Here is a 226,574-nt window from a genome sequence, read left to right as displayed (position 1 = left end):
AGGATCGGCATCCGGCTAACAGTTTCATCGGGCAGCAGGTCCGGTTCCAACAACCGGCCAGAGAACGCCACGACCCCAGCCACCGGATCTTCGCGGCGCGGCGCGACGTGCAGGCTCATCATCGTACCTTGCGAGAATCCAAACAGAACCACCTGTTCGGGCAAAACATCTTCATCCACCATCAGGGCATCCAGGAAGGCGTTGAAATCCTCAACGGACATTTCCATGCCACGGCGTGCTTCTTCTTCGGACGAACCGTCAATCCACGGGATCGGAAACCACTGATATCCATTGGGCATTCCGGGAATCTGTTCCGGTGCATCGGGTGACACGAACAACGTATCGGGCAGATGTTCCCCCAGCGGATCAGCCAACCCCAGCAAATCGGCCCCGTTGGCGCCATAGCCGTGCACGAACACCACGACCGAGCGTGTATCGCCCGAAACCGGCTCTTTTCGGAGCGCATTCAAAACCCGTGTCATCTGATCCCTTCTCGTTCTTTTGCCACCCGGTAATAGGCCCACAAAACCCGCGCCGCAACCGACCGCCAGGGCGACCAGGCCTCGGCCATCTGGCGCAGTTGTTTGTCGGTCGGCCGATCGGGCAAATCATAGAGGATGCGCGCAGCCTCTTGCAGCGCCAGATCGCCCGGCGCGATCACGTCAGCGCGGCCGAGCGAAAACATGGCGTAGATCTCGGCGGTCCAGACGCCAATACCCGACACCTCGGTCAGGATCGCCACGACGTCATCGTTTGAAACGTCCCGCAAGGCTTTGTAGTCAATGCGCGCCTCAGCCAAAGCGCGGGCGTAGCGGATTTTTTGCCGGCTCAACCCAACTGCACGCAGATCATCGTCGGTGGCCCATATGATTTTGCGCGGGCCGGTCAGTTTCGCATCCTTCAACCGGTTCCAGATCGCATTGGCCGAGGCCACACTCACCTGCTGGCTGACTATGGCGCTAAGCAGTTGCGCAAACCCGTCCGGGCGACGGCGCAAGGGCAACGGACCGGTCTGTTCCATCGCATAGGCCATGCGCGGGCAGCTTTCGGCCAGCCACGTCGCGCCTTCTTCCACACAGTCGGGTGTTTCTATGATCCGTCCAACGGACATGTGCTCTCCGGCCTCGATGATCGACTGCACGTTAGGCTGCTTTGCCGCAGATGCAACCAGCTTGTGCACAATCGTTTTCGACATTACGCATGTGCTCATGACGATGACCGCCACCCCCTCCGACAACAGTCAGGCCAAACGGAATGTCGCCGTTCTGGTGGCCGCGCAGGCCTTGCTTGGCGCACAGATGCCGATGATCTTTATCGTCGGTGGGCTGGCCGGCCAATCATTGGCAACCAATCCCTGCCTGGCGACTCTGCCCATATCTTTGATCGTGCTTGGCTCAATGCTGGCGGCGACGCCGATCTCGGCCATTATGCAACGCTGGGGTCGCCGTGCTGGATTTCTGGTGGGGGCAACGGCAGGGGCTTGCGGCGGGCTTGTCGGCGCATATGGCTTGTTTCTGGGGTCATTCCCAGTGTTTCTTGCTGGCAGCCTGCTGACCGGCATCTACATGAGTGCGCACGGTTTCTACCGCTTTGCCGCCGCTGACACCGCATCGGACGATTTCCGTCCCAAGGCGATTTCCTACGTGATGGCGGGCGGTCTGGCAGCGGCAATCATCGGGCCTCAGATCGTCAAACTGACCTCGACCGCGTATGTCATTCCATTCCTCGGCACGTATATTGCTGTCATCGCGGTGAACGTCATTGGCTCGGCCCTGTTCTTTTTCCTCGACATTCCAACCCCGCCAAAGCCTGCGGCTGATGCCCCCAAAGGCCGGTCCCGGATCGAGCTGCTGAAGACGCCGCGCATCGCGGTTGCGATCATCTGCGCCATGGTGTCCTACGCGCTGATGAACCTTGTGATGACGTCGACACCGCTGGCCGTCGTGGGCTGCGGGTTCAGCGCCAATGATGCGGCGGATGTCGTCACCAGCCACGTGTTGGCGATGTACATTCCCAGCTTTTTCACCGGACAATTGATTGCCCGCTTTGGGGTCGAACGGATTGTGGCACTGGGTCTTCTCATACTAGCTGCGGCCGGAGTGGTAGCTTTGCAGGGCGTTGAACTGGGTAATTTCTTTGTCGCGTTGATCCTGTTGGGCATTGGCTGGAACTTTGGTTTTATCGGCGCAACCACCATGTTGGCTGAATCGCACGACGTCAGCGAGCGCGGACGCATGCAGGGGTTGAACGACTTGCTGGTGTTTGGTGGCGTCACGTTTGCCTCGCTGGCTTCCGGCGGGCTAATGAACTGTTCCGGCGGCTCTGCAATCGAAGGTTGGACCGCGGTGAACGTCGCAATGATCCCCCTTCTGACTTTGGCGGGCGGGGCGCTTTTGTGGCTGACGATGCGGCCCCGAATGGCCTAATCGTTAAGGTTCAGTATCGGTGCAAAGGCACCTAATTTCTGTGCCTCGGCGATCCCCTCATCAATGTGCTTGCGGTAGATATCCCACATCTGCCGCCTCAGGGTGCGGCCTTCGTCTGTAATGCGAAGAACCTTCCCCCGCCCGTCTCCAGCTGCAGCATGGCGTGTCAGCAACCCGTCTTCCGCCATCCGTGCGACCTGACGAGAAAAGCTGGACTGATCAAACAGCAACTGTTGCTCCAGCTGTTTTGGTCTCAGGCCGTCCGGGGCTCGTTCCAACTCCCACAGCACATCATACCAATGCAGCCTGGGAAATCCGGCGGCGACCAAGGCGCGCTCGGCCCGGGAAAAGAGCCGGGTGCGTGTCTGGTTCAGAGCGATCCAAGCCGCCTCTCGTTCTTCAAATCCGCTCATCACGCCTCCGCGAGGATTGTGGTTTTCCTTTGCCCATCATTTTAGATGCATTTACATGTTAATTATCAACCCTGCAAATCAGAGAAAAGTCATGAAGCTGTTTACCGCATCTGCCCTCGTCTTGGCACTGGCCACACCGGTCCTTGCCGAAACCTATCACTTTGATCAAAGTCACACCGAAATCCGTTTCTACTACAACCACGCGGGACTGACCGAACAATCCGGCGAATGGACCGCCGTATCCGGCACCGTCGAGTTTGACCCTGAAAACATCACTGCAACCAGCGCGGATATCACAATCGACGCCTCAAGTGTTGAAACCGGTTGGGGGCCGCTAAACGATCACCTCAAAAGCGGTGATTTCTTCGACGTCGAGGCGTACCCAAATATCAAATTCGTCTCGACCTCGGCAGTGCAAACCGGTGCAAGCACCCTGCAAATGATCGGAGATTTGACAATCAAGGATCAGACCAAGCCCGCAACGCTTGAGATTGACCTGACCTTCATGGGTGAACATCCCCTGGCTGGATTCTTCGATTACTACAAAGGTGACTGGGTTGCCGTCGAAGCCGATGGCCAACTTTTGCGCAGCGAGTATGGCGTCGGGATGTTTGCCCCGGGAACGTCGGACTTGGTGCAACTGAAAATCTCGGCCGAAATGCGCGCCGGCGGCTGGGAGTAACTACCAGCGCCCCGTTGCCGCCTGCGCCATCAATGACAGGCGGCGGCGGATTTCACCCGGCGCAAGGGTTCCTGAGGCGACCTTGTCCGGGCGCGCAATGACCTGCTTTAGAACCAATTCGGTTTGCCAACCGGCATGCAGCGCAGCGGCGGCTTTTACCGAAACCGAGCGCCGCTGTGTCCGCGCCCGTTTCAACCGCCCGTACGCTTTTTCGGCCAGACGCTGAACACCCGCAGGCGTGCCATCAAGCAGCGGAATTCGCCCGCGCGCTTCAAGGTCCGGGATGGCGCGCAACCAATTCGCGACTCCAACGGCATAGCCAAAGTCCCGCACGACATCCTCATCCGCCGAACCCAGCGCTTGTGCCGCTACCACCGTGAGCGTGCCCGCGCTGTGGTTTATGTACGCGTCGAAATGATCTTCGTCCTCGAACGGGTCGCGATAGATATCCCAACGCCTTACGGCCACATATTCATCCATCATCGATGCAAGATGAGGGGACAAGATACGCGACAGCGGCGTGACGATCTCATGCCGGCGAACAGTCGGACCTTCGGCAATTTCTTGCAACGCATCACGCCACCATTGCAGGCGCATCTCGGCAATCATCGGTTCTTGCGTGACCCAGGGCGCCCGGGCGACTTCGATGTTCAGCGCATAGATCGGAAACAACACCGCACGTGCGGAAACCGGGGCCGCCATGGCCGCCATGAACCGGTCGGGATCCACCCGATGCAACAGCGCGGCACAGGCCTTGACGTCATCGTCAAATGGAGCACTCACTCGGCGACTGCCGACTGTGGGCCGCAATCACGCACCAGTTTCCATTGGATCGCATCCAGCAACGCCTCGAACGAGGCATCGACTATGTTCGCGCTGACGCCAACGGTGGACCACCGGCGACCCTGCCCATCTTCACTGTCGATGATAACGCGGGTTACAGCCTCGGTGCCGCCCTGCGTGATACGTACCTTGAAGTCGACCAGGTGCATATCGTCCAATATCCGCGAGTATTGACCAAGATCCTTGGCCAGCGCCTTGGCCAACGCGTTCACCGGACCCCGGTCACCGCCGGACCCATCCAGAGACTCGCTGACCGACAGCTTCTTTTCGCCGTCGACCTTCACCACAACAACGGCCTCGGACAAGCTGACCATCTTGTTGTACTTATTCTTGCGCCGTTCAACGGTGACTTTATAACGCTTGACCTCGAAGAACTCGGGCAGTTGACCCAGTTCGTCCCGCGCCAGCAACTCAAAGCTGGCCTGCGCGGTGTCGTAGGAATAACCTTCTGCCTCGCGCAGCTTGATCCGCTCGAGGATACGGCCCAAGGCCGGGTCACCGGATTCGACCGACAAACCGGCCTCGATCAAACGCTGGCGCAGGTTCGACTGCCCCGCCTGGTTCGACATCGGAATGATCCGTGTGTTCCCAACCGACGCCGGATCCACATGTTCATAGGTCGTCGGGTCCTTAAGGATCGCGCTGGCATGCAGCCCAGCCTTGTGCGCAAATGCGGACGCCCCGACATAGGCCGATTGTTTGCTGGGCACCCGGTTCAGGATCTCGTCCAGCATGCGGCTGACGCGGGTCAAACCCGCCAGCGCTTCGACACTGACGCCGATGTCAAAGTTCGATGCATAAGGTTCCTTCAGCAGCAGCGTCGGGATCAATGAGGTCAGGTTCGCATTTCCGCAACGCTCTCCCAATCCGTTCAAGGTTCCCTGAACCTGCCGCGCGCCCGCATCGACAGCCGCCAAAGAACAGGCCACCGCGTTTTCCGTATCGTTGTGGGTATGGATACCCAGCCGGTCCCCCGGCATGCCCGCCGCGACCATCTCGGACACAATCCGAGACACTTCCGCAGGCAAAGCGCCCCCATTGGTGTCACACAAAACAACCCAGCGCGCACCGGCATCCATCGCGGCCCGACAAACCTCAAGCGCATAGGTTGGATTGTCCTTGTAGCCATCAAAGAAATGCTCGGCATCAAACAGCGCCTCGCGCCCCTGCGCTACGATATGTGCAACAGAGGCACGGACGTTCTCGACATTCTCCTCAAGCGAGATGCCAAGCGCATGGGTCACGTGGTAATCGTGCGACTTACCCACCAGACAGACCGCCCGCGTACCCGCGTTCATCACCGCCGCCAGAACATCGTCATTCTCTGCCGACCGGCCCGATCGCTTAGTCATCCCAAAGGCCGTCAAGCAAGCTGACGTCTTGGGAGCCGCATCGAAAAACGCACTATCCGTCGGGTTCGCCCCCGGCCAGCCGCCCTCGATATAGTCTACGCCCAACTCGTCCAGAGCCTGCGCGATCTGCACCTTCTCAGCGGTCGAGAACTGCACACCCTGTGTCTGCTGCCCGTCGCGCAGGGTGGTGTCGTAGAGGTAGAGGCGTTCTTTGGTCATCATACGCCCTCCAGCTTGGCCGCATCGAACCCTGTGCCCGGAACCAGTTCGACCCCATCCTTGCTCATTCGTACTTCCAGACCAGCGGCCAGGTAAGCTGCCTTTAGGCGATCGACTTCCGAGAAGTCTTTGCTCTGCATTGCACTCGCCCGCGCATTAGACAATCTGTCTGCATGAGATGAAAGATCCACCGAAGCCGTATCAGCCCAAGCACCCATTTCTTGCGACAACAGACCAAGTAGCTGAGCACCCGCCAGCAACGAGGCCGCATCACCATCCGCCGCCAAACGGTGCAACTCCGCCAAAGCACCCGCCGTGTTCAAGTCATCGCTTAGCGCAGCAACGACTGCGGGTGCAGCGTTGGCGGCGGGCTCGATGCCCGCTGTCAGCGCCCGCCACTTGCGCAGCGTCGCCTCAGCCTCACGGGCCTTTTTCTCGGTCCAGTCCATCGGCTTGCGATAATGCGTCTGCAGGAAGACAAACCGGATCACCTCGCCCGGCACGCCCTGCTCAAGAAGATCATGCACCGTGAAAAAGTTGCCCAGTGATTTGGACATCTTCTTGCCTTCAACCTGCAACATCTCATTGTGCAACCAGTACCGCGCGAACTCACCGTGCGGATGGGCGCATTTGCTCTGGGCGATCTCGTTTTCATGGTGCGGGAACATCAGGTCGTTTCCGCCACCGTGAATATCAAAGCTCTCGCCCAGCAGCTCATAGCTCATGGCCGAGCATTCGATGTGCCACCCCGGACGACCGCGACCCCAAGGCGAGTCCCACCCCGGCAACTCATCGGTCGAGGGCTTCCACAGCACGAAATCCATCGGGTTCCGCTTGTATGGCGCAACCTCAACCCGGGCACCGGCGATCATGTCATCCACCGACCGACCAGACAAAGCGCCGTAGTGTTCCTTCCAGCTGTCAACCGCGAACAGAACGTGCCCTTCGGCTGCGTAGGCGTGCCCCTTCGCGATCAAACCCTCAATCATCGCAACCATTTGCGCGATGTACTGAGTCGCACGCGGCATCTCGTCAGGCTCAAGCGCTCCCAAAGCGCCCATGTCATGCAGATACCAGCCGATGGTTTCATCCGACCGTTCCTGCACCAACTGCTCCAGCGTTCCAGCGGCACCCGCTTTCTGGCGTGCCAGCGCGGTCGCGTTGATCTTGTCATCCACGTCGGTGAAATTGCGTACATAGGTCACGTGATCCGCGCCGTAGACATGGCGCAGCAACCGATAGAGCACGTCAAACACCACCACGGGCCGCGCGTTGCCCAAATGGGCGCGATCATAAACCGTGGGTCCGCAGACATACATCCGCACGTTATCGGCACTAATCGGAACGAAATCCTCTTTCGTCCGTGTCCGTGTGTTGTGCAGTTTGATCGTCGTCATCGGTCGGCTCCTAAAGACAGCAAATGCTTGCGCTTGGCACGGGCTTAGCAACTTGTCTCAGGGATGAAAACGAAAGAAACCGGCCCGCTTGATAAATCAGCAGGTAATGCAGCAGATAATGATGCAGGTCATACGGTTCATGTCCTTCCCCTAGCCTGGACAACGCGTTCAGCCAAGACTTGAGTTCAATCTCAAGGTGACGCACCCTTTCGACCATGAGCCGAGAATTTGTCAATTCCATCTGCCGCACGTTTCCAGGCGCTGACCTTTCCGACCCTTGGGGAGGAGGCCATGACGCATGGAAGGTTGGCGGCAAGATGTTTGCCTGCATCGGCACCGCCAACGATGGCGTGTCCGTCAAAACGCCTGATATTGAGACGGCTCAGATGCTGATCGAAGCAGGCGTCGGTACCAAAGCCCCCTATTTTCATCGCAGCTGGATCCGCCTGTCGTTTGACTGTGACGAGGATGAGATGCGTCATCGGCTGGCCACATCTTACGATCTGGTGCGGTCTTCCCTGACGAAAAAAGTGCAGTCCACTTTGCCCCCACGAAGCTGATTGACATTTTCCAATGCCTCTGGCCCATTCTGCGCTAAAGACAAGATCGGAGCGTGCCATGAAACTGTCGCAGCGTATCACTCATCTGACCGGAGGTGGCAGTGATGGGTGGGATGTATTTTACCGCGCGCGCCGGATGATCAGCGAAGGGCACGTCATTACTGAACTCACCATTGGTGAGCATGACATTCGCACGCACCCGACCATTCTGGATGCCATGGATCTATCTGCGCGTCAGGGAAACACCGGCTACGCTGTGGTGCCCGGCTCGGATTTGCTGCGCGATACCGTTGCCGCACGCATTCAGGCCCGCACTGGTCAGAAGACCTCGCGCAACAACGTGCTGATCACCCCGGGCGGCCAATCTGCGCTATTCGCTGCCCACGTGGCGGTGTGCGATCCCGGTGATGTCGGTCTGTATCTCGATCCCTACTACGCGACTTACCCCGGCACGATCCGGGGCGCCGGTGCGACAGCCCGCGCCATCCAGACCACCGCCGAGGATGCATTCCAGCCGCGCGCGCAGCAGATCGATGCGGCGGCAAATGGTGCGGTCTCGCTGTTGATCAACAGCCCGAACAACCCCACTGGCGTCGTATATTCCCGCGAGACGTTGAACGGTATCGCAGGTGTTTGCCGTGACCGCGACCTGTGGCTGATCTCGGATGAGGTTTATGACACGCAGGTCTGGGAAGGTGAGCATATCTCACCACGTACCCTGCCCGGAATGGCCGAGCGTACTTTGGTCGTTGGTTCGATGTCCAAGTCACACGCGATGACCGGGTCCCGATGCGGTTGGGTGGTCGGCCCTGAGGAGGTGATCGCCCATCTCATCAATCTGGCAACGCACACAACTTACGGCGTGCCCGGGTTCATTCAGGACGCCGCCAGTTTTGCCTTGAGCGCGGGTCATGATCTTGAAGAGGAAATCGCGGCGCCGTTCCGGCGCCGTCGCGCATTGGCGGTCGAGATTCTTGCCACCCAGAACACCATCGGCCTGGTGCCGGCACAGGGTGCGATGTACCTGATGCTGGACATCCGCGCAGCGGGGCTAAGCGGTGAGGCATTCGCCAACGCATTGCTGGATAAACACGCAATTGCCGTCATGCCCGGTGAGAGTTTTGGCACAGCGGCGGCAGGACACGTGCGCGTTGCGATGACAATTGACGACGACCGCTTGGCTGCAGCACTCAGAACGATTTGCGAATTCTCCGCCGTTCTGGCGGAAAGTCACGCGGCGGAATAGACGGAATTAAAACCGGAAGGTTGTACGCAGGTTGAACACGTTGGCGTCAATATCGCCCTGGCTTCGGGTGACGTCGTTAAAATTCTGACGCAAGGCCTCACCACTGATGACGAAACTGTCGCCGATAGGATAGGCAATTCCGATCCCGTACACTGCGGCGGTGTCATTTTCGGGCGACGCATCCAATCGGGCCGCTCCCACAACAACGTAGCCCAAGGCCGGTCCAAAATCATAACCACCGCGCAACTTTAGGCGGGTCAGACTGTCTACACTGCCTTCACCCTGCCCCAGATCCAGAGAAAGCCGGTTGTATTCCAGCTCACCCCCAAGAACGAAATTACCGAAATCATGGTCATAACCGACAAGCGGGCCAAAAGTCGCATCGTTTCCGCCAGAGCTATTTGGGCCATCAACATCCGCATAACCAAAGCTGAAGCCCGCATACGCCCCCGTCCAATCCTCTGCATATACCGGTGCAATGCCGATTGTCAGGCAAGTGGTCATGAGGGCCATCAGGGCTTTCATCAACCTCTCCAAAATTCCTTGCAGCGCGCCCACCAAACGATGGGCTTCATCACATAAAACTTGGTCTGCAATCGTAAAAAATCCATTGAGATCACGGACCACTCTTAAATAAGTGACAGAAGCTTAACAGAATTTCCCACATTCGGGAAAAAACTTTACCCCACGGCAAGAACGTGATGCGGACAAGGCACAACACTTCGTTTTTGGCCCCTCAGGTCGCAAACAGGACAGATTGTGCGCCTCGTATTGAGAAAGTCTACATCACCAATTGAGGACCCGCATGCAAAGTGACGTTTGGAAGATTCGCCTGATCAGCCGTACCATTGGTGCGGATCGCGGGCGTGCCGCACGGGGGCGACCGGTTGTGGTCTGAGTACACTCACCCTGAACGTACTTTTTCGACCGGACCTTAAAATATGAACGAACAAACCCGAAATTCATCGCGCAGCGGCGGTCGTGCCGCGCGCCGTGCGGCCCGTGCCACAGCGCTGCCCGAACATCTGCGCCCGATCCGCCCCGGCATGGAGGGCGGCATGCTGAAAGTGCTGACCCCGGCGCAGATCGAGCGTATTCACCAAGCCGCGCTGACCGCGCTGGAAACCATTGGTCTGGCGGACGCCCCACAAAGCGGGATCGACTATCTTGTGGGCGCTGGCTGTATCTTGGGTGACGACGGGCGTATCCGCTTCCCGCGCGCTTTGGTGGAAGACACGATCGCTAAGGCCAATCGCTCGGTCACTTTGCATTCCCGGGACGGCAATTCCGATCTGGAACTGTCGGGCAACCGCGTCCACTTTGGCACCGCCGGGGCGGCCGTCAGCATGGTTGACGTGCACGGCCAGGAATACCGGGATTCGACCCTTCAAGACCTGCACGACGCGTCCCGAATCTGTGAACAACTTGAAAACATTCACTTTGTTCAGCGCCCAATGGTGTGCCGCGACATCGCCGACAACCTCGAGATGGATTTGAACACCGTCTACGCCACCACGTCAGGAACGTTCAAACATATCGGCACGTCCTTCACCGAACCCAGCCATGTTGCCCCCGCGATTGAGATGCTGCACATGATCGCTGGTGGCGAGGATAAGTGGCGAGAACGGCCCTTTATGTCGAACTCGAACTGCTTTGTTGTTCCGCCGATGAAATTTGCAACCGAAAGCTGCGAAGTCATGGAGGAATGCATCAAAGCGGGCATGCCCGTTTTGCTGCTATCGGCAGGAATGGCTGGAGCCACCGCGCCCTCGACAATCGCCGGTGCTATCGCGCAGGCAACCGCCGAATGCCTGGCCGGTTTGGTTTATGTAAACGCCGTAAGTCCTAGTGCACCCGTGATTTTTGGCACCTGGCCCTTTGGCCTTGATCTGCGCACAGGCGCGATGTCCATCGGGTCTGGCGAACAAGCACTTCTGACTGCGGGCTGCGCCCAAATGCACCACTTCTACGACCTGCCGGGCGGCGCGGCCGCCGGTGCATCGGATGCGAAACTGCCCGACATGCAAGCCGGGTGGGAGCAAATGTGCTCGAACGTCATGGCCGGGCTTTCGGGTTTGAACATGGTGTATGAGTCCGCAGGCATGCATGCCTCGCTGCTGGGATTCTGCCATGAAAGTCTGATCCTCAGCGATGACCTTATCGGGCAAGCGCAACGCTGTGTACGCGGCATCGAAGTGACGGACGAAACGCTAGCACTGGATCAGATGGCCGAAGTCTGTATCGGCGGACCGGGTCACTATCTGGGAACCGATGCAACGCTGAGCCGCATGCAGGCGGACTATGTCTACCCGACTTTTGGCGACCGGTCGTCTCCGAAGGAATGGGTTGAAATTGGCAAGCCCGATTTGATCGAAAAGGCGGTGAAGCGGAAGGAAGAGATTCTCTCGACGCCGTCTCCGGCCAGATTCGATCCGCTTTTGGATGCCGAGTTGCGCGGCAGATTTAACATTTACTTGCCGACGTAACCCATTGAAATATGGCGGCCCGTGGGGGTACGGGCCGCCGATGCCTTCGCGGGATTAACCGTTGCTGGGCGGTAGCAACCCTGCTTCCTGCGCGATGGCAATTTCATCTGCGTCCAGCGACCCGTCGCCGTTGGCGTCCATCGCCGAGAAACCATCGGCGTCAACCTCGGGCAGAACGGCCTGAACTTCTTCTATGGTCAGAACTCCATCGCCATTGGTGTCCGCCGAGGACTGCGCAGCAGCCATCGCCGGTAGGCCCAATACGAATGCGGAAATGATTGCCAGGTTTTGCGGTTTCATTGTGATGCCTCCTAAGTGGTATTTGTGTGTGTTTTCGTCCGGACAGGCACCACAGACACCAAACCGATGAACGTCGTCACCCCAACCCGGCAACACGCGCTGTTTCGCGCCATTCTCCGCGTGTTTGTCCGAGTCGCGTCTGCAATCAACCGCTGGGCGAAACGTACAATCCACGTTTCGGCGGTTCTTGCCCGATGCGCCTGTGCCGTTCCGGCAAGGCCCTGCCTAAATCACCGACTCGGAGGGGCAAAAAGAAAGGGGGCCGAAGCCCCCTGTCAGTTTCGCCATCCAGGCTCCATTCGTTGACCGCCCGGTGTTTTGTTTGCCTGCGGCCTGGACGTCGCATGGAACGAGCGCACCCGTCCCGTGAGAGAGTGGGAAAGAGCAAATATTCCGCCCCACCCTGTTCCCGGTCGACACGCGCATGTCGACCGAGTGGACCAAGGCGTATTTGGTAAGTCTCAACGCCTTGCTCCGTGTTCGTCGGGATCGGACATCCGAGGGGAAATCCCGATCCCTACACCCCGCCTGACGGGGCGTTTTCCTTAGCTACACCCGCTGGTTGCCCCGCAGGTGTTGCACTTCATGCAGGTGCCATTGCGCACCAGCGTGTAGTTTCCGCATTCGCCGCAAGGATCGCCCTCGTACCCCTGCATCTTGGCCTTGGTCCGTGCGTCCATGCCCGTGGCAACGGCAGTTTCCGCAACCGGAGCTTCGAATTGCGCGGCCGGTTCTGCCATGCCGTTCACTTCAGGTTGGCCGCCGTTGAACACCACCAGATCCTGCGGCAGACGTTTGCGCAGATAACCGGTCGAGCTGATTTGTTTTAACACTTCCAAGGACTTGGACGCGGCGCTGTCGCTGATCTCTGATACGTTGGACAGACCATCTTCCTCGCCCCGGCCCAGATCATCAAATGTGGCACCTTCGGGTTTCACATGGGCCAGATCGGTGCGGTCCAGATAGGACACGGCCAATTCGCGGAAGATATAATCCAGGATCGACGTCGCGTTCTTGATCGAGTCGTTGCCCTGCACCATTCCCGCCGGTTCAAACTTGGTGAAGGTAAAGGCGTCGACGAATTCTTCCAGCGGCACGCCGTATTGCAGGCCAACCGACACTGCGATGGCAAAGTTGTTCATCATCGCCCGGAAGCCAGCGCCCTCCTTATGCATGTCGATGAAGATCTCGCCTAGCTTGCCGTCTTCGAACTCACCCGTCCGCAGATAGACCTTGTGGCCACCGACGATCGCTTTCTGGGTATACCCCTTGCGGCGATGCGGCAGTTTCTCACGATGGCTGCGGATGATTTCCTTGACGACAACCTTCTCGATGACCTTTTCGGCGAGAACGACGGCTTTTTCATGGGCCGAGCCGCTTTCCAGCACCTCTGCCGCCTCGTCGTCATCCTCGACCAGTGCGGCTGCCAGAGGCTGAGAAAGTTTCGAACCGTCACGGTATAGCGCATTGGCCTTCACACCCAGCGACCAGCTGAGTTCATAAGCTTTCTGGCAATCCTCGATGGTCGCGTCATTCGGCATGTTGATCGTTTTGCTGATCGCACCCGAGATAAAGCTTTGCGCCGCGGCCATCATGGTGATGTGGCTATCAACCCCAAGGAAGCGCTTGCCTTTCTTGCCGCACGGGTTGGCGCAGTCGAAGATCGAATAGTGCTCTTCCTTCAAGTGCGGCGCGCCTTCCAGCGTCATGGTTCCGCAGACATGGTCGTTGGCCGCGTCGATATCCGCCTTGGTAAAGCCCAGATGGCGCAGCAAATCGAAGGTCGGGTCATTCAGCTTGGTCGCCGGGATGCCCAGAACGCCGGTGCAGAAATCCTCGCCCAGCGTCCACTGGTTGAAGACGAACCGGATATCAAAGGCGCTTTCCAGTGCGGCATCCACCTTGGCCAGCTCATTTGGGCCAAACCCGTGACCGGTCAGAGAGGTGTGGTTGATCCCCGGCGCGTTGCCGATGGTGCCGTGACCAACCGCGTAACCCACGATCTCTTCAATCTGAGACGAGGAATAGCCCTGCTTTTCCAGCGCCGACGGCACCGAGCGGTTGATGATCTTGAAGTAACCACCACCCGCGAGCTTCTTGAACTTCACCAGAGCAAAGTCCGGCTCGATCCCGGTCGTGTCACAATCCATCACCAGACCAATGGTGCCGGTGGGCGCGATCACCGTGGCTTGCGCATTGCGATAGCCGTTCTTTTCGCCAAGGCTCAGCGCCTCGTCCCAAGCCGACATCGCCAGATCGACCAGACGCTTGTCCGGGCAGTTGCCATGGTCCAGAGGCACCGGCTTCACGGCCAGTTTCTCATACCCATCAGTAACACCCTGCGAGGCACGGCGGTGGTTGCGGATGACGCGCAGCATATTGTCTGCGTTGCGCTCATAGCCTTTGAAGGGGCCAAGCTCTCCGGCAATCTCGGCCGAGGTCGCATAGGCCACACCGGTCATGATCGCGGTCAGTGCGCCACAGATCGCCCGACCCTCATCCGAGTCGTAGCTGTAGCCCATGTTCATCAGCAGACCACCGATGTTCGCGTAGCCCAGACCCAAGGTGCGGAAATCATAGGACAGTTGCGCGATTTCCTTGGATGGGAACTGCGCCATTGTCACCGAGATTTCCAGCGTCAGGGTCCACAGGCGCGAGGCATGCATATAGTCTGCCGCCTGGAACTCACCATCCTTGAGGAAGGTCAGCAGGTTCATCGAGGCCAGGTTACAAGCTGTGTCATCAAGGAACATGTATTCCGAGCACGGGTTCGAACCACGGATTTCACCGTCTTTGGGGCATGTGTGCCATTCATTGACGGTGTCGTGGAACTGAATGCCGGGATCGGCACAGGCCCATGCGGCGTGGCCGACTTTTTCCCAAAGGTCGCGCGCCTTGACGGTCTTGGCAACTTTGCCATCGGTGCGGTTGATCAGTTCCCAATCGGCATCTTTCTCAACTGCGGTCAGAAATGCATTGGTCACGCGGATCGAGTTGTTCGAGTTCTGACCCGAGACCGAGCTATAGGCTTCCGAATCCCAGTCCGTATCGTAAGTCGGGAACTCAATGCTGTCGTGACCCTGCTTGGCATAGTCCAGAACGCGCTTGATGTAAGTTTCTGGGATCGCGACCTTTTTGGCTTCGCGAACCGCGTTCTTCAGGGCGTCATTCTTCTTGGGATCATACGCGTCGTCTTGCGCGCCGTCCCATGTGCTGATGGCCTCGAAAATGCCGTTCAGCATCTTCTCGTGCATCTTCGATCCGGCTACGATCGAGGCCACCTTCTGCTCTTCGATCACCTTCCATTCGATGAATTTCTCGATGTCAGGGTGATCAGCATCGACGATTACCATCTTTGCTGCTCGACGGGTTGTTCCGCCTGATTTGATCGCGCCAGCGGCGCGGTCGCCGATCTTGAGAAAGCCCATAAGACCCGAGGACTTGCCGCCACCCGACAACGCCTCGCCTTCTGCGCGCAAGTGGCTGAAGTTGGTCCCGGTACCCGAGCCGTATTTGAACAGGCGCGCCTCGCGCACCCACAGATCCATGATGCCGCCTTCGTTCACCAGATCATCATCGACAGACTGGATGAAGCACGCGTGCGGCTGCGGATGTTCGTATGCAGATTTCGATTTGGTCAGCTTGCCGGTTTTGTAGTCGACATAGTGGTGACCCTGCGCGGGGCCGTCGATTCCGTAGGCCCAGTGCAAACCGGTGTTGAACCATTGCGGACTGTTCGGTGCGGCGCGTTGCGTCGCCAGCATATAGCGCATCTCATCAAAGTAGGCGCGCGCATCCTCTTCGGTCGAGAAGTAGCCACCTTTCCAGCCCCAATAGGCCCAGGCACCTGCCAGACGGTCAAAAACTTGCTTAGAAGACGTCTCGCCATCAAACTCCGCGCCATCGGCCGGGACCGAGCGCCACAGGAATTCGGGGACGTCTTTCTCTTTTACTTTCTTCAGCTTAGTCGGCACACCCGCTTTACGGAAATACTTTTGCGCAATGACGTCGCTGGCAACCTGGCTCCAACGCGAGGGCACTTCGATGTTGTCCAGGCGAAAAACGATGGTGCCATCGGGGTTTCGGATCTCAGACGTCGCTGAGACAAAGTCCAGTTCCGCATAAGCGTCCTGCCCCGGTTTCGTAAATTTCCTGTCAATCTTCATGTCCGCACGCCCTAGATTCAATCAACTTGTCTTTCAGCGTCAGGTCCTCAGACGCGGACCGATCGCCATGCCGTATAAAATTGGGCGCAATAGACCAGCCTCTGCATTCCGCAGCGCAAAACCGATCAAACGGTTGCACGTTACTATGGTGTGCTTTCCGACCCTCGCCCTGTGCCCCATTCTGGTTTTGATACCAGATTTTGTGGCAACCCTTCCGGCCCATACAACTTGGCGTATCGACCCATAGATCGTCAACGCCATTTTTAGGTCATTTTTGATATCTTTTGTGTTGACCCATTTCTGACACCTTGCTTCCGGACATCCTGTTCTGATTCCTCCACAGGTTCATCCACCAAGTACACCTAGCGATTCCAAAAACCCGCAGGTAAATTAACTGTGTTTCCCGGCACAGTTATCGAAATTTGATAATCTAACGCTAAGGTGTCTAGGTTGGATGAGAATCACGAAGCGGTCATTTTGAACCGCGGCGTCAGGTAATCCGCCGGGCGCGATCACTCAAAGGGGACGGGACAGTTGTCGATTTTACGTTTAATTCCGATTCTGGCCCTGATCGTGGCCTGCACACCACAAGATGTGCCCCCTCCGGCACGCAGCGCCCAGTTCGATGATTTCCCCAAAAGGCTGTTCGACACGTTCGAGATAAGCTGCGACGGCCCGGGTGAACGCTTTGAAAATACCGGGAATCGGGTTTTCGAATGCACCGAGCTTCTACCGCCGGACATGACCGCGTTTCTGATTCTAAACTATGACGGTTACCCTCAGGATCTGCCCAAAAGCGTGATGCGGCTGACAACGACCAAGAACAACTCGGGTTACCTTGTCGAAGCCGAGCTGTATTTCAACGTTCCACGCAAAAGTGGTCCGTCGGTCAAAGTACCAGTGGAAAGCGAAACGCTGGATAAGGCGCTTGGCGCGCTTTACCAAGCGTTGGGTGGATCGCCAACATAAGTGAAAGAAGTGGTCGGGGCGGCAGGATTCGAACCTACGACCCCCTGTACCCAAAACAGGTGCGCTACCAGACTGCGCCACGCCCCGAACCGTGCGCCTTCCTAACCATGCCAATCTGATTTGAAAAGCCCTAACAGGACCAAATTGCAGGACCTTGCGAAAAAATTTCGTGCCGCATGACGGTTCCGGGCTTAATCGAGTAGCGCGCGGCCAGTCCCGCGTTGATTTCGAGAACCGCAAAGACGGAATCGCCGCCTTCGATTGGCGTCAGATCACCGGGAATCGCACCTTGATGGACATGCGTCACCGTACCGGCCCGATCGAGGAAAATGATGTCCAGGGGAATCAGCGTGTTCTTCATCCAGAACACCACGGGCTGCGGCGGGTCAAAAACGAACAGCATGCCCGAACGGTTTGGCAGCGACTCGCGGAACATCAATCCACGCGACCGATCCTGCGGGCTAATCGCCAATTCGATATTGAAACGGATTTGAGCCGAGTCGTTCTTGATGTCGATCTGATCAGGCTTACACGCAGCCCAAGTCATCCCGGACCAAAGCAACAAAACCGCTAAAAGACCCGGGAAAAACTTAGGCATGAAACACTCAGTCGTCCAAAGCAGCTTCCCAGGCCAGTACCTGAGCCGCCATACGTCCACGCTTGCCACTGATGACACGCATCGCGAGGGCCTCGCCCGGCTGCAGATCCGACAGACCAGAGCGGCGCAGAACTTCGATATGCAGGAACACATCTTCACCACGGCCAAAAACATTGGCGAACCCAAAGCCTTTGCCTTTGTCGAACCATTTGACTCGCGCGGCCTCTAGCGGGGCAGCGGCGATCTCAACCGGATCAAGCTCGGCAAAATCAGCCAGCATCATCGTGTCCGTCCGCGCGGGCGGATCAACACTGATGACCTCAACCGCCTGAACACCACGGTCCGTGCGATGGGTCATGATTTCTATGCCCGCACCATCCGCGACCGAGCTTTGGCCGAAGTTACGCAACACATTGACGTGCAACAAAATATCCGGACCGCCCTCATCAGACACAACAAACCCGAAACCCTTTGCAGGGTCGAACCATTTCACGTGTCCACGGACGCGGTACATGTTGTTCAGATCTTCTGGCACGGCGTTCCCATCGCGAAAATTGTCATTTCGTTAAGGGTCCGATGTGTATGGGAATGGCTCGCAAATTCAAGCTGAAAAAACCCTTTGTTTTCGGCTTCTTGCATTTCACGATACGCGAACGTCATGGATTTAACCTCTGTATCTGCCAGTCGGAACCCACTTGATCCCGCTGCCATCGGAACCTGTCGTGCAACCGAAAGGCCCCATCGGCCCAGAATTCGATTTCGGTTGGCACCAGCCGATAGCCGCCCCAGAACGGCGGGCGTGGCGGGTTCGGGCCCAACTTGGCCGTTACCTTGGCCACCTCGGCCATTAAAACCGAGCGACTGCTGAGAGGCTGAGACTGCTTGGACGCCCAGGCCCCCAATCGGCTTTTTAGCGAGCGGGACGCATAATACTCATCCGCCTGCGGCCCGCTTTCTCTGGTTATTGTACCACGAACGCGGATTTGCCGCCGCAAAGATTTCCAATGCATCACAAAAGCAGCTTTTCCGGCGCTGTCCAACTCGGCCGCCTTGGCACTTTCGTAGTTGGTGTAGAACACAAAAGCTGCCGGTTCGATCTCTTTCAGCAGAACCATGCGCACATTTGGCATGCCGTCCGAATCGACGGTCGCCAAAGCGATCGCGTCCGGATCGTTCGGTTCATTATCTTTGGCCTCGGCCAGCCACCGCCCCGCTATTTCAAACGGATCGGTGCCGGCAAATATGCCGCTACGTTCGCTCATTCCCATCCCCTGGAAACTAATAAAGCCCACCCTAGGGCGAGAACCCGCCACGGGCAAGAGCGCCCGGCCTTGATGCAGCGCACCCAATGGCATAAACCATCCCAATATAACGCGAAGACAGGCGGAGAACCAAACATGTCAAATCAGTTGATGGCCGGCAAACGCGGCCTCATCATGGGACTGGCCAATGATAAATCAATCGCATGGGGAATAGCCCGTGCTTTGTCCGAATCCGGAGCAGAGCTGGCTTTTTCATATCAAGGCGACGCACTTAAAAAACGCGTTGATCCACTGGCGGCACAGCTTGGCAGCGAAATTGTTCTGCCCTGCGACGTCAGTGACGAAGAATCGATTGATGCGCTGTTCACATCTCTGGAAGAGAAATGGGGCAAGCTGGACTTTGTTGTTCACGCCATCGGTTTTTCGGACAAGAACGAACTTCGGGGCCGCTACGTCGACACGTCGCGTGCGAACTTCAAACTGACCATGGACGTATCGGTCTATTCCTTCACCGCTGTGATGCAACGGGCCGAGAAGATGATGTCCGAAGGCGGCAGCGCAGTCACCCTGACCTATTATGGCGCGGAACAGGTGATGCCCCATTATAACGTGATGGGTGTTGCCAAAGCTGCGCTGGAAGCATCGGTCAAGTATCTGGCCGAGGATCTGGGCAAGGACGGGATCCGCGTGAATTCGATCTCGGCCGGTCCGATCAAGACGCTGGCCGCCAGCGGCATCGGCGACTTCCGCTATATTATGAAATGGAACGAGTATAACTCGCCCCTGCGTCGCAACGTGACCATCGACGATGTCGGCAAATCTGCTCTGTATCTGCTGTCTGACCTCAGCAGCGGTGTAACAGGAGAAAACCTGCACGTGGATTCGGGTTATCACATTGTCGGCATGAAAGCCGTCGACGCACCTGACGTCGAAAAGGGTTAATGACATGAGCGCCAAGGATCGCCTGCCCCACGAAAAAGGGTTTCACATCAGCTGGGATCAGATTCACCGTGATTCCCGCGCCTTGGCCTGGCGTTTGGACGGGCAAGGTCCGGATGACGGCGCATGGCGCGCAGTTGTGGCCATCACCCGTGGTGGTATGGCACCTGCGATGATCGTCAGCCGCGAGCTGGACATTCGCACCGTCGACACAGTCAGCGTGCGCTCGTACCACCATCAGGACCAAGGCGAAGCCGAGGTGCTGAAAGCCCCCGATGCCCAGCTGATGCGCGACGGCGAAGGTATTCTGATCATCGACGATCTGGTCGACAGCGGCAAAACGCTGGAGCTGGTGCGCGCAATGTACCCCAAGGCGCATTTCGCAACGGTATATGCCAAGCCCAAGGGCCGGCCGATGGTCGACACGTTCATCACTGAGGTCAGCCAGGACACATGGATCTTTTTCCCGTGGGATATGGCTCTGCAATATGTCGAGCCCTACCGCGGGACCGACTAAAAGAACCCTCTCAACCCACAAAGAGTGAGGCAAAGCCTTACCAAGGACAGGCCCTTCATGACCCAGTCCCGCACCACCGCGACATTTGCCCCTCCGGTCATGGAGGCGCGGCGCTGGTTGGAGGGGGTGGAGTTTCCTGATGACCGTCCCCTGATCAACGTCAGCCAGGCGGCCCCGGTCGATCCACCGACCCTAGCGTTGCGCGAAGCGATTGCCAGCTTTGCCGTGACCGAAGACAGCGCCCATCTTTACGGGCCGGTTCTGGGCAATCCAGCCCTGCGAGCTGAACTCGCCCTTCAGATCGGGTCGCATTATGACGCGCAGGTGTCCAGCGATCAGGTGGCAATCACCTCGGGCTGCAATCAGGCATTTGCCGCTACGATCACAGCAATCACAGATCAGGATGACGAGGTCATCGTTCCGACGCCCTGGTACTTTAATCACAAGATGTGGCTGGACATGGCAGGCGTCCGAACCGTGGATCTGCCCACCGATGACGCTCTGCTGCCCGATCCGGACGCAGCCCGTGCTCTGATCACCGACAAAACACGCGCCATCGTTCTTGTGACCCCGAACAATCCCGGCGGAGTGGAATACCCTGCCCCTTTGGTGCGCGCATTCTTTGATCTTGCGCTGGAGGTCGGCATCCGGCTGATCGTGGACGAAACATATCGGGATTTCGACAGCCGCAGCGGCCCACCGCATGACCTGTTCGCCCAGCCTGACTGGGATAAAACCCTGATCCACCTCTATTCCTTTTCCAAAGCATACAGGCTGACCGGCCACCGTGTCGGCGCGATTGCGACCGGCACTGACCTGCTATCCGAGATTGAAAAGTTTTTGGACACAGTCGCCATCTGCCCAAGCCAGATCGGCCAGCACGCAGCCCTTTGGGGAATGCAGAACCTGTCGCAATGGCTGGCAGGTGAACGCGATGAGATCCTCAACCGCCGCACCGCAATTGCCGAGCTGTTGCCAAGCCTGACGGACAAGGGTTGGCGGCTGCTGGGTCTGGGCGCTTATTTTGCCTATTTCGAACACCCGTTCGATATCCCATCGGACGAACTGGCCCAACGACTGGTCCCCGAGGCGGGCATCCTGCTGCTGCCAGGCACAATGTTCATGCCTAAAGATGATGCGGCCGGAAAACGTCAGGTTCGTATCGCATTTGCCAATCTGGACCGCGCCGGATTGGGGCAATTGTTCGAACGGCTGGCTGCTCTGTCCTTCTGAGCTTGCTCCCCGACGGTGCGCGTCGTATTCAGGGCCGCAACCGACAGGGCAGTTACCTGCCGACAAAAGCACGAAGAGGGCACAATGGCCGCAGGCGTAAAAAAGTTATCAAAGACCTTTGTCTGGATTCTCATGGGCCTTTTGATGCTCGGACTTGCAGGATTTGGCGCAACCAGCCTCTCTGGCACCGTGCGTTCGGTGGCCCAGGTCGGGAACGAGGATATCTCGGTTGATGACTATGTCCGCGAGCTGCAGCGCGAAATTCGCGCGGTTGAACAACAGACAGGCCAGCCTTTGCAAATGTCGCAGGCCATGGAGTTTGGTCTGGATCGTCTTGCCTTGTCGCGCCTGACGGCTTTGGCAGCGCTGGACAATGAGGTCGGTTTGCTGGGCATCTCGATCGGGGATGAGAACCTGCAAGAGGAAATCGTTGCGATCCCGGCTTTTCAGGGCGTCAACGGCACATTTGACCGCGACGCGTATCAGTTCCAACTGGAACAGGTCGGCATGTCCGATACCGAGTTCGAATCGGACCTGCGCAAGGAAACATCCCGCACAATCGTGCAGAGTGCCGTGGTTAGCGGTGTGAAGATGCCCGAAACCCTCACGCAGGTGTTGACCGACTACGTTGGTGCCCGCCGCAGCTTTACCATCGCAACTTTGGCACCGGACGCCCTGCCCGCACCTGTTGCCGCCCCGACCGACGAGCAGGTCCAAACGTTTTATGACGAGAACACCGAGCTGTTTACCCTGCCGCGCACCAAAAAGCTGACGTATGCGATCCTGTCGCCCGAAATGCTGCTCGACGACGTGGAAGTCGACGAGGATTCGGTAAAGCGTTTGTATGAACAGCGCGCGGCTGAATTCCAGCAGCCCGAACGCCGCCTGGTCGAACGCCTGACCTTCCCGGATCAGGACGCAGCCCAAAACGCCATGGCCCAGCTAGAGGTTGGCGGTAAGACCTTCGAGCAACTGGTTCGGGATCGCCAACTTGAGCTCAGCGATATCGACCTTGGCGACGTCACCCGCGAGGATCTGGGCGAAGCCGCCGATGGTGTCTTTGCTGCCGATTTGGACGCTGTTGTCGGCCCGCTGCCTTCCACTTTCGGACCGGCGCTGTTCCGCATCAATGGCTCGCTTGCCGAAAACAACACGTCGTTTGAAGACGCCGCCCCTGCCCTGCGCGAGGAATTGGCAGCCGATCGCGCCCGCCGCCAGATTGAGGCGCAGGCCGAAGATATCAATGACATGCTGGCCGGCGGCGCGACTTTGGAAGAACTGACGTCCGAGACCGAAATGGAGCTGGGCCAGATCGACTGGTCCGCGCAAACCGGTGAAGGCGTCGCCGCCTATGACGGGTTCCGCAGTGCAGCCGAAGCCGTGCAGGATGGCGACTTTCCCGAAGTCGCGTTTCTTGAAGATGGCTCGATCTTTGCCCTGCGTCTAAACGAAGTTCTCGAACCCCGGCCGGAACCGATTGAGTCCGCACGTGACCGCGTTGTTGCCGCCTGGACCCAGGCCGAAACCAACAAGGCGTTGGAAGAACAGGCAAATGCTGTTCTGGAGCAGGTGCAGACCGACGGTGACTTTGCCGCCACCGAATTGCCGTTCAGGGTAGAAAACGCCCTGACACGCACGGCCTTTTTGGAAGATGTGCCCGCAGATTTCATGACGCAGGTCTTCGAAATGGAACAAGGAGATCTGCGCGTCATTCCCGGTGCCGGAACCGCGTTTATCGTGCGTCTGGATGAACTGTTGCCGCCTGCAGAAACAGATGAGCTGCGTCAGGTCCAAGCGGCCCTTACCGCGCAGCTGGATCAGGCTTTGGCCCAGAACATCTTTGATGCCTTTGTCCGCGATGCACAGGTCCGTGCCCGTCCCGTCGTAGATCAGCAGGCCCTGAATGCTGTTCAGGCGAGCTATTAAAAGAGACTGAATATGGCGCTGACCCCCGACTTCGACAGCTTCGCCCGCGCCTATGAGGCAGGCGAGAATCAGGTTGTCTACACCCGCTTAGCCGCTGATCTGGACACGCCGGTTTCCTTGATGCTCAAGCTAACAGGCGCGCAGAAAGACGCGTTCATGCTGGAATCGGTCACCGGTGGTGAGGTTCGTGGCCGCTATTCGATTATCGGGATGAAGCCGGACCTGATCTGGCGTTGCCACGGCAAGACTTCCGAGCTGAACCGCTCGGCCCGGTTCGACCCCGATGCGTTCTCGCCCCAAACCGGCAACCCGATGGATAACCTGCGGGCGCTGCTGGCGGAAAGTAAGATCGACCTGCCGGACGACCTGCCCCAAGCCGCAGCCGGGCTGTTTGGCTATCTCGGCTATGACATGGTGCGGCTGGTGGAATACCTGCCCGATGTGAACCCCGATCCGCTTGGCCTGCCTGACGCCATCATGCTCAGACCCTCGGTCATCGCGGTACTGGACGGCGTCAAGGGCGAGGTCACGGTTGTGTCGCCCGCATGGGTCAGCGAAGGGCAATCGGCCAAGGCTGCTTATGCACAGGCCGCAGAACGTGTCATGGACGCGGTACGCGATCTGGAACGTGCAATGCCTGCCGAAACGCGCGATCTTGGGGATGCCTCCGAAGTGGCCGCGCCGGTGTCGAATTTCACCAAATCCGGCTATTTGGAAGCGGTCGAAAAGGCCAAGGAATACATCCGCGCGGGCGACATCTTTCAGGTCGTCCCAGCACAGCGCTGGACGCAGGATTTTCCGCAACCTCCCTTCGCGCTCTATCGTTCGCTTCGGCGCACGAACCCGTCGCCCTTCATGTTCTATTTCAACTTTGGCGGCTTTCAGGTCGTGGGCGCCAGCCCCGAAATTCTGGTCCGTGTCTTCGGCGATGAGGTGACAATCCGCCCCATCGCAGGCACTCGCCCACGTGGCGCGACCCCTGAAGAGGATAAGGCCAACGAGGTCGATCTTCTGGCCGACAAGAAAGAGTTGGCCGAGCATCTGATGCTGCTGGATTTGGGTCGCAACGACACCGGTCGGGTCTCAAAGATCGGCACTGTGCGACCGACCGAAGAGTTCATCATCGAACGCTATAGTCACGTAATGCACATCGTCTCCAACGTTGTTGGTGAGTTGGCCGAAGACAAAGACGCACTGGATGCCTTCTTTGCCGGGATGCCTGCGGGCACCGTTTCAGGCGCGCCAAAAGTCCGTGCAATGGAGATCATCGACGAGCTAGAGCCCGAAAAGCGCGGCGTTTACGGCGGTGGTGTGGGGTATTTCAGCGCGGGCGGCGACATGGATATGTGTATCGCGCTGCGTACGGCCATTGTGAAAGACCAGAAGCTTTATATTCAGGCAGGCGGAGGCGTGGTCTATGACAGCGACCCCGAGGCCGAATTCATGGAAACCGTCCACAAATCGAACGCCATTCGGCGCGCTGCTGCGGACGCGGCCCGGTTTACCGGCTCTGGCAACTCTTAAAGAATAGCGGCTGACCTCATGGTCAGCCGTTTTTCATCTTCAGCCTTACTGAGCTTCTTGCGTCATGACCGCTGAAATCGGGGCCATGGCCACGCGGCCACCGCGATCTTCCAGCCCCCATAACAACAGGGCCGAAATCGTGTCCGGGCGCAGCCGTCCCAACATGACGACAGTTCCCTGCTGACCAGCCCGGAACGCCGCCTGATCCAAGAAACGTCGCATGATCGTGGGGTCCTGACGGGCACCGTCGATGTCGCGAAAGATGACCCCGGAAGGGATGCCGTTGCGAGCGGCCAGTTTTTGGACAGTGTTCAGGCCATTGTCCTGGGTGATAAGCCCGCGCCCGGTATCACCGGCAATTGCGGCCACCTGATCGGCCAATTTGCGACTACCCTGAATGCCGGTTCCCACGCCTTCCAGAATACCAACGGTTTCCGGCAGAGTGTCCAGCCACACAGCCATCGAAACCTCAGCATCTTGTGCGCTGGCCGCCCTGGGCAAGTCGGCAAGGGCCAGAACCTCGAAACCGGCTGCGCGATGGCGGGCCATCTTTTCGGCCGCATCGGGGTCAGACGGGCTGACGGCAAAGCTCAGTGGGTATGGGAAGTCCTTTAACGCCTCGGCCCCAAACGCCCCTTCATCATCAATCAGAATGATCGACATAAGCGGTTTGGCTTCGGGGTTTTCGAACTTGGCGGCATAGGCATCAATTGGCTTACCGGGTAGAAGTATCGCGGGTTGCTCGTCCGCTGAAACCGGCGCGTCATCGCGTTCAGTCAGCGGGACGACTCGTTTACCAATGGTCAGACCGTCAGTATCCGTTTCTTCACCGCCGATCTGAGGGACCGCTGCGATCCGGGGCAGCTTTTTAAGCTGTGGGTCTTCGTCCCCTTCTACAGCGATCGGGTTGTTCTCAAGCGGATCGACCTCGGGCTCCAGGGGTTCGATTGCCGTGGGTTCAGGCTGCGGCTGTGGTTCCGGTTGAACCGCTGCGACCTCGGGCTCGGGCAGAGGTTCTGGTTCAATTTCCGCTTCGGTGACTTCGGGCAACGGCTCTGCGACTTCAGGCTGGGCATCTGTCACCTCGGGCTGCACCTGTTCTACTTTCGGCTCGGGCAGTATTTCCAGAACCTCCGGCGCGGGCTGCGGCTCAACCTCGGCAATGGTCTCTTCTTGCTTGGGTGCAACCGGCGGTTCCGGCGCGGTTTCCGAAATGATCGGCTCACCTTCGGTGCTGGGCAATGGCTGCAATTGCGCAGGAGACTGCGGCACAACCGGAGCCTCGTTTGATGTGGTTACCTCAACCGTTTCAGGTATTTCGACCCCTTCGACCTGCGTGACGGCCTCACTGATCGTCGGCTCAGAGTCTGGCACAGTCTCCACGTCCGCCAGCCCTGCAAGATTGTCCGTTTGATCCCCGGACGCATCGGATGTCACCGGCGGCGCGGTCACCAGATCGGCATCTGCCACCGTCTCAGCCGCTTCGGTGCTGACCTCGGGGGCCGCAGCCGGTGCAGGCTCGGGGGCCTCGGCGTTTACAACCGGTTTCCGGGTCAAAGGGGTATTCAGGGATAGTACCGCACCAAGCAGACCAACAACGACCGCCCCTGCGATCATCCCGCCTAAAAATCCGCCCATCTTAACTGCCTCTCGCCTTCATCCTGCTTCGATCGCCTCAACGCCGTTTACCGCGCCTTTGGCCTGCGATTGCGCCCTGAACAGGATGTCCTCTTGACGCTGCCCCGCAAGCCTGAGCATGTATGTCCCGACATTATACCGTGGCTAGGGGCTGTATCGCCAGTCCGAAATGCCCAAGCCGAGACAAGTGCCCAAATGCTGCTGCTGATCGACAACTACGACTCGTTTACCTACAATCTGGTACACTATTTAGGCGAACTTGGCGCCGAAATGGTCATTCGGCGAAATGACGCTCTGGACGTGCAAGAAGCCATGGCGATGAACCCCGCGGGGATCCTTCTTAGCCCAGGTCCGTGCGATCCCGATCAGGCCGGTATTTGTCTGGCGCTGACAGAAGCGGCAGCCGAAACAAAGACACCACTTCTGGGGGTCTGTCTTGGTCATCAGACGATTGGACAGGTGTTTGGCGGCAACGTTGTCCGCTGCCATGAGATTGTACACGGCAAGATGGGAATGATGCACCACACCGGTAAAGGCGTGTTCGCTGGCCTGCCCACCCCGTTCGAGGCGACCCGCTATCATTCGCTGATCGTGGATCGGGACAAGTTGCCAGACAGCCTTGAGATCACGGCAGAACTGGAAGACGGCACCATCATGGGCCTGCAACACAAAGAATTGCCCATTCACGGCGTCCAGTTCCACCCGGAATCAATCGCCTCTGAGCATGGCCACGCTCTGCTCAAGAATTTCCTGTCCGAGATGAAAGTACCTGCATGAGCGACGCTCTGAAGCCATTGATCGGAGCCGCAGCCGATCGACCTTTAACGCGTGCCGAGGCTGAACAGGCGTTCGGCATCCTGTTCGACGGCGAAGCCACACCCAGCCAGATCGGCGGCCTGCTAATGGCGATGCGCACACGCGGTGAAACGGTAGACGAATACGCCGCTGCCGCCGCTGTGATGCGTGCGAAGTGCAATGCGGTCAAAGCACCGGCAGGTGCGATGGATATCGTTGGCACTGGCGGCGACGGCAAAGGCACACTGAACATTTCCACCGCCACAGCATTTGTTGTCGCCGGGGCTGGCGTCACTGTCGCCAAACACGGCAACCGAAACCTGAGTTCTAAATCAGGTGCCGCAGATGCGTTGGGTCAGCTAGGCATCAACGTTATGGTTGGCCCGCAAACCGTTGAAAAGGCTCTGCAAGAGGTCGGCATTGGATTCATGATGGCGCCCATGCACCATCCTGCTATTGCGCATGTAATGCCCAGCCGGCAAGAGCTTGGGACGCGTACGATTTTCAATATCCTTGGCCCATTGACCAACCCCGCTGGTGTTCGGCGTCAACTGACCGGTGCGTTCAGTCGCGACCTGATCCGGCCAATGGCGGAAACGCTGGGACTGCTGGGCGCTGAACACGCCTGGTTGGTACACGGATCGGATGGTACGGATGAGTTGACGATCACCGGCGTAAGCTGGGTCGCCGCGCTGGAAGATGGCGTTGTGAAAGTGGTCGAGCTGCATCCCGAAGACGCAGGGCTGCCGGTCCACCCGTTCGAGGATATCATCGGCGGAACGCCCGAGGAAAACGCCGTGGCCTTCCGCGCCTTGTTGGACGGCGCGCCATCGGCCTACCGCGACGCTGTTCTGTTGAATTCCGCTGCGGCCCTTGTGGTTGCTGGCTCTGCTGATGACTTGAAAGACGGTGCTGCCAAGGCGCGGGAAAGCATCGACAGCGGAAAAGCTAAAGACAAAATCGCGGCCCTGGCCCGAATTACGCAGGAGGCCGCATGACCGAGACGGTTCTGGACAAGATCAAAGCCTATAAACTTGAAGAAGTTGCGGCAGACAAAGCGCAGAAGTCGCTGGAAACGCTTGAAAACGAGGCTCGTAACGCGCCCGAGGTTCGCGGTTTTGCCTATGCGCTTCGAACAGCGGCGCGTCGGGGTTACGGCCTGATTGCCGAGATCAAGAAAGCCAGCCCGTCCAAGGGTCTGATCCGCCCGGATTTCGATCCACCCGCTCTGGCCAAAGCCTATGAGGAAGGCGGCGCTGCGTGTTTATCGGTGCTGACCGACACGCCGAGTTTTCAGGGTGCAAAAGAGTACCTGACCGAAGCCCGCGCTGCCACCGAGCTTCCGGCGCTGCGCAAGGATTTCATGTACGACCCCTATCAAGTGGTCGAAGCGCGTGCTTTGGGCGCAGATTGCATTCTGATCATCATGGCATCGGTCGACGACGCGCAAGCCGCCGAACTGGAGCAGACGGCATTCGACTGGGGTATGGATGTCCTGATCGAAGTTCACGACCAGGAAGAGTTGGAACGTGCAGCCGAGCTAAAAAGCTCACTGATTGGGATAAATAATCGTAATCTCAAGACCTTCGAGACATCTCTTGATACTACCCGGCACCTGTCGAAGCTGGTGCCAGCGGGCCGGATGATCGTCTGCGAAAGCGGTCTGAGCACGCCTGAAGATCTGGCCGATATCGCTCGCTACGGCGCGCGCAGCTTCCTGATCGGTGAAAGCCTGATGCGTCAGGACGACGTGGCAGCAGCCACCCGCCACCTTCTCGCAAGCCCTCTGATCCCCGGAGTCATGTGATGCCCTTGACCCATTTTGATGCTCAGGGACAGGCCCATATGGTCGATGTCTCGGATAAGGAAGTCACCGACCGTGTCGCCGTGGCGGCTGGCCACATCAAAATGGCGCAGGACACCTTTGATCTGATTTCCGAAGGCCGCGCTAAGAAAGGTGATGTTCTGGGCGTGGCACGTCTTGCGGGCATCATGGGCGCAAAGAAAACGCCTGATCTGATCCCTTTGTGTCACCCGCTGCCAGTCACCAAGGTCGCTGTCGAGCTGACGCTGGATCCGGACTTGCCCGGTGTGCAGGTACAGGCCACGGTCAAAACCTCAGGCCAGACTGGGGTCGAGATGGAGGCGCTGACCGCCGTTTCTACGGCTGCCTTGACGGTCTATGACATGACCAAGGCTGTGGACAAAGCCATGGAAATCGGCGACATCCGTGTATTGCTGAAAGACGGCGGGAAATCAGGGCGTTACGAGGCGAAATGATCACTGTCGAAGAGGCTCGCGCACTGCTGTTTGATCTGGTCTCGCCACTGACAAGCGAGACCGTTGCTTTGTCGGACGCGGCGGGCCGTATTCTCGCACAAGATGTCGAGGCCACCCGCGACCAGCCGCCATTTGAAGCGTCCTCGATGGACGGCTACGCGCTGAAATCGACCGAGGTCGAGCTGCACGCCATGTTCAAGGTCATCGGCGAGTCGGCAGCCGGCAACCGCTACACCGGTTGCGTCGGGCCCGGACAGGCGGTGCGCATATTCACTGGTGCCCCGGTTCCCGAAGGTGCTGATTTCGTTGTCATACAAGAAGATACCGAACGTCGCGGCGACCTGATCACAATCTCGGACCTGCCCGGCCCAAAAACGAATATCAGACCTGCGGGCGTCGATTTCAAAGCAGGAACAAAGATCTCGGCCCCCCGTCGTTTGCGCGCAGAAGACATCGCGCTGATGGCGGCGATGAATGTTGCGACCGCTCCAGTGACTCGAAAGCCTGTTGTCGCTCTGATCTCCACCGGTGATGAGCTGGTAATGCCGGGTGAAACCCCCGGCCCCGATCAGATCATCGCATCCAATACGTTTGGCTTGAAAGCACTGTTAGAGGACGTTGGCGCGCACGTCCGCATCCTTCCGGTCGCGCGCGATACGCTCTCATCGCTTGAAACAGCCTTCGGACTGGCCGAAGGAGCAGATCTGGTTGTGACCATCGGCGGCGCATCGGTTGGAGACTACGATCTGGTGTCAGATGTCTCAACCGGGCTGGGAATGGAGCAATCTTTCTACAAGATCCGAATGCGCCCCGGCAAACCCCTGATGGCGGGTCGATTGGGACAAACGGCAATGGTCGGCTTGCCCGGAAATCCTGTCAGTGCAATGGTTTGTGGCTATCTCTTCCTGTTGCCAATGGTGCGTCGGATGTTGGGTGTCGAACAGGTTCTGCCCCCATTGCGAACCGCAAGGCTTGCTGAACCGCTCGGCGAAAACGGTCCGCGTGAGCATTACATGCGGGCTATGCTGGATGAAACCGGCATTCGCGCATGTTCCGATCAGGACAGTTCACTGCTCAGCGTTTTGGCGCAGGCAAATGCTCTGTTGGTGCGGACTCCGCATGACCCCGCCCGACCTGCCGGGGATGAGGTTCATTACCTGCCGATCTAAATCCCGCTCAAATCCGTTGACACAAAACGTGAACATGCGTAGAACAAAAGAAAACGCATGACCGATGAGGTGTGAGCAATGTTGACCAAGAAGCAGTTGGATTTGTTGGAATTCATTCACAAACGCGTTCAGGCGGACGGTGTTCCGCCCAGTTTCGATGAAATGAAGGCCGCGTTGGACCTCAGGTCCAAATCCGGCATCCACAGATTGATTACGGCACTAGAGGAACGCGGGTTCATTCGGCGTCTGGCGCATCGTGCGCGGGCGATTGAAATCGTCAAACTGCCGGAAAGCCTGGGTGGAGAACCCACAGTGGCCTTCAAGCCGCGTGTGATCGAAGGCGACAAGCCTTCCGGTCCCCGCCCCGCGAACTTTGAGCCGGTGACCGTCGATGCGATGGAATTGCCAGTGATGGGCCGCATCGCCGCCGGTGTTCCAATCGAAGCGATCAGCCACGTCTCGCACCGCGTCGCGGTACCCGGAACAATGGTTTCCGGAAAAGGAGAGCACTACGCGCTGGAAGTGCGTGGCGACTCGATGATCGACGCGGGTATCAACGATGGCGACGTGGTGGTAATCCGGGAAACCTCGGTTGCCGACAACGGCGATATCGTTGTTGCTCTTGTCGAAGATCAGGAAGCCACCTTGAAGCGGTTCTTCCGCCGCGGGCAGGCGATTGCGCTTGAGGCCGCGAACCCCGCCTATGAAACCCGCGTTCTGCCGGAAGATAAGGTCAAGGTGCAGGGTCGTCTGGTTGGACTGATCCGCAGCTACTAAAACTGCTTGGTATCCCGGTTCCCGGATGTGTTCGGGGACCAGAGCCTGTCGCCCATCACCTCTTTAGACGTTGTGATCTTGCCGCCCGACAGGGACAGGCTTCCCGTTTCCAGCAGCCGTTTCGGATCAAAGACTTCACAGCCACCGGACAGTTGCAGCGCCACGGCAGAAATCACGATCTGATCGGCATTGCAGGCACTGATCCCGCGCGCCGCGCGTTTGCCTGTAACGTGCAACACCTCTTTGCCCTGCCAGTCATACCGTTGAATGGTGCCGGAATCATGCGGCCAACGGCTGGCCGCATGCAGCTGATCTGCCCCGTCCCCATCATTTTCCAGCCAGACGGTTGCGACAAACCCGCTTCCCTTTTTCTTACTCAAGGCGCGTCCTTGTTCGGTCATCACGCCAACAAGACCACCACTATCCGCAACCAGTATTTCAGGGCGATTTCCCTGCCCCCATAATATCAACGCCACGGCCATTGGTGCCACCCCAACCCATTTGGCCCGTCCTTGCCACAGCGCAAGCCACAGGCCGCCAAGCGCAATTAGCGGCAGGACAGGGTGCGGCGGGCTGACAACATATCCTTGCGCGCCGTCAAATCCCGATACCCATTGCGAAACCGCAAGAATCCACTCTAAACCCAGCCCCATCACTGCCAGCGGCACCATCTCAAGACCGAATGGCGACAGCAGTGCTGCCACCACGGCCGAGGGGACGACAACCATGCCCATGACCGGCACCGAAAGCATGTTGGCCAGAAGGCCATAGTGAGACAATGTGTTGAAATGCGCCGCACCAATTGGCGCGGTTGCAAACCCCGCGATAGCCGAGGACATCAGCAGGCCCGCAACAGGTTTCAGCCACTTTGGCCCCGGCATCGGTCCAATGTCACGCAACGCTCCGAACACTGCCACAAGCGCTGTCGTTGCGGCAAACGACATTTGAAACCCCGGTCTAAGCAAGGATTCGGGACGCAGAATGAGTACAATAAGTGCGGCGACCGCAACGGCCCGTAGGGAAATCGCGCGTCTGTCGATCAGTATGGCCATCAACATGACACACGCCATGACAAAGGCGCGTTCCGTGGCGACGTTTCCACCAGACAGCAACAAGTAAATCGTGGCCGCGACCATCGCACATACAGCCGCCATTTTGCGCACAGGCAATCTGAGGGCCAGCGCAGGAATGGACGAGAACAAAAGCCTGCACATCAAGTAGACGAACCCGGTCAGCAAGCCCATGTGGAGACCCGAAATCGCCAACAGATGCGCCAGGTTGGATGCGCGCAGTGACTTTAGCGTTTCTTGCCCCATACCGCTGCGATCACCCGTTGTGACGGCGGCCGCAAACCCGCCGATCTCACCCGGCAGGATCGTGCGGACATGGTGGGAAATCGCCATTCGCCATGCTATAATGCGGATGCCTTCGGGCTGCGGGGGCGCAGCGATCAGCACCGGGACGCGGGTGTATCCCACGGCCCCCAGCCGTTGAAACCACGCGTGTCGCCGAAAATCGAACCCTCCCGGTTCCACCGGGCCTTGCGGGGGCGACAAATGGGCAGTGGTCATGATCCTTTGGCCGGGCACAAGCGACCGTACGCCTCCGTGCAAGGAAAGCCGGACGCGCTGCGGCCGCCGGTCACCGGGCACATCCCCTATACGCACCCGATCCAGCGTAATCCGCAGCGCATCCGACGCAGAGCGATCCATGGCTACGACCCGCCCCTCGACCGGGCCGTAATAACGCCATGACAGGACCGGCTCTGCCACCGTATGAGCGCGCGCACCTGCCAGGATGAACCCGGCAGCGATCAGCGCCCCCCCTGTTGTCAACGTAGCCCAGCCAGACGGCAGCCTGCGCGCCACGCCCAGGCAAATGGCAATCACGGCCACGAGGCTTGCGTAGACCATCCACCCCGGTTCAAACCGCAAGCTGAAATACAGACCAATACCGACTGCCAGACTCACCGGAGACCATTGAAACAAATACCCTGTCTGGTTCAGTATTGCGGTCTCGACCCGTGCCAGAACACGCATGGTTGCCCCCGTCCTTCCGGCTCGTTAGACAGGCCCCAATCTATGCCCGACACGGTTACCAAAAGGTTAATCCACACAATGTCCGATCAGGTCGTCACTCGTTTCGCTCCGTCCCCAACCGGCTTTTTGCATATCGGAGGGGCACGTACCGCACTGTTCAACTGGCTTTATGCACGTGGACGTGGTGGCAAGTTCCTGTTGCGGATCGAAGACACCGACCGCGAGCGTTCTACCCCGGAAGCAACGGCTGCGATCCTGCAAGGCATGGAGTGGCTGGGGCTGGATCACGACGGCGATGTGATCAGCCAGTTCGACGGTGCCGCACGTCACGCAGAGGTGGCACATCAGTTGCTGGCCGAGGGCAAGGCGTACAAGTGCTTTTCAACTCAGGACGAGATTACTGCTTTCCGCGAACAAGCGCGGGCCGAAGGGAAGTCGACCCAGTTCCGGAGCCCATGGCGGGATGCAGACGAGTCCTCTTATCCAGACTCCCCATTCGCGATCCGCATCAAAGCGCCTCAGGATGGTACAACCGTGATCCGCGATCAGGTTCAGGGCGACGTCACCATTCGCCGTGATCAACTGGACGACATGATCCTGCTGCGGTCGGACGGCACTCCGGTCTACATGCTTGCAGTTGTGGTCGACGATCACGACATGGGCGTGACCCATGTAATCCGTGGCGACGACCACCTGAACAACGCCGCGCGGCAGATGATGATTTATGAGGCTATGGGCTGGGACGTTCCTGTCTGGGCGCATATCCCCCTGATCCACGGGCCGGATGGTAAAAAGCTGTCCAAACGCCACGGTGCTTTGGGCGCGCAGGAATATCAGGCCATGGGCTATCCAGCCGCAGGTATGCGCAACTATTTGGCGCGTCTGGGTTGGAGCCACGGTGATGATGAGTTCTTTACGGACGCGCAGGCCAAAGAGTGGTTCGATCTTGACGGAATCGGCAAAAGCCCTGCCCGTTTCGACCTGAAAAAACTGGAAAATCTGTGCGGGCAGCATATCGCCATCGCGGATGATGCTGCATTGCGGCAAGAGATCGAAGCCTATCTGGCAGCGGCAAATTTACCTAACCTCACGGAAACACAATCCGGTGATCTGGAACGTGCGATGTATTGCCTCAAGGATCGCGCGCGGATGTTCCCAGAACTTCTTGAAAAAGCTCACTTTGTGTTGACATCTCGGCCAATTGACCCCGATGAAAAGGCTGCAAAAGCGCTGGCCTCAGTATCCGATGGTATACTGAGTGAATTGACGCCGCACGTGCAAAATGCTAGCTGGACGCGAAACGAACTGGAGCAAACCCTAAATTCGTTTGCAGAAGCGAAAGAGGTTAAGTTCGGCAAACTGGCGGGCCCGTTGCGGGCCGTGTTGGCAGGTCGGGCAGTGACGCCTTCAGTTTTTGACATGATGCTTGTGCTGGGGAAGGAAGAAACCCTGGCCCGGCTTTCTGACGCAGCGACGTAAACCCAATCTTCATATTTGGGTAACGCTGCTCCGCTAACACCCGGACTGCGCGCCCGCGCGCAGCCGTTGCCCGCAAGGTCGGACAGCGATTCGACATGCGTAAGAATGAGGAAGGGACACTATGACCGACAGCAATAAAACAGCCACTCTGACAGTCCATGGTGAAACGTACGAGTTGCCGGTTCATTCTCCGACCGCTGGACCTGACGTCATCGACATCCGTAAACTGTACAGCGATGCCGGAGTGTTCACCTACGACCCCGGTTTTACGTCGACCGCAAGCTGTGACAGCACCATTACCTATATTGACGGCGAAAAAGGCGAGCTGCTGCACCGTGGCTATCCGATCGACCAGCTGGCCGGAAAATCGCATTTCCTAGAAGTTTGCTATCTGCTGCTGTACGGAGAGCTGCCGCAAGCCAAAGATCTAGAGCAGTTCGAAACCACCATCACGCGCCACACCATGCTGCACGAACAGATGCAGTACTTCTATCGCGGCTTCCGTCGGGATGCGCATCCGATGGCGATTATGGTGGGTGTCGTAGGCGCAATGTCGGCGTTCTATCACGACTCAACCGACGTATCTGATCCGCATCAGCGCGAGGTCGCTTCGCACCGTCTGATCGCCAAGATGCCGACGATCGCCGCATGGGCCTATAAGTATCACATCGGCCAGCCCTTCGTTTATCCGCGCAACGATCTGGACTACGCGTCCAACTTCCTACGCATGTGCTTTGCCGTTCCCGCTGAAGAATATGAGGTGAACCCGATCCTCAGCCGCGCGATGGACCGGATTCTGACGCTGCACGCAGATCACGAGCAGAATGCGTCGACCTCGACCGTGCGTCTGGCGTCATCCTCGGGCGCAAACCCGTTTGCGTGTATCGCGGCGGGTGTGGCTTGCCTTTGGGGCCCTGCCCATGGTGGCGCAAACCAGGCCTGTTTGGAGATGTTGGAGGAGATCGGTTCCGTCGATCGTATTCCGGAATACATCGACCGTGCCAAGGACAAGAACGACCCGTTCCGCCTGATGGGCTTTGGCCACCGCGTCTACAAGAACTTCGACCCGCGCGCGACTGTAATGAAGCAATCAGCCGACGAAGTGCTGGAACTGCTTGGCGTCGACAACAATCCGAAGCTGCAGGTTGCCAAGGCACTAGAAAAGCAAGCACTGGAAGATCCGTATTTCGCCGAGAAGAAACTGTTCCCGAATGTGGACTTTTACTCGGGCATCATCCTCGAGGCGATGGGTTTCCCCACCTCAATGTTCACGCCGATCTTCGCGCTGTCGCGCACCGTTGGCTGGGTCAGCCAATGGAAAGAGATGATCGCAGATCCACAGAACAAAATCGGTCGTCCGCGTCAGCTGTATCTGGGCGAAACGACCCGCGATTATGTGGACATCGAAAACCGCTGATAGCCGGTTACAATTTCGAAACGCCTCGGACCCGTGTCCGGGGCGTTTTTTTTGTTTTAGAATAGTGTCAGTTGATCCCCGGCCTGCGCGGGCCTGGAAAACAGATCACATCGTAGCGGCGGTGTTTTTGTGGCCAGCCCCAAACGTTTGACCGCGAGCTTGAAGCGCTTGGCCACCAGCCCGGCATACTCACCCTCCCCCCGCATGCGGTGCCCCCAACGCGGGTCATAGTCACGACCACCGTGCATTTCGCGCAGTTTGGACATGACCTTTTCAGCTCGCGCCAGCTCATGCTGATGCAGCCAGGATTGCCACAGCTCAGAGACTTCGCGCGGAAGGCGCAGCATGATCCAGGTTGCGGAATCAGCGCCCGCGTCTTGCCCGGCTTCCAGCATGGATTCCAATTCGTGATCCGTCAGACCCGGTATCAAAGGCGATGTCATGACGCGTACCGGCACTCCTGCATCGGTCAACCGTCGGATCGTCGCCAGCCGTCTTACAGGGGATGGCGCGCGTGGTTCCATCCGTCGAGACAAGCCTGGGTCCAAAGTTGTCAACGAAATGCCGACCCGAACCAATCCAAGTTGCGCCATGGGGGTAAGGATATCCAAGTCCCGCTCGATCATCGCACCTTTGGTCACGATTGCGACCGGGTGCTGGAACTCTTGCAAGACCTGCAGGCAAGCCCGTGTGATTTGGTGGTATTTTTCGATCGGCTGATACGGGTCGGTGTTTGTTCCCATCGCAATGGTCGCCACTTTGTACCGAGCTGAGGACAGTTCTTTCCTAAGGACCTCTGCCGCGTTTGGCCGTGCAATCAGCCGGGTTTCAAAATCCAATCCCGGCGACAATCCCAGATAGGCATGTGTCGGGCGGGCAAAACAGTACACGCACCCATGCTCGCACCCGCGATACGGGTTAATCGAGCGGTCGAACGGCAGATCGGGCGATCGGTTGTAGTTGACCACACTGCGCGCTACCTCTTCTCGGACCTCGGTTCTGAGCTGGGGAAGTTCTTCTTCCATCTCCCAGCCATCGTCACAGGCCTCGGTCACAAAGCGTTCGAATCTGCCTGATTCATTGCTGGCCACGCCGCGGGCCTTTATGTTGAGTGCAGGCATATTTGTTCCTGTTATGTTCTCACCCAGAAATCAATAGACCCTGAATCGCCATGCAACAAGGAAAACTGCGCGAACCGCCCTCTTCGCGCCCGATCCTGGACGCCCGGTTTTTCCCCGGTTGTGAACAGATTGCAGGATGTTGTTGCAGATAATTCCATCGTGATCGCAAACAATTTGACGTATAGGTCGGTCCCGGAACTGCCAAGGTCGCAATCGTAACAGTCTAACTGCGACGAAATGGCCAAAACGGAAAAAATGCCACCACGGGCCGATGGCCCGCCCAGCACAGGGAAATGCCCCATGTCCGATGAAGAAGACATCGTCCTGTCCGAACTCAACGACGACGAACTTGTTGAGCAGATGTTCGACGATCTTTATGACGGCCTGAAAGAAGAGATCGAAGAAGGTGTGAACATCCTGCTTGAACGCGGATGGACACCATATGACATCCTGACCAAAGCATTGGTCGGTGGCATGACCATCGTGGGCCACGATTTCCGCGACGGCATCCTGTTCGTGCCCGAGGTTTTGCTGGCGGCCAACGCGATGAAAGGTGGGATGACGATCCTCAAGCCGCTGCTGGCCGAAACCGGCGCGCCGCGTGTCGGCAAGATGGTGATCGGGACCGTTAAAGGCGACATCCATGATATCGGCAAAAACCTGGTGTCGATGATGATGGAAGGGGCCGGTTTTGAGGTCGTGGATATTGGCATCAACAACCCGGTCGAAAACTATCTGGAAGCTTTGGATTCCGAACAGCCAGACATTCTAGGCATGTCGGCCCTGCTGACCACAACGATGCCCTACATGAAAGTGGTCATCGACACGCTGATCGAACAGGGACGGCGTGAAGATTACATCGTACTGGTTGGCGGTGCCCCTCTGAACGAGGAATTCGGCAAGGCCATCGGCGCAGACGCCTATTGCCGTGACGCGGCAGTAGCGGTTGAAACTGCCAAAGAGTTTGTATCCCGCAAACACAACCAACTGGCCAGCTAATCCAAGTAACACGGAAATGATCAAGGCCGCCCTTTCCGGGGCGGCCCTTTTGGCTTCAACTGCTTGATAAGCAGTACAGGTTTTATTACCTGTCAATTGTGATAGTGCGAATCTGTTGTGACGCACGTGTTGTTAACGAGTACATATAGGGTGCGTTATGCCTACGACGTTTAATGCTATTTTTCTTGGCCAACTTAGTATTATTGACCCCACTGAGGGCAACAATACAGCAGAAAACGCAGACGCCCTTGTCGAACAAACTTTTGGCGGAGCTGGCGATCCCCTTCTAAACAACGCGGTTGAATGGAGCCCTGTCGGAAATCCGGGCCAAACCTACCAAAATGATGGGACTGTCGACCTCGATGATTTCACAAACGACGGTCAACAAACTGAATTTGACGCGGCCGTCGAATATAATGCCACGATCACATATGTCGACGGAAAACAGCCAACATAACCGCTGTCATTGCCCAAGATGCATTCGGCAACACCTTTCTGGTGCCTGAATTTTCAAACAATTCGGATCAGGCCGCGTTGGAAGACCAAGGTATTAGATCTCTTACTTTGAACAGCGTCAGAACCGATGACGCGTCGGGACTAAACTCGAACCGGCAGGAATGGGACATCGCCAGATGTTTCACGACAGGCACTCTGATCAAGACCTATCGTGGGCTGGTCAAGGTCGAGAATCTGCGCGTGGGCGACAGGATTCCGACGCTGGATCATGGGTTGCAAACGCTGCGCTGGGTCGGGTCGCAAACCGCGCGCGCCTCGGGGGTGTTTACGCCTGTGTTGATCAAGGCAGGTGCGCTTGGCAATGATCGCGATCTCTTAGTCTCGCAACAGCACAGGATGCTGGTCAGCGACTGGCGGGTCGAGTTGCATACAGGCCACGCCGAGGCGTTGGCGCCTGCCAAGCACTTGATAAACGGCCGCGATATCGTGATGAAGCCCGGCGGTCTTGTGACCTATTATCACCTGATGTTCGATCAGCACGAACTGATCTGGGGCGAACACTGCCTGAGCGAGAGCTTTCACCCCGGAATCCAGGCGTGGAACAGTTTTGAGGATGAAACACAGCAAGAGATCCTGTCGCTGTTTCCGGAACTGGCCAATCACTGGATCTCTGCTTATGGTCCCCCTGCCCGCCCATCGCTTCAATCTTTTGAAACGCGTGCGTCGGTGGCCTGACACGGGATGTCGGATGCGGGCTTGCCTTGATCCGGCATTCATTCTTTGATGCTGCAATCCTTCAGGAAATTTACCATGCAGCAGAACAACACACCGGATGACGCAAGCCTGACGACAAAAGGCTATACCGAAGACACTCGGCAAGGCGGCATACTGCTGTTGGCATGCGGTGCGCTGGCGCGCGAAATCCTGCATCTGAAAAAGCGCAACGGTTGGGATCATATGACCCTGACTTGCCTGCCCGCCATACTGCATGTCCACCCTGAACGGATTACGCAGGCCGTCGAAGAAGCGGCTGCCAAGCATCGCGGTAACTTTGACCAGATCTTCGTCGTCTATGCCGATTGTGGCACCGGAGGCTTATTGCAGAAAGCCTGCAAAGAGATGGGCATCGAGATGATCAAAGGTCCGCACTGCTATTCCTTTTTCGAAGGAAATCAAGCCTTTGAAGACCATAATGATGATGAAACGACGGCCTTCTACCTGACGGATTTTCTGGCCCGTCAGTTTGACGCCTTTGTGTGGAAACCGCTGGGTCTGGACCGTCACCCCCAGTTGCGGGACATGTATTTCGGGAACTATACCAAGCTTGTGTATCAAGCCCAGACAGACGACCCGGACCTAACGGCCCGCGCACGGGAATGCGCCGAACGGATGGGTTTGACGTTTGAACGGCGCTTCACCGGCTATGGCGATCTTGAAACAACTCTGACCGAGTGGGCCACCCGCATGCCGACCGCCTGATCGTCAGGCGTTCTCTTGCGCGACTTCGCGGATACGCTCGATCATCGACCGCAAACCATTTGACCGCTGTGCGGACAGGTGATCGTTCAGCCCAAGACGCGCCAACTCACCCCCGGCATCGACCTTTGGGACTTCGCCAACAGGCAGGCCATTATACAAAGACCGCAACACCGCGATCAGCCCGCGCACGATCAGCGCGTCGCTATCACCGTCGAACCGGAAAACACCGCCGTCGACCACGGGGTGCAGCCACACCTGACTGGCGCAGCCATGCACCTTGGTGGCCGGCACTTTGAGCGCGTCATCCAGCGGCTCCATCGCCTTGCCCTGATCAATAACGTGGCGATACCGGTCTTCCCAGTCATCCAGAAACTCAAAATCCTCGACGATTTCCTCAAAGGCGGGCGTTGCCATTTCGCAGCGGTCCTTTTTGTTGCGATCACATTTGTGACCTATGCCTCTGTTGGGCACCTGTCCAGCCCCGGCGTGGGTTTTCAATCTTTGGAATTTACGATAACCCATTGTTAAAATACTTCTCTGGGCTTTGGGACCATGAAAAAATCAACACCTCTTCTATTGGTCAGCACTCTGGCACTGGCGGCCTGCAGCGGCTGGAGCGAGTCGCGCGTGAACCCGACCAATTGGTTCGGGTCCAGTACACCCGCCCCTACTGAAGTATCCGTAAACGAAGCTGATGCTCTGGTGCCCGAAGGGCGCGACGGCCCAGGTCTGTTTTCGCGACCTGAAAAGGAAGTGATCGGCTTTGCCATAACCAAGGTAGATGAGCTACGCATCGACCCCACGTCTACCGGGGCAATCATCTATGTCAAAGGTACGGCCTCAAGACAGGGAGCCTACAATGCGCGCCTTGTCCGCGTGGAAAGCGAAGAGAACGAAAAAAACGGCATTCTGGAATACACGTTTGAAGTCAGCTACCCAAGCTACGCGACCAATCTGGGCTCCGAAAGATCGCGTGAGGTCAATGATGCCACAACGGTTGGCCGAGACGAACTGAGAAACATCCGTCTGGTTCGCGTTCGCGGCGAACAGAACACATTGGAATCCCGGCGGCGCTAACCGCCGCTAAAGCGACACGACTTGTACGGATTGCCCCTTGGCGGCCAGAGCTATCTTGCCGTCACACAGTTTCAGGGCATCCTCGCCAAACACCTCAAATCGCCAGCCTGACATTGAAGGCAACTTGCGCTCACCCGCAGCCAACTGGTCCAGTTCGGAACTTGTTGCGATCAGCTTGGCCGCCACGCCCGAGCTTTCGGTTTTGGACTTGAGCAACACGCGCAGCAAATCGGCGAGCGCCGGATTGATCTTTAGCTTGTCACGGCTGTTATCTACGCGCGGCATTTGATCGGCAGGGCAATTTACCCCGCGTTTCACCGCCGCCAGAATACCATCGGCAATCGCGCCTTTGCGCGCCTCGCGCAGCAGCAGGCGAGAACCACCAAGGTCCGACGGAGATTTGGGCTTGGTCGAGGCAAGCTCGATCAAGGCGTCATCCTTGAACACCCGGCTGCGCGGAACATTGTTTTCCTGCGCATAAGCTTCGCGAAACTGCGCCAGCTCGCGCACGACGGCCAGGAACTTGGCCGAATTCGTGCGGGTTTTCACCCGCTTCCATGCATCTTCGGGACGGATATTGTAGGTTCCGGGCTGGGTCAGGGTGCGCAACTCTTCGGATACCCAATGGCTGCGCTGCGACTTGTTCAACTGGGCCGCAAGATATTCGTAGATCTGCCGCAAATGCGTGACATCTGCCAAGGCATAAGTCTTTTGCGCATCTGTCAGTGGCCGACGTGACCAATCGGTAAAGCGCGAGGTTTTGTCGACGCCTTCCTTGCAGATTTTGCGCACCAAGGTCTCGTAGCCCACCTGCTCGCCAAAGCCGCAGACCATCGCGGCGACCTGGGTGTCGAACAGAGGTTGCGGGAACACGGACGCCTCGACCCAGAAAATCTCAAGATCCTGCCGCGCGGCGTGAAACACTTTGACCACGCTTTCATCGCGAAACAGGTCATAAAGCGGGTCCAGAGACAGGCCATCAGCCAATGGATCCACCAGAACGGCACTGCCTTCATCATCAGATGGAACCGCAAGCTGCACCAAACAGAGTTTTGAATAGTAAGTCCGTTCGCGCAGAAACTCGGTATCTACGGTGACATAGTCATATTCCGCCGCGGCCTTGCAGAAATCGGCCAGCTCTTGCGTCGTCGTCAGGGTTTTCATGCGCGGTGCTGTTCTTGCTCTTGTTCTGTGCGGCCGATTATCAGTTTTATTCCGTACCCAGCCGTATTGCGGACCATAGGATGAATTTGACGCGGGTGTAAATCATCCTGAGACGTTCAGGGCAGCAACACCGGAGTCCGATCCCCACTGGCGTAACGGCGCAACACTGTAGGGTAGAGTTTGTGTTCCCATACCAGCACCCGGGCGGCCAATGCCTCGGACGTATCACCCGGTTCAATATCCACTCGCGCTTGCCCAAGGATCGGACCGTCATCCAAGGCTGCGGTGACTTCGTGGACCGAACATCCATGTTCAGCATCCCCGGCTTCAATAGCGCGCGCGTGGGTATTGAGACCCTTGTATTTCGGCAGAAGCGAAGGGTGGATATTCAGCATCCGCCCCTGAAAACGCGAAACGAAATCGCCCGTCAGAACACGCATGAACCCTGCAAGGCAAACGATATCGGGTTGCGCCTCTTCCAGCGGCTTCAGCAACTCGGCCTCAAACGCGGCGCGGTCGCCCTTGAACGGGCGGTGATCCACCGACGCGGTTGGAATGCCGCGCTCTGCCGCCTTTGTCAGCCCACCCGCGTTCGCATCATTGGACAGAACAAGACAAGGCCGCGCAGGGTGATCGCCGGTCATGCTGTCGACCAGCGACACCATGTTCGAGCCCCCGCCCGAGATCAGAATAGCGACGCGCTTGTGGTTCACAACAGGGTGCCCGAATAGACCATGCCCGCTGTCCCGGTCACAGTGCCAATCCGCGCAACCGTTTCGCCCGCGTCGGCCAGCAACGCCGCCAGATCATCTGCGCGATCCGCGTCACACGCGACGATCATGCCAATGCCGCAGTTGAATGTTTTCAGCATCTCGGCCTCAACGATTCCACCGGTTTCCGCCATCCAGCGAAATACAGGCGGCAAGTCCCATGCATTCAGGTCAATCTCGGCACCCAGCCCCTCGGGCAACACGCGCGGCAGGTTTTCGGTCAGGCCACCGCCAGTGATATGGGCCAGTGCATGAATGCCCCCTGCCCGGATCGCCTGCAGCGCAGGTTTCACGTACAGACGCGTTGGGGTCAGCAGCGCCTCGCCCAGAGAGCCGTCGCTGAACGGTGACGCGGCTTCCCAGTCCAGGCCCGAAATTTCGACCAGTTTGCGCACCAGCGAGTAGCCGTTGGAATGGACACCGTTCGACGCCAGCCCCAAAAGCACGTCGCCTTCCTGAACGCCGGCCGGCAGATGCGCACCACGCTCCATCGCACCGACCGAGAACCCGGCCAGATCGAAATCGCCATCGGGGTACATGCCGGGCATTTCCGCGGTTTCACCGCCGATCAAAGCGCATCCGGATTGGACACAGCCTTCAGCAATGCCTTCGATAATCCGCGCAGCTGTTTCGGTATCCAGTTTTCCGGTCGCAAAGTAATCCAGGAAAAACAGCGGCTCAGCACCCTGACAGATCAGGTCATTGACGCACATGGCCACAAGGTCGATGCCCACACCGTCGACAACACCGGTATCAATGGCGATGCGCAGCTTGGTGCCCACTCCGTCAGTGGCCCCAACCAGAATCGGGTCCTGGTACCCGGCGGCCTTCAAATCAAACAGAGCGCCAAATCCGCCCAGCCCGCTCATCACGCCCGAGCGGTTAGTGCGTTTTGCGGCCGGCTTGATCCGGTCGACAAGGGCATTCCCCGCATCAATATCAACGCCTGCATCGGCATAGGTGATTCCGTTCTTGCCCGTGGTCATGGCCAGCCCCTTATGAATGGTTCCCGCGCGGGTTATTCGATTGTGCGACTTGTTGCAACGGTCAGGCTTGACGCGGCTGTTCACCATGGTACTCAAAGCGCTCAGGCGGGCCTGTAGCTCAATTGGTTAGAGCAGAGCGCTCATAACGCTTTGGTTGCGGGTTCAAGTCCTGCCGGGCCTACCACCGTCTACTTTTTCATTGTTATCAGTTAAAGATTCTTGCCAGGCCAGCGGTGCATGGTGTTTCTACTGTCCTGCTCAAACATAAGATGCATTCTTCTAAATCTGCAGGATTGCCCAGTAACTCTGAACCTTATTCAAACCCCTAGAGTTCGGAGTCCCCGCTCAAGCGGAAGTGCCATTTGGTACATTCAAGAGAAATGACACATCCGCATACTATACTTTTGGATATATCACCTATTCGAATGGGTTTTTGGCTATCCCATTTTCATTTAGTGAAACTTTTAAATTCATGTTTTTATGATCTTGCACGTCCCATACATGTGCATCCCAGCCTCCGATCAGCACCCAGTAGGAGGAAATTAACCAGCTTCGCGACCCTTCCGCTCACTCGGACCGCGAAGCTGGTTTTTTTGTGCCGTTTTTAGTTTAAAAAAAAAGAGCTTTCAAAGACAAAGCGCACCGGCAGAACCTCCAATTGAAGATTACCTTGGAGGTTCTCCGAAGTATCCACCAAAGTATCCGACCATCGCACCCAAAACACCAACTACGATGACAATCGAGATCAATGCGCCACTGCTTTTTGAGTAATATCCAAGCGTCACGAGCCCGACGACAAATATACCAACCAAGAAATACAATACAGTGTTGTCCATACCTAAACCTATGCCGCAAAAGACGTTCTGTAACGTTACGATAGAAATGCGCCTCAAGTCTAATGGGGGAGTTATACCCCATTAGACACCAAGGTAGCCACTCGTTCCCGCTCTAAAAAACCCGCGTTGTTCGGAGAGAAACCGTTACAAACAACGCGGGAGCAGTTGGGGTAGTGAAGGCGATACGGAGCGGGTCAAGAATTGGACCAAAAAACCCCGGGTAAAGCCGTTCGGTCTAATATGAGGCGGTAACTTTACGCTTCAGGATCAATCCCTTCAGCCTTTTGGAAAACTGCCAAGGTGACAAACAACCCGCCGATCAGCAGCAAATGGCCCAATGCGGTTACACCGAAAACAAAATAGCTACCAACCATCAGCGAGAAAATTGCGCTCCACATCCATGCCAACATCTGCATCAGCATGTGTGCTGTGGATAGAGAGTATTTTTTTAGTGGGTTTTTCGTTTCATCCATTACCGATACCCACGATGATTTCACGTCGAAACTATTGGTCATGACTTCCTCCCATTCTAAAGGTTGTACGGGGTGATCGGTGCTTTAGACCAAATAAAAAATGCGCGCCGCTTGTGGTTGCGACACAAAACGTGAATTCCGATCTCACCAAAATCATCGCCCAACAATGATATCCGCGCAAAGACCGCCCAGCCTTTCACTTTTACCAAGCCGCAGAACACCGCCATGTGCGCGGGCAATATCCGCAACAATCGCTAATCCTAGACCAACGCCACTGCCCTGATTCTGATTTCGCGCGGGATCAAGGCGCGAGAACGGTTTTACAGCCTCAGTGCGCTGCTCTACCGGAATACCCGGTCCATCATCTTCGACCCGGATGCGCACGATTTTGGGCGTCAGGGACAAGCTGACCTCGGCCCGGTTGCCATATCGCACCGCATTGCCAATCAAATTTTCGACCGCGCGGCGAATGGCCATGGGGCGCAGCATCGCCGTGCCGTCACCTTCGACTGAGACTAATTCGGCCTGATGACCTGCCCGGCGCGCGTCTTCGACGATCTGACGCAACAACACTGCAGGTTCGATCGCCTCGGCTGGCCCCTCGGCGACACCACGTGAGAAATCAAGGAACGCATCCAGCAGCAATTGCATTTCGTCCACGTCCTGTTTCAGCGGTGCTGCCTGATCTTCGGGCAACATGGAAAGACCCAGTTTCAGCCGCGTCAGCGGTGTTCTCAGGTCGTGGCTTACACCCGAAAGCATCATCGTGCGCTGTTCCATCTGTCGCTCGATTCTAGCCCTCATTTCCAGAAACGCACTGCCAGCAGCGCGCACTTCTATTGCGCCCCCCGGCGTATATGGTACTACCCTGCCCCGACCAAAGGCCTGCGCAGCGTCAGAAAGGCGGGTAATAGGCCGCAGCTGATTGCGCATATAGAGGAATGAGATCGTCGTCATCACAACGGCAAAGAACATCATGGTCACAATCAACTGATGCGGCGCCGTGGGCGACAGGCGGCGGCGATCTATCGTCAGCTGGAGCAGCCCTAGATCGGTTTCAAGGTACAACCGAGCTTCATCACCCGAAGGCAAAGCGACGGCGACCAGATCTGGCAGCCCCGCTCGCAAATGGTATTCGACCTGTGGTGCGATAAAATCGTACCACCGACGCCTGTCCGTTATCGGGTTTTCGTCGCCGTCAACAAAACGGGCTTTCATATCAAGCACCGACAAATCCAGGCGTATCGCTGCCAGCGCCTGCTGCTGGGTCTCGGCCCTTTTCATGGTTTCCAGCACCAACGTCACTTCGCGCGTGGCGGTCTTGGTCATCTGCGCGGTGACGTCCTCGAGATGCTTTTGCAAGAAGGCAATCCCCACCACCAACAGCAGCACGACAACTGGAAGAACCAGAATTAGTGCCGCGCGGGCATACAGGCTGCGCGGCATATATTGTTTGAGCCATCGACTGAACATGCGCTAAACCTAACGGGCTGATCCGCCAAGAGAAAGAGCTCAGAATGCAGGCGCCCGACGATTTCAACCCGCCCTCCGGTCTGGCGATCGACTTACAACCCGGGCTGCGCCGGATACAAGCCCCGAATCCGTCCCCGATGACCTATCGCGGTACGAACACGTACCTTTTGGGAGAACGTGATTTGGCGGTCATTGATCCCGGTCCTTTGAGCGATGCGCATCTTGCGGCGATTCTGAACGCGGTGCAGCCGGGGCAACGGATCAGCCATATTATCGTCACGCACAGCCATCTGGATCATTCACCGCTCGCGGCGCCATTGGCGGCACGCACCGGCGCGTCGATTCTGGCCTTTGGCGGCCCACAGGCCGGACGCAGCGCAGTGATGGCACAACTGGCGCGGCAGGGTCTGGCCGGCGGCGGCGAAGGGATAGACACTGCGTTTCGCCCGGATGTCGAAGTGGCGGATGGTGAGGTGATCGAGGGCGACGATTGGCAACTTGAGGTCATCCATACGCCCGGTCACCTGGGCAATCATATCGCTTTGGGTTGGGGCGATGTCTGCTTTACTGCCGATCACGTCATGGGCTGGGCCAGCTCACTGGTTTCTCCACCGGATGGGGACCTGACAGACTTTATGCAGGCGTGCCACAGGTTGCGTGCGCGGGATTGGGCCGTGTTTCATGCGGGTCACGGTGCGGAGATCACCAACCCTTCTGAACGGTTGGATTGGCTGATCACTCACCGGCTGTCCCGCGAGGCGCAGATACTGGCGGCGCTGGAGGAGCAGCCCGGAATCGCCCGACAACTTGCCGAGCGCGTCTATACCGACACGCCAGCCGCGCTTTTGCCCGCGGCTGAACGCAACGTGTTCGCACATCTAGTTGATCTTTATGGTAAATCTCAAGTTTACACTTCCGACGCACTTTCAGTCGATGCCATGTTTTCAAGGTCAACATGAACACGCAGAACTTTTTTTCCGTTTGATGCAGTTCCCCTCTGGACGGGCAAAAAACGGGTTGTTATACGCCCCTCAGTTCCGGCGTAGCTCAGCGGTAGAGCAGTTGACTGTTAATCAATTGGTCGTAGGTTCGATCCCTACCGCCGGAGCCAAAATCTCCTGATATCAAGACCCTCATTCGGCACCAAATTCGGTGCTATTCGGATTGATGTCATTTTGGCGAAAAAAATTCTGCCCCCCACTGGACGCCGTAGAAACAGGTTGCTATACGGCGCGAACCGTTCCGGCGTAGCTCAGCGGTAGAGCAGTTGACTGTTAATCAATTGGTCGTAGGTTCGATCCCTACCGCCGGAGCCATTTTCAACAATATCAGGCGCTTAGCCTATCAAGGCACCCTCGAAGTCTGCGCGCAGATTGCGTTTCAGGACCTTCCCGGTCGCGTTCAGTGGTAGCGCATCCACAAAGACAACCTTATCGGGCACCTGCCATTTGGCGATTTTACCGTCGAAGAAAGCCAGCAATTCTTCTTCACTCGGGTCCGCGCCTTCGGCTTTGACGGCAACCAACAAGGGGCGTTCGTCCCATTTGGGATGTGGCACACCAACAACGGCTGCAGTGGCAAGTTGCGGGTGGGCTACGGCGATGTTTTCCAACTCGACCGAACTGATCCACTCACCCCCGGATTTGATGATGTCCTTGGACCGGTCGCGGATTGTCATGTATCCGTCAGGGTCCAACGTTGCGACATCTCCGGTCGCGAACCATCCGTCCTGCAGCAGGTCTTCATCCTGCATTTGGAAATAGCTGTCCAACACCCAATGACCGCGCACCAGCAGATCGCCCTGCGTAACGCCGTCATGCGGCAGATCATTGCCGTCATCATCGACGATTTTCAACTCGACCCCGTAGGGCGGACGACCCTGGCTTTCGCGCAGCTTGTGTTGTTCTTCAGGCGGAAGGTCTAGATGCTTGGCCAGTGGGTTGTTCGTGCTTCCCAGGGGACTCATCTCGCTCATGCCCCAGGCGTGAACCGTATCGACACCATAGGTCTCGCGAAAAGTTTCGATCATCGAGGGCGGGCACGCTGCACCGCCAATGACAGTGCGGTTCAAGCTGGCGAGTTTGCTACCTGACTTCTCGGCATGTGCCAGCAAGCCTTGCCAGATCGTCGGAACCCCCATTGCCAGCGTCACGCCATATGTATCGACCAGATTCACCAGGGCTTCGCCATGCAGGCCCGGCCCCGGCAGCACCATGCGTGAACCCGACATGGCGCAGGCATAGGGCGACCCCCAGGCGTTGACATGGAACATTGGAACCACCGGCATCACGACATCCATAGCAGAAAAGCCTATGACATCTCGCGTGTTCGATCCAAAACTGTGCAGGACTGTGGAACGATGGGAATACAGAACGCCTTTGGGATTGCCCGTCGTGCCCGAGGTGTAACACAGGCTGGACGCTGTGTTTTCATCGAAACTGGGCCACTGAAAATCGCCATCGCCAGTTTCGATCAGGTCATCATAGAACGCGACGCCAGGGATTTGGGCAACGGCGTCTTCCTTCCGTGGGCCCATCAAAACGAAATGGCGCACTTCAGTCAGGTGTTCGTGCAGGGCCGCGACCAGAGGGATGAATGTCGCATCAAAGAACAGAACCCGGTCTTTGGCGTGGTTGATAATGTAAGTCAGCTGTTCCGGGAAAAGCCGGGGGTTCACCGTGTGGCACACATATCCCGCGCCGGAAGTCGCATAATAAATCTCCAGATGTCGTCGGTTATTCCAGGACAACGTGCCGATGCGGTCCTGGGGTTCCAGTCCCAGCTTGGTCAGCGCCGAACCCAGCTTTCGCGCGTTTTGTGCCACTTGCGCCCAAGTGGTTTCAGTGACCGACCCATCGGTTTCGACCGAGTAGATCTCGGTCTGGCCATGATAGCGTTCGGCGTGATCAATCAGCGACGAAATCAACAAAGGCTGCGTCATCATCTGTCCCAGCATGGACATCCTCCCAATGTCAGCACCACTCAGTTGGGCAGCGCTGTCTGCTTGCCCGAAGCCTCATGTCCGCTTGCGCAAAGCAGAGAGTTCAGGGCGTTCCCTAAGAACTGACCCTGCCAATCATTTAATTGTCTGACAATAAAAGAATGCAGCCTGCCTCTACGGCAGGCTGCCAAAAATCACGTTATTGATCGCGGTGGCGCATTGCATAGGCAACCAAGGCAGCGGTCGAGCCGTCCTTGCCAGTCGCGCTTTCTTCTCCGTCGACGATCGGGCCGAGAGATGTGGCAAGTTCCTTGCCCAACTCAACGCCCCACTGGTCGAACGAGTTGATGCCCAATAGGACGCCCTCGACAAACACACGATGTTCGTAAAGCGCGATGATCTGGCCCAGAACAAACGGCGTGAGCATTGGATACATCAACGTTGTCGAAGGACGGTTGCCCGGAAAAACGCGGTGACGGGCTTGCCGTTCCAGCTCGTCCCCTTCCAGCCTCTTCTCCGCCATCCGTTGCCGTGCTTCGCCCAAGGATCGACCGCGCATCAGCGCCTCGGACTGCGCCAGGCAATTGGCCAGCAACAGTCGGTGATGGTGGGTCAATTCCGGTTCGTGCCCCTCGGCCGCGACCATGAACTCACAGGGGATCACGTCGGTGCCTTGGTGGATCAACTGATAAAATGCATGCTGCCCATTGGTGCCCGGCTCACCCCAGACGACGGGGCCCGAGGGAATGGTCAGAGTGTTGCCGTCCATGGCAACAGATTTGCCGTTCGATTCCATCTCAAGCTGTTGAAAATACGCAGGCAATCGCAGCAGGCGCTGATCATAAGGCAGCACGGCCCGGCTGGCATGACCCTGAACCTGACGATGCCAAATGCCGACCAAAGCCAGCATAACGGGCATATTTTCGACCCAGTCGGCGGCGCGGAAATGTATATCCATCGCCTGCCCGCCGCGCAAGAACGCATCGAAGGCGTTCGATCCGACGGCGATCATCACCGGCAAGCCGACCGGACCCCAGACCGAGTAGCGCCCGCCTACCCAATCAGCGAAACCGAATACGCGCTCTTGGGGGATGCCAAAGGCTTGGGTTTTGTCCTGCGCGCTGGACACGGCGGCAAACTGCTTGCCCGGATCGCCGCCGCCGTCTTCCATCCAAGCCCGCGCGGTTCGAGCATTGGTCATCGTCTCGATGGTCGTGAAGGTTTTTGAGGCAACAATCACCAGTGTCCGCGTTGGATCCAGCTGGCGCAACGTATCTGCGATGTGGGCACCGTCTACGTTCGATACATAATGCAGCCTTGGCCCATCGTGATACGGCGACAGCGCATGTGTTGCCATCACCGGGCCCAAGTCCGAACCACCGATGCCGATATTGACCACATCGGTAAAGGCGCCCCCTGCCCCGGTGACCGCGCCGCCACGCACCTCTTCTGCAAAGACGCGCATCCGTTGCAACGTGCCCAGAACGTCGGGCATGACGTCCAACCCATCAACTTCGACAGGACCACCGTCCAGATTGCGAAGCGCAGTGTGCAAAACCGCGCGACCTTCGGTTTCGTTGATCTTTTCCCCGTCAAACATCGCGGCGCGGCGCGAGGCCAGACCCGCCTCATCACACAACGCGATTAAGGCTTTTCGGACCTCATCTGTGATCTGAGTTTTAGAGTAATCAAACAACAGGTCGCCGGTCGATGCAGAAAAACTCTGCGCGCGGTTCGGATCGGTTTCAAACAGGCCCAGGATGGCTTCGTCCTGAGCGTCGGATGCAAGGGTTTTGAGCGAGTTCAATTGCATCTGCGTTACTCCGCCCAATGAACCGTCATGCCGGTCAGCGTGGCGGCGATCGGTGCCTCTTCTGGTGGCAGCGACATGGCCTTGTCCAACGCGTCGCGTTTGGCGGCGCCATAAATGATCAGGTGTTTTGACAGCGCGCCGTCCAGCACCGGGCCGGTCAGCGTGATCCGCGCCTCGGGCTGAGTTTCGGTGCGCGCAACAGCAAGAATGGGCGCATGGCTGTCCAGCGCAGCCTCAAGCCCCTGCATCCCCGGAAACAGTGACGCGGTGTGCATATCCTCACCCATCCCCAATACCAGAACCGACAATGGCAAAACCGGCGCGATCAGGTTTTCGATTTCCGGCAGGACATCGTCGGGTTCCTTACCCTCAAGATACAGCGGCACATACTGGGCAACCGAAGCCCGGTTCGTCAGCAGGCGCTGCCGGATCAGCCGTTCGTTCGATCGATCACTGTCACCCGGAACACAGCGCTCATCGGTCGGCAAAACCCGCACCCGGTCCCATGCCAGATCGGCCGCGCAAAGACCATCAAAGACCGGCCCCGGCGTCGTACCACCCGGCACGGCCAATGAGACCGTGTCGTGATGCAGCAAGGCAGCCTCCAACTCTCCGGCCAAGGCGTTTGCGACATCAATGGCCAGCATGTCGCGATCCGCATATTCTTGAATCTTCATGGGTTTATTCCTTGCCAGCGGCGACCATCTCGTTTCATCAACAGCTCGGCGTCGCCCGGACCTGTGCTGCCGCTTTCATAGGGTTTTGGTACGTCACCGCGCGCGTGCCAACCGGCAATGATCGGGTCGGTCCAGGCCCATGCGGCCTCGACCTCATCCCCGCGCATGAACAGGGTCTGGTTGCCCCGGATCACGTCCATCACCAGCCGTTCATATGCATCGGGCGGGTCTTGGTTTCCCGACCCCAGCGCCTCGGCAAAACTCATGTCCAAGGGCACATCGACCAGGCGCATCCCACCCGGCCCGGGTTCCTTGATCGTCACCTTCAGCGTTATTCCCTCGTTCGGCTGCAGGCGGATCGATAGGACATTTGCGTGGCGTCCGGCCTCTTCGCCAAAAATCGAATGCGGCGCGTCTTTGAACATCACATTGATTACCGAAGACCGCGCCACCAGACGCTTACCCGTGCGCAGATAGAATGGAGTACCCGCCCACCGCCAATTGCTGATATGCGCCCGCAGCGCCACATAGCTTTCGGTGGTCGAGCGCGGATTGCCCACATTCTCGCGGTATCCTTTCCCGTTGCCACCGCCATCGAACTGACCACGCACGATATGGTGTGGCTGGACCTGATCCAACGCGCGAATAACCTTGAGCTTTTCATCCCGCACAGCGTCAGGATCAAACTTTGCCGGCGGCTCCATCGCGATCAGACACAAAAGCTGCATCAGGTGATTTTGCATCATGTCGCGCATGGCACCTGCGCGCTCATAGTACTCTTCCCGCCCGTCGATACCTACGGATTCGGCCACCGTGATCTGGATGTGATCAACATACTGGCTATTCCACAGCGGTTCGAACAGCATATTGCCAAAGCGAACGGCCATCAGGTTCTGGACGGTTTCCTTTCCCAGATAGTGATCAATCCGGTAGATTTGGCTTTCCCGAAAATGCTCAGCCAAGGTCGCGTTTAACGCCCGTGCGCTTTCCAAATCGTGACCAAAGGGTTTTTCAACGACAATCCGCGTGCTTGGCGTTGCAAGATCATGCGCTTTGATCCTTTCGGCCAAAGGCCCGAACAGGCGTGGACCAACCGAAAAATAGAACGCGCGCACCCGATCTTGGTTCAGCTTGTCAGAAAGCTGATCCCAGCCCTCATTCGAATATCCGTCGAGGGTCACATAGTCGACGCGGTCCAGAAACGCGCGCAATGCGCCCTCGTCCCGGCATTGCGCAGTCGCATGGGTTCGCAGCGATTCGGCGACCATTGCCTGAAACCCCGCGCGGTCGTGGACCGTGCGCGCCGCGCCTATGATTTGCACACCTTCGGCCCACTGCCCTGAGCAAAAGCGCCGAAACAGGGCCGGTAAAATCTTGCGTTGCGCCAAGTCACCGGTCCCGCCAAAAATGACGAGATCGAACGGATCAACAGGTATGACGCGAGAAACCATGGTTTTTCCTTATCTTGCCCCGCCGGGCATGTCCAATGTTAGCGCAATCGGTCAGCGTAAATCCCCCATCATCAAAACTCTGTCAGGTCGCACTTGCCTGACTTAACTAATCCGAGTCGAGCAGCTACATCAGAAGTAACTTCAAAGAACCGGATACCGGAATGAAAGACAACGCGCCTCAGACCGCCAATATCGGCAAGTTTCAGAACAAATTGGTGACAGCAGATGGGCAAACCCGCGCTTCCGTAGCGCTGAAAAACCCCGAGACGTTGTGGTTCAATACCGGCACCCTTTGCAATATCGAATGCGTCAACTGCTACATCGCCAGCAGCCCCTCCAATGATGCGCTGGTCTATATCACCACCGAAGAGGTGCGCGACTACTTGGACCAGATCGAAGAACGCGACTGGCCGGTGCGTGAGATTGGGTTCACCGGGGGCGAGCCCTTTATGAATCCTGAAATGATCGACATGACCCGTGCCGCCTTAGAACGCGGATATGAGGTTTTGATCCTGACAAATGCAATGCTGCCGATGATGCGCCGCAAGATGCGTGAAGGGCTGCTGGATCTGAAGCGCAACTATGGAAACAAGCTGACACTTCGCGTTTCCGTGGACCACTATCGCCCCGAACTGCATGACGAGGAACGCGGCAAAGGCAGCTTTGACAAGACGATCACCGGAATGGAGTGGCTGCGCGACAACGGGTTCAATATCGCCATCGCCGGCCGCACGGTCTGGGGTGACAGCGACGCCGACAGCCGCGCCGGGTATGAGGCGTTCTTCAAGCGGCACAGCTTTGACATCGACGCACAGAATCCTGGCCAGACCGTTTTGTTTCCCGAGATGGACGAAACTGTCGAAGTCCCCGAAATCACAACCGCTTGCTGGAGCATTCTGGATAAAGCACCCGAGGCTGTAATGTGTTCGAATGCCCGCATGGTGGTCAAACGCAAAGGCGCAGAACAACCTGCCGTTCTGGCCTGTACCTTACTGCCGTACGAGCCTGAGTTTGAAATGGGCAACACACTTGCCGAGGCCGAGGCCGACGTGCACCTCAACCACCCACATTGTGCCAAGTTCTGTGTTCTGGGTGGCGCCAGTTGCTCGGGCTGATCAATTCAGCTCGGGCGATTTCCAGTATTTTGTGCCTGACGCCCCAGCCGAAACGCGCCAGCCCTTTTTGCTGAGCACAAAAAACGACCGCCCGTCTGTGAACCTGAGCGTCTCATCGGTGCGCTCGTCACCATACATTGCGCCGGATTCCGCAGTCGCGTCGTAACCTTGCGTGATAAAACTGTCCAAATCTGCCTGGGTTTCAAACAGGATCACGAATTTGGTCTCGAACCCGCCTATACCGATCGCCGCGCCCACGCCGCCAGTTCCCATATTCATATAGGTGTGCTGACCGGTGTCTTTGTTCACGGCAACACCGCGCCCGTACCCTGCGGACACCGGGAAAACTGTCACCTTGCGAGAATCGAACGCAGCATATCCCGCACTGACATCATATAGCGCCTGTGCTTCGGGATTTTCGGTTAGCAACTGCGCCAACACATCGACGGCCATGACATCCAGCTTGGCGCGAGTCTCTTCGGGCGTCGCCTCGTTGGACAGCAAATCAGAGGTGGACGTGATGGTTTCATCAACCGCGCTCGCCCCTTTTTCGAGTGTCTGTCCGACGGTTTCTGCCCCGCGTCCAACGGCGTCTGTCGTGTTTTCAACGCCCTTTTTGATTTTATCTAGGACACCTTCGGCCGACACAGGCCCGGCTAGGCAGATGGCGGCTGCAATCAATAAAACTCTGGGCATTCCGTGTTTCCGCTTGTGACCAATGACTTGGCCGCCAAGATACCGGATGCACCGGAAATGTATATGGGTTTGGGCCTGATGCGCCCTGGCGTCAATTCACTCGGAATTCGCCTACCACGTTGCGCCATTCTCCGGGCGCGATCATTTTGCGATGAGTAAACCGCACCGAATGCAACGGTCCTTCAATCTCTCGCTGCCAGAATTCAATAAAATCAAATAGTTTGGGATGATCCGGCGCAAGGTCGTATTCCTGCCAGATAAATGTATTGAGCACGTGAATATAGTCAGGCATGTGATAAAAAAATTCGGCCGTCGTCAGCCCATACCCCTTGAGCATCAGTTCTGTTTCGCTTTGCTCCATGCAGACCTCCAAAATTGTTGCAAGGTCTCTTCAGCATAACACAGAAACCACCTAACCCTTGGTTAACAATATGTTACCCCAGTGTTACGGGTGTTTTTTGCCCAGATTGCGCTGCTTGCTTGCACCTTATGTGCCGGGTCTGATAAGGTACATCCACAAGATATAGACCCAGCACAATAAACGGGCAGGTTACGTGAGCGATACGCCAGAAACCCCAGAAAACATGGATGAAACACCGCCCCAGCGTCCCGTATATGACGGCCCGACGGTATCCATCGAATCCGAGATGCGCACGTCCTATCTGGACTATGCCATGTCGGTCATCGTGTCCCGCGCGATCCCCGATCTGCGCGATGGCCTGAAACCGGTGCACCGGCGCATCCTCTATGCCATGCACGAGACGGGCAATACGCACGACAAGTCATACCGCAAATCGGCCCGGCCGGTTGGCGATGTCATGGGTAAATACCACCCGCATGGTGACAGCGCGATCTACGACGCGCTGGTGCGGATGGCCCAGGATTTCTCGATGTCGCTGCCGCTGCTGGATGGTCAGGGCAACTTTGGCTCCATGGACGGTGATAACCCGGCGGCCATGCGCTATACCGAAGTGCGGATGGACAAGCCCGCCGCATCTCTCTTGGCCGATATCGAAAAAGAGACAGTCGATTTTCAGGACAACTATGACGGCAAGGACCGTGAACCGACGGTTCTGCCCGCCCGTTTCCCGAACATGCTGGTCAACGGTGCCGGTGGTATCGCCGTCGGCATGGCGACCAACATCCCGCCGCATAACCTTGGCGAAGTCATCGACGCAACGCTGGCGTTGATCGATGAACCGGATCTGACATCCGAACAGCTGATCGAATACATCCCCGGCCCTGATTTCCCAACCGGTGGTGTGATGTTGGGCCGTTCCGGCGCGCGCAAAGCTTATCTGGAAGGGCGCGGCAGCGTCATAATCCGCTCCAAGACCCGCGTCGAGGAAATCCGCAAGGACCGCTATGCCATCGTCGTGGACGAGATCCCCTATCAGGTGAACAAGGCCTCGATGATCGAAAAGATCGCCGAAGCCGTTCGCGAAAAACGCATCGAAGGCGTCAGCCACGTTCAGGACGAATCCGACCGCAATGGGGTGCGTGTCGTGGTCGAACTCAAACGTGATGCGACGCCCGAAGTTGTTTTGAACCAGCTTTTCCGTTTCTCGCCGATGCAGACCTCGTTTGGCTGCAACATGCTGGCGCTGAATGGTGGCCGGCCCGAGCAGTTGACCCTGCGCCGGTTCCTGACCTCCTTCATTGACTTCCGTGAAGATGTCGTAGCCCGTCGCACTGCGTACGACCTGCGCAAAGCCCGCGAACGCAGCCACATCCTGTGTGGCCTGGCCGTGGCTGTATCGAACGTGGATGAGGTGGTCGCCACAATCCGGTCATCCGCTGACGCGGCGCAAGCGCGTGAAAAGCTGATGACCCGCCGCTGGCCTGCGGCTGAGATCGAAAGTTATCTGCGCCTGATCGACGATCCTCTGTCCAAGATGAACGACGACGGCACCTATAACCTGACCGAAGTTCAGGCCCGCGCCATCCTCGACCTGCGTCTGCAGCGACTGACTCAGATCGGTGTCAAAGAGGTTACGGACGAGCTGGAAGAACTGGCAGATAAGATCCAGGAATACCTCGATATTCTGTCCTCGCGAGAGCGCATCATGTCGATCATCGGAGATGAGCTGCGCAGCGTTCGTGAACAGTTTGCCGTGCCCCGTCGCACCGAGATCGTCGATTGGTCCGGCGACATGGAAGACGAAGACCTGATCGAACGTGAGGATATGGTCGTGACCGTCACGTCGGGCGGCTACATCAAGCGTACGCCGCTGGCCGATTTCCGAGCACAAAAGCGCGGCGGCAAGGGGCTGTCGGGGATGCAGACCAAGGAAGAGGATGTTGTCACCAACCTCTTCGTGGCCAACACACACACGCAACTGCTGTTCTTCACGACGGATGGCATGGTCTACAAGCTCAAGACCTGGCGTCTGCCGCAGTCGGGGCGCACAGGTAAGGGCAAGGCAATCGTCAACATCCTGCCGATCCCGACCGGTGTTTCCATCGCCGCGATCATGCCCGTAGATGTACCCGATGAAGAATGGGAAAACCTTCAAATCATCTTCGCCACCAGCGCGGGCGACGTGCGTCGTAACCGCTTGTCGGACTTCACCAATGTCCGACGCAACGGCAAGATCGCAATGAAACTGCCCGAAGATGTTGAACTGGTGAACGCCCGCATCTGCTCGGAAGATGAAGATGTGATGTTGGTCACCAATTCGGGCCGTGCGATCCGTTTCCGCACCACCGATGTACGGGTGTTCAATTCGCGCGAATCCACCGGTGTGCGCGGTATCAGGCTGTCCAATGGCGACCGCGTGGTTTCGATGTCGGTGATCCGCCATTTCGAAGCGACCCCCGAAAATCGTGTGGCTTACCTTAAAATGCGCCGTGCGGTTGCAGGGCTTACCGAAGATGACGCTGGTGACGACGAGGAAGCCGCAGCAAGCAGCGATTTCAACCAGGAAAAGTATGCCGAGATGTCGGCCGCCGAAAACCTGATCCTGACAATCACGGCGGGCGGCGCAGGCAAGCTGAGCTCCAGCCACGACTATCCTGTACGCGGACGCGGCGGGATGGGTGTGGCCGCCATGGACAAGGCGATGCGTGGTGGCGAACTCGTCGCCTCGTTCCCGGTCGATATGGAAGATCAGATCATGCTGGCGACGTCCAAAGGCCAATCGATAAGAGTGCCGGTTGATGGGATTTCGTTCCGCTCCCGCTCGGCCGGTGGCGTGAAGGTCTTCAACACCGGCAAAGGCGAAGTGGTCGTCAGTGTTGCCTGGATCGCCGATCAGGGCGACGAGGACGAAGCGGAAGAGTAACCGACAGATCCATAACATTATTCAGGCGTTACACTTTCGGGTGTGGCGCCTTTTTATTTATCAAAAGGTCTTCGACCGCCCAAAGGCGATCCTGTCCCCAGACACTTTCCCCGGCGACACGGAAACTAGGGACACCCCATAGCCCGATCTCTTGCAGACGGTCCTGATTGACCGCTACCCGATCTCTCCAACGATCTGAGCTAACGTGCGGTTTCGCACTTTGCCAATCCAACCCCGCGTTTTCGATGATAGTCCGAAGCCCCCGATCAGTTGCTGCATTCAGTCCCTCGGACCAAACGCCGCGCAGGAAGGCGGAACAGAACTCAGGCAATTTTTCCTGCGCTTCGGCATAATCCAGTAAGGCATAGCCACGCTCGACCCCTTTGCCCAAAGGATCACAGATACGCCCAACCGGGATCCCCAACCGCCGCGCTTCGCGCACGCAATCATAAAGGATGTAGGAAGACTTGGGTGGAGGGACGGGTAAACCTCGCATCAACATTGGCAAAACCGGCCTCAGAACCAGCCGTGCGTTGTAGTGGCGTGCCAAGTCGACGGCCCGGTCAAATGCCAGATAAGAATAAGGGCTGCGGAAAGAATAGAAGAACTCAATCTCCTGATCCTGAGACTTCTCTTGGTCCAATTGCACTGAAGGCAAAGACACTATCGGTGACGACCCGCTTCCCAGGCCCGCGTGCAGCAACCGGTCTTCGAGATAATGAAGACGATCAACGCCCCAATACCATTCGTCATCGTAGTGAAATGTTCCGCCGAGATAGTGACCCAAATCGGAAAGTTGTTGGTCACCATCCTCGATCAGCGCAGCCGGTAAGGGGTGATCTGAGGACGAAAAACCCTTTCCCGACCAAAGATCTTCGCTGATATCTCGGACATTTTTAACAAAGCTCTCATTCGTCAGTTCGGCTGCCATCTGGTTTTCCGCAACTGCAATGAAAGCCTCGTCAGGAACTGAGCCTTTAGGAGGGCTGAAACCAAGCTTTAGGGCCAGTCTTGCCGCATCTTTGATAGCATTTTGCCGATGTGCTGCCGGGTCCGGCAAAGCCTCGGCCGGAGGGCCCGAAATCAGATGTGGGCGCAGCTCGACATCATAGGTGTCTCGAAACTGCTGTAAGACCTGTGCGGTGAGGTGACAGTATGGGTCGGAAACATCATGGAAATAATGGACAACGCGCGGGCGGTTCATCACCTGATGCTTTGCCTCCAGCACGCTCCTACGCGCCACCAGGCGCGTGTTGCTGGTCAGAATTGACGCTAAGTGTGGTTTGACATGTGTTGCAAAGAACAAGGTGGTTCCTTTGGTAAAACCGTTCGAACCACCCTACCCTCATTCAGGTCAAAACCAATGCACCTACACGGCAACTTGACGAAACGTTTTCTGACCTCAGAGCCCGTATAACCCGCCAAATTTCTGTTCCAGATACCCGAGTAACGGGTCAGGCCCGGGTTCCATACCGCTTGCACGCTGAATGGTCTCGCGTGGAGCGTAAAGCCCGCCATGTTGCTGCACATTCTCGTGCAGCCAACCGGTTGCGCCTGACGTGTCACCTGCTGCCAATTGCGCATCCAGTTCCGGCACAGCGTTCCGCAACGCTTGGTAAAGGCATCCTGCATAGACATTGCCCAGCGAATAGGTTGGGAAATAACCAAACAGACCCACTGACCAGTGCACATCCTGCAGACATCCGTTCGACGGTTTGTCGACCGCATATCCGAAATCCGCCTTGAAACGGTCGTTCCACGCGGCCTCAAGATCATCCACTTGGAGGTCACCGGCCATCAGCGCGCGTTCCAGATCAAAGCGCAGCATGATGTGGAGGTTGTATTGCACCTCATCCGCCTCGGTCCGGATGTAACCGTTGTGAACACCGTTGACCGTTGCATAGAACGTATCCGCGTCGGTGATGCCAAAATCACCAAACGCGTCTTTCATTTGGCCAAACAACCAACCGGTAAAGGCACGGGATCGGCCCAGTTGGTTCTCGTAAATCCGGCTTTGGCTTTCGTGCACACCCATCGACACGCCACGCCCCAAAGGCGTCAGGGCGTAGGCCAGATCAATCCCTTGTTCATAGGCGGCATGACCTACCTCGTGAATCGTCGAATAGAAACAGTTGAACGGATCGGTTTCACTGGTCCGGGTGGTGATCCGAACATCCGATCCACTGCCCGAGCTGAACGGGTGAACGGCCTTGTCGATGCGGCCTGTATTCAGGTCATAGCCAAAAGTGGTTGCCAGTTTTTCCGACAATTGCATCTGTTTCAGCTCATCGAAACTCCCCGTCAATGCCTGAGGTGCAGATTTATCCAGAACAGCGGCGCGCAGTGCTACCAGATGCGGGCGCATCTGGTCAAAGATTTCGGCGATTTGCGTCCCGGTCGTGTAGGGCTCATAGTCCTCGACCATAGCGTCGTAGATATTGCCACCCTGCGCCAGTGCAGCACCTTCTTCACGCTTTAGCGCCACGACCTCGCCCAAAACGGGCAGGAAAGCGGCAACATCTTCGTCTGCGCGGGCCTGCGCCCATGTTCCCTGAGCCGCAGATGTCACGCGCGCGATGGCCGTTGCCAGATCAGCAGGCACTTTGACCGTCCGTTCATAGGACCGGCGGATTTCGCGCAACTGCGCCTGATCGACTTGATCCTGAGGGTCGGCTTGTTCCAGCCATTCAATCACACGGGGATCGGATCGGCGCGCGTGCAAAACCGCTTCAATCGCTGCCATTTCCTCGGCCCGCTGCGACGCGGCCCCCCGGGGCATCACCGTTTCCTGATCCCAGCCCAAACGCCCGGCAATTTCGCCAAGAGCCGAGGTTTCGCGCTGAAAGGCCATCAGATCGTCATATGCACTCATGGAATTCAGGCTCCGCGCAGAGAGGTTGCGATTGGGTATGCTGTCAGGAAACGCGCCCGCAGGATCAGGGTCCAGACGACGACGGCCATGAACTGGTGGAAGATGGCGATCTGCCACGGGGCTGCGTAGATCACGGTTGCGATCCCAATCACCACCTGCAGCGACAGCGCCGCAAAAGCCGCGTTGAAGGCAAAACGCGTTTGCGGGTGGGCGCTGCTGCTGCCGCGCCGCCAAACGATGATACCGAAGATAAACAGCAGATAGCCCGCACAACGGTGGATGAACTGAACCAGACCCGGGCTTTCAAAGAAGTTGCGCCACATCGGTTCCAGAATCGTCATATCGGGCGGCAGAAACTGCCCACCGATCAACGGCCAATCGGTATAAGACCGGCCAGCGTCGATCCCGGCGACAAGCGCACCAATGAGTATTTGCAAAAAGGCAAAATGCATCAGCCCGGTGGATAGCGAGAACAATTTCGCCTCTTTCGCGCGGCGGGCCTGCATCAGGTCGCGCTCCTCACGGCCCAACTCAAAGATGTACCACGCAAGGAAACCGAGAATTACAAATGCCAACCCCAGATGAATCGCCAAGCGATAGCTGGCCACGGCGATCATCCCCTCGCCCTGTGTCACGCCCGAGGCGACCATCCACCAGCCGACTGCACCCTGAACACCGCCCAAAAGGCCCGGAATCAACAACTTACCGGTCCAGCGGGTTGGTATTTTCCGCGCTACAAGGAAGCCAAAGAAGCCAAGAGCCCAGACCAGCCCAATCACGCGCCCCAGCTGACGATGGCCCCATTCCCACCAGTAGATGGATTTGAAGTCACCCAGCTCCATCCATTGGTTCTGAATGCGCCACTGGTCGATTTGCTTGTATTTGTCGAACTCGGCTTGCCAGTCCGCCTCATTCATCGGCGGGATGGCCCCGGTAATCGGCCGCCACTCGGTGATCGACAACCCGCTGTCGGTCAGCCGAGTCAGCCCGCCCACAGCGATCATGACGACCACCAGCGCAAACAGGATCATCAGCCAGGCGCGAATGGCCTTGCGCGCACCCCCGCGGCCACGATCGATCATACCCGGTTGAACGGCTTGTTGTTTTTCAGTGTCTGAGACGTCTTCGAAGATGCTGCGCTTACCGCTCATGCTGTCCTCTTGTGCCTTGGATTTTGTCGCAAGCTAGGGTGAAGCGGAACATAGGTCCAGCCTCAGCCTTTGTCTTTCCAGCGGACCATCTGCCGCATGACCCCATGCAGCATCTGCACATCCGCCCGCGTCATCCGCATCCGCGACCACAGGTTGCGCAGGTTGGTCTTCATACCCTCGGCCTTTTCGGGCGGATAAAAGAACCCCGCATCTTCCAGCCGGTCTTCATAATGTTCGACCAGTTTCTCGACCTCGATGCCTGTGGCCCAGTCGCCCTTGCCCAGATCGGTGGCCTCATGAACGACATCGCCGGTCTGGCGCATCCATTCATAGGCGGTCAGAAGTACGCATTGGCCAAGATTCAGCGAGGCGTATTCCGGGTTTACCGGAACCGAGATGATCGCGTTTGCCTTAGCGATGTCTTCGTTTTCGAGCCCTGCGCGTTCCGGGCCAAACAGAACACAGACCTTTTCACCAGCAGCAACCTTTTCGGCAGCCAATTGCATTGCGCGTTCCGGGCTGTAGACCGGCTTTGTCAATCCACGCTGCCGCGCCGTCGTCGCAAAAACAAAAGTGCTGTCGGATAGCGCACCGGCCAGATCGTCGTATAGCTGCGCCTCATCCAAAAGACGCCCGGCGCCGCTGGACATAGCCACAGCCTTGGGGTTCGGCCACCCGTCCCGAGGTGCCACGATCCGCATCCGATCCAGCCCGAAATTCCACATCGCCCGCGCGGCGGCACCGATGTTTTCACCCATCTGCGGGCGCACAAGCACGAATGAGGGCTGAGATTTATCGCTGGGCATGGCTGTCTCCGAAGGTTCCGCCTGCTCTAATCCGCGCGCACAGGCAGGGCAAGCCTTCCGCGCCTTCATTTGGGCCGGAAACCAGCATAAAAGTTTGCTTCCCCGCCGCAATCCGCTAAACCGCGCAAAAGACTGAAAGCGAAGGACGCGCCAATGGACTCCCCCGAGCAGCCGCAGATTTACATGATTACGCCACCGACCATCGAACTGAGCAGCTTTCCCGACCGTTTGGCCAGCGTGTTGGACGGGGCAGAGGTCGCCTGTATCCGATTGGCGCTGGCTGGTGGCGATGAAGACACGATCGCCCGCGCGGCGGATGCCTGCCGTGAGGTTGCCCATGCGCGCGATGTGGCGCTGGTGATCTCGAACCATGTTCTGCTGGCGCAGCGGTTGGGGCTGGACGGGGTGCATCTGGATGACGCCGCGCGCTCGGTCCGGTTTGCACGAAAGGAATTGGGCGCGGAAGCCATCGTTGGCAGCTTTTGCGGTGCGTCCAGCCATGATGGCATGTCGGCTGGCGAGGCCGGCGCGGACTATGTGGCCTTTGGACCGGCGGGCGCGTCAACGCTGGGCGATGGCACAATGGCCGAAATGGATCTGTTCCAGTGGTGGTCAGAGACGATCGAAGTTCCGGTCGTTGCCGAGGGTGGCCTGAACCCCGACCTGGTTCGCGATCTGACCCCATGCACCGATTTTTTCGGTATCGGGGACGAGATCTGGTCACAGGATGACCCTCTGGCCGCGCTGAAGGGTCTGACCGACGCGATGCGCTGATCGGTGCGAGCGTTAACGCTTGCACCTACGCCGGGGCTGCGGCATGACGACGACATGACACAAAACAGCGACATCCTTTGTATCGGATCGGTTCTTTGGGACGTGATTGGCCGGTCCGCCAGCGCCATGCGGCAAGGGTCGGACGTGCCGGGGCGGATCACCCGCCTACCGGGTGGCGTGGCCATGAACATCGCCATGACACTGGTGCGTTTTGGCATGACCCCCACCCTGCTGACCGCCATCGGGCGCGATCCTGAGGGCGATGAGTTGGCAAATGCGTGTTCCCGGCTGGGCATGGTGACAGATCACATTTACCGTTCGCAGGATTTGCCGACCGACCGTTACATGGCGGTCGAAGGGGCCAACGGCTTGATAGCAGCCATCGCTGATGCGCATTCGCTTGAGGCCGCGGGTGCCAAAATCCTGCGTCCATTGATGCACGGGCCTTTAGGGTACGAAAACGAGCCGTTCGAAGGCCCAATCGCGCTGGACGGCAATCTGACACTGAACTTGCTTGAGGAAATCGCCCAAAGCCCCGCCTTTGCCCGCGCCGATCTGCGTGTGGCACCGGCCTCGCCCGGTAAAGCCGAACGCTTGCTGCCGTTCCTGAAGCATGCGCGGGCCACTCTGTATGTGAACCTCGAAGAAGCCGGCATCCTGTGCCAGCGCGAATTCAAGGATTCCGAAAGCGCCGCCAAAGGCCTGCTGGATCGCGGCGCGCTGCGGGTGTTGGTCACCGACGGCGGAAGCTCTGCCACGGTTGGTAATGCGGATGAAATCCTGACCCAAACACCCCCGTCCGTTCTGGTTACCCGCGTAACCGGCGCAGGCGACACATTCATGGCGGCCCACATCGCCTCAGAATCTGGTGGAGCATCCAGTGCCGAGGCCCTGACCCGCGCCCTGAACGCCGCCGCAACTTACGTATCCGGAGAAACCCCACTGTGATCGACATTCAATATTCCGCTGAGGTCCGCGCCGCCAAGGACGCAGGCCAACCCATCGTTGCGCTGGAAAGCACCATCATTACCCATGGGATGCCCTTCCCTCAGAACATCGAGGTTGCGGCACAGGTTGAACAGGATATCCGCGACGCGGGTGCAATTCCGGCAACCATGGCCGTGATCAAAGGCAAACTGCATGTGGGCCTTGAGGCTGATGAGCTGAATGCGTTGGGTCAGGCGCAGGGCGTCGCCAAGCTGTCCCGCGCGGACATGGCCGCCTGCATGGCAACCGGCGGCACCGGAGCGACCACGGTCGCAGCCACGATGATCGCCGCGCATTATGCTGGGATCGAGGTGTTTGCCACCGGTGGCATCGGCGGCGTGCATCAGGGCGCTGAGACAACCTTTGACATCTCAGCCGATCTGCATGAGCTGGCGCAATCCCCGGTTACGGTTGTGGCCGCGGGCGCAAAAGCCATCCTCGATCTGGCAAAAACGCTCGAGGTTCTGGAAACGCTGGGCGTTCCTGTCATGGCCTACGGGCAGGACGAATTCCCGGCCTTCTGGTCGGCCAAATCCCCTTATGCCGCGCCCCTGCGCATGGACAGCGCCAAGGACATCGCCACAGCCCACGCCACACGCCGCGCGCTTGGCTTGCCTGGTGGTCAGTTGGTCGCCAACCCGATCCCGACTGCCGATCAGATCCCGGCCGAAGAACTAGCACCCATCATTGCATCAGCACAGGCCGACGCAGACGCGCACCGGATCAGCGGCAAGGGCGTCACGCCGTACCTGCTGCAACGGATTTACGAACAGACCGAAGGGCGTTCGCTGACGGCCAATATTGCCCTGGTTCGTAATAACGCACGACTGGCGGCCGGAATTGCTCGAGCGCTGTCCGACCGAACCGATTGACATAAGCCTATTGTACCAAGGCACCCAACTGCTTAACTAATTTGGCAGAAAACCGCTCAGGACCGCAATGAACACGCCATTTGACGAAGAACCACAACGCCGCCCGGGCCTGTTTTCGCGACTGCGCGCGTCATTCCTGACGGGCATCGTCGTGATTGCTCCTGTGTGGCTGACCATTTGGCTGATCTGGTCCGTGGTCGGCTGGATCGACAGTGCGGTTCTGCCCATAATTCCACAACGGTTCCAGCCGCAGGAATACGTGGGCATCAACCTGCGGGGCGTCGGCGTTGTCATCTTCCTGATCTTCACTGTTCTGGTAGGATGGATCGCCAAAGGTATTCTGGGCCGGTCCCTGATCCAAATTGCCGAAAGTCTTGTCAGCCGGATGCCCGTTGTCCGGTCTGTCTATTCGGGGATCAAGCAGATCTCGGAAACGGTGTTTGCCCAGACTGAACGGTCGTTCGAAAAAGCCTGCCTGATCCAATACCCGCGCCGCGGTATCTGGGCGATTGGTTTCGTCTCTACCGCGGCAAAAGGCGAAGTCAGCGAGCGGTCTGAAACCGGGGGTGAACTGCTAGGTGTCTTCGTCCCGACCACGCCCAACCCGACCTCTGGCTTCCTATTGTTCTTCCCGGCCGAGGATGTGATCCTGTTGGATATGACAATCGAGGACGCCGCAAAGCTGGTGATTTCCGCAGGCCTTGTTTATCCCAACGAAAAAGACCCGACGCAGCCGCCCGAGTGATCAGCCAAACATCTCGGGCAGGTCGACGGTGCTGCGTGCGCCAAGATCAGCTTTGTGATCGCCAATGAACCGATGTGCCGCCGCGCGCCCGGCGTCCTTCAGTTTATGCAGTATCACAGGGTTGGGAACCGTCTTGGTTGCCACGGACAAATCGTTCATCAATTCGTCATCCGCGATCATGTGAACAAATACGCGGCTCATCTCTCCGGCCGTCAGCTTGCCGTCCGCCAACAGACGCTGAACAAAATTGATCGCCCGCAGCTCGCGAAACAGGGATGAGTTAAAGCTGATCTCGTTGATCCGGTTCTGGATCTGCTGCGGAGTTTTTGGGACCTCATCACGCTCAAGCGGGTTGATGTTCACGACCACGACGTCTTCAGGCAAATCATTGTTAAACAGGGGATAAAGCGCCGGGTTTCCAGTGTAGCCACCATCCCAATATGCCTCAGTCCGGCCCGAGCTGGGGTCAAATATCTCGACGGCCTGAAACAGGCTCGGCAGGCAGGCCGAGGCCAAAATGGCATCCGTTGAAATCTCTTCCCCGGTGAACACCCGGATCTTGCCGCTGCGCACACAGGTCGCGCAGACAAACAACTGGGGTCCCTGATCCGTGCAAATCTCATCAAAGTTGAACCGATCCACAACCGGTTCCAGGGGATTGCGGTAAAACGGACCATAAGCATAAGGCGACACCATTCGCGACCAGGCATCACCAATCGAGAATGGCAGTGAATACTCCATCGACTGGGCAATCTGTGCGGGCTCCAGCGCCTGCATCCAGTTGGCAAGGCGCATATCCCCCACCGCACCCATCCGTGCCCATAGCCCGTCCAGACAAGCCCGTGCGCCGTCGCGCCCGTTGTGGACCATTCCTGACTTGAAGGCAGCGCCATTCAGCGCCCCGGCCGAGGTCCCTGTGATCGCCGCAACCTCGATATCTTCTTCGTCCAGAATTCGGTCCAGAACGCCCCAGGTGAAGGCACCGTGCGCGCCGCCACCCTGCAAAGCCAGATTGATCCGTTTCACCGTCCTGCCCCTTCATCTTTTCCAAAATACTCCGGGGGTACGGGGGCAGCGCCCCCGTGAAACCTCACAACGCTGTCCAACCGCCATCGACCGAGATCGTGGTCCCGGTGATCTGCGCTGCCGCATCCGAGCACAGAAAGATCGCGGTGCCACCCAATTGCTCGACCGTGGCGAATTCTTTCGAAGGTTGCCTTTCCAGCATCACGTTCTTGATCACGTCCTCACGGCTCATGCCGTATTCCTTCATGGTGCCTGGGATCTGTGCCTCGACCAATGGTGTCAGGACGTATCCCGGGCAGATCGCGTTGCATGTGATTGGCTCCTGCGCGGTTTCCAGCGCTACGGTTTTGGTCATACCAACCACGCCGTGCTTTGCCGCGACATAGGCCGCCTTGAACGGAGACGCCGTTAACCCATGAGCCGAGGCGATATTCACAATACGTCCCCACCCGGCCTTGCGCATCATTGGCAAAGCGGCGGCCATCGTATGAAAAGTCGAGTTCATGTTGATCGCGATGATCGCATCCCACTTTTCGACCGGAAACTGATCAACCGGCGCGACATGCTGAATGCCCGCGTTGTTCACCAGAATATCACAAGCCCCCGCCTTCTCGATCAGCGCGCGGCATTCTTCACCTTTGGACATGTCCGCCTTGATATAGCGTGCGCTGGTACCGGTCTCTTTCGAAATCTCAGCGGCCAGCGCATTATCTTCGTCGCGGTCGGTAAATGAATTCAGCACCACGTTAGCCCCGGCCTTCGCCAGTTCACGCGCGACGCCTAATCCGATCCCTGAATTCGATCCGGTGATAATGGCTGTTTTTCCCGAAAGGCTCATGGCCGAACTCCCACAAAGTCAACTTTGGCGACACAGTGCCATGCTGCAGCTGCAAAGAAAACGGGGAAACATTCGGGCGACGCATCCTACGTCAGATCCGAACAAAAAAAACGCCCGCACGAAGCGGGCGTTAAGTTATTGAGGCAGGTTTCATACAGGCAAGAAACCTATCGAGCAGTGCATCCTTTATAAGCAATTTCTTGTGTTCGTCCAAGCTAAAAGTTTGAAAACAAGAAAAATCATAGCTACGATGAATCCCAACAAAATAAGGCCAGAGCAGGATTGTTTCCAAAATGAGCCCCGATTTTCTACGCCCCGTTCGTCCATTGATCGCGGGAATCACTGCACTTTTGAGCACGTCAATTGCTTATGCAGAATCGACCCATGGCATAGCTATGTATGGTGACCCCGCCTTACCACCGGATTTTGTGTCCCTGCCCTACGCAAATCCGGACGCGCCAAAAGGCGGGAAAGTCGTGTTTGGAAATACGGGCGGCTATAACAGTTTGAACCCGTTCGTGCAAAAAGGCAGCTCGCCCTGGCAATTGCGATTTTGGACCCATGAGGGCCTGATGGGTCGATCCTGGGACGAACCTTTCACTCTTTACGGGCTGTTAGCCGAATCAGTTGAGACCGCGCCGGACCGGTCCTGGGTCGAATTCACCCTGCGTGAGAACGCCGAATTCTCGGATGGTACACCAGTCACAGTGGATGATGTCATCTGGTCGTATGAGACTTTAGGCACCGAAGGCCACCTGCGATATCGCGGGTTGTGGGGCAAGATAGACAGTATCGAACAGACCGGTCCCCGCACGGTGCGCATCACCTTCAACGAGCCCGACCGCGAACTTGCCCTGATCGCAGGCCTGCGCCCGATCCTGCAGAAAGCCCAGTGGGAAGGTAAGGATTTTGCCAATGCCGGGTTGCATGACATTCCGGTCGGAACCGGGCCCTATATTGTCGACAGCTATGAGGCCGGTAGATACGTGAACCTCAAGCGGAACCCGGATTATTGGGGCACTGATATCCCCTTCCGTAAAGGCACCATGAATTTGGACGAAATGCGGATCGAGTTTTACGGCGACGGCACAGTTCTGTTTGAGGCCTTCAAAGCCGGTGAACTGACTGCAGTACGTGAATTCAATGCCGACAAATGGGCGAACCAATACAATTTCCCGGCCGTCCAGCGTGGAGATGTGGTCAAGACCGAGATCCCACACGGCAAGCCTTCGGGCATGACCGGGTTTGTCATGAACACCCGCAAAGCGCCGTTTGCCGACTGGCGTGTCCGCGAGGCGCTGACACTGGCATTCAATTTCGAGTTCATCAACGACACGATTACCGGTAACGCGCAGCCGCGTATCTCATCCTATTTCTCGGGCTCGGACCTTGCGATGCAGCCCGGCCCGGCAAGTGATCGCGTCGAAGAGCTGCTATTGGAGTTCAAGGACGACCTGCCCCCCGGAACGCTTGAAGGCTATACCCTGCCGGAAAGTGACGGATCGGCCCGCAATCGTTCGAACATCCGCGCTGCAACCAAACTGTTGGCTGAGGCTGGTTGGACCATCCAGGACGGCGTGCTGCGTAACGAAAACGGCAATGCTTTTACGCTGACCGTGTTGCTGCAACAGGGCGACACCGAAAGCGAAACAGCAATCGAGATCTACACGCGCGCGCTGGAACGTCTTGGCATCGCTGTGAACACCGAACAGGTCGACAGCGCCCAGTTTACAAGCCGAACGTCGGCGCTGGATTTCGACATGACCTATTTCCGTCGTGCATTGTCCCTGTCACCCGGTAACGAGCAGCGTCTGTATTGGGGCAGCGAAAACGCGGACACTCCGGGCACGCGCAATTTGATGGGGGTGGCTTCACCCGCTGTGGACGGAATGATTGACGCAATGCTGGCCTCGGAAAGTCATGAGGATTTCGTCGCTGCGACGCGTGCGCTTGATCGTGTGTTGACCGCCGGGCGCTATGTCATTCCGATCTGGAACTTTGATGTGGGCCGGATCGCCCACGCCAAGGAACTCAAGCAGCCGGAAAACTTGCCGATCTATGGCGATGGGCCGGAGTACATGCCGCAGGTTTGGTGGTACGAACAGTAACGGGGCACGCGCGGCACCTAAGGGACGTGGGCGGAAATCGGCGCACAGCCTATTGGCACCGCATATTGCGGGTCGATTTTTTGCCATGCCAACATGTTGTAATTGCCCCAACGTCAAGTGTTCCCCTATAAAACTCACACAAAAAGCTTTACCGAACGGGGTTTAGCGATATAGATTGTACATATACTGCAGTACGCTGCACGAATTGATTATTGCTTTGAAATTCAAAACGTAACTCTTCGTCCGGTGTGCAGCACATCGAATTTACGGACCGGCCTCCACTCACTCAAAAATCAGGTCCGTCTGCCCGTTGCGGATAGGCTGCAACGGGCACTTTTGACCCCGTCAAAAATCAAACCGCCTCCCGACCCCGGGTGCGACATTTTGTCATGCCCGAACGCCCCCATCACATTCGTACGCTGGTTCTTGGGACGAGCGGTTTGAAACCATGAAAACGGAAAGCTGTCTAATGTTGAAATGGACCGATCTGACGCAAGACTGGAGTGCAATGTATACCCGCGCCAAACGGCGCTTTCCAAACCTGCGGGATCAGGACATGGTGCGGTTAAGCCAAGACCGCAAATGTTTCGAAGCGTATCTGGCTGAACGCCATCAACTGACCATGAACGAAGCCCACGAAGAGCTTGAGGACTTTTTGTTCACGGAAGGTTTGAACCGCGAATTCAGCCGGTCGTTAAGTAAGTGATGTTACCCACAGGATCATTGCATCTTCGTCGCTGACCGAGATTACATTGTGCCCCATGCTCCCGTCGTAATAGGCGCTGTCGCCGCGGCGCATTTCGACTGGTTCATAAAACTCGGTATAAAGGCGCACAACACCCGTCAGGACATACAAGAACTCTTCGCCGTCGTGTCGGACCCAGCCGTCAAACTCATCCATTGACCGCGCGCGAACACGGGCCCGATAGGGCAGCATCTGCTTTTTTGTCAGCGTTTCGGCCAGCAGTTCATGTTCATAGGTGGTTGTGGGATGGGCAGACCCTTCGCCCATGCGCGTCACGGCCATCCGGCCGATCACCTGGTCCCGCTGTGGCGGCGTAAATAGCTGCGGCACCGAGATCTCAAGACCGGTCGCAAGCTTTTTCAGCGCGTCATAGGTGGGCGACATTTGACCGTTTTCGATCTTGCTGAGCGTAGAACGTGCCAGACCAGCCTGCGTGGCCGCCTGTTCAAGCGTCCATTTCCGCGCTTTCCGCAGCTCGCGCACACGCGCGCCGAGGTCCAGTGGTTCAACTTCCGTATGTTCGCCCGAGTCCCGGGCAATGCGGATCAAAGATGTCTGGTCTTGGGTGCTCATGCGTCATTCTATAGGCGCAGCCTGTCGCGCTTGCAACGCAGCAGTGGTCGCGCTAGCCAGTTGCCATGCTTTCTATTTTTGATCAGGGGCCGCCGCCGGCCTGCCCGTCTCCGTTTAATCTGGCAGCGCATGTACTGTGCTGTGCAGACAGGCTTTCGGACAAGACCGCCCTGTCTGTGGTGGGCTCCACGGATGCCCGGAATTGGACGTATTGCGAGTTGCAGCAGGCCATTCTGGGCACTGGCACAGGGTTGTTGAAAGCTGGTTTGAAGCCCGGCGATATCGCGTTGATGCGGCTTGGAAACACGGTCGATTTCCCGATTGCCTATCTCGGAGCGATTGCTGTCGGCATCGTCCCGGTCCCAACGTCATCGCAGCTGACCGAGCCGGAAACAGAGCGCATGATCAAGGACCTCAGGCCTGCCGTCATTCTGCGTGACCCACAGGTTGCGTGCGCCGCGCACCCGGTTCAAATTGACCTGTCCAATTTGGCCGGAATGCGTGATCTGCCTGCTGCTGAGTTTCAAATGGGTGACCCGGAAAGGATGGCCTATGTCGTCTATACTTCGGGCACATCGGGAAAACCGAGGGCTGTGGCCCACGCCCATCGTGCCATCTGGGCGCGTCAGATGATGGTGGATGGCTGGTACGGGCTGCGTGAAACCGATCGCCTGTGTCACGCGGGCGCGTTCAACTGGACCTATACCTTGGGCACCGGTCTGATGGATCCGTGGACCATTGGCGCAACGGCTCTTATCCCCGCGCCGGGCACCGATCTGGACGCTCTACCTGCCCTGCTACGCCATCATCAAGCCACCATCTTTGCTGCAGCACCGGGCGTATTCCGTAAGGTGGTGAGCTCAACAGACGACCTCGACCTGCCGGAATTGCGGCATGGGTTATGCGCCGGAGAAAAACTGTCACGGCATCTGCATGAACAGTGGAGGCAAGCGACCGGCACTGAACTCTACGAAGCTTATGGCATGTCCGAGTGTTCGACTTTCATTTCGTCCAGCCCGGCGCATCCAGCGCGGTCCGATGCATTGGGCCAACCGCAGCCTGGCCGCCGTGTGGCTATCCTGGGACCTGACGGTCCCGTACCTCAGGGTCAGGAAGGCACCATTGCCGTCCACAGGTCCGACCCCGGCCTGATGCTGACCTATCTCAATGCCCCCGACGAGGCCGAATCCCGGATGCAGGACGACTGGTTCCTGACCGGCGATCAAGGGGCCATGGCCGTGGATGGCCAGATCACCTATCTGGGTCGCGATGACGATATGATGAATGCAGGCGGCTATAGGGTGTCACCGGTTGAGGTCGAGGCCGCGCTGTCCCGATTTCCCGGCATCGCGCAGGTCGGAGCTGCGGCAGTCGAGGTCAAACAGGACACATTTGTGATAGCAGCCTTCTATACAGGACCGGAAAAGCTGGACGACGACGCCCTGCGTACTTATGTCGAGGCAAATCTGGCGCGCTATAAGCAACCGCGCGCCTTTATCCATCTGCCTGACCTGCCCACCGGCGGGAACGGGAAACTTCTGCGCCGGGCGCTGCCGGCCTATTTCAAGGCGACCAACCCATGACCGAGACCGTCAAGCTTGATATCATGTCCGACCCGATCTGCCCGTGGTGCTATATCGGCAAAACCCATCTGGACAAGGCGCTGGCGGCGATCCCGGACCATCCGTTTGTGATCGAATGGCATCCATTCCAATTAAACCCCGACATGCCGGATGCCGGGATGGATCGCCGCGAATATCTCGAACGCAAGTTCGGGGGCAAGGACGGTGCTGTGCGGGCCTATGCACCGGTTGTTGATCATGCCGAGAACTCAGGCCTTAAGATCGACTTCGAAGGTATGAAGCGCACGCCCAACACTCTGGACGCGCACCGCCTGATCCATTGGGCAGGGATTGAGGGCAAACAGAACGCCGTGGTCGATGCACTGTTCGATGCCTATTTCGTACAGGCCCGCGATATCGGCGATCATGAGGTTCTGGCGGATATTGCCGACAATGCGGGCATGGACGCCGCAGTCGTTCTAAAACTGCTGAAATCCGATGCCGATCGCGAGGATATCAGCAACCGTGACAGCCATTCCAGGCAAATGGGCGTCAGCTCTGTCCCGACGTTCATCGTTGCCAATCAACATGCCGTCCCCGGGGCGCAACCCCCTGAAATGTGGGAAAAAGTGATTGCTGAAATCATGTCTCAACTTGAGGCTTCCCCTGCAAATTAGCACAGACCTCTGTGCAATTTGACACCTAGCGTCAACTGATTTGCCGTGATAGCGCGAACAGATCAGGAGGGCGTTATGGCCAATCGCATGTCACGGGGTGAGTTCGTAGCACTTGTCGCAATGATGTTTGCGACGATCGCGTTTTCGATCGATTCCATGTTGCCTGCACTGCCAAATATCGGCGCGCAACTCAGCCCGAACGACGTCAACAAAGCCCAGCTGATCCTGACTTCGTTTGTGTTGGGCATGGGGATTGGCACGTTTTTCACCGGTCCGCTGTCGGACGCCTTTGGCCGCAAACCAGTGATTTACGTCGGATCGGCACTGTATATCATCGCTGCGGCAGCTGCCTGGGCCAGTTCATCACTCGAAATGCTATTGGTCGCCCGTGTCTTCCAGGGGATCGGATGTGCGGCCCCGCGCGTGGTGGCCATGGCAATTATTCGCGACCTGTATTCGGGCCGCGAGATGGCGCGGATTGTATCGATAGCAATGATGATCTTCACCCTGGTACCGGCGATTGCGCCAATGCTTGGTGCCGGCGTGATCGCACTGACCGGATGGCGGGGTATCTTTGCCTCATTCATCCTGTTCTCACTGATCACCATCGTCTGGATGGGCCTGCGCCTTCCGGAACCCTTGTCGGCCGAAAACCGTCGCCCGCTGCGCCTGCCCCTTATACTCGACGCTGCGCGCCAGATGTTCACACATCCAACTGTCCGACTGTCGATCTTGGTTCAGACACTGTGTCTGGGCATGTTGTTCACCATGCTGACGATGGTTCAACCGGTCTACGATGTCATCCACGACAGTGCCGACAGTTTTCCGTTCTGGTTCGGGTTCGTGGCGTTGATGGCGGGCTCAGCCAGCCTGTTAAACGCGGCACTCGTTATCAAATTGGGCATGCGCCGGATCGTGACATGGGCGTTGGGTGCGCAGGTCCTCTTTACCACAGCTGTCATCGCCCTGAATGCGGCAGACCTTTCGCCCACCATGTCTTTCGCCGTTTTCGTAAGCTGGCAAACGGCAGTCTTCTTTATGGCAGGCATGACTATGGGCAACCTGAACGCCATCGCGATGGAGCCAATGGGCCATATCGCGGGCATGGCAGCCTCGGTGATCGGAGCGATCTCGACCGTGTTTGCAGCCGCGATTGCGGCCCCCATCGGGCAGATGTTCGACGGGTCTATCACCCCGCTGGCTGTTGGCATCCTGGCCATGAGTGCCGCGGGCTTCGGCCTGATGCTGCATATGGGGCGGATCGAAAACAGGCTTCCAGCCTGATCTGTGCAGGAACGGTGAATCAGGCTAACATCTGCTCAATATGAGTGGAGTTTTTCAGTGAGCGACTACTACGATCTTGGCGCATATTCCTGTCCGATAACGACGGCCTCAGCAGACGCACAGCTTTGGTTCGACCGAGGGCTGAATTGGACCTACGGCTATAACCACGACGAAGCGGTTGTGTGTTTTCAGCGCGCGCTTGAGTTTGACCCCGACTGCGCGATGGCCCACTGGGGCGTGGCCTATGCGGCAGGGCCAAACTACAACCTGCCATGGAACCTGTTGGATGACCGTGGGCAGCGAAAAGCGCTGGCGCTTGCCTTTGATGCCACGCAGAAAGCCATGGCTCTGGTCGATAGCTGCACATCGGTTGAACAAGCCCTGATCCACGCCCTGCCCGCGCGGTATCCTCAACGCGATCCTGTCGACGACATGCATAGCTGGGACCACGATTTCGCCGATGCGATGCGGGCGGCCTTTTCTGAGCAGTCGGATCACCTTGATCTGCGGACCATCTATGTCGAGGCGTTGCTCAACCTGACCCCTTGGCAGATGTGGAACTTGAGAACCGGTGAGCCTGCTGAAGGCGCAGCCACGTTGGAGGCGCAAAAAGCCCTGGAAGACGCAATGGCCGACGACCCGGCAGCCATGTCGCACCCGGGCTTGCTGCACCTCTATGTTCATCTGATGGAGATGTCGCCGACACCAGAAAAGGCTCTGAAGGCTGGCGATGTGTTGCGCACATTGGTCCCGGATGCGGGGCATTTGGTACATATGCCAACCCATATCGACGTGTTGTGCGGGCACTATCAGAACGTCGTCCACTGGAATGAAAAGGCGACCGAGGCTGACCTTAAGTATTATGAGCGCGAAGGCGCGTTCAACATCTACACAGGCTATCGCCAGCACGACTATCATTTTGCCATCTATGGCGCGCTTTTCCTTGGCCAGATGGAACCCGCGCTGCGCGCTAATCAGGGCATCTGGGACACCACCCCCGAAGAGATGCTGCGCACCGAAAGCCCGCCCATGGCGGATTTTTTCGAAAGCTACATGTCGATGGGGCCGCATATCCTGATCCGATTTGGCCGGTGGGAAGAAGCAAAGGCCCTGCCCTTGCCCGAGGATCAGGACCTCTACCGTACTGTCACCGCAACCACCCATTACGCACGTGCAATCGCCTATGCGGCCACCGGTCAGGTGGCCGAAGCAGAGGCCGAAGAGCAACTGTTCCTTGCCGCTAAGGATCGGGTTCCGGAAACCCGGCTGCTGCACAACAACCGCGTGATCGACTTGCTGGACATCGCCCGCGAAATGCTGCGCGGAGAGATTGAGTATCGCAAAAGCAACTATGACGCCGCATTCGCCCATCTTAGGCGCTCGGTCGAATTGGACGACACGTTGCCCTACGACGAGCCTTGGGGTTGGATGCAACCCGCGCGCCACGCGCTTGGTGCGTTGTTGTACGAACAGGGCCACGTGCCCGAGGCCGAAGCAGTGTATCGCGAGGATCTAGGGCTTGGCGGCACTCTGAGCCGCGCCTCAATCCACCCCGACAATGTCTGGAGTTTGAAGGGCCTGCATGATTGTCTGAAAGCACGCGGTGAGACAGTTGAGATCAAATTGATCAAACAACGTCTTGATCTGGCGCTTGCCCGCGCTGACCGGGCCGTCGGGGCCTCGTGTTTTTGTGCGCAGGCAGCGATGAAGGCCGCAGAATGATCCGCGCATTTCTGTTGTCACTGTTGGTCTGCGGCCCGGCTCTGGCGGACCGCCAGTCCTTTCCACCGGTGGATGAGGCAGAACGCGACCCTGCTTTGGTGGCCTTTCGCGATAGACTGTTGGCCAGCGTGGCCACGCGGGACACCAAAGCCGTGATCGCAGCGGCCTGCCCGGACATCTACCTCAGCCATGGCGGAAACGGCGGGCCTGAGGAGTTTCTCGAATACCTCGCCCCGGACATCGGCGGTTCTCAGGAACATCAGAACCGCGATACCTACTGGGGCGATCTGGAGACCACCCTGTCCCAACCGGGCTATTTCGACGACGAGGGTGAGTTTTGGATGCCGCATCAATGGCAGATCACCCTGCCTGCCTCATTGGACCCTTACGTGGCCTACTTTGTAACCGGTGAGGACGTCACCCTTCGGCAAGCGGCCGAACCGGGCTCCCCAGCGCTGAGCCTCATCAGCTACGAGATCGTCATCGTCCCGAACTATCGCGACGGTGCCGACTATCAACCGGTGATGCTGACCGACGGCACGCGGGGATTCATGCACGGCGACTTTCTCTGGCCCATGACAGGCCACCGCGCCGCATTCGTAAAATCCGACGCGGGCGAATGGCAATTGTGCACTTTCGTCAGCGGAGACTAGGCATTCGCCTTTTTCTTCTTCGCTGCCATGACCTTTTCCGCCAGATCGCGGGCGATGGCGAATGCGCCTTTAATCTTGTCGCTGTCCTTCTTCCAATCACGTCTGACGACGATCTTGTTGTCCTTAACCTTGGCCAAACCGCGTTGGTTCTGAATGAACTCGACCAAACCCTCTGGCGAGGCGAACTTGTCGTTGTGGAACTGGATTGTCGCGCCTTTCGGCCCGCCATCCAGCTTGGCGATCCCTGCCCGCTTGCACATCGCCTTGATACGCACGACCAGCATCAGGGTATTCACCTCTTTCGGCAGCGTTCCGAACCTGTCAATCAGTTCTGCGGCAAAACCTTCCAGCTCGACCTTGGTCGAAAGCGATGACAGGCGACGATAAAGCCCCAAACGCACATCCAGATCGGGCACGTAATCTTCGGGGATCAGAACCGGTACGCCCAGATTGATCTGTGGCGCCCATTGGTCGTCGGCTTCCGACAGGCCTTCCATCTCACCGGCTTTGATCTTGGCAATCGCCTCTTCCAGCATCGATTGATACAGCTCATAGCCGACGTCGCGCATCTGGCCAGATTGTTCCTCACCCAGCAAGTTGCCCGCACCACGAATGTCCAGATCCTGCGACGCCAGCGTGAACCCGGCCCCCAGAGTATCCAGCGAGCCCAGAACCCGCAGGCGCTTTTCGGCTGTCGCCGTCAGTTTCTGACGCGGCTTGGTGGTCAGGTACGCATAGGCACGGGTTTTAGACCGCCCTACCCGACCACGGATCTGATAAAGCTGCGCCAGCCCGAACATGTCCGCCCGGTGCACGACCATCGTGTTCGCGGTGGGAATATCAAGCCCGCTTTCGACAATCGTCGTCGCCAACAACACGTCGTATTTTCCGTCATAAAAGGCGTTCATACGATCATCGAGTTCGCCCGCCGCCATTTGCCCATGTGCCACCATATAAGTCAGTTCGGGCAGCTGTTCTTTCAGGAACTCCTCGATCTCTGGCAGGTCGGAGATACGGGGAACAACGTAAAAGCTCTGCCCGCCACGATAGTGTTCGCGCAATAGCGCCTCGCGGACAGTGACCGCGTCGAATTCGCTGACATAGGTACGAATGGCCAGACGGTCGATCGGCGGTGTGCCAATGATCGACAGATCGCGCACCCCGGTCAGTGACAGTTGCAGTGTCCGAGGGATCGGTGTGGCGGTAAGGGTCAGAACGTGAATGTCGCTGCGCAGCTGCTTAAGTCGTTCCTTGTGACCGACGCCAAAATGCTGTTCTTCGTCGATGATCAACAGGCCCAGATTGTTGAACCGGATACCCTTGGCCAGCAACGCATGGGTGCCGATCACGATGTCGACGGTCCCGCGCGCCATACCATCACGGGTCTGCTGTGCATCTTTCGCGGACACAAAGCGCGATAGCTGCCGCACCTCCAACGGGAAGCCCCGGAACCGTTCCTTGAAGCTGGCTGCATGCTGACGGGCCAGCAAGGTGGTCGGTGCGATCACGGCCACCTGAACACCGGACATCGCGGCGACAAAGGCCGCGCGCATGGCAACCTCGGTTTTGCCAAAGCCCACGTCACCACAGATCAACCGATCCATCGGCGCGCCGGAATGCATGTCCTCCATCACCTCGGAAATCGCGCGCAACTGATCATCGGTTTCCTGATATGGAAAGCGCGCGCTGAACTCCTCCCACGCGTGGGGCGGCGGATCCATGACCGGAGCTTTGCGCAATGCGCGTTCCGCAGCGATACGGATCAGCTTGTCCGCCATCTCGCGAATGCGTTCTTTCAGCTTGGCTTTCTTAGCCTGCCACGCACCTCCACCCAAGCGGTCCAGCAGACCTTCGTCATGGCCGTATTTCGACAGCAACTCGATGTTCTCGACCGGCAGATACAGCTTGGACTGTTCGGCATATTCCAGCAGCAGGCATTCATGCGCAGCACCGGCCGCCGTGACCACTTCCATCCCAATGTACCGCCCGATCCCGTGGTCGACATGCACCACCAGATCACCGGGGCTGAGCGATTGGGTTTCGGTCAAGAAATTCTCGGCCTTGCGGCGCTTCTTAGGCTGGCGGATGAGGCGGTCACCCAGCACGTCCTGCTCAGCGATCACGGTCAGACCGGGCGTTTCAAACCCGTGCTCAAGCGCCCAGACAGCCAGATGCAATCCGCGTTTGCCAATCCGGGTGCCATCGGTGACAGGGACGGCTTCGGCCAGGCCTTCATCCTCGATCAAGCCTGTTAGACGCTCTCGCGCCCCTTCAGAATACGACGCAATCAAGACGGGCCCCTTGGCCATCTTGTCGGTGATATGGCTTGCCAAAGCACCAAACAGGCTAATGTTTTCCTGCTGCCGCTCTGGTGCGAAATTGCGGCCAATCCGCCCGCCTGCATCGATCACACCGGGACCGCTGGCCTGAGGCAGCGGGCTGAACTGCATCACCCGCCGGTCCCCGACCGCCTGCTCCCATGCGGCATCGTCCAGATAGAGCAATCCAGGTGGTGTAGGCTTATACACCGTATCCATGCGCGAACGATTTTCCAGCGCCAGACGCCGCGTTTCATACTGATCGGCAATTGTATCCCAGCGGGCAAGCCGCGTGGGTGTCACCTGATCATCCACAGTGATCGTCGCATCCGGCAGATAGTCAAACAGGGTTTCCAGCTTTTCGTGGAAGAACGGCAGCCAGTGTTCGATGCCCTGATGCTTGCGGCCCGCGCTGATCGCCTCATACAGCGGATCATCGGTGCCCGCCGCGCCAAATTCGATGCGATAGTTTTGGCGGAACCGCGTGATGGCGGCGTCATCCAGAATGACCTCGGAAACCGGAGCCAATTCGACAACATCCAGCTTTTCGGTCGTGCGTTGCGAAACCGGATCGAACCGGCGCGCGCCGTCCAGCACGTCTCCGAACAGATCCAAACGCACTGGGCCGGATTCACCGGGGGGAAAAATGTCGATGATACCGCCGCGAACCGCATAATCACCCGGCTCCATCACCGTCGGACTTTGCGTGAACCCCATGCGCACAAGGAAGTTCCGCAGCGCCGTTTCGTCCACGCGGTGGTTCACGCGGGCGGTAAAAGCAGCCTCGCGTAGCACATCCCGCGCAGGCACCCGCTGGGTCGCGGCATTCAGCGTGGTCAGCAGGACAAATCGATCCGGCATCTGATGCACCAGTGCCGCCAAAGTCGCCACACGCGCCGCTGCTATGTCGGCGTTGGGCGACACCCGGTCATATGGCAGGCAGTCCCACCCGGGGAACACAAAGACCGGCATATCGGGGCCAAAGAAAGCCAGTGCGGCCCGCATCGCCTCCATCCGTTTGTCGTCACGCGCGACGTGGCAGACCGGCCCGCCAGCGCGCACGATCTCATTCAGAACAAGCTGTGCGTCAAACCCTTCGGGAGCGCCGCCAACCGTCACATGGTTCGGAGCTGTCATCGCCTTGCCTTTCTGATTTTCATCCCCCGAGAACGCCGATCGAGACGTTCTGGTACATACCCCAAAGTGACGTGATGACAATTGAGATCATACCAATGATCTGGGTGTAAATCCTGCAGCGTACAAGGATCTTTGACACGCTTCCGAGCACCGGCTCGATGCCTTGCAACTTGCGCGCGGCGCGAATGTTGATCAGCATCACCAAACTCACGGGGAACAGCAACAAAAACACGGCCTGCGCAAATTCAATGCCATAGTAGAAACCCAGCATCGCTAGCCCGGTAAAAAAGAAACAGCATAAGGCAAGAATAACAAGGCCAGACATATCAACAATGTAAAGCAGCCTATTGCCGTTGATCCGAACGATATCCAGCAGGTCCTGCTCGGACTGTCCGCCAACACGGCGGGCACGCACAAGCAGATCGTAGGGAACCCCCATCGCCCAGTGACTGGCCGACGACCAGAGCACCGCCAACACAATCCAGTACCACAGATTCGAAAAGCTGCGCATGTCGATAAGTTCGAAAATCGAAGAGTGCAAATCCACGCATCAGCCCTTTGTTCATTGTCCTTGGGGCGTACTTCGCGCAGGCGCGTCCAATGTTACCCTTGAGACCATCGGGAATTCATGCCACCCAATGCACGATTATTCAAGAAGAGCGCGACATGAAACCGACCATCGCCCCCTACCCCCTTACGCGATTTCGCCGGGCGCGCCAATCCAGCGCCATTCGTGGGTTGGTGCGGGAACACGCGTTGACAACGGACGATCTGATCTGGCCGGTTTTTGTGCGCGATGGTGAAGGCATTGAAGAACCCGTACCTTCGATGCCCGGCGTTGTGCGGCGCTCGGTCGATCTGATCGCCAAGGCCGCAGTCGAGGCACAGGCTATTGGCATCCCGGCGATCTGCATCTTTCCCTATACTGTTCCCAGGCTGAAAACCGAAGATTGCGCCGAGGCGTGGAACGTTGACAACCTGTCGAACCGGGCCATTCGGGCGATCAAATCTGCAGCGCCCGATATCGCCGTGATGACCGACGTGGCGCTGGATCCATACAACATCAATGGCCATGACGGCTATGTTGTCGATGGCGAGATTGTGAACGATCAGACCGTCGAGGCGTTGGTCAAGATGACATTGGCGCAGGCCGAGGCCGGGGCCGACATCATTGGCCCCTCGGACATGATGGATGGCCGCATCGGCGCGATGCGTCGCGCGCTTGAGGGTGCCGGGCACCACAACGTGATGATCCTCAGCTATGCAGCCAAATATGCCAGCGCATTCTATGGCCCCTTCCGCGATGCAGTAGGCGCGGCGGGTGCGCTGACCGGAGATAAGAAAACCTACCAGATGGACCCGGCCAATTCGAACGAGGCACTGCGCCTGATCGAGCGTGACCTGTCAGAGGGCGCAGACATGGTGATGATCAAGCCGGGCATGCCCTATCTGGATATCTGTCGCCGCGTGAAAGACACGTTTGGCGCGCCAACCTATGCCTATCAGGTGTCCGGTGAATACGCGATGATACAGGCAGCTGCGCAAAACGGCTGGATTGATGGTGAGAAGGTCATGCTGGAAAGCCTGTTGGCCTTCAAACGTGCGGGTTGCGACGGAATCCTGACCTACTTTGCACCACAGGTTGCACGCATTCTTCAAGGCTAAAACCCCGGGCGGTCGCGATTTTTCGCCGATTGTGAACGCTGTTGGGCCAGCTTTCCCGTGACACACGGGCGCAATCGGCGTATTCTTGCACACAAGATCGGGAACACCCGACACTTCAGGCAGTTTATACAGAGAAAAAACATGAGCAGTTCCAACTCTCCCCGACTAAACCGTCGTGGCTTTGCGCTTGGCATGGCCGGGCTCACACTGACCGCTGCATGCGGAAACGGTGTAGGCAATTCCAATGCGGCCCAGATCGACGCACGTGTGAACGTGACGCTGAACGAAATGTTCAGCAAGTACCCCAACACCGTCGAGATCGCCGAAAAAGCCGACGGCATGCTGGTGATGCCGTTGATCACCGAGGCCGGATTCATCTTTGGCGGTGCCTATGGCCAGGGCGCGCTGCGCATCAACGGTGCAACGGTAGACTATTACTCGGCCCTATCCGGCAGTGCTGGTCTGCAGATCGGCGCGCAACAATATGCGCATGTCCTGTTCTTTATGACGCAGGACGCCCTAGATGACTTCCGCCGCTCCAGCGGTTGGACCGCAGGTGCGGATATCGGCTATGTCGTCGATGCCACCGGCGACTCGCTCTCAACCGACACAACCCAATTGCGCAAACCGGTACTTGCCGCCGTTTTCGGACAGGCCGGTTTGAAATTCGGCGCGACCGTCGAAGGCACCAAGTACACGCGCATTATCCCCTGATACCGAATACCACCCCCCCTTTGCCACGGACCCCGCCACATGTTCAAAACCATGTGGCGGGGTTTTTCATCTCAACATGTTAACTCAACGTTCGCGCGGCGTTCCTCTTTCGGTTGCCCGGTCCTTCCAGTAGGGTTCAGCCAATAATTTCTTATGGGGATATGGGGCGTTCATGGGTCTTGTCTTTCGCTGGCTGGTTCGGATTGCTACGGGCCTGATCCTGTTGGCCGTTGCGGCTGTGGGTCTTGTCTACTTCCTGGCCAGCCAGTCCCTTCCGGATTATGACCAGACCGTCGAAGTCAGCGGGCTGCGTGCGCCGGTCGAGATCGTGCGTGACACCGCCAATGTTCCGCATATTCTGGCCGAAAGCGACCCTGACGTATTCTTTGGCCTGGGCTATGCTCATGCGCAGGATCGCCTGTGGCAGATGACCGTGATGCGACGCACTGCGCAGGGCCGTTTATCCGAAGTGTTCGGCAAGCGCACTGTCCCTATCGACAAGCTCTTGCGCCGTTTTGACCTTTACAGTCTTGCCCACCGCTCGGTCGAGGTGCAGGACGATTACACCAAAGCTGCGCTGCGCGCTTATTCTGCGGGCGTCAATGCCCGGCTGGATGAGATCAATGAGAACGCATTGGGACGCGGCGCGCCCGAGATGTTCCTTTTCAACGCATCTGTATCGCCGTGGCAGCCCGGCGACAGCATTGCGATCATCAAACTGATGAGCCTGCAACTGTCTGGCCATTTGAAAGATGAGGTCCTGCGCGCCCGCACATCCCTGATGCTGAACGATCCAAAGCGGCTGGCCGATATCCTGCCAGACGTACCGGGCGCGGGTATTGCGGCGCTGCCGGAATATGCGTCTTTGTTCCCAGAACTGCCGCGCTATGCCGAAGGCACGCCAATGCCCGACACGCCGCTGTCACCATTCCCTAAACGCGGCTTGGCCGGGGCGTCGAACGCGTGGTCGGCCGCGCCCTCGCGTTCCGCGATCGGAGGCACCCTGCTGGCCAATGACCCCCATCTGGGTCTGACCGCACCGGGCATTTGGTACCTGGCACGGCTTGAGCTTGCCAAAGGCGGTGTTATCGGCGCGACCATTCCGGGCGTTCCGGCGATCATGACGGGCCGCAGTGATAGGTTGGGCTGGGGCCTGACCTCGTCTTACCTGGACGATCAGGATGTCCACATCGAACAGCTGAACCCGGAAAACCCAGAAGAATACCTGTCGCCTGATGGTTTCAAACGGTTTCGCTCGCGCCCCTCGATCATCGAGATCAAAGACGAAGCCCCCATCACCCTGACTCTGCGCTGGACCGAGAACGGACCCGTCTTGCCCGGTAGCCATTACGATCTGGAAACGATCACCCCGCCCGGGCACGTTGCCTCATTGGCCTGGACCGCACTTAGCCCGCGCGACACGTCGATGACGGCTTCGATGGCATTAATGAATTCGGACAGTGTGCGCGAAGCCATCGACGTGGCCGAACTGTTCATTGCGCCGTCGCAAAACCTGTCGCTGGTCGACAAGGACACGATCGGCATGAAGCTGATCGGCGCAATGCCTGGCCGAGACATTCGCAACCAAAGCCGCGGCCGTATCCCAACGCCCGGTTGGTTGGCCGAGAACCTGTGGCAAGGCCGCTTGCCTTATGCAAACAACCCCGAATTCGTGACGCCAGCAGGCGGGATTCTGGGCAATACAAACAACAAGATCATCGACCGCCCCTTTCCCAACCACGTCTCATACGAATGGGGCGACACCCAAAGGGTGCACCGTTGGGAACGCCTGATGCAATCGCGCGAGGTTCACACCCGCGACAGCTTTATCGAAGCGCAACTTGATACCGTCAGCTTTACCGCCCGTTCACTTCTGCCGCTAATCGGCGCCGATCTTTGGTTTACCGGAGCCTCTGCGCCCGAGGGCACACCGGAACGCCAGCGTCAGGTCGCGCTGGCCCTGCTGGCCGAGTGGAACGGTGAGATGAACGAGCACCTGCCTGAACCGCTGATCTATGCCGCATGGTTGCGCGCGCTGCAAATCCGGCTGATCTCGGACGAGCTGGGGCCGCTGGCGGCCGAATACAAACATGTTGAGCCGCTGTTCATCGAACGGGTGTACCGCGATATCGACGGCGCGTCGGTCTGGTGCGACGTGCGTCAGAGCGCACCCGTGGAAACCTGTACCGACATGGCACGACTGGCGCTGGACGATGCGCTGATCTGGATCAGCGAAAAATACGGTGGTTCGCTGGAATCCCTGCGCTGGGGAGACGCCCATCAGGCCACGCATGACCACCCGGTTCTGGGCACGGTTCCCGTTCTGCGGTTCTTCGTCAACATCCGCCAATCCACCAGCGGCGGCGACAACACCCTGCTGCGCGGGCGGACATCGGGCGAAGGGCCCAACCCTTTCCAAAACGTCCACGGTGCGGGATATCGCGGTGTCTATGATTTTGCCGATCCCAACAGTTCGGTCTTTATCACGGCCACAGGTCAGTCGGGGCATTTCCTGTCGCGCTACTACGACGATCAGGCCCAGCTTTGGCGGCGAGGTGAGTATATCCCTATGTCACTGGACATGGATCTGGCCCGCGCGGCAGCGGTCGGCGTAACCAACCTGACCCCGCGCTGATTTCACTGCTTCGGCAGGACCTTGCCCCTTTTGCAAGCTGCCGTGGACGCGCGCAGGTGTTTTCGCCTACGATCTGCAAGCCGACAATTCGGGACCTTGGGGGTACAGATGGCCAGTATTCGGGATATGATGAACAATCTCGCGCGCGATTACGCAATCGCGTGGAGCTCCGGCGACCCAGAGGCCGTTGCCGGCTTTTTTGCACCCGACGGGCAGATCACGATCAACCGGGGTGAACCAATTGTCGGCCGTGCCGCCGTCGCAGACATGGCGCGCGGATTCTACGCCGACTTCCCGGATCTGGAAGTGCGCTGCGACATGCTGCGTTGGGCCGGATCACACGCGATTTTTGTCTGGACGCTGGAAGGCCATCACTCAGAGACCGGCAACCACGTCGTCACGCGTGGTTGGGAAGAATGGGAATTGACCGCTGACAACAAGGTGCAAACGTCGCTGGGTTGGTTCGATGCTGACGACTATCAGCGCCAGATAGACGGGCAGTAGCGGACGCCCCGCCTAAACGCGCGTGATCTGGTAGTCGCGCGGAATGCCTTCTGTCACCTTGAACCAAGTCGAGGCTTTGGTTCGCGCCTGATGGGCGTCAAAGGCCGCTTGGTTTTCAAAAATTTCGTGTACGTCGAACCGACCGGGAATATCCGCGTCTTCTGTAACGTCGAATGTGATGCAACCCGGTTCGGCCCGAGTCAGGGCGATGTGGTCCGGCAACGCCTCACGCACCTGTGTGACACGGTCGACAGGCACCGAAATATGACCACGCAGAACCACCTCAATTTTTGCCATCGTGACCTCGCTTGTCGATCAAAGCGCGGCGAACTGCGCCGCCTGCTTGTCAGTCCACAATACGGTGATCTGAAATCCGTCATCCGTCTGCTCTTCGGATTGAACAACATCCTGACGGAACAGCCACGCACGCTTGTTGCCCTCGGCAAACGCCAGAGTCAGAACCGTCTCGTGCCGAACTCCTTGCAAATTAACCGCGATCTCGGCCAGCAACGGTTCGATACCTTCGCCCGTAACGGCGGAAATGGCAAAGATCGATGGGTCGCGGTCGGCCCGGGCAAACGTGGCCTCGCGCTCATCTTCGTTCAACAGGTCGATTTTGTTCCAGACCTCAAGCCGGGGCCGTTCATCATCAACGCCCAACGAGGTCAAAATGGTTTCGACATCCCGGGCTTGCGCCTCGGTGTCTTCATGGCTGATGTCGCGCACATGCACGACGATATCAGCACCCAGAACCTCTTCGAGTGTGGCGCGGAAGGCCGCGACCAGTTCGGTTGGCAAGTTCGAAATGAACCCTACCGTGTCCGACAGAATCACCTCGGGACCATCGGGCAGTTCAACCCGCCGCATGGTCGGATCCAGCGTGGCAAACAGCATGTCCTTTGCCATTACCTCGGCCCCGGTCAGGCGATTGAACAAAGTTGATTTACCGGCGTTCGTATAGCCCACCAACGCAACAATCGGATATGGCACCTTGGCCCGAGCAGCTCGGTGCAAGGTCCGGGTCTTGATCACCTTCTGTAATTGACGGCGCAGGCGCACAAGCTGATCGTCGATCGCCCTTCGGTCAGCCTCGATCTGGGTTTCACCGGGACCACCGACAAACCCCAACCCGCCTCGCTGGCGTTCGAGGTGGGTCCAGGCGCGAACCAGACGCGTACGCTGATAGCTGAGCGCGGCCATCTCGACCTGCAGCACACCTTCACGGGTACGAGCGCGGTCGCTGAAAATCTCCAAAATCAACCCGGTCCGATCGAGGATTTTAACCTTCCAAGCCTTTTCCAGATTGCGCTGCTGAACTGGAGTCACGGGACCATCGATCAGAACCAGCTCGACCTCAGCGTCATGAAACCGTTCGCCCAGCTCCTCGATCTTGCCGGTCCCGAACAACAGCCCTGGCTGGGCACGTGGCAGACGCACAATATCGGACCCGATCACATCCAGATCGGGCAAAGCGGCAGCCAGTGCCACCGCCTCTTCCAACGCCGGTCCAGGGACACGGCGCTGTTCATCTGATTTGATTTCCGGATGCAGCACCCAAGCACGGGTGCGCGTCCTGTCGTGTTCCATCAAGAGGCGTCTTCGCCCTCATACAGGTTGATCGGCTGCGACGGCATGATCGTTGAAATTGCGTGTTTGTAGACCAGCTGCGACTGTCCGTCGCGGCGCAACAATACGCAGAAATTGTCGAACCAGGTGATGACACCCTGCAATTTCACACCGTTGATCAGGAAAATTGTGACCGGGACCTTTGCTTTCCGTACATTATTCAGGAACGCGTCCTGCAGATTCTGTCTGTCCGAAGCCATATTATTATAATCTCGCCATTGTTCTTGCTACGCGCTGCGGACCAACGCGCTCCCTCTGGCAGAGTATGGAGTGTCGTTAACCGATATTCCAGATGAAAAATAAGGTGTCGGCAAAGGTGAGGATTCTTAGTCTCGCCAGAGGGTTGGCGTAATCAGCGCAATGATCGCCAAAGTTTCCAATCGCCCGATCACCATCGCCGCACACATGGTCAGCTTTGCGCCCCAGGGCAAATCGACCAGACGGATGGGAACATCGGTGGCCAGTTCGATCAGCGGCCCGGTGGTGCTGAGCGCCGCAACGCTGAGGACCATCGCCTGTTCAAACCCCGACCCCATCGCGGCCAGCAGCAGATTGAACAGTGCTGCGGTCAAGGCGAACATCATCAGGAAGATCCAGGCGATAAAGGCCCCGTCGCTTTGAATGCGACGGTTACCGCCGCCAATGCCACTAACGGATGAGGGGTAGATCAACCGATCAATCTCGCGCGCGCCATTAAGGTACAGGGCAAAGACCCGCAGCAGTTTGACCCCGCCCGCCGTTGTGGCCACCCCGCCTCCGATCAGGGCGAGCCCCATCAGGATCAGCCCGGGGGTGCCAAGGCCGGACAATTGCTGCGCATCGTTCCAGTTGGCGCTTTCGAATCCGGCTGTGGTCAGGAAAGACAGCGCCGTAAAGATCATGCCCCAGATTACGCTAAGCGCCTGCAGCGGTTCCAACTGATTGCCGATTTCCAGAACACCGGCCCAGACGCGCGCGAACAACAGTGCCGCGACGACACCGACAATCATCAGGCCAATCCGGAATTCAGGGTCTTGGTCCAGCCGGGAATAGCCTGTGGTTGCCGTATCTGTCGAAAAGGTCAGCCGCGACAAGGCGAAGAACAGGAACAGAAACAGGATCGCCTCGCCCGTTATTCCGGCCTGCGCCCCCTCCAGTCCGCCGACCGGAGATATCCCCGACGTGGCCATGGTTGACATGGCGTGACACACGGCAGTCAGGCCGTTTTCTCCGGCGATCAGCAGCAGGATCCATATGGTTGCGGTCAGACCGGTATAGACTGGTGTCAAGGTCCGGGTCACACGGATCAGACGGCCGCGGGGGTCGACCTCTTCGCTTTGTGCGACGCCCGACACCGGGCGACCGGGCTGGCCGCGCGCCGTAATCTCGAACCCACCCAGCGACAAGGGCGCCAGAATTGCAGCCGCAGCAATCCACATCAGCAAGCCACCCATCCAGCCGACCAAAGCACGCCACAGGTGCAGCGGTGCGGTCAGGCGATCCGGGTCCGGAAACAGATCTGCACCGGTGGTGGTCACAGCACTGACCATATCAAAATACGCATTCAAAAAGGTGGTGGTGCCCAAGGCATCATGCAGCGGAATCGCCAGAAACAGCGGCAGAACGGTAAAACAGCCCAGCAACACGGCCAGTTGCCCCAGCGTCCCGCGTCGCGGCACCCTGTTTGATGCTGCTACAGCGATTGTGGATACCACGAACAGTCCCAGAAGACCGGAATAGAAAAACGATCGCGACGTGTCGTGATCATCCAAGGCCAGCGCGTAAATCGCCGGAACCCACATCGACAGCGCGGCGATTCCCCAGATCAACAGAAACAGCGGCAACCGCTGTATCAAAGTGATCTGTTGTCTCCGAGCGCGCGCCATCAGAAGAAATCGATTGAAACCTGCATAAGGCGCTCGACCTCGGGCACGTCCTTGGCCATCGCAAAGATCGCCACCACGTCCTTTTCGTCGATCCGCAGGCTGCCTGTCGGGCGCAAAAGCTCATCGCCTTTTCGTACGGCACCTACCAGAACACCTTCGGGAAAATCGATATCCCGCAGCTTCTGCCCTGCCATGGGTGAGGTCGACAGCACCTCGGCCTCGATCACTTCTGCCTCGGCATCCCCGATAGAATAGACCTGCCTCACCCGCCCGTGGCGAATATGGCGCAGGATCGAGCTGACAGTGGTTGCACGCGGATTGATATAGGCGTCGATCCCCAGCGGCCCCATAAGGGCCACCATGCTGGGATCATTGATCAACGCAATTGCCAAGGCACAACCTTCGGCCTTGGCCCGCACCGCCGCCAGCATGTTGGCACGGTCGTCATCGGTGACTGCCAGCATCGCGTCGGCGCGTTCGATCCCGGCCTCGCGCAACAAGGCGGCATCCAGCCCGTCGCCATTCAGGACAATCGTGCGTTCCAGTGTTTCGGCAGCGATTTCAGCGCTTTGGCGATCACGCTCGATCACCTTGGCGCGTACCCGGCTTTCACGCTCTTCCAGCGTCCGGGCCACTTCCAACCCGACATTGCCGCCACCAACGATCACGACGCGGTCCTGTTTCTTTTGGGCCTTACCAAAAACCTCCATCGTGCGGTCCACGTCTTTGACATTGGTAAAGACGTAGCATTCGTCGCCGACAAACAGCTGATCTTCGGATTCAGGCGCAAACAGCGTGCCATCGCGCCGAACACCGACAACGATTGAGCTGAGGGTCGAAAACAGGTCCGTGAGCTGCCGCAAAGGGGTGTTCACGATGGGGCAATCTTCGTCGATGCGAATGCCCAGAAGCTGCGCCTGCCCATCCATGAACATCTCGGTATCAAAGGCGGACGGGGCTGAAAGGCGACGCATGGCAGCGGCTGCGACTTCGCGTTCGGGGCTGATCACGACGTCGATGGGCAAGTGGTCACGACGGAACAGATCCGAATGGATCGCCTGCAAATACGATTTCGCCCGCAACCGCGCGATCTTGCGTTGGATGGAAAAGATCGAATGCGCCATCTGACAGGTGACCATATTCACCTCGTCCGAATGCGTCGCTGCGATGATCATATCGGCATCCCGTGCGCCTGCCCGTTCCAGCACGTCAGGATAGCTGGCAAATCCGGCAATCCCCTGAACATCCAGCGTTTCCGTCGCCCGGCGCACCAGATCGGGATTGTTGTCCACCACCGTTACGTCATTCAGTTCGCCCGACAAGTGACGTGCGATCTGCCAGCCGACCTGACCGGCACCGCATATGATGACCTTCATGTTTCTGGCCCTTCTGCCTGAAATCCTTGAATGACAGATGCCCCTATAGCGGTCAATTGAATTGTCATTCAGACAAAGCTGGGGCAAGATAACCCTATGAAATCAGTGCTTCACTTACTAATTCCACTGACCGTCCTGTCCGCATGCAGCGGCCCACTTTCGCTGTACTACCGCGAAGGTGAAAGCGTGTCGCGCGCGCAGTCCGAGACCACGCAATGTCAGGTTAAGGCGGTAAATGACGTTCCCGTCGCCAATCAGGTGCGGCAGAGCCCGCCCACATATTGGCCGGGACGCACTTATTGCGACAACCGGGGGCACTGCTATCGCTCGCCTGGTTGGTGGGAACCCGGGCGCGTGTATACGGTCGACGTGAATGCCGGTCTTCGCAATCAGGTCGAGGCCCAATGCATGGCCAAAAAAGGCTTTCGTCCGGTCAGCCTGCCACCCTGCAAACAGAGCGTAAAGTCTCAGGTTCCGCCTGCTCGCACAACGAAGCTGCCCCCGCTGGGAACCCAATCCTGCTATGTGAAGTTCGACGACGGCTCGTTTCAGATAATCAACCCGGGTCAGGCAGGGTAATGTCCCGGCGGATTACTCCGCCGGTTCCGGTTCGTCGATTTGCGCCACCCGTGCCCCGGATTTGTTCGAGGTCACAACACCAAGCGATTTGAGCTTACGGTGCAGCGCGCTGCGCTCCATGCCAACAAAGCTGGCGGTTCGGCTGATATTGCCACCAAAGCGGTTGATCTGGGTCAGCAGGTATTCGCGCTCGAACGCTTCGCGCGCTTCGCGCAGCGGCAGGGTTGCCAGTGCCCCAGACAAAACCACGCGACCCGAGTCGTCGGTTTTCTCTTCTTCGGTTGGCAATTCGCGGGCTTCGATTGGACCTGTTCCATCGCCCAGGATCAGGACGCGCTCGATCAGGTTCTTCAGCTGACGCACATTGCCGGGCCAGGTCATGGTCTGCAACAATGCCACCGCCTCTTCCGAGATCTCGCGAATTGGCAAACCTTGGGATTCGTTGCACATTTCAATGAAATGCTGTGCCAGAACCGGAATATCCTCGCGCCGGTCCTCCATCGATGGCACGGCGATCGGTACGACGTTCAGGCGGTGATACAGCTCTTCACGGAACCGGTCAGCTTCGATTTCGGCATCAAGATCGCGATTTGTCGACGAGATGACCCTCAGATCCACTCGCACCTTGTCAGACCCGCCTACCCGCTGGAATTGCTGGTCGACCAGAACCCGCAGAATCTTGGATTGCGTCCCTAAGGGCATGTCGGCCACTTCGTCAAAGTAGATCACGCCTCCGTGGGCCTCTTCCAGCAAGCCGGATTCGATCCCGCGTTCCGTTGACTCGCGCCCGAATAGCACCTCTTCGACGCGTTCAGGCTCAATCCCTGCGCAGTTAACGGTGACGAATGGCGCGTTTGCGCGGTTGGAATGGGCGTGGATGTAACGCGCGGCAATCTCTTTGCCCGACCCGGCTGGCCCGCTCAACATCACACGGCCGTTCGACTTGGTGACCTTGTCCAACTGGCTCTGCATCGCCCGGAACGAGGCCGATTTGCCGATCATGTCCGAGTTGGTGACCTCACGCCGCTTGAGCGAAGCATTCTCGCGGCGCAAGCGCGAGGTCTCCATGGCGCGGCGGATCACGACCATCAACTGATCAATGTTGAACGGCTTTTCGATAAAATCGTAAGCGCCCTGCTTGATGGCGGCCACAGCAATTTCGATGTTGCCGTGACCGGAAATGATCACCACCGGCACGTCGGGGTTGTCGCGTTTGACCGACTTCAGGATATCGATCCCGTCCATACGGCTGTCTTTCAGCCAGATATCAAGGATCAACAGACCCGGTGGCTCGGAATTGATCGACGACATACACTCGTCCGAGTTTGCCGCCAGCCGGGTTGAATAGCCTTCGTCCTCCAGAATGTCGGACACCAGTTCGCGAATATCGCGTTCGTCATCTACGATCAGAATGTCGCTCATCTTTGGCCTGCTTTCAGTTTGTTAGTATGAATTGCCTGCTTTTGTGGCGCTGTAGTCTGGGAAATTTTGCCCCCCGGCAAACGGATCACGGCCATCGCACCGAAATGGTCCTGTCCGTCGAAAACGGGCGCGTCTTCCAGGGTCAGCGCTCCGCCATGTTCTTCTATGATTTTCTTGACGATGGGCAGGCCCAGACCCGTGCCCTCGTCGCGTGTAGTGACATAGGGTTCAAACAACCGCGCCCGATCTTCGGGCAGCCCTATGCCATTGTCCGCTATTGTAATGACCGTCCCCGCATCATCGTTGGAAATGTCCACTTTGATCTGTGGCTTCAAATTTTCTGGCGGGTCTTTTTTCTTAAGTGTTTCAATGGCCTCGCCCGCGTTCTTTATCAAATTCGTCAGCGCTTGGTTCAACATCGTCGCGTCTACATCCGCCAGGATGGGCTTGTCCGGTAGGGTCGCGTCGATCTGCACATCCGGCTGTCCGGCTTGCTGCAACAGAACAGCTTCGCGCACCAAGCCGACGACGTCTTCCTCACGCCGATCGGGTTCAGGCATCCGCGCGAATTTTGAGAATTCGTCCACGATCCGCCGCAGATCGTTGGTTTGCCGCACGATCACATCGGTCATGGATACAAGGCTGTCACAATCCTCTTCGTCCAGTTTGCGCGAGAATTTGCGCTTGATCCGTTCCGCGCTGAGCTGGATGGGCGTCAGCGGGTTCTTGATCTCATGGGCAATACGGCGGGCCACATCGCCCCAGGCCGCCATACGCTGTGCACTGACCAGATCGGTCACATCATCGAAGGCCACCACGTAGCCCTCCAGCCCTCCATCCTCGCCGCGCCGGATCGCCATTCGCACCAGTAAGTTTTCCAACCGCCCCTTGCGCGTGACCTTAACCTCACCCTGCACGGCCTCTTGACCGCTGCCTTTCAGATTTTCGAATAAGGGAAGGAATTCGGGGACCGCGATGCCGATAGCCAATTGTTCTTCACCGCGCGACCAGTCCAGAAGACGCTCGGCCGAGCGATTTACGAATGTGACACATCCATCCGAATCGACGCCGACTACACCGGACGTCACCGAACTAAGCACCGAATCGAACAGGCGGCGGCGGCGTTCGATCTGACGCGTATTTTCCAATAACGTGTCACGCTGCCCTTTAAGTTGCCGCGTCATCTGATTGAAATAACGACCTAACATGGCGATTTCGTCATCGCTGGCCTCTTCGATGACCTGAACGCTCAGATCCCCGGCGCCGACCCTTTGTGCAGCTGTAGTCAGACGGCCAACCGGGCGCGACAGGCGTTCAGCGAACCACATCCCCAACGACATCGCGGCAAGGATCAGGATGACCGCAAAGCCCAAGTACAGGAGCCCGAATTCGAAAAGAACCCGGCCCCTTTCACTTTCAAGCTGTTGGTAGAACTGAACCGTTTCCTTGGTGTCATCCAGCAATTTCAGCAGTTCGCCATCCACCTCTCGGCTAACATAGAGATACCGGTCCAGATACGCCTGCAACGGCGCCAGCGCGCGGAACTCGTTGTTTTGCCAATCGGCAATGATCAGAAGGCCGCTGTCGGTTGCTTCAACCATCTGCTCCGGTGTCGGTGGTTCATAGTTGAACAAGTAGGATCGGTCGCCACGGGATTTTATTTCTCCACTGCCATCAATGACATAGGCCTCGCGCAAGCCCCGCTGAATCTGCGATTGTCCTTGTGCCAGAACCTCGCGCAATTCTGCGTCCGAGATGTAGAAGTCCAGCGTTCGCGCATTGTCGAGGAATCGAGAAAGAACGATAGCGTCCTGTGTCAGGCCGCTGCGGTGTTCAAGCTCATAGGCCTCGGCCGCCGACAGGGATGATCCTACAACCTGACGGACCCGATCCGAAAACCATCCCTCAAGTCCGATATTCACCGTAAGGCCGGCAAAGATCGCGACGGTCACTGTCGGCACTAGGGCCAGCAAGGTGAACGCACCGATCAGCCGCAGGTGCAGACGAGACCCGGCAGATTTTGCCCGGCGTGCAGCGATCAGGCTGAACACCTGCCCCAGAACAAGTGCTGCAACGACCAGCACATAAACCAGATCCGCCAGCAGAATCAGCCGCAGCGTGGGCGCTGCCGAACCCAAATCAAACGGACCGATGACCAGATATGTGGCCAACGCCAGAAGCGGCCCCAAAAGGACCAGCCCCAAGGTGCTAAAATTGCGCAGCTTTCGGGATTTTCGCCACCGATCAATCGATAGGATCAGCCCGCTCTGTGCTCGGGTTGCCACCGTCTGCCCTCATCCTGATGTGCCGCTTACGCGGCGTACCGCCATATCTCGTGGTCGTTGCCGGGCTTGTACCCGGATGCCACGCTTTGTGTGGCGATATTACATCAGTTTGCGTCGGCGTGTCACCTGAATATCGAGATCGGTGATTTTTTTGCGCAGCGTATTTCTGTTGATCCCCAGCAAATCCGCACATTTCGCCTGATTTCCGCCGGTTGCGTCCAGTGCCTGCTCGATCAAGGGGCCCTCAACCTCGCGTAGGATGCGCTGATACAGGCCCGGAGGTGGCAACAAATTGCCGTGCAGATCGAAATAGCGACGCAAATGACGGGCCACGGAGGCCGAGAGTTTCTCCCTTTCGCCGTCACCAAGAATCGGTTCCGCTTCGGGCTGACTGCCCAAAACCATCTCAACCTCGGCTTTCGATATTTCTTCTGCCCGGCTGGTCAGGCTTAAACGTCGGATCGCGTTTTCCAGCTGTCGCACATTACCGGGCCAGGAATACCGACGCACCAGCTCTACCGCCTCGGGGCTGAGCCAGCGATTTGTGCCATGTTCCCGTTCCTCGCGGGCAAGGAAGTGATCAACCAGCAGGGTGATATCATCCACCCGCTCGCGCAGCGCAGGCACATGGATCGTCGCACCGCACAGTCGATAATACAGATCCTGACGCACACGCCCGCTTTCCATCGCTTCGGTCAGATCCGATTGGCTGGTCGCCATGAAACGCGGAAGATGATCGCCGGGCGTGTCCATCATCCGGACAATACGTGCCTGGACCTCATCTTCGATATCAGCGATCTCATCAATTAACAGGGTGCCACCCCGCACCCTGGCCATAATGCGCGCAGGTCCCTCTAGGTCACGCAGATCACCGGCGGTCGCAGTGACGAAGGGCAGCGTGCGCCGGTCCGAGAAATCATGAATAGCCCGCGCTATCAATGACTTGCCAGTGCCACTTTCACCGGAAATCATGACTGAAAGATCGGTATTCATCACACGTGCCACTAGGCGGTACAGCGCCTGCATCCCCGGAGTGCGCCCAACCAGCGGCAGTTCCTCGGGGCGATCATCAACGGGCGTAACCGCCTCCGCCTGCACACGTTGTTTTTGCTCCAAGGCCCGTGCGGTCCGCTTCATCAGGTCCGGCAGGTCAAAGGGTTTGGGGAGATAGTCATATGCGTCCGCCTCGGCCGCCTGAATGGCGGTCATGATCGTGTTCTGCGCCGAAATCACGATGACCGGCAAACCCGGACGGTCCTGCGCGATCTTGGGCAACATCTCGAGCCCGTTGCCATCCGGCATGACGACGTCCGAGATTACAACATCCCCTTTGCCCTCACCGACCCAGCGCATCAGAGTGGTCAGCGAGGATGTCGCATGCACCTTGCACCCGGCCCGCGTCAGGGCCTGAGTCAGTACGGTTCGGATTGTGCGATCGTCATCTGCGACCAGTACTGTGCCATCCATCAGGTGCTCTCCTTACTATCTCTGCCCGGTTGTCCATCTCAGGTCGCGTCACGCGGCGCGCGTCTGAGGGACAGGCGGAATACGGTGTGTCCCGGAACCGACTCGGCCAAAATCCAGCCGTCGTGGTCCGAGATGATTTTGCTGACCAGCGCCAGCCCAAGACCGGTGCCGTTTTCCCTGCCCGACACGAACGGATCGAAAATGTCGCTGCGGATCTTGTCCGGCAGCCCTGGGCCGTCGTCGATGATTTCGATCTGCAGGGGCAAAGAATGCCCCGAACCGTCGCTGCGGCGCAGGCGGAAGGAATGTTCGAAATACGTCCGCAGGCGGATTGTCCCGCCTTTGGGGGACGCCTCGGATGCATTTTTGAGCAGGTTCAACACCACCTGCAAAAGTTGATCTGGGTCACCATAGGCCAGCGGCAACGAGGGGTCGTAATCTTCAAAAATCGTCATATGCGCGCCAAAACCCAACAGCGCTGAGCGCCGCGCACGGTCCAGAACGTCATGGATATTGACTGGTTTGAAATCTGGCTGGGTCAGGTTCCCAAATTGCTCGACCTGCTCTAACAGCTTCACTATTCGCCGGCTTTCAGCAACGATAAGATCTGTAAGTTCAAGGTCTTGTTGACTGATATTCATGCTTAGAAGCTGCGCGGCACCGGTGATCCCCGCCAACGGGTTCTTGATTTCATGCGCCAGCATTTCGGCCATGCCAATCGCCGATTGCGCAGCAGATTTTACCGTGTTGCCCCGCGTCATCCGCCCCGCCAGTTCGCGTGGGGACATGGTCATGATCATTGACCCCGGATGCCCAAGCAGCGGCGCAATCTGCAAAGCACATTGCAGCGGCGCCCGATTACCTGACCCCACATCGACATCATTCACGAAAAGCGGTGTGCCCTGTTGGCGCGCACGCAAAAACGCTTCTTCCAGTGGGGCATCCACGGCGATCTGGTCCCAGACCGGGTGACCGATAACTGCGTTGCGGGAGGCGTTCAGGAACCCCTCTCCGGCGGAATTCACATCGGTGATCCGGTCATCGGCATCAATGATGAAGGCCGGAACCGGCAGCGACGCCCAGATGTTCTGGTCCGAGGTCATGCTGCTGCCTCTGCGTCGCCGTGCAGGGCATCGCCCAACAGACGCAGCACTTCGGCGGTATCCCGCGAGGTCAAAACCGCACGTCGCAAGGTTGCCGGGGTCGCGGCCTCATCCATGTACCAGCCAAGATGTTTACGTGCCACGCGCAGCCCCAGATCGGTGCCGTAAAAGTCCAACATCGCCTCATAATGACCGCGCACCATGTCGATCAGGTCGCCATTGGCGGGGATGACCGGCGCTTGTGCGCCATATAAATCATGGCACATCTGGGCGAGCAGCCATGGCTTACCCTGCGCCCCACGCCCAACCATGACGCCATCAGCGCCTGACTGGTCCAAAGCCGTGCGCGCTGCATCAGTATCTACGATATCCCCGTTCGCGATGACGGGGATCGACACCGACTCTTTCACCGCTCGGATCGCTTGCCAGTCCGCGCGCCCCTTGTAGAACTGGCACCGCGTACGCCCGTGGATTGTGACCAGTTGGATGCCTGCACCTTGCGCCCGGCGCGCCACGTCCGGCGCGTTCAGCAGGTTGTCATCCCAACCCAGACGGGTTTTCAGAGTGACCGGAATTTCGACGGCCTCGACCACGGCCTCAATCAGTGTCAGCGCGTGATCCGGCGTCTTAAGCAGCGCCGAACCGGAATAGCCATTCGTCACCTTCTTTGCCGGGCAGCCCATATTGATGTCGATCACCCGCGCGCCACGATCGGCCACCTGACGCGCAGCCTCGGCCATCCAATGCGCCTCACGCCCGGCCAGTTGAACAGCGGTGTTTTCAACGTCAGCAGACAGCTCGGCCCGTTCCCGCACGCCCGGTTTGGCCTGCACCATTTCCTGACTAGCGACCATTTCGCTGACGACCATGCCCGCGCCAAAGCGCATCACCAGATCGCGGAACGGTCGATCGGTGATCCCGGCCATCGGGGCCAGCATGACCGGCGGATATAAGGTTTTGTCGGCGAGGTGCAGGGTCAACGTGCTTAATCCTTGGGCAGTTGCGACTTAGATATCGAATTCCGCGCATATGAACAACAAAACGGCAGGAAACAAGCTTGCAAAATCACCACTTGCCTATTTTTTAAGCAACTTGACGCGGGTGATTGCCTCTACATTCACCGCAGCTTAAACACTGCGCACAAATCATCGGAGAATTCGCCCAATGACCACCGCCGCCATCATCGTCGCCGCAGGACGCGGGTTGCGCGCCGGAGGCGGCATCCCCAAGCAATGGCGACCATTGGCCGGGCGTCGGGTTGCGGACTGGACCATCGACCGGTTTCGCCATCAGGTCGACCATATTGTTCTGGTGCTGTCCGTGGATGATCAGACCGCCTGGGACGAGTTTTTAGGCTCTGATCTGCTGCTAGCAAAAGGTGGCAGCGATCGCGCCGGGTCAGTGCGGAACGGGCTGGATGCATTGGATGGGCTGGGGATCGAACATGTCCTGATTCACGATGTCGCCCGCCCCTGCGTAAGCAGCCAGACTATTACAGACGTCCTAAACACCCTGACCAAGCATGAGGCTGCAGCACCCGGTCTGGCCGTCACAGATGCGCTTTGGACCGGTAACGAAGCCGTAGTGACCGGAACGCAGGACCGGACGGGTTTATTTGCGGCGCAGACCCCACAGGGTTTTCGCTATGACGCGATTGTCGCGGCGCACGCGGCCCATTCTGGCGGCGCGGCGGACGATGTCGAGGTCGCCCGCGCCGCTGGCATGAACGTGGTGATCGTGCCAGGCGATGCCGATAACATCAAAATCACAGGACCCGAGGATTTTGCCCGGGCGGAACGCATATTGGGAAAAGAAATGGATGTAAGGCTGGGCAACGGATACGACGTGCATCGGTTCGGTGACGGAGATCACGTAATCCTGTGCGGGGTTAAGATTCCGCATGACCGGGGGCTGCAGGGCCATTCGGATGCGGATGTCGGCATGCATGCGGTTACTGATGCAATCTATGGCGCGCTGGCGCAGGGCGATATTGGCCAGCACTTTCCGCCCACGGACCCGCAATGGAAGGGCGCCGCAAGCGAGATATTCCTGCACCACGCGGTCGAGTTGTCGGTCCAGATGGGTTACAGCATCTCAAATGTCGATTGCACGCTGGTCTGCGAATACCCCAAGATCGGTCCGCACGCACCCGCGATGCGTGCAGAAATGGCGCGCATCATGGGGTTGCGCGTCGATCAGGTTTCGGTCAAGGCGACCACGTCCGAACGCCTTGGTTTTACCGGGCGAAGCGAAGGCATCGCCTCGCTGGCCACAGCTTGCCTGGTGAAGTCATGAACGCCGCGCGATTGATCGGGACGGTTTGCGGCGTCGGATATCTGCGCCCGGCACCCGGAACATGGGGATCTCTGGCCGCCCTGCCCCTGGCCTGGGTTCTGCATACGCTGGGCGGTTTTCCCTTGCTGGTACTCGCCACTGTGGCCGTTTTTGTCGGTGGCCTGTGGGCAACCAAAGTCATGACTGCTGGGCAGGAAGATCACGACCCGTCCGAAATCGTCATCGACGAAGTAGCCGGGCAGTTCATCGCGCTTTGGGCCATTTCCTACCCATCTTGGGCGCATGGAATTGATATCACAGCCCTTTGGCCCGGCTGGATCGCAGGTTTCCTTCTGTTTCGCCTGTTCGACATCACGAAACTCGGCCCGGTGGGTTGGGCTGACCGCAAAGGTGACGCGATGGGTGTGATGCTGGACGATGTGATCGCCGGCGTCTTTGCCGGGATCGGCGTTCTGGTTCTCGCCGGCATCTCACACGGTGTTCTGGGCCTATGAATGTCGCCGCTTTGCTTGACCGCGCCAAGTCGCAAGGCGTGATGATCGCGACAGCCGAAAGCTGCACCGGCGGCATGGTCGCTGCCGCACTGACGGATATTCCAGGCAGCTCGGCCGTGGTGGATCGCGGGTTTGTCACCTACACCAATGAAGCCAAGCAGCAGATGCTGGGTGTGCAGCCCGAAACGCTGGAAACTCATGGCGCGGTGTCCGAGGAAGTGGCGCAAGAGATGGCCGATGGCGCGTTGAGGAATTCAGACGCGCAATTGACTGTGTCCATCACCGGCATCGCGGGTCCAGGTGGATCCGAATTCAAACCCGAAGGCCGCGTGTGCTTTGGATTGGCAGTGGACGGGCAGAAGACGATAACCGAAACCGTGGAATTCGGGGCGTTGGGGCGTGACAAGGTGCGGCTGACCGCCCGCGATCATGCCTTGGACCTGTTGTCGCACGGCCTTTCGTCAATTGCTTAATAATCTAGCACTCCACTCATTTTGGCGCTCATTTAGTCACCGGTTCACAAAAGGCCCTTAAAACAGGCGTCAAAAACGCCCTCTGCCTCTTTTTTCCCCGCCCTCTCTCCGCTTCAACGCCAGCCACGCAAGCTGAAGACGCCACAGAGGAGACCGGCTGATGAATGGAGCCGATACCGCCTGGATCATAGTTGCAACTGCACTGGTCCTATTCATGACATTGCCGGGCCTCGCCCTGTTCTATGGCGGCCTCGTGCGCGCCCGCAACGTGCTGAGCGTTTTCATGCACTGCTTCAGCATCGCTTGTTTGATGAGCATCCTGTGGCTGATCGCCGGATACTCGATCGCATTTGGTGACGGCGGATCGGGTCTGTGGGGCGGTCTGGGCAAAGCCTTCCTGAACGGAGTTGACGTCGACAGCCTGTCGGGCACCCTGCCCGAGGTTCTGTTCTTTGCCTTCCAGATGACCTTTGCAATCATCACCCCCGCCCTCATCATCGGCGCATATGTCGAACGTGTGGGTTACGGGTTTGTCATGATCTTCTCGGGCCTGTGGATGCTGTTGTGTTACGCACCTGTCGTCCACTGGATCTGGGGCGGCGGCATTCTGACCGATGGCGGCATTCTGGGTGAGATCGGCGTACGTGACTTTGCAGGTGGCATTGTGGTGCATGAAACGGCAGGTCTGGCCGCGCTGATCATCGCTGTGGCGCTTGGCCCGCGCCGCAACCGCACAACCCCGCCGCACAATCCGGGCTATGTCATGATCGGCGCTGCGATGCTGTGGGTTGGCTGGTTTGGCTTCAATGGCGGTTCGCAATTGGCGGCAGATGGCGGTGCCGCAATGGCGATAACTGTTACGCATATCTCAGCTGCAACCGCATCGCTGACGTGGGCGCTGTACGAACGTGTCAAATACGGCAAAGCCTCGATGGTGGGCCTGGTTACAGGTACCATTGCGGGTCTGGCCTCGATCACTCCGGCCTCAGGCTATGTCGATCCGGTTCAGGCGCTGATCATCGGTGCCGTAGCAGGTGTGCTGTGTCAGGAGGCCGTAAATATCATCCGTAACAAGCTGAACATCGACGACACTCTGGACGTGTTCGCGGTGCACGGCGTAGGCGGCATCTTTGGCACCATCATGATCGCTGTGTTCGGCCTGGGTGCCTGGACCGCGCAGTTGGGCGGGCTGGTCATCGTAGGTGTCTTTACGGCAGTTGTCACATTTGTGTTGATCAAGGTGGTTGCGCTGATCACCCCGCTTCGCGTAGATGCAGAAACCGAGACAAACGGGCTCGATCTTTCGGTACACGGCGAGCGTGCCTATGACATGAGCAGCTAAGCCCACCTTGGCTGCCTCTTGCCCGCAAGGGCCAAAGCGGGCCTCTTCGTGAGGTCCGCTTTTCTTTTGCGCACACCCCTCTCGACTCTGGGACGGGGGACAGGCTATCAGCCCGCAACGTCATTTTGTCCCGAGGTTGCACCATGATCCCCAGCTCTTTCCCCGATAGCACCGAAATCGCCCGCCTGACCGCGCGGATGCTGCTGGAGATCAAGGCCGTCCATTTCAATTCGCGTGAGCCGTTCACACTGGCCAGCGGCTTGCCCAGCCCGACCTATATCGACTGCCGCAAGCTGATCTCGTATCCGCGCATACGGTCGACCCTGATGGATTTCCTGACGGTCACCGTGATGCGAGATGCCGGGTTTGAGGCATTCGACAATATCGCTGGCGGTGAGACCGCGGGCATCCCATTCGCCGCTATGGTCGCCGAACGTATGGCGCTGCCGATGACCTATGTGCGCAAAAAGCCCAAGGGTTATGGCCGCAATGCCCGTATCGAAGGCGCGATGAGCGAAGGTGAGCGCGTTCTGCTGGTCGAGGATCTGACCACCGATGGCGGGTCCAAGCTGTCCTTCGTGGATGCGATCCGCGAAACAGGTGCCACTTGTGGGCACACGGCGGTCATTTTCTACTATGGCATCTTCCCCGAGACCGAAAAAACCTTAGGCGACCACGGCATCCAATTGCATCACCTGTGCACATGGTGGGATGTTCTGGCCGAGGCCAAAGCGCAGAAAGCCTTTGATCAGGAAACACTTGACGGTGTCGAAGCCTTCCTGAAAGACCCGCGTGGCTGGCAGGAAGCAAATAAATCCACGTGAACCTCTTGTGGACAGATTGGGGATAAGCCCAGAAGAATCGGTCGACCGGCCACGATATCTGGTGACTTTTTCCCCAATTCCTACATAATAAGCTACGCATACACAGGTATCCAAACTGTCAGGAAAGTTATCCCAAGGCTTTATCCATAGTTAGCCACAGGTATTTCCAGATAGCCGACACGCCAAAATAGCGTGTAGAAAGCGCCGCAGGGCAGCGGGGACAAAATGAACGAGATAAGCAGCATCGAGCAGGCAGCAGCTCGGATTCAGAACGCCGAAACCATGCCGCATTCCATTGAGGCCGAACAGCAGCTTCTGGGTGCGATCCTGACCAATAACGATCTTTATGATCGGGTCGCTTCAATCATCGGGGCCGAGCATTTCTATGACCCGGTTCACTCCCGGATTTATGAGGTCGCCTCGACCCGGATTGCTAAGAATGCACTGGCCTCGCCGGTGACTCTAAAATCCTTCATGGCCGAGGATGAGGGCCTGCAGGAACTGGGTGGCCCGGCCTATCTGGTCAAACTGGCAGGCGCATCGATCAGCGCCTTTGCGGTGCATGACTATGCCCAGATGATTTATGATCTGGCAATCCGGCGCGAGCTGATCCGCCTGGGCCGCGATATCTCGGACAAGGCAGCGCGGGTCGACATCAGCAGCGAACCAAAAGAACAAATCGTCGAAGCCGAGCAACAGCTTTATCAGTTATCCGAGCAGGGCCAGACCGAACAGGGATTTCAATCCTTCCTCAAGGCGGTCACAGAAGCCGTCAACGTCACCAACGAAGCTTACCAGCGCGGTGGTGGCATGGCAGGGATTTCCACCGGTCTGGCCGACTTGGACAAACAACTGGGTGGCTTGCACCCGTCTGACCTGATCATTCTTGCCGGTCGTCCGTCGATGGGAAAAACCTCTCTGGCGACCAACGTGGCATTCAATGTCGCCAAGGCGTACAAACGTGGGCTGAAACCAGACGGCTCAGAGGGCGCGGTTGACGGCGGTGTCGTTGGCTTTTTCTCATTGGAAATGAGTGCCGAACAGCTGGCAGGCCGAGTTCTGGCCGAAGCCTCCGAAATCTCATCCCATAAGATCCGCCAGGGTGACATGACCGAGTCCGAGTTCCGCCGCTTTGTCGACGCGGCCAAGGAACTGGAAGCCTGCCCGCTTTTCATTGACGACACGCCCGCCCTGCCGATTTCGCAGTTGGCGGCTCGGGCACGCCGTTTGAAACGGACACATGGTTTGGACCTGCTCGTTATCGACTACCTGCAGCTGTGCAGGGGAATGGCCGAAAACCGCGTCAACGAAATTGCCGAAATTTCGATGGGCATGAAAGCCATCGCCAAGGAATTGCAAATTCCGGTGATCGCCCTGTCCCAGCTTTCGCGTCAGGTTGAAAACCGCGACGACAAGCGCCCACAACTGTCCGACTTGCGGGAATCAGGCTCGATCGAACAGGACGCCGACGTGGTGATGTTCGTGTACCGTGAGGAGTACTACAAGGAACGCGAAAAGCCCGGCGATCACGAACTTGAAAAGATGGAAGAGTGGAAGCAAGCCATGGAGCGTCTGCACGGCAAGGCCGAAGTCATTGTCGGCAAGCAGCGCCACGGTCCCATCGGCACGGTCGACCTCTCGTTCGAGGCGCAGTTCACCCGTTTTGGAAATCTGGTCAAACCCTGGCAACAGGACGGACAGATTGAGGGTTATTAACCCTCACCACAGCTCGGGTTTGTTGAATGCACTGACACAGTGAGATGGCCCCTTGAAAGGCGCCATCTCAGTCCCTGTCAACGATTGCCCCAACCACCCGTGCGGATGGCTTAACGGCAGAGGAGATTGGGCGACTTTTTCTGAAATCGGAAAAAACCCGGTTTTGCCGTAGTAGTTCGGATCGCCGTAAGTCACCACAAAATCCACTTTGTCACGGCGCAGCCCGTCCAACCCAAACGCGATCAGCCGCTGCCCAATCCCTGCCTTCTGGCAATCCGTACGCACGGCAACCGGTGACATCAGGAACACCTGTCGCGGGTCTTGGTCAAAGCGCAGCCGCGAAAACAGGATGCAACCCAGCACTGGGGGACCATCATCGGCAATGGCGGCGTGCAGGTCATCTCTGTCCGTCGTCTCCAACAGATCGCCGACCAGCGCACTGATCACTGCTCCCTCTTCTTTACCCTCAGATGCCGTGAATACGTCGCGAAACAGTTCAGGCAGTTCGGTCGCATACGCATTGTAGTCCCAGGTCATTTTCAGCATAGAATTCCTCTCACTTCATCGTCCGGTTCTGAGTAAACGATTTACTTATAAAACATTCGTTGAATACGTGGCGGATACAATGTCGAGGCAACAGTAATACTCCTAAAAGTCAGGAAAACCGCCATTGTCCCTGCGATAGCGGCTAGAAGCTGCCCAGCACTCGCAAAATCTCCTCACGAATTGCTGTTTACCCCCTTGACCTGCGGCAATCCAATGTCATGAACACTCCATGGGTACTGCACACTTAACGATCAATCTTCATGCGCTTGCCAGCAATTGGCGGGCACTGGACGCAAAAACGAAAGTCGAAACCGGAGCAGTTGTCAAAGCTGACGCTTATGGGCTTGGAGCTGGGCCAGTGTCTGCGACCCTGGCTGAAGAAGGGGTTCGCCAATTTTTTGTCGCCGCCGCCGAAGAAGGCGCCGCTGTGCGCGAGGCGGTAGGCCCCAAGCCGCAGATTTTCGTGTTCTCTGGTTTCATGGAAGGGGACAATGGGCTACATTATGCAGATAATCTGATCCCTTTGATCAATTCGCCGGAACAGTATAAGAGGCTCCGGCAGGCTATGCCGGATCGCCCTTTTGGGGTCCAATTAAACAGTGGCATGAACCGCCTTGGGCTTGAGCCCGCAGACTGGGCTGAACTGCGGCCCGAGATGGAGGCCAATAACCCGGTGGTAGTTATGTCACATCTGGCCTGCGCGGATGAGCCTGATAACCCGATGAACCAACAGCAGTTGAAATCCTTCCGCGAGATGACAGATGGCGTGACTGCCCCCCGTTCTCTGGCTGCTACGGGTGGTACGATGTTGGGGTCCGAGTTCCACTTTGACTTCTGCCGCCCCGGCATCGGCCTGTACGGCGGCATGCCCTTTGCCGACGCGAAGCCCGTTGTCGCGATCGACCTACCTGTTGTCCAAGTCCGCCCTGTCGACGTCGGTGAGACGGTCGGATACGGCAACAGCTGGATCGCGCGTCGTCCCTCTCGCATTGCAACCGTTGCCGCCGGTTACGCTGATGGTTTGCACCGCGCCATCGGTGGTGGGATCGACGTGTTTTTTGGCAACCAGCCCTGCCCCGTTGTCGGACGCATCTCGATGGACCTGATCACGGTTGACGTCACCGATCTGCCCGAAGATCCCGAACGCCTGCGCATTCTGAACGGACATCAAACAGTCGACGACCTGGCCGAAGCCGCCGGCACCATCGGATATGAAATCCTGACGTCGCTGGGCGCGCGCTATTCCCGGGGATACGTGGAATGAACCCCTTGGCCCCGCTGGGTGGCTTGGGCCGTGCTGTCCTGTCCATGCTTGCCAACTTTGGCAAGGTGGGAATTTTCGCGCTGGACGCGATCTCACACATCTTTCGGCCGCCCTATTATCCGCGCGAGTTTGCCGTTGCCCTGATGAATGTGGGCTGGCTGTCGCTGCCGGTTGTTGGCCTGACCGCAATCTTCACCGGTGGTGCGCTGGCCTTGCAAATCTATGCGGGCGGCGCGCGTTTCAACGCCGAGGCCGTGGTACCCCAGATCGTTGCCATCGGCATGGTGCGCGAACTTGGGCCGGTGCTGGTTGGCCTTATGATCGCCGCGCGCGTGACCTCATCCATTGCAGCAGAAATCGCTACGATGAAAGTGACCGAGCAGATCGACGCGCTGGTCACCCTGTCGACCCACCCGATGAAATACCTGACCGCGCCGCGGGTTCTGGCCGCACTCATCACTGTGCCCTTACTGGTCGGTATCGGTGATATCATCGGCATCGCGGGCGGCTATGTGGTTGCGACCCAAAATCTGGGCTTCAATGCGGCGACGTACCTGCAAAACACGGTCAATTTCCTTGAAACCAAGGACATCGTGTCATCGCTGGTCAAAGGCGCGGCCTTTGGATTGATCGCAGCCATCATGGGCTGTTATTACGGCATGAATTCAGGACGCGGTGCGCAAGGCGTTGGCCGCGCGACCAAGTCCTCGGTCGAATCCGCCGCGATCATGATCCTGGCCGCCAACTTCATTCTCACAGGGGTGTTCTTCTCGGTATGATCAGGATGGAGAACGTAGCAAAAGCCTTTGGCGACAATCAGGTTCTGCAGAGCATGAGCCTTGAGATCCCCAAGGGCACCTCGATGGTCATCATCGGTGGTTCGGGCACCGGTAAGTCCGTGGCGCTGAAGTGCATTCTGGGCCTGATCAAACCCGATAGTGGGATGATCTACGTAAACGGTAAGGACGCGGCCAAGGGCGATCGTGATAAATTTCTGGCCCGCTTCGGAATGCTGTTTCAAGGCGCGGCGCTGTTCGATTCCCTGCCCGTCTGGCAAAACGTTTCCTTCCGTCTGCTGCGCGGTCCGTTGAAACGCCCAGCCGAGTACGCGCGTGAGATCGCCATCGAAAAACTGCGCCGCGTGGGCCTGAAATCCGACGTGGCCGACCGCTTTCCGTCCGAACTGTCGGGTGGAATGCAGAAGCGCGTGGGCCTTGCCCGTGCCATCGCGGCCGAGCCCGAGATTATTTTCTTCGACGAACCCACCACCGGCCTTGACCCGATCATGTCCGGCGTCATCAACGATCTGATCCGCGAGATCGTGACCGAGATGGGCGCTACCGCGATGACCATCACCCACGACATGAGCTCGGTCCGTGCGATTGCGGACAACGTGGCCATGTTGCACGGAGGGGTCATCCAATGGACCGGCCCGGTCAGCCAGATGGATGCCTCGGGCGACCCTTATGTCGAGCAGTTTATCAGCGGGAGTGCGGAAGGGCCGATTGAGGCGGTGCGGTGATAAGTAGCTCGAGCATTCTTGAGGTTTCGAACATTGTAAGGCTTTTAGGCCTCGCCTATTTAACTGGTTTGGGGGTTTCAACATCGGGCGCCTTTCCTGCATTTGGAAAGTCTCTCGCTTCAAAAGTCAAATACGCCCAAGCCCAAGCGCACATTCACCGCCAGCAATTCGGTTGGGACGTTGGAGAGGCTCCAGACAAAGTGGTCAAAACTAAGAACCCCGTCCTATTGTCGCTACTCACGGTTTTTCTTATTGCGATGGCGTACTTTGGTTTGGTCTGGGTAAGGAATGCTCAGATCCCAGCGCTAAATTTTGCACTAGGTTTTTCCTTTTTCGGATTAGGGCTGTTTTTACGTAAGCAATTCTTGCACGACTGGACAGGCCGACCATGGAAACTCGATTTCGCGAGTTTTCTGATTGGACTATTATTCGTTGTTACCCAAAAAATATGAAGCCATGCTACGCCTCGCTACCCTCTCGCTCCTGATCCTCTACCCCATCGCGTGGTTCGCCCCACTGATGCGCGCGGGGTTCCTGCCGATCTTCGGCCTCAGCGAGATCAGCGTCATCACCGGCCTGCAGTCGCTGTGGAAATCAGACGTCTTTCTTGCACTGATCGTCACCATCTTCGCCCTGTTTGCGCCCTATATCAAAACAATCGGTACCGCCCTGATCCAATGGGACATGCTGGACCCACGCGTCCAACCCGCACTCAACATCCTCGGGAAACTGGCTATGGCCGACATTTTCCTCATCGCGCTTTACATCACGCTGGCCAAGGGTATCTCTTACGCCACCATCGAAACCGCGTGGGGTCTTTACCTGTTTACGGCGTGCATTCTGGCCTCGCTTGCATTGGGCCACATTACCGAAATGACACGCAGATCACGAAATCCTCAGACGTAATTGATTGAAAACGCTTATCTGAGTATCATCTTTATATTTCGAGCAGAGAATTTTTGTAGTTTCGGTCCTGAGCGGATCATTCTGTGTGTGTTAGATGTTCCCCGCTTTGGGCTGGTGTGTTCCGGTTTCAAAAGGAGTTCGTCTAAGATGACTGCCCTCCACAACATCACATTGCAATTTCAGAATGCCTTTTTACGACTGACTTTTTTCCTCATTTGCACTGCGGCATTGTTCCTGGTCGGTGCCTGTCTTTTATCCGCCTTGGGGGTACTGCCCTGGCTGTCCATGCAGGCCGGTTTTGGCAACGATCCGGCTATGGACGCGGGCATGTATATCCAGATCGGCCTGACCGTGCTGATTCTCATGCTGGCGTTCTATCTGCCCGCTAATGCCCGGATGATGGCGCTTGAAACGTCACATCGTAAGTTCTCATTGAACATGTATGACGTGGCTCAGGCCTACCACTTGGCTCATTCAGCGGATCGCGGCGAAACGTTTCTGCTGTCCTCGGAATTCGACGCAGTTAAGGAAAGGATGGCCTTCCTGCGCCACCACCCCGACCTGCAATCACTCGAACCCGAAATCCTGGAGCTGGCCGCACAGATGAGCCATATCAGCCAAGAGCTGGCAGAAACCTATGGCGATGCACGTGTCAGCCGCGCCCGCACGTTCTTGCAGCAACGTCAGGAAGAGATCGAAACGTTCCAGAAGCGGATCGAAGAAGCGCAGGTCATCCAGCATGAGCTGCGCCAATGGACCCACGATATCGAGATGGAAGAATCCATTGCCAAATCGCAGCTGGCGCGTTTGCGGGACGAACTGTTTGAACTGCTGCCCGAATTGTCGGCACAGCTTCAATCGCCCGTCGACGACCGCGATCCCAAGAAATCGAGCGTCATAGCAATGTCGCCGCCCCGCGCCGCCGAATAGGCGCGACAGCGCCCGCCGGGAACGATGGCCCATCGGGCCTGAGGACGCGGCGCGCCATCGGCAGAGATGAAAGCCCTGCTAGGGCTTGAAGAACGGCCCGCGCTCGGGCACCAAGGCCGAATGGCAAAGACAACTTTCTCCTGCTCGGCCTGTGGCGCAACGCATTCCCGGTGGTCCGGTCGGTGCGACGGCTGCGGTGAATGGAACACAATCACGCAAGACGTGCCTCTTTCGGCTGGCCCGGCAAAGAAATCCCTCGGCGGCAAACGTGGCCAGTCCATTACACTCACGGACTTGTCGACCGAGGAAACACCGCCGCCGCGCACCTTGTGTGGCGTAGAAGAGCTGGACCGCGTTTTGGGTGGCGGTCTGGTCCCGGCCTCGGCCCTGCTGGTTGGGGGCGATCCAGGTATAGGCAAGTCGACGTTGCTGTTACAGGCCGCAGCGCGGTTTGCACGTGCTGGCGTCAAGACGATTTACGTGTCTGGCGAAGAAGCCAGCGCTCAGGTGCGCATGCGCGCGCGCCGTCTGGGGCTAGAGGACGCACCGGTCCAACTGGCCGCCGAAACCAACCTGCGGAACATTCTGACGACGCTTGAGGCAGAGAAACCCGGTCTGGCCATCATCGACTCGATTCAGACTATGTGGGCCGACAATGTGGACAGCGCACCGGGCTCGGTGTCACAAGTCCGTGCCGCGGCGCATGAATTGACCACGTTTGCGAAACGACACGGTGTTTCAATCATCATGGTCGGCCACGTCACCAAAGAAGGCCAAATCGCAGGTCCCCGCGTGGTCGAACATATGGTCGACACAGTCCTATACTTCGAAGGCGAGCGCGGCCATCAGTTCCGCATCCTGCGGGCGGTCAAGAACCGCTTTGGTCCTGCCGACGAGATTGGCGTGTTCGAAATGACTGGCAAAGGGCTGGCACAGGTGACCAACCCTTCGGCCTTGTTTCTGTCCGAGCGCGGCAAACCAAGCCCCGGATCGGCCGTGTTTGCCGGGATCGAAGGCACACGCCCCGTTTTGGTTGAATTACAAGCGCTTGTGGCCCCGTCCCCACATTCACAACCACGCCGGACCGTTGTCGGTTGGGACAGTGGGAGGTTGGCAATGATCCTCGCCGTGCTCGAAGCACGCTGCGGCATCCCTTTTGCAGGTCTCGATGTGTACCTCAATGTCGCTGGCGGATTGAAAATTGGTGAACCCGCCGCAGATCTGGCCGTTGCAGCAGCCCTGTTGAGTGCCCGAGAAGACACAGCCCTGCCTGCAGATACCGTTGTTTTCGGAGAAATCTCGTTATCTGGGGCACTTAGACCGGCCCCGCAGACCGAAAACAGGTTGAAAGAAGCCCAAAAACTTGGTTTCACATCGGCAATCGCTCCGGCGGGCGGCAAAACCGGTACTGTGGCAGGTCTGACACTCACCCGACCCTCTGATTTGGTTGGGTTTGTTGGCGAAACCTTCGGAGCAGGTTAAAGTCGCCCCCTGAGGGGCAGAAAAAAACAGGCGAGGGCCATGGAAGGTTTTACAATAATTGACGGGGTCGTTGCCCTGATCGTCGTCGTTTCAGGCATTCTTGCCTATTCGCGCGGCTTCTTACGTGAGGTTCTGGCCATCGCAGGCTGGGTCGCAGCCGCAGTGCTGGCCTTTATCTTTGCGCCCCAAGCAGTGCCACTGGTCAAAGAGATCCCGGTTGTTGGGGATTTCCTGCGCGACAGCTGCGAATTGTCGGTCATCACGGGCTTTGCTGCGGTGTTCGCAGTTGCACTTATTATTGTCAGCATCTTTACGCCCCTGTTTTCTTCGATCGTCCAGCGATCTGCTTTGGGCGGTCTGGATCAGGCACTTGGTTTCTTCTTCGGCATCGCCCGCGGCATCCTGTTGGTTGCCATCGCATTCTTTGTCTATGATACGGTAATGACTGGTCAGTCCTATACGATCGTGGACGAAAGCCGCTCGGCCAAGGTGTTCGAGCAGTTCAGCGACAAGATCGAAGAACAGAACCCCGAAGCGGCTCTTGGCTGGGTCACCCGCCAATATGAAGAACTGGTCGCCAGCTGCGCGGAAGGTTCTGCACCGGCCGAGGATCTGACGGCCCCTGCGACTACGGAATAAATGCCTGGCACGGGTCCGACCCATGCTGCAATTGTTGAAACGAGCCGCCGCGTTGCCGGCGGCTCGTATTCGTTTGTGCCCGTGCTTTTGTAATTGTCTGGAAGATCTTTCGCTGAACGGTTGTCATCAAGAACTTCTTTGGTGTCTTGCCGGGTCTTCAAAAAAACCCACATATCCCGATCAAAGCCCTCCTAAAAAACGCACTTCTACTTGAGTTTCCAAGTGTTCTTTTTCGGTTGTCCGTTTTCGTAGATCCGAAACTCGTTTGCGCCGATACGTTCGACGCTCCAGCACTTTTGCCCCCAATTCCCTTTCTCACACCACTGATCGTCCTTGACGAACCAGTCCCCCGTGTATTTGTCCTTACCGTCCCAAAGCCCGTTGAGTTTGCCGTTCTTCTTGCTTGTTGCCTTGCTGTATGCCTGAACCCACGGCGTCTTTCCGTCATTGTTAGAGACGCCAGACAACTGGCCACCAAGTATTGTGGCAAGAAGTTCTTCCTGAGTCATGAACACCTGCGCAAACGCTGTTGTCGACGTCATGGCTCCAAAGCCTGCTGCAATGACTGCTATGCCCAGAATTGAACGCACACTTTTGAGTTCAAAATTACAAAGTCCGTAAGACATGAAACACATCCTTTTCGACAAATCCGAGATTAAAATAACTACTTTCCCCGTTGAGCTACCAGAAAGTCTCAACGCTACAATTGTATCATAATGCCACAAAACCGCCAAAAACTGACGCTGATGGCGCACTGTGGAAGGGTCTCACGTCTAATCCGGTCCCATTCCGGACGCTTGACCAGTGTCACCGGATATCCGCTTGCCAGAGCCCAGAACAAAAACAATTAGCTCAAGAGTTTTCGAGATCTCGTTTCGACAAAAAAGGGTACTGGTTCGCAGCCACAGCCGGTTTTTTTTGCTTAGGAAGTCTTCAGGCTCAGACGAACCCTTCACCTGCACAAACGGTGCATCTGATCATCTTCAAACCAAAACAGCCGTCACAACGGTTGAAAATTGGCTTCCCGTGAATGTCGCGGCTTTTGATAACCTCCCCCGATCCATTACAGATCTGACAGGGTGCCCGCCCCATGCCCCTGCATCGGTGACACCGGCGCTTTACCGGCTCTTCTTTTTTGTTTCCTTGTTTGTGCTGCCACATGGCGATTACCCGATCGAACCTTTGTCATTGTCAAAAACTCACTATGTCGACCATGACAGCACAAGCCTACGGTCCCTGCCACCTTTTCATGTTGTTTTCGGCAAAATCCGCATGCGTCAAATCGCGAATGTGATCCTTTGATGACACAGGCGCGCTTAGGCATTATGTGAGTGGCGAACTGACATGGAATCGGAGCTGCCGATCTTGCTGTATCTGTTTTATTACGCGCTTGCCCTTACGACGCTGGCGTGTGTGCGCCGCCAACCGACCGGGCGACAATGCGTACAGATGCCGCGGTCCAGACGGTCCGACCCGCACACCTAATCAACATAAACACGTCATGGAAATTGGAGCCCGTACATGTGTGGCATTTTAGGGATCGCAAGCAGGACACATGATGTCTTTGCGGAAATCTATGACGGGCTGCTGATGTTGCAGCACCGGGGTCAGGATGCCTCGGGGATTGTGACCTATACCGGCGAATTCTTCCGTGAGAAGAAAGCCAACGGGTTGGTCAAAGACGTCTTTAACGCCAGTGACGCCGAGACCCTGCTGGGACAGGTCGGTATGGGGCATGTGCGCTATCCTACGGCCGGATCGCTTAGCGCGGCTGAGGCGCAGCCGTTCTTCGTCAACGCGCCCTATGGCATCTATCTGGTCCATAACGGCAACATCACCAACACCGCCGAGCAGCGCGAGAAAGTTACCGCCAAATACAGCCGCCACCTGCGCACCACGTCGGATTCCGAGATTATGCTGAATGTTCTGGCGGACAAAGTGGCCGACGCGATCAAGGTCAATGGCAACGCCGAACCGATCCGCAACATCTTTGCCGGTGTGAAGATGACGATGGAACGCGTTCAGGGTGCCTATTCAGTGATCTGTCTGGTGGCCGGCGTTGGTATGCTGGCGTTCCGCGATCCCTACGGCATTCGCCCCCTGTCGGTTGCCAAGCGCGATGTGGATGGGGACGGCGACGACTATGCCTTTGCGTCCGAGGATGTCGCCTTCGGTATCAACGGATTTGAAAAGCTGCGCGATGTGAAACCGGGTGAGGCCATCCTGATTGACCTCGACGGTAACATGCACACGTTCCAGGCGGTTGAAGGCCAACTTACCCCCTGTATCTTTGAATACGTCTACCTGGCCCGTCCGGATTCGCTGTTGGATGGTGTTTCGGTCTACAAAACCCAGATGCGTATGGGCCAGACGTTGGCGCGCCAGATTGAGGCTGCGGGCCTTGAGATCGACCGCATCATTCCTGTGCCGGACAGCGCGCGCCCTGTGGCGCTTGAGGTCGCGAAAGCAACGGGCATTCCTTACCGTGAGGGTCTGGTCAAGAACCGCTATGTAGGCCGCACATTCATCATGCCCGGTCAGGAAGAGCGGCAGAAATCCGTGCGCCGCAAGCTGAACGCTGTTCCGTTGGAGTTCAAAGGCCACAACGTTTTGCTGATCGACGATTCCATCGTGCGCGGCAACACGATCAAAAAAATCGTTCAGATGTGCCGCGAAGCCGGGGCCAAGAAGGTCTTCATCGCCAGCGCCTCGCCACCGGTGAAATTCCCCAACGTCTACGGAATCGACATGCCCACCAAACATGAGTTGATCGCAAACGGTAAGAACATTGAGGATATCCGGCAGGAGCTGGGCGCAGACGCCCTTTTCTATCAGGATCTCGATGACCTGATTTGGTCCGCCAAGGAAGGTAACCCGGATATCGAATCCTTCGATTGCTCGTGCTTTGACGGTAACTACATCACCGGCAGCGTCAGCGAAGACTATCTGGACAGCCTCGAAAACAGCAGCCGGGTCAGCAAGAAAAAGCAGGACATGCAGGTGCCCGGCGGGTCCTGGAATGCGGCCAAACTGGCGTCCGGCTAAGAATACGCCCCCGAATCAGATTGCAGTGATGGCCCGTTTCGCAATTGCGATGCGGGCCTTTTCACGTATGGGCCACGCCTGATCGGTTGGTTTTCGCGCACAACTTTTCGATGAAGAAACCGCAATTGCAGGAACTTCGGCGACGCAGCTATTCAGCCGCGCTATCGCGCAATCCCCGCCTCTTTAGTTCCTGTCCTTCGTTTGATAGCGCATTTGCCGAACCACTCATAAAACAAGGGGTCAGGCCAACGTGGCCAGGCCGGAAATCATGTCAAACGCCAACGTCAAAAACGCGGCCACACAGACGGGCGCGCTAAAGAAGAACTCAGTCTCTGTGCTGGGAGTCTTTGGTCCAAAAGCTGACATGCGTGCGTTGGTGCGCCTGTCGTCAGGCCGGGTCAAAGAGGTCAAGCCCGGTAGTCGGGTGTCCTCGGGCACAGTGATTGCCATTGATGACGAAGGCGTCATGCTGCGACAAAGCGGCCAGACCAAGCGGATCGTCATCCCCGGAAGTTAATCTGCCTTGACGCCCTGCGCGCATGGGTTCAAACCGCCCTTATGACCGATCAGACCAAAATTGCCCTCATCACCGGGGCCTCGCGCGGTTTGGGTGCTGCCCTGGCCGAAGCTCTGGCACCCGAGTATCACATCGTCGCCGTTGCCCGCACCACTGGTGGGCTGGAAGAGTTAGACGACCGGATCAAAGCCAAAGGTGGCGCGGCCACGCTTGCGCCGATGGACATCGCGGACCCGAACGCCATGGCGACCCTGTGCCGGGGAATCCATGACCGATGGGGCAAAGTTGATCTGTGGATGCACACTGCAGTCCACACCTCGGCCCTGACGCCTGTGCATTTCGTGGACCCCAAGGAATGGACGAAGGCGGTCAACATCAACGCGACAGCCACGTCGGTTCTGATCCCGTATATCGCGCCCCTGTTGGGCGACAGCGGCCATGCGGTGTTTTTTGACGATCCCAAAGCGGGTGAGAAGTTCTATGGCATCTATGGAGCAACTAAGGCCGCGCAATTGGCGCTTGCCCGCAGCTGGGCGGTGGAGACAGAACGCACGGGTCCGCGCGTGTCGATCATGGAACCCGCGCCAATGCCCACGGCTGTGCGCGCTCGGTTCCACCCCGGCGAAGACCGCGATGTGTTGACCAGCCCTGCGGATGAGGCGGCCCGAATTCTGACGCTATTGTAGGAATAGCCCTTTAGGCCATGCCTCCGGTGGGGATACTTTGGCCAGATGTAGCGGGCGGTCTACGCGATATGTACGCCGTTGCGCCCAGCCAGATCGACAAAGAACTGCCATGCCACGCGACCCGAGCGTCCGCCCCGGGTGGCTTGCCATTCGATGGCCTCGGCGCGCAGGATATCGGCGTCGACGGACACACCATGAGCCGCGCAATACCGATCGATCATCGCAAGATATTCATCCTGATCGCAGGGGTGGAAGCCCAGCCACAGGCCGAACCGGTCAGAGAGCGAGACTTTTTCCTCGACCGCCTCTGACGGATTGATCGCGCTGGAGCGTTCGTTTTCAATCATGTCCCGCGGCATCAGGTGACGGCGGTTCGACGTCGCGTAGAAAACAACGTTTTCGGGGCGGCCCTCGATGCCTCCGTCCAGCACCGCCTTGAGGGACTTGTAATGCTGGTCATCGTGGCTGAAGGACAAGTCATCACAGAAAAGGATGAACCGGTGCGGAGCGGCGCGTAGATGGTTGAGAAGGCGCGCGACCGAGCCCATATCTTCGCGCTGGAGTTCGACCAGTTTGAGGTCAGGAAATTCCGCCTGCAACGTACCGTGGACAGCTTTCACGAGGCTGGATTTGCCCATGCCCCGTGCGCCCCACAACAGCGCGTTGTTGGCCTTGTACCCGGCCGCAAAGCGGCGCGTGTTGTCCAGCAACGTATCGCGTGAGCGGTTGATGCCCACCAGCAGGTCCAGATCGACACGGTTGACCTGTTTGACCGGCTCCAGCCGGTCCGGCTCGACTTGCCAGACAAAAGCCGGGGCTGCTGTGAAGTCGGGCGCGGCCAATGGGGCCGGTGCCATGCGTTCCAAGGCGTCAGCGATACGGTTCAGGGCTTGGTCGTTCATGGGCGCCTCCGGTCGGTTTTGCTGGTTTCAAACCATGTTCCGCCGGGCGCAACAAGAGCCGCGCACAAAAAAGGCGCGCCCCAACGGGCGCGCCTGATTGTTACCGATCATCAGGATTACTTGCCTTCTTCTTCCTGAATGATCTCTTCATCCGCTTCTTCTTCGTCGTCATAGTATCCATCGGCGCGCAGTTGTTCCTCGCGCTTCTTCTCAACACGTGCGACCAGGAAGATCGAAATCTCGTACAGCCCATAGACGACCACGAACAGGATGACCTGCGTGATCACGTCAGGCGGTGTCACCAGCGCGGCCAGAACCAGAATGGCAACCACAGCGTATTTACGCACGCCCCCCAGACCTTCGGCAGTTACCAACCCGGCTTTGCCCATCAGGGTCAATAGAACCGGCAGCTGGAAACACAGCCCAAAGGCCACGATGAACTTGATCGTCAGGTTCAGGTATTCCTGTGCGGAGCCCTGGAAGACCACGCTCAGCGGCGCTGTCGCGGTGCCGTCAACCACTGCCTCGCCTTCCGCTCCAAACTGCTGGAAGCCCAGGAAAAAGTCGTAAGCTAGTGGCGTGACCACGTAAAACGCAAAGCTTGCCCCCAGCAGGAACATGAACGGCGACGCCAGCATGAACGGCAGGAACGCATTCTTTTCTGTCCGGTACAGGCCTGGTGCCACGAACCGCCACATCTGCATCCCGATATAGGGGAACGCCAGTATGAAGCCGCCCAGCAGCGAGACCTTGATGGCGACGAAGAAACCTTCCTGCGGTGAGATGAAGATCAGTCCACAATCCTGTCCGCGATCAGCAAGTACCTGACACAAGGGATTCGTCAGGAAGTTAAACAGCGGCGTAGCGACCGTGAAACAGATTATCATCCCGATCAGGAACGCCACGACGCAGTGAATCAACCGCGTGCGCAGTTCTGCCAGATGCTCGATCAATGGGGCCGAGCTGTCTTCGATCTCGTCGGTATTGCTCATGTCTTGCTTTCAGTATTCAGCGCGGCTTCGGCCTCTTCAGCCTTGGCTAGCGCATCCGCAGCTTCTTTGGCCTTACGCTCGGCAGCGGCACGTGCGGTCGAGGCCTGAATCTTCTTGGCCTGCTCAGCACGTTCAGCAGCCAGCTTGCCGGTTTCGCTGTCGGGGTCGAACTTGGTCGGGTCCATGCTCTTGGCCATTTCCTGTGCGGCTTCTTTGACGCCGTCCATGGCGGTGTTCACAGGATTGGTGGCCGCATTCAGACCCTTCTTGATCTCGTTCACGCCCGCCTGATCCGCTGCCTCGTTCATGGCGCTGCTGAACTCGCGCGCCATGCCACGGGCCTTGCCAACCCAGCGGCCGACATTGCGGAACAATACCGGCAGATCCTTTGGCCCCACAACGATCAGGGCAACAACGCCGATGACCAGAAGCTCGGTCCAGCCCAGATCAAACATCTGCGCTTAGACCTTGTCTTTGTCTGTCTCGGGCGTGACGTCTTTGGCCACCTCGGACGCGTCCTGCTCCAGCTCGTCCGCACCTTCTTTGACGCCCTTCTTGAACGAGGTGATGCCTTTGCCCACTTCGCCCATAAGCGAGCTGATTTTGCCGCGGCCAAACAGCACCAGCACCACAACGGCAATCAGCAGAAGACCGGGAAGTCCGATATTGTTAAGCATGTCTCTTCTCCTTTGAAGTCGGCGCAAGCGCGCCGGGAATGTGATCTGGCACCGTGTTTACGCGCGGGCGGTCCATCGCAAAAGCGTGTCGGCCCGGTTCTGTGCCCAAAAATGAACGGATCACGCGATTTTTGAGGACTCGCAATTCTCAACTGACAGGTTTATGTCAGTTGAGAGCACGTAGAACGGCCCTGTCCCATCAAAACAGGAGCATGACGTGACACAAATCGCAGAAACCGTAACCTTCAAACTCGCGGCCGATGTAACAAAGGAGGATTTCGTGAACATCATGAAAGGCACCGAATCCTTTGTTCGGAACGCAGATGGCTTTGTCTTTCGGCGCCTCAGCGCAGGGGATGACGGGCTTTGGACCGACACCGTCATCTGGGCAGACATGGATTGCGCTCAATCCGCCGCCGCTGCCTTTCCCAAGCAGGACTTCGCCCCCGCGGTCATGGCCGCAATCGCGCCGGACACTGTCACTATGCGCCACGATGCAATCCATTGGGCCATCGGAGCGTCATGACACGCAGGACATCCTATGCGCCGCTCTGACCGGCTGTTCGATATCATCCAGATCCTGCGCGACGGTAAACTTCACCGTGCGCAGGACATCGCGGACCGGCTTGAGGTGTCGGTCCGCACCATCTATCGCGACATGGATACGCTGGTTGCCTCGGGCGTCCCGGTCGAGGGCGAACGCGGCGTGGGCTACATGGTGCGCGAGCAGATCACCCTGCCCCCGCTGAACCTGACCCCTGCCGAGCTTGAGGCGTTGAACCTCGGCATGGCCATCGTGGCGGAAGCCGCAGACCCCGACCTCAAGGCCGCAGCCACGTCGCTGGCCGACAAGATCGATGCCGTGTTGCCCACGCAGGTAGTGGCCGAGGCTGACAGTTGGAAATTTGCAGTCTATCCCTTTGCCGATGCGGCACGTGGGCTGGCGCATATGGCCCCGATCCGCGCCGCCATCAAATCCCGCCAGAAACTCCGTCTGTCTTACCGTCGGATCGACGGCGTTCTGACTGATCGGGTCATACGCCCGCTGCACATGGAATACTGGGGGCGCGTCTGGACCCTGACGGCATGGTGCGAGCTACGTCAGGGGTTCCGTGTTTTTCGCATAGACCTGATCGAAACAATCTTGCCCCTGCCCGAGGTCTTCGCAGACGAGCCCGGCAAGAGCCTTAGCGATTATGATCCGCACGCCTGACAGGTCTCGTCTTCTCTCGAATACTCTGGCAGAAGGCACATCCCGCTCGGGGCCATAACCCTCACCGCAGATAGGGTTCCGGATCGACAGATTCGAACCCTTTACGCACCTCGAAATGGACGTAGGCATTGTCGCCGCCGCGCAAGGAGGCGATCTTTTGGCCGCGCTTGACGCGAGCACCCTTTTTCACGGTGATGTTTTCGACATTTGCGTAGACGGTCAGCAAGTCGCTGTTGTGCTTTACCACAATGATCGGCACTTGATCCGCGTCTGCCGTGATTGCGGCAACAGTACCCGCAGCGGCAGCGTTAACCGGGCTACCCGGCGAGGCCGCAATGTCGATTCCTTCGTTCGAGCCCTTTTTATAGGTGCGGATGATCGTTCCTGTGACCGGCAGGCCAAGCGCCGAATTGCTTTGCGTTGTGGGTGCTTCGGCGGTCACGTCCGGCGCGGGTTCTGCCGGCTTGATATCTTCATCCGGCAGCGGTTGCGTCGCACTGGGCGGGGTCGGCGTGGGCGAGCCCTGCCCCGGTTGGGTGATCGTGGTCGCAGGAACGGTTGCAACGGCAGCTTCCTGACGGGGTGCTGCCTGGTTCTTGATGGGAATCAGCAGAAACTGACCTTCGCGGACGGTAAAGTCAGACCCCAGCCCGTTCCACTCGGCCAGAGCGTCGACCGGCACGTTATATAGGCGCGCGATCGTATACGCGGTTTCGCCGCGTTTGACCTTGTGGCGAATGGGCTCAGGTCCCACCGGCGCAGGGGCTGGTGCAGGCGCGGCGGTTGGTTGTGCCGGTTCCAGCGTCGATGTGCGCACCGACCCATCCGCCGGAGCTGCGTCAATCGCAGTGCCTGCAATTGTCGCGATATCGACAGAGCTGGCCGTGCTGACGGTACGGGGCAAGGCGACCACTTCGCCATCACGCAGCTGGTCCGCAGCTTGCAATCCGTTAAAACGCGCGACTTCCGCTGCCGGTAATCCAACCCGGGCAGCGATATCGCCGACCGTATCGCCCCGGCGCGCAACGGCCACTTGATAATTGGGATAGGTGATTACACCACGCGCATCCGGTGCAGGCCGGTTGGCAGTGGCTGCCTGCGCCGCATCGGCCGTGGAAAACCCGCCGACATTGCCTCGCAGGTCATAATCTATGGGGCCTTCGCATCCCGCGAGGAACGTCAAAGACGCAACACCTGCTGCGACTGCTGATTTGGAAACTGCTCTCATTTTACTGTCCTCACCGCCTGCCCCTGTTGTCCGGGGTTCCAGCGCTTATCGCGATAATATTTCCTTACGCTCCGTCTTTGCCAAGCCCTTCTAGCAGGGGCACGAACCGAACGGGCAACAATTCATCATAGTCCAGGCCGGTCTCAGTGCGTCTGACCCGGATCAGGGTCTGAACCGCATCCGACTGTCCCACCGGCAAAACCATGATACCGCCGATTTTGAGCTGCGCCAAGAGCGGCCCGGGCGGGTCCTCGGCAGCAGCGGTCACAATAATCCGATCAAACGGGGCTTGTTCCGACAAACCGAACGACCCATCCGACAGCATCGCCGTCACATTGGTCATCCCCAATTCGCGAAATAGCTCGCCGGTTTCGCGCACCAGACGTTTATGACGTTCGACCGTATAGACCCGGCGCGCCAGCTTGGACAGAACCGCCGCCTGATAGCCCGAGCCCGTACCAACCTCCAGCACCGTGTCACGGGGGCGCACATCCAAAGCCTGTGTCATCAGCCCCACCACCGAAGGCTGGCTGATCGTCTGGCCACAGGCAATCGGCAGCGGTGTATCCTCATAAGCTCGCTCGGCGAACAGACCTTTGACGAAACGGCCCCGGTCGACCTGTTCCATCGCGGCCAGAACGCGCGCATCCGTTACGCCGCGCGACCGCAGGGCAAAAAGGAATTGCATGGTTGTTTCTGGATCAAGTCCGCTCATTCGACCGACTTCAGTTGTCCCAGAACGTCATGGGCTGTCAGGTCCGCACGCATCGGTGTGACCGAGATGTAGCCCCCAAGGTTAACCGCCGCATCGGTTCCGGGTGCTGTCGGATTGTGCTGATAGCCGCCCTTGATCCACAGGAACCGCCGACCGGAGGGCGAACTGTGCGGTTCAACCGAGAAATTGGTATCCCGGCGAAAACCCTGCGGCGCGACGCGCGTTCCCAGAACCTCATCCGCTGGGACGGGCGGGAAATTCACGTTGTAAAACAGGCGGTAATCGCCCTGCTCTTCAGGCGTTGCTTTCAGAATTCGCCGCACGAGGTCGGCCCCGTAACGCGTTGCAGCCTCAAAAGGATCATCCAGACCCAGGTTGCGCGGCCCGAAATACTGCGACAAGGCAATCGCAGGAATACCCTGCAGGGCGGCTTCCATCGCCCCACCCACCGTGCCAGAATACAGCGTGTTCTCGGCCGAGTTGTTGCCGCGGTTCACACCGGACAACACCAGATCGGGCGGCGTGTCTTTCATGACGTCGTGCAGCCCGGCCAACACACAGTCAGCGGGTGAGCCTTCGGCGGCATAGCGGCGTTCGCCCAGCTTGGCGACCATCATCGGGTGGGTATAGCTGATGCAGTGGCCGACACCCGATTGTTCGAACGCAGGTGCTACGACCCAAACCTCGCCATCCGGGCCTGCCAGATCGGCGGCAATCGCCTCAAGTGCGATCAGCCCCGGGGCATTGATCCCGTCATCATTGGTCAGAAGTATACGCATAAGCCCCATCCACCCGGCGTTTTGCCCTTGATAGACCCGCCCCCGCGTCGCGGCAAGCAAAGCGCGCGTCCAATCTGATGCTTTCGCGCACCACTTGGCGCTAAACTGTGGCTTTCCAGCTTAAACCGGGAAAACGAAACACCTGTCACGTCGGATGGTCAGCCACATGACCCGTCCCGGGCTGGGAACAAAGACATTGGGCACCGTCGCCCTCAGGATCGAGCCGTCATGGTCCATCCGAAATTCAACAAGGCTTTCGTTGCCTAAAAACCGTGCCCGCTCGACCACGCCCCGCGCGGCAACGCCGTCGGTCGGTGTTGGCAGCGGCCCCTTGCCGTTACGGTCAAAGTCCAGCCGCACGTGCTGTGGGCGGAATACGATCTCGACATCTGTATTGTCCGGAACGCCGGGTGCCAGAAATTGCCCGAATGGCGTTTCGGCCAAGGCTCCATTCACTTTGGATGGTAAAACATTGATATCACTAAAAAAAGCCACCGCCGCCTTGTCCGCCGGGCGGGTAAAGACGTTGTAGGGCGCGCCTTGTTGCACGACTTTACCGCGCCGCATCAGGGCGATTTCATCCGCCATGCGCATCGCTTCTTCCGGCTCATGCGTCACTAGAACAACGGCGGCATCCTCTTCCTTGAGGATCGCAAGCGTTTCATCCCGAATGCCGTCCCGCAACCGGTTGTCGAGGCCCGAGAAAGGCTCATCCATCAACATGATCCGCGGACGCGGGGCTAATGCGCGGGCCAGTGCCACACGTTGCTGCTCGCCACCTGACAGATGATGCGGGTAGTCGTCGACGAAACGCATCAGGTCGACCTTGCGCAGCAGCGCTTCGACGCGGGCGCGTTTTTCGTCCTTATGCCCCTTCAGGCCAAAGGCTACATTGTCGGCAACGCTGAGATGCGGAAACAGGGCAAAGTCCTGAAACATCAAGCCTATTTCACGCCGTTCGGGCGGCACACGAAACACTGTGTCACAGATCAACTTGCCATCGACATAGATTTCACCGGATTCCTGCATCTCGACCCCGGCGATCATGCGCAGGGTTGTCGACTTGCCGCAGCCCGAAGGCCCCAACAGACAGGTCACCTGCCCCGCCCGCACCGTCAGCGAGACGTCATCCACAACAACCCGCCCTTCATACCGGGCGATCAGATTTCGGATTTCCAACCGAGGAGGAGTAGCGTTTTCTGTCACCGATGGGCCCCGTTGCCTTTCCCGATCAATTCCATCGGGCTTAGGCGGGGATAACAACCCCGCCCCTCAGGTGCAAGAGATCAGCAACAGCCGCCGGATGGGGCCTCGCCCGTTGCTTCAAAAGGGCTTTCACCACCGCAGCCTTCGAAAATCCCGTAATGGGTCGAGAAATCACCGATGAACTCAAAATGCCGCGCGAAACGCGTATCTTTCAACATCATCCACGTGTTGCCGCAGACAGGAAAGACCTTGCCTACCTCGATCGCGTGGTGATCATCCAGTTCGAACAGATGCGGGGCGTTCGGGATGGTGCCTTTGTAGATCACGGCCTGGCCATAATCCTCACAGTCTCGCTCCAACTCGGGCAACTTGAAGAGACGGTAGGTGGCAGACAGGAATTTAAGAGGCGCGACGCGTTCTTCCAGAACCGCGTTTTCAATAGTCAGCGGACGATGCGTGACACGGCGCGGATCGCCAAAGCCCGCTTTGCGCGACATCGACAGGAAATCGTTCCAATACAACGCGCCGGACAGGCATTCACCGTACAATACCTCATCCTCGGCCATCTCTTTAGGCACTCGGCGGTCGGCGTAGACGTCCGAGAAATACATCTCGCCCCCGTCTTTCAGCAACCGATGCGTACCACGCAAAACAGCCTCTTTATCGGTGGCCAGATTGATCACGCAGTTCGAGACGATGATGTCAAAAGATCCGGGTTCCAGGTCAAGCTCATCCAGCTTTTCGATATAGCCATGGTGGAATTCCACATTGCTGCCAGAATGCCCAAAGGCTTGCGCGTGATAGTCCCGATGCGCCCGCGCGACGTCCAGCTGTTCCGGCGTCATGTCTACACCCACAACCCGTCCCTTTTCACCTACCATGGCAGACAGGGCATAAACATCACGTCCCGCACCACAGCCGAGATCCAGAATGCTCATCCCCTCAAGGTCGTGCGGTGCGATCAGACCGCAGCCATAGTAGCGCGTCAGAACTTCGTCATGAATTTTTGACAGGATCTTTTTGACATGATCCGGCATGTCATCAGGCGTACAACACGCGTTTGTCTGCAAGTCCGAGCTGCCCTGCAATACTTCGCCATAGTAATTCTGCACTGCCTCATGCTTCATCGCGGTTATCCTTCTGTCTGATGGCTGCATAGCAGCTAATGCAGCATGGGGCTTGGCGCAATCCGGGCCTTTAGAATCTGACGAAAGCGTGAGGGGTTGTAGGGATGATGCTAACAGTTCGAAATCAACGCCCGCGCGCAGCTTGCCGTTCACCTGAATCTCAAGCCGGTGCGCACCGGGGATCAGTTTGAACGTGGTCGCATCACCTTTTAGCTTGTGCTTTTTGGTCAGGGTAAGAGCACCATCTGCTAACGCGGATTGTTTCAGCTTGTGTACTTTGGCTGAAGTTCTGCCCCCAGACCTTTGAAAATGAACAATGTAATCCACCAAGACAGGTTGGTTGCCGTTACCACTCAGCATTACATCGAATTCCAGCGCCCCGCCGATCCGGGCATCACCCTTTATGGTGACATCGGCCGAAACCTTCGCATCCGGGTCAAAGCCCAGCATCTTCATGGCGCGCGGATGGCCTGCTTTCACAAGGCCGCGCAAAGTGTGCGAGGTCAGCCAACCCATCTCAGCTTGATCCTGCTGCCCGTTACTGGCCCAATCCTGCAACCGGTCCAAAACCAGATCGGGGTCTTTCTTGGTGATGTCGTTCAGGTGGTTGGCCACCGACCGGGTGACATATCGCGTCCCGTCGGCATGAAGCCGATCCAGTAGAGGCAGCGGATCGGTCAGGTCCAGCCCCACCGCCTGCCCCCAAGGCAAACGCGGTCTTGTGCCTTCGCTGACCAGTCGGCGCACGTGGTAACTATCGTGTACGCACCATTCCTGCATCCGCGCCAGCACCTGTTCCTGATGGGTATTGAGGAATGGCCGTATGGCCCATTCCATTGAAAACCTCTGGGTCAGTTCCTCAAGCACATCCAATGACTGCTCCGGATGATCCATCCCCACGGCAACAACCCAGTCACCCAGTGGCGCAAAGATGAAATCACCAAAATCATCATCCGTTTTGCCGGGATCCAATGGCGGCGGCAAGACGCGCAGCAGCGTAGGTGCGATCTGAGGCAAGTCGCCCGGCACCGCCTGTTGCAGACATTCGGCGATCCAGGCCATCCTCTCTTTCAGCTCCAGATCCAGCAGACGCGACATGACCTGCGCCTCAAACGACTCGGCGTCAAAGGACGGGTCCGCGCCCGTGAAAAGCCCCGCCAAATAGCGGGTCTTTTCGACATTAAACAGTTGATCTTTAAGCGAGAAGTTTTGAGCCATGATCACATCGTCAGGTTGGTTGCGCCACCATCCAGAAGTATGTTCTGCCCGACAATGAAACCGGCATTCTGCGAACACAGGAACGCACAGGCTGCACCAAATTCTTCACGCGTTCCATACCGGCGCGCCGGGATGGTTGCCGCGCGTTCAGCACGCGCCTCGTCCATCGAAATTCCTCTTTGCGCGGCGACACCACCATCCAATGAGTCCGCCCGGTCAGTGGCATGAATGCCCGGCAGCAAGTTGTTGATCGTCACACCTTTTGGTGCGACCTGACGCGCAGTTCCGGCAACATAGCCTGTCAATCCGGTGCGGGCTGCATTCGACAGACCCAGCGCAGGGATCGGTGCGCGCACAGATTGCGAGGTGATATTCACCACCCGGCCCCAGCCTTTGTCCATCATCCCAGGCAACAAAGCCTTCATGAACGCAATTGGCGTCAGCATGTTGGAGTCCAGCGCTTTGATGAAATCATCGCGATCCCAGTCCGACCACAAACCCGGGGGCGGGCCTCCGGCATTTGTCACAAGGATATCAACGCCCTGCGCGGCTTCGATTGCCTGCGCCTGCCCCTCCGCCGAAGTCACATCGCAGGCGATAGTCTGAACCTGTACGCTATGCTCAGCGCGAATGCGGTCAGCCGATGCCTCCAAAGCCTCAGACCCGCGCGCGTTCATCACCAGATCAACACCCGCCGCGGCCAATGCCTCGGCACAACCCAGACCCAAACCTTTGCTACTGGCACAAACCAGCGCACGTTTACCTTTTATCCCAAGATCCATCTGATCCTCCCTGTCTTTGCCGCACATCTAGCACCAGCCTTTCAGGGAAGACCAGCAATGGACCATTGATCAATAAAAGAACTCTTCGCGCACGATCTTGCCATCCGCGACGTGGTAAATGGCGACCTCGCGCATATCAAAGCTGTCATTGCTTTCCAGTACAGTACCCTTCACTTCGAAAATTACGGCAAAGCGGTCTTCACCATGCACAAATGGGTCACTTACCGAAGCTTCGGTTACATCATGTGCGCCTTCCCACCATTCGTGTTTGCCGCGGATTGCGTCGCGCCCGGCGACTTCGCGCCCCATACCCGAGTAATCCACAGCTTCGACAGAAACGGCATTGTCTGCATAGAGCTTATCCAAATTCGCTTTGGCCCGGCCCTCGCGGCAACCAGCGACCAGTTCGTTTGCGATTTCTTTTAAATTCATCACACCTCTCCATCACTTGTTCACTGTATGTTCTTTTTGCCATTATCAGGCGATTCTGAACACCCCCTTTGTCTTGCCTCGGCAGAATTCCCCGCATATACGCGCGTTCATGCTTGATACCGCCACCAACCAACCCGTTTTGCCGCCCGAGATCGCCCGGCGCCGGACATTCGCCATCATCTCGCACCCGGATGCGGGCAAAACGACGCTGACTGAAAAGTTCCTGTTGTACGGGGGCGCTATTCAGATGGCCGGTCAGGTGCGCGCCAAGGGCGAAGCCCGGCGGACCCGTTCGGACTTTATGCAGATGGAGAAGGATCGCGGTATCTCGGTTTCCGCATCGGCGATGTCATTTGACTATGACACCTTCAGGTTCAATCTGGTGGATACACCCGGTCACTCAGACTTTTCCGAGGATACCTATCGCACGCTGACCGCAGTGGACGCCGCCGTGATGGTGATCGACGGCGCGAAAGGCGTGGAAAGCCAGACGCAGAAACTGTTCGAGGTTTGTCGCCTGCGTGATCTGCCGATCCTGACCTTCTGTAACAAGATGGACCGCGAAAGCCGCGATACGTTCGAGATCATCGACGAAATTCAGGAAATGCTGGCCATCGACGTCACCCCTGCGGCATGGCCAATTGGTGTGGGCCGCGATTTCATCGGCTGCTACGACATGCTGCGCGACCGGCTGGAACTGATGGACCGCGCCGACCGTAACAAAGTTGCCGAAAGCATCGAAATCAACGGGCTGGACGACCCGAAACTGGCCGAACACGTGCCCGAGCATCTGTTGGAAAAGTTTCTTGAAGAGGTCGAGATGGCGCGCGAACTGCTGCCCGCCATGGACCCGCAGGCGGTGCTTGAAGGGCATATGACCCCGATCTGGTTCGGCTCGGCGATCAACTCGTTCGGCGTAAAAGAACTGATGGAGGGCATCGGCGCTTATGGCCCGCAGCCGCAGATCCAGTCTGCCGAACCCCGTCAAATCGCACCGGATGAAAAGAAGGTCGCCGGATTTGTCTTCAAGGTTCAGGCAAATATGGACCCCAAGCACCGCGACCGCGTCGCCTTTGTTCGCATGGCATCGGGCCATTTCAAGCGTGGTATGAAGCTGACCCACGTGCGATCGAAAAAGCCGATGGCGATTTCGAACCCTGTGCTGTTTCTGGCGTCCGACCGCGAACTGGCCGAAGAGGCCTGGGCCGGTGATATCATCGGCATCCCCAACCACGGGCAATTGCGCATCGGCGACACGCTGACCGAAGGCGAAGCGATCCGGGTGACCGGCATCCCGTCCTTCGCGCCGGAACTGCTGCAAACCGTGCGCCCGGGCGATCCAATGAAGGCCAAGCATCTGGAAAAGGCTCTGATGCAATTTGCCGAGGAAGGTGCCGCGAAGGTGTTCAAACCTTCGATCGGATCGGGCTTTATCGTCGGCGTCGTCGGCGCGTTGCAATTCGAAGTACTCGCCAGCCGGATTGAGATGGAATACGGCCTGCCCGTGCGCTTTGAGGCGTCGCAATTCACCTCGGCCCGCTGGGTCAGTGGCGGCAAGGCCGAAGTCGAGAAGTTCGTCGAAGCCAACAAGCAGCACATCGCCCATGATCATGACGGCGATATCGTTTATCTGACGCGCCTGCAGTGGGACATCGACCGGGTCGTCCGCGACTACCCCGAACTGAACCTGACGGCCACGAAAGAGATGATGGCGTGATGGCACGGGCCGAAAGCACGAATGGATGATGATCTAACGTATTCGGGTGGCTTGCCCGCCCTGCAAGACAGGTTCGAAAGGCGACGAGCGCCTTTCGACTTCTCGGACGAGGTACTACCGGCAGAAGATGTCGATCTGACCCATTTGACGCGTCAGATTGTTCCTGAAAGCGCGACCCGGCCGCAACCCGGCCAAGACGATACATCCTGGACGCGCAAACGCCGACACACCGCGCAGGAATTCGTCGGAAAATCTGAACTGGCGTTTCTGAACGCGCAGCTTATTTCGAACTTGCGGAAACGATCCTGGCCGAACCACGCCCCCGCCTTGTTTTGCCGGTTGTGGGCCGAGCATTCGGATCATCTGTTCAAGGCTTTGAATCGCGATCCCGGGACAGTGTTCCGGCGCCTGGCCAAAATGCGCAGGACTCGTACGGCGCGTAGGGAAGCGCGCCAATGACGACCTGGGGAATCGTGTCCATGGTTCGCGGATCGACCCGCGACATCCTCAGTTTCGCGGCCCATCACCTCGATCTGGGTGCGGATTATCTGTACATCTACCTGGACGAACCTAATCGTGAGGCGCACCGGGCCCTCAGGAAACACCCGAAAATCAGGGCGCGAATCTGTGATGATGTCTTTTGGGATAAACGCAAACGCGACCGCCCGGACCGCCATCAGGTTCGTCAGACACTTCATGCCACATTCGCCTATCGCAACACCGATCTGGACTGGCTGGCCCATATCGACGTGGATGAGTTCCTTTGGTCTTCAAAACCCATCCGGGAGCAGTTGCAATCCGTCCCCGCCGAAATCCCTGCCGTCCGCGTCCGGCCAATGGAGGCAATGGCAGGCGGCGAGGATCTGTTCAAGGCGCATATCCCCAGCGGCCCGGACCGCTCAGCCATGGTACAGTCCGTCTATCCCAACTATGGCAGCTTTGTACTCGGCGGGTTCCTCAGCCACGTTCAGGGTAAGCTGTTCGTCCGCACAGGCATGGAAAAGCTGAACTTTCGCATCCACAACCTGTTTCAAAACAAAAAACTTCTACCCTGCAAATTCGAACTTCCGGGGTTGGAGCTTTGTCATCGCCACGCCCCTGACTGGGATCACTGGGCGGCGCATTACCAGTTCCGGATGGCGCGTGGGTCCTATCAACCCGGCATGTCCCCGAACGTTCCGCGCGAACTGGGCGGTCTGAACAAGAATGAGTTGTTCAACTGGATCGAGACAGAACAGGGTCAGGACGGCTTGCGCGCGTTTTATGACGAAATTAGCGGTGCCGATCCCGGCGTACGCGCACGTCTCGAAGAATATGGGTTGATCCGGCACAGACCGCTGGATCTGGACGCTAAGGTTGCGAAACACTTTCCCGGAAGCTGCTGAATTGTTGCGGAAAACCAGCAGTGGGCGTTAGCGACGTCAGGTTAAGGGCTCTTCATTTGACCCTGCCCCATGATTTTGTTATGTCCGCGCAAAGCCGAAATGCGCGTGACAGCGTATGGCCATCCGGGCCCGGCATTCCTTTGACGCGCGGGCTAGGTCTAGTGTCCGCATGAACCGGACATACATGACAAAATTCAACGAACTGAACCTGAACCCGAAGGTCCTCAAAGCCATTGAGGAAGCCGGATACGAAACGCCCACGCCAATTCAGGAAGGCGCGATACCTGCTGCCCTTGAAGGTCGGGATGTTCTGGGCATTGCTCAGACCGGTACCGGCAAGACGGCCAGCTTTACGCTGCCGATGATCACCTTGCTGGCCCGTGGGCGCGCCCGTGCACGGATGCCGCGCTCGCTGGTGCTGTGCCCGACCCGGGAACTGGCCGCGCAGGTGGCCGAGAATTTCGACACCTACGCCAAACACCTGAAACTGACCAAAGCGCTGCTGATCGGCGGCGTCAGCTTCAAAGAACAGGACGCGTTGATTGATCGGGGCGTTGACGTTCTGATCGCCACGCCGGGTCGCCTGTTGGACCATTTTGAACGCGGCAAGCTTCTTTTGACCGGTGTTCAGATCATGGTTGTCGACGAAGCTGACCGGATGCTGGACATGGGGTTCATCCCCGATATCGAACGCATCTTCTCGCTGACGCCGTTCACACGCCAGACCTTGTTCTTTTCGGCCACTATGGCGCCCGAGATTGAGCGGATCACCGACACCTTCCTGTCTGCACCCACGCGGGTCGAGGTTGCGCGTCAGGCCACCGCTTCTGAGACTATTGAGCAGGGCGTTGTCATGTTCAAAGGCGGTCGTCGGGATCGTGAGGCCAGCCAGAAACGCAATGTCCTGCGGGCGCTGATCGACGCTGAAGGCGAGAAGTGCACCAACGCCATCATCTTCTGCAACCGCAAGACGGATGTAGATATATGCGCCAAGTCTCTCAAGAAATACGGCTATGACGCCGCCGCGATTCACGGCGATCTGGATCAATCCCAGCGCACGAAAACACTCGACGGCTTCCGGGATGGGTCTTTGCGCCTACTCGTGGCCTCGGACGTGGCCGCGCGCGGATTGGATGTGCCATCCGTCAGCCATGTGATCAATTTCGACGTCCCCGGCCACCCCGAGGATTACGTCCACCGCATTGGCCGCACCGGTCGCGCCGGGCGTGAGGGCAAGGCGATCACGATCTGCTCTTCCCGCGATGAAAAGGCGCTGGCGGCGGTGGAGAAGTTGATTCAGAAAGAAATTCCCCGTCTGAACAACCCGATTGAGGCGGATGACTCCAAAGCCGATTCCCCAAAAACCGAGAATCAGCCCAAAGCGGCGGACACCAAAAAGTCCGATCGGCGCAAAAGCGAGCCCCGCACGGAAAGAGAGCCTCGCAAGGATAGAGAACCGCGCAAGGATAGAGAGCCCCGTAAGGACAAAGAGGCCAAAGGTCGCGGCCGCAGAGACGACAGGGGCCCTGCAGTTGTCGGCATGGGCGATCACCTGCCCAGCTTCATCGCCCTCAGCTTTGACGAACGCCGCGCAGGCTAAATCGTAAGCACCAGTGCCAGTATCGAGGCACCAAGCAACGTCATCCCGGCGATCTCGCGCCGGGTGATTCTTTCGCGGAAAAACAAGATCGAAGCAAACAGGCTGAAGATCAGCTCGACCTGCCCCAATGCTTTGACATAGGCCGCGTTTTGCAGCGTGAAGGCAAAAAACCAGCAGAACGATCCACATAGACTGGTGAGCCCGACAAAAACACCGGTTCGGCGTGTGTCCCAAACTGCGCGCAGCTCAGCCCGGTCGCGCCATAGCAGCCATAGCCCCATGCTAAGGAATTGGAACGAAACCACCACGGCCAAGGTGACCAGCGCCCGGAACCAGGCGTCCAAATCCCCCAGCTCCAACGAGGCACCGCGATAGCTGACGGATGAGAAAGCAAACAGCACGCCCGAACCCAGCCCAAGGCGCGATGCACGGTTGGTGAGGTGTGCCCACCAAGCCCCTTCCCCACCAGGGCTTTTCGACAACAGCAAGACAGCCACCAGTCCCAGAACAATCGCAAACAACGCACCCGAGGACACCTGATCGCCCAAGACCAGAAATCCGACGATGGCGGTTTGGATAACTTCGGTCTTCTTGAATGTAATACCGACGGCAAAATTGCGTTGTTTGAACAGGGCCACCACGCAGATGGTCGCCAATATCTGCGTTGTCCCGCCGATCACTGCAAACAACCAGAACCGCCCCGTCAGGGTCGGCAGGCTGAAACCAGTCAACTGCATCGCCATGATCAGGCCTAGAACGGCCAGTGGCATGGAATAGGCGAACCGCGCAAAAGTCGCGCCGGCTGCCGAAAGTTTCACGGTGCTCAGCGACTTTTGCAGCATGAACCGCACGGTCTGAAATGCCGCGGCGGCGATGGTGATGGGAATCCACAAACTCATGGATTCCCTTGTGTCGTCAAATCAACCCTTTGGCCAGAACGGATGCTCGACCGGGTCCTTGGTACGCCAGAAATAGGACCGGAAAATCTGCCCGTAAGACCGGTAGACATAAGCGTGGTTGCTGGCCAGATAGCGGTCTTTTCCGGCACGATAAAGCGCAGGCAATCGGTACCACGGAGCACCGGGATTCATGTGATGAACGACGTGCAGATTGTTGTTCAGAAACAAAAAAGCCAACAATCCACGATCTTCGACAATGACCGTTCGGGCGCTGGAGTTTTCGTGCGCCCGGTGTTCAAGAAACGTCCGGATCTTGACTAGGCCCAAACCAATGTAGGCAGACAGAACAAAGGCCCAAAGCGGCATTGGAGACCGAGCAACCACCCACAAAACCGCGGCCACTCCAATCAGGTGCAGTCCCCATGCCAACAGTACGGCTCTATCTCCGCGTTTGGCGCCGCGCAACTCATCCCGAAAGAAGATATACTGACCAATCGTCGGGCCCAACACCATTCGCCCGAGCAGTGTGTTGTTCGCCCTCAGGAGCCGCTTTTGCCAGCTTTTGAGCGTATTCCAAACCTTCGGGTCCAGATAGTTCGACTCGGGGTCGTCATAGGGGTCGGTCAGGGTCGAATCTCTGTGGTGCGCCAGATGTAGGTCGCGGAACCGGTTGTACGGAATGAACAAGGTCAGAGGCAGCGCCATCAGCGCCTCGTTCAGCCAACGCGTGCGGAACGGGTGCCCGTGCAGCGCCTCGTGCGTCAGCGACGAGTGCAGCGCCGCGACCAGGCCCATGGCAGGGATGGCCAGCCAGACGGGAAGTGTAAAGATCACCCCCAGCCACGCCGCATAACACGCAATGATCAGGGCAAAGGTGCCCCACTCGGAACCTGGCCGCTCAGACATTTCGGCCCCATGTGATGCCTGCCCAGACACGCTCATAGATCACGTACATCGTCAGGCCGATGCCCGTGTTCACAATCGCCAACGTCCCACCAACTGCTGCAGAACCTGTCGCGATCAGACCCACCAGCGTCATCATGACCAGGCCCATCGCATTCCACACCACAGCCTTCACGACCGATCTTCGTCGCGTTTCCATTCCGTCACCCATATTATTGTTATGTTTTAAGAATTACGGATCTTGGCCGAGTTGAAAATTCTGAATATGATTAACAAAACTCATCACTTATGATATAAATCACCATATGACGGATAAATTAGACAAACGAGATCGCGCTGCGCAGTTTCGCCAACGCCTTGCCCGCGCGATGGAAGAACGTGACATCAGCCAAAGCGCGCTTGCCCGGGATATCGGTGTCAACCGATCGACCGTATCCCAACTTTTGACTGGCGAAGGTGCGCGCCTGCCGAACGCGCATGTCGTTGGCAGCTGCGCCACAGCGCTAGGTGTTTCGGCTGACTGGCTGCTGAGCTTATCGGATCGGCCCGAAAGCGCTGCAGAGCTTCTGGCGCTTTCTCTGAGTATGACCAAAGCGCCACGCGCGCTGGTCGATGAACGCATTTTCGAATGGCACAAAGAGGCGGCTGGCTATAAGGTTCGCTATGTACCCGCCACCCTGCCCGACATGCTGAAAACCCGCGCCGTGCTAGAGTGGGAATACGCCCCGCATCTGGGGCGAACAGCGGATCAGGCCATCGGCGCATCAGAAGACCGGCTGACGTGGATGCGCAGCGCGCAATCAGACTATGAAATCGCCATGCCACTGTATGAGATCGACAGCTTTGCCCGCGCGACCGGATACTACGAAGGCCTGTGCCCGAAAATCAGGATGGATCAGATCGACCACCTGTTAGAGCTGAGCGACCAGCTTTATCCCCGCATGCGCATCTATCTGTTTGATGCCAAACGCCTCTACTCTGCGCCGGTCACGATTTTTGGCCCGCTGCTGTGTGTGTTCTACGCGGGCAGTCACTATATGGCCTTTCGGGACCGCGACAGAATCGAAGTTTTTTCCCGTCATTTCGATACGTTGGTGCGAGAAGCGGATGTGACGGCGCGGGACTTCCCCGATCATCTCAGGCAGCTGCGATCAACGATTTCCGCCTGATAATGGCCTCATAGATGCGTAAGCGACCAAGGTGTGATATCGTCACTTGGCGAGAACTTTCGAGCGATCCGATCACAGACGGAGGACCATAGGAATGGACGCATTAAAAACTGCTCAATACGCACGGGCCCTTTATTCCGCCCACGGAGATCAGGCCGAGGCGGAAGCTGCGCAGAAGATGCGCGAATGCAAAGACGCCGGGAACATGCAACAAGCCCGCGACTGGCAGGCGGTTCGCCAGAGCATCCGCCAGATTCGCGGCCCCAATCAGGGTTAAACCTTTGGGTCGGGGTTGACCGTATGCCCGTCGACGGCAATCACCTGCCCCGACACCAATCGGGCTGCATCCGATGCAAGGAATACAGCCATATTGGCAATGTCGTGACCTTCGACAAATCGGCCCATTGAGGTGCCCGATGCGTATCCCTCATAGACCTGATCCCGCGTCATGCCCTTGGCATCGGCCTCGCGCTGCAGCACTCCTTCCATCCGTGGGCCTTCTACCGACCCCGGGCAGATGACATTGCACCGCACGCCATGCGCGCCAAGCTCCATCGCCAGGGTCTTGGCCAGACCGATCATCCCCCACTTCGCCGCAGCATAAGGCGCGCGATTTGGGTACCCGTATTGGCCAGCCGTCGAAGATGTAATGACCACGGCGCCACTGCCCTGACGTTTCAGGATCGGCGCCGCGTGTTTGGCGCACAGAAAGGCACCCTCCAGATTTACTGCAAGGCACATGCGCCAATCGTCCAATGCAACGTCTTCAACCGAAGCGGTTGGTCCCGCGATTCCTGCGTTTGCGCACAGGGTGTCCAAACCACCCCATTTCGCCTCGATGTCTTGGAACAAGGTGGCCACGGCATTCTCGTCCGCGACGTTCGCCTCGGACCGCCGCCAATGGGCCGGACAATCTGACAGCGCCTTCGGGTTGACGTCAGCCACCCAGACCTGCTCACCAGCTGCGTCAAAGGCTTCGGCCATAGCGCGGCCAACGCCCGAGGCGCCAGCCGTTATCAGAACGCGCCCACTCATGCCGGTTTGCGGATCGCAGCACCCGCACCTTCAGGATAAGGCAAGCCTGCCTGAGCTTCAGCGATCCGGGCCATAGCGTCTTCGATCTCTGCCGAAGGTGCGCTCGGGCGACGGGTTTCCAGACTGACATGCAGCAGAAAGCTTTCGCCCGTGGCCAAGAGCTTGTGGCCTTCGTACATGGAATGGAACACGTGCAGTTTCTTGCCCTGCCCCAACAGCATCTGCGTGCGCACTTCGATCTTTGCACCCGCGTGGACTTCGTCGATATACCGGATATGGTTTTCTGCGGTGAAGTAACTGCCGCCCGAGGCGATGTAATCCGCATCACACCCCATGATCTCCATGAACCGGTCGGTTGCTGCGGCGAAGGCCTCAAGGTACCGCGCCTCGTTCATGTGACCGTTGTAGTCGGTCCAGTCCAATGGCACCGCGCGCGACAAGGTCAGAATTGGCTGACTCAGATCGACCTGCTCCATCGTCGGCAAGGCACCCGGTTTCAGCGCCGCGTCATGCTGGTTCAGAACAGAACCGGCCCCATAGTTCTGCGCCTTGAGCGCTCGCATCATGCCAACGAGGTTATTGTCGCGAATACGCTCCAATTCGCGGATCGAATGCATGCCCGATTGCGCGTCAGACTGATCCGCGATCATGTCGACCAGCTCATCAGTGAACTCGGGTACATCCATCAGCTTGGTCCAGGGCCATTGCAACGCCGGACCAAACTGGGCCATGAAATGCCGCATCCCCGCCTCACCACCGGCCACGCGATAAGTCTCGAACAGACCCATCTGCGCCCAGCGGATTCCAAAGCCCATGCGGATCGCTTCGTCGATCTCTTCAGTCGTGGCGATACCGTCCTTGACCAACCACAGCGCCTCGCGCCAGACAGCTTCGAGGAACCGGTCAGCAATATGCGCATCAATTTCTTTTTTGACATGCAGAGGGAAGAAACCCACCGATTTCAACAGGTCCTTCGCGCGGTCGACCATTTCGGGCCGGTTCTTGTCGGTCGGTACCAATTCGATCAGCGGCAGCAGGTAAACCGGATTAAACGGGTGTGTCACCACGATTTGTTCAGGGCGCAACGCGCCTTCCTGCAACTCGGACGGTTTGAACCCGCTGGTTGACGACCCGATGATCGCCTCCGGATTGCAGGCCTCTTGCAAGCTTTTGTAAACCTTCAGCTTCAGATCCAGCCGTTCAGGTACGCTTTCCTGAATCCAGGTGACGCCTTGCACGGCGTCCGTCAGATCGTCGTGGAAGGTAAGCGCCCCCTCAGACGGCAAAAGCACATCACTCAACCCCGGCAGAGACCGGCGCGCGTTATCCAGAACCTCACCAATCTTGCGCTCGGCCTCCGGGTCCGGATCGAACACGCGGACGTTCCAGCCGTTCAGTAGAAATCTAGCGGCCCAGCCGCCGCCAATTACGCCACCGCCAATGATAGCTGCTGTATTTGCCATATCGTATTTCCATTCAGGTAAAGGCTGTGGTCGCGAACCAAAAGAACGTCAGCAACCAACCACCCAGAAAAACCCTTCCCGCAACCTGACCAGGTGACCAGAACCTGCGCATCACCAGTGATACGGCGCTGCCGGCCCCGATGATGGCTGAGCAAATCAGAAAACCCAATCCGAGAAAGCCCAAAGGTGACAAAGATTTGCCTTCGTTTGGTTGCGGCATCAATACGAACACCACGAAACCAAGAGCCAGCAACATCATGGCACCTAGAGGCCCAGTCCACCAACGAGACTCGGCTTGAAGGAAAGAAGTCAACGCGAGCATCGACGCGACAAAAAATGATAGGCAAAATAGTATGATCATGCCGAAATCGCTATCCTTGAACGGGAACGTTGTCACGCCGACTCTCGCAGAACACTATTTTACCACCGGTGCTCGTTTCACCAGCCCCAGCTTCTCACGCACTTCCTGCGCGCCGATCACCCGCGCGCCCATGTTCGAAACGATGGTGTTCGCCCGCTCAACCAGCTGCCAGTTTTCGGCCAGAACGCCTTTGTCGAGGAACAGGTTGTCCTCAAGTCCAACGCGCACATTGCCGCCCGCCAGCACCGAAGCCGACGCATATGCCATCTGGTTCCGTCCCAGCGCGAATGCGCTGAATGTCCAGTCATCAGGCACGTTGTTCACCATGGCCATAAAGGTGTTCAGATCATCCGGCGCACCCCACGGCACGCCCATGCACAGCTGAACCAGTGCCGGGCCGTCCAGAACGCCGTCCTTCACCAACTGCTTGGCGTACCACAGGTGACCGGTATCAAAGGCCTCGATCTCGGGCTTCACGCCCAGATGCGTCATCATCCAGCCCATCGCCTGCAGCATGCCCGGCGTGTTGGTCATGACATAGTCAGCCTCGGCAAAGTTCATGGTGCCGCAGTCCAGAGTACAGATTTCGGGCAGACATTCAGCCACATGCTCGACCCGAGCCGCCGCGCCGATCATGTCCGTGCCATCTTCGTTCAGCGGCAGCGGAGATTCAGTCGGGCCAAAAATCATGTCGCCGCCCATCCCGGCGGTCAGGTTCAAAACCATGTCGACCTCGGCCTCGCGAATGCGGTCCGTTACCTCGCGGTACAGATCCAGACGGCGGCTGGGTGCACCAGTTTCCGGATCGCGCACGTGGCAATGTACGATGGCCGCCCCGGCCTTGGCCGCGGCGATCGCACTTTCGGCGATTTGCTTTGGCGAACGCGGCACATGCGGGCTGCGATCCTGCGTTCCGCCCGAGCCGGTGACAGCGCAGGTGATGAAGACTTCGCGGTTCATTTCCAATGGCATGGTGTTTTCCCCAACTTATACCCGGTTTTGACCTAAGTTATCCTCAGGCTTCTCCCCGGATTCCGATTTGCGTTCATCCCCGACTCTGGCGCAGCTTTATGCAAACAACTTGCCAGAATGCGAATCGAACTTGATGAAATCCGCAAAAAACATATTGCAGCCCGAACATCGCGCCCTGAAAACGGCCGTGCTGGTTCTGGATGAATGCAACACGCTCAGCTTTGCCTCGGCCGTCGATCCGATGCGCGCCGCCAATCGTCTGGCGGACCGCCCGGCCTTTGACTGGGATTATGTGACGGCTACGGCGGAACCAGCGATGCTGACCAGCGCCCTAAATGTTCCGGGCACACCGCTAGCGCGGCTGCAGGGCTGCGACCTGATGATCGTCATCGCAGGTTTCCAACTGGCGCGCCACGCCACACCCAGCCTGCTCGCCGGATTGCGCCGCATTGCAGGCACCGGAGCCACCATGGCCGGCATTGATGGCGGCCCTTGGCTGCTGGCCGAAGCCGGCCTGCTAAACGGCCACTCCGCCACAACGCACTGGGAAGACCTGGACAATTTCGCGACCCGCTTTCCCGACGTTGATGTGCGCCCCGACCGGTTCACCGTCTCAGGCAACCGGCTGACCTCTGGTGGCGCAATCCCGGCGGTTGAGATGATGCTGCACATCATCGCCGCGCGCCACGGCGCCGGCTTTGCTGCCCGCGTGTCCGGCCTGTTCCTATACGAGGGTGCACCCGACCCGTCCAAGCCACAAAGCCGCACAGGTGCACCGCATCGCCATACCGCTCTGACAGCAAAGGCGAATTCGCTCATGGAAAGGTCTCTTGAGGACCCGCTTCCCCTGACCGACATCGCCGACACCTTGGGCACCAGCCCGCGTACCCTGCAACAGCAGTTCCGCCTGCGCCTGAACACGACGCCCCAGGATCACTATCTGCAACTGCGCCTGGCCGAAGCCCGGCGCCTTGTTGCCGACACCGACATGCCACTGATGGACGTGGCACTCGCCACAGGCTTTGCCTCACAATCCAGCTTTGCCCGTGCCTTCCGCACCGCTCACGGTCTGTCGGCCAGAGACCTCCGTCAGGACCGGATCCAGCCCACACATCACTGACCGGATCCGCTTCATCTGGCTAAAAATATCCCGGGGGAGTCGCCCAAAGCGCGGCGGGGGCAGAGCCTCCTTAGAACGGCATCGGATGTGCGCGATGCGCGGCACTGATATCCGCCAGAACATCATCCGCCAACACCACCTCGGTGCCCGCCAGAATATGCGCCAGCTGCGCAACCGTGGTCGCTCCGAATACGGCAGACATCGTGAACGGGCGAGTCCGGCACCACGCCAGCGCCATATGCACCGGATCCAGGCCATGCCGCTGCGCGATCTCCAAATAAGCATCGACCGCACTAAACACACGCTCGTACTTACGCCCACCCATGGTCGGAACCAGATCCATGCGCGAACCCTTAGGCACCGCTCCACCCTGATACTTGCCGGTCAGAAACCCTGCCGCCAACGGAGAAAACGCCATCAGGCCGACATCCTCGTGCACGCTTAGCTCGGCCATATCGGTGTCGAAGTGGCGGCACAGCAGAGAATATTCATTCTGAACCGAAGCGACCCGTGGCGCGCCCTTCTGTTCGGCCAGCCGCAGCCATTGCGCGGTGCCCCACGCGCTTTCATTCGACAGGCCGAATGCGCGGATATTGCCCTTGTCGACCTGCTGCTGCAGCGCGGTTAGGCATTCCTGCATATTCTCCAACACCTCGTCGGTGTTGTGACCGGATGGGGCATAATCCCAGTTCTGCCGGAACATGTAGCTGCCGCGATTGGGCCAGTGAAACTGATACAGATCGATGCATTCCGTTTGCAACCGACGCAGAGATCCCTCGATCGCTTCGGGAATCGTTTGCGCAGAAATTGGTGCCCCGTCGCGGGCATGGGTGAAACCTGCACCGGAATGTTTGGTCGCCAGAACATACTCCCCCCGCCGCGCGGGGTTCGCCGTGTTCCAGTTGCCCAGGATTTCTTCGGTCCGCCCCACGGTCTCTTTCAAGACCGGGTTCACCGGGTACATCTCAGCGGCGTCAACGAAATTGATCCCCGCCTCCAACGCCATGTCGATCTGGGTATGTGCATCCGCCTCAGAGGTCTGCGCGCCAAACGTCATGGTGCCAAGGCACAGATTCGTCACTTCAATACCAGTGCGCCCCAATGGGTTCTTTTTCATCTCAAAATCCTTCTGCTCGCAACGCCGCGCACCCTAAAGCAGAGAACCGTCAGAGCAAGGGTGCAGGCGATCAATTCCGGTGCAACAAGGGGTTGGGCTTATGCACACCTCTCTGCAAAAAGCGGAATTAAGCCAAACGCAACGTACGGCGTTTCTGCCCCCTGTGATACGGGCATCCATGCCGGTTCCAGCGAATGCGCTTTCATTTCATAGTTTTGGTCCGCTATGCGGACCAATGCTTCCGGTCACTGCGGCTGCGCCAATGTCGGCTTTAGGTTGCTCGTGAGATTCAGCTGAAATGAGAATTCCAAACCTCTCGTCGAACCTCATCTCTGGCCTCGTATGCCGCTATTGCTTCGTCTAGATCATCTGGCTCAAGCGCGTCCTCACCTCTGGCAATCCGAGTGACTTGCATCGTGTACCATGCAGTCACACCGCCTTCCGGTGGGTTTTTGAAACGTGGGAATTGCGGCTCGTCGCGTTGATCGGAAAGCCAAAATGATGGCAATTCTGGATCAACGACCAGTGCACGGGCCAATCCAACGAGATCAGCTTTGCCTTCTGCAATGGCGCTTTTGGCCTGTGCAAGCGTCTTGAAACCGCCCGTCACCATAAAGGGAATGTTCGTTTTCGCGCGCGCACGCGCAGCAAAATCAAGAAAATAGGCGCCGGAACCCGCACGATCTGATGATGACGCAGCACCCGGAAAATATGTGCCACCGCTGACATCAATCAGATCAATTGTTGTTTTGTCTAATGCCGCAATGACCTCAAGGGATTCATCTTCAGCGAAGCCGCCTTCAAGTTGATCTGTCGCGTTCAACTTGATGCCCACAGGGAAATCCGGGCCAACGGCATTGCGCACGGCGCTGATCACTTCCAGCAGCAGTCTCATCCGGTTTTGCAAAGAACCGCCATAGGCATCTTCGCGTTTGTTGAATAGCGGAGACAGAAACTGGTTGAGCAAGAATCCATGGGCCGCATGCAACTCAACGCCACCGAACCCAAGCCGCTTGGCAAGGTTTGCTGTGCGTGCAAATTCGGCCGGCAGCGCGTGGATCTCATCCAAGGACAGCGCGTCGCATTTCAGACCGGGCAAATCAAGTCTACTCGGACCCTTCGGCGAGCTGATCGGAGCATCCGCCATCGCACCTGCATGTCCAAGTTGCGGCCACAAATGAGCGTCGTTGGTTGCCCCTGCCTGTGCAAGTTTTCTTAGAAATGCGAAATCGGATTGATCGTTCAAAACCAAATTGCCGGGCTTCTCTGCGAAATGAGGTGTGCCTTGCACTTCGCCGATGATCGACAGGGCGAGGCCGCCAGTTGCCCAACGCTCATAGAGCTTGATTTGATCATCACTTGGATTGCCTTTGCCGTCACCAAGCGAGTCAGACATCGCCGATTTAGCAATTCGGTTTTTAAGAGTTACGCCGCAGGGCAGAATTAGCGGCTGGCGCAAGAGAGACTGGGTTCTATTGGACATTTGGTTCCTCAAACTTTTGCCTTAACAGTTGAAAGCAGTCATTTTTGCCTTGCACCGCATCCGTCAATTTGGGCTTCAATCCAGTCATTGAGGCATTTCTGATCGCACATCTTTGCGCAATCACCACCACGCCTTCCGGAAAGCGGCTCGGGCCCTAAGCCTCAGCTTTCTTTTCCCAGCGCCCGGATTCTTCGGACCAGTATTGGGCGGAACATCCCGCACCGGTCAAAGCCTTCCACTGCCCGCGCGCGTGTTGAACGGCCTCTGCGTCATTGCCGTCGAACAGGATACATACGCGGTCCAGTTTCTTGATCTCATCGGGGTTAACCGCCGCGCCATCTACCGCCATGACACAAGACGGGTCATTGGCAGCCTGCGCCTCGGTCGTCAGCAGGATCGGCTGCGCGGCATCGTGCGGACCGCCTGCGCGGCCATGTGGCAGGAACCCTTCTTCGGGCCCCTGCCACAGCTTTTCATCCAGCCAGTCCATCCGCGCGGGATCGCTGCCCCGCACGGCAATCTTCCACCCGGCCTGCCGTGCCTTGTCCAGCAACACCGGCAAGGTATGCTCCAGCGGTTGGCGGGTCAGGTGATAGAAATAGACGGCTCCCATCGACTTACTCGAAGTTGTCCTGAACGAAACGGCTCAGCGCGCGTACGCCCCAGCCGGTTGCGCCCTTCGGGGCGTAGGATGTCTCGGACGAGACCGAAGCCACACCGGCAATATCCAGGTGAATCCACGGCATATCTTCTTTTACGAACCGCTGCAGGAACTGCGCCGCCGTGATCGAACCCGCCGGGCGCCCGCCCACGTTCTTCATATCGGCGATCCGCGACTTCAGCTGTTTGTCATAGGCTTCGCCCAACGGCATCCGCCATGCGCCTTCGTCCTCGGCCCCCGCCGCCTTCATGAAGGCATTGCAGAACGTGTCGTTGTTCGAAAATACGCCCGCGTTCTCATGCCCGAGGCCGATGATGACCGCTCCGGTCAAGGTTGCCAGATCGACCATTCCCACAGGCTTGAACCGCTCTTGCGTGTACCACATCACGTCGCACAGAACCAAACGGCCCTCGGCATCGGTGTTGATGATCTCGACCGTGTCACCCTTCATGGATTTGACCACATCGCCGGGACGGGTGGCGTTGCCCGAAGGCATGTTTTCCACCAATCCGACCAGGCCGACAACGTTGGCCTTAGCCTTGCGCTTAGCCAGCGCGCGCATGGTGCCTGCAACGACACCCGCGCCGCCCATGTCCATGGTCATGTCTTCCATGCCGCCCGCAGGTTTCAGCGAGATACCACCAGTATCGAACACCACACCCTTACCGACCAATGCCAGCGGCGCGTCATCTTTGTCGCCGCCATTCCATTGCATCACCACAACCTTCGAAGGGCTGTCCGACCCCTGCCCGACGCTTAGCAGCGTACGCATGCCCAGCTCGGCCAGTTTGTCTTCTTCCAGCACTTCGACCTCAAGCCCAAGTGCCTTCATTTCGTCCAGCCGGTCGGCGAATTCCGTGGTAGTCAGGATATTCGCAGGCTCGTTGGTCAAATCGCGGGTCATACGGACACCGTCGGCGACCGCGTAGAGCGGTGCAAACGCAGCCTCGATCTCATCTGCCTTCTGGTGGGTTATGATGACCGAACCGGCCTCATCAGAATCCTTAGTCTTGTGCGCATCAAAATCATAGCTGCGCAGCGCGATGCCCATGGCCAAATCCTCGGCTTTGACCTGATTGCCCGACATCACCAGCAGGTCCTTGCTGCCCGCCAGCTTGGCCAGCGCAGCACCGGCCTTGCGGGCCTCGGCCGGTTCCGGACGGCGCGGCAGGACCAGAACGTCCAGCGCCTCGGCTGCCATGCCGGATGGCCACGCCATCGAGATCACGTCACCGGTTTTCACCTTTTCGAAACGCTCGCTTTCGACCAGCCGAGTCACAGCCCCGCGGGTCAGGCGGTTGGCGCGACGGGCGGCGGGGTTCATTTTGCCGTCGGACGGGATGATTATGGCCACGCGCCCTTCGGCCTGCGCCATCGCATCCATGTCGGGGTCCTGGAAACGGATCGGTACAAGACTGCTCATTGCGAACTCCTCAAAATCAGTTCCCCAAGACCTAGCCCGCGCCGCGCGGCTTGACCAGATAGCAGTTTTCCCCGGCCCGCATTTGGACTACAGTCCCGGAAAAAATCCGACAGGCTCGGGGGAGAAGGTTTTGGCAAGACAGAGCAGGCATAGGCTGTCGCGCACAATTGCGTGCAGCGGTGATTCTGGTCTGTACCCGACCAAAGGCTGTTTGCGCGTCTTTTCGGCAGGAGTTCCTTCGTGATCCTCGACCGCTACTTCGCCCGCCGATTCATTCAAAGTTTCCTGGTCATCGGCAGCATTTTCCTGACGCTGATGATTCTGATCGACCTGATCGAACAGGTGCGCCGCTTTGACGATGCAAACCTGTCCTTTGGTCAGCTTTTGCAATTGACGTTGCTGAATACGCCTGCCGCGATCAGCGAAATGCTGCCGCTGCTGGTCATCCTGTCCACGATCGCGTTGTTTATCGGTCTTGCCCGCAGCTCGGAACTGGTCGTGACCCGCGCCACTGGCCGTTCAGGCATCCGCGCCCTGTTGGCCCCTGTGGTGATCGCCCTGATCATCGGCGCACTGGCGGTTGGCATGTTGAACCCCATCGCAGCCGCCACGTCGGAAGAGTACAAACAGCTTGCCGAATCCTACAAAAACAACGGCGGATCGACGCTGTCGATCAGTGCAGATGGTCTTTGGTTGCGGCAGGGATCGGCCAATGGTCAATCCGTGATCCACGCCCAGGACACATCTAACGGCGACAGGTTCACCCTTAATCAGGTGACGATCATTACCTTCGCCCCGGACGGCACACCGACCCAGCAGATCGTAGCCGACCAGGCGGATCTGGAGAACGGTACGTGGGTCCTGACCAATGCCAAGATTTGGGCGCTGGAAGGCGGTGTGAATCCAGAAACCCACGCCACTGAACACGCGCGGCTTGAGGTTCCCACATCGCTGACACGCCAACGGATTCTGGACACGCTTGGCGATCAGGATTCCGTATCGGTCTATGACCTGCCGGAACTGATCCGCGACCTGCGCGAAGCCGGGTTTTCGACCAAGCAATATGAGGTCTGGTTGCAGGTCCAACTGGCCCGCCCCTTGTTCCTGATGTCGATGGTCCTGATCGGCGCGGCCTTCACCATGCGCCACGTGCGATTTGGCGGCACCGGGATCGCGGTTCTGACCGCCGTCCTGCTGGGCTTTGGCATCTACTTCATTCGCAACTTTGCCCAAATTCTGGGGGAAAACGGTCAATTGCCTATCTTAGTCGCGGCCTGGGCCCCGCCCTTTGCAGCCATTCTTCTGTCCCTCGGCCTTTTGCTGCATGCGGAGGACGGTTGATGCGGCTTATTGCCAGTTTGTTGCTGTCCGGTGCGGTCGCGCTGGCCATGCCAGCAGGCGCATTCGCGCAATCTCCACCTGCTGCCGGTGCTGCACAGGGTACCACGCAAGAGGATCAGCCTGCCCTGCTGGTGGCTGACCGGATCTTTATCACGCCCGAGCGCAATCTGGTGGCCGAAGGGAATGTCGAAGCCTTTCAGGGCAACGCCAAGGTCACGGCCACGCGCATCACCTATGACCGCGAAACCGGCAATCTGTCGCTGGAAGGCCCGATCCGCATCGATCAAGGCGGCGAAACCACGTTGCTGGCCGATTCCGCCGAACTGGATGACGGGATCATGAACGGTCTGCTGATCGGAGCCCGCATGGTGTTCGATCAGCAGGTTCAGATCGCCTCGGTTCAGGCTGCGCGCGCGGGGGGGCGTTACACACAGTTCAGCAAGGTCTCGGCCACGTCCTGCCATGTCTGCGCCAATGGTAAACCGCCGCTGTGGCAAATCCGCGCCCGCAAGGTCACGCATGACCAGTTGGAACGCCAATTGTATTTCGAAGGGGCACAGTTCCGGATACTGGATTTCCCGGTCTTCTACTTCCCCTATCTGCGACTGCCCGACCCGACACTGGACCGCGCGACAGGCTTCCTTGTTCCGTCGATTCGCACCACATCGCAGCTGGGAACCGGCGTGCAGGTGCCGTATTTCTTTAAGCTTGGCGACCACAAGGACCTGACGCTGACCCCCTATATCTCGGGAAAAACAAGAACACTGGGCTATCGCTATCGCCAGGCATTCAAACGCGGCCGGATTGAGCTGAACGGCGCTTTCACCCGCGACGACCTACAAGAAAATGAGGATCGGGGCTATCTCTTTGCCAACGGTTATTTCTTCCTGAACAACGACTTCCGCCTTTTGTTTGACGTGAAGACAACTTCGGATAACGCTTATCTCGCGGATTATGGCCTGCCCGATTTTGACCGGTTGCGCAGCGAAATCGCGCTTGAGCGGATCAAACGCGATACCGCCTTCCGCACCAGTTTCATCCATTACAAATCCCTGCGAGACAGCGAAAATGAGGAAGTGATCCCATCGCGGATCTTCGACCTGTATTTTCAGAAACGCTACTTCCCAACCTCTGTCGGCGGTGAAGTTCGCTTGGGCTTTGTGGCCCACAATCACACACGCACCAGCGATCAGGATATCGTTGGTCGCGATGTCGCGCGTGCCACGTTCGATGCGGACTGGATGCGCAGCTGGATTTTCGCATCGGGCCTCAGGGCTGATGCCCGGTTCGGGACATCGGTGGATATCTTTGACATCCGAGATGACAGCCAGTTTCCTGACCAGGTGACCCGCGCGGCCCCCCGCGCCGCACTCACGCTGCGTTATCCGATGACCCGTCGGGAAAAGTCAGGCGCCACGCAGGTGCTTGAACCCATCGCGCAAGTCGGTTGGACGAACGTGACAGATCAGGACGTTCCCAATGACGAAAGCACCTTTCAGGAATTCGACCAGGGGAACCTGTTGTCCCTGTCACGCTTTCCGGCCCCGGATCGCCGCGAAGATGGCGCGACGGCGGTGTTCGGGGTCAATTGGGCGCGCTATGCCGCAAATGGCTGGCGCGCGCTTGCCACTGTCGGACAAGTCTTCCGCTCGACCGCTGACCCAAACTTCAACCTGACGTCGGGCCTACAGGGCACCGCCTCCGACGTGTTGTTGGCCGGTCAGTTGCAAACCGCCAATGGCTGGTCTTTGGCGGGTCGCGGCCTGTTGAATGGTGATTTCAGCTTTGCTAAGGCCGAGGTGCGCGCAGGCTGGAACAAGCCAAATGTCGGCCTGACCGGCAGCTATGTGTGGCAGGAAAAAGATCCGGCAGAAAATGCAAATGACGAGATATCCGAGATCCGGATGGATGGACGCTACCTTGTTGACCAGAACTGGTTTACTCAAGCCTATGCGCGCTATGACCTCAGCGAATCCGAGCCGATCCGATATGGGCTGGGCGTTACCTACCAGAATGAGTGTGTAAAAGTTAACATGACCGTCAGCAGGCGATTTACCTCATCATCAAGTATTGAGCCTTCGACAGAATTCGGGTTTACCGTTGCCCTGACAGGTTACTCCGTCGAGGGTGGCGGCCAACAGTACAAGAGAAGATGCAGTTGATTTCACGTTTCTCGCGAATAGTCCGTTCCGGTTGGTTAAAGCCGGTTGCACCGGCACTGGCTGCCGCTTTGCTGGCCCTGTCCACTGGTCACAGCCAGGCTCAGAGCCTGTTTTCACCTGCGATCAAGGTCAACCAGGACATTGTCACCTGGTACGAACTTCAGCAGCGCCAGCAATTCCTGACTGTTCTGGGTGCCCCTGGCGCCACCGAGGACGAAGTCCGCGACTCGCTGATCGACGAACGACTGCGCAAACAGGCCATGCGCGACGCAGGAATCGAAGTTGCACCAGAAGACATTCAGGTGGGCATTGATGAATTCGCAGCCCGTGGCCGCCTTTCGACCGATGAATTCCTGCAATTGCTGGGCGAATCCGGCGTTTCCCCCGAAACCGTACGGGATTTCGTCGCTGATCAGCTGTCGTGGCGCGATTACGTCAGTTCGCGTTTTCTGTCGCAAGCCAGGCCGAGCGACGACGAGATCAACCGGGCTTTAGGACAGGCCGGGAGCGGCGGGCTTCAGGTTCTGTTGTCGGAAATAATCATTCCGGTCACGCCGCAGACCTTAGCCCAAGCCGAATTGCTGGCCGAAGAGATTGCTCAGGTTGAAGGTTTCGATGCGTTTTCTTCTGCCGCCACGCAGTATTCAGCAGCTGGCACACGCGATGACGGCGGGCGTCTGGAATGGCTGAACCTGACAGACTTGCCCCCTGCCCTGCAACCTGTGATTCTGGGTCTCAAATCAGGCGACATCACGCAGCCTTTGTCGTTGCCCAATGCCATCGCGCTGTTCCAGTTGCGCGGATTGCGCGAAGTAAGCTCCAGCACGCCGCGTTACTCCAAGATCGACTACGCGATTTACAACATGGCCGGCGGTCGCAGCGCCGAAACTCTGGCCAGCGCTGCTCAGCTGCGCGAACAGATTGATAACTGCGACGACCTCTATGGCATCGCCAAGGATCAACCTGCCGGGGTACTGCAACGTGTCGAAGCCAGCCCGTCCGAGATCCCCCGCGACGTGGCGCTTGAGCTGTCCAAGCTGGACCTGAACGAAGTTTCCACGACGCTGACGGGAAACAACGGCCAGACTCTGAAGTTCCTGATGCTGTGTACACGCACATTGGACCGGGGCGAAGACACGACGCGCGTGGATGTGGCCAACGCCCTGACGCAACAGCGCCTGCAGGCCTTTGCCGAAAGTCTGGTCGAACAGCTCCGCGCCGACGCGACGATCATCGAGCAATGACCGCGCCCATCGCGCTAAGCTGTGGCGATCCTGCTGGCATAGGCCCCGAAATCGCCGCCAAAGCCTGGTCTGAACTGCGCGCAAGCTGTCCGTTTTTCTATATCGGGGATGCGGCTCATCTGCCCGCAGACACGCCCACGCAGCTGATCAGCGATCCGGCTCAGGCCAATGAAATCTGCGCGAATGCCCTGCCCGTTCTGCGACTGAGTTTTCCCGCCACAAACACAGCAGGCCAACCGGATCCATCCAATGCGCCCAGTGTGATCGACGCCATCGAAACCGGTGTTTCCCTGGTGCAATCCGGCGCGGCGTCGGCGCTGTGCACTGCACCGATCCACAAAAAAGCCCTGATCGACGGGGCCGGGTTCGCCTATCCCGGCCATACCGAATTTCTCGCCGCTCTGGCCGGGCGCAAGCGCGTCGTGATGATGTTGGCCAGCGATCAGCTTCGCGTGGTGCCCGCAACGATTCACATTCCGCTGTCGCGCGTCCCGTCCGAGCTCACCCCCGACCTGCTGCGCGAAACCATCGCCATTACCGCTGAAGGCCTGCGCAGACAGTTTGGTATCCCCCATCCCCGCATCGCCATTGCCGGGCTCAACCCGCATGCAGGCGAAGGCGGTAAAATGGGGCATGAAGAACTGGATTGGATCGCCCCTCTGATTTCTGATTTGCCGGGCGATACCTGCACGGTTACCGGCCCGCACCCGGCGGACACGATGTTCCACGCCGCCGCTCGCGCCCGATATGACGCCGCAATTGCCATGTATCACGATCAGGCACTGATCCCGATCAAGACACTCGACTTCGACCGTGGCGTGAACGTGACCCTCGGCCTGCCCTTCATTCGCACCTCGCCCGATCACGGCACCGCACTGGATATCGCCGGACAGGGCATAGCAAACCCTACCAGCCTGATCGAGGCGCTGAAACTGGCCCAACGGATGGCACAAAGCGCTTGATCCTTCACCTGGCTGAAAATATCCCCGCCGGAGGCAAAAAATCACTGGCGTTCCCCCCCGGACACGCGCCACGGTAATCGGATCATGAGTTCAATCGACGCCCTTCCCCCTCTGCGCGAGGTTATCGCGACACATCAACTCTCGGCGCGTAAATCGCTGGGGCAGAACTTTCTGCTGGACCTCAACCTAACGGCCAAGATCGCACGGCAGGCGGGCGATCTGACGGAATGCGACGTGCTGGAAATCGGACCCGGCCCCGGTGGTCTGACCCGTGGCCTGTTATCCGAAGGTGCGCGCAAGGTCGTTGCGGTCGAAAAAGACACTCGCTGCATCGCTGCCTTGAATGACATCGCTGCTGCTTATCCGGGTCGTCTTGAGGTCATCAACGGCGACGCCCTGGAAATCGATCCGCTGGCGCATCTGACCCCGCCGATCCGCATCGCGGCGAACCTGCCGTATAACGTTGGCACCGAATTACTGGTGCGCTGGCTAACCCCGCCCGAATGGCCGCCGTTCTGGCAAAGCCTGACGCTGATGTTCCAACGCGAAGTCGCTGAACGCATCGTTGCCCAACCCGGGGGCAAAGCCTATGGCCGCCTTGCGATCCTTGCCCAATGGCGGGCCGAGGCGCGCATTGCGATGTCCCTGCCGCCCGGGGCTTTCACGCCGCCACCAAAGGTCTCAAGCGCTGTTGTGCACCTGACGGCCTTGCCCGAACCGCGCTATACGGCGGATGCCCGGGTTTTGTCGCGCGTCGTGGCCGCAGCCTTCAACCAGCGTCGCAAGATGCTGCGCGCATCGCTAAAAGGAGTGGCGCCGGATATCGAGGACCGCCTGCTCGCGGCTGGGATTCAACCAACAGAGCGCGCCGAACAAGTCCCGCTGGAAGCTTTCTGTGCACTGGCCCGAGAAGTTCAAAAAAACTAATGCGCAAAGAAAAAGCCCCGGAGCGTAGTCCGGGGCTTTTTTGAACTCTATGGCGAAAATTACTCAGCCGCTTCCGGTGCATCACCGTTGCTTGTCGGCGCGTCCTCTGCCCCCTCTGGCGCGGGCTTTGGCTTGCGCGTACGTGGACGACGCGGTGCTTTTTCTTTTTTCGCCGGTGCTTCGGTGGCCGCCGCCGCAGCAGCATCCTTGCTCTCCGGGGTCTCAACCAAACCGGATTCCGGGGTTGCTGCCTCGGGTGTGAAATCCATCACGTCCGGTTGCGGCGCTTCGGCCGGGTCCGACTGACGGGCGGCAGCTTCGCGCTCCTGGCGCTCGGCGCGTTCGCGATCCCGCTCAGCCTGACGCTCGCGGTTCTGGCGGTCTTGCTCTTCGCGTCGCGCTTCCATTTCGCGCTGTGCCTCACTCAGCAGGCGCAGATAGTGTTCTGCGTGCTGCTGAAAGTTCTCAGCGGCCACACGGTCATTGGACAGTTGGGCGTCGCGCGCCAACTGATTATATTTGTCGATAATCTGCTGGGGCGTACCGCGCACCTTGCCTTCGGGACCCGAGCTGTCAAAAACCCGGTTTACGACATTGCCCCCAGAAGGACGGTTGCGGTTATTCTTGACCCGAGAGCGGGATTTGGAAGATCTCATTTACTTTACGTCAGCCTTGTCATTCGCTGTCGATCATCTCGCATCCTGCACTGCTCAAAAGCTTAGCTGTGACGCGATGTCGACTATTTTGGGCTTGGCGTCCGGGGCCCGCTGAACCAGCGTCAGCCCTCCGACTGGTGTTGAGTAAACACGTCCTGTGCGTGCAGACAAGGGGGTTGTCCAAAAATTCGCAGCTTTTTTACATTAATCGGCGTATTTCGGCCTCAGGTTGCCGCATTAAAGCGGCATTTTGGCAAAAACGACGCGATCGCGGCCGTCGAGATCGGGAACGATCCGTGTGGCGGTCAAACCTGCCGACTCGAACAAAGCCGCGACGCTTTGCCCCTGCGTTGGCCCGATTTCCACCAGCAGACGACCGCCGGGCAATAGAAAGTCCGGCGCACCCGCCGCGATGCGGCGATAAGCCCCCAGCCCGTCCCCTTCGTCCGTCAGCGCCATGCGCGGTTCATGCACGCGTACTTCTGGTGAAAGGTCGGCCATTTCTTGCAGTGAAATGTAGGGCGGGTTCGAAACGATCAGATCAAACTGGCCGTCAATATTCTGAAACCAGTCAGATTGCAGGATTTCCACCCGACCCTGTACCTGATGTTGCACCGCATTTGCGCTGGCCTGCAGACAGGCGGCCTCGCTCAGGTCCGCACCCACGCCCGAGGCACTGGCCCGTTCAGCCAGCAACGTGATCAGGATACAGCCTGAGCCGACACCCAGATCCAGTACATGATCGAACGGTTCGCTGAGCGCGGCTTCGATCAGCGCTTCGGTTTCCGGACGTGGGTCCAACACATCGCGGCTGACGCGGAAGCGTCGGCCATAAAACTCGCGCTCACCCAACAGATGAGACACCGGTACACGCACCGCACGCAACGAGATCAGCTGATCATAACGCTCTGCAATCTCTGGTGACAGCTCTTCGGGCGCAATCAGAGTGACCCGGCTGGCTTCGATCCGCGCTGCATGGGCCAGCAGAACACGCGCATCCCGTGCCGGGTCAGCCACGCCAGCCGCCCGCAATCGCGCTGTGGCGGCGACCATCGCCTGTGCTGCTGTCAGCGCGGCGATCATTGCGCCATATCGGCCAGCAGCCGCGCCTGATCGTCAGCTGTCAACGCGTCGATCACCTCATCCAGATCGCCTTGCATCACCTGATCCAGCTTATATAGCGTCAGATTGATGCGGTGATCGGTCATGCGCCCCTGCGGGAAATTGTAGGTTCTGATCCGCTCGGACCGATCTCCCGACCCCACTTGACTGGCCCGGTCCGCAGACCGTTCACTGTCGATCCGCTGACGTTCCTGATCATACAGCCGGGTTTTCAGCACCTGCATCGCAATCTCGCGATTGCGGTGCTGCGATTTCTCCGAGCTTGTTACAACGATCCCCGTCGGCAGGTGGGTAATCCGAACCGCCGAGTCGGTTGTGTTCACGTGCTGCCCCCCAGCGCCCGAGCTGCGCATTGTGTCGATGCGAATATCATTGGCGTCGATCTGGATGTCCACATCCTCGGCCTCGGGCAAAACCGCGACCGTCGCAGCCGAAGTATGAATGCGTCCGCCGCTTTCGGTTTCCGGCACGCGCTGCACCCGGTGGACGCCGGATTCGTACTTCATCCGGGCAAACACGTTTTCGCCCTTGATATGCGCCACGACCTCTTTAATCCCGCCCAAGTCCGAGGCCTGTTCTTCGATGATCTCAAATTTCCATCCCCGCGCTTCGGCATAGCGCTGGTACATGCGCAAAAGGTCCCCGGCGAACAGCGCGGCCTCATCCCCGCCAGTTCCGGGGCGGATTTCCAGCATCGCCGGACGTGCATCCGCCGCATCACGGGGCAACAACGCAAGCTGCAAGGCGTGTTCGGATTCGGGGATGCGGGTCTTCAACGCCGGAATTTCTTCTTCCGCCAGTTCTTTCATGTCCGGGTCGGCCAGCATCGCCTCGGCCTCGGCAAGATCGGCGACCAGCTGACGCCACGCCATGATCTGATCCACAACCGGCTTGAGGTCGGAGTATTCTTTGGCCAAGGCCGCAATATCACCACCCGAGGCACCATCTGCCATGGCCGCTTCGAGGTACTGGAATCGCTGGGTTATCTGTTCAAGTCGTTCTTCGGGGATCATCCCGGCGGTGTCTATCAATCCGGGGCTTTGGTCAAGGCCCGTCCGTGTGCTAGGTTATTGCCCATGAAACGGTTGATACTGGTTTTAATGCTGTTCGCGACACCCGCCCTGGCCGATGTGGTCGGCCCCGGAGGCAAGGTTCAGGACTGCTATTGCACCGACAAATCAGGCAGCCGCGTCGAACTGGGCGAAATGATCTGCCTGCAGGTCGACGGCCGCATGTTCATGGCGCAATGCCAGATGTCTCTGAACGTACCGATGTGGCGCGAGGTTCAGGAGGGGTGCTTGTCCTCAGGGCTGCAACAGAGCAAGCCACTCATCAACACGAGCGCGGTTTACCCCAAAATCTGACCGGCCAAACCTGAGACGAGCATAGATGCGAAGCGTGTCTCCGTCCTGTTGCACTGTCGTGTAGTCCGGAAAGCCGATCACTTTCGTACGCGTGATGTAGGTAATCATCCCTTCATCAACAGACCCGGCCAGAACTGAAGTTCGGTCTGAAACGCGTGCGAACGCATCCAGCCGCAGCAGGCCATCCGGCCCCGTTTCGACCACACGGACGACACCTCCATCAAGATCACGGTCCTGATCACCTATCGGTGCCACATGCCATTTTGCCGGGTCTGATGGTGCAAAACGAATGTATGCTCCAAGCAAAATTACCAGAACAACAATCAGCCACAGCGCCATTTTTTTCATCCCCGGACCAGCCCTTTCGCCGACCATATTCGGATCGCTTTGGCAGACAAGGTGCGAACTCTTTTACCGTGACGTCACGCCCGGCAATATGCACAGCAGTTCAAACAACAGGTTTGCTGCGGTTAGTGCCGTGTTGCCTGACGGATCGTATGGCGGCGACACCTCGACCAGATCGCATCCGACCACTTTCACACCCGACAACGCATGAATCAGTTGCAGCGCTTGCGGCGTGGTCAGCCCTCCGATTTCCGGGGTGCCGGTGCCGGGGGCATATGCAGGGTCCAGACTGTCGATGTCATAGGTGATATAGACCGGGTGGTCCCCGATCGTTTTCCGGATTTGCGAGCCGATCTCAGTCAGGTTCTGCTGCCACAGCTCCCACGCCGGGAATTGGCGAAAGCCCCAGTCCTGCGCCTCAGTAAAGTCGCTGGCCGCGTAACCCGAACCGCGAATGCCGACCTGAAAGATCTTGTCCGGGACGATCAGCTTTTCTTCATAGGCGCGGCGAAAGACAGTACCGTGCGTTTCACGTTCGCCGAACATCTCTTCATTCACGTCGGCATGGGCATCCACATGCACCAGCGCGACCGGACCATGCTTGGCCGCAATAGCGCGCAAAATCGGCAGCGTGATCGAATGGTCGCCGCCCATCGCAACCGGGATCACCGCCTGATCCAGAATTGAATCGTAGCTTTCCTTGATGATCTTCAGGCTGTCGGGCAGCGAGAACGTATTGATCGCCAGATCCCCGATATCCGCGATCTGCAGGCTGTCGAACGGAGCGGCCGAATTGGCCATATTATAGGGCCGGATCATCGCGCTTTCGCTGCGGATCTGTTTTGGCCCAAACCGCGTGCCGGACCGCCACGAGGTGCCGATATCCATCGGGATGCCCAGCACGGCCACATCCAGACCGGCCAGCGAGTCAGCCTGCGGCAACCGCATGAACGTGTTCGGCCCGGAAAACCGCGCCAGATCATTGCCGCTGATCGGTTGGTTAAAGTCTGTCATGCCCGTATTACTCCCATCCGGCTTTTGGGTGACCAGATACCGGAAAGTTGGCTAACCAAAGGTTAATCCTGCACCAGCTTGTTCCACCCCAGCAGGCAAATGATCTGAGTAGCAACATGCGCACCAGCAATGGCCGTCGCGCCAGAGGTGTCATAGGGCGGTGAGACCTCGACCACGTCGCCTCCTTTGATATTGATCCCGGCGATATCGCGCAGGATGATCTGCGCCTGAATGGAACTCAGACCACCCCAAACGGGCGTCCCGGTGCCGGGGGCAAAGGCCGGATCCAGACCGTCGATGTCAAAACTCAGGTAGACAGGGCTGTCGCCCAAAATACCTTTGACCTTTTGCGCCACTGCAGCAGGGCCAGATTCGTAGACTTCTCGCGCGTCGATGATGTTGACGCCCAGAGTGTCCTCGTTGGTCGTGCGGATACCAACCTGAACAGAGCGTTTCGGGTCCACGATGCCGGATTTCACCGCCTTGTAGAACATCGTCCCGTGATCCACGCGGGACATGTCGTCATCGGCCCAAGTGTCGGTATGCGCATCGAATTGCAGCAGAGACATCGGCCCGTATTTCTCGGCATATGCCTTGAGGATCGGGAAGCTGATATAGTGGTCCCCGCCTAACGTGACCGAAGACACATCAGCGGCCAGAATGGTGCGGATGTGGTCGGTCAACGTGTCGGGAAAGGCGGGAATATTGGCATAATCATAAGCCATATCGCCGTAATCCACGATTGCCAGCTCGCTGAGTGCATCGAACGGCCAGCCATAGGGCGCATCCGGCGATTGCAGCGCGCTGGCTTCACGGATCGCGCGGGGGCCAAGTCGGGTGCCCGGACGGTTGGTCACGGCCTGATCGAAAGGCACCCCTGTGACGGCAATATCGACGCCCTTCAGGTCCTTGGTGTAGAGACGGCGCAGGAACGATGTCGCGCCGCCAAAGGTGTTCTCATAGGACAACCCCTTGAGATCAGGATTGGTGAAAGCTTCGTCCACCTGGTTCTTTGCGTCTTCCAGTGCCATGTCTTCCCCCCGTCAGCCCAGCGGCTGCGCCTTTTCGACGATCCGTGCAAAGAACGAAGCGCCAACCGGCGCGATCTCGTCGTTGAAATTGTATTTCGGATGGTGCAGCCCGGCGCTCTCGCCCTGCCCCAGAAACAGATATGCCCCGGGGCGCGATTGCAGCATGTACGAAAAATCCTCGGCCCCCATCTCGCGGCCCATGTTGCCCACCACACGCTCGGCCCCCGACACATCGCGGGCCACCTCGGCGGCAAATCCGGCCTTTTCGCCATCGTTGATCGTGGCCGGATAGTTCTTTTCATAATCCAGCCGCGCCTCGACCCCGTACGAGGTCGCCTGCCCCTGCACAATTTGCTCCATCCGCTCGATCACCATCTGCTGAACGTTTGGGTCAAAGGTCCGGACTGTACCGTTGATGAAAGCCGTATCGGGGATCACGTTGTTCACTGTCCCGGTGTGAATTTGCGTGACCGAGACGACCAGGTCGTCCAGCGCATAATTGTTACGACTGACGATAGTCTGAATGGCCTGCGCAATCCCGCACGCCGCCATCACAGGATCGCGGGCTTCATGCGGCATGGCACCGTGACCACCAACGCCCTGAATATGAACCTCGAACGTATCCACCGCCGCCATGATCGGCCCCGGAGTGGTGTGAAACGCGCCAACGGGCAGATTTGGCGCATTGTGCAGAGCGTAAACCTGAGAGATGTCGAACCGGTCCATGATGCCTTCTTCGACCATCACGCCCGCACCGCCGCCCTCTTCTTCGGCTGGCTGAAAGATCAGCGCGACACGGCCGCGAAAATTCCGTGTCTCGGCCAGATAGCGCGCCGCGCCAAGCAGCATCGTGGTGTGCCCGTCATGACCGCAGGCGTGCATCTTGCCCGGATTGGTCGAGGCGTAGTCGACGCCCGTTTCCTCAGGGATCGGCAGCGCGTCCATATCGGCCCGCAGACCAATCGTAGGCCCCTCACCCCGCCCGTTGATGATCGCGACGATCCCGGTCTTGGCAATACCTTCGTGCAGCTCGTCCACTCCGAATTCGCGCAGACGGTCCGCTACGAACGCTGCAGTTTCATGGCATTCGAACTCCAACTCGGGGATCGAATGCAAGTGTTTGCGCCATGCGGCCATTTCGGCTGAGTAATCGGCAATTCGGTTGACGACGGGCATCTGGGGTGGACTCCTGATCGGGACTGCGGAATGGATGCATCTGACACCGGAACGAAAGGGTTCGCAATGGCCGAAAATCCTCTGATCCACGACAGCGATGCAGGTATCGAGCGCCTGTTGGAAATCATGCGCCGTCTGCGTGACCCGCAAACAGGCTGCCCGTGGGATATCGAACAGGATTTTGCCTCCATCGCCCCCTACACGATCGAAGAGGCCTATGAGGTCGCCGATGCCATCGAGCGCGAAGCCTATGATGAGCTGAAAGGCGAGCTGGGCGACCTGCTGTTCCAGTCGGTTTTTCACGCACAAATGGCCGAAGAAGCCGGGCATTTCACCTTTCAGGACGTGGTGCGGACCATGTCGGACAAGATGGTCGACCGTCACCCGCATGTATTTGGCGATGAATCCCGCGATAAATCAGCGGACCAGCAGACCGTGGATTGGGAAACCATCAAGGCGGCTGAGCGCGCCGGCAAGGAACAGAAAGGGGCGCTGGACGGTGTCGCGGCCAACCTGCCTGCCCTGTTGCGCGCGCACAAACTGCAAAAACGCGCGGCCCGCGTAGGGTTTGACTGGCCCGATGCCAGTCATGTGTTGGCCAAGATCACGGAAGAGGCTGCAGAGCTGGAGGAAGCGCGCAAGGCTAAGGACGCAGACGCGCTGGAGGATGAATTCGGCGATCTTCTGTTCGTGATGGTCAATCTGGGCCGTCATCTAGGCATCGAGCCTGAGGCCGCCCTGCGCCGCACCAATGCCAAGTTTACCCGCCGGTTCGAGCAGGTCGAGGCGCGACTGGCTGCGCGCGGTAAAATACCATCTCAAAGCGATCTCGAAGAAATGGATGCGCTGTGGGACGAGGTCAAAATTGAAGAGCACCGCGCCAATGGCAAACTCCCGCCGGTAGGTGCGACGACCGAGGTCTGAAACCGCTGGACAAGCGTGGTGACACTTGCGAGTGTCCGCGCTTCAATACCCCGGAGGCAAAGCATGGCACCGCGCAAGATCATCATCGACACCGATCCCGGGCAGGACGACGCAGTCGCCATCTTGCTGGCATTGGCAAGCCCGGAAGAGATTGATGTTCTGGGCATTACCGCCGTTGCGGGGAATGTGCCGCTGGAACTGACGGCCAAGAATGCGCGGATCGTCTGTGAACTGGCCGGCCACACGCATATCCCTGTTTATGCCGGGTGTGACCGCCCGCTAAACCGCCCTCTGGTCACAGCGGAACATGTGCACGGCAAGACCGGCCTCGACGGTCCCGTCCTGCCTGATCCGGAAATGCCGCTGGCTGACGGGCACGCGGTCGACTTCATCATCGACACCCTGCGCGCACATGAGCCGGGAACCGTCACACTTTGCCCGCTCGGCCCGCTGACCAACATCGCATCCGCCTTTCAAAAAGCGCCAGATATTGTCGACCGGGTCCAGGAAATCGCTCTGATGGGCGGTGCGTATTTTGAGGTTGGCAACATCACCCCAGCGGCGGAATTCAACATCTATGTCGATCCCGAAGCTGCTGATATCGTGTTCAAATCCGGCGTTCATGTCGTCGTTATGCCGCTAGACGTGACCCACGATGCGCTGGTCACGAAACATCGCAATGACGCCTTCCGCGCGCTCGACAGTAAGGTCGGGCATGCCGTGGCCGAGATGACGGATTTCTTCGAACGTTTCGATATAGAGAAATACGGCTCGGAAGGCGCGCCGCTGCACGACCCGTGCGTGACCGCCTATCTGATCCGGCCCGAACTGTTTTCTGGCCGACACATCAATGTTCAGATCGAAACGAAGTCCGAACTGACGATGGGTATGACCGTCGCTGATTGGTGGCGCGTGACAGACCATCCGCCCAATGCGATGTTCATTGGGGAAATCGACGCTGACGGTTTCTTTGCCCTGCTGACCGAACGGCTGGCCCGGCTATGAGCGCCGCACTTCGCCTTGCGCGCCCCGAAGATCTGGACCGCCTGATGGGCCTGGTGACCGCGTTCCACACCGAAGCCGGGATCGCGCAGGACATGGACCAGACCCGCAATGCGCTGACCCCCTTGCTAGAGGGTATTCCCCACGGTTGCGTCTACCTGATCGGTCCAGGACGCGCGCCGCTGGGCTATGCCATCCTGACGTTCGGCTGGTCGGTCGAGTTCGGCGGCATGGACGGTTTCATAGACGAAATCTACATCCGCCCGGCCGTGCGCGGCCGTGGCATCGCCACCGAAGTGCTGCTTGACCTGCCCAAAGCCCTGGCCGAGGCTGGCCTGACCGCCCTTCACCTAGAAGTCGATCGCACGAACGAGGCCGCGCATAAGCTGTACTTGCGCACCGGCTTCAAACCGCGCGATCGCTATGTCTTGATGAGCCGACAGCTCTAAAACGATAAGATACTTACGGGCGTCGCCGCCCGTCCCCCCGTGAAGGCCCTACCGGGCTTCACCGCGATACATGTAGGTCGGCGATTCCATTGCCAAAACCGGGTCACTTGCGGACACCGCCTCCCCGGTGATCGGATAAGTGCCAGGCCCCGCACAGGCTGCCAAAAATACAGTGCTGATCACTGAAGCTACGAGAAGGATTTTCGAACCAGTCATGTCGTTTCCCTTTCTGTAATGCAGGCACATTACGAGACACCGGGGTCAGACAAACAGGTAAAAGTTCACACAAAACTGAATTTATGTAGGTGTATTTCTAACAAATTTGATTTTTACAAGCGATAACAACACGTAAGACTTTGAAAAAAAATCACTCGATTTGCGAATTTTCCGCCTGGGCACCGAACAAAGGCATCTCAAAAAACAATAATGTGTCTTTCGCGATCTCCGGTATCTCGGAATATGCGTCGCGCAGTTGAAAGCCCATCGACAGATACAGACGCTTTGCCGATTCCAATGGCTTGCCCGTATCCATGCGAATACAGTCAAACCCCTGTTTACGGCACTGTTCTATCAGGGACGTCATGACCGCATATCCCGCACCGGTCCCGCGCGCGGCTTCGCAGACAAATACCCGTTTGATTTCGGCAATGCCCGGCCCGATTGTCCGGAACATTCCGCACCCGACAGCCTGCCCATCTTTCAGCGCCAACCGCACCCCTCCGTTTGGTGTGGCGTGCTCAACGTGGATCTCATCCATCAGCCGGGCATATACGTCGCGAGGGTAATAGGTCTTCACAACGCGCACAGACTTTGCGTCCAGCGTCAGCAGGAAATCGCGGTATTCCCAACACAAACGCCGAACCTCATCAAAGTGGTCCGGCGTTTCGGCTTCGATTACTTTAAGCAAAACACGATCCTCGAACAAAAACAGAGGATCAGCTTAGCATTAATGGCGTCAGTTGCGAAGGATCGACGCGCCCGCGTATTCCGCAACTTCACCCAGCGATTCCTCGATGCGGATCAGCTGGTTGTACTTGGCCAACCGGTCCGACCGCGCTAGCGAGCCGGTTTTGATCTGACCACAGTTGGTCGCGACCGCCAGATCGGCAATGGTTGCGTCCTCGGTTTCGCCCGAACGGTGCGACATCACGTTGGTATACCGTGCACGGTGCGCCATATCGACCGCGCGCAGGGTTTCAGTCAGCGATCCGATCTGGTTCACCTTGACCAGCATCGAGTTTGCACAACCGCGCTCGATCCCTTCGGCCAGGCGCACGGGGTTGGTCACAAACAGATCGTCCCCCACCAGCTGCACCTTGTCGCCGATCATATCGGTCAGGGCCTTCCAGCCGTCCCAGTCATCCTCGGACATCCCGTCTTCGATCGAGATGATCGGGTAGTCCTTGACCAGAGCCGCCAGATACTCAGCGTTTTCTTCCGACGTTAGCGAGATGTTCTCACCTGACAGGACGTATTTGCCATCCTTGAAGTATTCGGTCGCCGCACAATCCAACGCCAGGTGGATTTCCTCACCTGGCTTGTAGCCAGCCTTTTCGATGGACTGGAGGATGAAATCCAGCGCTTCGCGGGTCGAGGCGATGTTGGGAGCAAAACCACCCTCGTCTCCAACACCGGTGGCCAGACCTGCCGCCGACAACTCGCGCTTGAGGGTGTGGAACACCTCGGAGCCCATGCGCACGGCTTCGCGGATATTCGCGGCCGAGGTCGGCATGATCATGAATTCCTGAATGTCGATCGGGTTGTCGGCATGTTCGCCGCCGTTGATGATGTTCATCATCGGTACCGGCAAGACGCGGGCTGAGGTGCCGCCAACGTAGCGATATAGAGGTTGCGTGGTGAAATCTGCCGCAGCCTTGGCTGTGGCCAGCGAGACGCCCAGAATGGCGTTTGCGCCCAGACGGCTCTTGTTCTCGGTCCCGTCCAGTTCGATCATTGCGCCGTCGATGGCGACCTGCTCGGTCGCGTCATAGCCGACCAGTTCTTCGGCGATCTCACCGTTCACAGCGGCGACAGCTTCAAGCACGCCTTTGCCCATATAGCGCGATTTGTCACCGTCACGCTTTTCCACTGCTTCATACGCACCGGTTGACGCACCCGAAGGCACAGCGGCGCGGCCCATGGTGCCGTCTTCCAGAATCACGTCCACTTCGACGGTTGGGTTGCCCCGGCTGTCCAGGATTTCGCGTGCGTGGATGTCGATGATGGTACTCATGAGGCCCGTCCCTGTGGCTGCATTTGGTTGCATGCCTCATAACATCACCGAGCCAAAAGTAAACCAGCGATGTTACCGCTAACGGTTATGTTCATGGGGATTTAGGGCTAATAGCCACGTGTTTGCGCCAACGTGCGACGATCCGTCAGGCCGCAACCGCCATTGCACGCGCCAGCCGGCGTTCGCGAACAAAGGTGTACATGCCCGATCCGAGGATCAACGCGGCACCGGCCACCGTCATCAAATCAGGCCGTTCGCCAAACATCAGCATCCCTGCCGCGATGGAAAACACGAGCCGGCTGTACCGGAAAGGTGTCAGGGCCGAGGCCTCACCGATCCGCATGGCCGTCACGATGCCGTAATATCCCAGGACGCCAAAGCCGATTGCCCCCAGATACGGACCTACTTGCGTGGATTGCAGTGGAACAACTGGCTGAGCCAGAAACACCATCAGAACCACCCCGGCAAGGGCAACGGCCATGTAGGCCTGCATGGCAACAACGGACGAGGCCACACGGACGTCCAGCTTACGTGTGATCAAATCACGCGCGGCGATCGCAATTACGGTCGCGACAACGAACAGCGACTCGGGCTGAAACCCTTCCAAACCCGGGCGAATAATCATCAAGACACCAATAAAGCCTATTCCGATGGCGCTCCAACGTCGCCAACCGACCTGCTCGCCCAAAAACAGCGCCGCCCCCATAGTCACGGCCAGCGGCATCGCCTGAAAGACGGCAGCAACGGTGGACAGCTCGACCAGAGACAGCGCGGTAACAAAGGTCAGGGCTCCTACCGCCTCGGTCCCTGCCCGCGCCAGCGGCAGACCTTTCCACGCCTCCGGATCAAAGATGCGTTTACGCGTGGCCAATGACATCAGTACGAACACCAGCCCGCAGACCAGACCCAAAGCGATCATGATCTGACCCGTAGGTACAGTGATCGACAGATGCTTGATGAACATGTCCTCAAGTGCGAAGGCCGCCATCGATCCGATGATCAGCAAGATGCCGTGTACGTTGTTCATACGCGTGTCCGTTGAGATGGCGCGGGAAATTCCGCGACCTTAAGTCAGCAAAACCGTATCATCCGCGACGCCGCAAGCGATATTGCGACATGTTTCATGAATTGCCGTGCGGCAACCAATCGCGTTTCGTGATGGATCAGCCCTGTTTCAGCGGCACGCCGTACAGTTCCAACCGATGCCCTTTCAGCTTGTACCCAAGCTTGGCTGCGATCTTTTCCTGCAGGGCCTCGATCTCGGGATCGACAAATTCGATCACTTCCCCCGACTGCATGTCGATCAGATGGTCGTGGTGGTCCCTCTCGGCATCTTCATATCGTGCACGCCCGTCGCCGAATTCCAACCGCTCCAGAATCCCAGCCTCTTCGAACAGCTTCACGGTGCGATAGACCGTGGCGATCGAGATACCCGAATCCACCTTAGAGGCGCGCGCATACAGCTCTTCTACATCCGGATGGTCATCACTTTGCTGCAACACCTGAGCAATTGTGCGGCGCTGACCCGTCATGCGGAGACCTTTGGCTTCGCAACGGGCGATGATCGTGTCGGACATAGTGACCCTCAGAGTAGTTCGGGTTTCTGTCTTAATACGTCTGCGCCGCTGGCGCCACAGGGGATTTGCGCCTAAGCGACCTTGCGAAGATCAGCCCAGATCGGCAGGTGATCTGATGCGATATGCGCAGGCCGCGCTTTATGGACGCCATGTACAACGGCCTCAAGCCCAGCGCCCAGCGCGATCCGATCAAGTGCGCCCAGAGGCTGTGCAGCCGGGAAACTGGGAACCGGGGGCAAAAATCGCATGTCGGGTGCAAGATGATCGAGCACTGGCTGGCGCGACCACTCGTTGAAATCTCCGGCCCATACGGTAGGCATCTGATCCAGATCCTCATCGCAGCGCCGGAGTTGATGGATCTGTTGCCGCCGAGATGCGGGCAAAAGACCCAGATGCATCCCCATCACCCGAAGCGGCCCGATCTGGGTGTCAAACTCGACTCGAACTGCACCGCGGGGCTCTAGCCCCGGCAATTCATGGTGACCGGTCTTGCGCACGTCAATTTTATCCCCGCGCCAGATGACCGCGTTGCCGTGCCAGCCCAAGCTGCCAGCGCCGCCCAGATCGACAATCTGCCAACCGGCTTCATCCAACATGAAATGCGGTAAGGCGGCGGGTCGCGGCGGCAGCCTTTTGTCGGCCTCTTGCAGCACCACAATATCAGCCTGCATGCCTTCAATGACCTGCATTATGCGCTGAGGCTGGCGGCGAAAATCCAAGCCTACGCATTTCTGGATGTTATAGCTTGCAATCCGCAGGGTTGATTGAGGCGACATAAGGTTCCGATCAAATGGACGAACCCCAAAGTGCCACGCTGGTGGCGGGGCGCAACCCCAGTCTTCTGCAGGAGTGGCAAATAAGAGCTTTTCGCGCTGCCAAAGTGCCCAATATTCTGGCAGGCGGCGCGGTCAGGAATGCAGCGCTTGATCAACGGGGTGCTGATACTCTATCCCCGTGGAACGCGTCCAATTGAGGCCTGAAGTGGTTTCCAGCAACACATTCTCGAGCAACCGCACTTGGGCAAGCATTGTCCTGGTGATCGGTGGCATGATGTGGGGTCTCTATTGGATCCCCGTTCGGTTTCTCTTTGATCTGGGCCTGACCGGGCCCTGGCCGGGTATCGCGATGTATAGTGTTGCACTGCTGGGTCTGGTTCCCTTCATCTGGAAAGAGCGAGGAACGCTGGCCCTGCAATGGCGCGACCTCGTGTTCAGCGGTGTGTTCACCGGCGCGGCCTTCAGTCTTTATTCCATCAGCCTAGTTTATACGGATGTGGTGCGGTCGATCCTGTTATTCTACCTCACCCCGATCTGGGGCACGATTCTAGGACGGGTGTTTCTGGGTGAACGCCTGAGTTGGGGGCGGATTGCGGGCCTTGCCTGCGGTGTCGGTGGTCTGTTCGTCGTGCTGGGCGACAAAGGTAGTCTTCCCCTGCCCCAAAACAGCGGCGACTGGATGGCGTTGGCCTCGGGCATGTGCTGGGCGCTGGGTACATTGGGGCTGTACCGAACCAGCACGATCTCAGCCTCCGGTCAGGTCTTTGCCTTTGTCGCAGGCGCGCTGATCCTTTCTCTGGTCAGCCTCACGGTTCTGCCCGAACCTGTATTGCCAACAATTGTGCAGGCGGATTTTCTTTGGACCCTTCAGTTCGTACTGCTGTCGGCCTTCTACACCTTACCCATGGTGTTCATGACCATTTGGCCCGCGACCAAACTGTCCCCTGCCCGCGTCGGTATCTTGTTGATGAGCGAGGTGGTCGTCGGCCTGGCCTCGGCCGCCGCATTCTCAGGCGAGCCGTTCGGGTTGCGTGAGTTGTTGGGCGCTATCCTGATTGCCAGTGCCGCTGTGCTTGAAATCGTGCGGGACTAGGACGACCCGTTATCGCAGGTGTTGGCCTATCCTCTTCGAACAGGTATCTGTTGCGGAGTTTGATGCCCTATCAGGACGTTACCAGATGTCGACGCCAAATGCAGAACGCAGAAAGCAGCTTGAGGGGCGCGCTCTCATCTTCGCCATGGGCGGCAACCTGTTCATGGGTGCCGCGGGTATTCTGGCCGGGATCCTGTCGAACTCTAACGCGATCATGATGGACGGCCTGTATTCACTGGTCGGCTTTGGATCGGCATTCCTTGGCCGCCGTATCAGCCTGAAGATTGATGCAGGCCCCGACAAGCGCCGCCCCTTTGGCTATGCAGCGGATGAGGCGATCTTTTCCACCTTCCGCTCTTTGTCTCTGTTAGGACTGGTGCTGTTCGCCATCTCGAACGCGACTAAAAACATCTACAGCTACTACAACGGCATGATGCCTGAACCGCTGATATTCGGACCAATGTTCATCTACTTCGCTGCCATCGGCCTGACCTGCGTGTTGTTATGGGCGTTTCACTATTTCACCTGGCGGCAGACCGGGAAGGCCAGTGCGATCCTGCGTTTGGAATCCAAGGCAGCGCTGTTCGATGGTCTGTTCACGGCCGCCGCAGCAATTGGCCTTGGGGCAATCTACCTGTTCCGGGATGGGGCCCTATCGGCGATCGCACCCGTCGGTGACTCGATCATCGTACTTTTCCTGTGCGTTCTGGCGATCGGATCATATCTGCGCGACTTCCGCGGCGGGCTGGGAGAGCTGGCAAACGCCACCGCAAGCCCCGAACTTCTTGCTGCTGCGCGTCGTGCCTTGCGCCCGGCAATCGCAGAGGACGGTGGCGCATTGCGGGACATGTCCGTAACCAAACAAGGTCGGACCATTTTGATCACCGTCTACTACAACCCCCTGCGCGCGATCACCGCCGAAGAGATCGACACCCTTAACCTGCGCATGGTTCGCGATGCCCGCAGGGCAATCGACGGGGCGGATGTCTACCTGATGATCTCGCAATACGCCCGCCGTTGGCCGGATGAGGTCAATCCCTATCGTGACGAGGTCTGAGCGCCGGAACTTCAGGTTCCACAGAACGTCGCATGGACAACTTCGGTCTCTGATGGCGGGCGTTTCAGATCATCCGCATCGGGCTGATCCTCATAAGGTCGCGCCAGAACAGTGTTCAGCCTTTGGAACGGCTCGTAGTTGCCCTGAACGGCCGACTGTATCATTTTTTCAACCCGGTGATTGCGCGGAATGAGGGCTGGGTTTGCGGCGGCCATTACTGTGGATGGGTCCTGCTCACGTCCCAGACGCGCGTTCCACCCTTCGGACCATTCGTCGTACGCCGCAGGATCGGTGAACTGATCACGTGCGGCATCACCGCCCAGCGCCCTGAAAGTGTTGGTGAAATCCGCTTGGTTCTGCGCCATGCGCGTCAGCAGGTCCGAGATCAGTTCCAGATCGCCCTCTTCTTCGGTCATCAACCCGATCTTGGCGCGGAACCGCTTCAACCAGCCCTCCTGTAGCTGCGCAGGCATGGCGTGTACAATCTCGGTCGCCTCTTCGACGGCGGCGTCCTTGTCTTCCATCTGCTGGATCAGTGCCGTCGCCAACTGCGCCACATTCCAAACGGCGATGTCGGGCTGGTTGGAATAGGCATAGCGCCCCATCCGGTCGATCGAACTGTAGACCGTGTTCGGATGATAGCTGTCCATGAAAGCGCAGGGCCCATAATCGATGGTCTCACCCGCGATTGAGCAATTGTCGGTGTTCATCACCCCATGGATAAAGCCAACACTCATCCAGGCTGCGATCAATTGCGATTGCGCCTCGACCACCGCGCGCAGCAGGCCCATCGGACCATTCGCGTCAGGATAGTGGCGGTCTATTGCGTATTCCGTCAGGCGGCGCAGGCTGTCCAGCTGTCCGCGCGCTGCAAAAACCTGAAATGTACCGACCCTCAGATGACTTTGCGCCACGCGGGTCAGCACCGCGCCGGGCATAGGCCCCTCGCGCAGAACGATCTCGCCGGTCTCAACCGCCGCCAGTGCGCGGGTCGACGGGATGCCCAGCGCATGCATTGCTTCGGACACCACGTATTCCCGCAGCACAGGCCCCAGCCATGCGCGGCCATCGCCCTGACGGCTGAACGGGGTAGGTCCGGATCCTTTGAGCTGGATATCCCGGCGGAGACCATCTGTACCGATGGTTTCGCCCAGCAGGACAGCGCGGCCGTCCCCAAGCTGCGGGTTATAGTTTCCGAACTGGTGCCCGGAATAGAGCTGCGCAATTGGCTCTGCACCGTCGGGCAGCGTGTTGCCAGCGAAGGCTTCGGCCATCTCCTCTACCTCCCCCGGTGTGACCTTCAATACCTTCGCCAATTCCGAGTTGAATGCGATCAGGCGTGGGGCACGCACAGGTATAGGTGCCTGCCGCGCATAAAAGCTGTTGGGAAGGCGGGCGTAGCTGTTATCAAACGGGATGGTCAGGGTCATGCGGCAAACATATTCCTTGCGTACACGAATACCATAGCGGATCGCACCTTCCCGTGCATAATCATCGCAAAAGACAAGAGGCCCCATGACCGCTCAAGAGATCATCGACCACCTGAAACTGGAACAACACCCCGAGGGTGGCTGGTTTCGCGAAACCTGGCGCGCGGATAACGCGGGCCGCGCCACCGGCACCTGCATCTATTTCCTGCTCGCCGCTGGTGAAAGCAGCCACTGGCACAGCGTGGACGCGACCGAAATCTGGCTCTACCACTCTGGTGCTCCTCTGATCCTGTCGCTGAGCGCAACGGATGACGGCCCTGCCACCGACCACTTACTAAGCCCGGATCTGTCACAAGGCGCACCGCAATTGATCGTGCCCGAAAACCATTGGCAGGCGGCACACACAACCGGAGACTATACGTTGGTCAGTTGCACTGTTTCGCCCGGGTTCCAGTTTGACGGGTTCGAACTGGCCGAGCCAGGGTTCGACATAGCGCGCGGATGATGCATGGATCACCGCGCCCTCATAGCGTCGCTGCCACCCAAGGCCAAAGATCAGCTACAACGGCGCTCGGATGCAACAGGTCTGCGGCATCTTCTGGGCTATCTAGTGTTACTGTCCGCCACCAGTGCGGGTATCGCGTGGCGGGTCCCTCTCTGGCCGGTCCTGATCCTGCCACAGGGTGTCTTGTTGGTGTTTCTGTTCACGCTTAGCCATGAATGCACCCATAAGACCCCGTTCAAGACCGGCTGGCTGAACGACGCTGTCGGACATCTTGCTTCAGTTCCAATCGCCCTGCCCTTTACGTGGTTTCGGTATTTTCACCTTGCGCACCACAAATGGACGAACCACCCGGAGAAAGACACCGAGCTTGGCGGCAAGCCACGACCGCAGGACCGGCTGAGCCTGCTGATCTACCTGTCCGGCTGGCCCTATTGGAAAGGCATGGCACTTGTCCTGTATCAAAACGCCTTTGGTCGCATCGACGCCCCGTACTTACCTGCGCGCCAACACACCGCCATTCGGGCAGAGGCACGTCTGCTGCTGATACTCTACGCGGTCGCAGCCCTAAGCCTGCTCCTGTCGCCGCTGCTCCTCTGGCTTTGGATTTTACCCGTTCTGCTGGGGCAACCATTCCTGCGCCTCTACCTACTGGCGGAACACGGCCTGTGTCCGCCAGTCGCCAACATGCTCGAGAACTCGCGCACCACGTTCACCAACCGGATCGTGCGTTTTGTGGCCTGGAACATGCCCTATCACGCCGAACACCACGCCTTTCCGAATGTGCCCTTCCACCAGCTGCCTGCATTGCACGGTTGGACGCGGGAACATTTGAAATCGACTTCGGACGGATACTCGCAGTTTACAAGTAATTATGTACGAAGCGTGAAGCACCAATCATTCAGCTAGTTGTTTACGGAAAGGCTGCCTTGAGCCCGAAGCGACCGATGCTTCGCGTAGGCCGAACCGTAGCTTTCGGTACGTCCGGCCAAGGAATAGGTTTGTTCAGGCGTCTTTCATCTGGATCAACTGGATCAGGTTGCCACAGGTGTCATCAAAAACAGCCATGTGAACTGCGCCGGCATCCATTGGTTCGGTGGTAAACTCCACTCCTCGGTCGGTCAGCTTCTTCCACTCGGCATTGAGGTCTTGCACCTGAAATGAATGTGCCGCGATTCCATCGGCAACGATAGCTTCCTTGAACGGGCTCGTGGCGGGATGGTCGCTTGGTTCAAGCAGAAGCTCTGTTCCATCTGGGTCTTCTTCTGAAACAACCGTCAGCCAACGATTGGTGCCCAGTGGAATATTGTGTTTCACTTTGAAGCCGAGCACTTCGGTATAGAATTTTTCGGCCTTGTCTTGGTCGTCAACAAAGACACTGGTGACATAAATTTTCATGTCTTAGTTCCTTTCGGTTTGTATTTTGTAAGCCACGATGCCGCAGCGATGTCGTCGTTGCTTACGCTCAAAGAATGCGCCTTCGTTCGCCCCTTCCATTCGACCTCGATCAATCCCGCCTTCTCTAAGACAGCAAGATGCTGAGAGATCGTCTGTCGGGACAAAGCGATTCCATCCTCTGCAACCGAAGCCGCGCATACCTCGAATAACGATTGAGCTGGCCTTTTGCTCAGATGGTCTATGATGCGACGACGGGTGCTGTCTGAAAGAGCTTTGAAGATTAAGTCTAGCTGGTCATCTGTCATAGGCTCTATATGCAGTAAGATTACTACATGTCAAGTGCAGTAATTTTACTGCATAACGACTAAAGTAGAAAAGCGGACGTTTCAGGCTCGTAAACGAACGACGGAAAAGTCCTCAAAGCGAAGTCCGGGCAATCACCTATTAACCAACCGCCCCATTACGCAACCGAACTCACAACCCCACCACCGACCAGCGCTTTCACACCTGTCGTCCCCGGACACGACGTCGGCAGCCTGCGGGCGACGCGTGCCGCCAGATAGGCGAAGGCCTGCGCTTCAAGCATATCTCCGTCCAGACCCACGGCCTCGACCGGTTCGACCGGGCAGTCCAATGCAACGCGCAGCATCTCCATCAATACCGGGTTGTGTCTACCGCCTCCAGTGACCAACAGTCGCGAGGGTGGTTTGGGGCAATGCTCCATCCCCTGCACTACGCCCGCTGCACACATACCCGTTAGAGTAGCCACAGCGTCCGCATCGCTGAGCTCTTGCACCAGTTTGATCATCTCGGAAAAGTCGTTCCGGTCCAGCGATTTCGGCGGCATACGGGTGAAAAATGGTTCGGACAAAAACAGCTCGAGCGCACCCGTCTCAACGGTGCCACCGCGCGCGACGGCTCCGTCGCGATCCATCGGCAGGCCCAGACGAGCCTGCATCAGGTCATCGACCGGTGCATTCGCGGGACCAGTGTCAAACGCCAGCAACGCGCCCGGGGCTTCGGGGCCATCGTAACTGGGGTCCACATAGGTCAGGTTCCCGACACCGCCGAGGTTCAAAAAGCAAAGCGGTTGGGTTGCTTCGATCCACTTGGCGCAAGCGAAGTGAAAGAAGGGCGCCAGCGGAGCGCCTTCGCCGCCCATCGCCACATCATCGCTGCGGAAATCCCAGACGACCGGCACGCCTAATGCCTGAGCCAGCCCTTTCCCGTCGCCCACCTGCAACGTCCCACGCCCACTTGGTTCATGAGCGAGAGTTTGGCCGTGCACACCGATCAGGTCGACCTCATCGAATTCAGACAGCGCCTCGGCATGGGCCAGGGTAACAAGCTCTGCCGCGGCATCCACCTCCGGCCCGTGCCACTGCCCTAAAGCGGCGCGCAGAACCGCACGCTCCTCATCGGAGTAGGCACGATACCCACTTGGACCAAATCCCAAAATCCGGTGCCCGTCCGTTTCGACGACCGCGGCATCCACCCCATCCATCGATGTGCCGGACATCGCGCCCAAAACCCTGATCGCACCTGTTCGTTTGATGGCCCGCCCCACGCGTATCTCTCCTGCCGAACTCCGTGGTACCGTCATGGTTGATCGGTACAGTCTGTTTAACCTGCCCGTTCAGCTAAACCCAAGGCAAGCCAGATCATACCAAGGTCGCGCTTTTTCCCGACAATTTGGTATAAGGAACACAAATCAGTTTTAGGTCCATATGGCAGACACATACTCGCAGAAACAACCATCCGAAGGCCGGAACTATTTTCTGATCTTCTGGTCCGGCGCTCTGGCCACGATCGGAGGGCAGTTGATCAACCCAAATCTGGTGCTGCCGTTCCTGTATCTGGCTCTGGGCGCGCCAACGTTTTTTGCAGGGATGCTTCTGCCCTTTGTCACCGGATCGCGCCTGGTTGCCGAGATCTTTGTCGCACCTTTCATCAATCGGGCGACCCGCGCCAAGCTGGCCGTCTACGCACCGAACTTGTTGACAGCCGCAGTACTGGCGGCGGTGGCCCTGTTTTCAACAAAACTGCCCAGTGTGATGATCGTACTGCTGTTCCTGACCACTGCGATGGTCCTGGGATTGTGCCAGGGGATTACCAGCCTTGGAACCAGCCAGATCTACGGCATCTCCGTTCCCGAAGCGAAACGGAACCGGATGGTGTTTGCGCAAGCCACCATCTCGGGCGTTTTGGCCATCATCGTCGTTCTGATCACGCGCGACCTGCTGTCCGGGGACCAACCGATGCAGCGCCACATCGTCGTTCTGTGGTGCGGCGTGATTGCCATGTTTGCCGCAGGTGTTGCTTTTGCAGGAGTGCGACTGCTTGAGGATGAACAGCGCGCGCCATTGCCGGAGCCGAAGAAAAAACCCAAGCCCCTGGCCGAGTTGGCGACCGGATTCAAAACCGGCATGGCCTATCCCTGGTATCGCAAGTTTCTTTCGGCCCGACTGATCTTTGTATCGGTCGAGCTGGCGATGCCCTTCTACACAATCCATGCTGCGACGCTGCATATGGGGACCAAGCATTCGCTCAGCTATTTTGTCATAGGGGCCAGCCTTGGGATGGTGATCGGTTCGCTTTTGTGGGGATGGCTCAGCGATCGTGTCTCGGTCAAACCTGTGATGTGGCTGGGATGCATGATCGCCGCAATCTCGGCCCTGATGGCGCTTGGCTTTACGTTCCTCGGCTACGCTCAGAACGTCTGGGTCTACGCGCTGGTGATCCTGCTGCTATCTCTGGGTGGGAATGGGGTGATCTATGGGCGCTACTTGTATCTCATTCAGATGAGCGTTGAAAAAGAGCGCCCCTACCTGGTTGCACTGGGGGATGTCAGCGCTGGCCTCGTTGGAATTGTTTTTGCTGCGATCCTTGGCGCAGTCGCACATCTGCATGATCCGATCACGCCGATTGTTGTCCTTGTGGTGTCGAACACCATCGCAATGTTCTATGCCTTCCGCCTACCCCCGGTCAAAAGCTGACACAGCCCGCGTTTTCTTGGAAATGGTGCCTTTTCCTTACCCAAAGCGCCGCCTATACAGTGCCCCGCAACATAAACCCAAAGGGCACGATATGACCTACCACCCCAAATCGGATTTCATCGCCACGATGATCGAGCGCGGCTTTCTTGCCGACTGCACCGATTATCAGGGCCTTGACGAGGCGCTGATCAGTGGGTGCAAACCGGCCTATATCGGCTTTGATGCGACGGCCAAGTCGTTGCATGTGGGCAGCCTGATCCAGATCATGATGCTGCGCTGGTTCCAGAAAACTGGCCACCAGCCAATCACCCTTATGGGCGGCGGCACCACCAAAGTGGGCGACCCGTCGTTCCGTGCGGATGAACGCCCCCTGCTGGGCCCCGAACAGATCGACGAAAACATTGCGGGCATCAAAAAGGTGTTCTCGGCCTATATCGACTATGACAGCGATGCCGAAAACAAAGCGCTGATGTTGAACAATGCCGAATGGCTGGATGGCCTGAACTACCTCGATTTCCTTCGCGATATCGGGCGGCATTTCTCGGTCAACCGGATGCTGGCGTTTGAATCAGTGAAATCACGGTTGGATCGCGAGCAATCGTTGAGCTTCCTTGAGTTCAACTACATGATCCTGCAGGCCTATGACTTCCTTGAGCTGAACCGCCGTTACGGCTGTGTGCTGCAGATGGGCGGCTCGGATCAGTGGGGCAATATTGTCAACGGTATCGACCTGACCCGCCGCGTGCTGGATCACGAGATCTACGGCCTGACTTCGCCGCTTCTGACCACCAGCGACGGCAAGAAGATGGGCAAGTCGCAGGACGGTGCGGTCTGGCTGAACGCCGAGATGCGCTCGCCTTACGAATTCTGGCAGTTCTGGCGGAACACGACCGACGCGGATGTTGGCCGGTTCCTGAAGCTTTACACCGAAATGCCGGTGGATGAGTGTGACCGACTGGGCGCGCTGCAAGGGTCCGAGATCAACGAGGCCAAGATCCGCCTCGCCAACGAAGTCACCGCCCTGCTGCACGGAACTGAGGCTGCGGCCAACGCCGAGGCCACGGCCCGTGAAGTGTTCGAAAAAGGCGGCGTTGGGGACGATCTTCCCACATTTGTACTTGAACCTAACTCATTGAAATTGATGCCGGGAAACGCGTTGGGCAAAGATGGCGAAGAAATGTACTGTGCCGCAGCTACTTTGTTTGTCGAAGCCAACCTTGCAAAATCCGGAAAAGACGCAAAACGTCTAATTTCTGAGAAAGGCGCTCTAATAAACGATGTCGCCGTCAGCTCTGATTTTCCGTTCGTTTCTATTTCGGACTTAAAAAAACCGACAAAACTCAGCGCAGGTAAGAAGCGCCATGCGTTGGTTCAACTGGGCTAGCGGGCCAGCCACCATGAAGTAAACGAAACGGCCACCCTTTGCGGTGGCCGTATTTTTGTTTTAGGTATCGGCTAAGCATAGACTCGCCCTTGCGAGAACTGCGTCACCTTTCGTCATCGTGGGCATTGTTACCCTGGCCTGGGCTATTGCCTTCCGGCCCGTTGCCTCCACCGTTGTTCCCTTTACTGCCGCCCTTGCCGCCACCTTTACCGTCACCGCCTTTGCCGCCACCTTTACCGTCGCCGCCCTTGCCCCCACCTTTACCGTCGCCGCCCTTGCCGCCGCCTTTGCCGTCGCCGCCCTTACCGCCGCCTTTGCCGCCACCTTTACCGTCGCCGCCCTTGCCGCCACCTTTGCCGTCGCCGCCCTTGCCGCCACCTTTGCCGTCGCCGCCCTTGCCGCCACCTTTGCCGTCGCCGCCCTTGCCGCCACCTTTGCCGCCGCCATCGTTGCCGCCGCCGTCATTGCCGCCGCCATCGTTGCCGCCGCCGTCATTGCCGCCGCCATCGTTGCCGCTGCCATCATTGCCGCCGCCATCATTGCCGCCGCCATCATTGCCGCCGCCATCGTTGCCGCCGCCATCGTTGCCGCCTGGACCGTCGCTTCCGCCACCACCGCCTGGGCTGTCGCTTCCGCCACCGCCGCCTGGGCTACTGCTTCCGCCACCGCCGCCTGGGCTACTGCTTCCGCCACCGCCGCCTGGGCTACTGCTTCCTCCACCGCCGCCTGGGCTACTGCTTCCTCCACCGCCGCCTGGGCTACTGCTTCCGCCACCGTTGTTGTTGCCTCCGGTAGAACCGCTGCTGGTATCGCCAGAACCAGACTCACCGCGCGGGCTAGGGTCCGCTTGTGCTAATTGATCGCTGTCCCGATCTTCGCCACCTCGTGCCGAATTTTCGCGGACTGAAGCTGTCTCTAAATCCGTCAACAATACGGCCAAACCCGGGCATTGTTCGCCAGTGAAAGCTAGTGTTGCTTCGAAATCTGACCGTGTTTGCAGCCGCTTCAAAAAACTGGGTGTCACGTGCGTACATTCACACAGCGTCTGATAGTCGCCGGCGTTGGCTGCTATCCGCGCAGTTCTCGCGTTGCATACATCCGTCGCAGCATACGCAGAGGTTACGATCATAGCTCCTATGAATGGAGAGGTTACCAATGCCGAAACAGTGGATTTCAGTTTAATTCGCATCACTTAGCTCCTTGCGCCTTAATACCCAGGTGCGTCAGGGTCTTCGGTTACACTGTGGGAGCCGCAAATGAAGCGCAGGTAAGTTCCCGCTAAAGATGCGTTAATGAAGGCTCGCCACAACTCGTTACAATGATCACGGCACTAGTTGTGACGATCTCTTGACGTGAATATACAACATCTACCCAAGCCGCCAAGTTAAATGAGGCGGAAAATTGTCAAAATCTTGAGAGGTCGCCGAATGCAACTTTCAAATTCAGCCACAATAATCACAGGTGGCGCTTCGGGTCTGGGCGAGGCCACCGCCCGTCATTTCGCCGAACACGGTGCACAGGTTACAATCCTGGATCGCGACGCCGAGCGTGGCCCTAAGGTTGCCGAAGACATCGGCGGGCATTTCGCTCAGACAGATGTGACAGATGAAAACTCAGTGGCGGCGGCAATCGAGCACGCGAAGGGCAAGATGGGTCGCATCACGGCCACTGTGAACTGCGCCGGGATCGCCTATGGGATAAAGACGGTCGGCAGGGATGGTCCCCACCCCCTGGACGCATTTCAGCGCACGATCGACATCAATCTTGTGGGAACGTTCAACGTTTCGCGCCTGGCCGCTGCCGAGATGGCAAAGAATGATCCCGAACCGGACGGCGCGCGCGGGGTGATCATCAACACTGCTTCAATCGCAGCCTTCGACGGACAAAAAGGACAAGCGGCCTATGCAGCCTCGAAAGGCGGTGTCGTGGGGATGACGCTGCCAATGGCGCGCGATCTGGCCTCAACCGGCGTTCGCGTGATGACCATCGCTCCGGGGATTTTCATGACACCGATGCTGGCCGGTCTGCCCGAAGAGGTTCAACAACAACTGGCGGCAGATGTCCCAAACCCTGCACGTCTGGGTGATCCGAAAGAATACGGGCGGTTGGCCGGTTTCATTGTCGAGATGGGTTACTTGAACGGAGAAGTCATCCGCATCGACGGCGCCCTTCGTATGCGTTAAGCCTGTCCCATGACAGAGCGGGAAAAGATGCAGTCCGGGCAGTGGTATAACTGCCTGGACCCGGAACTTGAGGCGCTGCGCACCCGTGCCCGGCACGCAGTCCACGCACATAACACCTGCCCGCCAGATGCCCGCGGTGCCATGGCGCCCGAGTTGCAGGCGTTGTTCGCTCGCGTCGGGCCGGATTGCTTACTCGAGGCTCCGTTTCATTGCGCCTACGGGCTTAACATCCACCTCGGCACCCGGGTCTATTTCAACGCCGGCTGCGTCGTTCTGGACACCGCACAGGTTCGGATCGGTGATGACACGATGTTCGGCCCGCATGCCCAGATCTACTGTGCTCAGCACGCCAAAGACCCGGCAGAACGCGCACAAGGTCTGGAAATCGGGATACCGGTGACCATTGGCCGAAACATCTGGGTTGGCGGAGGTGCCATCGTGATGCCCGGCGTCACCATCGGCGACAACGCCATCATCGGCGCTGGCAGTGTTGTGACCAAAGACGTAGCGGCCGGAAAAACGGTTGTCGGCAACCCTGCCCGACCGTTGACGCGTCCCTAGGCGCCCTCGGCCTTTTCCTCAAGCACCAGCCACTCTTCTTCGGCGGCGGCCAGTTTCTCTTGCCGTTCGACCAGCGCATCGGTCGCCTTCTGGAACTTGACCGGTTCACGGGTGAACAACTCAGGATCAGACATAAGCTCTTCCAGCTTGCCTATTTCGGCCTCCAGGCGGGCAATCTCGGCAGGCAACTTCTCAAGCCGATGCTTTTCCGAGAAAGATAGCCCGGATTTCGGCTGCGCTTCTTGCTTTTGCTTTGACTTCGAAGTCTTTGCTTTTTCATCTTTCTTTTCGGCAACGTCACCCCGTTGCGCGATGTAGTCCGACCATCCGCCCGCATAGACGGTCGCGCGGCCATTGCCCTCCATGGCAATCGTTGTGGTGGCAACGCGGTCCAGAAAATCCCGATCGTGGCTGACCAGCAGGACGGTGCCGTCATAGTCGTCGAGCAGTTCCTGCAACAGGTCCAGCGTTTCCACGTCCAAGTCGTTGGTCGGTTCGTCCAGCACTAAAAGGTTCGAGGACTTGGCCATCAGTTTCGCCAACAGCAAACGCGCTTTTTCGCCACCTGACAATGACTTAACGGCCGCTCTTGCCTGCGCATCATCGAACAGGAATTCCTTGAGATATCCGACCACGTGTTTGGGCTGACCCCCAACCATCACCTGATCCGCCTTGCCCGAGACCCGCATCTCGGGATCGCCGGTCAGGCTGTCCCACAGGGTCATTTCGGGATCCAGCTGCGCGCGAGCCTGGTCGAAAACCGCGATCTCAAGATTGGTGCCCAGCGTCACTGTTCCTTCGTCGGGCTGTTCCTGACCCAGCAACATCTTGAGCAGGGTTGTCTTGCCCACACCATTCGGTCCGACAAAGGCAACCCGATCCCCACGTTGTGCCAACAGATCAAAGTTCCGAACGATCTGCTGCGCGCCAAAAGACTTGGACAACCCCTTGGCTTCAATCACTTTTCGCCCAGACTTTGGCCCGCCTTCCAGCGACATTGCCGCTGATCCCTGACGTTTGATCTGCGCGGCCTTTTCAGCGCGTAAGGCCTGCAAAGCCCGCACCCGGCCTTGATTTCGCTTGCGCCGTGCACTGATACCTTCGACAGCCCATTTGGCTTCAGACTTGATCAGACGATTCAGCTTGTGACGCTGTTGATCCTCTTCTTCCCAAATCTTGTCGCGCCAGGTTTCAAAAGCCTCAAACCCTTGTTCCTGCCGCCGTACGATGCCGCGGTCGATCCACAACGTCGCGCGGGTCAAAGCGCGCAAAAACGCACGGTCATGTGAAATCAGAACGAAGGCTGCGCGGGTCGATCCCAGTTCGCGTTCCAGCCAAGCAATCGCTTCGATATCCAGATGGTTCGTCGGCTCGTCCAGCAGCATCAGGTCCGGCGCTTCGGCCATCAGCTTGGCCAATGCGGCCCTGCGACGCTCGCCACCCGAAGCGGTTTCAATCGGGCGGGAGGGATCGAATTTCAGCCCCTCGCCCGCGCGTTCGACCTTGTACAGCTCACCCGGCTCCAACTCGCTGGACGCATAATCGCCCAAGGTCGCAAACCCTTCCATGCCGGGGTCCTGCTCCATGTAGCCAACAGATTTTCCCGGCGGCACCACGATGTCACCCTGATCAGGCTCGACCAGACCGGCCATGACTTTCATCAGGGTCGACTTTCCCGACCCGTTTCGCCCAACCAACGCGACTCGGTCGCCCGGCTGAACCACCAGGTCCAGCCCCGAAAACACCGGATCGCCCCCGAAAGTCAGGGATATGCCGGACATCTGCAACAAAGGAATTCTCGCCATGCCGCCAGCTAAACCGGTGGACACAAAGCGTCAACGCCCCTGTTTCACCTTTTCGAAAATACTCAAACTACCGGACCACTGCGCGCAGCAACCGTTTACGGGCCGGAGGAATCGCGCCGATCTCAAGCCCGGTGAATACATGCAGCGTATTCATATGCCGATCCACCACCGCGTGATCACTGACCCAGCCGCCCATCATCAGATAGGTGCGCAACAATGGAGGCATCCGCAACATAGCCTTTTTCACATCGGGCCTATGCCGAAGGCGAGAGGCAAACTTGAATACATCGGGGGCCTTGACCCGCGGCAACCAACGCTTTGGCGCCAGATGCCGTTGCTTCAACATGGCAAAGGCGTCCAGATACTCAACAGTTTCGGTTCCTGCAAAGGATGAGCAGCCGAACAACATCTTGACGTTGTTCTGGTCCACGTAATTGGTCATCGCACCCCAGGCGACCCGCAGGATATCCGGGTCTGTCCATTCCGGGTGAATGCAGAAACGGCCCATTTCGACCATGCGGCTGTCGAACCCTTTGAGGGCAGACAGGTCATAGAACTGGGCAGAATAGCTGCGGTCAACCTCGGCCCCGTGCTCTATTGTCAGCAACCTGAAACAACACACCAACTGTCCACCGGCGCGCGAATCTTCAACAAGTATATGTCCGCAGATCGTATCAAATTCATCCCGGTCAATCGGATCCGTCCCAAATGCCAGGGTTCGCAGTTGCTGCGCCACCTCCACATCCTTTGGGGACTGCGCCAAACGAGCCCGGTATCTGCCCTTGCCCAGCAATAATGCCATGGGCGCATCCTCCGCGGTTGCTGACCTGCTTCATGTTGCAGCGGTTCTACCACAGAACATGTGACTGTCCTGTGACCGTAGCAAGAGGCGGCGCAGACTTAATTCGCGCCCGGAATGTTCGCAGGGTTGAAGTTGCCGATATTGCCCAACAGCTGGCGCAGGAAGCCACGGTTCTGAACGCTGGATTCGGTCACGCGGCGGTCCAGTACCACCACATACCCATCCTCAAGGCCAAAACGTTCGATATTCCGCACAACGCCACGCTGGTCAAAGCTGATCGCAACCAGTTCGCGCGACACCACTTCGGGGCGCTTAGGACCGTAATGGCGCACGCGAGAGCGGACATAGTAAAAACCCGAATCCTTCACCAGCCCGGCAGAGCTGGGCGCTCCGATTGTTTCAACAACGCTGTCGCGGGTATCGACGCCCACTTTGATCTCAGCCAGTTGGTCAGCCGGCGGGACGTATCCATGATTCTTGAAGATTGGCGTGCAAGCGCCAGCCGCAACCAAACAGGCCGCAAAGACAAGCCTTTTGGACGCCGGTTTCAACCTGTTCACAACCTTCAACATTTACATCCTCTTGCCTTGGGACCTTGCGGACCCTATCCGATTACATAAACCGCAGCCCCGGTTCAACACACGAAAGGGTCACGAATGACGACTAATACATCTCTGCGGGTGGCCGACCTGCCCCAAAATGCGCCCACACCGTTTGATCTGCGCCCCGATAGCAAGGGCCTGGACGCGATCAAAACCGAACTGGGATTGTTGGGCCTGCGCAAGCTCAGCTTTGTGGGTGACGTAAGGGCACAGGGCAAACGCGATTGGATTCTTGCCGGAAAACTGGGGGCAACGGTGATTCAACCCTGTGTCGTGACGCTTGAACCCGTAACCACGCGCATCGATATCCCTGTGTCACGGATCTATCTGAAAGACTGGCAAAACCCTGACGAGCCTGAATTCGAGATCCCCGAAGGCGATGAGACCGAAGCACTGGGCGCTGAAATCGACCCCGCATCGGTGATGGTTGAGGCGCTGTCGCTTGCCCTGCCCCAATACCCACGGAAGGACGGCGCAGAATTGGAACAGGCCGGCTATACCGAGCCGGGCAAACAGGCGATGACGGACGAAGACGCAAAGCCGTTTGCCGGACTGGCGAATTTGCGCGATGCTTTGAAAAAAGACGAGTGACATAGGTCTGTTTTCCTGTCATAGCAGGCCTCCAGAAAAATCGCTTGAACATGCCGAGAATCGCAGTATTTTCGCGCGCTCAACGGAATTTGGGTTGGACATTGCGGGGCCCGTCCCCTAAACGCGCGTCAAACCACTAGAAAAACGAAGAATGAAACCCGGCCAGCAGCGAATCTGCTGACCCTTAATAGACAAAGGTTGAGACCATGGCTGTCCAACAGAACAAAGTTTCCAAGTCGCGCCGCAACAATCGCCGCGCACATGACGCTCTGGTTGCTGCAAACCCGAACGAATGCGCAAACTGTGGCGAACTGAAGCGCCCGCACCACGTCTGCGCGTCCTGCGGCCATTATGATGACCGTGAAGTCGTCGCTCAGGCCGACGAAATCGACCTGGACGAAGACGCGGCCTAAGCCTTATAACTCGTAGGCCAAGGCATGACGGAACAGCCCACGCAAGCCGGACGGATTACCATCTCGGTTGACGCTATGGGCGGAGATTCGGGGCCCGCGACTGTTGTTGCGGGCATTGCCAAATCGGCAAACAAGAACCCCGATATCGCCTTCGTTCTGCACGGGCCCGAGCAAAAGTTGCGCAAACTTGTCGCCAAACGGCGTGTCCTGCAGGGACGCGTCGTTTTTCGTGATTGCCCCGACGTGGTCACGATGGAGGACAAGCCCAGTCAGGTCGTCCGCAGCGGCAAGCAGACATCGATGTGGTCGACGCTGGAAACAGTGCGCAAAGGCGAAGCCCACGGGGCTGTTTCCTGTGGCAATACCGGCGCACTGATGGCGCTGTCGATGATGCGTTTGCGCAAATTGCCGGGTGTAAACCGCCCGGCCATTGCGATTCTGTGGCCCTCGCGCAACCCTCAAGGCTTTAACGTGATGCTGGATGTCGGCGCCGATGTACGGGCCGACGCCAAGGATCTGCTGCAATATGCACTGATGGGGGCGTCTTATGCCCGCAACGGCATGGCACTGGATCGGCCCCGGATCGGTTTGCTGAATGTTGGCACCGAAGAACACAAAGGCCGGGCCGAACTGAAAGAAGCCCACGCGATGATCTCGGAATTCGCAGAGCAGGCGAATTTTGACTTCGCAGGCTTCGTGGAAGGCAGCGACATTCCCGGTGACAAGGCGGATGTCATTGTTACCGATGGCTTTACCGGAAATGTCGCAATCAAAACCGGCGAAGGCACGGCCAGCCTAATCGGTGACCTGCTGCGCGAGGCCTTCAAATATTCCCCCCTGTCCCGGCTCGCATCGGTTCTGGCCATCACCTCGCTGCAACGGTTGAAGAAACGCATCGACCCACGCCAAGTGAATGGCGGTGTGTTTCTTGGCCTCAACGGAACCGTGGTCAAATCACATGGTGGCGCAGATGCCACCGGAGTTTCGGCAGCGATCAAACTGGCCTTTACCCTGGCCGAGTCGGGTTTTGCCGAAAAATTGGCGGCACGGGTTGCATCGACAGCCCAGCTTGCACAAGATGCCGCGCACGTACCGCCAAAGGCGGGCGAATAACAATAAAGGCAGTACCCCCAAATGGCAGGCCGTTCAGTTGTTGTAGGTGTCGGACACTATTTGCCAGAGCGCATCGTTCCGAATTCCGAATTTGAAAAGACGCTAGATACGTCGGACGAGTGGATCAAAGCTCGCTCGGGAATCGAACGCCGCCACTTTGCCGCCGATGGCGAAACTACGTCCGATCTGGGGACCAACGCGGCCTTGGCCGCCCTGGCCGATGCTGGCCTGAAGGCCGAGGATATCGACGCCATCATTCTGGCGACATCAACGGCTGACCTGACTTTCCCCTCTGCCGCGACGATGGTCCAGGCGCGCCTGGGCATGACCCACGGATTTGCGTTTGACGTGCAAGCCGTCTGTGCGGGCTTTGTCTTCGCCCTCAGCAACGCCAACGCTATGATCGTGTCTGGTCAGGCCAAACGTGTTCTGGTCATCGGCGCCGAGACGTTTTCGCGCATCATGGATTGGACTGATCGGTCCACTTGCGTGCTGTTTGGCGACGGTGCCGGCGCGTTGATTCTTGAGCTGCGGGACAGCGAAGGAACCGCGCAGGATCGTGGCATTCTGTCGACTGACTTGAATTCTGACGGGCGCTACAAGGATTTGCTCTATGTCGACGGCGGCGTGTCGACTCAATCGACCGGGCATCTAAGAATGCAGGGCAATCAGGTGTTCCGCCACGCGGTCGAAAAGCTGGCGAAGACCGCAGAAACCGCTCTGGGGCGTGCCGGTCTGACCAACGCGGACGTCGATTGGATCGTGCCACATCAGGCCAACATCCGCATCATTCAGGGCACTGCCAAGAAAATGGGCCTGCCGATGGAAAACGTCGTCGTGACGGTTCAGGATCACGGCAACACGTCCGCCGCATCGATTCCCCTAGCCTTGTCAGTGGGCAAACAACGGGGCCAGATCAAGACAGGCGATCTGATCGTGACCGAGGCTATCGGCGGCGGCCTAGCATGGGGCGCAGTGGTTCTGCGCTGGTAACCGGCGCAAAACGGCTTACACAGCCTCGTGCAATTCATTGATATTGACAGCGAATTTGCCATCACCATATTCTCTGATATCAACAGGGGAAATGGTATGGGCGAAAAAACACTGACGCGAATGGATCTGAGCGAGGCTGTTTTCCGCGAGGTTGGCCTTTCACGAAATGAAAGTGCGCAGCTTGTCGAAAGCGTCTTGAACCACATGTCGGACGCACTGGTCCAAGGTGAGCAGGTCAAAATTTCATCGTTTGGTACGTTCAGTGTTCGGGACAAAACGGCCCGCATCGGTCGTAATCCCAAAACCGGCGAAGAGGTTCCAATTCAGCCTCGACGTGTCCTGACATTCCGCCCGTCGCACCTGATGAAGGATCGCGTCGCCGCAGGGAATCGCAAGTAAATTCGGGACGGAACGGTCATGAGCAAGTCCCCCGACGCCTTTCGCACAATAAGTGAAGTTGCGGACTGGTTGGGCGTTCAAGCTCATGTCCTGCGCTTCTGGGAAAGCCGTTTCAGCCAGGTCAAACCCGTCAAACGCGCGGGTGGCCGCAGGTATTACCGGCCAAACGATATGCGCCTTTTGGGTGGTATCAAAAAGCTGCTGCACGAGGACGGTATCACCATAAAAGGCGTCCAGCGCATCCTGCGCGAACAAGGCGTGGCCTATGTTTCCTCGCTGTCGCCCAGCTTGGATGAGCCCGCCGCGCCTGAAAGCGCCCCGGCAGACGATACCGTTGTCGTGCCCTTTTCCGCTAAACCTGCCACGCCCAGCGATCAGATCGATCTGGATCTGGGCGAACCGGCCCCGGTGGCCGAGGCAACCGCTCCGGTTGAACAAGCCCCTCAGGCCGAAACGCCCCCGCCTGCGCCGCAGCAACCACAAGCAGAGCTACCACAGCCTGCGCCCGAGTATCTGGATGAAGCCCCCCTGATGGGCGGCATCGCCACACAAGCGTGGGAACGGACCGAGTTTGACGACGATCTTTTGCGTCGGATTGCACCAATCGCCAAGGACTTGCGCGCTGTCATCAACCGAATTGAGAACCGGTCGGCAGGATAAGAAAAAAGGCGATGATTTCCTCTTGCCCCCGCCGGGAAAGTCTTTATGAACACCTCAACGTCGGGCTATGGCGCAGCCTGGTAGCGCGTCCGTCTGGGGGACGGAAGGTCGCAGGTTCGAGTCCTGCTAGCCCGACCAAATCACACCGACGTTTATGGCAGACAGGCCAGATCCCGCTCTGGCAACAGAGGGGATCGGAATGACAGGTGTATGCCCAAACCAACAGATCGAAGCGATGATCGCGCGCGGTGAAATCACCGCCAGCCCTGATGTTATCCCGGCACAAATCCAACCCGCTAGCCTTGATTTACGTTTAGGTACAGTAGCTTATCGGGTCCGCGCCTCGTTTCTGTCCGGCGAAGGACGCACGGTCGCGGATCGTCTGGCCGAGTTTGAGATGCACCGCATCGACATCACCGACGGAGCCGTTCTGGAAAAAGGCTGCGTCTATCTGGTGCCGCTGATGGAATCGCTGGCCCTGCCCGCCGATACCAGCGCGGTGGCAAATGCCAAAAGCTCGACCGGGCGGCTGGATCTTCTGACCCGCACGATCACCGATGGTGGCACCGAGTTTGACCGGGTACCGGCAGGCTATAACGGGCCGCTTTTTGCCGAGATCTGTCCACGCTCATTCTCGGTTCTGGTGAGACCGGGCATGCGGCTGAACCAGATTCGCTTTCGTCAGGGTCAGGCAGTGCTCAGCGACGCGGAACTGACCGCATTGCACAACGACTCGCCACTGGTCGACGGACCGGCGGTCATTCAGGATGGGCTGGGATTCTCGGTCGACCTGCAATTGCCCGACACTGATCTGGTTGGCTATCGGGCCAAACCGCATACCGGTGTGATCGATCTGGACCGGATTGGGGAATATGACCCGCAAGAATACTGGGAAGAGGTGCGCACCACCGATGGCCGTATCATCCTGGACCCCGGCGCATTCTATATCCTGGTCAGCCGCGAGGCGGTCCATATTCCCCCGATGTATGCGGCTGAAATGGCCCCCTACCTTGCAATGGTCGGCGAGTTCCGGGTGCACTATGCCGGATTCTTCGATCCCGGCTTCGGTCACGCCGCGGCGGGCGGAGCGGGATCACGCGGCGTGCTGGAAGTACGCTGCCACGAGGCTCCCTTTGTTCTGGAACATGGGCAGGTCGTCGGGAGGCTGGTCTATGAGAAGATGACCGAAATGCCCACGCAGCTTTATGGTGCGGGCATCGCGTCGAATTATCAGGGACAGGGGCTGAAACTGTCCAAACACTTCAAGGCTGTTGGTTAACACTTCTTGAACCGGCGCACGTTCAGATTACGCCCTGCGCCGGGCTTATCTGCTAGGCTTGACGGTTGCTGTCGTCATTTGCGCCCGAGTCATGAGGCACAGCCGATCTTTGTTTCGGCTTTCCCATCCGGCCCGCCACATCAAAACCCTTGTCGATTCCTTTGTTGACGACCCGCCGCATGATCTGGCGGATGATCATGTCGATGATGCGATTCATATTCATTGCTCAACTCCTCAGATTGGCCACAACATAGGTGATTCCAACGGCAACAAAAGGGCCAAGTCATCACTCTTCCTCGAACAGCTCGGTCTGGTCCTCATCTTCGCTGTCATCACGCCCTTCGCCCAACGGCATCGTGCCCGGGGGCGGCCGGTTTTCCAGCAACCCAGCAGCCCGCAATTCCTTGAGCCCCGGAAGATCGCGGGCGTTTTCCAACCCGAAATGATCCAGAAACTGTGGCGTCACAACAAAGGTGACCGGACGGCCGGGTGTCATCCGGCGGCGGCCCAGACGGATCCACTCCATTTCCAACAGTTGATCGATTGTACCGCGCGAAACCGAGACGCCCCGGATCTCTTCGATCTCGGCACGGGTGCAGGGCTGATGATAGGCGACGATGGCCAGCGTTTCGATGGCTGCGCGGCTCAGCTTTCGGGTTTCAACCGTTTCCTTTTGCATCAGAAAGCCCAGATCGGGGGCGGTGCGAATGGCCCAAGCCTCACCCACGCGGACAACGCGGATACCGCGACCTTCGTACCGTTTCTGCAAAATTTCAACCGCTTGCGCCGCGTCGCTGCCATGCGGCATCCGCGCCTCAAGATCGGCGATCGTCACTGGCTCGGAACTGGCGAACAGCACAGCCTCGACCATGCGCTCCTGCTCCGCCAAGGGTGGCGCTTCGAACAGAGTGCCGGTGCCTTCGTCTTGCGGTTCGTCAGTCACGTGTGTCAGTCCTTTTGCGCAAATGGATCGGAGCAAACGTCTCGGTTTGCTTCATCTCCATATGTCCTTCTTTCACCAGCTCAAGCGAGGCAGCAAAGGTCGCTGCAGTGGCAGAGCGGCGACGCACCGGGTCAGCATCCCAGCCCTCGGGCAGATAGGATTCCATATCCGTCCAAGCCCCGGCAAACCCGATCAGCGGGCGCATCCGCTCTAGCGCCTGTTCCATTGTGAAAACTGAATCGCGGTCCATAACAAAGGGGCGGAACTCGTCACGAGTTCGGATACGGGCGTATCCCTGCATCAGATCCAACAGCGTGGCAGAGTAAGTCACGGTGCGGATACGGGTGATATCCTCACCCTGCCCGCGTTTGAAGAAATCGCGCCCCAGTTGATCACGGGCCATGAGACGCGCGGCAGAGTCGCGCATGGCCTGCAGGCGTTCCAACTGGAACGCCAGGTGAGCGGCCAGTTCCTCGCCCGAGGGGCCTTCGTCATCCGGATCCGGTGGCAACAAAAGCCGGGATTTAAGGAAGGCCAGCCAGGCGGCCATGACCAGATAGTCTGCCGCAAGTTCAATCCGCAGCGCGCGCGCTTTTTCCACAAAGGAGAGATACTGCTGCGCAAGCGCGAGAACCGATATTTTCCGAAGGTCGACCTTTTGGGTTCGCGACAGGGTCAACAATACATCCAACGGACCTTCGAACCCGTCGACATCAACAATCAACGCCTCTGCCGCAAGACGATCCGCGACCGAGGCCGGGTCTTCGCTAAAGAGATTATCGTTCATATACCTGCCCGCCCATTAGGGCAGATAGTTCCGCTTCGGCCGCTTGGATGTCAAGTTCCACAGGCTTCTGTCGCATCGACAACGCCCTTTCCGCGCGCTTTTGCGCTTGCGCGGTCATTTCTCCGGCTGTTTCCAGCACCTTGGCACGCGCGCCAAACGTTCCGTTACAGTGCAGAACCACGTCGCACCCTGCGGCCAGTGACTGACGCGCAATGTCTTCGGGCGCCCCACTCAGCGCTTTCATCGAGATATCGTCGGTCATGATCAGACCGTCAAAACCGATTTTATCGCGGATCAGCCCGATCATCGCAGATGAAATCGTAGCTGGTTGCGGATCAATCCGGTCATAGACCAGATGCGCCGTCATCCCCATCGGCAGATCGTTCAGCGCCCGAAACGGTTCGAAATCCGCTTGCTCAAGCTGGTCCTGTGTCAGGTCCACATGCGGCAGGTCATGGTGGCTGTCCAGCGTTGCCAATCCATGCCCCGGCATGTGCTTAAGCACCGGCAAAACACCCCCATCCAGATGGCCTTTGGCAACCGCACGCCCAAGAACTGAAACCCGTTTGGGGTCAGAGCCATAACAGCGGTTCTTCAAAAACGCATGGGTATCGTCGCGCGCCAAATCGACCATCGGGGCGCAGTTGCTGTCAATGCCAAGCTCGAATAGCTCTTTTGCGATCAGTCGATACCGTAGGTACATAGCGCGTTCCGCCTGATCCCCGGCGCGGCCTGCATGATCCAGGGGCGGCATCCATTCGCGTGCCAATGGCGCGCGCAGACGCTGCACACGGCCACCTTCCTGATCGATGGTGATAGGGCAATTGCGCCCTACGGCATCACGATAGTCATCGCATAGGGCACGAACTTGTTCAGCTGTATCTATGTTGCGCGCAAACAAAATGAACCCGAATGGGTTCATCTGCTGGAATAGTCTCTTTTCCTCTGACGTCAGGCGCAGCCCTTCGGCATCGGTGATCGCAGCTCCGAATGTCACCGAACGGCAACCGGGATACAGTCTGCACCTTGTGCGACCAGAGCGGCACAGAACTGACGCGAGTCGCTCAGGTCATCAAACCCAAGAACACGCAGACGATAGAATGTCCGGCCGCCACTTGAGGTTTTCTGGATAACACGTTGTTTTCCATCCATATACTCACCAAATCGGCCATTCATGCGATCCCATTCCGCGCGAGCCACATCCGAGCTTTCATACGCACCCAGCTGGGCCATGCGCGTGCCTTTGGACAGTGTATTCGGATCCACGTCCACCCCAACGGCGGCTTTGACAGCGGCGTTGATCGCAGCTTCGGTACTGCTGTTGGATGAAATCCCGCTTGGCGTCGCTCGGGCTGGGCGCGTGGACGGGCGCAGGGATCGGCGGACACCGGGCAGTGCCGCCAGTTCCGGATCCGGCAATTGTGCGGCCAGATCAGCAGGATCAATGGCGGGCTCTTCTTCGGGCAGTGCCAACGAGGCGAGTTGTACGCCCTGCTCTGCCGGGTCATCCGTTTTCGCCGCCCCACCGGCCAATTCTGCAACCAGGGCATCGACTGTATTCTGGCGCAGCTGCGCGGCCTCTTGATCCGAGATTTCTTCTTCGACGACATGCACGGCCTGCGTCGGCTTCAGCGGTTCAACAGGCGTATCTTCGTCTGTCAGCGAAACCGGGCGCGGCGCAAGGATCAAGCGATCTGCTGGCGGCGCTGCCGTTCCAACGGCTGCCACGGCATTGACGGCCAGACCCTGGTGATCGGCCGGGGTGCCGCCGGGGTTTTCCGGCTGAATGCGCATTGGCCCCTCGATGGCGCGAACAACAGGCACGCCACTAACGTCGCGCATCACCAGTTTGAAGCCCCAGACGCCGATCCCGGCGACCAATGCCAGCGACGCTACCGCACCCATGACGTTGACGATACGGCCCAGCCCTGCCCCTCGCGGAGCCTGTTCATAGCCATAGGAGTCGTCGGGATACTCATACCCATCCTCAGGATGCGGCTGATTCGTGTAATGCATCTCCTCGGGGCGCATCTGCCCCGAGTAATCGTAACTTGCCATGTCCGCCTCACCGCCCGATTGCGCCCTAAAAAGTGGCGCGCGGGTCATTTCTTGCCTACCTCGTACCGGCGCGTCGGGCGGTGTTAGTTACCGCATCTCCTGCGCCGGAGTGACGCCAAGAATACCCAAGCCCGCTGAAATCACAACAGAAACGGCCCGGGCCAATGCGATTTTTGATTGGCTTGTGGCAACATCGCCATCCTGAATGAATCGCAGTTGCGTTTCATCGTTGCCCTTATTCCATAGCGCGTGGAAGTCACCCGCCAGCTCATACAGGTAAAAGGCAACCCGATGCGGTTCATTGGTGCGTGCGGCAATTTCGATCAGACGCGGCCATTCAGCCAGCTTTTTGGCCACCGTCAGCTCTGAGGCATGGTCGATCTTGCCCAGATCAGCACCCTTGAGAGTCGCGTCATCCGTAGCGATTTCCGCCTCGGCGGCACGGCGCAGTACGCTCATGACACGGGCATGAGCGTATTGCACGTAGAACACAGGATTCTCGCGGCTTTGTTCCAACACCTTGCCGAAATCAAAGTCCAGCGGCGCGTCGTTCTTGCGGGTCAGCATCACAAACCGGGTCACGTCCGGGCCAACCTGATCGACCACATCGCGCAGAGTGACAAAGTTCCCTGCCCGCTTGGACATCTTGAACGGCTCGCCATTCTTCCACAGCTTTACCAGCTGCGTCAGCTTGATATCCAACGGCACCTTGCCATCGGACAGGGCCGAAACAGCTGCCTTCATCCGTTTGACATAGCCGCCATGATCCGCACCAAACACGTCGATCAGCGCATCAAAACCACGGGTCACCTTGTCATAGTGATAGGCGATATCCGGGGCGAAATAGGTCCAGCTGCCGTCTGACTTCTTAACCGGGCGGTCGACGTCATCACCATGCTCGGTGGACTTGAATAGGGTCTGCTCGCGTGGCTCCCAATCCTCGGGCTTTTTGCCTTTGGGTGGTTCCAGTACGCCTTCGTAGATCAAGCCCTTATCGGTCAGGGACTTAAGCGCGGCCTCGATCTTTCCGGTGCCGTAAAGCGATTTTTCGGAATAGAACACATCCATCTCGACACCCAACGCCTTCAAGTCGGCGCGGATCAGATCCATCATTGCGTCGGTCGAAAACTCGCGCAGTTCTTCCAGCCAGTCGCTTTCCGGCTTGTCGATCAGGCTGTCGCCGTATTTCTCTTTCAGCGCTTCACCGATCGGGATCAGATAGTCACCGGGGTACAGCCCCTCGGCAATCTCGGGGCTCAGCCCGTTGGCCTCGCGATAGCGCTCATACGCGGACCGCGCCAGTACATCCACCTGCGCGCCCCCGTCGTTGATGTAGTATTCACGGGTCACGTCATGGCCCGAATACGCCAGCAAGCTTGCCAGGGCGTCACCGAACACGGCACCACGCGTATGGCCCACATGCAGCGGGCCTGTGGGGTTGGCCGAGACATACTCGACGTTGACCTTCTGCCCGTGCCCCATGGACGAGCGGCCATAATCAGTGCCCTGTTCCAATACCGCTGCCAACACACCCTGCCACACCGATGCCGCAAGCCGCAGGTTCAAAAAGCCCGGTCCGGCAACTTCGGCAATGGTGATCCGGTCATCCGCCGCCAGCTTTCCAGCTAACACATCGGCAATGTCGCGCGGCTTCATCTTGGCAGGTTTCGCCAGCACCATCGCGGCGTTGGTTGCCATGTCGCCATGCGCCGCATCGCGCGGCGGTTCGACTGCCACGTTGTCAAAACTCAGCCCCTCGGGCAATGCGCCTTCGGACTGCATCTGTGCCAGCGCATCCAGCACGAGGCCGCGGATCTCGGAAAACAGGTTCATTTCGGATGTCCTTTTGCTTGCCCGGCGGTTTACCACGCAAAGCGGCAAGGTCAATGGAAGCGATCAGTTTGGGCTTGGATTAGCGGTAGACTCAGCTAACGTCGGTGGAAATTCAAGCCGGAGACACCCCTATGCGCCTTGCCCTGCCCATCGCCTTTGTTCTGACCTCTGCCCTGCCGCTTTGGGCCGACATGCCTGAACCGCAAGGCCATGTACTTTTGACCCTTGGCGGAGCAGTCACTGAAACCAACCTGCCAGCCCGCGGCGAAAACGATGGCGGTCTGCTGGGATACTTGGAGGTTCAGCACGACGGAGCCGCCGGCTTTGATGCGGCCATGTTGGACGGACTGGAGCAGGTTGAAATCACTATTCCTTACGGCCCGGAAGACAATCAGAGCGACATCGCCTTTTCCGGGCCACGCCTGTCGGACCTATTGATCATGGCCGGGGCCGAAGGAAAAACCGCCAAGCCAATGGCTATGGATGGCTATCAGTCCGAAATCCCATGGGACAGCATCACCGCGCACCAACCCATTGTCGCGACACACGCGGACGGTGCGCCGATGGGTATTGGCAGCTATGGCCCCACCATGATTGTCTTCCCCCCGACTAATGACGAAGAATTGGCACAGGAGCAGTCCGGCCAACAGGTCTGGGCGATCGCCTATATCGGGGTCGAGTGATCAGGTACCAGCCAGCCTTGCATGATCCTGCAGGGCAAATCGGTCGGTCATTCCTGCAATGTAGTCCGAGACAATCCGCGCCAGCGCTGTTTCATCGCTGGCCGCCTCAATATCGTCATGCCAGCGCGCGGGCATCTGTTTCGGATCGTTCATGTAGATTGGGAACAGATCTTCCACGACTTTGCTAACCTCGGCGCGCACGTCCATGACGCTGGGCGCTCGGTACATCTGCTTGAACAAAAAGGCGCGGATTTCCCTGAGTTGCGCCCACAAACCGCCCGAGAACTGGATCACCGGATAACCAAGATTGCGAATTTCCTCGACGGTCTCCGCGCCCGAACTCGTGATCAGCCCACGCGACGTGACAATCACATCGGAAACCATAACGCCGAAAACACGGCGCAGCGCCTCATGCCGGCGCCGATAAGAATCCAAACCCGGATATCTCCGATCCACCTCGGCATAGCAGTCACCGACGATAGGCAATTGCCCGATTTCATCATCCGTGAACAGACCCGCCCTCAACCCGTCCAACAGGTCATGGTTGTTATAGGCAATGTCATCCGAAAGGGCGGCAACTTGTGCTTCGGCACTGGCATGAGTGTACAACTCCAGATCGAAACCCGCGTTGTACTCGGCCAGCGCCCACGGCAAATCACCGGTGACCGGCCCGTTATGCTTGGCAATCCCCTCTAGGCACTCCCACGTCAGGTTGCATCCGTCAAACTCGGCATAGTGGCGTTCCAGCTTGGTGACGATGCGAATGGCCTGTGCGTTGTGGTCAAATCCGCCGAAAGGCTCCATGAGCGCATGAAGGGCATCTTCGCCAGTATGTCCGAACGGTGTGTGTCCCAGATCATGCGCCAACGCCACGGCCTCGGTCAGTTCACCGTTCAAACCCAAGGCTCCGGCGATTGTTCGCGCGACCTGTGCAACTTCGATGGAATGGGTCAGGCGCGTGCGATAGCTGTCGCCCTCGTGCTCTACAAACACTTGTGTCTTGTGCTTAAGCCGCCGAAACGCGCTGGCGTGAATGATCCGGTCCCTGTCGCGTTGAAAGCATGACCGGAAACTGCTTTCCTCCTCTGGCACAAGCCGCCCCCTGGCGCGGCCTGGGTTCGAGGCAAAACCCGCTATGTTCAAAGGCCTTGTCCTTGTCGCCTGTCCTTGCACTTTCTATATTGTAAGGCGTAAAGGAAATAAACCTTTGGAGTTTGGCATGAATCTGCCCCCCACAGTTACAGAACGCGCCTTTGAACGTCTCGCCGAGATCGGCGCAGCCGATCAGGGACAAGCCCTGCGCGTCGCAGTGGAAGGCGGCGGATGTTCCGGATTTCAATACGAAATCGCGCTGGACGAGCCGAAAGAAGACGACCTTGTGCTGGAAGGCAAAGGCCAGAAAGTGATCGTCGACGCGATTTCGTTGCCGTTTCTGGAAAACGCGGTGATCGATTTCACGCAGGAACTGATCGGCGCTCGGTTTGTGATCGAGAATCCCAACGCTACCTCTTCCTGCGGCTGCGGCACTTCATTTTCAATGTGACCTTGCCCTGCCCGCGCGGTTGAGGGATAGATCAACCGGCAGCCAGCCGGAGGATCGCGCATGAAAATCGCCACGTTCAACATCAACGGCATCAAAGCGCGAGCCGAAGCCCTGCCCCGTTGGCTGGATGACGCGCAGCCGGACGTCGTTTTGCTGCAAGAAATTAAATCAATCGACGAAAACTTCCCACGCGAGCTGTTTGAAGAGCGGGGCTATAACGTCGAAACCCACGGGCAAAAGAGCTTCAACGGCGTGGCGATCCTGTCCAAGTTGCCACTTGAAGATGTGACTCGGGGCCTTCCTGGTGACGACGAGGACGAACAGGCCCGTTGGATTGAGGCGACCGTCATTGGCAAAAAAGCACTTCGGATCTGCGGTCTGTACCTGCCGAACGGTAACCCGGTGCCGGGTCCGAAATACGAATACAAGATGTCCTGGATGGAGCGGCTATATGACCGCGCGGGCGATCTGCTGGCGAGCGAAGAGCCCGCGCTGATGGCTGGGGATTACAACATCATCCCGCAGGCCGAAGACGCCAAACGTCCAGATGCATGGCGCGAGGATGCTCTGTTCCGGCCGGAAAGCCGTGCGGCGTTTCGCAAAATCCTGAATCTGGGGTTCACCGAAGCGTTTCGCGCCGTCACCCAAGGTCCTGAGCATTATTCGTTCTGGGACTACCAAGCCGGTGCCTGGAACCGCAATGACGGGATCCGTATCGACCATTTCCTGCTTACGCCGCAGGCCGCCGATCTGTTGCGCGATTGCAGGATTGATGCCGAGATACGCGGGCATGAAAAGCCCTCGGACCATGTCCCCGTCTGGGTCGACTTGGACCTGTGAAACCTCAGGCCGTCGCGTCGTAGCTGTAAATCCAGTCGTATTTCCGGGACAACCGTGGCCCGACCGCCATCAGAGCGGCCTGTGCGACCAAGCGCATCGGGCCGCGCAGATGAAAATTTCGGGCGTTGGACCCAGCCGCGGCAACTACGCGTTGCGCCCTTTGATGACGGCGGGTTTCATAAGTGGACAGCGCCTGCTCTATCCCGGATTGGTCATCAAAAGATCGGGCCAGGACCCACGCATCTTCAAGCGCAAGACAGGCACCCTGCGCCATAAATGGGAGTGTCGGGTGAGCCGCATCCCCTAACAATGCAACACGCCCATTCTGCCAGCGTTCGGCGACGGGCCGCAGAAACAACGCCCAGATATGGGGTTCCAGTACCTGCCCCAGGATTTCCCCGACCACGCCGCCAAAGTCGGAAAATCGTGCGCGCAGTTCCTCGGGATCACCGCGTCGTCGCCAGCCTTCTTCCTGCCAGTCGGATCGTTCCTCGATCGCTACGACGTTCATCAGTGTGTGTTCGCGCAGAGGATACGTTACAACATGCCGGCCCGGTCCCATCGTCAGAACGGCCCAGGGTTTGTGATCGCGACGCGCCCAAGGAATCGTCGCCCGCCAGGCCACCTGATGGGTGAATTTCGGTGCTTCGGGCCCGTTCAGGTCTGCGCGGATCGTGCTTCGCCCACCGTCGGCGGCAATCGCACAATCAACGCGCAGGTTTGCACCATCTTCCAGAATAATCTCGGCATCGAAGGGATGTCTGCGCACCTGCGCAACTCGTGCGCCCAGTCGAAACTCGACACCGTCCCGAAGCGCTGCTTTGTGCAACAATCCCAGCAGGTCAGCACGATGGTAGTAATAGGTCGGTCCAGCGACTGGGGCCGGTATCTCGCTAACAGACCGCCCTGCCCGGTAGTCGCGCAACACTGTTCCGTAAGACCGCTGGCCCGCCTCGGGTGTTTCACCGACAACGTTCAGGGCACGCAGTACGACCATTCCGTTGGCGCTGATCTGCAAGCCGGCGCCGACCTCGGTCAATTCGGCGGCCTGCTCAAAAACCACGACCTTAGCGCCGCGCTGCCGCAACGCCAGAGCGGCAGCGATCCCACCTATACCACCGCCGATGATGCCAAATTTCAGACCGTTGATATTCATATCACTGGCTTAAAGCAAAAACGCCGGAGCAAAAGGCCCCGGCGTTTGAGAATTCTGATTTTTCCAGCGATCAATCGTCGCGGTGGACCTTTTCGCGGCGCTCGTGGCGTTCCTGCGCTTCTAGCGTCATGGTTGCAATCGGGCGCGCATCAAGACGTTTCAGCGAAATCGGGTCGCCCGTCTTCTCGCAATATCCGTATTCGCCTTCGTCGATCCGGCGCAGGGCCGAGTCAATCTTGGCCACCAGCTTGCGCTGGCGATCACGTGTCCGTAGTTCCAGCGCACGATCAGTTTCCTCGCTTGCGCGGTCTGCGACGTCCGGAATGTTGCGAGTGTTGTCCTGCAGCCCTTCGATCGTATCGCGGCTGCCTGCCAAAAGTTCAGTTTTCCAATCCAGCAGCTTACGACGAAAATACTCTAACTGCTTGTCGTTCATGAATGGTTCGTCTTCGGCTGGACGATAATCCTCTGGCAGAAATACTTCCTGCTTCATTTTTGCTCCCTCGGTGTGGCCTGCAACGCCGGTCACCTTTGCTTCACCTGACATGCGGCAATCCCCTTCTGCGGAGCGTTTATCCGACAGCGGGGGGAATGTCACTATGGAAACTTAGCCCGGCTGCGCGCTGTTTCAGGTCATCTAAATATGAGACTTAAAACAACAAATCCTTGTTTTTCTGTGAAAATTGGCAGGCTTTTTTGCGGCGCTCCCAAAATTGTCGCGCCCCATGTTAGCGCCCGAATCAACCAAAGGCATTGGAGTCGCACATCAATTTCGCCCTGCGCGACGTAGCGACCTGTCTTGTCAAATTTTTCACCCCGCTATAACCCCAAGGACAAATGCCGCGCGATATTGAATGAGGGGCCCATGACCGCACGTTTCCAAGGTACAGCCGAATATGTTGCCACCGATGACCTGACAATTGCAGTGAATGCCGCCGTTACGCTGGAACGTCCCCTGCTGGTCAAGGGTGAACCCGGAACCGGCAAGACCGAACTGGCCAGACAGGTAGCAGGCGCGCTGGGGCTGAAGATGATTGAGTGGAACGTGAAATCCACCACCCGCGCGCAGCAAGGCCTGTACGAATATGACGCGGTCAGCCGCCTGCGCGACAGCCAATTGGGTGACGAGCGCGTACATGACGTGTCGAACTATATTCGCAAGGGCAAACTGTGGCAGGCCTTTGAGACCGATGAAAAGGTCGTGCTGCTGATCGATGAGATCGACAAGGCCGATATCGAATTTCCCAATGATCTGTTGCAAGAGCTCGATAAGATGGAGTTCCATGTCTACGAAACCGGGGACACCATCAAAGCCAAAAACCGCCCCATCGTGATCATCACCTCGAACAACGAAAAGGAACTGCCCGACGCGTTCCTGCGACGCTGTTTCTTCCACTACATTCGCTTCCCGGATGAGGCGACCATGCGCCGTATCGTTGACGTGCACCACCCGGGCATCAAGGATGCATTGCTGACCACAGCGCTGACCCAGTTTTACAAAATCCGTGAAACGCAGGGGCTGAAAAAGAAACCGTCGACCTCGGAAGTGTTGGACTGGCTCAAGCTGTTGCTGGCCGAAGACCTGACCGCCGAGGACCTCAAACGCGACGGGGCCAATGCGTTGCCCAAGTTGCACGGCGCGCTGCTGAAAAACGAGCAGGACGTTCACTTGTTTGAACGTCTCGCCTTCATGGCGCGCAGCAAACGCTGAGAATTTTGAACACTTGGTGATCCCTGCTTGCCTTGCGGGGGGCCGGGTGTCAGCATTGGCCAAAAGGCCGTCCGGCGTCGTCGGGCAGTTCGGCCTGACGACATAGGAGCCATTGCGTGTCTGACACCTTCAATATCCGGGCGCTGCTGCCCGAAGATCGCGCAGAATGGGCCGAGATGTGGCGCGACTATCTGGCGTTTTATGAAACGACCGTGCCGGATCAAACATATGACAGCACCTTCGCACGGTTGCTGGGCAATGATCCCAACGATTTTTCCTGCTTCGTGGCCGACGCGAATGGTCAGCTTGTCGGTCTGACCCATTACCTGTTTCACCGCCATGCGTGGAAAGAAGAAAGCGTTTGCTACCTGCAAGACCTGTTCGCCCGGCCCGAGGCGCGCGGAACCGGCGTTGGCCGCGCGTTGATTCATGCGGTGTATGATGAGGCCGACCGGCAAGGCGCGCCATCCGTCTATTGGCTGACGCAAGAGTTCAATCACACAGCGCGCAAGCTCTATGATCGGATTGGCAAGCAAACGCCCTTTATCCGGTATCAACGCCCATGATCAGGGTCGCTGCGGTCCTGATTGGCTTTGCCGTCGCCGGATGCACCGCGGTTACCCCCCCTGAACCGCCAACACGCGTCAAGGCGATCGAGGCAAACCTGCCGCCCGCCAAAGCGTTCACGTCAACCCGACCAAGACCACCCGCTAGGTCGAACGCTAATATTGCGTCCGATTTCCTTTCCCTGCACTTCGCGCTCGAAGGCGGTGCCACCCTGCGCGTCTTCACCCGGTTCGAGGGCCCCGTCACCGTTCGGCTTACGGGATCACCCACACCGTCAATGCAGCGCGATCTGACCCGGTTGTTGACGCGTCTGCAACGCGAGGCCGGGATCGACATTCACCAGATAACGGATGGCCAGGCCAACATAACAATCGAGGCCGTTAGCCAGGAGCAGATCCAGCGCATCCTGCCGCAAGCCGCCTGTTTCGTGGTTCCCAACGCATCCAGCTTTGAGGAATATCGACAGGACCGGCGCAAACGCAAAAGTAGTTGGACCGCGCTGCGCAGCCGCGAACGGCTGGGCATTTTCATTCCCTATGACGTGAGCCCGCAGGAAAAGCGCGACTGCCTGCACGAGGAACTGGCACAGGCTCTGGGGCCGCTGAATGACCTGTATCACCTGCCGGATTCGGTGTTCAACGACGACAACATCCACACCATTCTGACCGGTTTTGACATGCTGATTCTGCGCACGGCTTATTCGCCCCAATTGCGCAGCGGCATGACACGCGAACAAGTGCAAGCCGTTTTGCCCGGCATTCTCAGCCGGCTGAACCCGCGCGGCAACACTTTACCCGCGCAACCTGTTTCGGACACACCGCGCGAGTGGATCAACGCCGTCCAAAAGTCGCTTGGATCAAGGCCAAGCACCCGCAACCGGGTGAAAGCCGCGGAAAGAGCGGTTCAGATCGGGCAGGAACAGGGCTGGATCGACCATCGGCGAGCATATCCGCATTATATTCTTGGCCGAATGGCGCAATTCGACAATCCGCAAGAAGCGATCCGACACTACGAAATTGCCATGCAATTTCTGCGCTCAGCACCGGGAACAGAAATCCATCAGGCTTATGTGACCACGCAAACCGCAGCCTTCGCGCTTTCGCAGGGAAAAGGACCAGAGATCCTGCCCGAATTGGACAAGGCAATTGCTGTCATGTCGCGGGCCGAAAACGCCGCTCAATTGGCAACTCTGTTACTGTTGAAATCCGAAGCGCTCAATCAAGCCGGACGCCCGAAACAGGCACGTACCGTCAGGCTGGACAGTCTGGCATGGGCGCGATACGGCTTTGGCTCGGAAGTCGTGGTCCGGTCGCTGATGCAGGAAGTTGCCGAAGGTCCGTCCACCAACAACAGAGGCGGATAACGCATGGTCGTAGTTTTGGGAATGGCGTTATTGGGGGCGATCCTTGGCGCGATGAAGGCTCGCAAACGCAATGGCAGCGGCGCGGATATTGCCCAATATGCGGCCGGTTACGGCATCGCATTTGCCATTGTAGGTCTGGTGCTTTCCCTGATCCTGGTTCGTTTGGTGGGTTAACGAATGTTTCTGCCCTTTTTCGAAAACCTCCGCAAAGCAAGCATTCCCGTATCACTGCGCGAGTATCTGACTTTTTTGGAAGGCATGAAAAAGGGCCTGGCGACCTATGATGTCGAGGCGTTCTATTACCTCGCTCGCGTGTCGATGGTGAAGGACGAGCGCAATATCGACAAGTTCGACCAGGCCTTTGCCGCCAGTTTCAAAGGTCTGGAAGAGATCAGCTTTGATCAGGTACTCGAAGCTGTCGATATCCCTGCCGAATGGCTGGCCAAGATGGCCGAGAAACACCTGTCAGACGAAGAAAAAGCCGAGATCGAGGCCATGGGCGGCTTTGAAAAACTGATGGAGACGCTGCGCGAGCGTCTCAAGGATCAGGAAGGCCGCCATCAGGGTGGCAACAAGTGGATCGGCACCGCCGGGACGTCGCCGTTCGGGGCCTATGGCTATAACCCAGAAGGTGTGCGTATCGGCCAAAAGGAAAGCCGCCATCAGCGCGCCGTCAAAGTGTGGGACAAGCGTGAATTCAAGAACCTGGACGACACGGTTGAACTGGGTACGCGCAATATCAAGGTCGCGCTGAAACGCCTGCGTCGTTGGGCCCGCGAAGGTGCGGCCGAGGAACTGGATCTGGACGGCACGATCCGCGCCACCGCCGAACATGGCTATCTGGACGTCAAAACCCGCCCCGAGCGTCACAACGCAGTCAAAGTGCTGTTGTTTCTGGATGTGGGCGGCTCGATGGATCCACATATCAAAGTTGTCGAAGAGCTGTTTTCCGCTGCAAGAACCGAGTTCAAGCATTTGGAATATTACTACTTTCACAACTGCCTGTATGAAGGCGTCTGGCGCAACAATCACCGCCGATGGGATCAGCAGACCTCGACCCACGAGGTACTGCGCACTTATGGTTCAGACTACAAGTGCATCTTCGTCGGCGACGCCTCGATGAGCCCTTATGAGATTGCCTATCCCGGTGGTGCGAATGAGCACTGGAACCAGGAAGCCGGTCAGGTCTGGCTGCAACGCGCGCGCGGGCAGTGGACATCAAATCTGTGGATCAACCCGGTGCCGGAAAAGTACTGGGAATACACCCATTCCATCGGCATGATCCGCGAGGTTTTCGAGGACCGCATGGTGCCGATGACGCTGGCCGGGTTGGAACAGGGCATGCGGGAACTGACCCGCTGACCATCAGATCTGCAGGACCGGCGCCCAGGCAATGCGGAACGAAACCGCAAGGAAAAACAACACGCTGCCTGTCAGAACGAAGACATGCCAGATCGTGTTGTGGAACGGTAACCAATCCAGAAGATAGAAGGCGATGCCCGCGGTATAGACGATGCCTCCGGTGATCATCAGCGCCACAACAGGTTGCGACAAGTCGGCGAGTAGTGATTGACCCGCCCAAACAGACGCCCATCCCATCAACACATACAGCGCCAAACCGAACCAACGGAACCGGTGCGGGTCGATCATCTTCAGGATTGATCCAAGCGTCGCAGATGACCAAAGACCGATCATGAGCCCGGTCATTGAGGCACCAGAAAGCATGATGAACGGCGTGTAAGTACCTGCAATCTTGACGTAAATCCCAGAGTGATCAAGGCGTCGCAGCAGCTCGCCCCACCTATCTGATTGCACCATGTTGTACAAAGCCGAAAACGACAGCATCAGGATAAGCGTGAAGCCGTAGACCGAGACCCCAAGAACTGCGGCAGGCTCGGTCCGATATAGGGCGGTCAACGCGATCAGCGCCGGAACGGCAACAATTGCCGCTGCAACGCCAAGGACATGAACAACGCCATCACTGACTCTTTCAGCCCGGCTATAGGCTGGTCGGATATCGGCAAATGACCACATAGTTTCAAAGTTATGGCGCAACCTGCCCTGCGACAAGTCTGGCAGCCGCTGTGTTTCACCTGTTCACCTCAGTTTGATTGCCCTCAAGCGGAATACCGGCGGCGATTTTCTTTTGCGCAGTGGGCCGTTGGAAGCAATGGACAACAATCTTGTTGTTTAACGCAGAGTTTATGACACTGGGCCAGTTGCCTATTCCCCTGCCCGGAACCATATTTGTAATATGCTACGTCTGACCCCGATCCTGCTGGCGATCGCCTATGCCATTGTGATGTACCGGATTTCCGTCTGGCGCACCCATAGGGACCTGGATGCAAAATCGACTGAGCTGGCCGACCCTGCCCTGAAACGCATGACCGACCGGCTGGCTGCAGCGTTAGAGATCGACCGGGTGCCGGTCTACATCTACGAGATTGACCCCGTGAACGGTCTGGCGGCACCGGACGGTCGGATTTTTATCACGCGTGGATTCTACCGCAAATTTCGCAGCGGCGAGGTTTCCGCCGAAGAAATGGCCAGCGTCATCGCGCATGAGCTCGGTCACGTGGCGCTGGGGCATGCGCGCCGTCGGATGATCGACTTTTCCGGACAGAATGCGCTGCGGGCCGCATTGATGATGCTGCTGAACCGCTTTATCCCGTTCATCGGCGCGTGGATCGCCAATATGCTGACGCACCTGTTGGCGTCGCGCCTGTCGCGCAGTGATGAGTATGAGGCTGATGAGTATGCCGCCGCTTTGCTGACCAAAGCCGGGATCGGGATCGGACCGCAGAAGTCGCTGTTTCACAAGCTGGAAGACCTGACGCAGCAGCGTGCTGGCGTTGTGCCCGCCTGGTTGATGAGCCATCCAAAAACAGACGAACGGATCGCTGCCCTGGAGGCATTAGAGCAGCGTTGGAACCGTGGCTGATCTAAGGGCAGCGAGAGGCCAGCCTATAGTGCTCTCCGGGATATTTTTAGCCAGATGAAGCTGGATCCCGTTTACGCGGCGAGCGCTTTGCCCAGACGTGGGAGGCGGGCTTTTTTCATAAGCGGGCGCAGGGTCCATTGGTCGCCCGACAGGCGGTTGGCCTCGGCCAGGACACGGTTGGCTGTGTCGCTCATACCGTCGGGATCGGATTGCCAGAAGCTGTGCAGCAGACCGTCTGGATCGCGGCGATCCAGCCCTTCCTCGGACAGGATGTTTCGGGGAAAGTCCTTGGCGTTGACAGTGACGATCACGTCCGCCGAGGATGCAACAGCCGTTGCCAGAACGTGGATATCCGCACTGTCCGGCAGCCAGAGCCGCTGTTCGACATTGGTTGCCGCAGGAAACTCGGCTTTGGGCCAATTGGCTTGCGCCAGTGCGATTTCGGCGCGGGCCTGAGCCTCGCCTGTTGGGCCCAGCTTACGGGCCGCACGCGCCCATTCCTCGAGGATGCGGGCCGACCACACGGGGGTGAAATGGCCTAGTTTGGCAGCGCCGAGCAGCATCTCTCGCATCACCGTAGGGTAGATGACGCAGGTATCCAGAACTGCTTTCACAGCCGGTAGAACACAGCTTTGAGATAGCCGCTTTCAGCCAGTTGCGGCAGTTGTGGATGGTCGGGTCCGGCAAAGCCTGTATGGATCAGTTGCGCCTGTCGCCCTGCCCGACCAATCCCACGAGACGACGCGTCGCGGAACCGACCCAGATCAGCCGCGTGCGAACACGAGCACAGGCCCAGATAGCCGCCGGGTATGACCAGAGCTGCCGCCAAACGGGCCACACGTTCATAGGCACGCAGGCCCGCGTCCAGCGCTTGTCTGGAAGGTGCAAAGGCTGGCGGGTCGCAGATGACGACGTCGAACTGCGCGCCCTCTTCACCCAATTGGGTCAGGACCTCGAAGGCATCGCCTTGACGGGTTTGGAACGTGTCTGCAAAACCAGAGGCCTCGGCCCCTTTGGTCGCAAGGTCCAGCGCGGCTGCAGATCCATCTACAGACAGCGCCCGGCCCGCGCCACCGGCTAGCATTGCCAGCCCGAAACCACCCACATGGCTGAACACGTCCAATACCTGCGCGCCGGGTTGGACAAGTCGCGCCGCGAAGGCATGGTTCGGGCGTTGGTCATAGAACAGACCGGTTTTCTGACCGCCGGTCAGATCGGCCATGTAGGTCGCGCCGTTCATCGGCACCGGTAGCGGCGCATCGGGCGCGGTGCCACGCAAGGTGAGGTTCACATCATCCAAACCTTCCAGCCCTCGGGTCCGGCCCGAGGCGTTTTTGAGCACGGTTGTCACGCCGGTGACAGTGACCAGAGCCTCGGTCAGAGTTTCCAGATGCGCCTCGGCCCACGCGGCATTGGGCTGGATCACACAGGCATCGCCGAACCGGTCGATAATGACGCCGGGAAAGCCGTCCGCTTCGGCGTGGATCAGGCGATAATAGGTTGCGTCGAACAGGCGTTCGCGCATCTCAAGCGCGCGGCGAAGGCGGGTTTCGAACCACGCGGCGTCCAGTTGCACGTCCAGATCGCGGTCCAGAACGCGGCACATGATTTTGGAGTCAGGATTCACCGCAACCAGTGCAATGGGCGCGCGTTTGTCATCCTCAAGCACCGCCAGCGCCCCTGCCGGGATTTTACGCGTCCGGCGATCCGTCACGATGTCATTGGCATACACCCAAGGAAAACCGTGGCGCAGGCCACGTGCGTTGGCTTTGGGTTTCAGGCGGATACGGGGGTGATCGGCAATTTGGGTCATGACGCCCTCATAGTCGCGAACGCCACGGGGGAAAAGCCCTAGCGGTCGCGAGACCGCCAACCGCCCCGCCGCTTGGGGGTTTTGGCAGATTGCAACCCCTCAGCCAGCACCTGCGTCATCGGGTGATCCGCGTCCTGCTGGGAATAGGCGGCATGCAGATCGATCAGCGCCTGGGATTGGTCCCGTTCAGCGGGCAGGCTCAGCGCCCAGTCCAGAAAGATGCTGCGGCATTCAGGCAACGTGATGCCTTCGATTCGGTACGCTTCGCGGATCAACCCTTTGTGATCATTTGGATCTTTACTCTGCGCCATCATCTTCGTCCCTGATCACGCCGCCAATGATCCCGACGGCCGTGCTGTAGCTGTCTTGCAGCGCGCTTTGCAGCTGTTCAACCTGTTCAAATCCAGTCGCGCGGCACAGGAAGGCAGCCCCCCCTTCGCCGACCTTGTCAGCTTCGATGACCTTGCCGGACAACAAACGCGCCGCGCATTGCACGGACCAGCATAGGTCGTAGCAGTCCTTCAACGTTTGCGCCTGAGCGACGTCCAGCGAACCAGCAGCGACGGCGCCGTCCAAACCGGAATGCACATCGCGCTGTACGACGCCTGACAACAGCGCCCCGGTTTCTGCCATCAGTTCAATATCCATCATCCGGCCGGGGCCGTTTTTGGCGTCCCAGATCCCCGCAGGTGATTTGGCTGCGGCCAAGCGGGCGCGCATCTCGGCCACTTCGCGCAGGGCCCTCTGATGGTCACGCGGTTGCGACAGCAGGGTTGTGCGGAACGTCTCGATATCTTCGGCCAAACCATCGTCTCCGGCGATAACGCGGGCCCGTGTCAGGGCAAGGTGTTCCCAAACCCAGGCCTCGTTTTGCTGATAGTTGGTAAAGCTGGCCCAACTTGTCGCCACCGGCCCCTGATTGCCTGACGGACGCAGGCGCATATCGACCTCATACAGCCGCCCCTGCGACATCGGCGCTGATAGGGCCGTGATCAGCGCCTGCGTAAACCGTGCGTAATAAGTGCGGGTGGCCAAGGGGCGCGGGCCGTCGGACATATCCTGATCCAGAGGGTCATAGATCACGATCATATCCAGATCGGATTGCGAGTTTATTCGCCCAGCCCCAAGGGACCCCATGCCCAGCACGGTTGCACCGCGCCCCGGGGCCGGACCGTGTTTACGGGCAAACTGTTCGGACACACGCGGTAGGATCGCAGCGATCACAGCGCTGGCAAGCTGAGCGTATTGCTGCCCCGCCTGTTCACCATCGATCAGCCCGCGCAGGTGATGAACGCCAACGCGGAAGTGCCATTCCTTGCACCAACGGCGGGCCAGATCGAGCTGGCTTTCGTAATCCGCTTCCTCCGAGAGGGCCTGATCCAGATCCGCCTGCAGCGTGGCCTGCCCCGGCCAGTCGCTAAAGAAACTCCCGCCGATCACCGCATCAAACACCGATGCATTGCGCGACAGATGCGCCGCAAGCGCGTGGGATGTCCCGACAATATCAATCAGCAGGTCGATCAGTTGGGGGTTGGCCTCAAACAGTGAAAACAGCTGAACGCCGGCGGGCAAGCCTGACAGAAAACCATCCAGCGCCCGCAGCGCCTCGTCCGGTTGCGCCGTTTTTGCCAAACGCGATAGCAGCTCGGGTTTGAGACGTTCGAAAATCCGCGCGCCGCGTTGCGATCGCAGTGCGGGATATGTCGTCCAGCGGGCCAGAACGTTCTGGTCAAAATCCACTTCGCCAACTGGCGCGCGCGTTGAGGAACCGGGCGCAAAAAAGCCTTCGGTCAGTTCGTGCACTTCGGTCAGCCTGTGGGTCAGGTCACGGGTCAGTTCGTCGACGTCTATCCCCATCAGGCAGGCAACGCGTTCTATCCCGTCCGGCGATTGCGGCACCTTGTGGGTCTGAGCGTCATGGACCATCTGGATGCGGTGTTCGACCTCGCGATGGGCGCGGTAGTGATCGGTCAGCTTGTCGGCCACGTCCTGCGGGACCCAATTCTTTTCGGCAAGGGCCGCCAATCCGGGCACTGTACCGCGCACGCGCAAGTCAGGGTCTCGACCCCCAGCGATCAACTGGCGGGTCTGGGTAAAGAACTCGATTTCGCGAATGCCGCCCTGCCCCAGTTTCATGTCATGGCCTGGAATGGTCAGAGCACCGCCGGTTCCCTTATTTTCACGTATGCGCAGCCGCATGTCATGGGCGTCCTGAATGGCAGCAAAATCCAGGTGACGCCGCCAGACAAAGGGGCGCAGCGTATCCAGAAACCGTTGTCCTGCCGCAATATCGCCAGCGCATGGGCGTGCTTTTATATAGGCCGCGCGCTCCCACGTGCGGCCAAGGCTTTCATAGTACCGCTCGGCCGCCTCAGCCGCCATGCAGACCGGCGTTACCGCTGGGTCCGGGCGCAGGCGCAGATCAGTGCGGAATACATACCCATCCGCTGTCTTGTCGCTGAGCGTGGCGCAGAAATTGCGCGTCGCCCGCACCATGCCTTGCCGAGCTTCGTAGAAGTCATCGGGATCAAACCGGGTCTCATCGAACAGAACGATCAGGTCGATGTCCGAACTGTAGTTCAACTCGTACGCGCCCATCTTGCCCATCGCCAGGACAATCATCCCGGCGGCGGTTTCGACATCGTCCGGCCCCATGCCCGGAAGTTTGCCGCGCCGGATCAGGTTGGCGATCTCGGCCTTGGCCGCCACATCCGCCGCCAACGCGCCAAAATCGGTTAGCGCCGCGGTCACCTTTTCCAACGGCCAAGCGCCCGCCAGATCGGCCAGAGCGGTCAACAACGCCATCCGTCGCTTGGCCAGCCGCAGCCCCGGTTTCAACTGATCCGGCGGTAACATTCGCGCAGCCTGCAGAACGTCGGCCAGCGCTTGTTCGGGGTGTTGCAGCGCTGAGGCCAACCAATCGCTTTCGTGATCGATCAAGTTTTTCAGATAGGGGCTGGACCCTGCTGCCCCAGCGATCAACTCGCCTTGATCGGAGGTAATGCCGCTGACCGCCGCGCGCGCATCATCGCCAAGAGACTGATCGAATGCACGTGGCAGGCGCTGAATGGAAAGAGGCCCGGTCATTTCCCCTCCAGCGGTGTATCCTGGCTGAAACTGTTGACCCAGACGTCATGCCGCCGTTCCCAAAGCGACGAGATTAGCATCGCCTCCCAACCCTCGGCCTCGGGTCGCTGATAGTCGGCCCGGTATGACAGCAGAACAATGTCGGACGTCAAAACCCGCAACCGGGTGTCGCTTAGCTCATAGCGCGCCATCGTCGGCGCGTCGGCGAACTGCCCCACATGATCATCCCGGTTCGCAAACCCCGTCGGATAAACCCCGAGGAAATCTGGGCTCAGCAACGCCCGGTCAGCAGCCGCATTGCCTTCCATCAGGGCGGTCCAAACCTGCTTTTCCAGGTTTAGAATTTCATCCAGCGTCGGAGGTGTCGTATTTTCAACATGTTGCATAGGCGGAAAGTGCGCCCGTTCCGCAGCAAGGTCAACCGTCGCAAAATCCAAAATGTAAATCATTTTTACATCGGCCCCTTGCAACCCCCATTTCAGTCCCCATCTAGACAATGTGAACGCAATTTACATCAAACCCGGAGAACCCAAATGACCGCATTGTCCGACCACGCCGTCCCACAAAATCCGGGGTGGCTCTCTCGTGCCGAAGCCTGGATGGATGACAAGGGCAAAGGGGCCTGGATCGCCGCCATGGTCCTTGGTTTCATCTTTTTCTGGCCCGTTGGCCTGGCGCTTCTTGCCTATATGATCTGGAGCAAACGCATGTTCAGCAAATCCTGCAGCCGTCGCAAATCCTGGCACAGCCACATGAGTGCGATGAAGCCATCCGGCAATAGCGCGTTTGACGCCTACAAGTCCGACACCCTGGCCCGGCTCGAGCGCGAACAACAAGAATTCGAGTCCTTCCTGCGCCGCCTGCGCGATGCCAAGGACAAGGCCGAGTTTGACCAGTTCATGGATGAACGCGCCCGTGAAAACAACGATGAGGCTGAAAACGGCGAACGCGCCTAAGCCGACCTTGCCCTGTCCCGACATTCGGGACAGGGTGTCCAAAAATCTCAGCCGGAAATCAAAATATGACCCACCTGCCCGACCCAGACCGACAGCCGGAGTTTTACCAGTCTGTCGCGACCAAGCGTTTTATCGCCTGGCTGTTCGACATCGCCTTTATCTCGCTGTTGTGTACGGTGGCCATCCTGCTGACCTTTGGTCTGGGCTTTTTCGTCCTGGCCCTGATCTATGCCGTCGTCAGTTTCGTCTACCGCGTGATTACCATTGCCAATGGCTCGGCCACACTGGGCATGCGCTTTATGGGGATCGAACTGCGCGATTCATTTGGATCCCGGATGGATTTGGGCAAAGCGGTGGCCCACACAGCCGGTTATTTTGTCAGTATGGCGTTTCCGGTCATTCAGATCATCTCGGTCATCATGATGCTGACCAGCGCACGTGGCCAGGGACTTACCGATGCGTTCCTTGGAACTGTCATGATCAACCAGCGCGCGTAAAAAATTCAACGACGTGAATCACTTGGCGGTTTTAGGATCGGTTGTTATCATCCGGTCCAAGGAAACACGGAACGTTCATGCGACACACGCTGCCAATCGCGCCACAATTCTATGTGACGGCCCCACAGCCTTGCCCTTATCTTGAGGGCAGGATGGAGCGTAAATTGTTCACTGCCCTTCAGGGGGAAGGTGCGGATCAGCTGAATAACTCATTGTCCCAACAAGGGTTTCGCCGATCGCAAAACGTGTTGTACCGCCCGTCCTGCTCCGATTGCGCGGCCTGTCTGTCGGCCCGGATCGACGTGACGGCTTTTCGTCCGAGTAAGAGCCAGAAACGCGCGGCGAAACGCAACGCTTACCTGCAACGCAGGGCGAACTCACCCTGGGCCACGGACGAGCAATACGAACTCTTCCGCCGCTACCTGGATACCCGCCACGCGGATGGTGGAATGGCCGATATGGACGTTTTCGAGTTCGCCGCGATGATCGAAGAAACCCCGATCCGCAGCCGGGTCGTGGAATATGCCGACCCTAAATCCGGGGATCTGATCGGCGTCAGCCTGACAGATGTCCTGGATGACGGCCTCAGCATGGTCTACTCGTTTTATACCCCCCAGCAACCGCAGCACTCGCTGGGCACATACATGATCCTCGATCACATCGACATCGCGCGCGAAGCCGGATTGCCATATGTCTACCTTGGATACTGGGTGCCGGGCAGCCCCAAGATGGGTTACAAAGCGCGCTTCTCAGGGCTTGAGGCCTATTACCAGGGCGAATGGATAAGCGTAAACAACCCATCTGAACTGACGGATTCCAGCCGCCACCCTTTGTCAACCGCACCAATCGCGGAACAGGTTGCCAGCATCCAACTGCCCGACCGCCACCCCACCAAAGGCTGATATCCCATGACCCAAAGTCTTTTCGCCGTCACCCTCGTGGTGCCGGACTACGACGACGCGATCGCCTTCTATACCCAAACACTCAGTTTCACCCTGCTGCAGGATGTTGATCTCGGCGGTGGCAAACGCTGGGTTCGGGTTGCACCGCCAGGTCCGGGCGACGCGTCCCTGCTGCTGGCCAAGGCAGATGGCCCAAGCCAGACCGCTGCCGTTGGAAACCAAACCGGCGGGCGTGTCGGCTTTTTCCTTCAAACGGATGATTTCCAACGTGACTACAACGCGATGGTCACGGCAGGCGTCCATTTCGAGGAAGACCCGCGCAATGAGCCCTATGGCATCGTCGCCGTCTGGCGCGACCCCTGCGGCAATCGCTGGGACTTGATCCAGTTCACCTGATCCGCACTTCATCTGGCAAAAAATATCCCGGGGTTGAATTGGTCGCAGACCAAGAAAGGGGCAGCGCCCTTAGCCCGTTCGTTAGTTGTACTTTCAGTTGTGGTCGAGAAGTTGTCACCCCTGATTGTGATCCCTGGGGCATTGCCCAATCGCGAACGTCAAAATCGGCCCATTCCTGCCGTTGGTCGCCCTACGGCATTTCGGCAGTTGCAGTCCGCATTGCTGCCCTTCGCGGCATGCGCGAGATTGAGGTCTCGCTGAACCCACAGTCTGACCAACAAACCTTACTTACAAATTTCGGAATTGCTATGATGATATCTCTGAGCGTGAAATCAGTCCGGGTTGTTGTCCAAACTTCTTATGCTTCTCATAACTTTCTCGACATGTGATGGATCTCTAAAAATGCCAGCCAGCATCTTTCCTACGTCGGCATCAGGCCAAGATTTCCTTAACTCGGCGTATTTTCGAGCGGCTTCTTTGGTATTACCCAACTCATACAGTGCGGCCGTTTGATAGGCGAAGGACGGGGCGCTGATCGGGTCTCCGTACTCTGCGGCTGCCGAAAAGGAATCCAGAGATTTTTCGTAATTTTCCAAGTGGAAATTCGCAGCACCAAAAATGTTTCGATTGGCAAATCGCTGGTTGCTTCGACCTCCGTTCATGGCTTTGGCCGCAGAGCTTGCAGCTTCGGCAAAATGACCTGAGAACAATGCGATTGAGCCATGTATGTCCAACACATGCTCATCATCTGGTGCAAGTGTCGCGGCTCGTGTTGAGATTCTCATGGCCTCATCAAATTCTCTGTTAGCAAATTTAACCCAAGCCTGAGCTGACTGGGCCCATGGATCTGTCGGAGCAAGGCGGCGTGCTTGATCAGCCATGGTCACTGCTTCGTCGAGCAGTGCATTTTTTTCCGGGCCTGGCGGGGTTAGGATTGCCAGATTTCCGAGCGCCTGAGCCGCACCAGCATAGCCACCATGGTAATCGGGGCCAAGTTCGATAACCCTGCGGAAAACTTCAGCCACCAACTGTTGGCGCGGCGCATCAAATATGGGAAACATCATGCTTCTTGCCTGATTGGCCAGATTCATGGCCTGCAATGAAGACGCCGATTGTTCGATGACGGCCTGACGCTTTAGCTTGTCTTGTATTGGAAACTCGGTTCGGGTTTGGCCGGGATCAGAAGGGTTGTTCTCGATAGTGATGGTAGCAACGGCGATGCCGATAGCGGTTCCTATGATGAAGGCCAGCACAGCCCAGCCGAATGTGCGACGAGACCTCTTCTCGCCAGATGCGTCAACTTCGACCCGTTCAAACCGTGGTCTGTAGCCCCCGGTGTCGACGAATATTCTAACGGGATCGGCAGTTCCTGTCGTGTCATAGTAATGTTCAAGATTTTGCCTCAGACGCCGCGCATCCACCCTGACAACATTGTTTGCATCCCCTTCTTCAGTAGGATCGCGATCATACACATCCTGAGCGATTGTTTTGCCCATAATGAGCTCACCGCGGCCTTCCACTTCTTCCGTCACGATGTACTTCAAAAAAGCACAAAGCCGATCCAAGTGAGAAAACAACTCACTTTTGCACACCGCCTCCAAAGCATTGCTCTTGTCGATGTCCTTAATGTCTGAAGGCATTTTTACCCTTTAATTACAAGGTTACACCAATCGTATTCAGATATTATAATGCACTTCTGACCTGTGTGAGTCACGCCTGTGTCACAGTGAGTCCGTTACTCAATTGAAAATCCTGCGGAACACTAACCTTGCATCGCAACCGATGTCCCGTCGGTGACGGCCTCTTCGTTATTCCGGAGTTGTCGCCGAGTTTTGCAAGGGAGTGTTAATCATGAATAGACGAAAACGACTATTGAAGTACTCAGCCTATCTGGTGGCCGGGTTGACGTTTGGGTTCTGGCTGGCCGCCCCGAACGGAGGGCTGAAAATCCTAAGTTATACCTTCGGCCCTTCGATGGCCTTGGCTCAGGAAACGCCAGAAGTGTCCCCGGTCAAGGCGAGAGAGAGAGATACGTACTACCCAAACAGTGAGGACCTGAAACCTGACGAAATGCGGGTGATTGCCTGCGGTACCGGGATGCCAACCACCCGAGCAGCACAAGCTGCGGCCTGTTTTCTGGTCGAGCTTGGAAACGGCGACAAGTTTCTGTTCGATATCGGTTCGGGATCAGCCGAGCGGATTTCGTCGTTGCAAATCCCCTACAACTACCTCGACAAAGTGTTCATCGGGCATTTGCACACCGATCATTTCGGTGCGCTGCATGACCTGTTCATCGGTGGTGCTTTGATGGGACGCAATGTTCCTCTTCGGGTATGGGGACCCAGCGGCGCAGTGCCGGAGCTTGGCACGGCCTATGCCTTGGACCGCATGCAGGAAATGCTGTCGTGGGACTTGGCAGGCCGGGCCGGAAACGTGGATTTCCGCGGCTATGTTATGGATGTGACCGAATTCAATTACAAGCTTGAGAATGAACCGATCTACGAGGCAAACGGCGTTGTTATTCGCACATTTCCCGCGATCCATTCCATTGATGGCTCGGTCAGTTATGCGCTGGAGTGGAATGATCTGAAGTTCGTCTTCAGCTCGGACACCTACCCCAACAAATGGTTCGTCGAATATTCCAAGGACGCTGACCTGGTAATCCATGAGTGCTTTATTGCTGTGCCCGAACTGGTCAGCAAAATGAAGTTCACACCGGAATCAGCATTGCAGGTGGGCACACAAGTTCACACTGCACCAGAGGCGTTCGGCAAGGTCATGAGTGAGATCAAGCCACGCATGGCAGTCGCGTACCATTTCTTCAATGACTTTGACACCGTCAATGGCGTGTATGAGCGTATACGGTCCACCTATGACGGCCCCCTCAGCATGTCCGAAGATTTCATGGTCTGGAACGTGACTAAGGACGACATCGTCGTGCGCATGGCTGCAACCGAAGAGCGGACCTGGGCACCGCCATTGGCGGCCCCCGCAGAGGCGCCAAAAGTTGAAGACAAAACTGCGATGGCGGAACAGCTCGGGGTGGAAACCTTAGATTTCAGTGACTTTGTCGCCAGTGGGGTCTGGGATGTCGAGGATGTGTTGCGCCCAATCTACGAAGAGGCCAGCGAAGCCATGGGGCAAGAGTTTCCATACCCGGAGAAGTCTGAACCCAAATAAGTCCTGAAAACAACCCGGTGCCTTTTGGCATGCCATCCGGCACCGGCCTCTGTGCTTCTTTTTTCAGGCTAAACCTCGGGTTTGGATCAGGAAGCACAGAACAGGGCCTGCAAAGGAGTGTTCTCTCATGATGCCTTTTAAACCTTTGATCATTCTTGCCGTCTTTTTGCTTTTGCACCCGATGCCAACCCAAGCCGACTTGCTGCCAGCGAATGGTGCGGAAACTGCTGCCAACTTCGCCGAAATTTCTGTTCTGGAAGACCGAGTCCGGGTCGCGTTGGAGATCGACCTTGATGATGTTCACGGCTTTCTGGCGAAACCTGGGGACGGTGAAGATCAGGCCAGCAGCCTGACCGAAAGAACAGGCAAAGCGTTTGAAGTTCATGCAGATGGCACGGCCCTTGTACCCGAAACCTATCAGCTTGAAGTGCGCCCCAGAAAACCGAGGGTAACAGCGTTCAGGCCAAACTACGGCCTGCCTTCAAATGACGAACGATCAGCGCAGGTCATTTCCGTCGTCCTTGACTATCCTTTTACTGACCAACCAACGGAAATTGAATTCAAGCCGCCCCTTACATCTGACGGAATTCCGACTGCGGCCATTGGGGTGATCTTCGATCACCTTGGCGTGGCCGTCACAGATTATCGATATCTTTCCCGGTCTGAGGTGTTTTATCCCAACTGGAACGACCCCTGGTACAGTCGGTTTGAGAACCCGAACCTGACCAGGCACCACAAATCAGCACTCATGTCCTTCGTGTCTGTTGAACCGCGAGAAGTTCGCCATGAGGTGATCTTCCGTCTGCGCGACTTGGAAAGCTGGGTTGATCTAAGACTTGGAGAAACGACAGACCTTGATGCCGCTGCGATGGCCAATATTGAGCAGCAGGCCATCGATTTGTTTTTGAGTAGCAATCCATTGACAATTGACGGTCAGCCTATCGTTCCAAGCGCGGCAAAAGTAGAGCAGCTTTCCGTTGGCGTTAATGGTTTAAAAGTTCTTGAAAATCCGTTGAACACAAATCGGGATACTGCCCTGCTTGGCATAGTTCTGTCTTACCCCCGCGATAAATTGCCCAATGAGGTTTCCTTGAAATGGGACTTATTTACTGAAGAAGCAGAAACCATACCTGTTCAAATTTCGGATCCCGCCGGGGCTGTGCCCGGGCAAGTGACCCGAGATGTGCCCGACATTTCGTGGAAAAACTATATTCTGAACTGGAGTGATCCAAGAACACAGCCGGTCAGGGTTGCCGCCGAGCGCTCTATACCGGTGCCGGTCTGGTCACTTGGGCTTGTTGTCTTTGCAGTATTCCTTGGGGCGTTTGCATGGCGAAACCGCTCGGGTCAGTGGCAGGGATGGGCTGTGGGTGCCCTTTCAATCTGTCTCGCTGCCACCGCTCTGAGGACCGCGACGGTGGAAATGACACTTCCGGCCGATACGCTGGCCAACACAGAAGCAGCTGTCGAGATAACCGAGAAAATTGTCTCAAACCTCGCAACTGCGCGATTGGAGACGCAAGGAGCCCAAATGTCAGAAGCTCTGAATGCGTTCGTCACCGCAGAGGCTTTGAATGACATCGGGGCAGAAATCCGGCGCGGTTTGTCTGTAACTCTGCCATCAGGTGCCACCGCTCAGATCGAATCCGCTGAAGGGCTGATTGTGGAAAGCGTCGAACCCAAGACAGATGGCGGGAATCAAGTATTGGCCCGTTGGAACGCCTCGGTCAGTGGCGGTCATTGGGGCCACTTGCATCGTCGCACCGTGGCGTATCGCGCATTGCTGGAAGTCCGGCAGTACGAAGGCGCATGGTTTTTAACAGGCCTGACAATTCTTGAAGCTCGAGTGAATCGTCAATTCACATCGGAAGGAGGCAACTCATGAGGCATGTCTTCATATTTCTTGCAGCCGTTATCAGCTTGCTCGCTCAGCCCGCATTGGCTCATTTCAAGCTGAATCAGAACGTACGAGTGCATCACGTGTCTCATTCCGGCGATGGGTTGGACATCTATCTACGAATGCCGATGTCCTATGTTATGGCGGGTCTGGTCGGGTCTGAAGATTCCGAGGGCCTGCCCACCCCGGCGCCATATACATACAATCAGATCGAAGGTGGTGTTCTGATGCACTATCTGGATCAACATGCGCTGCGAAGCGATCCGGAAGGACTGGCAGCTCTTGCAGCCGATACTGTTGATTTGTCGGTCGAAGGGCACGCACAACCCGTAACTGTCGTATCCATGCGATTGCATCCCCTAGGGTCCGAGCTGGGGTTTGCCACTCTGGAAGAAGCACAATCCGCGGTAACTGTTAGGAACGTATTTCCGCGCGCCGTAGGCGAGACCTATGTCGGCGACGTCATGCTGGATCTGCACTTGCGCTACGATACCGGTCCCGTTGGCACATACAGCCTTTCACATAGATCAAACCCCGGACTGCCGGGTCAGGAAGATACGGCGAACCTAATCCTTGATTACAATGGAGAGCTAATCCGCACTTTTCGCGCGACCGGGCTTATGCACGATCCGGTCACCGTTTCCGGATCTGCAACCGCTGCCGCTTCGACCTTTGTTGTCGAGGGCATTCGACACATATTGGAAGGCCCCGACCATGTTCTATTCGTACTTTGTATGATCATCGGAGCGCTGAACCTGCATAGCCTGTTGGCGCGCGTCACGGGATTCACCCTTGGCCACACGGTGACGCTGATCCTCGGCTTTTTTGGCATCGCCCCAAGCGGCGCATGGTTCATCCCGACAGTCGAGTTGGCAATTGCTTTGTCAATTATCTACGCCGCCATAATGGCCGTTCGTCCTTCTAACCAAAAACATGGTGATCTAAAAGCTTTTGCCATCACCTCAAGCATTGGTCTGCTGCACGGATTTGGCTTTTCCTTCATGCTGCACCAAATCCTGCGGGTTGATGCGCCAAATGTCTGGCACAGCTTGCTTGCCTTCAATGTTGGTGTCGAAATAGGGCAGTTGATGATCGTTTTGCTGATCTGGCCTGTTGTTCTGTTTCTACGCAAGTTGCCGGGCCGCGTATGGGTCGGGTCGCGAGCCGCCGTTGCCGTCTGCGCCAGCTTGATCGCCATGATTTGGGTGGTAGAGCGGGCGGAGTTTTTCGTGTGATGCGGTCTGGGATTATGGCAGCTCAAGTGTGCGTTGCAGCCGCTGTTGTAGCTCGCAGCGCTCGTTACTATGGGCACTGAGCCGACTTGCGGTGGAGCAGCTCAAACTCCAAAATGCTCGCCATTTGAATGTCGGCTTCCTTGCCGGCACCCAAAATGGCTTCGCGCTCGCAGAGAATGACCGGAATCCGCCCTTTCCTTGCCCTCACGCTCAACAGGGGACAACAACGGATTCGTCCTCGGAGCCTCGACCCAACAATGCCCCGCTGCTGAGATGCATCTCGGCTTGCAACCCATGCTGCGCTGCCTCGTCTGGCATCAGCGTGATCTTGTCGATGAGCATCGCCAGATATCCATGCGCTTCCTCGACATAAGCCTTGACAGAGAGCAGATGTTCGTTGTTGTTGAGCGCGCGCTCATAGATCGCGCGCGCATTTTCAACCTCAGCCTGGCTGCGCGCGATTTGTGCCTCAAGTGTCGTGATGCGAGACGTCAAATCGTTGATCTCTTGCTCCAGAGTGTCCGCCTTGGCTTTAAACGTGGCATATGGCGCGCTTTCAGCGACAGCCGCGAGGATGTTTTCACGCCCTGCGATTGCTCTGTCGCGCGCCGTTTCAAATCGTCTGAGGTCAGCCTCCAGTTGCCCGTCTGCGAGCTTGCCGCGTTCATCTTCCAGGGCCTGCTCAAAGCGTTTTAGCAGGTCGTCTGACCGAAAGGCCTCCCGCAGCGCCCCAAATACACGCGCTTCAATGCGCCTGCCCGAGATCGGACGTTTGTTGTTACATGCGGCACGCCTTGCTTCTCTGCAGCGGTAGCTCGTCTTGTTGATGGTGACATACGGTGCTCCGCAGCACCCGCACATTAACAGGCCAGACAGAAGAAAGACGGTGCGCCGGTCTCCACGGGCCGCTTTAGGCGTGTCCGCGGCACGCTGTTCCAACTCGGTCTGCACGGCGTCCCAAAGAGCCTGATCTATGATGCGCAGCTCAGGGATCTCCTGCTCAACATAGTCTTCCGGTGTAGGCTTGAGTTTCCGCTGACCGGTCTTTGGGTCATAGGTGTGCGTAAATTGGCAAATGCTGGCGATCCCGATGTAATGCTGGTTGCGCAGAATGCCTTCCCGCCGAGACGGATTGCCACGGATCGTGGAGCCATCCCAGGAGCCACCATTGGGCGCCGGGATACGGTCCTTGTTGAGGCCTTCGGCAATCGACTGCGCCGAACGACCGGTTGCAAACTCTTCAAAGATACGGCGCACAACACGCGCCTGATTGGGATCGATCTCCCGGTTGGTGCCGGTTTCTGCCTCACGCTTACGGTAGCCGAAGGCACGGGTGTGCAAGCGCTGCCGCGTGACCGCGCCCTGCATGCCGCGGCGGGTACACTGCCTGCATTCCTTGAAACCGCGGCTGAAGACGAAGCCTTCGGGCGCAAAGTCTTTGTGCTCTTTGAAGCCGTCGCCAAAATCGGCGCCGCCAAAAAGATACGGCGTCATCCGCTGCGTCCAGTAGGCATCGACCAAGAGGTCGAGACACTGCGGGAGGCGAAAAAGAGCAAGCCGAAGGTGATGGCAAGACCAGATCCGGAACCCAAGGGGTAAGCGGCTAACGGCAAGCACAACGAACAGAAAAAGGGCGCGGATCAAGCCGTGCCCTTCTTCTATGTGTTAGTAGTTCTTGCCTCAGCAAATCTGGGTAGGATTGTGTCGAAAGCAGACCTTCGCTGCGCAAACCAAAAGGTCGGGAACGCGGACAAAGCAGCCACTGAACGCAAGTTCGACCTTACCAATGAACGAATACAACGAATGACAATCACAAGGACGTGGTTTTTTCTCCAAGACACGCTCGTAGTCAGAAAGAGAAGGTTACACCAACCAGTGGTCCTGTTTGCATGACGTCATAGGCGAATGTCCCATCGGACCGTTCAGTCTCATAGTCGATTTCGTAGTGCCGCCATCCGAAACGAATAGAGGTATTTTCCCAAGCTTGATAGGCGAAGCCCAGCGAAACACGCCAGTGGGAATTGACATTTTCGCCACCTAGGCCTGCGTCTGCCGCGGCAACCAAGAACCAACGGTCCGAGAGCTCCCACGTGCCATGAGCGCCAACAACAACCTCGGTCCATGTTTCAGTCCCGCCAAGGGTGACGCTAGGTCCCATAGTGGAAACGTCAGCCTCCTGCTTCAGTTCGTTGTAGCGAAGCCCAGCTTGAAGATCGACGGAATACCGGTGATCGTTCTTGCCATAAACCCCACTTGCAACTTTGTAACCGCCCAAAAATCCGATCCACGATTGCTTAACATCAAGGTCAATGTCGATGTTCCCAGCCGGAAGCGGGATGGATTGTTCGGTCCCTAGCTTTGCGTAGTTTGCGTCGACCATGAAACCCCAGTTCCCCGTCCAACCTTCGTATTGTGCCGAGATACCGAAGTCTAAGAGTTCCAGCGCGTCTTGAAAATTCAAATCAAGATCAACGCTGGTATTAGCAATAGTCGACGTCCCCGTCAGCGATTGTGGAAGAAAACCGTAGACAGTCACGCCATGTCGCCAGTCTTCAGAAAATGAGAGGGCCACGGGTTCGGCTTTTGTGACCGAGGGTAACACTATGCCGAAAGCAGCAGCGAAAAGAGACAGGGCATTGGGAGAGAAAAAGAAAGTAAGTTTCATCGCGTTCGGTCCTTCAATCGCGCAAGTTCTAGAAAAACCTGACCGGACTATGCCGGTCAGGACACTTGATCGGGGGCCGCTTAATCCGACTTTCTAGTGAGACCTTGAGCAAATAGGATGTTGTCCACGAGTTCTTTTGTTTCAGGTCGAAGGTTTTCAATTCCGCCATATAGTGGCCCATGCCCAGGAGGCATGTCAGGATAAAGCTCTTTCATGGCAAGATGGCGTTGGGCCATCAGACTGAAATTGGCACCGAAACCCACTCCAATACGAATGGAATCCTGCGGCCGATCCTCACGCGGGTTCTTGTATAGGTCGTACATGGCAGCAAGGATGGGGTTTCCGCCAGGAGGTGGCAAATGCATCTTGTATTGCTGCTTGACCAGAGATCTCAGCACAAACCCTTCGTAGACAAATACATAATCTCGACGCCCATGCGTTTCCCCGAGAAGCCAAAGCGCGGTTTGATCAACCCCGTCGATAATCCGGTCGCGTGGGATGCTCGCCTCGCCGTCGCCCAGTCGCGCAAAGGTGCTAAAAAGATCAGAAACGTGAGTGATATCTTTAACACGTGTCCCTTCCTCAATCATCCCGGGCCAGCGGACAAGGGCATTAACACGAACGCCACCCTCCAGATGCTCGGTCTTGCCGCCGCGATAGATCCGGTCGGACTGGCCGCTCTTGTCGACGAACTCCATGAACGGGCCATTGTCTCCCATGATCACGATGATCGTATTGTCTGCTATTCCCAGTTCCTCGATCCGAGTCAGTATTTCACCGATGTAACCATCGACTTTAACGATAGCTTCTGCGACCGGCCCACCGTTCAGAGTTTGCGCTTGTTCGATATCAGTCCTTGTAAAGCTGATCGGGAACAGCGGCCAGTACTGCAAAAAGAACGGCTTGTCGCTTTTGGCGAGTTTTTCCAGTTGATCTAGAGTGCTCTGTTTGTAGCGCTGCCCCATGGCGACATAGTCGTTCTGCGAGAACGTCTGCCCCGGCTCCATGTGGACCTCCCGTATTGCTCCACCTTTTTCACCGACGGTTCCATAGACCATTGCATAAGGGTCGATGCGGAATGTGTCATCCAGCATCAGATCGGTTGAACGAAGCCGCAGATCGACACCATCAACATGTCCTTCGTTCAAAGCCGTCGAATTCATCAAGGCAAGTTGCGCCTGTTGGTGAATCGGATGTTCGGCATAATCGAAACCTTGGTTGATCGCATAGCTTTGCTCGATATCACCCATGTGCCACTTGCCGATATGGGCCGTTGCGTAGCCATTTTCGCTCAGCACTTCGGCCAAGGTCACTTCGCGGTCCGCCAAACCTTCGCCCTCAGGCACCGCTTTGGCCTCATCGAAACCGGTCCGGACCGGGTGTCGCCCGGTCAACATAGCGACTCGAGTGGGTGTGCAAGACGGTTCGGTATACATCCGCATCATGGACATACCTTGGTCTGCGAAGTCCGTTATGTTTGGTGTCGAGTATCCACGTACCACGTCCAGATCTGGCATTCCGACTTCGCCAAACCCTACGTCATCCAGCAGAATGTACAGTATGTTTGGGGGCTTGCCGCCGTTCTTTTCTCGGAACTCCGCCAGCTTGACGTCGATGTCTTTGTCTTCAGCTGCCCAGCGATCTCCGTGCTGACGTTCCAAAATTCGATACTCGGCGTCTCGAATAATCGAGCCTTCTTGAGCCCGAGCTATGGTTGTCGACAAGACAAGAGCGACTCCGCAAACCGGTAATAGGAATTGATTTAGACTTCTCATTTTGGCTCCTCATTTGTTGTATTGTGAAACGGTGTTCGTGGCGCCCGAAATTCACCTGGGCGGTCCAAACTCTCTTGTCTGTTGTTCCGATTGTCCCGCTCTACTCAGTCGGGTTCGAGCTTTGCCAAAATTTCCTTCTTCAACCCTGCAAGGCTACTATTGAAGGCATCGTTCCAAACATCCTCTAGAGAGGATTCGCATTGCCGGCTCGTCATCAAAAGTTCGAAATCTCTGCAAATGTCGTCAAGCTCAGCGTCCTTTTTTCGGCGCTCCTGAATTCTTTCTGCAAGTCCACCAAAGTGCTTCTCGAATACTCGCATGTGCCTATCGAACCCATTAGCTCCCGCTAAGATCACATTACCTACCGCTGAAGCCAGTGGGAGTTTCACACGGTGAGAAAGGGGTGAAAATCCTTTCAATTTGACCGTTTATCGGTAGTCTGCAGGCATGGGTCCTAGGGAAACTACAGCCAACAAGCACCCGCTTTGGTCGGGGCCTCTGGAGTTGGAAGAAGTTCGTGAAGAGCTCAATCGTGTGAAGTCCAGCGAGCTTTTCACAGGCGCGAGTCGGCTCTCGGAGTTGCTGGACTACATCGTAGAACATAACCTTCTTGATCCCACACGAAAGCCGCTCGCCAAAACAATCGCCGAGGATGTCTACGGCAGACCTCCGGATCAAAATGGTGACAGCCATAACATCGTTCGAGTTGACGCAGGGCGTCTCAGGCGCCGGCTTGCACAGTATTTTGCCGGCCCGGGAAGAGACGACCCAATCCAGATTCATATCGATCCCGGCGGATATGTACCTCGTTTCGAACTCAAGTATTCTGCGGACACTCAGACTGAGGACGTTGCGACAGATTTACAGCTCGATACCAAATGGAAAAGGAGGGCGATTCAGATTGCCGTTAGCATCTTCGTGGCGCTTGGTGTCGGTTTAGGCTTGGGGATCACGGTCAGTTCTATGGGAGAAACCACGACCGGCGTGTCTGGGCAATTCGAGACCTCAAACGATCCCACGCTAGAGGCAGAAAGGCGCGCACATCTGGCGAAGTCGCCGTCTAGCCTTCAAGCGGTGACGCTCTCAGATCAGGCGCGGAATTTGATTTTTCCCATGATTGAGCGGGCACAGATTGAATTAGCTCTGGCCATGTTCCGTCATGCAATCGAGAAGGACGAATCCTACTTTGGTGGGTATGCAGGTGCATCCCAGTGTTTGGCTGCTCTTGCGATTTTTGCACCAGACGGTCCTCAGCGTTCTGCGCTGCTCAAGGAGGCGCGCCATTTGGCCAACCAAGCCGAAGTTCTATCACCTGCCAACTCATGGACGCAATCTGCACTGTCCTGGGTTGACCTTGCCGAAGGAGATACAAAGCGAGCTATAGAGCACGCAGACATTGCCTTGGATCTCGCCCCTAGGGACGGCAACGTCCTGGATTTCTATGCAATGGTCATGCTGGCGACTGGCGACTTTGACGCGGCACTCGCAGCGTCGACGAGCAACCGTCCGCGGACGTCGGGCTTAGGACGATTTGCAAACAAGAGTATCTACGGTGCTGCTAGCTTCCACGCAGGAAAATACGAGCAAGCCATCGACGCTCTCAACACCGCTACCCGCGCCGGAGACCCGATTTCGGCTCCCACTTTGATCTACCTCGCAGCAGCGAATGCGGCACTTGGAAATCAAGCAGAGGCCTTGGCCTTGGAGGCAGACTTGAAGCAAAACTGGCCGACAATTGACAGTATTGCTCTTTTGGATCGCCTTTATGTGAATCCAGAGCAGGTTCGCGCCTTAACTGATCACCTAAGTACCATACCACAAAGGTGAGCTTTGGGCTCAAACTAGCCAATGATGCCAATCGCCAACGTCAGACTTTCTGTTGATGTTCCCTGGCGATTGCCGCATAGAGGCAGGGTGCAGGGTGCTTGTCGGGCCGTGCGCCCAGAGGGCAGGCAGCAAATGCCAATCGGAGAAACCTCATGAACCTCTCCCGGCAGTCAGCACAATCAACGGGAACCTATGTCGCTCCAGCCTCCAAAGGAAACGGTAGCTCATGTGGCCACAGACCCAGCTCACCTGCGGGTCATAAAACGCGCCGCGTTGTTCCTATTGGGTCCTGTTTATTTCCTGTGCATCGCCTTTGTGCCCCTGTTTTGCGGTAAACGGCGAGGTTTTCGCGGCTGGTACTGGCCGCTAGTCAAACGTGCCTGTTCGCGGCTTCTGTGGCTGCTGAGCATCCGAACAGAGATGACACAAGCCGACAGGGCAGCGCTGGCCGCCGACACTAACAGCATCATCGTGATCAACCACCGCAGCCATCTGGATGGGTTCGCTTTGATGGACGTGGTGCCGGACGCCAAGTGGATCACCTTCGCCGCCAAAAAGGAACTTTGCGACGCCGTTATCCTGCGCCACGGATTCAAGGGTGCAGGGCTGGTGGAGATTGACCGAAAAAGTGGCAATGTGGCGATCGAAACACTCACCGCTGCCGTCCGAGCCATGCCCGCACACCGCTCTGTTGTGCTTTTCCCGGAGGGTACGCGCACAAACTCTGAAAGTCTCGGCATGTTCAAGGCAGGCGCTGTAGTAGTCGCGCGCACCACCGGCCGAACAATACGGCCCATCGTAATTCACGCATCAGACAAGCTCATGCCGCGCAGCAAACACTTGCCCAAAAGCGGAACGATCCGAGTTGAGGTATTGCCGTCATTTAAATGCGATCACTCCGCTTCAGTGGACGAAGATGTGGCTCGCCTGCGAAGCGCTATGATGGCCGTTTTCGATGCCGGGTTGTGTCGCTAAGTATACTGTCCTTCGTTGCTCCTACGACTCCAACAGCGAGACGAAGGTCCGCTTTGGGTTGATTCCGTTGAAAAAGTCGTTCGTTTTTTGAGTTAGGGTGTGAGCTATAGCATTGATTTTATTGGTTCAGCCGAAGATGGCCTCGCCCTTTATCCTGTGGCGGGGATCAACGGCTTCAGTTTTGCAAGTTTCCGGAGGTTTTGGGCGGTGGCTGCGAGGGTGAATTCGTCTTGAACGCCGCATGGCCCTCGCAGCCGGAGCCGCCCCAAACCGAGAATGCGTTTGAGGTGGGCGAATAGCATCTCGACTTTCTTGCGGCGCGCCTGAGCCTTTGGATTGAACTCCGAGGCCGTGCATTGGCGGGCAAACTCCCGGACCTCCTCGAACCGCTCGCGGGTGACGGAACGCGCATCCACCTTTGGACAGCATTTATCCTTCGCAGGGCAGATACTGCAAACCATCTTGCTGGCGCGGTATTTGCGACGTCCTGTTCGCGGCTGCTTATTGCGCGGGTCTTTGTGATATTGCCGGGTGCGCTTCAGCTCTTTGCCGTCGGGACAAAGA

At 57.9% G+C, this 226,574-nt stretch carries 226 protein-coding genes, 5 tRNA genes and 1 pseudogene (1 of these 232 running past the window's edge); 117 read left to right on the top strand and 115 right to left on the bottom strand.

Annotation, left to right across the window (positions count from 1 at the left end):
* Positions 1-482, bottom strand: the 5' portion of a protein-coding gene (locus DHN12_RS01150) for an alpha/beta hydrolase (RefSeq protein ID WP_108858536.1). It extends 184 nt beyond the left edge of the window; 482 of the gene's 666 nt are visible here — the first part of the coding sequence; it begins with the start codon at positions 480-482; its stop codon lies off the left edge, out of view.
* Positions 479-1,111 carry a DNA-3-methyladenine glycosylase gene (locus DHN12_RS01145; protein WP_108859064.1) on the bottom strand — a complete coding sequence of 211 codons (633 nt, stop codon included), beginning with the start codon at positions 1,109-1,111 and terminating at the stop codon, positions 479-481. Before DHN12_RS01145 ends, DHN12_RS01150 begins: the two co-directional genes overlap by 4 nt.
* A 103-nt stretch (positions 1,112-1,214) precedes the next feature.
* On the opposite strand from DHN12_RS01145, the gene DHN12_RS01140 reads away from it, so the two are divergent.
* Positions 1,215-2,426, top strand: coding sequence for an MFS transporter (locus tag DHN12_RS01140; RefSeq protein ID WP_373455748.1), 1,212 nt, complete (start codon positions 1,215-1,217; stop codon positions 2,424-2,426).
* Here the strand turns inward: DHN12_RS01140 and DHN12_RS01135 are convergent.
* A complete protein-coding gene (locus DHN12_RS01135; RefSeq protein WP_108858534.1) occupies positions 2,423-2,839 on the bottom strand; it encodes a MarR family winged helix-turn-helix transcriptional regulator in 417 nt (138 codons plus the stop codon). The two genes, DHN12_RS01140 and DHN12_RS01135, sit on opposite strands and share 4 nt — an antisense overlap.
* Positions 2,840-2,930: 91 nt before the next feature.
* On the opposite strand from DHN12_RS01135, the gene DHN12_RS01130 reads away from it, so the two are divergent.
* Complete coding sequence (locus DHN12_RS01130) at positions 2,931-3,521, top strand: YceI family protein (protein ID WP_108858533.1); 591 nt, start codon at positions 2,931-2,933, stop codon at positions 3,519-3,521.
* Here the strand turns inward: DHN12_RS01130 and DHN12_RS01125 are convergent, their stop codons facing one another.
* The 3 genes from DHN12_RS01125 to cysS are packed head-to-tail and all read right to left on the bottom strand — an operon-like array spanning position 3,522 to position 7,332.
* Positions 3,522-4,304, bottom strand: a complete 783-nt coding sequence (locus tag DHN12_RS01125; protein ID WP_108858532.1) for a squalene/phytoene synthase family protein — start codon at positions 4,302-4,304, stop codon at positions 3,522-3,524.
* Positions 4,301-5,935 (bottom strand): citramalate synthase, encoded by a 1,635-nt coding sequence (gene cimA / locus DHN12_RS01120; protein WP_108859063.1) that lies wholly within the window; start codon positions 5,933-5,935, stop codon positions 4,301-4,303. The genes DHN12_RS01125 and cimA overlap by 4 nt, the downstream gene beginning before the upstream one ends.
* On the bottom strand, positions 5,935-7,332 hold the full coding sequence (gene cysS, locus DHN12_RS01115) for a cysteine--tRNA ligase (RefSeq protein WP_108858531.1): 1,398 nt from the start codon (positions 7,330-7,332) through the stop codon (positions 5,935-5,937). Before cysS ends, cimA begins: the two co-directional genes overlap by 1 nt.
* A 215-nt stretch (positions 7,333-7,547) precedes the next feature.
* On the opposite strand from cysS, the gene DHN12_RS01105 reads away from it, so the two are divergent.
* Positions 7,548-7,892, top strand: coding sequence for an MmcQ/YjbR family DNA-binding protein (locus DHN12_RS01105; protein WP_108858529.1), 345 nt, complete (start codon positions 7,548-7,550; stop codon positions 7,890-7,892).
* A gap of 58 nt (positions 7,893-7,950) precedes the next feature.
* On the top strand, positions 7,951-9,138 hold the full coding sequence (locus tag DHN12_RS01100; RefSeq protein ID WP_108858528.1) for a pyridoxal phosphate-dependent aminotransferase: 1,188 nt from the start codon (positions 7,951-7,953) through the stop codon (positions 9,136-9,138).
* A gap of 6 nt (positions 9,139-9,144) precedes the next feature.
* Here DHN12_RS01100 and DHN12_RS01095 read toward each other — a convergent pair whose 3' ends face one another.
* Entirely contained in the window at positions 9,145-9,663 is a 519-nt protein-coding gene (locus DHN12_RS01095) for an outer membrane protein (protein ID WP_108859062.1), read from the bottom strand.
* Between the two features lie 416 nt (positions 9,664-10,079).
* Here DHN12_RS01095 and DHN12_RS01090 point away from each other — a divergent pair, with 416 nt between their 5' ends.
* Entirely contained in the window at positions 10,080-11,624 is a 1,545-nt protein-coding gene (locus tag DHN12_RS01090; RefSeq protein WP_108858527.1) for a trimethylamine methyltransferase family protein, read from the top strand.
* A 54-nt stretch (positions 11,625-11,678) separates the two neighbouring features.
* On the opposite strand, the gene DHN12_RS01085 is transcribed toward DHN12_RS01090, so the two are convergent.
* Positions 11,679-11,924: a hypothetical protein gene (locus DHN12_RS01085; RefSeq protein WP_108859061.1), complete on the bottom strand. Its 246-nt coding sequence runs from the start codon at positions 11,922-11,924 to the stop codon at positions 11,679-11,681.
* Positions 11,925-12,469: 545 nt separating this feature from the next.
* A complete protein-coding gene (locus DHN12_RS01080; RefSeq protein WP_108858526.1) occupies positions 12,470-16,090 on the bottom strand; it encodes a vitamin B12-dependent ribonucleotide reductase in 3,621 nt (1,206 codons plus the stop codon).
* Positions 16,091-16,624: 534 nt separating this feature from the next.
* On the opposite strand from DHN12_RS01080, the gene DHN12_RS01070 reads away from it, so the two are divergent.
* Positions 16,625-17,059, top strand: a complete 435-nt coding sequence (locus DHN12_RS01070; protein WP_108858524.1) for a hypothetical protein — start codon at positions 16,625-16,627, stop codon at positions 17,057-17,059.
* A gap of 10 nt (positions 17,060-17,069) precedes the next feature.
* Here DHN12_RS01070 and DHN12_RS01065 read toward each other — a convergent pair.
* The 4 genes from DHN12_RS01065 to pdxH form a co-directional block, all read right to left on the bottom strand.
* A tRNA-Pro gene (locus DHN12_RS01065) sits at positions 17,070-17,146 on the bottom strand.
* Positions 17,147-17,189: 43 nt separating this feature from the next.
* A complete protein-coding gene (locus DHN12_RS01060; protein ID WP_108858523.1) occupies positions 17,190-17,657 on the bottom strand; it encodes a DUF192 domain-containing protein in 468 nt (155 codons plus the stop codon).
* A 7-nt stretch (positions 17,658-17,664) separates the two neighbouring features.
* Positions 17,665-18,171 carry a cold-shock protein gene (locus DHN12_RS01055; RefSeq protein WP_369934646.1) on the bottom strand — a complete coding sequence of 169 codons (507 nt, stop codon included), beginning with the start codon at positions 18,169-18,171 and terminating at the stop codon, positions 17,665-17,667.
* Between the two features lie 142 nt (positions 18,172-18,313).
* A complete protein-coding gene (pdxH, locus tag DHN12_RS01050; RefSeq protein WP_108858521.1) occupies positions 18,314-18,919 on the bottom strand; it encodes a pyridoxamine 5'-phosphate oxidase in 606 nt (201 codons plus the stop codon).
* Positions 18,920-19,054: 135 nt separating this feature from the next.
* Here pdxH and fabI point away from each other — a divergent pair, with 135 nt between their 5' ends.
* The 5 genes from fabI (at position 19,055) to trpE (ending at position 25,058) form a co-directional block, all read left to right on the top strand.
* Positions 19,055-19,861: an enoyl-ACP reductase FabI gene (gene fabI, locus DHN12_RS01045; RefSeq protein WP_108858520.1), complete on the top strand. Its 807-nt coding sequence runs from the start codon at positions 19,055-19,057 to the stop codon at positions 19,859-19,861.
* A 4-nt stretch (positions 19,862-19,865) separates the two neighbouring features.
* Complete coding sequence (gpt, locus tag DHN12_RS01040; protein WP_058271741.1) at positions 19,866-20,375, top strand: xanthine phosphoribosyltransferase; 510 nt, start codon at positions 19,866-19,868, stop codon at positions 20,373-20,375.
* 57 nt (positions 20,376-20,432) lie between these two features.
* On the top strand, positions 20,433-21,608 hold the full coding sequence (locus DHN12_RS01035; RefSeq protein WP_108858519.1) for an aminotransferase: 1,176 nt from the start codon (positions 20,433-20,435) through the stop codon (positions 21,606-21,608).
* Between the two features lie 84 nt (positions 21,609-21,692).
* Positions 21,693-23,534, top strand: coding sequence for a peptidyl-prolyl cis-trans isomerase (locus tag DHN12_RS01030; protein ID WP_108858518.1), 1,842 nt, complete (start codon positions 21,693-21,695; stop codon positions 23,532-23,534).
* A 12-nt stretch (positions 23,535-23,546) separates the two neighbouring features.
* A complete protein-coding gene (gene trpE, locus DHN12_RS01025) occupies positions 23,547-25,058 on the top strand; it encodes an anthranilate synthase component I (RefSeq protein ID WP_108858517.1) in 1,512 nt (503 codons plus the stop codon).
* Between the two features lie 45 nt (positions 25,059-25,103).
* Here the strand turns inward: trpE and DHN12_RS01020 are convergent, their stop codons facing one another.
* On the bottom strand, positions 25,104-26,696 hold the full coding sequence (locus tag DHN12_RS01020) for a divergent polysaccharide deacetylase family protein (RefSeq protein WP_108858516.1): 1,593 nt from the start codon (positions 26,694-26,696) through the stop codon (positions 25,104-25,106).
* A gap of 195 nt (positions 26,697-26,891) precedes the next feature.
* On the opposite strand from DHN12_RS01020, the gene DHN12_RS01015 reads away from it, so the two are divergent.
* From DHN12_RS01015 to lexA, 6 genes are all read left to right on the top strand, one after another.
* A complete protein-coding gene (locus DHN12_RS01015; protein WP_108858515.1) occupies positions 26,892-27,473 on the top strand; it encodes an aminodeoxychorismate/anthranilate synthase component II in 582 nt (193 codons plus the stop codon).
* Positions 27,470-28,489: an anthranilate phosphoribosyltransferase gene (trpD, locus tag DHN12_RS01010; protein ID WP_108858514.1), complete on the top strand. Its 1,020-nt coding sequence runs from the start codon at positions 27,470-27,472 to the stop codon at positions 28,487-28,489. The genes DHN12_RS01015 and trpD overlap by 4 nt, the downstream gene beginning before the upstream one ends.
* The gene (gene trpC / locus DHN12_RS01005; RefSeq protein ID WP_108858513.1) at positions 28,486-29,298 is read left to right on the top strand and encodes an indole-3-glycerol phosphate synthase TrpC; all 813 of its coding nucleotides are present in this window, start codon (positions 28,486-28,488) and stop codon (positions 29,296-29,298) included. The genes trpD and trpC overlap by 4 nt, the downstream gene beginning before the upstream one ends.
* Complete coding sequence (gene moaC, locus DHN12_RS01000) at positions 29,298-29,771, top strand: cyclic pyranopterin monophosphate synthase MoaC (RefSeq protein ID WP_108858512.1); 474 nt, start codon at positions 29,298-29,300, stop codon at positions 29,769-29,771. Before trpC ends, moaC begins: the two co-directional genes overlap by 1 nt.
* Entirely contained in the window at positions 29,768-30,940 is a 1,173-nt protein-coding gene (glp, locus tag DHN12_RS00995; RefSeq protein ID WP_108858511.1) for a gephyrin-like molybdotransferase Glp, read from the top strand. Before moaC ends, glp begins: the two co-directional genes overlap by 4 nt.
* A 78-nt stretch (positions 30,941-31,018) precedes the next feature.
* On the top strand, positions 31,019-31,717 hold the full coding sequence (gene lexA / locus DHN12_RS00990; protein WP_058271750.1) for a transcriptional repressor LexA: 699 nt from the start codon (positions 31,019-31,021) through the stop codon (positions 31,715-31,717).
* On the opposite strand, the gene DHN12_RS00985 is transcribed toward lexA, so the two are convergent.
* On the bottom strand, positions 31,714-33,756 hold the full coding sequence (locus DHN12_RS00985; RefSeq protein ID WP_108858510.1) for a ComEC/Rec2 family competence protein: 2,043 nt from the start codon (positions 33,754-33,756) through the stop codon (positions 31,714-31,716). The two genes, lexA and DHN12_RS00985, sit on opposite strands and share 4 nt — an antisense overlap.
* Positions 33,757-33,834: 78 nt before the next feature.
* Between DHN12_RS00985 and gltX the strand changes: the two genes are divergently transcribed.
* Positions 33,835-35,235 carry a glutamate--tRNA ligase gene (gene gltX / locus DHN12_RS00980; RefSeq protein ID WP_108858509.1) on the top strand — a complete coding sequence of 467 codons (1,401 nt, stop codon included), beginning with the start codon at positions 33,835-33,837 and terminating at the stop codon, positions 35,233-35,235.
* 121 nt (positions 35,236-35,356) lie between these two features.
* On the top strand, positions 35,357-36,652 hold the full coding sequence (gene gltA, locus DHN12_RS00975) for a citrate synthase (protein ID WP_108858508.1): 1,296 nt from the start codon (positions 35,357-35,359) through the stop codon (positions 36,650-36,652).
* 56 nt (positions 36,653-36,708) lie between these two features.
* Here gltA and DHN12_RS00970 read toward each other — a convergent pair whose 3' ends face one another.
* On the bottom strand, positions 36,709-37,773 hold the full coding sequence (locus tag DHN12_RS00970; RefSeq protein ID WP_108858507.1) for a PA0069 family radical SAM protein: 1,065 nt from the start codon (positions 37,771-37,773) through the stop codon (positions 36,709-36,711).
* A gap of 300 nt (positions 37,774-38,073) precedes the next feature.
* On the opposite strand from DHN12_RS00970, the gene DHN12_RS00960 reads away from it, so the two are divergent.
* The 4 genes from DHN12_RS00960 to DHN12_RS00950 all read left to right on the top strand — a co-directional run bounded on the left by DHN12_RS00960 (position 38,074) and on the right by DHN12_RS00950 (position 40,707).
* Complete coding sequence (locus DHN12_RS00960; protein ID WP_108858505.1) at positions 38,074-38,772, top strand: B12-binding domain-containing protein; 699 nt, start codon at positions 38,074-38,076, stop codon at positions 38,770-38,772.
* A gap of 157 nt (positions 38,773-38,929) precedes the next feature.
* A complete protein-coding gene (locus DHN12_RS24725; protein ID WP_234416521.1) occupies positions 38,930-39,229 on the top strand; it encodes a hypothetical protein in 300 nt (99 codons plus the stop codon).
* Positions 39,230-39,270: 41 nt separating this feature from the next.
* On the top strand, positions 39,271-39,963 hold the full coding sequence (locus tag DHN12_RS00955) for a Hint domain-containing protein (protein WP_234416520.1): 693 nt from the start codon (positions 39,271-39,273) through the stop codon (positions 39,961-39,963).
* Between the two features lie 75 nt (positions 39,964-40,038).
* On the top strand, positions 40,039-40,707 hold the full coding sequence (locus DHN12_RS00950; protein ID WP_108858504.1) for a DUF1638 domain-containing protein: 669 nt from the start codon (positions 40,039-40,041) through the stop codon (positions 40,705-40,707).
* A 3-nt stretch (positions 40,708-40,710) separates the two neighbouring features.
* On the opposite strand, the gene DHN12_RS00945 is transcribed toward DHN12_RS00950, so the two are convergent.
* Positions 40,711-41,121, bottom strand: a complete 411-nt coding sequence (locus DHN12_RS00945) for a SufE family protein (protein WP_108859060.1) — start codon at positions 41,119-41,121, stop codon at positions 40,711-40,713.
* A gap of 138 nt (positions 41,122-41,259) precedes the next feature.
* On the opposite strand from DHN12_RS00945, the gene DHN12_RS00940 reads away from it, so the two are divergent.
* Positions 41,260-41,784 carry a hypothetical protein gene (locus tag DHN12_RS00940; RefSeq protein ID WP_108858503.1) on the top strand — a complete coding sequence of 175 codons (525 nt, stop codon included), beginning with the start codon at positions 41,260-41,262 and terminating at the stop codon, positions 41,782-41,784.
* A 6-nt stretch (positions 41,785-41,790) separates the two neighbouring features.
* On the opposite strand, the gene rnd is transcribed toward DHN12_RS00940, so the two are convergent.
* From rnd to purM, 3 genes are all read right to left on the bottom strand, one after another.
* The gene (gene rnd / locus DHN12_RS00935) at positions 41,791-42,948 is read right to left on the bottom strand and encodes a ribonuclease D (protein WP_108858502.1); all 1,158 of its coding nucleotides are present in this window, start codon (positions 42,946-42,948) and stop codon (positions 41,791-41,793) included.
* Positions 42,949-43,064: 116 nt separating this feature from the next.
* A complete protein-coding gene (purN, locus tag DHN12_RS00930) occupies positions 43,065-43,661 on the bottom strand; it encodes a phosphoribosylglycinamide formyltransferase (protein WP_108858501.1) in 597 nt (198 codons plus the stop codon).
* The gene (gene purM, locus DHN12_RS00925) at positions 43,658-44,704 is read right to left on the bottom strand and encodes a phosphoribosylformylglycinamidine cyclo-ligase (protein WP_108859059.1); all 1,047 of its coding nucleotides are present in this window, start codon (positions 44,702-44,704) and stop codon (positions 43,658-43,660) included. Before purM ends, purN begins: the two co-directional genes overlap by 4 nt.
* A 107-nt stretch (positions 44,705-44,811) precedes the next feature.
* Here purM and DHN12_RS00920 point away from each other — a divergent pair.
* Positions 44,812-44,888: transfer RNA gene (locus DHN12_RS00920), tRNA-Ile, on the top strand.
* A 481-nt stretch (positions 44,889-45,369) separates the two neighbouring features.
* Here the strand turns inward: DHN12_RS00920 and DHN12_RS24325 are convergent.
* From DHN12_RS24325 to DHN12_RS00910, 3 genes are all read right to left on the bottom strand, one after another.
* Positions 45,370-45,540: a hypothetical protein gene (locus DHN12_RS24325; RefSeq protein WP_159089940.1), complete on the bottom strand. Its 171-nt coding sequence runs from the start codon at positions 45,538-45,540 to the stop codon at positions 45,370-45,372.
* A 254-nt stretch (positions 45,541-45,794) separates the two neighbouring features.
* Positions 45,795-46,055: a hypothetical protein gene (locus tag DHN12_RS00915; RefSeq protein WP_108858500.1), complete on the bottom strand. Its 261-nt coding sequence runs from the start codon at positions 46,053-46,055 to the stop codon at positions 45,795-45,797.
* A gap of 111 nt (positions 46,056-46,166) precedes the next feature.
* A complete protein-coding gene (locus DHN12_RS00910; RefSeq protein ID WP_108858499.1) occupies positions 46,167-47,486 on the bottom strand; it encodes an ATP-binding protein in 1,320 nt (439 codons plus the stop codon).
* Positions 47,487-47,530: 44 nt separating this feature from the next.
* Between DHN12_RS00910 and DHN12_RS00905 the strand changes: the two genes are divergently transcribed.
* The 3 genes from DHN12_RS00905 to DHN12_RS00895 all read left to right on the top strand — a co-directional run bounded on the left by DHN12_RS00905 (position 47,531) and on the right by DHN12_RS00895 (position 48,802).
* On the top strand, positions 47,531-48,445 hold the full coding sequence (locus tag DHN12_RS00905) for an MBL fold metallo-hydrolase (RefSeq protein WP_108858498.1): 915 nt from the start codon (positions 47,531-47,533) through the stop codon (positions 48,443-48,445).
* Between the two features lie 77 nt (positions 48,446-48,522).
* Positions 48,523-48,597 (top strand) — tRNA-Asn (locus tag DHN12_RS00900).
* Between the two features lie 130 nt (positions 48,598-48,727).
* A tRNA-Asn gene (locus DHN12_RS00895) sits at positions 48,728-48,802 on the top strand.
* 20 nt (positions 48,803-48,822) lie between these two features.
* Here the strand turns inward: DHN12_RS00895 and DHN12_RS00890 are convergent.
* From DHN12_RS00890 to zwf, 4 genes are all read right to left on the bottom strand, one after another.
* A complete protein-coding gene (locus DHN12_RS00890; RefSeq protein ID WP_108858497.1) occupies positions 48,823-50,442 on the bottom strand; it encodes a long-chain-fatty-acid--CoA ligase in 1,620 nt (539 codons plus the stop codon).
* 184 nt (positions 50,443-50,626) lie between these two features.
* Positions 50,627-52,240 (bottom strand): glucose-6-phosphate isomerase, encoded by a 1,614-nt coding sequence (gene pgi / locus DHN12_RS00885; protein ID WP_108858496.1) that lies wholly within the window; start codon positions 52,238-52,240, stop codon positions 50,627-50,629.
* A 5-nt stretch (positions 52,241-52,245) separates the two neighbouring features.
* Positions 52,246-52,917: a 6-phosphogluconolactonase gene (pgl, locus tag DHN12_RS00880; protein WP_108858495.1), complete on the bottom strand. Its 672-nt coding sequence runs from the start codon at positions 52,915-52,917 to the stop codon at positions 52,246-52,248.
* Positions 52,914-54,368, bottom strand: coding sequence for a glucose-6-phosphate dehydrogenase (zwf, locus tag DHN12_RS00875; RefSeq protein WP_108858494.1), 1,455 nt, complete (start codon positions 54,366-54,368; stop codon positions 52,914-52,916). The genes pgl and zwf overlap by 4 nt, the downstream gene beginning before the upstream one ends.
* Before the next feature lie 161 nt (positions 54,369-54,529).
* On the opposite strand from zwf, the gene DHN12_RS00870 reads away from it, so the two are divergent.
* On the top strand, positions 54,530-55,483 hold the full coding sequence (locus tag DHN12_RS00870) for a radical SAM protein (protein ID WP_108858493.1): 954 nt from the start codon (positions 54,530-54,532) through the stop codon (positions 55,481-55,483).
* On the opposite strand, the gene DHN12_RS00865 is transcribed toward DHN12_RS00870, so the two are convergent.
* A complete protein-coding gene (locus DHN12_RS00865) occupies positions 55,484-56,179 on the bottom strand; it encodes a hypothetical protein (RefSeq protein WP_082649161.1) in 696 nt (231 codons plus the stop codon).
* Positions 56,180-56,270: 91 nt separating this feature from the next.
* Positions 56,271-56,540 (bottom strand): usg protein, encoded by a 270-nt coding sequence (locus DHN12_RS00860; protein ID WP_058271768.1) that lies wholly within the window; start codon positions 56,538-56,540, stop codon positions 56,271-56,273.
* A 193-nt stretch (positions 56,541-56,733) separates the two neighbouring features.
* Between DHN12_RS00860 and gyrA the strand changes: the two genes are divergently transcribed.
* Positions 56,734-59,463 carry a DNA gyrase subunit A gene (gene gyrA, locus DHN12_RS00855; protein WP_108858492.1) on the top strand — a complete coding sequence of 910 codons (2,730 nt, stop codon included), beginning with the start codon at positions 56,734-56,736 and terminating at the stop codon, positions 59,461-59,463.
* A gap of 28 nt (positions 59,464-59,491) precedes the next feature.
* On the opposite strand, the gene DHN12_RS00850 is transcribed toward gyrA, so the two are convergent.
* From DHN12_RS00850 to DHN12_RS00835, 4 genes are all read right to left on the bottom strand, one after another.
* Positions 59,492-60,691, bottom strand: coding sequence for a DsbA family protein (locus DHN12_RS00850; RefSeq protein WP_234416519.1), 1,200 nt, complete (start codon positions 60,689-60,691; stop codon positions 59,492-59,494).
* Between the two features lie 174 nt (positions 60,692-60,865).
* Complete coding sequence (locus tag DHN12_RS00845; RefSeq protein WP_108858490.1) at positions 60,866-62,335, bottom strand: carboxypeptidase M32; 1,470 nt, start codon at positions 62,333-62,335, stop codon at positions 60,866-60,868.
* 5 nt (positions 62,336-62,340) lie between these two features.
* The gene (gene ctaA / locus DHN12_RS00840; protein WP_108858489.1) at positions 62,341-63,486 is read right to left on the bottom strand and encodes a heme A synthase; all 1,146 of its coding nucleotides are present in this window, start codon (positions 63,484-63,486) and stop codon (positions 62,341-62,343) included.
* 62 nt (positions 63,487-63,548) lie between these two features.
* Positions 63,549-64,292 (bottom strand): RNA methyltransferase, encoded by a 744-nt coding sequence (locus DHN12_RS00835; protein WP_108858488.1) that lies wholly within the window; start codon positions 64,290-64,292, stop codon positions 63,549-63,551.
* A gap of 153 nt (positions 64,293-64,445) precedes the next feature.
* Here DHN12_RS00835 and DHN12_RS00830 point away from each other — a divergent pair, with 153 nt between their 5' ends.
* The 4 genes from DHN12_RS00830 (at position 64,446) to DHN12_RS00815 (ending at position 67,670) form a co-directional block, all read left to right on the top strand.
* Positions 64,446-65,066, top strand: coding sequence for a thiamine phosphate synthase (locus DHN12_RS00830; protein ID WP_108858487.1), 621 nt, complete (start codon positions 64,446-64,448; stop codon positions 65,064-65,066).
* Between the two features lie 54 nt (positions 65,067-65,120).
* Positions 65,121-66,014: a PfkB family carbohydrate kinase gene (locus DHN12_RS00825; protein WP_058278066.1), complete on the top strand. Its 894-nt coding sequence runs from the start codon at positions 65,121-65,123 to the stop codon at positions 66,012-66,014.
* On the top strand, positions 66,011-66,925 hold the full coding sequence (locus DHN12_RS00820) for a pseudouridine-5'-phosphate glycosidase (protein WP_108858486.1): 915 nt from the start codon (positions 66,011-66,013) through the stop codon (positions 66,923-66,925). The genes DHN12_RS00825 and DHN12_RS00820 overlap by 4 nt, the downstream gene beginning before the upstream one ends.
* A gap of 67 nt (positions 66,926-66,992) precedes the next feature.
* Positions 66,993-67,670: a DUF502 domain-containing protein gene (locus DHN12_RS00815; protein ID WP_108858485.1), complete on the top strand. Its 678-nt coding sequence runs from the start codon at positions 66,993-66,995 to the stop codon at positions 67,668-67,670.
* Here DHN12_RS00815 and DHN12_RS00810 read toward each other — a convergent pair whose 3' ends face one another.
* The gene (locus DHN12_RS00810) at positions 67,671-68,696 is read right to left on the bottom strand and encodes a patatin-like phospholipase family protein (RefSeq protein WP_108858484.1); all 1,026 of its coding nucleotides are present in this window, start codon (positions 68,694-68,696) and stop codon (positions 67,671-67,673) included.
* Positions 68,697-68,760: 64 nt separating this feature from the next.
* The gene (locus DHN12_RS00805) at positions 68,761-69,534 is read right to left on the bottom strand and encodes a 3-hydroxybutyrate dehydrogenase (RefSeq protein ID WP_108858483.1); all 774 of its coding nucleotides are present in this window, start codon (positions 69,532-69,534) and stop codon (positions 68,761-68,763) included.
* A 293-nt stretch (positions 69,535-69,827) separates the two neighbouring features.
* Between DHN12_RS00805 and DHN12_RS00800 the strand changes: the two genes are divergently transcribed.
* Both DHN12_RS00800 and DHN12_RS00795 read left to right on the top strand, forming a co-directional pair.
* The gene (locus tag DHN12_RS00800) at positions 69,828-71,642 is read left to right on the top strand and encodes an extracellular solute-binding protein (protein WP_108858482.1); all 1,815 of its coding nucleotides are present in this window, start codon (positions 69,828-69,830) and stop codon (positions 71,640-71,642) included.
* Between the two features lie 469 nt (positions 71,643-72,111).
* Entirely contained in the window at positions 72,112-72,348 is a 237-nt protein-coding gene (locus tag DHN12_RS00795) for a hypothetical protein (RefSeq protein ID WP_058271932.1), read from the top strand.
* Here the strand turns inward: DHN12_RS00795 and DHN12_RS00790 are convergent.
* Positions 72,337-72,960: a helix-turn-helix domain-containing protein gene (locus tag DHN12_RS00790; RefSeq protein ID WP_108858481.1), complete on the bottom strand. Its 624-nt coding sequence runs from the start codon at positions 72,958-72,960 to the stop codon at positions 72,337-72,339. The genes DHN12_RS00795 and DHN12_RS00790 overlap by 12 nt on opposite strands.
* Positions 72,961-73,025: 65 nt before the next feature.
* Between DHN12_RS00790 and DHN12_RS00785 the strand changes: the two genes are divergently transcribed.
* The 5 genes from DHN12_RS00785 to DHN12_RS00765 all read left to right on the top strand — a co-directional run bounded on the left by DHN12_RS00785 (position 73,026) and on the right by DHN12_RS00765 (position 78,858).
* Positions 73,026-74,543, top strand: coding sequence for a class I adenylate-forming enzyme family protein (locus tag DHN12_RS00785; protein WP_108858480.1), 1,518 nt, complete (start codon positions 73,026-73,028; stop codon positions 74,541-74,543).
* Positions 74,540-75,199, top strand: coding sequence for a DsbA family oxidoreductase (locus tag DHN12_RS00780; protein WP_108858479.1), 660 nt, complete (start codon positions 74,540-74,542; stop codon positions 75,197-75,199). The genes DHN12_RS00785 and DHN12_RS00780 overlap by 4 nt, the downstream gene beginning before the upstream one ends.
* A 75-nt stretch (positions 75,200-75,274) precedes the next feature.
* Entirely contained in the window at positions 75,275-76,483 is a 1,209-nt protein-coding gene (locus tag DHN12_RS00775) for an MFS transporter (RefSeq protein ID WP_108858478.1), read from the top strand.
* 57 nt (positions 76,484-76,540) lie between these two features.
* Positions 76,541-78,205, top strand: coding sequence for a tetratricopeptide repeat protein (locus tag DHN12_RS00770; protein WP_108858477.1), 1,665 nt, complete (start codon positions 76,541-76,543; stop codon positions 78,203-78,205).
* Positions 78,202-78,858, top strand: a complete 657-nt coding sequence (locus DHN12_RS00765) for a hypothetical protein (protein ID WP_108858476.1) — start codon at positions 78,202-78,204, stop codon at positions 78,856-78,858. The genes DHN12_RS00770 and DHN12_RS00765 overlap by 4 nt, the downstream gene beginning before the upstream one ends.
* On the opposite strand, the gene mfd is transcribed toward DHN12_RS00765, so the two are convergent.
* Both mfd and DHN12_RS00755 read right to left on the bottom strand, forming a co-directional pair.
* Entirely contained in the window at positions 78,855-82,313 is a 3,459-nt protein-coding gene (gene mfd, locus DHN12_RS00760; RefSeq protein ID WP_108858475.1) for a transcription-repair coupling factor, read from the bottom strand. The genes DHN12_RS00765 and mfd overlap by 4 nt on opposite strands.
* Positions 82,314-82,332: 19 nt before the next feature.
* Positions 82,333-82,860 carry a component of SufBCD complex gene (locus DHN12_RS00755; RefSeq protein ID WP_108858474.1) on the bottom strand — a complete coding sequence of 176 codons (528 nt, stop codon included), beginning with the start codon at positions 82,858-82,860 and terminating at the stop codon, positions 82,333-82,335.
* A gap of 119 nt (positions 82,861-82,979) precedes the next feature.
* On the opposite strand from DHN12_RS00755, the gene hemB reads away from it, so the two are divergent.
* The 4 genes from hemB to DHN12_RS00735 all read left to right on the top strand — a co-directional run bounded on the left by hemB (position 82,980) and on the right by DHN12_RS00735 (position 87,831).
* Entirely contained in the window at positions 82,980-83,978 is a 999-nt protein-coding gene (gene hemB, locus DHN12_RS00750; protein ID WP_108858473.1) for a porphobilinogen synthase, read from the top strand.
* Between the two features lie 141 nt (positions 83,979-84,119).
* Positions 84,120-84,692 (top strand): YSC84-related protein, encoded by a 573-nt coding sequence (locus tag DHN12_RS00745; RefSeq protein ID WP_058278080.1) that lies wholly within the window; start codon positions 84,120-84,122, stop codon positions 84,690-84,692.
* Between the two features lie 172 nt (positions 84,693-84,864).
* Positions 84,865-87,327 (top strand): penicillin acylase family protein, encoded by a 2,463-nt coding sequence (locus DHN12_RS00740; RefSeq protein ID WP_108858472.1) that lies wholly within the window; start codon positions 84,865-84,867, stop codon positions 87,325-87,327.
* A 108-nt stretch (positions 87,328-87,435) separates the two neighbouring features.
* Positions 87,436-87,831 (top strand): nuclear transport factor 2 family protein, encoded by a 396-nt coding sequence (locus DHN12_RS00735; RefSeq protein ID WP_108858471.1) that lies wholly within the window; start codon positions 87,436-87,438, stop codon positions 87,829-87,831.
* Positions 87,832-87,843: 12 nt separating this feature from the next.
* Here the strand turns inward: DHN12_RS00735 and DHN12_RS00730 are convergent, their stop codons facing one another.
* From DHN12_RS00730 to trkA, 5 genes are all read right to left on the bottom strand, one after another.
* On the bottom strand, positions 87,844-88,128 hold the full coding sequence (locus DHN12_RS00730) for a putative quinol monooxygenase (RefSeq protein ID WP_108858470.1): 285 nt from the start codon (positions 88,126-88,128) through the stop codon (positions 87,844-87,846).
* A gap of 18 nt (positions 88,129-88,146) precedes the next feature.
* The gene (gene hflX / locus DHN12_RS00725) at positions 88,147-89,418 is read right to left on the bottom strand and encodes a GTPase HflX (protein ID WP_108858469.1); all 1,272 of its coding nucleotides are present in this window, start codon (positions 89,416-89,418) and stop codon (positions 88,147-88,149) included.
* A complete protein-coding gene (hfq, locus tag DHN12_RS00720; protein ID WP_005982826.1) occupies positions 89,418-89,657 on the bottom strand; it encodes an RNA chaperone Hfq in 240 nt (79 codons plus the stop codon). Before hfq ends, hflX begins: the two co-directional genes overlap by 1 nt.
* A 126-nt stretch (positions 89,658-89,783) precedes the next feature.
* Entirely contained in the window at positions 89,784-91,322 is a 1,539-nt protein-coding gene (locus tag DHN12_RS00715) for a TrkH family potassium uptake protein (protein WP_108858468.1), read from the bottom strand.
* Complete coding sequence (gene trkA, locus DHN12_RS00710) at positions 91,322-92,698, bottom strand: Trk system potassium transporter TrkA (protein ID WP_108858467.1); 1,377 nt, start codon at positions 92,696-92,698, stop codon at positions 91,322-91,324. The genes DHN12_RS00715 and trkA overlap by 1 nt, the downstream gene beginning before the upstream one ends.
* 96 nt (positions 92,699-92,794) lie before the next feature.
* Between trkA and DHN12_RS00705 the strand changes: the two genes are divergently transcribed.
* Complete coding sequence (locus DHN12_RS00705) at positions 92,795-93,277, top strand: hypothetical protein (RefSeq protein ID WP_058278087.1); 483 nt, start codon at positions 92,795-92,797, stop codon at positions 93,275-93,277.
* A gap of 12 nt (positions 93,278-93,289) precedes the next feature.
* Here the strand turns inward: DHN12_RS00705 and DHN12_RS00700 are convergent, their stop codons facing one another.
* The 5 genes from DHN12_RS00700 to dusB form a co-directional block, all read right to left on the bottom strand.
* Complete coding sequence (locus tag DHN12_RS00700; protein WP_108858466.1) at positions 93,290-94,699, bottom strand: sigma-54 dependent transcriptional regulator; 1,410 nt, start codon at positions 94,697-94,699, stop codon at positions 93,290-93,292.
* Positions 94,696-96,984: a PAS domain-containing sensor histidine kinase gene (locus tag DHN12_RS00695; RefSeq protein ID WP_108858465.1), complete on the bottom strand. Its 2,289-nt coding sequence runs from the start codon at positions 96,982-96,984 to the stop codon at positions 94,696-94,698. The genes DHN12_RS00700 and DHN12_RS00695 overlap by 4 nt, the downstream gene beginning before the upstream one ends.
* Before the next feature lie 99 nt (positions 96,985-97,083).
* Positions 97,084-98,451 carry a response regulator gene (locus tag DHN12_RS00690; RefSeq protein WP_108858464.1) on the bottom strand — a complete coding sequence of 456 codons (1,368 nt, stop codon included), beginning with the start codon at positions 98,449-98,451 and terminating at the stop codon, positions 97,084-97,086.
* A 38-nt stretch (positions 98,452-98,489) separates the two neighbouring features.
* Positions 98,490-99,554, bottom strand: coding sequence for a nitrogen regulation protein NR(II) (locus tag DHN12_RS00685; RefSeq protein WP_108858463.1), 1,065 nt, complete (start codon positions 99,552-99,554; stop codon positions 98,490-98,492).
* Entirely contained in the window at positions 99,551-100,534 is a 984-nt protein-coding gene (gene dusB, locus DHN12_RS00680) for a tRNA dihydrouridine synthase DusB (protein WP_108858462.1), read from the bottom strand. Before dusB ends, DHN12_RS00685 begins: the two co-directional genes overlap by 4 nt.
* A 184-nt stretch (positions 100,535-100,718) precedes the next feature.
* Between dusB and DHN12_RS00675 the strand changes: the two genes are divergently transcribed.
* The 6 genes from DHN12_RS00675 (at position 100,719) to DHN12_RS00650 (ending at position 106,698) form a co-directional block, all read left to right on the top strand.
* The gene (locus tag DHN12_RS00675) at positions 100,719-101,849 is read left to right on the top strand and encodes a bifunctional 2-C-methyl-D-erythritol 4-phosphate cytidylyltransferase/2-C-methyl-D-erythritol 2,4-cyclodiphosphate synthase (protein ID WP_108858461.1); all 1,131 of its coding nucleotides are present in this window, start codon (positions 100,719-100,721) and stop codon (positions 101,847-101,849) included.
* Positions 101,846-102,343, top strand: coding sequence for a phosphatidylglycerophosphatase A (locus tag DHN12_RS00670; RefSeq protein WP_108858460.1), 498 nt, complete (start codon positions 101,846-101,848; stop codon positions 102,341-102,343). The genes DHN12_RS00675 and DHN12_RS00670 overlap by 4 nt, the downstream gene beginning before the upstream one ends.
* The gene (locus tag DHN12_RS00665; protein ID WP_108858459.1) at positions 102,340-102,816 is read left to right on the top strand and encodes a CinA family protein; all 477 of its coding nucleotides are present in this window, start codon (positions 102,340-102,342) and stop codon (positions 102,814-102,816) included. Before DHN12_RS00670 ends, DHN12_RS00665 begins: the two co-directional genes overlap by 4 nt.
* A gap of 160 nt (positions 102,817-102,976) precedes the next feature.
* Positions 102,977-104,158 carry an ammonium transporter gene (locus DHN12_RS00660; protein ID WP_108858458.1) on the top strand — a complete coding sequence of 394 codons (1,182 nt, stop codon included), beginning with the start codon at positions 102,977-102,979 and terminating at the stop codon, positions 104,156-104,158.
* Between the two features lie 143 nt (positions 104,159-104,301).
* Positions 104,302-104,982 carry an orotate phosphoribosyltransferase gene (locus DHN12_RS00655; protein ID WP_108858457.1) on the top strand — a complete coding sequence of 227 codons (681 nt, stop codon included), beginning with the start codon at positions 104,302-104,304 and terminating at the stop codon, positions 104,980-104,982.
* Positions 104,983-105,207: 225 nt separating this feature from the next.
* On the top strand, positions 105,208-106,698 hold the full coding sequence (locus tag DHN12_RS00650; RefSeq protein ID WP_058278098.1) for a replicative DNA helicase: 1,491 nt from the start codon (positions 105,208-105,210) through the stop codon (positions 106,696-106,698).
* Between the two features lie 3 nt (positions 106,699-106,701).
* Here DHN12_RS00650 and DHN12_RS00645 read toward each other — a convergent pair whose 3' ends face one another.
* The gene (locus tag DHN12_RS00645; protein WP_199913457.1) at positions 106,702-107,244 is read right to left on the bottom strand and encodes a GNAT family N-acetyltransferase; all 543 of its coding nucleotides are present in this window, start codon (positions 107,242-107,244) and stop codon (positions 106,702-106,704) included.
* Between the two features lie 229 nt (positions 107,245-107,473).
* Here DHN12_RS00645 and alr point away from each other — a divergent pair, with 229 nt between their 5' ends.
* The 8 genes from alr to DHN12_RS00605 all read left to right on the top strand — a co-directional run bounded on the left by alr (position 107,474) and on the right by DHN12_RS00605 (position 113,987).
* Positions 107,474-108,508 (top strand): alanine racemase, encoded by a 1,035-nt coding sequence (alr, locus tag DHN12_RS00640; protein WP_108858456.1) that lies wholly within the window; start codon positions 107,474-107,476, stop codon positions 108,506-108,508.
* Positions 108,505-109,287, top strand: a complete 783-nt coding sequence (locus tag DHN12_RS00635) for an ABC transporter permease (protein ID WP_108858455.1) — start codon at positions 108,505-108,507, stop codon at positions 109,285-109,287. The genes alr and DHN12_RS00635 overlap by 4 nt, the downstream gene beginning before the upstream one ends.
* Positions 109,284-110,030 (top strand): ABC transporter ATP-binding protein, encoded by a 747-nt coding sequence (locus DHN12_RS00630; RefSeq protein WP_108858454.1) that lies wholly within the window; start codon positions 109,284-109,286, stop codon positions 110,028-110,030. Before DHN12_RS00635 ends, DHN12_RS00630 begins: the two co-directional genes overlap by 4 nt.
* The gene (locus DHN12_RS00625; RefSeq protein ID WP_108858453.1) at positions 110,027-110,482 is read left to right on the top strand and encodes a hypothetical protein; all 456 of its coding nucleotides are present in this window, start codon (positions 110,027-110,029) and stop codon (positions 110,480-110,482) included. The genes DHN12_RS00630 and DHN12_RS00625 overlap by 4 nt, the downstream gene beginning before the upstream one ends.
* Positions 110,483-110,486: 4 nt before the next feature.
* Positions 110,487-110,936 (top strand): paraquat-inducible protein A, encoded by a 450-nt coding sequence (locus DHN12_RS00620; protein ID WP_108858452.1) that lies wholly within the window; start codon positions 110,487-110,489, stop codon positions 110,934-110,936.
* Between the two features lie 147 nt (positions 110,937-111,083).
* Entirely contained in the window at positions 111,084-111,866 is a 783-nt protein-coding gene (locus DHN12_RS00615) for a DNA repair protein (RefSeq protein WP_108858451.1), read from the top strand.
* Between the two features lie 120 nt (positions 111,867-111,986).
* Positions 111,987-113,348, top strand: a complete 1,362-nt coding sequence (radA, locus tag DHN12_RS00610) for a DNA repair protein RadA (protein WP_058271934.1) — start codon at positions 111,987-111,989, stop codon at positions 113,346-113,348.
* Between the two features lie 39 nt (positions 113,349-113,387).
* On the top strand, positions 113,388-113,987 hold the full coding sequence (locus DHN12_RS00605; RefSeq protein ID WP_108858450.1) for a CvpA family protein: 600 nt from the start codon (positions 113,388-113,390) through the stop codon (positions 113,985-113,987).
* Positions 113,988-114,193: 206 nt separating this feature from the next.
* Here the strand turns inward: DHN12_RS00605 and DHN12_RS00600 are convergent, their stop codons facing one another.
* Positions 114,194-114,613 (bottom strand): hypothetical protein, encoded by a 420-nt coding sequence (locus DHN12_RS00600; protein ID WP_159089939.1) that lies wholly within the window; start codon positions 114,611-114,613, stop codon positions 114,194-114,196.
* A 178-nt stretch (positions 114,614-114,791) separates the two neighbouring features.
* Between DHN12_RS00600 and DHN12_RS24320 the strand changes: the two genes are divergently transcribed.
* The 4 genes from DHN12_RS24320 (at position 114,792) to DHN12_RS00580 (ending at position 118,235) form a co-directional block, all read left to right on the top strand.
* On the top strand, positions 114,792-115,289 hold the full coding sequence (locus DHN12_RS24320) for a hypothetical protein (protein WP_159089938.1): 498 nt from the start codon (positions 114,792-114,794) through the stop codon (positions 115,287-115,289).
* 219 nt (positions 115,290-115,508) lie between these two features.
* On the top strand, positions 115,509-117,032 hold the full coding sequence (gene purF / locus DHN12_RS00590; protein WP_108858447.1) for an amidophosphoribosyltransferase: 1,524 nt from the start codon (positions 115,509-115,511) through the stop codon (positions 117,030-117,032).
* 268 nt (positions 117,033-117,300) lie between these two features.
* A complete protein-coding gene (locus tag DHN12_RS00585) occupies positions 117,301-117,549 on the top strand; it encodes a hypothetical protein (protein WP_058271935.1) in 249 nt (82 codons plus the stop codon).
* A 41-nt stretch (positions 117,550-117,590) separates the two neighbouring features.
* Positions 117,591-118,235 (top strand): SDR family oxidoreductase, encoded by a 645-nt coding sequence (locus DHN12_RS00580; RefSeq protein ID WP_108858446.1) that lies wholly within the window; start codon positions 117,591-117,593, stop codon positions 118,233-118,235.
* Between the two features lie 59 nt (positions 118,236-118,294).
* Here the strand turns inward: DHN12_RS00580 and DHN12_RS00575 are convergent, their stop codons facing one another.
* The 4 genes from DHN12_RS00575 to DHN12_RS00560 form a co-directional block, all read right to left on the bottom strand.
* Positions 118,295-119,137, bottom strand: coding sequence for an ATP-binding protein (locus DHN12_RS00575; protein ID WP_108858445.1), 843 nt, complete (start codon positions 119,135-119,137; stop codon positions 118,295-118,297).
* 116 nt (positions 119,138-119,253) lie between these two features.
* A complete protein-coding gene (gene tatC, locus DHN12_RS00570; protein WP_108858444.1) occupies positions 119,254-120,129 on the bottom strand; it encodes a twin-arginine translocase subunit TatC in 876 nt (291 codons plus the stop codon).
* Positions 120,126-120,584: a Sec-independent protein translocase protein TatB gene (gene tatB / locus DHN12_RS00565; RefSeq protein WP_058271821.1), complete on the bottom strand. Its 459-nt coding sequence runs from the start codon at positions 120,582-120,584 to the stop codon at positions 120,126-120,128. The genes tatC and tatB overlap by 4 nt, the downstream gene beginning before the upstream one ends.
* Positions 120,585-120,590: 6 nt before the next feature.
* Positions 120,591-120,806 (bottom strand): twin-arginine translocase TatA/TatE family subunit, encoded by a 216-nt coding sequence (locus tag DHN12_RS00560; protein ID WP_058271822.1) that lies wholly within the window; start codon positions 120,804-120,806, stop codon positions 120,591-120,593.
* 217 nt (positions 120,807-121,023) lie between these two features.
* On the opposite strand from DHN12_RS00560, the gene DHN12_RS00555 reads away from it, so the two are divergent.
* Both DHN12_RS00555 and DHN12_RS00550 read left to right on the top strand, forming a co-directional pair.
* Positions 121,024-121,332 carry a hypothetical protein gene (locus tag DHN12_RS00555; protein WP_108858443.1) on the top strand — a complete coding sequence of 103 codons (309 nt, stop codon included), beginning with the start codon at positions 121,024-121,026 and terminating at the stop codon, positions 121,330-121,332.
* A gap of 15 nt (positions 121,333-121,347) precedes the next feature.
* Positions 121,348-122,019: a YafY family protein gene (locus DHN12_RS00550; RefSeq protein ID WP_108858442.1), complete on the top strand. Its 672-nt coding sequence runs from the start codon at positions 121,348-121,350 to the stop codon at positions 122,017-122,019.
* A gap of 61 nt (positions 122,020-122,080) precedes the next feature.
* On the opposite strand, the gene DHN12_RS00545 is transcribed toward DHN12_RS00550, so the two are convergent.
* The 8 genes and pseudogenes from DHN12_RS00545 to DHN12_RS00510 all read right to left on the bottom strand — a co-directional run bounded on the left by DHN12_RS00545 (position 122,081) and on the right by DHN12_RS00510 (position 129,506).
* A complete protein-coding gene (locus DHN12_RS00545) occupies positions 122,081-123,247 on the bottom strand; it encodes a LysM peptidoglycan-binding domain-containing M23 family metallopeptidase (protein ID WP_108858441.1) in 1,167 nt (388 codons plus the stop codon).
* A 64-nt stretch (positions 123,248-123,311) separates the two neighbouring features.
* Positions 123,312-123,962 carry a protein-L-isoaspartate(D-aspartate) O-methyltransferase gene (locus DHN12_RS00540; protein WP_058271826.1) on the bottom strand — a complete coding sequence of 217 codons (651 nt, stop codon included), beginning with the start codon at positions 123,960-123,962 and terminating at the stop codon, positions 123,312-123,314.
* Positions 123,959-124,741, bottom strand: a complete 783-nt coding sequence (gene surE / locus DHN12_RS00535; protein ID WP_108859057.1) for a 5'/3'-nucleotidase SurE — start codon at positions 124,739-124,741, stop codon at positions 123,959-123,961. Before surE ends, DHN12_RS00540 begins: the two co-directional genes overlap by 4 nt.
* 120 nt (positions 124,742-124,861) lie before the next feature.
* Entirely contained in the window at positions 124,862-125,947 is a 1,086-nt protein-coding gene (locus DHN12_RS00530; protein ID WP_234416518.1) for an ABC transporter ATP-binding protein, read from the bottom strand.
* An 80-nt stretch (positions 125,948-126,027) separates the two neighbouring features.
* Positions 126,028-127,074, bottom strand: coding sequence for a methyltransferase domain-containing protein (locus DHN12_RS00525; RefSeq protein ID WP_108859056.1), 1,047 nt, complete (start codon positions 127,072-127,074; stop codon positions 126,028-126,030).
* A 108-nt stretch (positions 127,075-127,182) separates the two neighbouring features.
* Positions 127,183-128,292 (bottom strand): annotated as a pseudogene (locus DHN12_RS00520) (hypothetical protein); the annotation flags it as partial.
* A gap of 2 nt (positions 128,293-128,294) precedes the next feature.
* Entirely contained in the window at positions 128,295-129,074 is a 780-nt protein-coding gene (locus DHN12_RS00515) for an SDR family oxidoreductase (protein WP_108859055.1), read from the bottom strand.
* A 69-nt stretch (positions 129,075-129,143) separates the two neighbouring features.
* Complete coding sequence (locus DHN12_RS00510) at positions 129,144-129,506, bottom strand: nuclear transport factor 2 family protein (RefSeq protein WP_108858439.1); 363 nt, start codon at positions 129,504-129,506, stop codon at positions 129,144-129,146.
* A 109-nt stretch (positions 129,507-129,615) separates the two neighbouring features.
* On the opposite strand from DHN12_RS00510, the gene DHN12_RS00505 reads away from it, so the two are divergent.
* The 4 genes from DHN12_RS00505 (at position 129,616) to DHN12_RS00490 (ending at position 134,208) form a co-directional block, all read left to right on the top strand.
* On the top strand, positions 129,616-131,223 hold the full coding sequence (locus DHN12_RS00505) for a peptide chain release factor 3 (RefSeq protein ID WP_108858438.1): 1,608 nt from the start codon (positions 129,616-129,618) through the stop codon (positions 131,221-131,223).
* 21 nt (positions 131,224-131,244) lie between these two features.
* The gene (locus DHN12_RS00500) at positions 131,245-131,682 is read left to right on the top strand and encodes a hypothetical protein (protein ID WP_108858437.1); all 438 of its coding nucleotides are present in this window, start codon (positions 131,245-131,247) and stop codon (positions 131,680-131,682) included.
* Positions 131,679-132,608 (top strand): glycosyltransferase family 2 protein, encoded by a 930-nt coding sequence (locus DHN12_RS00495; RefSeq protein WP_108858436.1) that lies wholly within the window; start codon positions 131,679-131,681, stop codon positions 132,606-132,608. The genes DHN12_RS00500 and DHN12_RS00495 overlap by 4 nt, the downstream gene beginning before the upstream one ends.
* Positions 132,609-132,792: 184 nt before the next feature.
* The gene (locus DHN12_RS00490) at positions 132,793-134,208 is read left to right on the top strand and encodes a DEAD/DEAH box helicase (protein ID WP_199913456.1); all 1,416 of its coding nucleotides are present in this window, start codon (positions 132,793-132,795) and stop codon (positions 134,206-134,208) included.
* On the opposite strand, the gene DHN12_RS00485 is transcribed toward DHN12_RS00490, so the two are convergent.
* Genes DHN12_RS00485 through DHN12_RS00475 form a run of 3 tightly spaced genes read right to left on the bottom strand, consistent with a single transcriptional unit; the run spans position 134,205 to position 136,209 of the window.
* Entirely contained in the window at positions 134,205-135,107 is a 903-nt protein-coding gene (locus tag DHN12_RS00485) for a DMT family transporter (RefSeq protein ID WP_108858435.1), read from the bottom strand. The genes DHN12_RS00490 and DHN12_RS00485 overlap by 4 nt on opposite strands.
* Before the next feature lie 21 nt (positions 135,108-135,128).
* Positions 135,129-136,013 (bottom strand): fatty acid desaturase, encoded by an 885-nt coding sequence (locus DHN12_RS00480; RefSeq protein ID WP_108858434.1) that lies wholly within the window; start codon positions 136,011-136,013, stop codon positions 135,129-135,131.
* Positions 136,006-136,209 (bottom strand): DUF2061 domain-containing protein, encoded by a 204-nt coding sequence (locus DHN12_RS00475; protein WP_058278218.1) that lies wholly within the window; start codon positions 136,207-136,209, stop codon positions 136,006-136,008. Before DHN12_RS00475 ends, DHN12_RS00480 begins: the two co-directional genes overlap by 8 nt.
* Before the next feature lie 106 nt (positions 136,210-136,315).
* On the opposite strand from DHN12_RS00475, the gene DHN12_RS00470 reads away from it, so the two are divergent.
* Both DHN12_RS00470 and DHN12_RS00465 read left to right on the top strand, forming a co-directional pair.
* Positions 136,316-137,179, top strand: a complete 864-nt coding sequence (locus DHN12_RS00470) for a helix-turn-helix domain-containing protein (RefSeq protein ID WP_108858433.1) — start codon at positions 136,316-136,318, stop codon at positions 137,177-137,179.
* A gap of 94 nt (positions 137,180-137,273) precedes the next feature.
* On the top strand, positions 137,274-137,456 hold the full coding sequence (locus DHN12_RS00465; protein ID WP_058271838.1) for a hypothetical protein: 183 nt from the start codon (positions 137,274-137,276) through the stop codon (positions 137,454-137,456).
* Here the strand turns inward: DHN12_RS00465 and DHN12_RS00460 are convergent.
* The 4 genes from DHN12_RS00460 to DHN12_RS00445 form a co-directional block, all read right to left on the bottom strand.
* Entirely contained in the window at positions 137,453-138,214 is a 762-nt protein-coding gene (locus DHN12_RS00460; protein ID WP_108858432.1) for an SDR family oxidoreductase, read from the bottom strand. The genes DHN12_RS00465 and DHN12_RS00460 overlap by 4 nt on opposite strands.
* Positions 138,211-139,677: a carnitine 3-dehydrogenase gene (locus DHN12_RS00455; protein ID WP_108858431.1), complete on the bottom strand. Its 1,467-nt coding sequence runs from the start codon at positions 139,675-139,677 to the stop codon at positions 138,211-138,213. Before DHN12_RS00455 ends, DHN12_RS00460 begins: the two co-directional genes overlap by 4 nt.
* A gap of 13 nt (positions 139,678-139,690) precedes the next feature.
* Positions 139,691-139,933 carry a hypothetical protein gene (locus DHN12_RS00450; protein ID WP_159089937.1) on the bottom strand — a complete coding sequence of 81 codons (243 nt, stop codon included), beginning with the start codon at positions 139,931-139,933 and terminating at the stop codon, positions 139,691-139,693.
* 159 nt (positions 139,934-140,092) lie between these two features.
* On the bottom strand, positions 140,093-141,010 hold the full coding sequence (locus tag DHN12_RS00445) for a 3-keto-5-aminohexanoate cleavage protein (protein ID WP_108858429.1): 918 nt from the start codon (positions 141,008-141,010) through the stop codon (positions 140,093-140,095).
* Positions 141,011-141,143: 133 nt separating this feature from the next.
* On the opposite strand from DHN12_RS00445, the gene DHN12_RS00440 reads away from it, so the two are divergent.
* Entirely contained in the window at positions 141,144-142,130 is a 987-nt protein-coding gene (locus DHN12_RS00440) for a GlxA family transcriptional regulator (RefSeq protein ID WP_108858428.1), read from the top strand.
* 70 nt (positions 142,131-142,200) lie between these two features.
* Here DHN12_RS00440 and DHN12_RS00435 read toward each other — a convergent pair whose 3' ends face one another.
* The 4 genes from DHN12_RS00435 to DHN12_RS00420 all read right to left on the bottom strand — a co-directional run bounded on the left by DHN12_RS00435 (position 142,201) and on the right by DHN12_RS00420 (position 146,814).
* The gene (locus DHN12_RS00435) at positions 142,201-143,247 is read right to left on the bottom strand and encodes an aldo/keto reductase (RefSeq protein ID WP_108858427.1); all 1,047 of its coding nucleotides are present in this window, start codon (positions 143,245-143,247) and stop codon (positions 142,201-142,203) included.
* 289 nt (positions 143,248-143,536) lie between these two features.
* The gene (locus DHN12_RS00430) at positions 143,537-144,730 is read right to left on the bottom strand and encodes an NADH:flavin oxidoreductase/NADH oxidase family protein (protein ID WP_108858426.1); all 1,194 of its coding nucleotides are present in this window, start codon (positions 144,728-144,730) and stop codon (positions 143,537-143,539) included.
* 154 nt (positions 144,731-144,884) lie between these two features.
* A complete protein-coding gene (locus DHN12_RS00425; RefSeq protein ID WP_108858425.1) occupies positions 144,885-145,343 on the bottom strand; it encodes a DNA polymerase III subunit chi in 459 nt (152 codons plus the stop codon).
* Between the two features lie 4 nt (positions 145,344-145,347).
* A complete protein-coding gene (locus DHN12_RS00420) occupies positions 145,348-146,814 on the bottom strand; it encodes a leucyl aminopeptidase (RefSeq protein WP_108858424.1) in 1,467 nt (488 codons plus the stop codon).
* 240 nt (positions 146,815-147,054) lie between these two features.
* On the opposite strand from DHN12_RS00420, the gene lptG reads away from it, so the two are divergent.
* From lptG to rsmA, 5 genes are all read left to right on the top strand, one after another.
* Positions 147,055-148,155, top strand: coding sequence for an LPS export ABC transporter permease LptG (gene lptG / locus DHN12_RS00415; protein WP_058277603.1), 1,101 nt, complete (start codon positions 147,055-147,057; stop codon positions 148,153-148,155).
* Positions 148,155-150,317, top strand: coding sequence for an LPS-assembly protein LptD (locus tag DHN12_RS00410; protein WP_108858423.1), 2,163 nt, complete (start codon positions 148,155-148,157; stop codon positions 150,315-150,317). The genes lptG and DHN12_RS00410 overlap by 1 nt, the downstream gene beginning before the upstream one ends.
* Positions 150,308-151,561 (top strand): peptidylprolyl isomerase, encoded by a 1,254-nt coding sequence (locus DHN12_RS00405; protein ID WP_108858422.1) that lies wholly within the window; start codon positions 150,308-150,310, stop codon positions 151,559-151,561. Before DHN12_RS00410 ends, DHN12_RS00405 begins: the two co-directional genes overlap by 10 nt.
* A complete protein-coding gene (pdxA, locus tag DHN12_RS00400) occupies positions 151,558-152,523 on the top strand; it encodes a 4-hydroxythreonine-4-phosphate dehydrogenase PdxA (RefSeq protein WP_108858421.1) in 966 nt (321 codons plus the stop codon). Before DHN12_RS00405 ends, pdxA begins: the two co-directional genes overlap by 4 nt.
* An 84-nt stretch (positions 152,524-152,607) precedes the next feature.
* Positions 152,608-153,450 carry a 16S rRNA (adenine(1518)-N(6)/adenine(1519)-N(6))-dimethyltransferase RsmA gene (rsmA, locus tag DHN12_RS00395; protein WP_108858420.1) on the top strand — a complete coding sequence of 281 codons (843 nt, stop codon included), beginning with the start codon at positions 152,608-152,610 and terminating at the stop codon, positions 153,448-153,450.
* A 59-nt stretch (positions 153,451-153,509) separates the two neighbouring features.
* On the opposite strand, the gene DHN12_RS00390 is transcribed toward rsmA, so the two are convergent.
* The 3 genes from DHN12_RS00390 to prfA form a co-directional block, all read right to left on the bottom strand.
* The gene (locus DHN12_RS00390) at positions 153,510-154,106 is read right to left on the bottom strand and encodes a DUF4167 domain-containing protein (protein ID WP_108858419.1); all 597 of its coding nucleotides are present in this window, start codon (positions 154,104-154,106) and stop codon (positions 153,510-153,512) included.
* A 237-nt stretch (positions 154,107-154,343) separates the two neighbouring features.
* A complete protein-coding gene (gene prmC / locus DHN12_RS00385; RefSeq protein WP_108858418.1) occupies positions 154,344-155,189 on the bottom strand; it encodes a peptide chain release factor N(5)-glutamine methyltransferase in 846 nt (281 codons plus the stop codon).
* Positions 155,186-156,241, bottom strand: a complete 1,056-nt coding sequence (prfA, locus tag DHN12_RS00380) for a peptide chain release factor 1 (protein ID WP_108858417.1) — start codon at positions 156,239-156,241, stop codon at positions 155,186-155,188. Before prfA ends, prmC begins: the two co-directional genes overlap by 4 nt.
* Positions 156,242-156,304: 63 nt before the next feature.
* Between prfA and DHN12_RS00375 the strand changes: the two genes are divergently transcribed.
* Positions 156,305-156,592 carry a hypothetical protein gene (locus DHN12_RS00375; protein WP_108858416.1) on the top strand — a complete coding sequence of 96 codons (288 nt, stop codon included), beginning with the start codon at positions 156,305-156,307 and terminating at the stop codon, positions 156,590-156,592.
* Here the strand turns inward: DHN12_RS00375 and DHN12_RS00370 are convergent.
* From DHN12_RS00370 to DHN12_RS00355, 4 genes are all read right to left on the bottom strand, one after another.
* Complete coding sequence (locus DHN12_RS00370) at positions 156,533-156,940, bottom strand: DUF1499 domain-containing protein (protein WP_108859053.1); 408 nt, start codon at positions 156,938-156,940, stop codon at positions 156,533-156,535. The genes DHN12_RS00375 and DHN12_RS00370 overlap by 60 nt on opposite strands.
* Positions 156,941-157,003: 63 nt before the next feature.
* On the bottom strand, positions 157,004-157,951 hold the full coding sequence (speB, locus tag DHN12_RS00365; RefSeq protein WP_108858415.1) for an agmatinase: 948 nt from the start codon (positions 157,949-157,951) through the stop codon (positions 157,004-157,006).
* A 62-nt stretch (positions 157,952-158,013) separates the two neighbouring features.
* Positions 158,014-158,982 (bottom strand): agmatinase, encoded by a 969-nt coding sequence (speB, locus tag DHN12_RS00360; RefSeq protein ID WP_108858414.1) that lies wholly within the window; start codon positions 158,980-158,982, stop codon positions 158,014-158,016.
* A gap of 12 nt (positions 158,983-158,994) precedes the next feature.
* Positions 158,995-160,158, bottom strand: coding sequence for a M20 aminoacylase family protein (locus tag DHN12_RS00355; RefSeq protein ID WP_108858413.1), 1,164 nt, complete (start codon positions 160,156-160,158; stop codon positions 158,995-158,997).
* 66 nt (positions 160,159-160,224) lie between these two features.
* On the opposite strand from DHN12_RS00355, the gene mazG reads away from it, so the two are divergent.
* From mazG to DHN12_RS00340, 3 genes are all read left to right on the top strand, one after another.
* Complete coding sequence (gene mazG / locus DHN12_RS00350; protein WP_108859052.1) at positions 160,225-161,082, top strand: nucleoside triphosphate pyrophosphohydrolase; 858 nt, start codon at positions 160,225-160,227, stop codon at positions 161,080-161,082.
* A 63-nt stretch (positions 161,083-161,145) separates the two neighbouring features.
* Entirely contained in the window at positions 161,146-162,087 is a 942-nt protein-coding gene (locus DHN12_RS00345) for a nucleoside hydrolase (protein ID WP_108858412.1), read from the top strand.
* Entirely contained in the window at positions 162,084-162,533 is a 450-nt protein-coding gene (locus DHN12_RS00340; RefSeq protein WP_108858411.1) for an N-acetyltransferase, read from the top strand. Before DHN12_RS00345 ends, DHN12_RS00340 begins: the two co-directional genes overlap by 4 nt.
* Positions 162,534-162,581: 48 nt before the next feature.
* Here DHN12_RS00340 and DHN12_RS24570 read toward each other — a convergent pair whose 3' ends face one another.
* The 6 genes from DHN12_RS24570 to DHN12_RS00315 form a co-directional block, all read right to left on the bottom strand.
* Positions 162,582-162,749: a hypothetical protein gene (locus tag DHN12_RS24570; RefSeq protein WP_199528541.1), complete on the bottom strand. Its 168-nt coding sequence runs from the start codon at positions 162,747-162,749 to the stop codon at positions 162,582-162,584.
* Between the two features lie 151 nt (positions 162,750-162,900).
* Positions 162,901-163,440, bottom strand: a complete 540-nt coding sequence (locus DHN12_RS00335) for a GNAT family N-acetyltransferase (protein WP_108859051.1) — start codon at positions 163,438-163,440, stop codon at positions 162,901-162,903.
* 48 nt (positions 163,441-163,488) lie between these two features.
* On the bottom strand, positions 163,489-164,766 hold the full coding sequence (gene eno, locus DHN12_RS00330) for a phosphopyruvate hydratase (RefSeq protein ID WP_108858410.1): 1,278 nt from the start codon (positions 164,764-164,766) through the stop codon (positions 163,489-163,491).
* A 145-nt stretch (positions 164,767-164,911) separates the two neighbouring features.
* Positions 164,912-165,793 carry a DMT family transporter gene (locus DHN12_RS00325; RefSeq protein WP_108858409.1) on the bottom strand — a complete coding sequence of 294 codons (882 nt, stop codon included), beginning with the start codon at positions 165,791-165,793 and terminating at the stop codon, positions 164,912-164,914.
* Positions 165,794-165,929: 136 nt separating this feature from the next.
* Positions 165,930-166,343: a Fur family transcriptional regulator gene (locus DHN12_RS00320; protein ID WP_058277587.1), complete on the bottom strand. Its 414-nt coding sequence runs from the start codon at positions 166,341-166,343 to the stop codon at positions 165,930-165,932.
* A gap of 71 nt (positions 166,344-166,414) precedes the next feature.
* Positions 166,415-167,119 (bottom strand): endonuclease/exonuclease/phosphatase family protein, encoded by a 705-nt coding sequence (locus tag DHN12_RS00315; RefSeq protein WP_108858408.1) that lies wholly within the window; start codon positions 167,117-167,119, stop codon positions 166,415-166,417.
* A 14-nt stretch (positions 167,120-167,133) separates the two neighbouring features.
* Between DHN12_RS00315 and DHN12_RS24315 the strand changes: the two genes are divergently transcribed.
* The 3 genes from DHN12_RS24315 to DHN12_RS00305 all read left to right on the top strand — a co-directional run bounded on the left by DHN12_RS24315 (position 167,134) and on the right by DHN12_RS00305 (position 169,269).
* The gene (locus tag DHN12_RS24315) at positions 167,134-167,316 is read left to right on the top strand and encodes a hypothetical protein (RefSeq protein ID WP_159089936.1); all 183 of its coding nucleotides are present in this window, start codon (positions 167,134-167,136) and stop codon (positions 167,314-167,316) included.
* Between the two features lie 8 nt (positions 167,317-167,324).
* The gene (locus tag DHN12_RS00310; protein ID WP_108858407.1) at positions 167,325-168,212 is read left to right on the top strand and encodes a DMT family transporter; all 888 of its coding nucleotides are present in this window, start codon (positions 167,325-167,327) and stop codon (positions 168,210-168,212) included.
* Between the two features lie 85 nt (positions 168,213-168,297).
* Positions 168,298-169,269, top strand: a complete 972-nt coding sequence (locus tag DHN12_RS00305) for a cation transporter (RefSeq protein WP_108858406.1) — start codon at positions 168,298-168,300, stop codon at positions 169,267-169,269.
* Positions 169,270-169,280: 11 nt separating this feature from the next.
* Here DHN12_RS00305 and DHN12_RS00300 read toward each other — a convergent pair whose 3' ends face one another.
* Positions 169,281-170,699 (bottom strand): YdiU family protein, encoded by a 1,419-nt coding sequence (locus DHN12_RS00300; RefSeq protein WP_108859050.1) that lies wholly within the window; start codon positions 170,697-170,699, stop codon positions 169,281-169,283.
* An 85-nt stretch (positions 170,700-170,784) separates the two neighbouring features.
* On the opposite strand from DHN12_RS00300, the gene DHN12_RS00295 reads away from it, so the two are divergent.
* Positions 170,785-171,204: a cupin domain-containing protein gene (locus tag DHN12_RS00295; protein WP_108858405.1), complete on the top strand. Its 420-nt coding sequence runs from the start codon at positions 170,785-170,787 to the stop codon at positions 171,202-171,204.
* A 3-nt stretch (positions 171,205-171,207) separates the two neighbouring features.
* The gene (locus DHN12_RS00290) at positions 171,208-172,110 is read left to right on the top strand and encodes a fatty acid desaturase (protein ID WP_108858404.1); all 903 of its coding nucleotides are present in this window, start codon (positions 171,208-171,210) and stop codon (positions 172,108-172,110) included.
* 96 nt (positions 172,111-172,206) lie between these two features.
* Here DHN12_RS00290 and DHN12_RS00285 read toward each other — a convergent pair whose 3' ends face one another.
* From DHN12_RS00285 to DHN12_RS00275, 3 genes are all read right to left on the bottom strand, one after another.
* Complete coding sequence (locus DHN12_RS00285; RefSeq protein WP_108858403.1) at positions 172,207-172,599, bottom strand: VOC family protein; 393 nt, start codon at positions 172,597-172,599, stop codon at positions 172,207-172,209.
* A complete protein-coding gene (locus tag DHN12_RS00280; RefSeq protein WP_108858402.1) occupies positions 172,596-172,904 on the bottom strand; it encodes a helix-turn-helix transcriptional regulator in 309 nt (102 codons plus the stop codon). The genes DHN12_RS00285 and DHN12_RS00280 overlap by 4 nt, the downstream gene beginning before the upstream one ends.
* 155 nt (positions 172,905-173,059) lie before the next feature.
* Positions 173,060-174,118 (bottom strand): anhydro-N-acetylmuramic acid kinase, encoded by a 1,059-nt coding sequence (locus DHN12_RS00275; RefSeq protein WP_373455749.1) that lies wholly within the window; start codon positions 174,116-174,118, stop codon positions 173,060-173,062.
* Between the two features lie 208 nt (positions 174,119-174,326).
* Here DHN12_RS00275 and DHN12_RS00270 point away from each other — a divergent pair, with 208 nt between their 5' ends.
* On the top strand, positions 174,327-175,595 hold the full coding sequence (locus DHN12_RS00270) for an MFS transporter (protein ID WP_108858400.1): 1,269 nt from the start codon (positions 174,327-174,329) through the stop codon (positions 175,593-175,595).
* Positions 175,596-175,686: 91 nt separating this feature from the next.
* Entirely contained in the window at positions 175,687-176,979 is a 1,293-nt protein-coding gene (tyrS, locus tag DHN12_RS00265; protein ID WP_108859049.1) for a tyrosine--tRNA ligase, read from the top strand.
* A 103-nt stretch (positions 176,980-177,082) separates the two neighbouring features.
* Here the strand turns inward: tyrS and DHN12_RS24310 are convergent, their stop codons facing one another.
* Positions 177,083-178,168, bottom strand: a complete 1,086-nt coding sequence (locus DHN12_RS24310) for a hypothetical protein (protein WP_159089935.1) — start codon at positions 178,166-178,168, stop codon at positions 177,083-177,085.
* 238 nt (positions 178,169-178,406) lie between these two features.
* Here DHN12_RS24310 and DHN12_RS00250 point away from each other — a divergent pair, with 238 nt between their 5' ends.
* Positions 178,407-179,162: a 3-hydroxyacyl-CoA dehydrogenase gene (locus tag DHN12_RS00250; RefSeq protein ID WP_108858397.1), complete on the top strand. Its 756-nt coding sequence runs from the start codon at positions 178,407-178,409 to the stop codon at positions 179,160-179,162.
* 9 nt (positions 179,163-179,171) lie between these two features.
* Positions 179,172-179,723, top strand: coding sequence for a sugar O-acetyltransferase (locus DHN12_RS00245; RefSeq protein ID WP_108858396.1), 552 nt, complete (start codon positions 179,172-179,174; stop codon positions 179,721-179,723).
* Here DHN12_RS00245 and DHN12_RS00240 read toward each other — a convergent pair.
* The 3 genes from DHN12_RS00240 to DHN12_RS00230 all read right to left on the bottom strand — a co-directional run bounded on the left by DHN12_RS00240 (position 179,720) and on the right by DHN12_RS00230 (position 182,902).
* The gene (locus DHN12_RS00240; RefSeq protein ID WP_199913466.1) at positions 179,720-181,504 is read right to left on the bottom strand and encodes an ABC-F family ATP-binding cassette domain-containing protein; all 1,785 of its coding nucleotides are present in this window, start codon (positions 181,502-181,504) and stop codon (positions 179,720-179,722) included. The two genes, DHN12_RS00245 and DHN12_RS00240, sit on opposite strands and share 4 nt — an antisense overlap.
* Positions 181,505-181,595: 91 nt before the next feature.
* A complete protein-coding gene (locus DHN12_RS00235) occupies positions 181,596-182,330 on the bottom strand; it encodes a GNAT family N-acetyltransferase (protein ID WP_108858394.1) in 735 nt (244 codons plus the stop codon).
* Between the two features lie 98 nt (positions 182,331-182,428).
* Positions 182,429-182,902, bottom strand: coding sequence for an outer membrane protein assembly factor BamE (locus tag DHN12_RS00230; protein WP_058274497.1), 474 nt, complete (start codon positions 182,900-182,902; stop codon positions 182,429-182,431).
* Positions 182,903-182,986: 84 nt separating this feature from the next.
* Between DHN12_RS00230 and DHN12_RS00225 the strand changes: the two genes are divergently transcribed.
* The 8 genes from DHN12_RS00225 (at position 182,987) to DHN12_RS00190 (ending at position 188,380) form a co-directional block, all read left to right on the top strand.
* Positions 182,987-183,523 (top strand): DUF177 domain-containing protein, encoded by a 537-nt coding sequence (locus DHN12_RS00225; RefSeq protein ID WP_108858393.1) that lies wholly within the window; start codon positions 182,987-182,989, stop codon positions 183,521-183,523.
* Positions 183,524-183,729: 206 nt separating this feature from the next.
* Positions 183,730-183,936, top strand: coding sequence for a 50S ribosomal protein L32 (gene rpmF / locus DHN12_RS00220; RefSeq protein WP_037316137.1), 207 nt, complete (start codon positions 183,730-183,732; stop codon positions 183,934-183,936).
* A gap of 24 nt (positions 183,937-183,960) precedes the next feature.
* Positions 183,961-185,049 (top strand): phosphate acyltransferase PlsX, encoded by a 1,089-nt coding sequence (gene plsX, locus DHN12_RS00215; RefSeq protein ID WP_058277573.1) that lies wholly within the window; start codon positions 183,961-183,963, stop codon positions 185,047-185,049.
* 21 nt (positions 185,050-185,070) lie between these two features.
* Positions 185,071-186,042 (top strand): beta-ketoacyl-ACP synthase III, encoded by a 972-nt coding sequence (locus DHN12_RS00210; RefSeq protein ID WP_108858392.1) that lies wholly within the window; start codon positions 185,071-185,073, stop codon positions 186,040-186,042.
* A gap of 96 nt (positions 186,043-186,138) precedes the next feature.
* Positions 186,139-186,441: an integration host factor subunit alpha gene (gene ihfA, locus DHN12_RS00205; RefSeq protein ID WP_058274526.1), complete on the top strand. Its 303-nt coding sequence runs from the start codon at positions 186,139-186,141 to the stop codon at positions 186,439-186,441.
* Positions 186,442-186,459: 18 nt separating this feature from the next.
* Positions 186,460-187,101, top strand: a complete 642-nt coding sequence (locus tag DHN12_RS00200) for a MerR family transcriptional regulator (RefSeq protein ID WP_108858391.1) — start codon at positions 186,460-186,462, stop codon at positions 187,099-187,101.
* A gap of 61 nt (positions 187,102-187,162) precedes the next feature.
* A tRNA-Pro gene (locus DHN12_RS00195) sits at positions 187,163-187,239 on the top strand.
* A 61-nt stretch (positions 187,240-187,300) separates the two neighbouring features.
* Positions 187,301-188,380, top strand: coding sequence for a 2'-deoxycytidine 5'-triphosphate deaminase (locus DHN12_RS00190; RefSeq protein WP_108858390.1), 1,080 nt, complete (start codon positions 187,301-187,303; stop codon positions 188,378-188,380).
* Between the two features lie 52 nt (positions 188,381-188,432).
* On the opposite strand, the gene DHN12_RS24305 is transcribed toward DHN12_RS00190, so the two are convergent.
* The 6 genes from DHN12_RS24305 to argS all read right to left on the bottom strand — a co-directional run bounded on the left by DHN12_RS24305 (position 188,433) and on the right by argS (position 194,001).
* Complete coding sequence (locus DHN12_RS24305) at positions 188,433-188,603, bottom strand: hypothetical protein (protein WP_159089934.1); 171 nt, start codon at positions 188,601-188,603, stop codon at positions 188,433-188,435.
* 63 nt (positions 188,604-188,666) lie between these two features.
* Positions 188,667-189,323, bottom strand: a complete 657-nt coding sequence (gene scpB / locus DHN12_RS00185; protein WP_108858389.1) for an SMC-Scp complex subunit ScpB — start codon at positions 189,321-189,323, stop codon at positions 188,667-188,669.
* Positions 189,316-190,110, bottom strand: coding sequence for a ScpA family protein (locus DHN12_RS00180; protein WP_058274503.1), 795 nt, complete (start codon positions 190,108-190,110; stop codon positions 189,316-189,318). The genes scpB and DHN12_RS00180 overlap by 8 nt, the downstream gene beginning before the upstream one ends.
* Positions 190,100-191,107, bottom strand: a complete 1,008-nt coding sequence (nagZ, locus tag DHN12_RS00175; RefSeq protein ID WP_108858388.1) for a beta-N-acetylhexosaminidase — start codon at positions 191,105-191,107, stop codon at positions 190,100-190,102. Before nagZ ends, DHN12_RS00180 begins: the two co-directional genes overlap by 11 nt.
* Complete coding sequence (locus DHN12_RS00170; protein ID WP_234416515.1) at positions 191,104-192,216, bottom strand: SPOR domain-containing protein; 1,113 nt, start codon at positions 192,214-192,216, stop codon at positions 191,104-191,106. Before DHN12_RS00170 ends, nagZ begins: the two co-directional genes overlap by 4 nt.
* Positions 192,217-192,255: 39 nt before the next feature.
* Positions 192,256-194,001, bottom strand: coding sequence for an arginine--tRNA ligase (gene argS / locus DHN12_RS00165; protein ID WP_108858387.1), 1,746 nt, complete (start codon positions 193,999-194,001; stop codon positions 192,256-192,258).
* Positions 194,002-194,132: 131 nt separating this feature from the next.
* On the opposite strand from argS, the gene DHN12_RS00160 reads away from it, so the two are divergent.
* Positions 194,133-194,684: a hypothetical protein gene (locus tag DHN12_RS00160; RefSeq protein WP_108858386.1), complete on the top strand. Its 552-nt coding sequence runs from the start codon at positions 194,133-194,135 to the stop codon at positions 194,682-194,684.
* Here the strand turns inward: DHN12_RS00160 and DHN12_RS00155 are convergent, their stop codons facing one another.
* Positions 194,685-195,827 (bottom strand): deoxyguanosinetriphosphate triphosphohydrolase, encoded by a 1,143-nt coding sequence (locus tag DHN12_RS00155; protein WP_108858385.1) that lies wholly within the window; start codon positions 195,825-195,827, stop codon positions 194,685-194,687.
* Between the two features lie 76 nt (positions 195,828-195,903).
* Between DHN12_RS00155 and DHN12_RS00150 the strand changes: the two genes are divergently transcribed.
* On the top strand, positions 195,904-196,227 hold the full coding sequence (locus DHN12_RS00150; RefSeq protein WP_058277565.1) for an iron-sulfur cluster assembly accessory protein: 324 nt from the start codon (positions 195,904-195,906) through the stop codon (positions 196,225-196,227).
* Positions 196,228-196,287: 60 nt separating this feature from the next.
* The gene (gene xth / locus DHN12_RS00145) at positions 196,288-197,067 is read left to right on the top strand and encodes an exodeoxyribonuclease III (protein WP_108858384.1); all 780 of its coding nucleotides are present in this window, start codon (positions 196,288-196,290) and stop codon (positions 197,065-197,067) included.
* Positions 197,068-197,071: 4 nt separating this feature from the next.
* On the opposite strand, the gene DHN12_RS00140 is transcribed toward xth, so the two are convergent.
* A complete protein-coding gene (locus DHN12_RS00140) occupies positions 197,072-198,223 on the bottom strand; it encodes an FAD-dependent monooxygenase (RefSeq protein ID WP_108858383.1) in 1,152 nt (383 codons plus the stop codon).
* Positions 198,224-198,293: 70 nt separating this feature from the next.
* Positions 198,294-198,716 (bottom strand): RNA polymerase-binding protein DksA, encoded by a 423-nt coding sequence (gene dksA / locus DHN12_RS00135; RefSeq protein WP_058274529.1) that lies wholly within the window; start codon positions 198,714-198,716, stop codon positions 198,294-198,296.
* A 372-nt stretch (positions 198,717-199,088) separates the two neighbouring features.
* Here dksA and DHN12_RS00130 point away from each other — a divergent pair, with 372 nt between their 5' ends.
* From DHN12_RS00130 to DHN12_RS00115, 5 genes are all read left to right on the top strand, one after another.
* Entirely contained in the window at positions 199,089-199,934 is an 846-nt protein-coding gene (locus tag DHN12_RS00130) for a MoxR family ATPase (RefSeq protein WP_108858382.1), read from the top strand.
* Between the two features lie 116 nt (positions 199,935-200,050).
* Positions 200,051-200,500 carry an N-acetyltransferase family protein gene (locus DHN12_RS00125; protein ID WP_373455747.1) on the top strand — a complete coding sequence of 150 codons (450 nt, stop codon included), beginning with the start codon at positions 200,051-200,053 and terminating at the stop codon, positions 200,498-200,500.
* Positions 200,497-201,864, top strand: coding sequence for a DUF2927 domain-containing protein (locus DHN12_RS00120; RefSeq protein ID WP_108858381.1), 1,368 nt, complete (start codon positions 200,497-200,499; stop codon positions 201,862-201,864). Before DHN12_RS00125 ends, DHN12_RS00120 begins: the two co-directional genes overlap by 4 nt.
* Before the next feature lie 3 nt (positions 201,865-201,867).
* On the top strand, positions 201,868-202,038 hold the full coding sequence (locus tag DHN12_RS24565) for a hypothetical protein (RefSeq protein WP_186437468.1): 171 nt from the start codon (positions 201,868-201,870) through the stop codon (positions 202,036-202,038).
* Positions 202,039-202,041: 3 nt separating this feature from the next.
* Entirely contained in the window at positions 202,042-203,226 is a 1,185-nt protein-coding gene (locus tag DHN12_RS00115; protein WP_108858380.1) for a VWA domain-containing protein, read from the top strand.
* A gap of 3 nt (positions 203,227-203,229) precedes the next feature.
* On the opposite strand, the gene DHN12_RS00110 is transcribed toward DHN12_RS00115, so the two are convergent.
* Positions 203,230-203,898 (bottom strand): hemolysin III family protein, encoded by a 669-nt coding sequence (locus DHN12_RS00110; RefSeq protein WP_108858379.1) that lies wholly within the window; start codon positions 203,896-203,898, stop codon positions 203,230-203,232.
* A 220-nt stretch (positions 203,899-204,118) separates the two neighbouring features.
* Here DHN12_RS00110 and DHN12_RS00105 point away from each other — a divergent pair, with 220 nt between their 5' ends.
* Positions 204,119-204,805, top strand: coding sequence for a M48 family metallopeptidase (locus tag DHN12_RS00105; protein WP_108858378.1), 687 nt, complete (start codon positions 204,119-204,121; stop codon positions 204,803-204,805).
* 71 nt (positions 204,806-204,876) lie between these two features.
* On the opposite strand, the gene DHN12_RS00100 is transcribed toward DHN12_RS00105, so the two are convergent.
* Genes DHN12_RS00100 through DHN12_RS00080 form a run of 5 tightly spaced genes read right to left on the bottom strand, consistent with a single transcriptional unit; the run spans position 204,877 to position 210,091 of the window.
* Complete coding sequence (locus DHN12_RS00100) at positions 204,877-205,419, bottom strand: RSP_2648 family PIN domain-containing protein (protein WP_108858377.1); 543 nt, start codon at positions 205,417-205,419, stop codon at positions 204,877-204,879.
* Positions 205,416-206,618, bottom strand: a complete 1,203-nt coding sequence (locus DHN12_RS00095) for an RSP_2647 family RNA methyltransferase (RefSeq protein ID WP_108858376.1) — start codon at positions 206,616-206,618, stop codon at positions 205,416-205,418. Before DHN12_RS00095 ends, DHN12_RS00100 begins: the two co-directional genes overlap by 4 nt.
* A 38-nt stretch (positions 206,619-206,656) precedes the next feature.
* Positions 206,657-206,929 (bottom strand): hypothetical protein, encoded by a 273-nt coding sequence (locus DHN12_RS00090; RefSeq protein ID WP_108859046.1) that lies wholly within the window; start codon positions 206,927-206,929, stop codon positions 206,657-206,659.
* On the bottom strand, positions 206,916-209,705 hold the full coding sequence (locus DHN12_RS00085; protein ID WP_108858375.1) for a glutamine-synthetase adenylyltransferase: 2,790 nt from the start codon (positions 209,703-209,705) through the stop codon (positions 206,916-206,918). Before DHN12_RS00085 ends, DHN12_RS00090 begins: the two co-directional genes overlap by 14 nt.
* The gene (locus tag DHN12_RS00080; RefSeq protein ID WP_234416514.1) at positions 209,702-210,091 is read right to left on the bottom strand and encodes a nuclear transport factor 2 family protein; all 390 of its coding nucleotides are present in this window, start codon (positions 210,089-210,091) and stop codon (positions 209,702-209,704) included. The genes DHN12_RS00085 and DHN12_RS00080 overlap by 4 nt, the downstream gene beginning before the upstream one ends.
* Before the next feature lie 147 nt (positions 210,092-210,238).
* Here DHN12_RS00080 and DHN12_RS00075 point away from each other — a divergent pair, with 147 nt between their 5' ends.
* From DHN12_RS00075 to DHN12_RS00060, 4 genes are all read left to right on the top strand, one after another.
* Complete coding sequence (locus DHN12_RS00075) at positions 210,239-210,661, top strand: DUF2852 domain-containing protein (RefSeq protein WP_108858373.1); 423 nt, start codon at positions 210,239-210,241, stop codon at positions 210,659-210,661.
* A gap of 65 nt (positions 210,662-210,726) precedes the next feature.
* Positions 210,727-211,158, top strand: a complete 432-nt coding sequence (locus tag DHN12_RS00070; RefSeq protein WP_058274521.1) for an RDD family protein — start codon at positions 210,727-210,729, stop codon at positions 211,156-211,158.
* A 77-nt stretch (positions 211,159-211,235) separates the two neighbouring features.
* The gene (locus tag DHN12_RS00065) at positions 211,236-212,060 is read left to right on the top strand and encodes an arginyltransferase (RefSeq protein WP_108858372.1); all 825 of its coding nucleotides are present in this window, start codon (positions 211,236-211,238) and stop codon (positions 212,058-212,060) included.
* A 6-nt stretch (positions 212,061-212,066) separates the two neighbouring features.
* Complete coding sequence (locus DHN12_RS00060) at positions 212,067-212,456, top strand: VOC family protein (RefSeq protein ID WP_108858371.1); 390 nt, start codon at positions 212,067-212,069, stop codon at positions 212,454-212,456.
* A gap of 332 nt (positions 212,457-212,788) precedes the next feature.
* On the opposite strand, the gene DHN12_RS00055 is transcribed toward DHN12_RS00060, so the two are convergent.
* Positions 212,789-214,096 carry a tetratricopeptide repeat protein gene (locus DHN12_RS00055; protein ID WP_108858370.1) on the bottom strand — a complete coding sequence of 436 codons (1,308 nt, stop codon included), beginning with the start codon at positions 214,094-214,096 and terminating at the stop codon, positions 212,789-212,791.
* Positions 214,097-214,307: 211 nt separating this feature from the next.
* Here DHN12_RS00055 and gntH point away from each other — a divergent pair, with 211 nt between their 5' ends.
* The 3 genes from gntH (at position 214,308) to DHN12_RS00040 (ending at position 218,768) form a co-directional block, all read left to right on the top strand.
* Positions 214,308-215,636, top strand: a complete 1,329-nt coding sequence (gntH, locus tag DHN12_RS00050) for a guanitoxin biosynthesis MBL fold metallo-hydrolase GntH (protein WP_108858369.1) — start codon at positions 214,308-214,310, stop codon at positions 215,634-215,636.
* Between the two features lie 127 nt (positions 215,637-215,763).
* On the top strand, positions 215,764-217,521 hold the full coding sequence (locus tag DHN12_RS00045; protein WP_108858368.1) for a hypothetical protein: 1,758 nt from the start codon (positions 215,764-215,766) through the stop codon (positions 217,519-217,521).
* Positions 217,518-218,768 (top strand): HupE/UreJ family protein, encoded by a 1,251-nt coding sequence (locus tag DHN12_RS00040; RefSeq protein ID WP_108858367.1) that lies wholly within the window; start codon positions 217,518-217,520, stop codon positions 218,766-218,768. Before DHN12_RS00045 ends, DHN12_RS00040 begins: the two co-directional genes overlap by 4 nt.
* Before the next feature lie 210 nt (positions 218,769-218,978).
* Here the strand turns inward: DHN12_RS00040 and DHN12_RS00035 are convergent, their stop codons facing one another.
* The 4 genes from DHN12_RS00035 to DHN12_RS00020 all read right to left on the bottom strand — a co-directional run bounded on the left by DHN12_RS00035 (position 218,979) and on the right by DHN12_RS00020 (position 223,597).
* On the bottom strand, positions 218,979-220,262 hold the full coding sequence (locus tag DHN12_RS00035; protein ID WP_159089933.1) for a recombinase family protein: 1,284 nt from the start codon (positions 220,260-220,262) through the stop codon (positions 218,979-218,981).
* Positions 220,263-220,617: 355 nt separating this feature from the next.
* A complete protein-coding gene (locus DHN12_RS00030) occupies positions 220,618-221,433 on the bottom strand; it encodes a hypothetical protein (protein WP_108858365.1) in 816 nt (271 codons plus the stop codon).
* Positions 221,434-221,513: 80 nt separating this feature from the next.
* Positions 221,514-223,208, bottom strand: coding sequence for a sulfatase-like hydrolase/transferase (locus DHN12_RS00025; RefSeq protein WP_108858364.1), 1,695 nt, complete (start codon positions 223,206-223,208; stop codon positions 221,514-221,516).
* Positions 223,209-223,312: 104 nt separating this feature from the next.
* Complete coding sequence (locus DHN12_RS00020) at positions 223,313-223,597, bottom strand: hypothetical protein (RefSeq protein ID WP_108858363.1); 285 nt, start codon at positions 223,595-223,597, stop codon at positions 223,313-223,315.
* 115 nt (positions 223,598-223,712) lie between these two features.
* On the opposite strand from DHN12_RS00020, the gene DHN12_RS00015 reads away from it, so the two are divergent.
* Together DHN12_RS00015 and DHN12_RS00010 are read left to right on the top strand one after the other, a co-directional pair.
* Positions 223,713-225,035: a tetratricopeptide repeat protein gene (locus tag DHN12_RS00015; protein WP_159089932.1), complete on the top strand. Its 1,323-nt coding sequence runs from the start codon at positions 223,713-223,715 to the stop codon at positions 225,033-225,035.
* A 192-nt stretch (positions 225,036-225,227) separates the two neighbouring features.
* Positions 225,228-226,010: a lysophospholipid acyltransferase family protein gene (locus tag DHN12_RS00010; protein ID WP_108858361.1), complete on the top strand. Its 783-nt coding sequence runs from the start codon at positions 225,228-225,230 to the stop codon at positions 226,008-226,010.
* 149 nt (positions 226,011-226,159) lie between these two features.
* Here the strand turns inward: DHN12_RS00010 and DHN12_RS00005 are convergent.
* Positions 226,160-226,574: transposase (locus DHN12_RS00005; protein ID WP_199913455.1), on the bottom strand; the 415-nt coding region annotated here is incomplete at its 5' end.

Origin of the sequence: Ruegeria sp. Alg231-54, from assembly GCF_900143525.1 — a bacterium.
Lineage (GTDB): Bacteria > Pseudomonadota > Alphaproteobacteria > Rhodobacterales > Rhodobacteraceae > Ruegeria.
This window is presented reverse-complemented; position numbering and strand designations above follow the sequence as displayed.

Bases quoted from the DNA above. Each gene is read 5' to 3' on its own strand.
- DHN12_RS00060 (WP_108858371.1), top strand. From the start codon at position 212,067: ATGACCCAAAGTCTTTTCGCCGTCACCCTCGTGGTGCCGGACTACGAC.
- DHN12_RS00160 (WP_108858386.1), top strand. From the start codon at position 194,133: ATGCGCCTTGCCCTGCCCATCGCCTTTGTTCTGACCTCTGCCCTGCCG.
- DHN12_RS00095 (WP_108858376.1), bottom strand. From the start codon at position 206,618: ATGACCCAAATTGCCGATCACCCCCGTATCCGCCTGAAACCCAAAGCC.
- DHN12_RS00250 (WP_108858397.1), top strand. From the start codon at position 178,407: ATGCAACTTTCAAATTCAGCCACAATAATCACAGGTGGCGCTTCGGGT.
- radA (WP_058271934.1), top strand. From the start codon at position 111,987: ATGGCAAAGACAACTTTCTCCTGCTCGGCCTGTGGCGCAACGCATTCC.
- DHN12_RS00440 (WP_108858428.1), top strand. From the start codon at position 141,144: ATGAAATCCGCAAAAAACATATTGCAGCCCGAACATCGCGCCCTGAAA.
- DHN12_RS00730 (WP_108858470.1), bottom strand. From the start codon at position 88,128: ATGGCAAAAATTGAGGTGGTTCTGCGTGGTCATATTTCGGTGCCTGTC.
- purM (WP_108859059.1), bottom strand. From the start codon at position 44,704: ATGACCACGGGCAAGAACGGAATCACCTATGCCGATGCAGGCGTTGAT.
- DHN12_RS00815 (WP_108858485.1), top strand. From the start codon at position 66,993: ATGAACACGCCATTTGACGAAGAACCACAACGCCGCCCGGGCCTGTTT.
- mfd (WP_108858475.1), bottom strand. From the start codon at position 82,313: ATGACAGCTCCGAACCATGTGACGGTTGGCGGCGCTCCCGAAGGGTTT.
- DHN12_RS00110 (WP_108858379.1), bottom strand. From the start codon at position 203,898: ATGTGGTCATTTGCCGATATCCGACCAGCCTATAGCCGGGCTGAAAGA.
- DHN12_RS01095 (WP_108859062.1), bottom strand. From the start codon at position 9,663: ATGAAAGCCCTGATGGCCCTCATGACCACTTGCCTGACAATCGGCATT.
- eno (WP_108858410.1), bottom strand. From the start codon at position 164,766: ATGAGTACCATCATCGACATCCACGCACGCGAAATCCTGGACAGCCGG.
- DHN12_RS00890 (WP_108858497.1), bottom strand. From the start codon at position 50,442: ATGCTGGGACAGATGATGACGCAGCCTTTGTTGATTTCGTCGCTGATT.
- DHN12_RS00510 (WP_108858439.1), bottom strand. From the start codon at position 129,506: ATGAATTTAAAAGAAATCGCAAACGAACTGGTCGCTGGTTGCCGCGAG.
- DHN12_RS00470 (WP_108858433.1), top strand. From the start codon at position 136,316: ATGACGGATAAATTAGACAAACGAGATCGCGCTGCGCAGTTTCGCCAA.
- DHN12_RS00030 (WP_108858365.1), bottom strand. From the start codon at position 221,433: ATGAAACTTACTTTCTTTTTCTCTCCCAATGCCCTGTCTCTTTTCGCT.
- DHN12_RS00435 (WP_108858427.1), bottom strand. From the start codon at position 143,247: ATGAAAAAGAACCCATTGGGGCGCACTGGTATTGAAGTGACGAATCTG.
- DHN12_RS00845 (WP_108858490.1), bottom strand. From the start codon at position 62,335: ATGAGTGCATATGACGATCTGATGGCCTTTCAGCGCGAAACCTCGGCT.
- purF (WP_108858447.1), top strand. From the start codon at position 115,509: ATGTGTGGCATTTTAGGGATCGCAAGCAGGACACATGATGTCTTTGCG.
- DHN12_RS00085 (WP_108858375.1), bottom strand. From the start codon at position 209,705: ATGACCGGGCCTCTTTCCATTCAGCGCCTGCCACGTGCATTCGATCAG.
- DHN12_RS01055 (WP_369934646.1), bottom strand. From the start codon at position 18,171: ATGTACCGCGTCCGTGGACACGTGAAATGGTTCGACCCTGCAAAGGGT.
- DHN12_RS00910 (WP_108858499.1), bottom strand. From the start codon at position 47,486: ATGTTCAGTCGATGGCTCAAACAATATATGCCGCGCAGCCTGTATGCC.
- DHN12_RS00490 (WP_199913456.1), top strand. From the start codon at position 132,793: ATGACAAAATTCAACGAACTGAACCTGAACCCGAAGGTCCTCAAAGCC.
- DHN12_RS01135 (WP_108858534.1), bottom strand. From the start codon at position 2,839: ATGAGCGGATTTGAAGAACGAGAGGCGGCTTGGATCGCTCTGAACCAG.
- DHN12_RS00505 (WP_108858438.1), top strand. From the start codon at position 129,616: ATGCTTGATACCGCCACCAACCAACCCGTTTTGCCGCCCGAGATCGCC.
- DHN12_RS00210 (WP_108858392.1), top strand. From the start codon at position 185,071: ATGGCAGGCCGTTCAGTTGTTGTAGGTGTCGGACACTATTTGCCAGAG.
- trkA (WP_108858467.1), bottom strand. From the start codon at position 92,698: ATGAAGGTCATCATATGCGGTGCCGGTCAGGTCGGCTGGCAGATCGCA.
- DHN12_RS00190 (WP_108858390.1), top strand. From the start codon at position 187,301: ATGACAGGTGTATGCCCAAACCAACAGATCGAAGCGATGATCGCGCGC.
- DHN12_RS01060 (WP_108858523.1), bottom strand. From the start codon at position 17,657: ATGCCTAAGTTTTTCCCGGGTCTTTTAGCGGTTTTGTTGCTTTGGTCC.
- DHN12_RS01140 (WP_373455748.1), top strand. From the start codon at position 1,215: ATGACCGCCACCCCCTCCGACAACAGTCAGGCCAAACGGAATGTCGCC.
- DHN12_RS00960 (WP_108858505.1), top strand. From the start codon at position 38,074: ATGTCCGATGAAGAAGACATCGTCCTGTCCGAACTCAACGACGACGAA.
- tatB (WP_058271821.1), bottom strand. From the start codon at position 120,584: ATGTTTGATCTGGGCTGGACCGAGCTTCTGGTCATCGGCGTTGTTGCC.
- trpC (WP_108858513.1), top strand. From the start codon at position 28,486: ATGACCGAGACGGTTCTGGACAAGATCAAAGCCTATAAACTTGAAGAA.
- DHN12_RS00655 (WP_108858457.1), top strand. From the start codon at position 104,302: ATGATCCCCAGCTCTTTCCCCGATAGCACCGAAATCGCCCGCCTGACC.
- DHN12_RS01130 (WP_108858533.1), top strand. From the start codon at position 2,931: ATGAAGCTGTTTACCGCATCTGCCCTCGTCTTGGCACTGGCCACACCG.
- ihfA (WP_058274526.1), top strand. From the start codon at position 186,139: ATGGGCGAAAAAACACTGACGCGAATGGATCTGAGCGAGGCTGTTTTC.
- rsmA (WP_108858420.1), top strand. From the start codon at position 152,608: ATGAGTTCAATCGACGCCCTTCCCCCTCTGCGCGAGGTTATCGCGACA.
- DHN12_RS00325 (WP_108858409.1), bottom strand. From the start codon at position 165,793: ATGAACAACGTACACGGCATCTTGCTGATCATCGGATCGATGGCGGCC.
- DHN12_RS00545 (WP_108858441.1), bottom strand. From the start codon at position 123,247: ATGAGAGCAGTTTCCAAATCAGCAGTCGCAGCAGGTGTTGCGTCTTTG.
- gltA (WP_108858508.1), top strand. From the start codon at position 35,357: ATGACCGACAGCAATAAAACAGCCACTCTGACAGTCCATGGTGAAACG.
- DHN12_RS00235 (WP_108858394.1), bottom strand. From the start codon at position 182,330: ATGGCATTATTGCTGGGCAAGGGCAGATACCGGGCTCGTTTGGCGCAG.
- argS (WP_108858387.1), bottom strand. From the start codon at position 194,001: ATGAACCTGTTTTCCGAGATCCGCGGCCTCGTGCTGGATGCGCTGGCA.
- DHN12_RS00230 (WP_058274497.1), bottom strand. From the start codon at position 182,902: ATGTTGAAGGTTGTGAACAGGTTGAAACCGGCGTCCAAAAGGCTTGTC.
- xth (WP_108858384.1), top strand. From the start codon at position 196,288: ATGAAAATCGCCACGTTCAACATCAACGGCATCAAAGCGCGAGCCGAA.
- DHN12_RS00225 (WP_108858393.1), top strand. From the start codon at position 182,987: ATGACGACTAATACATCTCTGCGGGTGGCCGACCTGCCCCAAAATGCG.
- DHN12_RS00915 (WP_108858500.1), bottom strand. From the start codon at position 46,055: ATGACCAATAGTTTCGACGTGAAATCATCGTGGGTATCGGTAATGGAT.
- DHN12_RS00180 (WP_058274503.1), bottom strand. From the start codon at position 190,110: ATGAACGATAATCTCTTTAGCGAAGACCCGGCCTCGGTCGCGGATCGT.
- DHN12_RS00615 (WP_108858451.1), top strand. From the start codon at position 111,084: ATGACTGCCCTCCACAACATCACATTGCAATTTCAGAATGCCTTTTTA.
- DHN12_RS00870 (WP_108858493.1), top strand. From the start codon at position 54,530: ATGAAAGACAACGCGCCTCAGACCGCCAATATCGGCAAGTTTCAGAAC.
- DHN12_RS00775 (WP_108858478.1), top strand. From the start codon at position 75,275: ATGGCCAATCGCATGTCACGGGGTGAGTTCGTAGCACTTGTCGCAATG.
- pgi (WP_108858496.1), bottom strand. From the start codon at position 52,240: ATGCAATTGAACTCGCTCAAAACCCTTGCATCCGACGCTCAGGACGAA.
- DHN12_RS00070 (WP_058274521.1), top strand. From the start codon at position 210,727: ATGACCCACCTGCCCGACCCAGACCGACAGCCGGAGTTTTACCAGTCT.
- DHN12_RS00740 (WP_108858472.1), top strand. From the start codon at position 84,865: ATGGGTCTTGTCTTTCGCTGGCTGGTTCGGATTGCTACGGGCCTGATC.
- DHN12_RS00575 (WP_108858445.1), bottom strand. From the start codon at position 119,137: ATGAACGACCAAGCCCTGAACCGTATCGCTGACGCCTTGGAACGCATG.
- DHN12_RS00320 (WP_058277587.1), bottom strand. From the start codon at position 166,343: ATGTCCGACACGATCATCGCCCGTTGCGAAGCCAAAGGTCTCCGCATG.
- DHN12_RS00430 (WP_108858426.1), bottom strand. From the start codon at position 144,730: ATGTCCAATAGAACCCAGTCTCTCTTGCGCCAGCCGCTAATTCTGCCC.
- DHN12_RS24725 (WP_234416521.1), top strand. From the start codon at position 38,930: ATGCCTACGACGTTTAATGCTATTTTTCTTGGCCAACTTAGTATTATT.
- DHN12_RS00420 (WP_108858424.1), bottom strand. From the start codon at position 146,814: ATGAGCAGTCTTGTACCGATCCGTTTCCAGGACCCCGACATGGATGCG.
- DHN12_RS00455 (WP_108858431.1), bottom strand. From the start codon at position 139,677: ATGGCAAATACAGCAGCTATCATTGGCGGTGGCGTAATTGGCGGCGGC.
- cysS (WP_108858531.1), bottom strand. From the start codon at position 7,332: ATGACGACGATCAAACTGCACAACACACGGACACGGACGAAAGAGGAT.
- DHN12_RS00805 (WP_108858483.1), bottom strand. From the start codon at position 69,534: ATGAGCCTTTCGGGAAAAACAGCCATTATCACCGGATCGAATTCAGGG.
- DHN12_RS00480 (WP_108858434.1), bottom strand. From the start codon at position 136,013: ATGTCTGAGCGGCCAGGTTCCGAGTGGGGCACCTTTGCCCTGATCATT.
- DHN12_RS01100 (WP_108858528.1), top strand. From the start codon at position 7,951: ATGAAACTGTCGCAGCGTATCACTCATCTGACCGGAGGTGGCAGTGAT.
- DHN12_RS00375 (WP_108858416.1), top strand. From the start codon at position 156,305: ATGAAACGGTTGATACTGGTTTTAATGCTGTTCGCGACACCCGCCCTG.
- surE (WP_108859057.1), bottom strand. From the start codon at position 124,741: ATGCGTATACTTCTGACCAATGATGACGGGATCAATGCCCCGGGGCTG.
- pdxA (WP_108858421.1), top strand. From the start codon at position 151,558: ATGACCGCGCCCATCGCGCTAAGCTGTGGCGATCCTGCTGGCATAGGC.
- DHN12_RS24315 (WP_159089936.1), top strand. From the start codon at position 167,134: ATGGACGAACCCCAAAGTGCCACGCTGGTGGCGGGGCGCAACCCCAGT.
- DHN12_RS00560 (WP_058271822.1), bottom strand. From the start codon at position 120,806: ATGCTTAACAATATCGGACTTCCCGGTCTTCTGCTGATTGCCGTTGTG.
- DHN12_RS00795 (WP_058271932.1), top strand. From the start codon at position 72,112: ATGTTGAAATGGACCGATCTGACGCAAGACTGGAGTGCAATGTATACC.
- DHN12_RS00985 (WP_108858510.1), bottom strand. From the start codon at position 33,756: ATGCGTGTTCTGGCACGGGTCGAGACCGCAATACTGAACCAGACAGGG.
- DHN12_RS00620 (WP_108858452.1), top strand. From the start codon at position 110,487: ATGCTACGCCTCGCTACCCTCTCGCTCCTGATCCTCTACCCCATCGCG.
- DHN12_RS00305 (WP_108858406.1), top strand. From the start codon at position 168,298: ATGTCGACGCCAAATGCAGAACGCAGAAAGCAGCTTGAGGGGCGCGCT.
- DHN12_RS00405 (WP_108858422.1), top strand. From the start codon at position 150,308: ATGCAGTTGATTTCACGTTTCTCGCGAATAGTCCGTTCCGGTTGGTTA.
- DHN12_RS00585 (WP_058271935.1), top strand. From the start codon at position 117,301: ATGTCAAACGCCAACGTCAAAAACGCGGCCACACAGACGGGCGCGCTA.
- DHN12_RS00940 (WP_108858503.1), top strand. From the start codon at position 41,260: ATGAAAAAATCAACACCTCTTCTATTGGTCAGCACTCTGGCACTGGCG.
- DHN12_RS00650 (WP_058278098.1), top strand. From the start codon at position 105,208: ATGAACGAGATAAGCAGCATCGAGCAGGCAGCAGCTCGGATTCAGAAC.
- DHN12_RS00390 (WP_108858419.1), bottom strand. From the start codon at position 154,106: ATGAGATCTTCCAAATCCCGCTCTCGGGTCAAGAATAACCGCAACCGT.
- DHN12_RS00525 (WP_108859056.1), bottom strand. From the start codon at position 127,074: ATGAAGCATGAGGCAGTGCAGAATTACTATGGCGAAGTATTGCAGGGC.
- zwf (WP_108858494.1), bottom strand. From the start codon at position 54,368: ATGGTTTCTCGCGTCATACCTGTTGATCCGTTCGATCTCGTCATTTTT.
- DHN12_RS00245 (WP_108858396.1), top strand. From the start codon at position 179,172: ATGACAGAGCGGGAAAAGATGCAGTCCGGGCAGTGGTATAACTGCCTG.
- prmC (WP_108858418.1), bottom strand. From the start codon at position 155,189: ATGATCGCCGCGCTGACAGCAGCACAGGCGATGGTCGCCGCCACAGCG.
- DHN12_RS00465 (WP_058271838.1), top strand. From the start codon at position 137,274: ATGGACGCATTAAAAACTGCTCAATACGCACGGGCCCTTTATTCCGCC.
- DHN12_RS00290 (WP_108858404.1), top strand. From the start codon at position 171,208: ATGGATCACCGCGCCCTCATAGCGTCGCTGCCACCCAAGGCCAAAGAT.
- hfq (WP_005982826.1), bottom strand. From the start codon at position 89,657: ATGGCTTCGGACAGACAGAATCTGCAGGACGCGTTCCTGAATAATGTA.
- DHN12_RS00495 (WP_108858436.1), top strand. From the start codon at position 131,679: ATGACGACCTGGGGAATCGTGTCCATGGTTCGCGGATCGACCCGCGAC.
- tatC (WP_108858444.1), bottom strand. From the start codon at position 120,129: ATGAGCAATACCGACGAGATCGAAGACAGCTCGGCCCCATTGATCGAG.
- ctaA (WP_108858489.1), bottom strand. From the start codon at position 63,486: ATGAGCGGTAAGCGCAGCATCTTCGAAGACGTCTCAGACACTGAAAAA.
- DHN12_RS00140 (WP_108858383.1), bottom strand. From the start codon at position 198,223: ATGAATATCAACGGTCTGAAATTTGGCATCATCGGCGGTGGTATAGGT.
- DHN12_RS01015 (WP_108858515.1), top strand. From the start codon at position 26,892: ATGCTGCTGCTGATCGACAACTACGACTCGTTTACCTACAATCTGGTA.
- DHN12_RS00660 (WP_108858458.1), top strand. From the start codon at position 102,977: ATGAATGGAGCCGATACCGCCTGGATCATAGTTGCAACTGCACTGGTC.
- DHN12_RS24565 (WP_186437468.1), top strand. From the start codon at position 201,868: ATGGTCGTAGTTTTGGGAATGGCGTTATTGGGGGCGATCCTTGGCGCG.
- DHN12_RS00765 (WP_108858476.1), top strand. From the start codon at position 78,202: ATGATCCGCGCATTTCTGTTGTCACTGTTGGTCTGCGGCCCGGCTCTG.
- mazG (WP_108859052.1), top strand. From the start codon at position 160,225: ATGGCCGAAAATCCTCTGATCCACGACAGCGATGCAGGTATCGAGCGC.
- DHN12_RS00040 (WP_108858367.1), top strand. From the start codon at position 217,518: ATGAGGCATGTCTTCATATTTCTTGCAGCCGTTATCAGCTTGCTCGCT.
- DHN12_RS00025 (WP_108858364.1), bottom strand. From the start codon at position 223,208: ATGAGAAGTCTAAATCAATTCCTATTACCGGTTTGCGGAGTCGCTCTT.
- DHN12_RS00540 (WP_058271826.1), bottom strand. From the start codon at position 123,962: ATGAGCGGACTTGATCCAGAAACAACCATGCAATTCCTTTTTGCCCTG.
- DHN12_RS00865 (WP_082649161.1), bottom strand. From the start codon at position 56,179: ATGCCCAGAGTTTTATTGATTGCAGCCGCCATCTGCCTAGCCGGGCCT.
- DHN12_RS00670 (WP_108858460.1), top strand. From the start codon at position 101,846: ATGAACGCCGCGCGATTGATCGGGACGGTTTGCGGCGTCGGATATCTG.
- DHN12_RS00045 (WP_108858368.1), top strand. From the start codon at position 215,764: ATGATGCCTTTTAAACCTTTGATCATTCTTGCCGTCTTTTTGCTTTTG.
- DHN12_RS00240 (WP_199913466.1), bottom strand. From the start codon at position 181,504: ATGTCCGGCATATCCCTGACTTTCGGGGGCGATCCGGTGTTTTCGGGG.
- moaC (WP_108858512.1), top strand. From the start codon at position 29,298: ATGCCCTTGACCCATTTTGATGCTCAGGGACAGGCCCATATGGTCGAT.
- DHN12_RS00090 (WP_108859046.1), bottom strand. From the start codon at position 206,929: ATGGCGCAGAGTAAAGATCCAAATGATCACAAAGGGTTGATCCGCGAA.
- DHN12_RS00450 (WP_159089937.1), bottom strand. From the start codon at position 139,933: ATGTTGCTGGCTCTTGGTTTCGTGGTGTTCGTATTGATGCCGCAACCA.
- DHN12_RS00115 (WP_108858380.1), top strand. From the start codon at position 202,042: ATGTTTCTGCCCTTTTTCGAAAACCTCCGCAAAGCAAGCATTCCCGTA.
- DHN12_RS00825 (WP_058278066.1), top strand. From the start codon at position 65,121: ATGACACAAAACAGCGACATCCTTTGTATCGGATCGGTTCTTTGGGAC.
- DHN12_RS00270 (WP_108858400.1), top strand. From the start codon at position 174,327: ATGGCAGACACATACTCGCAGAAACAACCATCCGAAGGCCGGAACTAT.
- speB (WP_108858414.1), bottom strand. From the start codon at position 158,982: ATGGCACTGGAAGACGCAAAGAACCAGGTGGACGAAGCTTTCACCAAT.
- DHN12_RS24310 (WP_159089935.1), bottom strand. From the start codon at position 178,168: ATGCGAATTAAACTGAAATCCACTGTTTCGGCATTGGTAACCTCTCCA.
- DHN12_RS00860 (WP_058271768.1), bottom strand. From the start codon at position 56,540: ATGGAGCAAAGCGAAACAGAACTGATGCTCAAGGGGTATGGGCTGACG.
- DHN12_RS00485 (WP_108858435.1), bottom strand. From the start codon at position 135,107: ATGAGTTTGTGGATTCCCATCACCATCGCCGCCGCGGCATTTCAGACC.
- DHN12_RS00460 (WP_108858432.1), bottom strand. From the start codon at position 138,214: ATGAGTGGGCGCGTTCTGATAACGGCTGGCGCCTCGGGCGTTGGCCGC.
- DHN12_RS00785 (WP_108858480.1), top strand. From the start codon at position 73,026: ATGCTTTCTATTTTTGATCAGGGGCCGCCGCCGGCCTGCCCGTCTCCG.
- DHN12_RS00685 (WP_108858463.1), bottom strand. From the start codon at position 99,554: ATGACCTCGGACCAGAACATCTGGGCGTCGCTGCCGGTTCCGGCCTTC.
- DHN12_RS00835 (WP_108858488.1), bottom strand. From the start codon at position 64,292: ATGCCCAGCGATAAATCTCAGCCCTCATTCGTGCTTGTGCGCCCGCAG.
- pgl (WP_108858495.1), bottom strand. From the start codon at position 52,917: ATGAAGATTCAAGAATATGCGGATCGCGACATGCTGGCCATTGATGTC.
- DHN12_RS00280 (WP_108858402.1), bottom strand. From the start codon at position 172,904: ATGACAGATGACCAGCTAGACTTAATCTTCAAAGCTCTTTCAGACAGC.
- DHN12_RS00790 (WP_108858481.1), bottom strand. From the start codon at position 72,960: ATGAGCACCCAAGACCAGACATCTTTGATCCGCATTGCCCGGGACTCG.
- DHN12_RS24305 (WP_159089934.1), bottom strand. From the start codon at position 188,603: ATGAATATGAATCGCATCATCGACATGATCATCCGCCAGATCATGCGG.
- dksA (WP_058274529.1), bottom strand. From the start codon at position 198,716: ATGAAGCAGGAAGTATTTCTGCCAGAGGATTATCGTCCAGCCGAAGAC.
- DHN12_RS00945 (WP_108859060.1), bottom strand. From the start codon at position 41,121: ATGGCAACGCCCGCCTTTGAGGAAATCGTCGAGGATTTTGAGTTTCTG.
- speB (WP_108858415.1), bottom strand. From the start codon at position 157,951: ATGACAGACTTTAACCAACCGATCAGCGGCAATGATCTGGCGCGGTTT.
- DHN12_RS00800 (WP_108858482.1), top strand. From the start codon at position 69,828: ATGAGCCCCGATTTTCTACGCCCCGTTCGTCCATTGATCGCGGGAATC.
- DHN12_RS01030 (WP_108858518.1), top strand. From the start codon at position 21,693: ATGGCCGCAGGCGTAAAAAAGTTATCAAAGACCTTTGTCTGGATTCTC.
- DHN12_RS00970 (WP_108858507.1), bottom strand. From the start codon at position 37,773: ATGCCTGCACTCAACATAAAGGCCCGCGGCGTGGCCAGCAATGAATCA.
- trpE (WP_108858517.1), top strand. From the start codon at position 23,547: ATGGCGCTGACCCCCGACTTCGACAGCTTCGCCCGCGCCTATGAGGCA.
- DHN12_RS00275 (WP_373455749.1), bottom strand. From the start codon at position 174,118: ATGTCCGGCACATCGATGGATGGGGTGGATGCCGCGGTCGTCGAAACG.
- DHN12_RS00315 (WP_108858408.1), bottom strand. From the start codon at position 167,119: ATGTCGCCTCAATCAACCCTGCGGATTGCAAGCTATAACATCCAGAAA.
- DHN12_RS00055 (WP_108858370.1), bottom strand. From the start codon at position 214,096: ATGCCTTCAGACATTAAGGACATCGACAAGAGCAATGCTTTGGAGGCG.
- tyrS (WP_108859049.1), top strand. From the start codon at position 175,687: ATGACCTACCACCCCAAATCGGATTTCATCGCCACGATGATCGAGCGC.
- DHN12_RS00705 (WP_058278087.1), top strand. From the start codon at position 92,795: ATGAAATCAGTGCTTCACTTACTAATTCCACTGACCGTCCTGTCCGCA.
- DHN12_RS00150 (WP_058277565.1), top strand. From the start codon at position 195,904: ATGAATCTGCCCCCCACAGTTACAGAACGCGCCTTTGAACGTCTCGCC.
- DHN12_RS00580 (WP_108858446.1), top strand. From the start codon at position 117,591: ATGACCGATCAGACCAAAATTGCCCTCATCACCGGGGCCTCGCGCGGT.
- plsX (WP_058277573.1), top strand. From the start codon at position 183,961: ATGACGGAACAGCCCACGCAAGCCGGACGGATTACCATCTCGGTTGAC.
- gntH (WP_108858369.1), top strand. From the start codon at position 214,308: ATGAATAGACGAAAACGACTATTGAAGTACTCAGCCTATCTGGTGGCC.
- hemB (WP_108858473.1), top strand. From the start codon at position 82,980: ATGAAACCGACCATCGCCCCCTACCCCCTTACGCGATTTCGCCGGGCG.
- DHN12_RS01085 (WP_108859061.1), bottom strand. From the start codon at position 11,924: ATGAAACCGCAAAACCTGGCAATCATTTCCGCATTCGTATTGGGCCTA.
- DHN12_RS24325 (WP_159089940.1), bottom strand. From the start codon at position 45,540: ATGGACAACACTGTATTGTATTTCTTGGTTGGTATATTTGTCGTCGGG.
- DHN12_RS00295 (WP_108858405.1), top strand. From the start codon at position 170,785: ATGACCGCTCAAGAGATCATCGACCACCTGAAACTGGAACAACACCCC.
- pdxH (WP_108858521.1), bottom strand. From the start codon at position 18,919: ATGAGCGAACGTAGCGGCATATTTGCCGGCACCGATCCGTTTGAAATA.
- DHN12_RS00130 (WP_108858382.1), top strand. From the start codon at position 199,089: ATGACCGCACGTTTCCAAGGTACAGCCGAATATGTTGCCACCGATGAC.
- DHN12_RS00630 (WP_108858454.1), top strand. From the start codon at position 109,284: ATGATCAGGATGGAGAACGTAGCAAAAGCCTTTGGCGACAATCAGGTT.
- DHN12_RS00735 (WP_108858471.1), top strand. From the start codon at position 87,436: ATGGCCAGTATTCGGGATATGATGAACAATCTCGCGCGCGATTACGCA.
- DHN12_RS01145 (WP_108859064.1), bottom strand. From the start codon at position 1,111: ATGTCCGTTGGACGGATCATAGAAACACCCGACTGTGTGGAAGAAGGC.
- DHN12_RS00550 (WP_108858442.1), top strand. From the start codon at position 121,348: ATGCGCCGCTCTGACCGGCTGTTCGATATCATCCAGATCCTGCGCGAC.
- DHN12_RS00300 (WP_108859050.1), bottom strand. From the start codon at position 170,699: ATGACCCTGACCATCCCGTTTGATAACAGCTACGCCCGCCTTCCCAAC.
- DHN12_RS00690 (WP_108858464.1), bottom strand. From the start codon at position 98,451: ATGGATGGCACAGTACTGGTCGCAGATGACGATCGCACAATCCGAACC.
- DHN12_RS00645 (WP_199913457.1), bottom strand. From the start codon at position 107,244: ATGCTGAAAATGACCTGGGACTACAATGCGTATGCGACCGAACTGCCT.
- DHN12_RS01035 (WP_108858519.1), top strand. From the start codon at position 20,433: ATGACCCAGTCCCGCACCACCGCGACATTTGCCCCTCCGGTCATGGAG.
- DHN12_RS00500 (WP_108858437.1), top strand. From the start codon at position 131,245: ATGGATGATGATCTAACGTATTCGGGTGGCTTGCCCGCCCTGCAAGAC.
- DHN12_RS00715 (WP_108858468.1), bottom strand. From the start codon at position 91,322: ATGGCGCGCGCTCGGAGACAACAGATCACTTTGATACAGCGGTTGCCG.
- DHN12_RS00600 (WP_159089939.1), bottom strand. From the start codon at position 114,613: ATGTCTTACGGACTTTGTAATTTTGAACTCAAAAGTGTGCGTTCAATT.
- cimA (WP_108859063.1), bottom strand. From the start codon at position 5,935: ATGACCAAAGAACGCCTCTACCTCTACGACACCACCCTGCGCGACGGG.
- hflX (WP_108858469.1), bottom strand. From the start codon at position 89,418: ATGGAACACGACAGGACGCGCACCCGTGCTTGGGTGCTGCATCCGGAA.
- DHN12_RS01020 (WP_108858516.1), bottom strand. From the start codon at position 26,696: ATGGGCGGATTTTTAGGCGGGATGATCGCAGGGGCGGTCGTTGTTGGT.
- gpt (WP_058271741.1), top strand. From the start codon at position 19,866: ATGAGCGCCAAGGATCGCCTGCCCCACGAAAAAGGGTTTCACATCAGC.
- DHN12_RS01090 (WP_108858527.1), top strand. From the start codon at position 10,080: ATGAACGAACAAACCCGAAATTCATCGCGCAGCGGCGGTCGTGCCGCG.
- DHN12_RS00355 (WP_108858413.1), bottom strand. From the start codon at position 160,158: ATGCCCGTCGTCAACCGAATTGCCGATTACTCAGCCGAAATGGCCGCA.
- DHN12_RS00950 (WP_108858504.1), top strand. From the start codon at position 40,039: ATGCAGCAGAACAACACACCGGATGACGCAAGCCTGACGACAAAAGGC.
- DHN12_RS00080 (WP_234416514.1), bottom strand. From the start codon at position 210,091: ATGCAACATGTTGAAAATACGACACCTCCGACGCTGGATGAAATTCTA.
- DHN12_RS01105 (WP_108858529.1), top strand. From the start codon at position 7,548: ATGAGCCGAGAATTTGTCAATTCCATCTGCCGCACGTTTCCAGGCGCT.
- DHN12_RS00170 (WP_234416515.1), bottom strand. From the start codon at position 192,216: ATGACCCGCGCGCCACTTTTTAGGGCGCAATCGGGCGGTGAGGCGGAC.
- gltX (WP_108858509.1), top strand. From the start codon at position 33,835: ATGTCCGATCAGGTCGTCACTCGTTTCGCTCCGTCCCCAACCGGCTTT.
- DHN12_RS00035 (WP_159089933.1), bottom strand. From the start codon at position 220,262: ATGACGCCGTATCTTTTTGGCGGCGCCGATTTTGGCGACGGCTTCAAA.
- DHN12_RS00665 (WP_108858459.1), top strand. From the start codon at position 102,340: ATGAATGTCGCCGCTTTGCTTGACCGCGCCAAGTCGCAAGGCGTGATG.
- DHN12_RS00340 (WP_108858411.1), top strand. From the start codon at position 162,084: ATGAGCGCCGCACTTCGCCTTGCGCGCCCCGAAGATCTGGACCGCCTG.
- DHN12_RS00515 (WP_108859055.1), bottom strand. From the start codon at position 129,074: ATGGATCTTGGGATAAAAGGTAAACGTGCGCTGGTTTGTGCCAGTAGC.
- DHN12_RS00065 (WP_108858372.1), top strand. From the start codon at position 211,236: ATGCGACACACGCTGCCAATCGCGCCACAATTCTATGTGACGGCCCCA.
- DHN12_RS00425 (WP_108858425.1), bottom strand. From the start codon at position 145,343: ATGGGAGCCGTCTATTTCTATCACCTGACCCGCCAACCGCTGGAGCAT.
- DHN12_RS00780 (WP_108858479.1), top strand. From the start codon at position 74,540: ATGACCGAGACCGTCAAGCTTGATATCATGTCCGACCCGATCTGCCCG.
- DHN12_RS00675 (WP_108858461.1), top strand. From the start codon at position 100,719: ATGACCACCGCCGCCATCATCGTCGCCGCAGGACGCGGGTTGCGCGCC.
- DHN12_RS00200 (WP_108858391.1), top strand. From the start codon at position 186,460: ATGAGCAAGTCCCCCGACGCCTTTCGCACAATAAGTGAAGTTGCGGAC.
- DHN12_RS24570 (WP_199528541.1), bottom strand. From the start codon at position 162,749: ATGACTGGTTCGAAAATCCTTCTCGTAGCTTCAGTGATCAGCACTGTA.
- DHN12_RS00010 (WP_108858361.1), top strand. From the start codon at position 225,228: ATGTCGCTCCAGCCTCCAAAGGAAACGGTAGCTCATGTGGCCACAGAC.
- DHN12_RS00700 (WP_108858466.1), bottom strand. From the start codon at position 94,699: ATGAGCGACATTCTGATCGTAGATGACGAACGCGATATTCGCGAACTG.
- DHN12_RS00605 (WP_108858450.1), top strand. From the start codon at position 113,388: ATGGAAGGTTTTACAATAATTGACGGGGTCGTTGCCCTGATCGTCGTC.
- rpmF (WP_037316137.1), top strand. From the start codon at position 183,730: ATGGCTGTCCAACAGAACAAAGTTTCCAAGTCGCGCCGCAACAATCGC.
- DHN12_RS00475 (WP_058278218.1), bottom strand. From the start codon at position 136,209: ATGGAAACGCGACGAAGATCGGTCGTGAAGGCTGTGGTGTGGAATGCG.
- DHN12_RS00285 (WP_108858403.1), bottom strand. From the start codon at position 172,599: ATGAAAATTTATGTCACCAGTGTCTTTGTTGACGACCAAGACAAGGCC.
- DHN12_RS00370 (WP_108859053.1), bottom strand. From the start codon at position 156,940: ATGAAAAAAATGGCGCTGTGGCTGATTGTTGTTCTGGTAATTTTGCTT.
- DHN12_RS00635 (WP_108858455.1), top strand. From the start codon at position 108,505: ATGAACCCCTTGGCCCCGCTGGGTGGCTTGGGCCGTGCTGTCCTGTCC.
- DHN12_RS00410 (WP_108858423.1), top strand. From the start codon at position 148,155: ATGCGGCTTATTGCCAGTTTGTTGCTGTCCGGTGCGGTCGCGCTGGCC.
- lexA (WP_058271750.1), top strand. From the start codon at position 31,019: ATGTTGACCAAGAAGCAGTTGGATTTGTTGGAATTCATTCACAAACGC.
- DHN12_RS00905 (WP_108858498.1), top strand. From the start codon at position 47,531: ATGCAGGCGCCCGACGATTTCAACCCGCCCTCCGGTCTGGCGATCGAC.
- DHN12_RS00445 (WP_108858429.1), bottom strand. From the start codon at position 141,010: ATGCCATTGGAAATGAACCGCGAAGTCTTCATCACCTGCGCTGTCACC.
- DHN12_RS01080 (WP_108858526.1), bottom strand. From the start codon at position 16,090: ATGAAGATTGACAGGAAATTTACGAAACCGGGGCAGGACGCTTATGCG.
- DHN12_RS00120 (WP_108858381.1), top strand. From the start codon at position 200,497: ATGATCAGGGTCGCTGCGGTCCTGATTGGCTTTGCCGTCGCCGGATGC.
- DHN12_RS00345 (WP_108858412.1), top strand. From the start codon at position 161,146: ATGGCACCGCGCAAGATCATCATCGACACCGATCCCGGGCAGGACGAC.
- prfA (WP_108858417.1), bottom strand. From the start codon at position 156,241: ATGATCCCCGAAGAACGACTTGAACAGATAACCCAGCGATTCCAGTAC.
- DHN12_RS00745 (WP_058278080.1), top strand. From the start codon at position 84,120: ATGAGCAGTTCCAACTCTCCCCGACTAAACCGTCGTGGCTTTGCGCTT.
- DHN12_RS00105 (WP_108858378.1), top strand. From the start codon at position 204,119: ATGCTACGTCTGACCCCGATCCTGCTGGCGATCGCCTATGCCATTGTG.
- rnd (WP_108858502.1), bottom strand. From the start codon at position 42,948: ATGAAAACCCTGACGACGACGCAAGAGCTGGCCGATTTCTGCAAGGCC.
- alr (WP_108858456.1), top strand. From the start codon at position 107,474: ATGGGTACTGCACACTTAACGATCAATCTTCATGCGCTTGCCAGCAAT.
- fabI (WP_108858520.1), top strand. From the start codon at position 19,055: ATGTCAAATCAGTTGATGGCCGGCAAACGCGGCCTCATCATGGGACTG.
- DHN12_RS00830 (WP_108858487.1), top strand. From the start codon at position 64,446: ATGGACTCCCCCGAGCAGCCGCAGATTTACATGATTACGCCACCGACC.
- DHN12_RS00075 (WP_108858373.1), top strand. From the start codon at position 210,239: ATGACCGCATTGTCCGACCACGCCGTCCCACAAAATCCGGGGTGGCTC.
- glp (WP_108858511.1), top strand. From the start codon at position 29,768: ATGATCACTGTCGAAGAGGCTCGCGCACTGCTGTTTGATCTGGTCTCG.
- trpD (WP_108858514.1), top strand. From the start codon at position 27,470: ATGAGCGACGCTCTGAAGCCATTGATCGGAGCCGCAGCCGATCGACCT.